Source organism: Candidatus Micropelagos thuwalensis (assembly GCF_000469155.1).
In the GTDB taxonomy this organism is placed as follows: Bacteria; Pseudomonadota; Alphaproteobacteria; order RS24; family RS24; genus Micropelagius; species Micropelagius thuwalensis.
In genome coordinates this window covers 171,022-401,707 of sequence record NZ_AWXE01000004.1, presented here as the reverse complement: position 1 = coordinate 401,707, position 230,686 = coordinate 171,022, and the positions used below count along the sequence as shown (strand labels likewise).

Genomic DNA, 230,686 nt, shown 5'->3' with positions numbered 1-230,686 from the left:
AAGATTTATTTCTAAGGGTAGTTGATGAGATGTCATCCATCTTGCCGGTAAGCAACACCCATGCAGGCGCATCAATGGTTTTGAGGTTTGCGGCTTGGTCGATAGCAATGCGATAATCGCCAAATTGCTGCGCTGCCGGGCTGAGACCGGCTTTGACCACATATCCCGGGCGTGGATAAATCGCCATCGGAATATCGTGCATTAAAACCTGCCAGTCTTTCCAGTGATGGAGAGAAGCCATATTATCCGCCCCCATCAGCCAAATAAATTTCACCTGCGGATAAATTTGCTTCAGTTTTCTGACGGTATCGACTGTATTTCGCGTGCCAAGACGGGTTTCTTCATCAGAGATGTAAACGCGGTTATTAAAAGAACCAACTAATTCCCGACAGGCATTTAGGCGGTTTTCCATCGAGTCTGGACTGCTGGTTTTAAGAGGGTTTTGAGGCGCGACCAGCCACCAAACCACGTCAAGGCCGAGTGCTGCTTGTAGTTTAGCACTTACCAGAGAATGTCCTTTATGCGGCGGGTCAAAACTTCCTCCGAACAGACCGACTGTCATGCCGGGTGTAAAAAGTTTGCGCCTGTTGAGCATTTCTATCGGGGGCGTGTTTGCCCGCTACCCCGTACCTGGTATTTGAATGTTGTTAGTTGTTCTAACCCGACAGGGCCTCGTGCGTGGAAGCGTCCCGTCGCAATGCCAATTTCTGCCCCCATGCCAAATTCACCACCATCGGCAAATTGCGTTGAGGCATTATGCATAACAATCGCGCTATCAACACCATTGAGATAGGCTTCTGCGGCAGATGCATCTTCTGCGATGATGGCTTCGGTGTGGCCCGAGCCATGAGAAGCAATATGGGAAATCGCATCTTCAACACCCTCAATAAGTTTAACGGAAATAATGCTATCGAGATATTCCGTGTCCCAATCTTGCGCTGTCGCCGGAACAACACGCTTATCCACATTTGCGACATCCTCATCACCGCGGACTTCGCATCCTTCATCCAGTAAGGCTTCGATAAGCGGCTTTAAATGCGTATCGGCGCATTGGCGGTCTATCAACAAGGTCTCCGTCGCCCCACAAATACCTGTACGGCGCAATTTGGCATTTAACGTGATGTCTTTCGCCATCTCAATATCAGCAGAGGCATGAATATAGGTGTGACAAATGCCATCCAGATGCGAGAAAACAGGGACACGCGCATCATTTTGCACACGCTCTACAAGGCTTTTACCGCCGCGTGGAACAATGACATCAATCGTGCCCTCTAGCCCTGCCAGCATCATGCCAACGGCTTGTCTGTCGGGGGTTGGGACAAGCTGGACGCATGTTTTAGGCAAGCCAACACCTTCAAGCGCTGCGTCAAAACAAGCTGCGACGGCCTTCGCTGAATTTTGAATTTCAGAACTGCCGCGCAGAATAACTGCATTGCCGGATTTTAGGCACAGTGCGGCGGCATCAGCAGTCACATTCGGGCGGCTTTCATAAATCACCCCAATCACGCCCAGAGGCACACGCACACGAGAAATATCCAGCCCGTTCGGGCGATCCCAGCGTGCCATCACATCTCCCACAGGGTCAGGCAGGGCGGCGACGTCTTCCAGAGCTTTGGCGATACCTTCAACGCGGCCTGCATCTAGTGCGATACGATCCAGACGTGCATTATTCAGACCTGCTTCTTTGGCAATATCCATATCCAGCCTGTTAGCAGTCAGCAGCTCTTCGGTTTGCGCGCGCAAATTTTGCGCGGCGGCAATAAGTGCATTATTTTTTTGCTCGGTCGTTGCTCTCCCTAGTTCGCGTGCGGCAATAGCTGCTTGTGTGCCCATAGCGTTCATTATTTCTTCAAGTGAAGTGTTAAGCGTCATCCTCTCCTCCTCGATTTTGTGTCATTACCAGATTATCTCTATGTACCATCTCAGTTCGACCGTCATATGATAGTTCATTAACTATTTCTGTGGTTTGCTTGCCCATAATTTTTAGGCCAGTCTCGGATGAATGCTCCACCAAACCGCGTGCAATTTCAACACCATCTGGCCCTAATATGGCAACACAATCACCTCTTTCAAAGTCCCCTGAGATACTTTTTATCCCAATCGGCAATAGACTTTTTCCGTCTTGCAAAGCGTTGACCGCGCCGAGATCTATATGAACATATCCGCCAAGTTGAAGGCTGGCGGCAATCCAATCCTTTCGAGCTGTGCGCGGGCTGGCTTTAGCACCGAATAGAGTGCTTTTGCCCTTTCCATCCAAAATGTTGCATATGGGGTGAGCTTCACGACCACTCGCAAGTATCATGGATGCGCCGGCATCGGTTGCTATACGAGCTGCCTCGAGCTTGGTTTTCATTCCACCGCTCCCAAAATGTCCGGCATTTTCTCCTGCCATAGCGAGTACATCCTGTGTAATATCAGGTATCTCCGCAATATGGGCCTTAGCATCGCCAATGCGGTCGGCATCGCTGTAAAGCCCGTCAATATCGGATAGTAAAACCAGACAATCCCCCGAGACCATGCTTGTTACGCGCGCCGCCAGCCGGTCATTATCGCCATAGCGAATTTCCTGCGTTGCGACGGTATCATTTTCATTAATCACCGGTACGGCGCCTAAATCCAGTAAAGCATTGAGTGTGCTTCTTGCATTCAGATAACGGCGTCTTTGCTCGGTATCCTCGAGAGTGAGGAGAATCTGCGCAATTGTCATGCCTTGGGGACTCAGCGCCTCTTGCCAAGCATGTGCCAGAGAAATTTGTCCTGCAGCTGCAGCGGCCTGACTTTGTTCCAAAGATAAAGGTGCATCTGAGAGACCAAGACATCCTTGTCCAAGCGCTATCGCACCTGATGAGACCAGAATAACATCTTGACCGCGCGCACGTGCGGCGGCGAGGTCCTCGCCCAGCGTTGCCATCCAAGCCGTGTTAAGCGACCCGTCTTTTCCCTGCATCAGCAATGACGAGCCAACTTTTACAATCAGTCTCTTGGCCTGCGTTAGCGTCGTGGCTGTTTTATGTTGTATCTCTGTATTCATCTTGTTTACGAGCGTTAAGGTTTCCAGCTTCCGCTTTGAAGGTCTATAGCTGCGTTTCTTTGTGAAACATGCTCCAGGATATCCGAGAGAACTTGTTTAACGCCATCGCCTGTTGCTCCCGAGATTAATTGTACGTCTTTGCCGCTGGCTTTTGAAAGTGCTGATTGTTTCTCTTTCAAGATTTCAGAGTCAATTAAATCACATTTGTTAAGCGCCAGAATTTCCTTTTTATCCGTCAAGCCATTCTCATAAGCGGCAATTTCCTCTCGAATTGTTTCCCAGTCACCGACCACATCATCTTGTGAGGCATCTACCAGATGCAAGAGTATCTCACATCTCTCAACATGACCGAGAAATCTATACCCCAGCCCAGCCCCCTCGCTTGCGCCTTCAATGAGACCGGGAATATCCGCAATTACAAATTCATTGCCTTTAACCGCAACAACACCGAGATTTGGATGCAGGGTCGTAAAAGGATAATCGGCAATTTTTGGTTTGGCGCGACTGACAGAGGCCAGAAAAGTAGATTTACCAGCATTAGGAAGACCAACCAGACCGGCATCCGCAATGAGTTTCATGCGCAACCATATCCAAGCTTCCCGTCCTGGTTGCCCCGGATTTGCATGACGGGGGGACTGATTAACCGGCCCTTTAAAGCGTGCATTACCAAAACCACCATTGCCACCTTTGGCCAGCACAATCTCGTCGCCAATCTCGGTTAAATCCCCGATAAGTGTTTTTCCGTCCTCTGCAAAAATTTGTGTTCCGACCGGTACTTTTAAAATTTTGTCAGGGCCATCTGCGCCAGTACGATTTTTACCCATACCATGTGTGCCGGTTCCGGCTTTGAAGTGCTGCTGGTATCTATAGTCAATTAAGGTGTTGAGGCCATCTACACATCTGACAATAACATCTCCCCCACAGCCCCCATCGCCACCATCAGGGCCACCAAATTCGACATACTTCTCACGCCGAAAGCTAATGCACCCCGCGCCGCCGTCACCGGATTGAATAAATACTTTGGCCTGATCAAGAAATTTCATAACAGTTCATTATACAGATTTGTCTATCAAATAAAAAAGGGAGACACAGCGATCTCCCTTTAAAATTCTTAGGTCGTTTAGCTGCGTCACTTTATTCCGCAGGACTCTCCGGTGCTGTATCAACAGACACATAAGTCCGGTCTCCGGTTGATTTGGAGAAGCTGACTTTACCTTCAGTCAGGGCAAAAATTGTGTGGTCTTTGCCTATACCAACATTTTCGCCGGGATGCCATTTGGTGCCGCGCTGACGAATGATGATATTGCCGGGAATAACATGTTCACCGCCGAATTTTTTAACGCCGAGGCGTCGTCCGGCACTATCGCGACCGTTACGGGATGAACCACCTGCTTTTTTATGAGCCATATCAATTACTCCTTATCAGCTTGTGCGTCGGATGCGGATTCAGAAGGGGCTTCGTCAGCAGCTTTCGCCTTTGCTTTAGCCTTGCTTGCTGATTTACTAATCGCCGCAATTTTTACCTTTGTAAGATGCTGTTTGTGACCGAGTTGACGGTGGTAATTCTGACGTCGTTTGAATTTAATCACATCGATTTTATCGCCACGAACCTGATCGAGGACTTCAAGCGTAACGCTGGCACCCTTTACAAGAGGATCTCCAATTGTTGGAGATTTACCGGCCTCACCAATCATCAAAACTTCATCCAGCTTGATTTTGTCGCCGGATTCACCGTCAAGGCGTTCCAGTTCCAAAACATCATCTTTAACTACCCGGTATTGTTTCCCACCGGACCGTATTACGGCATACATGATATACATCCTTAAATAGGCAAAACACTGCGCGATACTTAATCGCACAGTTAATGGCGCAATATACATTTCCAACTTGCCAAGTCAAGCGGGATTAAGGGTTTTCTGGCGTCATTATGATTGAGCCGAAACCTTGTAATCTATTTTATTTTCACTGCTTTTTTTGGGGCGAGGTGCTGTTGAATTTTTTAAACGGGTTTCAAGATGGGAGGCAAAAATCTCTGTTGCGCTCTGCCAGCTGAAGTTTTCCGCATATTTTCGAGCTGATTTCCTGGAAATATGTAATGCCGACTCACAAGCCTTTTTTAAATCATTGTCCATGACCGCAGATTTGGTGTTTCCTAACACATCAATCGGACCATCTACTGGATAAGCCGCAACCGGTAATCCGCATCCCATTGCTTCGAGCATAACGAGACCGAATGTATCGGTTTTGCTGGGAAAAACAAAAACATCTGCAGATCGGTAATAATCCGGCAGTTCTTCCATTGATTTCATGCCGAAAAAGGTAACATCTGGGTATTTTTTCTTAAGCGATTCCAAATCAGGGCCATCACCGACCACCCATTTTTCACCTTCCAAATCAAGCGAGAGAAATGCTTCTAAATTTTTTTCAACTGCAACCCTGCCAATCGAGAGATATACAGGGTTTTTCTTACTCGGAAATGTGGCTTTTCCCGGGCTAAAAAGGTCTAAATCTACGCCGCGTGGCCATAAAACAGGATTGCCGATCCGCCAATCCTTTAAAGCCGTGATTACAGCAGGGGTTGGCACCATGACTCTTTCTGATTTTTTATGAAACCAACGCAAGAATGCATAACTAACACTCAGCGGGATGCCTGTTCGGGCTTTAACATATTCCGGAAACCGTGTGTGATAGGCGGTTGTGAAAGGCATATTTATTTTAACTGCATAGCGACGGGCGGCGAGGCCAAGAGGCCCTTCTGTTGCGATATGAAGCGCATCAGGCTCATAGTCCCTGATTTTTTTCCGTATGGCAGAGTTTGCAAAAGGGGCAATACGTATTTCAGGATAACTGGGTAAAGGAACGGAGAAAAAAGGCTCCGGGGTGATCATCTCGACATCGTGTCCGGCGGCAATAAGGCACTCACGGGTTTTAAACAATGTGCGAACCACTCCATTTACCTGAGGGAACCAAGCGTCGGTAATGATAAGAATTTTCATAATTTAACTGGCCAGTGCCGTTTCCGGTAGGTCTTCATCGTCAGGCAGAATTTCTACGATGTGATCCCAATAGATAATTTCGAGACGACCATCATAATGCTCGACCAAGGCTGACAGGGACTCCACCCAATCTCCATCATTGGCATAAAGAATGCCATCAATGTCACGAATTTCAGCCTTATGAATATGCCCGCACACGACCCCGTCGCAGCCTTTACGTTTGGTTTGCGTGACCATCACTTTTTCATAAGTGCTAATAAATGAAATGGCGCCTTTAACTTTATGCTTAAGATATTGTGAAAGCGACCAATAAGGCATTTTTAACAACCGCCTTAATGAGTTGAGATAGTTATTAACGATCAGAAGAGTTGTATAGGCAATATCTCCTAAATGAGCGACCCAGCGCGCATGTTGCATAATGCCATCAAACTTGTCGCCATGAACGACCCAGAGACGCTTTCCATCGACAGTTTCGTGGATAGCTTCATCAAGAATTTCGATATCGCCAAATTTCATATCGACAAACTGACGCGCCGCCTCATCATGATTACCAGGCACATAAACAACACGCGCTCCTTTACGTGCTTTCCTAAGAATTTTTTGAATCACATCATTATGGGTCTGAGGCCAGAAAAATTTCTTTTTAAGACGCCAGCCGTCAATAATATCGCCGACAAGATAAATTGTGTCAGCTTCAGTGCGTTTGAGAAAATCAAGCAGACTTGCTGCTTTGCACCCTGCAGTACCGAGGTGAATATCAGAGATCCAAATTGTGCGATATTTAGCCGGTCCAATTTGGTCGTTATTTACAAAAGACAAACGCGAATCAACCATGCCTATCTCATAGTTGGATTCGATTACAAAATTGTGACAAGTCGAGGGTTAAATGTAAGCGTTTGTTAGCTTCTATTCGTCGATAATAATTTCCTCACCAGATAATAAGCAAAGGCCGCGCCTAAAAATTGAGAAATGACGAAAAAGGGCATGTCAACCAGCCTGATGCCTGAAAAGCTATCCGTAAAGCTTCGCCCCAATGTTACTGCCGGATTGGCAAAACTCGTTGATGAGGTGAACCAGTAACCTGCCGTGATATAAAGACTGACCAGACTGGGGACACTTTCGGGTTTATGCCTTAGACCTGTCAGTATCGTAGCGACAAGACCAAAAGTCGCGATACTCTCTGAGAGCCATATATTGCTTCCAAATCGAATTTTGACACCGGTCTGAATCAAGCTTTGGTCAAACATAGCATGGGCAAGTATCACCCCCGCGATGGCCCCTAAGCACTGAAAGATAATATATAGTGCACAACGAGCTGTGCTGAGTTCCCTTTTAAGCCAAAATACAAAACTGACTGCCGGATTAAAATGAGCACCTGAAATCGGCCCTAAACAGGTTATCAGCACATAAAGTATGCCTGCGGTGGCAAGCGTGTTGCCGAGTAAAGCCACTGCCGCATTACCTTCAGCAAGTGACTCGGCCATGATTCCTGAACCGATAACTGTGGCAACCAGAAAAAGGGTGCCGATAAATTCGCTGGCAAGTTTACGCACATCAAAAATCATTATTATGGCTTTCTTTAATTTGAAACCCGGCTTTAATTTGAAACCCGGCTTTAATTTGAAACCCGGCTTTAGCTTTTCAACCTGGTTGTTAATTCATCGTCAATTTTACGGATAATCATGTCGCAAACATCCTCGAAATATTCTCGAGTGGATGCCTTGTCTCCAGAAAATTTTGCAGGATCAGGGAAGGGCCAGTGATGGGTCGCCGGATGTCCTGGCCAAACAGGACAGGCTTCCCCAGCGGCATTGTCACAAACTGTGACAATATAATCCATTTCTACCATAGGAATCTTGCCACTTTGCAAACCGAAAACATCCCAGTTTTTGGAGTGATAACCATCTACTGAAATATCTCGGCCTTTTAACACGTCCAGAGCCATTGGATGAACAGCCCCAGTCGGGGTGCTTCCGGCGCTATGAGCTTGCCAGACATTCTTATATTGATGGTTAACATAGGCCTCAGCCAGAATGGATCTGCAACTATTTCCAGTACATAAAAAAAGAATATGCTTCATGGATACGCCATTCAAATTGCTCTGAGCGCCTATATACAGGCGCAAAACGGTTGATTCATTAAATGCAATGAGACCAAACTGTCAAAAGTCTTATGACCGAATTGTTACGAAACTGTTTCAGAGAATAGGTTTTTTGATTTTACGGCGAGCTATTGACGGTGGAGATAACTTCATCCGTGGTCATAATCCGCGCCCATAATCGCCCGAGCATGCTCAAGGTGCTGTCTTGCATTTCCTGACTATCCGTGCCTGTGGCATCGCTCACAACAATAACCTTATATTGTAGGTCACAAGCTTCCATGGCGGTCATACCGACACAATTATTTGTCGAAACACCAACGCAGACGAGCGTGTCCACACCGGTGGCACGCAGCACCGTGTCGATTTTGGTGGAACAAAAAGCACCCATGGTGGTTTTGTTAAGTACCGGCTCATTGGGTAACGGTGTTAAATCGGCTACGATTTCATGTTCCTGCTGGCCTTCGATATTATTTGTTGCGGTGACGATTGGCTTCAAATGCTGAGGTACATCATGCGCGTCGGGTGTTTCGGCGCCGTAAGTAACGTAAATGACCGGCCAGTCATTATCCCGAAAGGCGGCAAGAAGTTTTTGAATATTTGGCACAAGTAATTGTTCGATGCGGTCAAACCTGTAGCCGGCTTGCTCGGCTTTACCGCTTTCTGCAAGCAATTTGCCAAGCCCCATATTTCGGTTGCCTGTGGCGTTTTGCATGTCAACAACGATAAGCGCTGTTGAAGATGGGTTAATTTCTATGGGTTGTGTGAATGCATCAATAAAAGTTGGTTGGGTCATGCTTACAAATTAATGACAATAGTCCGGACTTTCAATATGATAATGGTAATTAATGGGGGATAGGATGAGTAATTTTGATAAAGCAGGTTATGGATCGTACAATATCGGCATAGGCGAGAAATGTGCGCTTTTGATTGTTGATTTTCAAAACGGGTTTACCGACTCGTCCAGCCAGATCGGTGGGTCGTCGCATGTAAATGCAGCGGTTGATAAAACCGTGAAACTTGTGAAATTTGCGAGAAGCGTAGATATGCCTATTGCCTCCTGCCGGACAAGTTGGAGTGGGCCTGAAGAAATGTCTTATTGGAAGGTTGCGCCGCTTTTCGAAGGTGGGTTTTTCCATGGGCATAAATTTACAGAAATTGATCCGCGCCTTTCGGATCCGGATAATCATTTTGAATTCATTAAATCCGCACCGTCCATATTCTTCTTGACCCCGCTACTTACATGGTTGACTAAGCATAATATTGACACAACGATCATAACCGGATGTACGACAAGCGGATGTATCCGCGCTTCTGTGATTGACAGTTTCTCATATGGCTACAGAACTATTGTTGCCGAAGATTGTTGTGGCGATCAGGATGCGGATGCGCATGCGGACAACATCAGAGATGTTGGCAGACGGTATGCCGACATCATGACATGTTCGGAAATCATTTCAGCTTTAAGTTAAGCCTGACTTAAGCCTTAAGCGGAAAAAAGAGCTTCAGCGATATTGTTCCGGCTTTCAAGAGTCAGAATACTATCCGAAAGCCGTGCCATATCGCCATCCGTCATATAGGGTGCGCACAGGCTGTTAAACTTAAATAAAAATTCATCGCCGGACATGAAGTTTTCTGGCTCGCCCTTTGGAATTTGGACAAAGCGTTCATAGCTGTCCTCACCAGCATGGATTTTAACCTTGGCGCTCATATTTTCAGGGCTAAAAGACTCGGCTTCTTCATCAATATAAACATTGATATTTTTGCAGAGTTCCAGTGTTTCATTATCGTCAAGACATTCTCGGTAATCATCCCAGACCAATCCCTGCTTTTTAAAAGCAACAGCGGCACTGAAAGGCATGGAGAATTGACCATCCACAATACTTTTGGGCTGTTGTTTTTGATCTAGCGGATTGCCGATAATGCCATAACCTCTTTTGGAAAGACCGACATCGATTTTAATACCGCTGTGTGCGTTGAGATTGTTTTCATCAAGAATATCTAGAATCCCGTCAATCGCGGCATGGCTGTAACGGCAAGACGGGTAGGGCTTTACACCCAGTGTCATTGTCTTCCAACTTTTGCCGAGACCTTCTGTTGCCCGATCATGATTGGCGACACTGCTGTAGCTGTTAAAAAAGCCCCATTTGCCTTCAAAGGCCTCTTCAGGTCCTTTGAAACCTTCATGGGCATAGAAAGCGGCCATCAACCCATTTTGGGAGGCCTGACCGACATGCAGTCTTTTTGTCCAGGCACCATCCGTTAAAAATTGCATGGAGCCAGCAGACTGACTAAGCGCGATACCAAAAGCATATCTAAACTGCTCCCCAGTGAGCTTGAGAATTTTACCGGCAGCAGCAGCGGCAGCAAAAATCCCGCATGTTGCCGACGGGTGAAAGCCACGCTCATAATGGTCAGCTGCACCAACTGCCTCGCCTAAGCGGATATGGGTTTCGTAACCAACGACACAAGCGGTCAAAAGCTCACGACCAGAAGCGCCCGTTAATTGCGCGGCGGCAATCGCTGCTGGAATAATTGGAGCGCTGGCATGAACCGAAGCTTCGGCATGTGTGTCATCGAAATCGAGCGAATGGGCCAGCGTGCCATTAATGAGGGCCGCTGCTGCGGGGGCATAATTTTGGGTGTCACCAAAAACGCTGCAATTGCCGTTTGTCAGGCCAAGCTTGTCGATACCCGCGAGTAAACTATCTGTCGACTCGCTGTCATGCCGGGCGCGGACAATAATGCCAATCGTATCCAGAAGAAGAAGCTTGGTGCGGTCAATGACCTCCTGAGGGATATCCTCATAGGTAATGTTTTCACAGAATTCCGATATAATACGGGTTGCTTCAGACATAATTATCTCTCACTCATAAATTGCGGTAAACGCGCATGATTGTGCTTTAATCGGTTTGCATCAATTCAGCAGGGCGATATTTGCCATGCTCTATTCGGGTGGTCTGGGTGGTAAATCAATATTGAAATGCCGTTTTAGAATGTCGCTGATGTTCTCGTAGCAACAGCCAAAACGAACCACCTCTAGAGTTTCGACATTTAAAAGAGTCGAGGACATGCCCTGATGGGTATATTTCACAGGGCCGTAATTCACGATAAAGTCTGCGGCGTCTTTAATCTCATCTTGAATATCTTCAACACGGAAGCGTGTGCCAGTTGTTGAAACATTGGCGGATGAACCAAAGAAAAGTTGACCGGCTTCGAAAGAAAGACGTGTAATTTCTGCATGAAATCGTCCGGCATTTGTAAGCATGGCAAGTGTATTGTCTACCGTGCTGCGCGTATAAAGCTCTTCTTCAATCGTACCAAACAACTCATGTTCAGGATTACAGGGCGCGATGATGCCCAATGGCAAATCATAGTCTTCAACAATAGCGGAAACGATTTCGCGCCCCCGGCTTGTGCATTCATGTAAGGAGCGATGGTGGTCCATATTTCCGATAAGTGCATTATATTTCGTATTTGCACGCTGCTTGGTATTGAAAATATGCATAACAGGGTCAAGCCCCTTGCCCAAGAAAGCATAGCCAACATCCATTGGTAGAATACAAGTGCCGCCGCCCATAATGACGTCAAAGGCCTGCTTTGCGTCTTTCTCAATAGCTAAAACGCCCATAATAAATTCCCTCTATGAAAATGTGTAAAACCCACATTGCCGCTTACACGACAATGTGGGTTTAATGTTATTCAGCGGCCATGCGGCTTTTTGAAAAATCTGGTGCTGCAGGTGGCTCCAGACCTGTTTCTTTGAGGCAGTTGGATCGAAGTTCTTCGAGTTCATCGCCAAAGTTAAACAGTTTAGCCTCGGACTTATTAGCTGCTTTTTCAGCTCTCAATTTTTCCGTAGCGGCTTCATCAACGGCACCATTTGAGATAACCACACCATAAATGTCATTTGCGGCTTCCAGACTGACAAGACCTGAGTTTACATCTTTCAGGACGCGCTCTGTTTCTCTTGTTAGCGGGTCGCCGACACCGCCGCCACCCCATGTGTTGAAGTAGAGAATGTCACCGCTTTTCACTTCAAAACGGTCACATTTTGACGGAAGCATTTCTGTTTCACCGGTAGCACGCACCAATTCTTTTGTACTACGCCAGCCAGGATTAGCGCCGTTAACGCCCCATGGGTAGGTTAACCAACGGTCATCATGAATTGAGATTTCTCCATCCTCAAGGAATCTGTAACCCATGCGAATGCCGTTTCCACCCCGGTTATATCCAGCACCGCCTGAGTCTGTAATTGACTCATAGGTTTCAATGCGAAGCGGGAAATAGGCCTCAAGAAACTCGTTAGGCACGTTTTTAAAGCCTGGCCATAGTGAATGGCCATCAGGCCCGTCACCAATTGGCCTTGCCGGAATACCACCAAAACCAATTTGGTAAAGCTGATACCATTCGCCATTTTTATCATAACCGGAATACATGAAGTGCGGACTGTCAGAGAACCCGGCACCACAAAGGAAGTCAGGATTTCCTTGACCAAGCAACCCACTGAGAACATCAAAGATACGTCCCAGTGCATGTGTCCGGCATGAAAGTGCTGCTGGACGTGTTGGTTTCAGCAAAGACCCCTCAGGGATGCGGACATCCATATAGTCGTAAAAACCGTCATTGAAGAGAATTTGTGGATCAAATGCGGAAATCATAAATGTACCGCAGAACATCTTGAACATTTCCTCATTCAGCAGGAAGTTAATCGAGCCGGGACTTTGAGGGTCGGTTCCGTCAAAGTCGAAAATGACTTTTTCGCCTTCACGCCACATTGAGCATTTGATTTTATATGGCCCGGATCCCAGCGCATCATCACAAATGTAATCTTCGAAGGTTTGAACCTCCTCTGGCACTGTTTCCATGATTAGTTTTTGCATGGCGCGGCAATTCCGTTCCAGCAATTCGTCAAGTGCAGAATAAAAAACATCATCACCAAAACGTTCGGCCATTTCAATGCAACGACGTTCTGCAATGTTACAGGCGGCAATAACGCCTTTGAAGTCACCTTCGTTCCAATGCGGCATACGCGAGTTACGCAGAACAATTTTAATAATATCGTCTTGTAATTCGCCTTTTCTGAAAATCTTGACGGGTGGCACAGCCACACCTTCTTCAAAAATCTCACGAGCTTCGTTCGGCAATGAACCTGGTGCACGACCGCCAATATCGGTCATGTGACCAAAATGCGCCGCCCAGCAGAGGTGGCGACCATCTTTATAAACCGGTTTAATGACAAGATAGTCATTCAAGTGACTCACCGCACCGCCACAGCTATAAGGGTCGTTGGTGAAGATCATATCGCCTTCTTCAATGACGCCTTCAAAAGCTTCCATGAAGCCGTGAATAAACGAACCGAATTGTCCAACAACCATTTTGCCATCGACATTGGCAATCATCGGAAAGGCGTCGCCCTGTTCACGAATGCCCGGTGACATGGCTGTGCGGAAAAGTGTTGCATCCATCTGTTCACGCGTATTACGAAGCGCGTTTTCGATAATATCCAGTGTGATGGGGTCAACATCTAACCGGTTGTAAGGGGTTTTGTTTGTCTCGAGAATTTTCTCATGCATGATATTAATCTCCCAATTTTCAGGATTTAGGTGACAGCAACAAATTGCGACGGCTGTCAACTTTGGCTTCATGGCCAGGGAACACAACTGTTGTTGAGTCCATTTCAGTGATCACGGCTGGGCCGTTAACAATGTGCCCGGGGTCAAGTTTGGCGCGGTCATAAACTTTCGCTTTATGCATTTCCCCATTATGGAAAATTTCATGATCCATAATAATCGCGTCATCAACCGATCCGGACGACGCTTCGCCCGAGTCGGATAATTCAACATCCGATGGCGGGCCGAGAACGATAGCGCGTAAATTGACGAATTCTTTTTCAGCATCCAGACGGAATGTGAAAAGTTGTTCGTGCATCTCGTCGAAATCTTGAGCGACGGCTTCAAATTTGCCGGCTTTTACATCGTCCAGAGACACGGGCACGGTAAGTACCAGACCCTGACCGGAATATCTGATATCTATCTCATAACGATATTCCAGAGTTTTCGGATCGAGGTTAACGGCATCATTATTACCGGAAATAGTCAGGCCGTCTCCAGCACTTTGCGCTAATTCACTAAGATCGTTAGCGATTTTACCGCCATCAGCATTTTTCATATTAACGATGATGGTTTTTGACGCTTCGTTTCTCAAACGTGTTGTCGCATCACCATATGCGCAAAGAATGCCTGGACCTGGCGGTACTATAACAGGCCATGATTGCGTCAACTCACCAAGTGCATTGGCATGCAGAGGTCCAGCACCACCAAACGCCATCAAGGAGAAGTCACGAGGGTCATACCCTTTTTCAATCGATACAAGACGAACGGCTCCAAACATGCGCTCATTGACGATTTTGACAATACCTTCAGCGGCTTCGTTAACAGTCAATCCCAACGCATCAGCAACTTTCTGAACAGCTTTTTCGGCTAAATCTTTACGAATATTCATGTCGCCGCCGAGCTTCTGGTTTTCAGGCAGATAGCCGAGGACGACATTGGCATCGGTAACCGTCGGGTTTTCACCGCCCTTATCATAAGCCGCAGGCCCGGGGACAGCGCCGGCAGATTCAGGGCCGACACGCAGAGCTTTGGTTAATTCTGGTACGTGGGCGATTGAACCGCCGCCGGCACCGATAGAGCGCACATCCAACGCACTGGCGCGGACAGTCACATCACCTACAGTTGTTTCACGGCGGACAAGGGCCTGACCGTTTTCAATCAGCGCCACATCTGTGGATGTGCCACCCATATCAAAGGTTATGACATTATTAATGCCAGCCTGTTCACCAACCCAGATCGCGCCTGAAACGCCACCAGCCGGACCACTCATAAGGAGGTTCACCGGAAAATTGGCCGCTGAAGGGGCGGTTGCAAGACCACCGTCGGATCTCAGGATCGACAAGCTCGCGCCATTCATTTTTTCACCAAATTCAGCTTCGAGATTAGATATATATTTTTCAACCTCAGGACGCACATAAGAATTGGCAACTGTGGTAATCGTTCTTTCATATTCTTGAAGTTCAGGAATAACTTCACTTGAGATTGATGCAGGAATATCCGGCATGACCTCGCTGGCAATCTCTCTGATGCGACGTTCGTGGGCATCATTTGAGAAGCTGTTGATGAGACAAATTGTCAGGGCTTCAATATTTTTTGTTTTTAAACCTTCCAGTGAGGTTCTGAGAGCATCCTCGTCGAGATTCTGAACAACCACACCATCAGCGCCCATACGCTCATCAGCTTCAATTGTATATTCCAATGGAGCAAGCGGAGGAGTCTTTTGATAATAGAGCCAGCCACCTAGACCGCCCGGCACATAAGAGCGCGCAATCTGCAGAACCTGTCCATATCCTTTTGTTGTTACAAGACCAACTTTTGCGCCTCTCCCGGTCAAAATAGCATTGGTTGCGACCGTTGTTCCGTGTGTGATGACCTCAATATCTGCCATATCTACATTGGCCAAGTCACAGGCTTTCTTAATACCGTTCAAAACGCCTTTGGAACTGTCCTCAGGTGTTGATGGTACTTTGGATGTAAAAAAACTTGATGATTTTGTATCGACCAACAATACGTCAGTGAAAGTTCCACCTACATCAACTCCTACTTTAAACATTTTTTATTCCCCCAAGTGTTAAAGGATATTTTCTACTAGTAATATTCTGAATGCTTGTTTAACAATAATAGCATCAATGATACAGACCAATAAATCAAGCTAGATTGTTATTTAAATGCAAAAAAAAACTTACAAAGCCAGATATTCGGAAATTTCCGATATACTTGTTAGCCAGATCACAAGTGGTCATTATGAGTTAGGACAACAACTTCCCTCCGAACAGGCCATGTCTGAAAGCTTTAATGTTAGTCGTTTTACTATTAGAGCCGCACTCAGAGAAATTGAAAAAATGGGTATGATTAGCCGACATAGGCGACGCGGAACTATTCTTTTATCCGACAAGCCTGTTGAACTTATCGTCCAAGAAATCAAGGGTTTTGAGGAGTTGTTTCAATATCCGCAGGACACGGTCTTGCATATGACCAAATCCAGTTCAATAGAAGCTGATATTTCACTCGCAAATTTTTTAAAAACCACGCCCGGGACAGAATGGACGCGATTGGAAGGCCTCAGGGTTACGCAGGATAAAACGCCATTTTGTATCACTGATATTTATGTTCCCAAAGAAATCAATCTCTCACTAAAAGATGTGAATAAACCTGATCGACCGGTATTTAAAATCATTGAAGAAAATTTTGGGCTACGGGCAAATGAAATAAATGCTGAAATTATGGCAGGCAGCCTTGGCAAAGAACGTGCGTCAAGATTGAATGTAGAAGCTGGGAGTTCTTCAATCATAATTGTCAGGCGTTACCGGGATGCGGGAGGGCGTCTATTCGAAGTATCGGTTAGTGAACATCCAGCCAGCAGATTTACCTATTCTTTTAATATGAGTTACAGGAGATAAGAATGTCCCAAGATAATCTGCGACCATTCACAGGGATTCGAAGTTTTCTATTCGTGCCTGGAAATCATCCTGACAAGTTGGCCAAGGTTTTTACTTATGGTGCTGACGCTGTCATTCTTGATCTTGAGGATGCCTGTGCGGATGCTGATAAAGTCGAAGCAAGACAAACTGTAATTGATGTTTTGAAAAAGCCGCATGATGGCAAAGGGTATGTTCGGGTCAATGCGATTGATACGCCCTATTGCTTCCGCGATTTAGATACAGTTATCGGCCCATGGCTGGATGGCATTGTGTTGCCAAAGCTTGAAAACCCTGAAGAACTTTTTGCAGTTGACTGGGCAATAACGGAATATGAAAAAGAACGCGAATTGCCACCGGGTCGTATTGATCTTATGCCCATTATCGAAACCGCCAAGGGCATGAAAAACCTTGAGTCTCTTTGCAAAAAACCCGGCAGAATGAAGCGCTTCTCTTTTGGTGCCGGTGACTTTACGCGTGATGTTGGTATTAAGTGGAGTGCGGATGAGGGTGAGCTTTCCTATGTGCGTGGTCACATGATTTTAATCGCACGTGATGCAGGTTTGGAACCACCAATTGACACTGTTCACATCGATCTCAAAGATGAAGATAGTTTTGAAGAGTCTGTCAAAACCGGAGTAAAATACGGCTTCCAGGGTAAATTATGTATTCATCCTAAGCAGGTGCCTTCTGTGAATCAGGGCTTTATGCCGGACACAGCGGAGATTGAACGTGCGGAAAAAATTATCTCTGCTTTTGAGGCTGCCGAGGCGGCAGGATCTGCTTCCATTCAGGTCGATGGTTATTTTATTGATTATCCGATTGTCGAAAAAGCGTATGCCATTAGGCGGCTCGCACAAACTTACGGCTAGAACGCCATCCTAATTGGCAGCTATTCGCCGAGCCAGTCTTTTAAAACATCTTGCGTATCTGCACCCAATGCACGACCTGCCCAGCTAATTTGACCAGGTGTCTCGGTGAGGCGGGGGCAGACATTTGGTAGTGTTATAGAGCCAAGGCGGGGATCGTTTATTTCGACGAGATTTTCACGCGCTTTATATTGTGGGTCGTTGAAAATTTCCTCGATAGAATAAACTGGGCCGCAGGGTACTTCGGCGCCTTCACAGGCTTTCAGAATTTCATCGCGGGTTAAGCCTGTTGTCCAGTTCGTTACAAAAGCATCCACCTCAGCGCGTTTCGCTTCGCGCATTGCGATTGTCCCATAAATGCCGTCACCGGTGACGTCATTTCTATCCATTAAGTTGGCGAGGCGATTAAAAATTTTGTCATTCGTACACGCAATCGCCACCCACAATCTGTCTTTGGACGGGTAATGACTATGCGGTACAGCATTGACTGTTCCCGCGCCCATCCGTTCGCGTACAAAATCTTTGTAGGCATAAGCTGGCGCTAACTCGTCAAGAATTCTGAAAACACTTTCGTAAAGGCCGACGTCGACAATTTGTCCGCTTCCTGTTTTTTCGCGAGATTGCAGGGCGACAAGAACGCCTAATGCTGCATAAACACCCGACATGTAATCTGACAAGGTTGCAGTACCAGGCGAGGCGGGTGGGGCGTCCGGTTCGCCGCACAGGTATGATATACCACTAAATGCATTAGCAATACGTCCAAAGCCAGGTCGATTTCGATAAGGACCAGTCTGCCCATATGCGGTTATTCGCGCAATAATCAGGCCAGGGTTTATTTCTTGCAGGACATCAGCGCCAAGCCCCCATTTTTCAAGGGTGCCGACTTGAAAATTTTCACACAAAACATCTGCTTCAGCGGCAAGTTTTTTAAGTGTATCCGCCCCTTCAGGAGAACGTAAATCTAACTCAATCGATCTTTTGTTTCTGCCTTCGCTCATCCAGACCAGCGTATCCCCGCATTCGGTAGGGGTTCCGAATTTTCTTACCGGATCGCCTGAGCCAGGGAGTTCAACTTTGACAACGTCTGCGCCAAATTCTGCCAGAAATGTCGCGCAATAAGGGCCAGCTATAAAAGTTGCCAAATCCAGGACTTTTAAGCCGTTGAGCGCGCCGGGGGCCGGGCGGATATTTTCATCTGTTTGAGCTTGCGTCATTATATTCTCCAATTGTCCAGACTATATGCTGGACTGTTTTCTATAACTGAACTATGTTAAAAATTCAAACGTAAAGGTGATGCTATGCTCATGACATCTGAAGAATACAGAGAATCTCTCCGCCGCTTATCTCCAAAAGTCTATTTAGGTGGTAAACTGGTGGAGTCAGTAGCCGATGAACCTGGCTTTGCACCGGGTGTGAATGCCACTGGAATCACCTATGATTTCGCTCTTGTCGATGATTATAAAGATATGATGACAGCAAAAGGCGTCAATGGCGAAACGACGAACCGTCTCCTAGCGATTAATCGCAGTCGGCAGGATTTGCTTGAAAAACTCGAAGCTGTTCGCCTGACCTGCCAATTTGCCGGTTGTGCCCAGCGTTATTTGACACATGATGCGTTTAACGCGCTTTATGAAGCAACATGGCGGATTAGCGAGCGTACGGGTGGCGAAAACCATGATCGTCTGCTGGCTTATATCCAACATGTCCAGGAAAATGATCTTTCTGTCGGTGTGGCGATGACAGACGGTAAAGGTGATAGGTCAAAACGCCCGTCCCAACAAGAAGTTCGTGACGCCTATGTTCACGTCACCGAGCGACGTAAAGACGGCATTGTGATTTCAGGCGTGAAAGCCATCATTACCGGCGCGCCTTATATGCATGAGTTTTTGGTCATGCCCTGCCGCCGGATGCAGGAAGACGATAAGGATTTTACTTTAGCATGCGCCGTTCCAGTCGATGCGGAAGGCATTACAATTGTAGCGCGTCCAGCTGGTCGCCCTGAAAATCCTGCAGCCAAAATGAGTGCCAAATTTGCTCAAGCAGTCGGTGTTGCGCATTTTGATAATGTATTCGTGCCTTACGATAAAGTGTTTATTGATGGCGAAACTGAAGAAGCGCATATTATGACAACGCATTACGCCACGCATCACCGCCATAGCTGTATTGGTGCACGGGCAGGTTTTGGTGATTTGCTGATTGGGGCAGGTGCCATGATGTCTGAAGCCAATGGGCTTGATGTCGAGAAAAAAGGCCATATGCGCGAAAAAATGGTCGATTTAATTAAAATTACAGAGGGTTTTTATGCCTGCGGTATCGCCGCCTCTACGATGGGTGTTCATGATGAAGCGGGTAATTTCCGCCCCGACCAAATTTATGCCAACATTGGCAAGCTTTTACTAGCAAACCAAATTTATGACATGCATCGTCTGGCGCATGATCTTTCCGGTGGTTTGGTTGTAGCCCTCCCTGGCCCAGATGAAGACCACAACCCCACAACAGCAGCAGTCCTGCAAGATGTATTACGCGGCAACCCTGATGTAACCTATGAGCATAGAGCAAATGTAGCGCGCTTTATTGAGGATTTAACAGCATCAGAAACTGGCGGTTGGTATTCGGTTATCAGTCTCCATGGCGGCGGGTCTCCAGAAGCTATGAAACTTGAAATTTTACGAAACTATGATGTTCAGGCAAGACGCGACCTTGTTCAGGCGTTATTTGATCGCAATGCACTTGAGCTTGGAAAGGGCATGAAGATTGACCGTCAGCCAGGACGCTGTTGTGCAAAAGGCTGTCATGGTGATGACTTGGTTTCTGATAATGCCGATAATAAGGCTGCAGAGTAGAGTGCTTTAAAAAAGCACTGAATAAGATAAGGATGAGTCTCCTTTGGAGAGTATTTTCTGGGTCCTCGCCACTTTCACGGCGGCTTTTGGACAAGCATTAAGATCCGTTATTCAGAAACGTTACCGGCAGGAACTAGGCCTCTATGGCAGTGCCTATGTGCGTTTCCTTTTCGGCTTTCCCGCATCGCTTCTTCTGTTGATATTAATCTTCCAGGATTATGATGTTCGAGCCCTTCACTTGCCTGTCGAATTTTATGTTTGGTTAGTTCCTGCGGCGATTGTTCAAATTCTTTTTACGATTATTCTCGGCAAAGCCTTTGAACAAAGAAATTTTGCCACCTCGATTGCTCTGTCCAAAACCGATGCTATTCAGGCCGCCCTCTTTGAACTCATTTTATTGTCGCTTGTACCAGATATTAAGGTCGTTATTGCTATTTCAATCAGTTTTCTGGGCGTCTACATTATATCTCTAAGCAGAAATAAAGAGAGCGCTGAATCTGATTGGCGACAAAAGGCAAATTCTGTTGCCCTTGGTCTGCTTGCCGGTCTTGCGCTAGGTGGGTGTTCGGTTTTCTTCCGTATCGCGATGGATTACTTACCCTTCTTAGATGTACTTCATCGGGCTGTGCTCACATCTTTTCTGGCTGTAGCAATACAGACGCTGATTATGGGAGCCGCTCTGTTGATTTGGCGTAAAGGTGAATTTTTTGCTTGTCTAGCCAGTTGGCGTGTCTCATTTTTTGCTGGAACTGTGGCAGCTATAACCACCTTTATGTGGTTTGTGGCTTTTAGCCTGATTGGTGTCGCGCCAGTGCGAATGCTGGGTCAGGTAGAGATTATTTTCAGCATGGCTTTTGGTTTCTGGTTTTTCAAAGAACAAATTGGAAAAACAGAAATACTAGGAATTGCCTTTATTATCACTTCTGTTTGGATTTTATTAAGCTAAATTTTTTACTAAATTTAAATAAATAAAATTTCATATTAGTATGTACTAATGTATTCGCTCGGCCAAATTAATTTAACAAAAAACAAGATTTGATCACTTGTTGGTATTTCGGTTTCTCAAACAGTGGTTAAAAGTGTTGTATTAAAACAACAATTTTTTTAAAGCTCTGAAATGAAAGTTATTTAGCATCTTATAAATTTAACCATTAAATATTTTATTATGTTAGAAAATCTTTTAATAATAACAACTTATAAGAATTTGACTGTATTCAATATCGAATTAGATATTTTATACAATAAACTTATGACTAATGGGCTGTACCATTTTAGTTTACATGCGTAAATTATCCGCTTAGGCTAAAATGATATAAAAATTGTATACTTTTTATCCTTAGGGGGATTCAAATGAAAAACTTCAAGACATTAATCTTGTCTGGTTGTGCTGCGGCTGTGGTAATGCCAGTTTTACCATTAAGTGCTCAAAGTATCGACGAAATCGTTGTTACTGCGCGGCGTCAAACAGAGAGCCTTCGTGATGTTCCTGCTTCAGTTAGCGTTTTAACAGCTGATGCTCTGGAAAAAACTGGTGCTCAAATCGCTGAAGATTTTGTTCAACTAACTCCTGGTGTTACCATTGTTACCGGTACTGCAGAAGTTGGGGACACTCAAATCAACATTCGTGGCATGAATGGTGCAAGGGATGCTGAAAGTTCTGTCGCATTAGTGGTTGATGGAATTTTGAAAACAAATACAGCTCAACTTAACCAAAACCACGGTACTATGAGCCAGGTTGAGATTCTTAAAGGACCTCAAGGCGCTATTTACGGACGCAATGCTGCTGCTGGTGCTGTTGTACTCTCCACTTTAAAGCCCAGTGATGAATATACTGGTAAGTTGAAAGTCGGTCTTGGAGAGCATGGCACTCAAACTGCTTCAGGTTACCTCTCAGGTCCTTTGGGAACTAACTCTGGTTTTGTGGTTTCATTTAACAGATCAGAAACTGATGGATTTTATACCAATAGGTTCCTAAACCAAGATGTCGTTGACAATGCCGAGCAATACGGAATTGATACCCGTTTGATGGTTGAGTTAGACTCAACTACTTGGGATTTAAAGGCACGATATGCAAAAGTTGATAGTGCTTCGATCAACTTCCGTGCAGCATTCCAGTTACCAGCGTTTGGTCCACTCTTTACTCAAGATGTAAATAGTATTGATTTTGAAGAAAATGGCGACGCTTATTACGGAAATATAATACCTACTAATGATCAGGAAACAGTTGAGATATCAGCTAAAGTTGATCATGAAATGGAAAATCATACCTTGACGGCTTGGATGCTTTACAATGAAGTTGAGCAGGATTTGATGGCCGATGGAACCTCAGCTGATTTTGCTCGGTATTCTTTAGCCGCAGTTTCTGGAACAGCTGCTGCTACTGAATCAGCCGCACAATGTGCAGCTACGACTGCTGCTAACGCTGCATTTGCACTAAATAGTCCTGGGTCACTTGCAATTGCTGCTCTCCCGTATGGACCTTACAGTCCAACAACATGTGATGGTTCACAATATCAGGTCAGAAATCAAAAAGATTTCAGTGTTGAGGCAAGACTGGCTAGTAACTCAGATGGCCCTCTGCAATGGCAAGCTGGAGTTTACTATCTTGATATAGATAGGGAAGTTGGTGTTAGCCTTGGCGCCGATCTCGGGCAGGGTGTGCTTTACAGCCTGTATAATGGCCCCACATCAGTTAACCCAACATCTCAGTTGTATCATGATGATTTTACCACTGAGGTTACGGCTATATTTGCATCCATTGATTACGAAGCATCAGAAAACCTAAATCTTGGATTTGCAATTAGATATGATGAAGAAGATCGAGAAGTAGATAATCTTGTGCCTCTAGTTGCTGACCCAATTACTGGGGGAGCTCTTAATCCAGGTCAGGATGTTGATGGTGATGGCGTTTTAACTGCAATACCTTCTGACAGTGAAACTTACGACGAACTGCAACCTAAAATTTCTATGAACTATGCAGTTAATGATGAAACAAATATCTATGCTAATGCAGGTATTGGTTTCAAGTCAGGTGGTTTCAATAACTCTGGTGCTGCACAGATTATATCGAATAATCTTGTAAACGGGCCTACTTTAGTTGATGCTGTTCCTGTGAATTCCGAGGTTACGATTGCTGATAATTATCGGAAAGAAACATCTACAGCATTTGAACTCGGTGTTAAAGGCACCACTGGAGACCTTACTTATGAGCTTGCTGGTTATTACACAGAAGTTGAAGATATGCAGTTCTTTGAGTTTTTCGTCGGTACATTTGGTCTATTGAGAGTTGTTAATAACATTGATGAAGTTGAAATTATGGGTGTAGAGGGTAGTTTAAAATATGACCTTAACGATGAGTTAGCTTTGTTTGGTTCAGTGAACTATCTCGATAGTGAAATTACCTCTAACTCAGCTCGTCCATCAACAGTTGGTAACAAGTCACCCTATACTTCCGAGTATACTATTAATATTGGCGCGGATTTTTCAAAAGAACTTAATAATGGTTCAGAGCTAACTGCCCGCTTTGATTATAGAATTACCGGACCTACAGTCTTCCATACTGTGCAGGGTGTTACAACATCGCAGTGGGCTAGCTTTGCTCCTAGTGATTTCTCAATCGCTGAACGTGATGAATACGGAGTAATGAACGCACGTATAGGTATCACAAACGGTAATCTTAAGGTCTCTGCTTATGCTAGAAACCTATTTGATGAGAAGTTTTTAGCTGAGGTAATTCCTGCTGCAGAATTTGCCGGTTCTTTCGTATCACCGGGCGCACGTCGTCTGGTCGGTGTTGAGGCCAGCCTGAGTTTCTAAGCCAGACTATCTACAAAATTAAACCCCCGTCGCGTTTTGCGGCGGGGGTTTTTTATTGAGAAACTGTTTGTTTATTTTGACATCTGATAAGTCATCCATCCGGCCATGCGTCCACCAATTTGCTGTCCGATAATTTCACCGGCAAAATGCGAAGTCTCTAGCAGAGCCTTTTCATCAATGCCTGTTTCAAAGCCCATTTGATGCGCCATGCTGACAAGATCTTCCGTAGCTAAGTTACCAGCTGCACCCGGTGCGAATGGACAACCACCAAGACCACCAATCGAGGCATCGAATTTTCTGATACCGCACTCAATGGCAGCGTATGCATTGGCAAGTCCCATTGCACGGGTATCATGAAAATGTGTTGCAAGAATTTCTTTATCGAATGAAGCAGTGAGGCGGTCAAATAAGCTTTTAACCTGTGCTGGGTTCGCAGCACCGATGGTGTCGGCAATGATAATTTCTTGAGCCCCAGCCTCCAGCAGGGTTTCTGTCATCTCCATCACACGGTCTTGAGATACTTGCCCCTCAAAAGGACACTCAAACGCCACCGAGACATAAGCTTGACCTTTTATACCGTCATCTTTTGCACGTCGCATAAGATCACAACTGAGCGCCAGTATGTCCTCATAGCCCATATTAATATTTTTTCGGTTCATGGTTTCAGTTGCAGACGGCACAACAGAAATAATTTTTGCACCGGAAACTCGGGCCATTTCGTAGCCTTTTAAATTAGGCACCAGCGCACTAAGAGCTGCTGGACTATCTTTAAGCTCGCTTACAATATCTCCCGCACCTGCCATGCGCGGCACAGCTTTTGGGCTTACAAAACTTGCAACCTCAACTCCAGGAACGCCTGCATCAAGAAGTTTTTCAATAAGCTTAACTCGTGTTTCAGGGGAAACATCAATAGTTTGATTTTGTAAACCATCACGTGGGCCGACATCGTTAACAAAAATAAAATTATCATCCATTTTGGGGTGCTCCGAATTTTGTTCAGTTGTTAATCTTTATTCAACCATTCTTTCAAGACTTCATCATTGTGCGCACCAAGTAAAGGTGGAGGTGAATAACTGTCTTCATTTGTTTCAGATAATTTTATTGGATTACCTGGAACTTGTGCACTTCCTTTTAATGGGTGTTTAAGGTCAACGACCATATTACGTGCTATAATTTGTGGGTCAGACATGGCTTGGGAAACATTATTTACCCTTGCACAGGGAATTCGGCTATCTTCAAGTTTTTCTAACCAGTATCCAGCTCTTTCATTTATCAAAACATTATTTATACGCTCTTCAATATATGCTTTTTCTTTTAATCTTGATGGAGCAAATTCAAATCTACTATCACGCAATTCTTCATCGTCCAGAAGGTCTAATAGTGGAGGCCAAAATTGGTCTCCGACACACGCAATTACAATCATGTCTGTTTTGGTTTTAAAGGTGTTGTAAGGCACATGCACAAAATGAGAATTGCCCAACGGTCCAGGAATATCACCTGACATGGAATGCATCGTTGCCATATAATTCATCATGCTAAGCTGGCAGTCTAACATTGAAATATCTACATGTTGGCCTCTGCCGGTAGTATGACGAGCATTAATAGCAGCAAGAATACCCATTACAGCGAACATGCCGCCTCCCAGGTCTCCAATAGGAATACCAGCACGAATTACATCCTCGGGATTATTACCTGTTATAGACATGCCACCGCCAAGTGCCTGGGCAATTTGATCAAACGCTGGACGTTTACATGCAGGGCCTGTCTCACCAAAACCGGTAACGGTACAGGTGATGATGCGTGGATTAACTTTCGACAGTGTTTCATAGTCAATTTTTAATTTCTTAGTGACACCTGCCGAAAAATTATTCATCACGACATCAGCAACTTTCACGAGCTCATAAAACTGGCTCAGACCTTCTTCACTTTTCAAATCCAGTGTGACACTGCGTTTATTTCTGTTTAGTGTAAAAAAATATGCACCCATGCCGTCAATCGAATTATTTGGGTCTTTTTCAAGCAGACGACGGGTGCCTTCGCCTGTTTTGGGGGGCTCAACTTTAACAGTGTCAGCTCCCAAGTCAGCAATAATCATTGCGCCATATGGCCCGGAGAGCATATGCGTTAAATCGAGCATTTTTATGCCTTCTAGTGGCTTTTTCATATATTTAAACCTAACTAAATTGTATACAATCTAATGGGTACTCTGACCGGCCGTCTTTGGCAAGAGAAAAAGAGGTAAATAACAGAAAAATCAGAAATCATTAAAATGTTCGGCATAACTATCAGCCGCAGCGAGAATATGCGCTTGCATGACGGATTGTGCCCATTTTCTATCGTTGGACCTTAGTGCCGTGACAATCATTTTATGGTCATGGCAGGATTGTTGTATACGCTCAAAATCAAACACCTTTGCCGTCCGGTGAACAAGAGGTGGCGGGGATAGCGCAAACATTAAATTTCGAAGGCGGTCATTGCGACATATTTCATAGAGCTTGTCATGAAAAGCACGGTTATTTTCCAAAAATAAAGGAAGAATGCTTTCGACATTTTCATTGTCAGCAATATGAGCGGAAATATTATTTTCTAGATCTGCAACGTTGTTTGTGAGAAAGGCGATATCCTCCTCCTGTACCTTATCGGAAGTGAGCTGGATAATATAGCCTTCTACAAGGGCGCGGGCTTCAAAAACTTCCCTGACCTCTTCCTTTGACCATTGACGAACCCACCCCCCCTGATTTTCTTTGAGCGTGATAAAACCTTCATAATTCAGTTTTTTCAATGCATCGCGGACGGGAGTACGGCTGACCTGACAAAGCTCAACCAGATCTTCCTCAACAATTTTTTCAGCCTCTTTTAGTTTACCGTTAAGAATGGCTTCACGAATGATTAAATATGCTTGATCTGCAGCTTTTGGCATAACGTCCCCTTTATTAGCGCAAAGCTCCCCTAAGGTGACATAAATTTTGGACATAAGCTTCAAAAAAAACCCCGTACCCAGAAGGATACGGGGTAAGATACGAAAATTAGATTTTTATCAGACTGCTTGCTTATTTATAAGATAAATAATGATACCAAGCGCAATCAAGCCAACCAGACCACCATCGCCAAGTTGCCCGATAATGCTCAGCATATTATTCACAATGTCACCGCCAACGAATGGAACGGAATTTCCAAAAATGACCTATAGGATTACACCAAGAGCGACAACCAAAAGGCCCAAATCAATAACTTCTTTCAAGAAAATTTTTACTTTAGATAACATTTGCCACAGTTGCTTATATTTTGATGAATGGTCTCAATTATCTTGATAGTACGACGGCGGCCTTTTCTGGCACCCTCGTCGGCTATGTTTCTGCCAAAGCAGACCAAGTTATTGCGTATTTTTTCGGGTCATCAAGTGGCTCGAGAGAAAAAACCCGTGCCATGGCTGATGCTTTGCTTAATGGCAACCACTCCCGATACGGTTAAATCCTTCATATTGTTGTAAAATTATCCCTCAGAATATGCTAGGAATTAATAAGAAACGAATCACTTAACGGTGAAACAAATACTGGCTTTATTGGTTTCTGAGCATTTCACGTTCACAAGCTAGGGGTGTGTTGTTGATTGAGCAGTTTATATGAGTAGGTCCGAGGCGTTTCTCAGTAGTGCCGTACAAGCGGCAAGTAAAATCCATTCAGTTCAGGATAACATTGTTGCGGTTAAAATCCATCCTGACTCTATCTCGGTTTTGCAACTTGACCCGGCTGTGGATGCTTCTTCTCCCGATGGCTGGTGCCTTGACCGGATTGTCACCTGGTCGCTTGGTCGAGATGTGGAGCACGCGCCACTTCAAGAAGATTTCGAGTATCTCGTCAATCAGACCAGACAAGTCCGCATTGAAGCGAATGTAACCGGTCTTGATGCAGGTATTTCGATTCCATTTTCCCAATTTGACACGCGGATACTTAATTTGCCTTTCATGTTGCCTGAAGAATTGGAAGATGAAGCACAAATTGAAGGTTTTTGGGGGGATAATGATCCCGAATTAAACGATCTTGAAGGTAGGATTGTGCGCTACCAAATATTAAGTGCTAATGAAAATGAAGACCGTACAACGGTGCTTTTTTCAAGCATTCCTGAAACCACAGTTAAGCGCTATACGGATTTGTTGATCGAAGCTGGGCTTATGCCTGTTTATATTGAGAATGAAGCTTTTTCGTTGGTTAATGGTATTTACACGAAATTATCATTTGATGATTTACAAAAACCCCAGCTCATCGTTCATTTATGTCCCGGTCATAATGCAGTTATTGGCTTTACAAAAAATAACATTGAAATTTTCCCGATTTCCGTCAGTGAATTCGATGATGCTTTGCTGTTAGAACTTGAGGAACTGGACGACATATCCGGCGAATTTTGGGATGAGGTTGGTATCAGGGTAGGTGAACACATCAATCAGGCGATTGCTTATCTCAATGAGGTGAAAAACTTTCCGACGATTAAATCCTTTTGGTTGGTTAGCGAGCATAAAAATATTGGTAATGTTGAAACGCTTCTGCGCGACAGGGTCGGTAATCTCCGGCTTAAGAAAATTGAGTTGCTTGACGATATTGAAGTACCTCCGGATCAAGCTAAATTCGTGGATTATTTTAATAACAGCAGCGTATTTACCTCGGCGCTAGGGCTTGCCACTCAAAGCATCAATATTGCGGGTTATGATGATAGCCTGCGTTATAAAAGATTACTGGATATTAATTTCCTGCCTAATAGCGGGAATATTCGAACTTTCCGACAATTTGCGGCTGTCAATAAATTACTCATGGCGGCGGTGTGTGTGGTTTTTCTTGTTTCTGCTCTCATGATGGGAATTACCAATATACCAGAGCTGGTCAATTCGTCATCCAAAGTTGCCGCTTATGAAGCGTTAGAGGGGGAGGCTCAGACAGAAGCAATCCGCTACAAAGGTCTTACCAAAAAACTTGAGAAGCTCAGGGATAATGAGAAAAAAGTCAGCGACTTCACTGAACCTAAGGGGTTTACAATTTTTATGTCCAGCCTTGCGACCATGTTACCGCAAGACGCTGAGTTGCAAAAATTAGACATTAAGAGCGATGGGTCTGTGACCTTGGAGGGATTGTCGCTGAGCAGTTCTGCTATCAGCACATTTGCTGCAGAATTGGTGAAAAGCGGCCTCGCGACACAAGCGCCGATAACACAGCAAAAAACCGGCGGTTATTATCGTTTCACCATTAACGCCATAATACGTCAGAAGGGTTAGCGGATGTCCTCGTCGCAACGCAAAGAATTTCGTGAAGAAACTGACGGCATGTCACATTTGTCTAGTGATGCTCAGTCATTGCTTGCTGATTTGGTGACCGACAAGGCAACACGGAAATATGTCACGCTCCCGATAGATGCTGAAGCAACCGGCGAGGCTCAAGAAGCTCAAAATGATCCTGATGCAGATGATCATCCCTCAGAGCAGACTGAACTTAATGCCATGGTATTCGATGCTTTTACTTCCGGTGAAATAGATGCACAGAATGACGAAAAAACATTCGAAGAGACTGGTGAAAGCGATAAAGCTGATGAAGGTGAAACATTAACGGATGAATTAGATATTCCGGATAGGGGCGGTGATCGGTTGATGCATCTTATGACAGATGTCGAAGCTGATTATGCGGATACGGCCTCTGCGCCAGGGGATTTATCGACATTGGTTAGCGATATGCAAGATGTATTGCCAGATTTTGCTACACCATCAGTAGAAGATGAGACTGATGAGGATGACTCTGCTGAGGATGGTGATAAATCTGTTTTGGTTTCACGTCTGGAGCAGGTGAAATCGCGTTTTGCTGCCGGTCTGAACAAAATTAAAGGCGGAAAGGCGAGCGGTATTTCGGATGCTGATGCGCCGGGTATTGTGAGGAAAATTTTTGAGGCTGAGACATCTTCGTCACCTATTCCGAAAACAGCGATACTTGCTTTTATCCTATTACTGGTAGCGGCGTTACCACCGATTTTGAATTTTACCTATATCCAGCCAACCATATCTGAAAATAACAGAAAAGCTGATGAAATTACAATTTTTGAGGGTCAGATTGCCAAAAATAACAAACGTTCCAGTGACTTGCTCTCCCAGATTAAATTACTCGAGAAAAGGTCTGAGAATATTGCCGGAACGCTGGTCGACCGTGAAAGATTTGATTTTTTACTGCAACGTTTCCTTGCTGCATTTGAGCGTTTCGGCGTTGAAATCATATCCATAACCAATGATGTTGATGCCGAAAATAAATTTATAGTTGGTAATAATCTGCCAGTTCTGGTCAATACAGTTACTGTCGAGTTAGAGAGTAGATTTGAGGTCTATCGTTCTATTCGGGAAATTTTTGTTAAAGAAGTGAAAAGTGTTGCCATCATTGAAGAGAATTTAACTGCCAAACCGGGATCAAATTTGTTAAAAGTCAGGTTGAAAATGGCAGTTGCATATAACGGAAAAGAGTAATGCGTCGGCTTTTGTATCCTATATCTGTTTTTATGTTGGTTGTGAGCGTTACGACGGGTGTGCAATATGCGCGCGCGCAAGAGGCTAAACAACCTGAATATGATGACCCGTTCGTGCGCGGTCTGAAACGGCTGGAAACATTTGAGGGTTTCCAACGCCGTGCAAACGGCCAGGTTCAGCCCACGAGTGTGACGGAAGATGGTGAAACAGGTATCCGGCAAACTGTTCTGCCGGGTTTCGGTCAGGCTTTTGATATTCCGCGCTATCGGCTGGACGGTATTTTAGTTTCAGAAGCTCCTGAACTGCCTGTCATTCATGTGAACACGGCGGGGTTACAAACCGCCAATGAAATTTTGTTCTTTGATCCCAACAGCAAACGATGGGTTTATCGCCCTGGCGATGATGAAACTCAGAAGGATATTCTCGCCAAGTTTCGTCTTCATAGGCTTGACCTTGCAGACATGAACGGTGTCTCGAAAGCTGAAAGTCTCGTCGGGCGTGACGAGTTGTATGTCTCACCGGTAGATAATGGCACCCTTATCCATAATATTTGTCCGGGGGATACGCTGTCCAAACTTTCGCGAACCTATAAAATTCCTGTCTCAGAACTGAAAAAAAGAAATAAAATTGCCCCTAATGGCTGGTTATATATCGGGCAGACCCTCTCCATTCGTGACCGCACCATTATGGAGGATATGAAAGTTAATGCAGTTTCCTTCGATGCAGCCAATAAGGGGCGTAATGAAAAACTTGGCAAGGCGCGCAAACCCTATGTACGGATTTTCCGTTTTGACAATCTTGAAGATGCCTTGCGCGAGACTCGAGAGTTTTACGCCGACTACCGACATTATCTCGACTCCGATATGGTCTTGCGTCAAGAAATCGATAAATCGGGTGGCGCATCGTATCACCTTGATATAGGACCCATGCAATCTCAAAACCATGCCGAGGCATATTGTGTTTTGCTTAAAAGTGATGGGTTGATGTGCGATGCCGTAAAAAGAGTGCCTGGCAAAGAACGCCAGAACACTTTTGATAGCACTGCGATTGTTCGCGTCTCGCCGATTGTTTTTTATGAAGGCGATGTGAATGAGAAAAATATTAAAATCGAAGAAACCAAGACGGTGACATATAATCTGTCTGAAGGGCAGGTGCTTGGAGCGTCCGAGGGAACAGTTGTGAAAATTACTCATAAGGAAATTATCGTAACGGATGCTCAAGATCATTTGCTGACCCTGCCGATTGATTATCTCCCTGAGGTAGATCAAGAAGAACTTGCGGCACGCGCACAGGCGCAACGTCAAGCACAAGCAGCAGCTGTTGCGGGAGCTGCTGGACAGATCGCTGCAGGTGTGGAAGTGCCGACGCTTGAAAACCCCGCGATTGTTGACCGACTTGTCGATAATGAGGCCAAACGCCGAAAGGGTAGCACCGAAGGTGTGCCGCGGTAAGTTGGGGGCATCATGATAGGCTATAGTAAAGAAGTTGCGGATCGTGTTTTGAGAATCTTACAGGCTGGCGGACAGCTTGATCAGGACGAATTGCGCGATGTAATGAACAAGCAAAACGGCAAGAGCCCAGAAGTTCTTTCAGGTCTCATTCATAACGGTTTTGATGAAGAGGTCATTCAGACCATTCTGTCACGCGCTTACGCATTAAGACGTAAATCTGTAACGCCAGAAACAATAGACAAGGAAATCCTCAAAAGCCTGCCGATTAAATTCATTAAAAAAGAGGGGATTCTCCCACTAGCAAAGGAAGGCCGGTTTTTGCGCGTGGGTGCTGTTGACCCAACAAAAGCGACTCTTGGCGGACAAATCAAAGCCCTGACGAATTTTAATGTTGAATTTTTTATCATCAAGCTAAGCGATTTCGAAGCATGTCTTGAAACAGAAGATATTAAAAACCTTCAAACCGAAACAGAATCTGCCAAAGATAAAAGGGGTGATAAGCCGGTTGTTGCTCCACGCCGCCGCACACCGCGCTGGAATGTGGAGGATGCCTCACTCGTTGCAGCTTTTTGCGATGATATGTTGCAAGCCTCCGTAGATTTGGATGTGAGTGATATTCATATTGAACCTTTTCGTGACACGGCGCGCATACGCTTTCGCATAAATGGCGTCCTTGAAATTATGGACTCCTATTCAAATTATCTGTTCCATAATTATTCCGCTGTTACCACGCGTCTCAAAATTCTAGCGGATTGCGATATTTCCGAGAAGCGTGTGCCGCAGGATGGTGCGATTACCTTTAAAACCAAAGACGGCGAAGATGTCGATACAAGGTTTAATGTTCTACCCAGCAAAAATGGTGAGCGAATTGTTATCCGTCTTCTGAAAGGAGATCCGGCTTTAAGTATTGATAAAATTGGTTTTACGGATGAGGATTTAACCAAACTTGTCGAAGCCATTTCAGCACCTCAAGGCATGGTGCTGGTCACAGGGCCAACAGGCTCTGGTAAAACGACAACACTCTATGCAGCGCTACAGCATATTAATCATCCTGGTAAAAACATTATGACGGCTGAGGATCCGGTCGAATATTATCTGGAAGGTCTTGGGCAAGTGCAGGCCAATGAAAAAATCGGTCTGACATTCGAGTCGATATTGCGGGCATTTTTGCGTCAGGATCCGGAAGTTATTCTGGTAGGTGAAATTAGGGATCAACAGACGGTTGAAATTGCTGTCAAAGCGGCCTTGACCGGTCACCTATTGCTTTCAACACTTCATACCAATGATGCCATTTCTGCCATTACGCGCCTAAGTAATATGGGTGTGCCAAGCTTTATGATTTCTGCAGCCTTGTCGCTTGTGGTCGCGCAAAGATTGGCACGTAAAAATTGTCAGTCTTGTCTTGTGCCTGATACGACGGTCACGGAAGAAGTTTTAGAAAATATCGGTTTTGATGCCGAGGAAATTGAAAATATCAATTTTCGTAAAGGCGGTGGATGTGGTGAATGTAATGGTACTGGATATAAAGGCCGTCAGGGTATTTATGAAGTGCTTCGTGTGACAGCCCCCGTTGAAGAGAAAATTCTTGCGAATGCCCAGGCACCTGAAATTCTTGAAGCTGCCAGATTAGACGGCTTTAAAACAATGCAAGAAATTGCAAAGGAATATATTCGCGACGGCATTCTCTCGGTTGAAGAATATACGCGTGTCTTGGTGGTTAATTAATGGCTGTTTTTGCATATGTAGGTGTCCAACGGGGCAAAAAGATTAAAGGTCAGATGGATGCGCCCACTGTCGGCAAAGCTCGCGCCGAATTACGCGCTCAACGTATCCGCATCAAAAAAATAAAAGAGAAAAAACCAAAGTCAAAATCCGGCCTGAATATGGATATTACTTGGGGGCCTTTTGGGGATATTCCCGCCAAGGAAATCATGCTGTTTTCCAAGAAACTCTCTACGATGATCCGCGCTGGTCTGCCGATATTGGACAGTCTCATCATGGTTGCTGACCAGACAAAAAACCCGAATATGAAAAGAACTATCGGGGAAATGATTGACGATCTCAATGACGGTAAATCTCTATCTCAGGTTTTTAAAAGGCAAAAAAGACATTTCGATAATGTCTATCTCAATATGATTGAGGCAGGTGAAATTTCCGGTCAGCTCGATAAGTTTGTCGATAAGCTCGTAGAGATTCTTGAAAAGCAGGCAAAAATTAAAGCCGGTATTAAATCTGCGATGTTTTATCCCGTTGTGCTCGTGACTGTGACGCTGGGTATAAGCTTTTTCATGCTGACAAATGTGGTCCCGACTTTCCAGCAAATGTATGACGGTATGGGGATGGATTTGCCTGGCCCGACCCAAATGATTGTTGATGCGAGTATCTGGGTGTCGAACACAGATAATATTATACGGGTGTTGTCGATTGCTTTCGGGGTGGTGTTTGCACATCGAATGCTGTCCAAATATGTTAAGCCCTATTTCACCTTGTGGTGCTTTATGCTTCTCAAATTGCCACTTTTTGGAGATATCATTATTAAATCTACCGTGGCGCGGGGGTCGCTCCTCATGGCAAATCTTTTTGCCGCCGGGGTTAGTGTCCTTGATACACTGGATGTTGCCAAATCTGTGACCAATAATATTTTGTTTATGAATGCTTTTGACAGGGTGCGTGAGCGAGTACTTAGCGGTGTTGAACTATCAATATTATTCGGTGAGGAGAAAGTTTTTCCGCTCGCCTTTTCCCAATTACTTGCTGTCGGCGAGCGCACGGGTAATATGGAAGAAATGCTAAGCTCTATCGCGCAATATTATGAAGAGGAATTTGATGCGATTGTGGAAGGGCTCTCCTCTATCATTGAACCGATTATGATTGTTTTTGTAGGCGCGATGATTGGTCTGATGGTGGTTGCACTTTATTTGCCGATTTTCTCTGCAGGGGACCTTGCTGGATAATAAAAGGTAATTTCAGCAGTTTTTTTTCCATATTAATTCAATGCAATTACGCCCATTTTTAAGCTGCCATATCACCTCATCGGTGAGGCTTTTAATAAAATGAACGCCCAACCCGCCCGGGCGAATATCATCTAACTCCCGTGACTTAATGCTGGAAATGTCGACCGGCGGCGCTGTGTCTTCAATACAAATACTCAACGTCTCATCAATCTCCAGGCTGATGAATATTTCTCCTTGCGTGTCCGGTGCAAACGCATGGCTTATGCAATTTTGTAAGGCCTCATCTGTTGCGAGTAGAATATCGTCAAGGCGGGAGGAAAAATCAGTATCAGCAATCATCTCTCGCAAGGTATGGCGGGTGGTGCGGAGGGACAAAACATCATTGGTAATGGTCATCGCTAATTGGGTCATTTCCCAATCCCCAGAATTGTCAAATCGTCAAAAATACGATCGGCTTTCTGCCTAATTTCCTGCATCACAAGATCAAGCTGTTTAGGTAAGCCAATGGATTGGTGCGCGGCAATCATGCCTGCAAGATTTTTCGTGCCGATTGCGGTGCCGTTAATTTCGGTTTCGGTCAATCCGTCTGAATAGGCAAAAAATCTGGCATTCGTAAGATCAATCTGGCTCTGTGCGATGTCTTCCGAAGCTGTTTCCATAATACCCATTGGGTGAAGGTGTGGTTTAATATAATCAACACCTTCTGGTCCGGCGACGAGTCCCGGCTCGTGCCCTGCATTACAGACAAGAAGTTGATTTGTATCTGGGTTATAGGTGCCTATAATTGCGGTGACAAACATGCCATTATCAGACGTTTCAATCAGTTCACGGTTGATGCTGGCAACCAATTCTGCAGGTGTTGGCGAACTTCTGGACAGACTTCTAAAAAGGCTGTGGGTTTTGGACATAACCAGGGCTGCATTCATGCCTTTACCCGAGACATCCCCCATGCAGAAATAAACATGGCCGTTGCGTTCTACAAAATCGAACAAATCGCCCGAAACGCCCTGCATAGGTACATTGAGACCGCAGGCATATCTATGGTTTTCTCGCGGAAACAAACCCGTCTGCACCACAGCTGCAAGTTTTAAATCTCGCTTTATTCTATTGGCTTCTACAATGCTGGCGGTCATCTCCGAATTTGCCAATGCTAGTGCCGAGGAGCGCGCCAGAAGCGTTACGAGGCGCGCATCTTCCTCAGTAAACAGGCCATCGCCGGAAGATTTATTGATAATTTGTAGCGCTCCGAATTGCTTGCCGTTCCCTGAGACAGGCGCGCAGATCATTGAGCGGGTAAAAAAGCCAGTCTCGTCATCGACGTCTGAATTAAAGTTTGGGTCTTTTGTGCAATCAGCAATAAATCTGGTGTCATCTCTAGCGACAACATCACCGATAATCCCTGCACCTACGGGTAAGGACAGGCCGATAATATCCACCGGCCCAAGACAATTTTCACATGTAAAATTTTCAGCTTTTTCATCCAGCATGAAAAAACTGGCGGCCTCGGCATCCAGGGATTCCCGTACATAAATCAAACCTTGTTGCATAGCCGTTGAAACACTTTTAGGTGTTCCCCCACCTTCGGCAAAGGCTTCCATCATGCGGTAAATAATTTCTAGTTGTGGTAATTCGGTCATTAAACAGACCTGTCTAGAACGTACCGGGCTTGAAAAGACCCTTATTTTCAGCGTTCTCGGTATCTGTAGCCGCATCGCTTTCGGTATTTTCTTGTATGGGGTCTTGAGAGAGTTCCGAGTTTTGTGCAGCGCCTATAGAGGCTGTATCTTCACCTCCCAAATCTGCCAGCTCTTGAGCGATTAAATCGTCATCATTTTGATAGATATTCTCAACAATTTTCTTGTCGTTAGCCCCAGTATCAGAGAAAACATCCACATCGACCAGATCCGCAGGCCCGGTTTGTTCATCAATAGTGAATAGCTTTTCGAGATGCGCTAATTCGATGACCCGCATCAACTCATCACTGGCCTTACTAATTGAAAAATCTATGTTTTTTTGCTTACAACTCTGCATGGCAATGACCAGAATTGAGATACCAGAACTATCGATATAATTGACTTGGCGTCCGTCAATTTCAAACCTGGAGACATCTTCAAGGTTTTCCGAAAGTTCATTTTTGACATCTGGGGTTATTTCGAGGTCAATATCACCGGAAAGGGTGAGAACAAGTTGATCGCTACTTTTAGTGAATTTAAATGGCATTTTTAAAACCTTTTCATGACGACGCAACATCACCAATACTTTGAAAAATAATATAATATTGAATATATGATATTTGCAAATTTTATAATAATATTGTTTAATTCGCCTGCCAGAGGTTTTGTCACGGCTTACATAAATGGTATATCGTGATAAGTAATTTAAGAGTTAAGGAGTACTCATATGGAAATTCTTAAAAAAGACGAAAAAGGCTTCAGTCTTATTGAATTGCTCGTAGTGATTGCCATTATCGGTGTTCTTGCTGCGGTCGGTTTGACAAACTATCAGGGCTTTATTGATAGTGCTAAGAAGGATACGACAGAGGCCAGTGCAGAAGATATTCACAGAACATTATCTGCTTACGCCTATAAAGAAAGCTACGAAGTCAGTGCATGTAATTCTGTCACGGATGATGCGACAATGCTAACATGCCTACAAGGTTTGTATGCATCAGGTGGGCCTTTCGAAAATAAAGACAACCCATACAATCAAAATAATACAGCCATTTCTGCAATTAATGTTGCAACACCTCACGGTGTTTTCCACGATCCCGATACGGCAGATAGTAATCAGGACTGCACGGCATCAGGTAACGCTGCAGGTGTAAATGGTCAGGTTGTTATTGCAAATGACGTATCAGCTTCAGGTAGCTCATATGATCTGTCCGTCTATTACTGCTCAGAAATGACAGTAAGTGGTTCTGGCACAGGCGCTCACTGGACGAAAACAAAGAATACAATTCAGTGGGACTAATCTCCTGAACCGAATAAGATTAAGGGCGGCACTGAGCCGCCCTTTTTTTTGATTTTTTGTGGTTCCCAGAAAATTTATTCCGGTAAATCATCAATCAAATTCTGCTTGTGCAGTTCCTCGATATATTTATCCATGGTTATCATGCCAAATTGCGCCCCCGTTTGCATGGAGGTGTTAATCTGTACAATCTTGTTTTCTCTGATTAGATTCCGGACAGCAGGTACGCAAACCATTACTTCAAAAGCTCCGATACGCCCCCCGCCTTTCCTTTTCAATAATTGTTGGGTCATGACGAGTTGCAGAGACTGCGAAAGTTGTGAACGCGCTTGAGCTTGTTCCTCGGCGGGAAAAACATCGATGATACGGTTTATTGTTTCCGGCGCGCCGGATGTATGCAGGGTGCCAAAGACCAAGTGGCCAGTCTCTGCGGCTGTCAAAGCCATAGAGACGGTTTCATAATCACGTAATTCGCCAAGAAGAATAATGTCCGGGTCTTGACGCAGAGCGCCTTTAAGGGCAGATGCGAAACTTTTGGTGTCCCGCCCGACTTCGCGTTGAGAAATAATGCTCTTAATCGGTGTATGTACAAATTCAACCGGATCTTCAATGGTGATTATATTCTCAGCGCGTTCGCGGTTGATTTTGTTAATCATCGCCGCCAATGAGGTTGATTTACCCGAGCCGGTTTGACCCGTTACCAGCACGAGGCCGGATTTTTCTGTCAGAATCTTATGAACAGCAGGCGGCAGGCCAAGCTGGTCGATATTCGGGACTTCGGTGACAATTGTTCTAAGCACCATAGCCCAGCCATGCATGGTTCGATAACCATTGGCACGGAACCTTTGTTCTCCAACCATGATGGCAAAATCGACATCATTTTTTTCGCAAAATTCCTTATACCCTTTCTCACCTAACTCATGCCGGAAAACCTGATCGAGCATATCCTGTTCAATAATATGTTCAGGATAAGTTATGATGTCGCCACTCGCTCGCACAGCAAGCGGCTCACCTGCGCGTAAATGAAAATCTGAAATGCGGCTTTCTTTTGTGAGTTGGTCGAGTAGACCATAGATTGGATTTTCCATTATTTAAGCAACACCTCTACTATAAACCTTGCGTGAACAAGATGACCGCAAGCTTGTTTCCTGATATTTATAGGCTCTCCTTGCATGCGGGGCAATGTTGAAGATGGTTGGAAATTGTTGGTTTTTTTTAGTATGTGCTTTTTGGGCAGGTGCGTGTTTTGGGAGTTTCATAAACGCTGCCGCCCTACGCATTGTCAGGGGCCAGGATTGGATGTCCGCGCCGTCACGATGTTTTGCATGTAATAAAAAACTAACCTGGCGTCAAAATATGCCACTTATTGGTTGGTTAAGCCATTTGGGTAAAGCTGGGTGCTGTGAGGCCGAAATCCCTATACGTTATTTCTGGGTAGAGCTTGTTGCCGGGCTAATATTAGCGGGTCATTTCGTTGTTTTTGGCGCACAACTTACGCTGGTCTTTCTGCCCTTTCTGGTTTTATGCGGCATTATTTTTCTGACCGATATGGAAGCGTTTCACATACCTGATATTGCATCACTTGGGGGAACAATCCTTGGCCTGATATTCGTCTTGGCGGAATTGCCGGGACTACCCGGTCTCAGGGATGCTTTCATCGGGGGTGTTTTAGGGTTTGCTATGATCTATGCGATAAACTTGTCTTATCGCTTTTGGCGTGGCGTTGATGGCATGGGGTTTGGCGATGTTAAGCTCATGATGATGTTTGGGGTCTGGCTCGGGCCAATGATGCTTTTGCCGATACTGTTTCTGGCCAGCACGGTGGGCGCGCTGGTGGGTGTCGGTTATATCCTTACCCAGAAAATATCCAGCAAAAGCGCTAAAATGCCTCCCCAAAGCGATATAACAACGCTTGCCTTGCCATTTGGATGCTTTCTCGTCCCCGCCGCCATATTTTTACATTTTTTTGATATGACGCCGCTTCTTGGTCTAACTTATTAAAGTGTGGGGTGGGTACAAATTTTTCATCATCTGTATCAGGGGGTAAATATTGAGATTTTTCTCCAAAAACCCCATCAGGCCAGATATAATTAAACATGTTTGATTCGTCGGATGTCGGGTCATGGAGCAGTTGGTAATGGATACATAATTTATGGATAACACAAGAACATCAGAAGAATTATCCGCCTCAATTAGGGGTTTGCTTGCGGCTGCAGAACAAGCGGCTGAAAAATCCCGGGAAGAATCTGGCGAGGGCGAGACTCAGGATAACCTCAATATGACTGAAGATGAGGTTGCAAAACATCTTGAAGGTCTTGATTTGCTTATCACTGAAGAGGCAACACTTGCTCTACGCGCCGAGTTTCTGCGTTTCAGCAGTGTATTTGACACAAATGCCACACGCGAAACAATTCACAATGCGGTGGTTGAGGTCACTAAGCCTTTATTGGAAACTTGGATTAACCGTCATATGGCGGATATAGCGAAATCTGTTGTCAAAGAAGCAATCGGTAAAATAGCTGATGTCCGTAAGCCTCTGTAGAGGGAGCTCTGATTATTTTTTTATCGCGTAACATGTTGTCGAAAAAGCGAGTGACGTCTGCGTTTTTACTCTCTGCGCTTATGTTTGGCTGTGGCCCGAACATTCAGAGGGATTTTACAGTTGAAGGGGCAAAAGACCTCTTCAAAGAACGGCTATATGCCGAACAGCTCAGTAATGATGAACGACAAAAGCAAAAAATTCAGGCTAAATTGCAAGAACAACGAACTATGCCGAACCGCCGTCAGACGCTACAAATCCGTGTGCCAGCTGATGAGTCCAATCTGCTTACCCCGTTTAATGCGTCTATGGTGGGGAGTGGTGATACGCTCATTGCCGGCACAAATCTGTCCGGCGGACGGACGCTGGCAGCTCGACAACGAAATGCCGAATTGAAACAACGTCAACTCAACCAGAAGAAAAACGATCTTAAAAGCTTCATGCGAAAAATGAGCCGTGAAATGGCATTGGAGGAAGAAGCTTATCGTTTCGAAATTGAAAAAATCATCCTAGCGTCACTGATTGATTTGGATAATGAGATTGCCAGCTTGAAAGAACAAACCGTTATCGGTTTTTCGGCTGAGAATGTGGCTGACCAGCTTGCCTTTTTTGGGCGCAATCAGTTGGCCCGATATGATGAATTTGTAGACCTGCAGGAAAGTTTTCTGTTTGTCGGGTCAAGTATATCAACCGGTATGTCCGTAGCGCGACGAGACGAGTTACAAAAGGTAATCGCCGGGCGTGAAATGAGCATTAATTTTTCAGGATTGTCGTTGCCTGTCGCGCTGGAGTCGCTTGCCAAGTCTGCCAAGATGTCGGTTTATCTTTCGCCAGCTTTAAAAGCCAGCCAACAGCCTGTTTTTCTGAATGTTCAGCGTGCTGAAACGGTCGATATTTTTGATATTCTAATTGATAATTACGATATCGCTATGGCCTATGATATCAACATGTCAGTCGCGCGCTTCTTTACCAAGGATGAATTTGAAGAGCATATGCGTGAAGCAATTGCTGCAGCAACGGCGCATAACAAAGTTGCTAAAATTCATCGTGACAAAGCAAAAGCTGTGAAGCAAAGAGCTGAATTATTTGCCTTCTATGAAAAATACTTCAAACGTGTTGGCGAAGATGCACGCCTTGAAAGTATTGAGTCCATACTTACCATGGATGACCAGTTAACAAGCGGAATGTCCTCGACGCTCTTACAGATTAAGGAAGTCGCCTTTAATAGTCAGGCGGATATAACCGCCAAAAGGGCCACTTATGAAGCAGATTTGCGACGGCTGGAAAATGAGGTGTTTATCCTTGAAAGTCAGATGGAAGTGATTAACGCTTCTCTGAAACGTGCAGAAGCGCAAATCGGTGATGAAACCGTGTCTGGAATAGCTTTTGATAACCCACAAAGCCAAGCGGCTGAACTGGCCTTATTAAATGATCCGCTTTTCTCGCAGGCAACTGTCGTTAAAGATGCGGCGCTTGGAACGAGTGAACCCGTCTTCACAGATAGATTTACCATTTATTATCAGGAGGCTGAGGATATTAAGACCTCACTCGACTCTTATTTTGAGCAGCTTTATCCAGAAGAAAACCCGGTGGTTATCCATGCCGAGGCCGTGCGCACGTCCGTAGATGATCCGGCAAGTTCAGATAGTGCCTCTGAGGTGGGTTCTCCCTTGCTTACCGAACTTACCAATGAACCCGCACTACTAACAGATGCTGACTTTAGACCGCCTAAGATAAGTACGGATAAAACGGCTGTCGTGTTTACCGGTCTGAAACCAGATTCGGATCTTGCCAAGCGTCTGATCGAAGATCTCGACATTCCTGCAAAACAGGTGTTGGTTGAAGTCTTCATGGTGAATGTAACAAATAATTGGCAACGTAAGTTGGAGAACAGTATTAATGCTATACCGAATTTTTCCGGCACAACAACAACGATGGATTTCGTTTCCAATCTATCTCGTCAAAGCCTGAATAATTCGATGGTTCTTAATCAACCAGAGGGTGACTTATCCGCGACAATTAATTTTATGGAAGAGAATAATATTGGCCGAACGGTCTCGTCACCAACAGTACTTGCTAAGGATAGCGTGCCAGCCACGATTAACAGATCTGTCACACGTTTTAGAGAAATTATCCGTCAAGAACCTACTGGTGAAACGAACAGTGTTACGGGTACGCCTATTTTCACGAGTGTCACTGAATATGAACCTGTCGAGGCCAGTCTTAATTTGACCGTGACGCCCACCATTAATGTTCTCAATGACCATGTAACACTCGAAATAAATTTTGAGGATAGCAGTTTCCTCGGCGAAGATGCCAATAGCCCGCAACTATCCAATAATATTTCCACCAGCATGGATGCTGCGCCTGGTGATGTGATTGTGTTGGCGGGGCTGTATAAAGAAACTAATAAAAGCGCGCGCGAGTCATTACCCGGCCTCAGCGGGATGCGCTGGCTCGGGCCGATATTCGGTGGTTCGGAAGATGATTTGTTCCAGTCCGACGAAATGGTGATTTTCCTTGCGCCAACTGTCATCACCCCCAGAACAGGTGTCACGCCGCCTAATGCCGTCCGTTGAGCATAATATTGATGAAGTTGGCTTCTCGGTTGTCGAGGTTGCAGTTGCACTCACTTTAATGGCGATTGCTGTTGTTGGCGCAATGTCGCTTCTCGGTGCGAGCACCACTGAATTTTATAAAAGCCAGTCCCGCAGTAAGGTCGAAATGGTTGCTAACGGTCTGTTGGATGAGTTGACGTTACGTCATGCGAATGGCGATACCATCACAAGCATGACCATTGATGACTGGTCAAGCTATCTGACAAGTAATGATATCAGCACAGTAAATGCCACGTTGGTTATTTCAGATAAAACCGGCCTATCGGATTACAGCATATCGGCAACGTCGCTGACTGAAAATTATCTGGTGGTGTCAGGTGGTACAGGCACGCCGGAAGTGGGTGATATTTTTTTGATTGAAGACAATGCCATTAACTGCCGTGTTGCCAGCTATGAAGTGACGGCTTTGGGCAAACAGGTCGGATTTGGAGATAGTTGTGATATATCCGGCTTGTCGCCTGTTGGTAAAAATCTGCTTTTTGTTGATTATAAGGCCAGGGTCAGCTTCACCGTAGGGGGGGCTGGGACAGTCATAAAATCCAGACAGTTTTTTTCAAGCTGGGAGACAGAATAAATAAAATTAGAAACGTCTTACCCGTTCTAAATTGAATGTGCCATCATCTGTCGCATCAAAAGACCATTCTGCCATGAAACGTTTTACAAGGCTGCCACGTAAAGCACAGCCGTAAATGGCAAATTTGCGTGGGGTTGATCCTGCAGATAAATCACGAATGAAAAATCGGCTAGCGATTTTGTCATAACTTAACCGCGAACCCGCCAAATAGCTTGAAGCCGTAGAAGAGTCATATCCTGGTACACCGTTCAGGCAATTTGTGCGATCAGCTGACAGGTTGGTGTCACTAATACCACTGGGCAGGGTAAACCCGGTCTCGTTAGCATCCAATTCATCCGTGAGCGACACCATTCGGCGCATACCAAGCTCCAATGCCTCTCCGGCTCTGACAGAGAGAGATTGATCCTGTAATGACAAAGAGCGCAATTTTGAAAATTGCGTAATTCGAGAATTTAGTGCTGTTAGGGTCATGGTTGCCACGGCAATAAAGGCAATGGCAATAAGAGTGATGTAGCCATTCTGCCCCTTAACATTAATCAATTTATATTTTTCAGACTTATTCATGGTCATCAAGGTGTTACCAGCAAGGCAATGAGGGACACTCTATAATCGCGGTTAAGGGTTGCATCGTCTTGGCTACCGCGCACATTTTTTGACAGACGTAATGACATATTAAGTACGTTCTTTTCTGGCCCACTATCAGCAAGTGTGAAAGTTATCTGAGAGAATACCGGCTCGCTGATATCGCCCCATTCGGCTGTGCTGTCTGTCGAACAATCCGTGTCACTGACTTTACGTTGCAATACGCCGCCGTCTGATGTGGCTTGTAATCTAAATTCTGTTAACGCACGGTCACCATCAATCGTTTCACCACAAAACTGAACGTGATTGGATTGTACAAGGTTTACTGCTGTCGTTCGGGTAATCGTCGGATTGAGAGAGTCTGCAGAAACATAACCGGCCTGTGCGGCTGATCGTGCAATAGCATCATGTGCCAGCACCGCTTGTTCATCGAGCAAGGTTTGAACCGTAATCCGTTCAACCCGCATATTCATATTATTTCCCATGGAAAATAAAGCAGTGCTGATAACGCCGATGATAACGATTACAGTGAGAAGTTCGACAAGACTAAAGCCTTTATCTCCAAGCTGCGGCCCCCTTGTTCCGGGCACACGGTCAGGGTGATGAAACATCATCCGAGGTCTCTTGAAAACTCTCGGCTTTTGAGGAGATAGATCTCAGTTGCGATTAAACCTGCATCATGTAATTCCCGAAGAGCTACGAGCTTTCGTTCAATCTCAACCAGTTCATCTTCCGTGAGATTTGCTTTCGGACTATCACTAGAGGACGGCTTATTTACCTCAAACCCGGTCGAAACCTCCTGAGTTTGTTCGGAAGGCAGGTCATCGGTGGCAGGCACAGATTTTGAAAACAATCTTCTTTTAGGAGGCGGTGTATCAGTTCCTGGTCGCGGAATACTTAATTCCTCCAACAGACTGTTATCATCGTCTTCGTCGGCTTGATTGTTTGACGACGTTGGCGGTGTCAACGTGTCATCAATAGTCAGAATAACTTCTTCGGGCTTGCTGGTGTTGTCCTGATTACCCATGAAGCCAGGCAGTCCGGGGGCATTGTCACCAGTATCCGGTGGCGTGTTGTTTAAAATTGCAGGTTGGCCTTTTCTAACTTGTTTTTTTCTTTTGCCTGAGAAAATAATGCGGAACATAAGAAATGCAACCAACGCAATAAAAAGGCAACCGACACCAATCCATAATGGTGGATTTTTATCGAATGCCCTGAAAAGTATTTCCAGTATTTTTTCTAAATCGAGTTGCATATCAGAGTCGCTGACTAGAGGTGTTTAATATATATGATTGCCGACTGATTCTAAATCGCGGATTGATAGATATCAACAGAAGCTCAGTTTCTGCTATCCAGAACAAAAAGCTGATTATCCGCGGCAACAAAAGAGTTTTCGAATATAAGTTGAGCCTTTTTTTCAATTTCGTCAAGTTGGACATCTGATCTGGAGGGGTCATGATGATAAATTGCTAGGTTTTTGACCTGTGCGGCCTGCGCCAGTCGCAATGCTTCTTGCCAAGTTGAATGTCCAAAACCTTTTTTATCCATAAATTCATTGTCGTCATAAGTGCAATCATACAGCATCAAATCTGCGGCCTGACTAAAATCGACCAGTTTTGTGTTTAATGTTCCTGGCTCATGCTCCGTGTCTGTCGCATAAACAACATCCATATCGCCAGTGCTGACACGATAGGCGTGAGCGCCGCCGGGATGAGGTATTGGGCATGTTGTTAACTTAATCTCACCCAAATCAATTTGTGAAGTTGAGGCATGGCTGTGAAAATGCACCTCTGCCTGAAAAACATCTGACTGTATTGGAAAAAACGGTGTCGCCATGAGTTTATCAAGAATTGGCTCAAATCCGTCCGGTGCATCTTCGATTATTGTATGAAAATGCACGGCACATCCCGCCTGAAATAAAGGCGCAAAGAAAGGGATACCAATCAGGTGATCAAGGTGAAAATGACTGAGACATATGTGATAGTCCTGTCCTTTACTTTCTTCAAGGCTGTTACCTAAAGCGTGTAGACCCGAGCCGGCATCAATGATAACAAATTGCCCACTTTCTCGTGAGAGGCCGATTTCTACACAACTTGTATTACCGCCATATTTAACATGAGCTGCGCCACTTACAGGCAGTGACCCACGTGTTCCCCAGAATTTGACGATTGGTTGTTGAACTGTCACCACTTCTTACTCCGTTACTTATTTGTGGCTACGTAAACGCCGTTCCAGTTTTCCCCAGGTGGGTAATGTCTAAAATTATCAATACGTGTACTATAAATTCTGTAAGTTTTCTTTAATTCTGGAAAAACTGCCTCCAGACGATTCAATAGATCAATCGCCAAACGCCAGTTTTGACCTTTATAGGCCTCAAGCATGCGTTCATGCATGGCTTTACCGGAGAGGAAATCTGCGTCTATGGCCTTATCGTTATCTCCCATCAACACATAAATACGCTCGGGTTCTGCTTTGCCTTTCAATGTAATCAAATCAATTTCAAGCATGGCCATGTCGCTGGCAGCTTCAGCCGTTTGGGCACCTAGCAAAATATCAACGCCGTAAAATTTTGTTTGGCCTTCAAGTCTGGCGGCTACATTCACGGCATCACCCAATGCGGAATAATTAAATCTTTGATCGGATCCGATATTACCGACAAGGGTTTCACCTGTATTGAGGCCAATGCCCATAGCTAATTGACTGCTCCAAACCCCTTTAAGTTCAGGGTCATTTTTAAGAGAATGATTAAGTTCTTTAATCGCCTTTTGCATATCCAGCGCCGCAAGGCAGGAAAGGCGTTCATGGTTTTCCAGATCTGTCGGTGCATTCCAGAATGCCATAATGCAGTCGCCAATATATTTGTCGATAGTGCCCTGACGGTTATAAATCAAACCTGACATGGTTGTCAGAAACCGATTGATAAGATGGGTAAGAAGTTGGGGTGTCTGGGATAGTCCCTCCGAAATGCTAGTAAAATCTCTGATATCCGTAAACATCACGGTTAGCGGTTTTACTACCCCCCCTAGCTGGAGTTCTTTTGGGTTTTTGGCAATTACCTCCACCAGCTCAGGTGCTAGATATTGACCAAAAGCATTCCGTACGCCGCGCCGTTCTTCTTCATTGCGGATGTATCGTAGCGCCCCTGCAGTCAGCAATGTTGCGCCAGTTATGAAAATCGGATTGGCGGGGTCAACAAGCATCATTTTTTCTGTGTAGGACCACCAGGAAAATCCTACACCGCTTAAGGAAGTCAAAAACCATAATAGGGTGGGAAAAATCAAACCGGTGAGTTCGACCAGAGCAATGATGAGGAGACCCATGGTGAAGGCGAGAGCAATCTCCCCAAATTTAAGTAATAGCGGGCGGGTGAGGAATTGACCATCAACAATTTGCTGTATGGCCTGCAAATGTATTTCCACACCGGGGGTTACAGGGTCTATCGGGGTTGCACGATTATCTAGTAGACCGGCTGCACTACTGCCAATGATGCCAATCTTACCGGACATGAAGAGGGGATCAAAATCACGTGTCGCCACCTTCCATGCAGGTATGCGTTGGATGTTTTTGCGTTCGGTGTAATAAAGGCGCATCGATCCGTCAGCTTCTACTGGCACGATAAATTGCCCGACCTTAATGCGAGATAAACCTGCGCCGGAAGAGAATCCTGCCTCGCTGCGCACACCCGTTGTTTTTACAATTAAGGATTGGGCGCCTTGCGCAACCCTTAAGAGTTCAATCGCCATTGCCGGGTAAAGTTGCTGCTCATGTCTCAGAACCGTAAAGGTTGTCCTGATTAGGCCGTCACTGTCTATTTTAGCATTAATAAGCCCTACACCCGAGGCTGCTTCATGAAGCATATCGAGATTGCTAATAGCGGCTGAGCTTTGTGGGACATAAAGCAATGGGTCGACAAGTTCCAGATTGGTTTTTTGAATTGCAAAGCCTGTCTTTGATATGGGGATGGAGCGCCCATCATCGGTAAAGGCCATGGATAAAACTGTGTTACTGTTCCGAAGAGCTTTTGCAAGTGTTCCGTCAGGGTCGACAATGTTTTTCATAATGTCTTTTTCAAGTACATCCCAGTTTAGGCTTGCTTGCGAAGCATCTTCCATCATTTGCAGGGATTTCCAGTTCGCTAAGACTTCGGAAGGGCTGTTGCGATCAGGTTCGGCAAACATCACATCAATACCGATTGCTGCCGCGCCAGATGCCGAAGCAGTAGTGATGATGTCCGAAAAAATTTGGCGGGGCCATGGAAATTGACCGAAAAGTTCAAGGCTCTTTTCGTCAATATCTATTATGAAGACAGGATTGTTCTCGACCTGTCGCGGATGCAACCGATTATACTGATCAAAAACTGCATTTTGCAAAGCTTCCAAGGGACGGGGAAGTCCCCAGACCATTCCGGTCACCGCAATAAGGACGATGAGGGGTAAAACCCAGCCAACTATTTTGGTGAACTTGAGAAAACTAAGCAACCTGACAAACATTTAACTTATACCTGTAAAAACAACTAGTCAGCAGACTAATATGCCAGCCCATGAGCAAATTTGAAAATACTTTATGCCCAAGGATGTCTTTTTGTTTTGTTCTTGTCGTCGGTTGAGGTTGTTTCTTTTGGTTTTCGCGGCATAGAAGGCACATGTAGCCCTTTTGCGAGATCTTTAGATTGCACGCGGTCAATTTTAAACGCTCTGGAGTGTGATTTGTCAAAAAGCGGCACATGTGCCTGTTTGAAAAAGGGAATTAGAATGACTCCGGCAACAAATCCGCCGATATGAGCGACATATGCCACGCCGCTATCAACCTGTCCTAAATTGAGAAATTGTAAACCAATCCACCCACCCAGCACCAAAAATGCAGGCACATTAACGGTACGGAAAAATACGAAAAACCCAACAAGACAGATAATATTGGCGCGCGGATGTAAAATCAGATATGCGCCTAGCATTCCGGCAATGGCTCCGCTTGCACCAATCATGGGTATCATTGAATTTGGGTCGACCAGACTTTGTGCAAATGCTGCTGCAATTCCACAGCAGACATAGAGGGAGATATAGCGGAATTTGGAGCCGACGCAGTCTTCTATGTTGTCACCGAAAATCCAAAGATAAAGTATATTGCCAAGTAAATGCATAATCCCGCCATGCAGAAACATCGACGTCAGGACAGTTGCCCAAGATGGTACAAGTTGATACTCGAAAGGGAGATAGTTTTGTCCAAACAATACCGCCGGCGTGACGCCCAAACCTTGAATGAGCACCTCATTATAGCTGCCTTGTGACAGTTGAACCAAAAAAACAAAACAACATAAAGCAATAATCACCCAGTTCACCCAGGGGGTTTTTGACGTGGGATTATCGTCTCTTAGCGGGAAAAAAAACATGTTATCAATCCTGGCAATTTTGATGATTGCCTATTGTGGTTAACATAATCACATGTCATTTGTTAGGCATATAGTTTGAAATCTTGTTGAATGTTAAGCTTGAGTGACATGATACAATCCGGAGATAGTGATGAGCGAAGAAGTAATTACCCAAGTCGAAAACGGCATTTTGATTGTTACCATTAATCGCCCCCAAGCCAGGAATGCAATCAATCGTGCCACATCTGAAAAAATTGGTGCTGCTATGGAAGAACTGGATGAAAACCCAGACATTCGTGTGGGTATTTTGACTGGAGCGGGCGGCACATTTTGTTCAGGCATGGACTTAAAAGCTTTTGTCAGCGGGGAGTCGCCTGCAGTGAAAGGCAAAGGTTTTGCTGGTTTGGTCGAGTCTCCTCCGGAAAAACCACTTATCGCTGCAGTCGAAGGTTATGCGCTTGCTGGTGGATTTGAGATAGCTCTTTCATGTGATTTGATTATTGCCTCAAAAAGTTCCCAATTTGGCGTGCCTGAAGTGAAGCGTGGCCTCGTGGCTGCCGGTGGCGGTCTGCTTCGCTTGCCGACACAGACTTTTCACCGTCTAGCTATGGAACTTGCTTTAACAGGCGATTTTATTGACAGCGCGCGCGCTTATCAAACCGGGCTGGTTAATCATGTTGTTGAGGATGGTAAGGCGCTGGAAGCGGCGATTGAAATGGCCGAAAAAATTTGTGAAAACGGTCCGCTAGCCGTTGCCGCGAGTAAGAAAATTGTAAATAGTGCGCGTGACTGGTCTAACGATGAAATGTTCCAGAAAGAAAAAGTTCTTTCGACACCCATTCTAACAAGCGAAGATGCGATAGAAGGCGCGACGGCATTTGCCGAAAAACGTGCGCCGCAATGGAAGGGTAAATAACGTCCTATTCTGAGGTGTTTTTTTGACCGACGGCTGTAATGATTAACTGGTCAGGCTTTAAGAGCCGGCGAGCAACACGCTTGGCATCTTCAAGTGTGACTGCTTTAATATAATTATTACGCTTCTCAAAATGCGATGGGGGTAAATCGAAAAATTGTGCAGTTAACATTTTCGACGCAATTTTTCTGCCACTGTCAAAGCCAAGCGCATAACTACCTATGATATAGTTTTTTGCATTTTCCAGTTCAATTTCGGTCGGGCCATCCTCACGCATGTGTTGCAATTCGGTGCGTAATATAGAGAGTGCTTCATCAACATTTTTATGGCCTGTTGCCATCCGCCCCATCCAAACCGGAAGTGAGCCTACTTCATCCATGTAGCTGTAGACGCTGTAAACAAGGCCCCGCTTTTCTCTAATTTCGGTCATGAGGCGGGCTGAAAACCCACCACCGCCGAGAATATGATTCACCACAATAGCGGTATAATAATCTGGATCGTCAAAGGGGATACCGATATGGCCAAATATTATTTCAGTTTGAGGTCCGGGAAACTCGACTGATACAAGGTTTTCGTCAGAGAAAGTGAACGGCTTGATAGGTTGAAGGCTGTTTTTTAACGGCAGTTCGGCAAATATCTCATCAACTTGAGATAGCAAATCGGCTTCTTCAATATCACCGACAACAGATATTATTAGATTGTCTTGGGCGAAAAGTTGCTGATGCGCTTTACGCAACATACTCGAATTTATTTTTTGGGTAGCTTCCGGCGTACCCCGCATGGGGGTGGCATAAGCATGTCCCTCTAATGCGTTTTGCCACCATGTTTCTGAGGCGATTGTACCGCTGTTGGAGGCACTACTGCGATGCCCGGCCATAAGTGCCTGGCGCATTCTTTCAAGTGGCGCGATATCAAAACGTGGATTGTTCACCGCAAGCCCTAGCAGAGAGAAAGCTTCATCTTTATGTTTTGTTAAAGTCCTTAAAGAGCCGCTGAAATTATCTTTTTCGGCAGAAAATGAAAGCTTAATGCCATAATCTTCTTTTCGGGTCTGAAAGGTTTTAGCATCAAGGTCGCCAGCCCCTTCATCCAACATGGTTGATAAAAAGCGGATGAGACCAGGATCAAAATTTGCCGCCCCGCCACGCCACAAAAATCTCATTTGGATAATGGGCAGGTTTGTATCTTTTACAAACCACAGCTTTATTCCTTTAGGGCTGGTGAGTTGTCGAAACTCAAGTGCTTGTGCAGATGACGAGAGGAGTCCAGCAGAAAAAACTATTAGAAGACAGAAGCCGGCAATAATTTTTACGACATGACGTATCAAGATTTCACCTCCCCAGCTTTTTCATAGCCTTTTTCTGTTTCATTCGAGGAGTCTAAAGGCGGGGTTAGGATACCGGTGATACTTTGGCTTGCATCTAGGTATAAAGTTGCTGCTTTCTGAATATCGGCGACAGAAACAGCCTCAATATTTTGTGTCCAACGATCCACGTCCTCAACCTTCAGGCCGATAGTGAGCAAAGAACCATAAATGCGAGCTTGCGCGAATTGACTGTCGCGCGCGTAAAGTGTGTCAGCAAGGATTTTGGTTTTGGCGCGTTCGAGTTCCTGCTGTGTTATATGTTCTGCTTTAAGTTTTGCGATTTCAGAGTCCAGAAGCGCAATATTATCATCTATATGGGTTATGTCCCTGGGCGATATATAAACCACGGCCTCACCTTGACCTCGGCGCATTGTGTCTGCCCACCCCCCGACACCTACAGAAATTTTTTCATCAACAACAAGCGACTGATAGAGTCGCCCTGTTGTGCCTGATGACAAAATCTCCATCAATAATTCAAGGGCGGCAAAAGATTTAGCATTATCCCGACTCCATTCAGGTAGCCGGTATATACGTTGCATAACCGGTTGGCGGGTTCTAACGTCTTGCATGTAAATGGCCTCAGGCGCGGATAAGCTATCGCCTTTTATCAGCTGATTTTTCGGCTTATTCGCAGGAGGGATTACGCCATAATATTTTGCCGCAAGTCTTTTAACTTCAGGCATATCGGTATCGCCTGCAACGACCAGTATCGCATTATCCGGCGCATAAAACCGTTTATAAAAATTCTTTGCGTCTTCCAGGTTTAGCTTTTCAATTTCGTGGCGCCAGCCAATAATTGGGCGCGCATAGGGATGCGGCTTATGCAAAACGTGACGTAATTTTTCACCCAATAGAGCTGGAGGGCTTGAGTCGGTGCGGGATGCACGTTCTTCCAGCACCACATCGCGCTCGGATAGTGCCTGTGACTCGACAAATACCAGGTTTGACATACGGTCAGCTTCCAGCTTCATGACTTCGGTCAACTTGTCTGCGGATATACGCTGGAAATAGGCCGTATAATCATAAGCTGTAAAGGCGTTTTCACTGCCGCCCATCATGGCGATTTTCTCAGAAAACTCTCCAGGCGCGAGGGTCTTTGTACCTTTGAACATCAAATGTTCGAAATAATGCGCGATACCAGATTTCCCCTCAGGGTCGTCCATGGCACCAGCTTTATACCAAATCATATGTGTAATGACAGGTGCTCTGGTATCAGTAATAACAACAATCTCTAACCCATTGGGCAGGCGGTCTGTTTTAATGTTTTGAAGCTCATCAGCCGATTGCGAGCAGGCTGAAAGAACAACACTTGCAATCACAAAGAGGATATAAAAGGGGCGCCCAGAAGACTGGAAAAACATCGCGAAACCCGACCTATTCTCCGGTCGTGTTCAAAATAAGCTTTTCCGTGACAGCTTTGTCCTTGCTGATAACGTTATTACCGTCATTTTGGATTTTTGCGCGCACGTTGTTTTGGCTTGGGTTAGAGCCAACGCGGTCAAGAATCTCCCTTTCGCCATCTGAGGCAATTTCATTAATATCGACTTCACGACCAGTCAGAATTTGTTCGGCCTCAACACGCGTGCTGGCGCGGGCAATTTTACTTCCAGCTTCATTTGGTGGTTTCAAAGAATAGTCTGGCGGAATAATCAGCGGTTGTTTTTTCAGAATGGCAAATTCATCCGGTGGGTTTTTTTTGTAGGCGAAAGCGTCTGAGAGACCGCTACCACAGGCTGAGACTGTCAGTGTCAAACACAAAAGGCCGAGGATGTTTATACCGCGGTTCATTTTAAAATCTGTCATGCTCACTTTCCTTGTTACCTTGTTAAGAAATTCCATATCAGGGAATGGCACATTAAACACCATTATAATATTAAATTATTCCGGAGACTAAACTCCATTAGGAGTTTTGCCAGACAGGAAAAAACTGTCCCATAGAATCGTTATAACACCTAAACTAATCCAAACATCGGCAAGATTAAAGACATACCAGTAATAGTTTTCATAATGAAAACTTATGAAGTCAATAACCCCGCCATATATAACGCGATCAATAATATTGCCTATCGCGCCACCAATAATAAGACAATAACCGAGTCTTTCCAATTTTCCTGTCGATCGCACCATTTGGACAAGCAAAAACAGGGTTATTAGCAGTCCGAGTACAGAGAGGGTGACACGCCCAAACATGCCCGAACTATCAAAAAGTCCATAGCTGATGCCGGTATTCCATATCAATACAAAATCGAGAATTGGCAAAATGGGGACTCTGTCCGTTTCTGTAATCTGGGTCAAAACTGTTTGCTTGGTGAACTGGTCGAGGAAAACGAGAACGAAACAAATAATGAGCCCCTTCTTTGCAGGCCCTTGCTTCAAGAGTGACTTGAATGAAGTTAAGAATTCCATGAAGATATTCGCTTTGATTGTCATATTTGGCTGTCATAAGCTGACACAGCCTGAGCATCGCGGGGGCTTAAATCTGGATAGGCTTCAACGCTGCCGACATCAGGCAGAATTTTCCAGCTGCGACGACATTTTTGTCCGATAGCCAGAGCAGGAATGACACCGACTTCTTTCACATCATCAAGAGTGAAGGCCTCTGCGGGTGGCACCTCATTGCGGATATCAATCTGCGACGTGATGCAAATATCTGCCATGTTTAAATCTTGGGTTTTATCAAACCAGTCAGTATTGGCGATAAAAACAACAGGCGCGGCTTCCAGACTGGAACCAATGCGTTTTTCTTGTCGTTCAATTTCCAGTGCGCCGGTGACGACGCGGCGAATTTTGCGGATGATGTCCCACTTTGCCCCCAATTCATCATTTTTATAATGTGCTGGTATGTCGGGGAATTGTTGCTCGTGAATGGAGTCACGGGTCTCACCATGGCGGCTTTGCCAAACTTCTTCTGTGGTAAAGCACAAAATCGGCGCTAGCCAGCTTGTCAGGCAGTCAAAAGTTATATCCATAACGGTGTAGCACCCCCGTCGTGCTGGGCTGTTATCGGGGTCGCAATATAACGCATCCTTCCGAATGTCGAAATAAAACGCAGACAGTTCTACCGTCATAAAGTTAAACAATGTTTGGTATACACGTCTGAAGTCAAAATCTTCATAGCCAGCACGAACCATTTCGCTGACCTCACCCAGGCGGTGCAACATATAACGTTCAAGTTCCGGCAGATCTTGCAGATCACATTTCTCTGCATCATTGAACCCCGAAAGATTACCGAGTAGAAAGCGGAAGCAGTTCCGCATTTTGCGATATGCATCTGTATTGGCTTTGATGATTTCCGGCCCGATGCGTTGGTCCTCACTATAGTCACAACTTGTGGTCCAGAGCCGGATAATCTCGGCTCCTGATTGGTCAATGACTTTAAGCGGGTCGACCGCATTACCCATGGATTTAGACATTTTGCGGCCTTTTTCATCCATGGTGAAGCCATGGGTCACCACATTTTTATAAGGTGCGACACCGCGCGTCGCGCAGGATTCGAGCAAGGAGGAATGAAACCAGCCGCGATGCTGGTCAGAGCCTTCCAAATAAACATCGGCAGGCCAGTGCAAGTCGTTGCGTTCTTCCAGCACAAAGGCGTGTGTCGTGCCGCTGTCAAACCAGACATCGAGAATGTCTGTGACTTGCTCATAATCCTCTGCTTGATATGTGTCACCAAGAAAAACCTGTGGGTCGGTGTTGAACCACGCATCTGCGCCTTGAGCTTTCACCGCCTCGACAATGCGCTGGTTAACGGCTTCGTCACGCAAAATCTCACCGGATTGCTGGTGTATAAAGACTGTCAGTGGTACACCCCATGCGCGTTGACGCGACAGCACCCAATCGGGGCGGTTTTCAATCATAGCGTAAATTCTATTACGCCCAGCTTTGGGAAACCAGTTGACCTCGTCAATGGCTTTAAGAGCTTTATCACGCAGATTATCGTGCTCCATAGACACGAACCATTGTGGCGTGTTTCTAAAAATTAACGGGGCTTTAGACCGCCAGCTATGAGGATATTGGTGACGCAATTTGCCTTTGGCGAAAAGCGCGTTGGCTTCAATCAGTGCCGTGATAACAGCGCCATTGGCATCGCCGTTTTTACCATTTTCGTCCAGAACTTTCTTGCCGGCAAAAATCGGTACATGGTCGAAATAGACACCCGCTTCGTCAACTGTGAAGGGAACCTCTATCTGGTGCTTCAAACCAAGTTCAAAGTCATCCTGACCATGCCCGGGGGCAATATGTACAAGCCCTGTGCCTGTTTCTGCAGTCACAAAATCTCCGGCCAGTATCGGCACGTCAAAATCATAACCTTGTCCTGCAAACGGATGGGCGCAAATCAGGCCTTCAGGTTCAACATCTCTTAGGCGTTGGAAATCAGTTATATCGGCGGCATTCATGGCGCGTTCGGCAAGGTCATCACTAAGAATGAGTTTGTCATCCCCGACCTGATACAATCCGTAGCTGAGTGCCTTTGAAAAGGCCATCGCTCGATTGCCGGGAATGGTCCAGGGTGTTGTCGTCCAGATAACAGCCGAAACCCCGTCTGTTAATGCGGGGTCGTCAGCCTGCTTAACAGGAAACTTAACGAAAATTGTCGGGGAGACATGCTCTTCATATTCAACCTCGGCTTCGGCGAGGGCGGTTTTTTCAACCACTGACCACATGACCGGTTTTGAACCACGATAAAGGGCTCCATTCATCACGAATTTCTGGAATTCCTGAACAATGACGGCTTCAGCATCAAAGGCCATGGTCGTATAGGGTTTGTCCCAATCACCGATAATACCCAAACGTTGAAATTGTTTGGATTGAGTAGCGACCCATTTTTCCGCAAAGCTACGGCATTCGGCGCGGAATTCCGCGGCGGGGACTTCGTCTTTGTTCAGACCTTTAGAGCGATATTGCTCTTCAATTTTCCATTCAATCGGTAGCCCGTGACAATCCCAACCCGGCACATATACAGCGTTTTTTCCAGTCATCTGCCGCGCGCGAACAATAATGTCTTTGAGTATTTTATTGAGCGCATGCCCGATATGAATATCACCATTAGCGTAGGGTGGCCCGTCATGCAGAACGAATTTCTCTTTATCTTTGGCGGCATCTCGCAACCGATCATAGAGCCCGATTTTTTCCCAATAGGCTAAAATTTCCGGCTCACGTTTCGGTAGACCGGCTTTCATCGGAAAGTCGGTTTGGGGAAGGTTCAATGTTTCCCGATAATCTCTTAAATCTTCTTCCATGCGCGGTTTTACCAATGCGGTTAGAGGCTTGCAAGCACTTCGCGGGCTGATTGAACATCCCGTGCGATTTGTGCCTTAAGTTCGTCAAGGTTGTCAAATTGTTGTTCGGGCCGGATAAAATCAGCCAAACCTACGCTCAATGTGTCGCCATAAATGTCGCCGTCAAAATCAAAGATAAAAACTTCGAGACGTGGCGCTTCGGTTTCAAAACTTGGGCGTATGCCAAGATTGGCGACCCCAGTGAATTTTTGTCCGGCAAATGTGCCATCCAGCATCTCGACTGTAACGGCATAAACGCCGAACAGAGGAAGGTGATAATCCTCAAGTGACAGATTTGCAGTCGGAAAATCAATGGTACGGCCTCTCTGGTCGCCTTGTTGAACTTCAGCTTCCAACCGCCAATAGTCGCCGAGAAGGTTTGTGGCTTGTGAGATTTCTCCACGGGTGAGGCATTCCCTTATCGCTGTAGAAGAGTAGGGTCTTTCCCCGGCATTGTCAGGCGACACAGCCGCGATGAACAAAACATCAAAACCATATTTCTCGCCAGCGGTTTTTAACATATCTGGGGTGCCCGCACGATTTTTGCCAAAATGAAAATCATGCCCGATACAAATGGCGCGTGCGTCAAAGCTTTCAATGATGATTTTCTGTATGAAATCTTCTGCCGACATTTCCGCCATGTTCTTATTAAATGTTAAGGCTACTGTATTGGTTGCGCCATATTGTTGGAGCAGACGTGCGCGTGTTCCAAGTCGTGTGAGCCTCAAAGAAGGTGCATGCGGGGCAAAATATTGTCGGGGATGCGGGTCAAATACCAGAACCGTGACTTCTGCCCCTGTCTTACCATCAATTTCTCCGGCTTTTTCAAGGGCGCGCGCAAGCACAGCTTGATGGCCTTTATGTACTCCATCAAAATTGCCGATTACCAATACGCCGCCTTTGGCAGTTTCAGGTAGTTGTGAAAGGTCGCGAAACAATCCCATAAGTCACCATGATAGATGTTTCATAAAATAATGCGCGTATGAGTCATAGTCACGCAGAATAGCCGCTATATCTTCTGGCGTTTTCGTTTCCTGCGTAAGTGTTTCGCTCAATCCGCCCGTAATGAAAAGCACATCCAAATTCGCTGCATTAGCACCGGGTATATCGGTTTTAAAGCCGTCGCCAATGGCTAAAATACGCGGTGTTTCCATATTGGTCAGTTTTTGAAGTCTGTTAAAACCCGTATCATAAATCGGCAGATGGGGCTTGCCGAGCCAGATGACGTCTCCGCCGTTATTTTCGTATATTTCTGCCAGAGCACCGGCACAGTAAATCACTTGCTCACCAATCTGAACAATGCGGTCTGGATTGGCGCATATTAATTGCAGGTTGTGTTTATGCCAAAGGGCGATTTCATCGGCATAATCTTCCAGCGTTTCTTCCATGTCATTGCTCATCCCAGTGAGCAAAATAAAATCTGCCTCTTCAGCTGGGGCAAATTCGATATCAATACCGTTCAGTACATCAACGTCTTTCGTTGCGCCGACAAAATAACAAACCTGTCCCTCAGCACCGCGTTGTGAAAGTATCTCGCGCGCCGCATCGCCGGAAGATAAAATGCCGTCATAAGCTTCACGAGGGCAGTCCATGCGGTCGAGGCGTCTTTGTACGGCCTCTGCAGGTCTTGGCGCATTGGTAAGCAGCAGAACAGGGCCAACATTGTCTCGCCAACCCTGCAAGGCTTCTGCAACACCGGGAAATAGATGATAGCCGTTATGAATGACACCCCAAACATCACAAAGCAAGGCATCATAATCGGATGCAACAGCCTGTAAGCTCTCGATTTTTTTTGGAAGTGATTTTTCCGTCGACATGGCAGGAAACTGCCCCAATCAAGTCGTCAGTTCAAGATGAAAATTGCAGATTTTTTAAAAGCTGATAACTTACGGATAATTTTAATTACGAGATTTATCAGAGGGGCAAAGAAGTGGAATTATTTGATCTAACCGGCAAAACAGCCATTATTACTGGATCCTCCAGAGGTATTGGCGAAGCTATCGCTGTCCGAATGGCTGAACATGGTGCGAATGTTATTATCTCCAGCCGTAAAGAGGACGCATGTGATGCTGTCACAGAGGCGATTAATGCTAAATATCCGGGACGCGCCAAAACCATAGCCGCCCATATTGGTGATAAAGACGCATTACAGAATCTGGTCGATGAAACTGAAAAAGCTTTCGGTCAAGTGGATATTCTTGTGTGTAATGCTGCCGTGAATCCTTATTTTGGCCCATCTGCCGATTGTCCTGATGATGCCTTTGACCGTGTGATGGAATGTAATGTCAAATCAAATCACTGGCTGATGAACATGGTCATTCCCGGCATGAAGGCCCGCAAGGACGGTGCCATTATTGTCATTTCCTCAATCGCTGGGCAAATGGGTCAACCAACGCTTGGTGTTTATGGTCTTTCAAAAGCTGCAGATTCTGCACTGGCGCGTAATATGGCCGTTGAGCATGGCGGAGATAATGTTCGTACCAATGCCATCGCGCCGGGTCTCATTAAAACTTATTTTGCTAAAGCGCTTTGGGATAACCCTGAAATTCTGGAAGTGGCGACTTCCACGACGCCAATGAAACGTATCGGCTCGCCGGATGAAATCGCCGGTGCGGCAGTCTTTCTGGCCTCACCCGCTGGATCATTTGTTAATGGGCAGACCCTAACGATTGATGGCGGACAGGTCGTTAACGGATTTTAGTAATAAAAAAGGGCCGCATAAAGCGGCCCTTTTAAAAGTCTTTATACAGACAGCTTACATCATGCCGCCCATACCGCCCATGCCACCCATATCAGGCATTGCAGGGGCTGCGCCTTTTGGCTCAGGCTTGTCAGCAACCATGGCTTCTGTCGTGATTAACAGACCAGCAACGGATGCCGCATCTCTCAGAGCAGTAGACACCACTTTGGTTGGGTCGATAATACCGGCAGCGACCAGATCTATATAGACTTCGTTCTGAGCATCAAAGCCGAGCTTACCTTTGGACTCGAGCACTTTACCGACAACGATAGAGCCTTCAACACCAGCATTCTCAGAAATCTGACGGATAGGGGACTCCAGAGCACGGCGAACAATATTAATGCCTGCCTGAATGTCAGAATTATCATCTTCAAGTTTTTCGATTTGCAAAGCTGCAAGAAGCAGAGCTGTACCACCACCTGGGACAATACCGCTTTCAACTGCTGCGCGTGTCGCGTTCAATGCGTCATCAACACGGTCTTTACGTTCTTTCACTTCAACTTCAGTTGAACCGCCGACTTTAATCACAGCGACACCGCCAGCCAATTTAGCCAGACGTTCTTGAAGTTTTTCGCGGTCATAGTCGGAGCTTGTAGCTTCGATTTGCGACCGAATTTGAGCAACACGACTCTCAATGTCTTTTTTCTTACCACTACCGTCGACGATTGTTGTTTCATCTTTCGTGATAGAGACACGCTTGGATGTGCCGAGCATATCCAGTGTAACATTTTCGAGTTTAATGCCGAGGTCTTCGGAAATAACCTGACCGCCCGTCAGAATGGCGATGTCTTCAAGCATGGCTTTGCGACGGTCACCAAAACCTGGGGCTTTCACGGCCGCAATTTTCAGACCACCACGGAGCTTGTTAACCACAAGTGTTGCAAGAGCTTCGCCTTCAATGTCTTCCGCAATAATCAAAAGTGGACGCGAGGATTGCACGACGCTTTCAAGAATGGGGAGCATTGGCTGAAGGTTTGTCAGTTTTGACTCATGCAACAGGATAAGTGGGTCATCCAGTTCAGTTGTCATTTTGTCAGCATTTGTGATGAAGTAAGGAGACAGATAACCGCGGTCAAACTGCATGCCTTCAACAACATCTAGTTCACTGTCGAGGCCTTTGGCTTCTTCGACTGTGATAACGCCTTCATTACCAACTTTCTGCATAGCTTCGGCAATCATGTTACCGATAGAAACCTCGCCATTGGCGGAAATAGTACCAACCTGAGCAATTTCTTCATTACTTTTTACTTTCTTGGAACGCTTTTCCAAATCGCCAAGAGCGACGGTGACAGCTTTGTCGATACCGCGCTTGAGATCCATTGGGTTCATTCCGGCGGCAACTGATTTCGCGCCTTCTCGCACAATTGCCTGAGTGAGGACGGTTGCGGTTGTTGTTCCGTCACCGGCTTCATCATTGGTGCGTGAAGCAACTTCACGAACCATCTGTGCGCCCATATTTTCGAACTTATCTTCAAGTTCAATTTCTTTTGCGACGGATACACCGTCTTTCGTTGTGCGTGGCGCGCCAAATGATTTATCAAGAACAACATTACGTCCTTTTGGGCCAAGTGTGACCTTGACGGCATCAGCGAGAATATCTACGCCTGCAATCATTTTTTCGCGGGCTTCAGAACCAAATTTGACTTCTTTTGCCATTGTGAGTTTCTCCGTTTGTATACTGTAATTTTTAAAACAGGGTTTTTAGACTGTTCAGTCGATAATGCCGAGGATGTCGGACTCTTTCATAATCAGAAGTTCTTCACCATCAATAGTGACTTCATTTCCTGACCATTTCCCAAAAAGAACTTTATCTTTTGGTTTCACATCAAGCGGTGTAATTTTACCGTCTTCGGTTCTGAGACCAGTTCCGACAGCGACGATAACGCCTTGTGATGGTTTTTCTTGTGCGGAATCGGGAATGATAATCCCGCCCGCAGTTTTGGAATCCTCGTCCATACGACGAACCAATACGCGATCATGCATTGGGCGAAATGCCATTTTTCTTCCTCCTAATCTTGGAATAAGCTTATATTTCTCTTGTCTTGACCCGCCCCCTAAAAGCCGGGTCGCTGAAACATTTCAGAGATAAGAGCCTGCCTCGGGAGTTTCAAGAGGTAAAAGCAAAAAAACTGCAATTAATTTCTATATTTCAATTTTTGAAATCAATTGATTTTACTGATAATAACCCCGTTGTGGCTTACCGGCGAATGCGGCACTGGGTAGGTTAGTGGTTTTCAGTCATTGAGGGGCCAAACCTATCTGCCGATTCAATGGTGCGCCCTGAAACACCATCATGCCGGAATCTTCGAATAAAACCGAAGATTCCGGTTTTGCTTATGGGTTATGCTCCGGAGCTTAAACCAACCGACCCAATAAGCGCTCCAGCATTTCACAGCGCTGGAAATACAGAAAATCCGGCTTAGACACTTCCCCAATCGCAAAAAGCTGATTGCCTATCATATCATCCATAAATGCCGCCTGTTGATTAACAGGCAAAATAAAAGTGTAAGAAGACCCCTGATCCGTTGCACCAGTGGATATATCAACCAGTTTTGCGCCGTAATTTGACTGTAACTGCTCAATTTCCGGCGGCCTCATATTAGCGGCCCCCATATTGGGTGTAGACCTAAGGCAGACTTTGATTTGCTTTTTGGCAATCTGATAGGCCTCCAGGCGCGTCAATATGAATTTTGCCGCCGCGCGTGCTTTATCTGACCAGTTGGCTTTTAAAGATGCCGCGAGTTGCGCCTCGCTTTTTAAAATAATTCCGTCATTAGGGATGCGAAGATTATTTGCTGCGAGTGTTGCGCCTGTTGAGGTGATGTCGACAATCGCTTCCGCCGCGCCGGAGCTGGGCGCCCCTTCGGTTGCGCCGAAACTTTGCACAAGTTCGCAATCATCTGCGCCATGCCGCGCAAAGAAATCGGTAGTGAGATGGGTATATTTGGTCGCCACGCGGAGGCGTCGCCCGTGTCTCGCTCTGAATTCGGCGGCGACATCAGCGAGGTCGTTCATGGTTGTGACATCAACCCATCCATCCGGTATTGCCACAACGACATCTGCTTGTCCGAAGCCAAGTGGACTGACCAGATGAATGGCGCTGTCGAAATCTGCGATTTCTTCGCGTAGTAAATCTTCTCCTGTTATGCCCATATGCGCTGACCCTTCGGCAAGCCGTGCGGCGGTGTCTCCAGCTGACACATATTCGACCTTCACACTTCCATTGCCAGCCATTTCCCCTTGGTAGCCACGAGCGCCGTCGCGTAAAAGGGGTAAGCCGGCTTTAGAAAAAATCTCGGCAGATTTTTCTTCTAGGCGTCCTTTAGATGGCACGGCCAGGATAAAGGATTTGGGGTCTTGTGACTCATCTTTCCTGTCAGTTGGCATCACATTGCCTCCTGAAGTCGTTCAAGCGCGATTGCGCCACCAATCGCAGGCACAGGTTGCGATGCGCCCAGGCTAAATAACAAATCGTCATATCGACCACCTGAAGCGATAACACGCTTTTCCTGCAATGCAGGTACATGAATCTCAAAAAACAAACCCGTATAATAAGCCATTTTCTGACCTAGATTAGGCGCGTAAACGAGCTGGTCCTCGTGGCAGCCCACTGCTATGGCTTGTTGAATAAGAGGGCGGGCAAAATCAGGCAGATCTGCTTTCCCCTCTGATTGTTTCTCTAAATCGACGCGCATCCGGTTTAATTCCTTTAAATCGTTGGCGTTGTTCTGGCTTTCTTGTTGTTTACGTTCCAGCCGTGCCATGATTTCAGCACCTGAACGCCCGATAATATTATCCGTTTCCTCAAAATTCATACGCAACGGGTTAGGTGGGGGCGCTTCATTTTGTGCGCGTGTCGTGAGGGTTTGTTGGATGTCATCAAGACTATCACTTTGCAAAAGGCGGCGTTTTAACTGGCTTTTAAAAGCTTCAGAGAAATCATATTCATTAACATTATCCGCAAGATGTGATGAGTCGTTAAAGACAATCTCAAATCTGCTGACCCCGGCGGCAATAATGATTTTTAATATTTGTTCAAAAACCTCAGCTTCATTCGCGTCCTTTTGATGCGTGTCCGACATGGTTTCCCCGATAATCTCGATACCAAGCTGAGTAAACTCTTCAGGCTTGCCACTGCCGCGTGGTTGATAGCGGAACGCTGTTCCCTGATAGCAATAGCGGTTTGCACCACCAATGCCGCGCCTTAAATGCTCTAGTGCTGTTGGGATAGTTAAATCAGGGCGCAGGCATAATGGCTCGCCGGCTGGGTCGGTAAATGTAAAGAGGCGACGCTGCATCTCAGGGCCCATTCTGTCAATAAATGGCGAGGAGGGCTGGAGTATGGAGAGTGTTACGGGTTCGTAACCGCTTTCAATAAACTGTGCCAACATGCCATCGGCTTCTTGAGTGCCTGTTCGAAGCTGACGAGAGGGGGGTCGCAATGGTTGTGCGGTTTCAAGCGATTGTAGGCCACCAAATACGGCCTCTGCGACATCTAACCTTTTTTGGGCGCAGGCCAGCGAGAGTTTGTAATAAGCGCGTGCTGGGAAGCCCAGTCGACGATAATTTGATACGGCAGAAGCGCCGACATTAAGTAGGCGCGCGACAGCTTGTGTCCCGCCAAGGGCATCAATTACATCAGTAGCAGTGGTTAAACGACTCATGGGGTAGTTATTTCAAATATTCAAAAATAAATCAATAAAAAATGAATATTATATCTAAATACACAAAATATGAAGTTCAAATATGAGAATATATATAAAATTATATGAAATATTTTCATAAATTCATATAAAATGAATAAAGAGGTTAGGAGAGGATTTCTTTAATTTTCTTAGCTAGGTCGGGGCGGGATACCTGCGTTTGTGCATGTTCCGAGGCGCGCCATTCCTCATTATCTTTAATGTTTTGGGCATTTTGTTGCCCCAGTTGAAGGTCTTTCAGGGTCACAACACCTCCGGCGAGTTCATCTTCGCCCTCAATGACCACAAGACGGGCATTGCGATTATCGGCGTAACGCATTTGTGCTTTCATGCCACTGTCGCCCATATACATTTCAGCGCGTATGCCTTCATTTCTAAGGGTTTTAACCAGTTCTGATGTCTCTACCAAACGGGTTTTATCCATGACCAGCAAGACCACCAAATCCTGCGTGGCCTTGGTTTCGGCTTTGCCTAGCAGGGTAAGTGCTGCAGCGAGGCGACTCACGCCAATCGATATGCCTGTTGCAGGGATTTCAATACCTTTAAAGCGTTTAACAAGATCATCATAGCGTCCACCACCGCCGACAGAGCCAAATCGAGCGATTTCACCGTTTTCATCCTCGGTTTCAATATTCAACTCAATCTCGAAAACTGGACCGGTGTAATAGCCAAGACCGCGCACGACGGACGGGTTGAAGCAGATACTGTCCCCACTATCCTGCATCAAGGCATCCATGAGGGTGAGTTCCTCCAGACCGGCAACACCAATTTCGGAGTCGCCGATAATTTCTGCGAGGGCTTTTAATGTTTCCGAACGGGTGTCGCGCCCTGCCTGAACAAAATCCGTTAACTTGGCAATAGATATTTTATCCAGTCCTGCCCCTTTTGTGTAATCCCCACTTTCATCCTTGCGCCCGTCGCCGAGCAAATCAGCGACACCGCCAATGCCCAGCCTGTCGAGCTTGTCCAGAGCGCGCAGAATAGTGAGGCGGCGCATATCATAATCATCGGCCTGCGCATCAAGACCGAGCTGAGCGAGAATAGCATCCAGAATTTTGCGGTTATTAATATTTACCGAAAACTGATCGCCTGACATGCCGAGTGTTTGCATGCAGTCGGCGGCCATCAGGCACATTTCGGCGTCGGCCTGACTGCCCCCAGCTCCAACTGTATCAGCATCTATTTGAAGAAATTGTCTGAACCTCCCAGGCCCAGGCTTTTCATTTCGGAAAACCGATCCCCATTGATAACGGCGAAAAGGTTTGGGCAGGCGGTCATAATGCTCGGCGACAAAGCGCGCCAGTGGAGCGGTCAGGTCATAGCGCATGCTTAACCATTGCCCGTCATCATCTTCAAAGGAGAACACACCTTCATTGGGGCGGTCATCATCAGGAAGAAATTTGCCCAGGGCATCGGCATATTCAAAGGCCGATGTGTCCAAAGCATCAAAGCCGTAGCTTTCATATACATCGGAAATTTTTGCGAGCATAAGTTTCTGGAAAGCCAGCTCCGGCCCCTGCATATCGCGCAAGCCGCGTGGGATACGGGCTTTGGGTTTGAATATTTTCTGTTTTTTAGCCATGGCTTTAACTCCAACTCGTTTCCTATAGGATTGTTCAGTCACGAGCAATTCATCTCAATCAGAATTCATAAGCTTAAAAATCACCCCTTTAAAAGTCAAAAGGCGACAAGCCACGAATATTGTCATCAACCCGCAGACTTCGCATTAAAGGCGGTGTGGCGCGCTGGTGGCAATCAAGCCTTTCGCAAAGTCGGCAATTTACCCCTATGGGCATGTCACTTTTGGTTTCTTCAAGATTATACTGATGCGAATAAACTAACTTACTGGCATGAGAAATCTCACAGCCCAACCCGATAGCAAATTGATTATCTTGTTTGTCAAAGGCGGAGCGATTGCGGCTTACTGTGCGGCTAACAGAAAAATAACGCGTGCTATCTTCCATACAGATGATTTGGGTCATGACCTTGCCGGGTTGTCTGAAACTGTCATGAATATTCCAACGCGGGCACGTGCCTCCAAATCGAGAAAAGTGAAATCCACCCGCGGCAAAACGCTTAGAAACATTTCCGGCATTATCAATACGAATGAGAAAAAACGGCACACCTTTCGCACCTGGGCGTTGCAAGGTGGTTAGGCGATGACATACTTGTTCAAAGCTCGTTCCAAAGCGACGGCTGAGAAGCGTGATGTCGTAACCATTATCTTCTGCGGTTTGGATAAAAACCCCATAAGGCATCAAAATCGCTGCGGCGGCATAATTTATCAAAGCCAGACGTGCGAGTCGTTGTGCTTCTAAGTTTTCCAATTTGGAACCGTTGATAATTTCCTCAACAGCTTTGCTGTGTTCAAAATAGGCCAGCTGATAGGCAATCTGGAATGCTCGGCTGGATTGGTTAAGCAATTCCGAGAGAAACAAAGTCTGACGGTGGCGGTCATAACGTCTTAAATCATCCCCCATCAAGTCAACCGGTCCAATGCGTGTTGATACGCCATGCGTTTCTTGAAGATAGTGTCTGAGAGCAAGAAAGGGGTCGTCATCTACAAGACCTGCCTTCTTGTAAAGTTCTTCAGCATAATCATCAAGCTCAGGAAAGTGGTTTGAGCGTTGATTGATAAAGTCTCTGACTTCTTCAAAAGACATCAGCGCGCTGGTGGTTTCACCATGTGTATTATCAGCCAAACGTTCGGCAAGCATAGATGAGGTGGTGCTGGCATCGCGATAGGTTTGGAATAGACGGGCAATCGCATCCACAGCATTCGGGCTGGCGGCAGAAATATCTCGAATTTCCTGATCTGCGACTGGCGTATCATGAAACATCGGGTCGGCAAAAATCTCACGTAATTGAGTGTAGGCGCGTGCCTCCTCGTCACCTGCAAGACCACGGGGATCTATGTCGAAAACATCAACCATTTTAATAAGAATTTGCGCCGAAACAGGGCGTTGGTCGCGCTCAATCAAATTAAGATAACTCGTTGAGATTCCGAGTGAATCTGCCATGACAGCCTGGGTGAGTCCAAGCTCTCGTCGTAGCCTGCGAATACGCATGCCGGCAAACAGCTTTCTGTCCTGATTTGTGCCCTCTAGCTGACTCATAATTTTACAATATTTACATAATTTACAAAAATCAACAAAAACTTTGTAAATAAATTTACCTTATTATTATCAATAACTTAACATATTACTTGAGTGTTCATGTAAATGATGTAAATAGAACCCAAAACTTATATGTAGAGAAGCCAATCGGGGGCTTTCATTCTCTACACATCGGCAACCCAGCGTGATGTCACTCGTCGTTTCAGTTGCCATTTAATTCAGGTCTACCGGAAAAGCATCCCCGATCGGCAGACGCAGACAAAATGAGAGGCAAATCATGTCAAACTATCTTGAGCAGGTTCAATCTTTAACATCCTCCAAAACTTCAAACGGTGTCGCCTGGGGCGGTATTAACCCCGAATATGCAGCACGCATGCGTCTGCAGAACAGGTTTCTGACCGGTCTGGACATTGCCCGCTACACAGCTTCCATCATGCGCGCCGATATGCAGAATTATGATGGCGATACGTCCCAATACACACAGTCTCTCGGGTGTTGGCACGGTTTTACTGCCCAGCAAATGCTGATGGCGATTAAGCGTCACAAACATACGACTAATAGAAGTTATGTTTATCTTTCTGGTTGGATGGTCGCCGCATTACGGTCGGATTTTGGTCCTCTTCCTGATCAGTCCATGCATGAAAAAACGGCTGTCTCTGGTTTGATTGAAGAAATTTATACCTTCTTGAAGCAAGCAGATGCCAGAGAGCTAAGACACTTATTTGTTGAGCTGGATGAAACCAGAGCCGCTGGCGGTGACGTTGATGCCGTACTTGATAAAATTGATAACTTCCAGACTCACATCGTGCCGATAATTGCTGACATTGATGCCGGTTTCGGTAATGAAGAAGCAACTTATCTGCTGGCTAAGAAAATGATTGAAGCGGGTGCGTGCTGTATCCAGATTGAGAATCAGGTTTCCGATGCTAAGCAATGTGGTCACCAGGACGGTAAAGTAACGGTTCCACATGAGGATTTCCTCGCCAAAATTAATGCCGTTCGCTATGCCTTTATAGAGTTGGGTGTTGATGATGGTGTTATCGTCGCGCGGACGGATTCTCTTGGGGCCGGTCTGACCCAAAAAATTCCGGTCTCTCAGGAGCCGGGTGATTTGGCAAGCCAGTATAACGCATTTTTGAAAACCGAACCGGTAACAGACGCAACATCGCTCGGTGAGGGTGATATGGTCTTCAAACAAAATGATGAGCTTGTGAAGCCATATCGTTTGCCTAACGGCCTTTATGCTTTCCGCGACGGGTCTGGTGAGGATAGGGTTGTGCTTGACTGTGTCACCAGCCTCCAAAACGGCGCGGATTTGCTTTGGATTGAAACCGAAAAGCCTAATCTCGATCAGATCGCAGGCATGGTGAACCGTATTCGTCAGGTTATTCCCAACGCTAAGTTGGTTTATAACAATTCTCCAAGCTTTAACTGGACGCTTGCCTTCCGCGAACAGGTCTATGCTGAGTGGTCAGCCGCAGGTAAAGATGTCTCGGCCTATCCTGATCCGGTAGAGGTGCCACGCGGTTTGATGAGTGTCGAATTTGACTCTTCTGAATTGGCGACTGAAGCTGATAAGCTCATTCAGTCCTTCCAAGCGGATGCGGCGCGTGAGGCCGGTATTTTCCACCATCTTATTACCCTGCCGACTTATCACGAAACGGCGCTGGGAACGGATATGTTGTCTGAAGGTTATTTCGGAGATTTAGGCATGCTCGCTTATGTTCGTGATATTCAGCGTCAAGAAATCCGCCGTGGTCAAGCTTCTGTGAAGCACCAAGACCTTGCGGGTTCAAATATCGGGGATGACCATAAAGAATATTTCTCGGGTGATAATGCACTTCTGGCATCTGGTGAAGATAACACCATGAACCAGTTCTAATATGACTGAAACTTCTATAGCCATGCCCGAAGAGACAATCTGTACAGCCGATTTGTCAGATGCTTATTCCGATGAGTTAGCTTATCTTGGGCTGGCGTTTAGAGATTTTGGGAAGCGCTCAGCTTTTAGTGGACCAATTGTGACACTCGATACATTTGAGGATAATGGCGCGCTGAGAGAGTTACTAGAAACTAAGGGTGATGGGCAGGTGATTGTCGTTGACGGTCACGGCTCCACCCGATGCGCGTTACTTGGTGGCAATCTGGGCGAACTTGCAGAGGCAAACGGCTGGTACGGCATAGTGATAAACGGCTTTGTGAGAGATACGCTTGAACTGGCTGAAGCCAATGTCGGAATTAAGGCTTTGGGTACACATCCTAAAAAGAGCCTCAAGCGCGGGGTGGGCGCTATCAATGTGCCGCTTCGTATTGATGGTATTAATATTTATCCAGGTGCATGGCTTTATGCCGATGCTGACGGCGTTATTATTGCACCTCAAAAGCTAAAATAAAAAATCAAACTTAAATTAGAAGCCTTGAAGCAAACCAGAACATGCCGATGCCACACATGGCGATACCCGCAAAGTCGGTAATCGCACCATGCAGCTTTTCTGAAAAGCGTGTATGCATATATCTGAAGAAGCCGAACCAAACAATAGCGACAATCAAAAGCTGACCGATTTCGACGCCAATATTGAAACCGATAAGCGCCGATAGCAGTCGGTTATTCGGTAGACCTGCCTCGACCAAAACGCCAGCAAAACCAAATCCATGAACGAAACCAAAAATCACAACCACAATTGGCAATGTCTGTCTCACAATGTTTAGGCTTTGAGAATAAAACCCATAGGCAACCGCAAAGAGCATCAAACCGGCCCAACCATTAATTGGCATAGGGGCTTCAAGCGTGATGGAATAGAGGCCCATGAAAAACAACATGAGCGCAAACACACCACCTGCCAACCACATAAGATTGCGCCGTGCCATGACAGCTTCGGCGGCAACAACCAAAATAGTAAAACCAATCAGCCCCTCTACAATGGCAGACTGAGTTGAGACAATCTTCATTGCGCTCAGCCCCAGTGTCAGACTGTGACCGATGGTAAAACCAGTCACGACCAGAACGATGTCACGCAAGCGGTTGGTCAGAAGTAAAAGACCGAGAAGAAAAACCAGATGGTCAACGCCGCTTAAAATATGGGTGATACCTATATGGATATAACGGAAAAAAGTTTTAATAAGCCCAATATCTTCAGCAATCATATTGCCATTAGCTTCGAGGCTCAAAACATCCTGTCTCCGGTCGTAATTAAATAAGTAACCGCGATATTGTCCGGTTTCATTTTTAAATTGCGCAAAATGAATATGTGTTTCGGCATAATCCATGAAGCTCTCAATGCTGATGGTAACTTTATTGTCATCCTCAATGTCTTCATCAGGGCACATGAAATAATTTTCCATGCTGATAAAGCCAGGCTGCGCTTTACGCGGTGAAAAGCCCGAGGCGATACAGGGGTCTTCCGATTTTAAAAGTGTTATCGTGTTATCCAAATGTTGACTTAATGTTCGTTCAAGCGATGGGGAGTTAGGATTAACGGGTGGCAATAATGTTACTTGGCGTGCGGCTACTGTGAAAATAACGGCAATCCCTTTTTCGGTGCTTCGCCATTTTGAGAAGGACTGACTTTTTTCATGTGCGTTGGCACCGCCGATGCCGACGCCACTTTGAATAATTTCATGACCAGCTAATAAAGCTGGAGCCAGTACAACCATGATTGCACCGGCAAAAAGTTTTTGAGCACATGCCCTTACGAAACTTTTGAGCATGAGCTATCCAGTCTAAAAATCAGCCGGTTGAAGTTGAGAAGCAGTTTGATCAATATCGGCGCGCTCTCGCAGCCAATCAAGATAATCGCGGAGCGCTTTTTCTTCGACTTTCCTGAGATAGTCGTTTTCGACCTGATCTCGGATGTCGTCAAATTCCGGCACAACGCCTTTACGCTGTTGTACCAGATATAAAAAATGCCAACCACTGCCAACACGAATGGCGTTGGTTATTGCGCCTTCATCAAGAGAGATAGCAGTTTGCGTCAAAGCTGGCCCCAGATAGGCTTGTAATTTGCTTGGTGGCAAAAGGCTATTTGGTATTTCTGGAAAAATCTCATCACCCAACTGTGTGGCGACGGTATCAAAATTTTCACCCTGTTGGAGTGCCGTACGAATTTGTTGCAGCCGCTGTTCTGCATCGTCGCGGGCACCTCTCACATAAATCCGTTTCACCCAGATTTGTTTGCTTGGGGTAAAATAATCAAGATTATTCAAGAAATGCGAGTTGAGAATATCGTCTGTTATCTCGGTATCACCATTTTCAGATATGATAAATTGTATCATGGCGCTCGTTAGCGATTTACGGACGGAGCTATCAATCCCGATAAGATTAATTTCATCAGCACGCTGAATGAGCAATTCTTCCTCAATTAATAAATCCAGTATCCGTATTCTGTCAGCATCTGTAATCGGCCCACGCTTATCCTGTTCAAGCATGGATAAGGCTCTGAGATAACCTGTTTCAGGGATGGGCACTTCATTTACAAAAGCGACGGCGGTGCCCTCATAGTCAGGTTTGGGTGTATCAAAAACGGTGCTGACCGCCACGATGAGACCGGCAAGTGCCACCAGCCCAAGCAAAAAGGGCATATAGGGCAGGTTTTCGGTAGAGGGATTTTCCATATCTGTCATTATTCAATATTCACATAAATAGGCGAAGACCATGCGCGTTCTTCGCTTGGGTCATCGCACTGATCTTCTGGGTCTTGACGGTAATCACCGTAACAGAGGTTAACTTTCACACATTGCCCAGTTTCATCATATTCACAACGTAATGGATCAGCATTAATGACTTGAGTTGGGCTTTGAATAGCGCGCGCATAATAGGTTGTATCGCGTCCGTCTTTAACAAAATCCTCATCGGTAAAGCTGAATTGGCAACCCTCACTTGACGTATCACATTGATGCACAAGCCATGGGTCTTCAATCAAGTTACCGACTTTTTCGTCAGGTGATATTTGTGGCTTAATGCGGACGATCTCGATGCGGGTGATTGGCAGTCTTTCATCAGACGGGTTGTAACATTCACCGCCACATAATTTCTGCACACGTTCCGCGCCAAGGTTTTCCACGACATGGGTGGGACATCCGGGCAGTTGGTCAAAGTCACCAACCGCTTTGACGTTAAAAGTCGGATTTGCATCCATATTGGTGCTGCCCCCCATATTGATTGTTTCTTTATCAGTTTTTAAATCAAACCAGAGTAAAATTCGCGGACCGGATGTGGCGTAGACTTGTCGGTTTTCCATAGCATTAAAAACAGTTTTGCGGTCGCGGCTTGGTGTATGAACTGCCGCCAAACCGCCTGTCGTCCAGTAACTCCCCTGACGTTCAACTTCCAGCATGTTGAAGCTTAGATCATCGCGTCTATCGTCAAGTGTCACCAATTCGGCTTCGGCATATTCCTCATTCGTCTGGCGCATCATATCAATTAAATAATCCGACTCGATACGCGCCATTTCGGTGGTTCGCAGTCTTTGGGCAGGTTTATAACCAGTACCGGGGCGGGCGCGGTGATTATCACTGGCCGAGATAAAACCCCAATTAAACCGCGTGGGGTTCTTTGGGTTGTCAAAATTGGAAATCGCTAATCCATATTGAATGCTTGTGCCGGGGCGATGGTTGAAGGAGGGTCTGAAACAGTCAATGCACTGACCCGCATCCAGCCAATCACTTGGTTCGCTGGCGCCAATAGCTAAATGTCCGGCAGTAATCATATTGGCTGAAGCAAAACGGGCATATTCGGCGCGATTTTCACAGACATTTTGTGTCTCACCCGAAGCGAGGCATCTCTCCAGTAAAATTTCTCCGGCACGATGACATAGTGGTGTAAAATTTTCTGTGGGTTCTGGACAGGCAAGCATACCGTCTGGGCCAGGAATTGCGTTTTTATAATCCCTATATTCTTCGGAATTACCATGACCAGACATAATTTCGATGAGCTTAAATTTTTCGGGATACATGGCGGCTTTGAGTTGTTTGTCCCAAGTTGTGCGGAACGGCGTGTAAAAGCCCCAGCTTGAGCCATGCGGAATAATTAAAGGGTTTAAATTTTGTTGTCCGAGACGCTCTACCAAATCGGCGGGCGTTTCAGCAATTTCAAAGCAATCATCCGGCAGTTCATTTGAAGGTAATGACGGATCGCATGATGGCGCTTCGCCAATCTCTGAGAGATATTTTCTAATGTCGTAATAGACCTGACGATTCTCAAAATCCAGAAATACGGTTGAGCGGGGCATCATATTTGAGGACTGATTACGAAGCACCTCCGTTGCCAGACCACCTGAAGCAATAGGACGCATGGCTAATTCTTTATCTTCAAGCCCCTTAAAAATTACATTTTTATGACCATAATGTGTTTCGGGTGTCGGGCCGACTTGAGACCACTCAAAGCCGAGGTAACTGATCATGTCCGGGTTTGATGGATCGCCCGCGCGGGCATTACAATCACGCAAAGACTGCTTGGTTTGTGACCATCTCTTTTTTGTTGTGGCTTCAGCGTGGTCGGTAATCGCCCAGAAGTCTATACCAGAGCAATAGCGCGCATAATCGCAGGCGTCAGCGATTGGATAAACACCTTCGCCGCCATAAAGCGGCATAGACCATAAAAATGCATCTGTTGAGAAAGTGCTGTGAACATGCAAATCACCGAATAAGATTTGCGCTTCGTCATTTTCATCCATTTGCCCAATGGTAGCTTGTTGCGCGTCTACACGTTGGGAAAGAATTTCTGGCGCGAGACCGCCAGCTTGAATGACCCCCGCATCACGGGTTTTGCCATAAAGGTCAAAGTAGACACCTACAACATAAAGGCCAGCAAACAAAATAACCCCGAGAATAACACCGGAGATAATTTTGGTTATATGCGGCGTGTTGGTATTATCTGTTTTTTGTGACATGTCTTTCCCCCCTTAAATTTATCAACATGCTAATCACCTCTGTGGGGCGACGCAAGTGAGATGATTTTGTTAAAATCAATAAAGAATCAGTCTGGTTTTTCAAAAATGTATAAAAAAATACGCAAATTACCTGAGGGAACAATTAATCGCATTGCTGCGGGTGAGGTCGTGGAGCGGCCGTTTAGTGTTGTCAAAGAACTCGTCGAAAATGCAATAGATGCGGATGCGACCCGTATTGACATAACTTTGGGTTCTGGTGGCAAGTCTTTAATTATTGTTAATGACAATGGTCACGGCATGACGCCGGAAGACATGTCTCTCGCGATTGAACGTCATGCGACATCTAAATTGCCTGAAGGGGATGGCGGTGATCGCTTATTTCGGGTGTCTTCATTGGGATTTCGCGGAGAGGCATTACCGTCTATCGGTGCTGTCTCGAAAATGACGATCACGTCCCGGCCTGTTCAAAATCAGGTCTCTATCGAAGAAAACAATACAAATTCCGCAATGCAACTTGATGTAATTGCGGGAAAGGTTGATAATTTAAAGCCGACATCAGGTTCACAAGGCACGCGCATAGAAGTCAGGGATTTATTTTTCGTTACCCCGGCGCGGTTGAAGTTTCTGAAAAGTGACCGCGCCGAAACCACAGCTGTTGGCGATGTTCTACGCCGACTGGCTATGGCATATCCAATAGTGGGTTTTAGTTTAACCTCAGAGGGACGAAGAAGTTTTGCTGTGACGGCGGAACCTGATGGTTCAGACACCTCTCGTCTTAACCGCCTTGCGGCTGTCATGGGACAGGAATTTGGTAGTAATGCTGTATCTGTTTTTGCTGAACGGGAAACAGAAAAAGGACATATGCGGCTCACTGGTTTTGCTGGGTTGCCGACCTTTAATCGTGCGACTGCGCAAATGCAGTATTTGTTTGTTAATGGGCGTCCCGTAAAAGACCGCCTACTTAATGGGGCAGTGCGTGGTGCCTATCAAGATTTTCTGGCACGCAACCGCCATCCGGCGGTGGCGCTTTTTATCGAGCTTGACCCGTCAGAGGTCGATGTGAATGTGCATCCGGCGAAAACCGAAGTACGCTTTCGTGATCCTGGTTTGATACGCAGTATGATTGTCGGCGCGCTCAGAGCGGCACTTGCAGAGGCAGGTCATCGTGCTTCAACAACGGTTGCGGACACTGCTTTAAGATCTTTTTCTGTGCCGTCTTATGGGCGGGGTGGGGGCGAAAAACCTTCAGCGCCTCCCTTGTTAGACAAGTCTCAACTGCATGCAGTCGATAGATTACAGGGCGGTTTTACAGAACTTAGCGGTTATGAAGCGCCCCCTCATGCCAGTGAAACGCATACCGATGAAACCCAAACATTCGATATTGAAACGCCAACCGAGAATTTAGACTCCTATCCTTTGGGGCTTGCGCGCGCGCAACTTCACGAAACCTATGTTCTCGCCCAAACTGCTGACGGGCTGGTAATCGTTGACCAGCATGCCGCCCATGAGAGATTGGTTTATGAGCGAATGAAAGAGGATATGGCAGTCAAAGGTGTCGAGCGGCAAATCTTGCTCCTCCCCGAAGTGGTTGAGCTTGATAGTGCCGAGACTGACCGTCTTATGGCGCGACGTGCTGAATTGGCTGAGATTGGGTTTGTTCTAGAAAGTTTTGGTGATGGGGCGGTTCTGGTTCGGGAAATTCCGACGCTTTTTAGAAATGCGGATGTGAAACAACTTGTGCAGGATTTGGCAGACGAAATTGCAGAGCTTGGAGCGGCACTCGCAATTAAGGAGAAGCTTGAAGAAATATGCAGCACGCTTGCCTGTCACGGTTCGGTGCGGGCTGGGCGACGGCTCAACGGCGAAGAAATGAACGCCTTGTTGCGAGAAATGGAAGATACCCCACATGCCGGGCAATGTAATCACGGTCGCCCGACCTATGTGGAGTTAAAACTAGCTGATATCGAAAAACTGTTTGGGCGCCGCTAATCTTTAAGTCGCAAGCCTCCCAGCTAGGCTTGTGATTGGTCTATGTATTTTTTCATTTCAATACGGGCAATGGCGCGATTGTGAACTTCATCAGGGCCATCAACCAGACGCATGGTGCGCGCATGTGTATACATTTGCGCGAGATCAAAATCCTGACTGACACCACCGCCGCCATGGGACTGGATTGCATTATCAATGATTTTAAGCGCTACCTTGGGGCCGGCAACTTTAATCATGGCAATTTCTGCTTGCGCCACTTTATTGCCGACCGTATCCATCATATGGGCGGCTTTGAGGCACAAGAGACGCGTCATTTCCAAGTCAGTTCTGGCTTCAGCAATGCGCTCTTCCCAGAGCGAATGTTCAAAGATTTTTTTGCCGAAAACTTGGCGTGAGGCAAGACGACCACACATTGTTTCCAAAGCGCGCTCTGCAAGACCGATGGTCCTCATGCAGTGGTGAATACGACCAGGGCCAAGGCGTCCTTGGGCGATTTCAAATCCTCTGCCTTCGCCAAGCAACATATTTTCAGCCGGGACACGCACATTATCCAACTTGACTTCCATGTGACCATGCGGCGCATCATCATAGCCGAAAACCGTCAATGGTCTTAAAACTTCAACGCCTGGTGTATCCACAGGGACGAGTATCATGGATTGCTGTTGGTGACGGGGCGCGTCAAAATCGGTCTTACCCATCAGAATGGTGATTTTACATCTCGGGTCACCAAGGCCTGACGACCACCATTTACGCCCATTGATGACATACTCATCACCATCGCGGGTGATAGAAGTTTTGATATTTGTGGCGTCTGACGATGCGACATCTGGTTCAGTCATCAAAAAGGCGGAACGGATTTCACCGGCAAGAAGAGGCGTTAGCCATTTTTCCTGTTGTTCTGGCGTTCCGTACCGGATAAGCACTTCCATATTACCCGTATCAGGTGCGCTACAATTAAATACTTCCGAGGCGAAGCCTACCCGACCCATTAATTCAGCGAGGGGAGCATATTCCAAATTAGTCAGACCAGCACCCAGATCACTTTCGGGAAGAAACAAATTCCAAAGCCCCGCTTCTTTTGCTTTGGCTTTCAATTCTTCAAGGACTGGCACAACCTGCCAGCGGTTATCACCGAAATCCTTCATCTGTTGATTGTAAATTGGCTCAGCAGGATAAATGTGCTTATCCATAAAGTTTGCGACATCTTCTATTAGTGATTTGGTTTTATCAGAATAATCAAAATTCATTGAGCTTCTCCCTCGTTTGGCCTCATCTTCAGATGAATGAGGGTTTTGTGCAAGTTATGATTGACGCTTAACAGCAAAAAAATCTCGCAAAATTGTCGCACATGCAAACTCTTCTATTCCGCCATAAACCTCGGGACGATGATGACAGGATGGATGGGAAAACAACCTTACACCATGATCTGCGCCACCTGCCTTTTCATCTGCAGCCCCATAATAAAGCCGTTTGATGCGTGCGAGCGAAATTGCCCCGGCGCACATTGGGCAAGGTTCTAGTGTTACATAGAGGTTGCAACCTACAAGTCTTTCATTTTGTAATACGGAAGTTGCCTCACGGATGACAAGAATCTCAGCATGAGCAGTAGGGTCGGCATATTCTATAATTCTATTACCATTTGCAGCAATTACATACCCCTTTGGATTCGTGATAACTGCCCCTACAGGCACTTCTCCCCGTGCGGCGGCGGCTTTAGCTTCCACAAGTGCGCGTTGCATAGGTGTGGTATGGGCCTCGGTGTTGGGCGGAGTTTGGGATATTTTTGAATCGTTCATTTGGTGGTCAACATTCTCAGGACTTTCTGAAAATATAATGCTACATGGTGCATTATGAATGACAAGACAAATCAGGCAATTAAAGGGGATCGCATAGCCAAAGTTTTGGCGCGCTCGGGTCTGTCCTCCAGACGTGAGGCTGAGACAATTATTCAGGCAGGGCGCGTAACGGTAAATGGCAAATCCATTAATTCGCCTGCTTTAAATGTCCTGCCTTCTGACCGTATCACTGTTGATGGGAAAGAAATTGCCCAGCCCGATCCACCGCGCCTATGGCGGTATTATAAACCGCGTGGCCTTGTCACGACTGAACGCGACCCGCAAGGCAGGGTAACGATTTTCTCAAAACTGCCTGATAATCTTCCGCGTGTGTTATCTGTCGGGCGGCTTGATATTAATACCGAAGGTCTTTTGTTATTGACTAATGATGGAGGACTTAAGCGTCATCTAGAATTGCCTGAAACCGGATGGTTGCGGCGTTACCGCGTGCGTGCTTTCGGGAGAGCCGATCAGCGAAAATTGCTGGAGTTAAAAAAAGGCGTCACACTTGAAGATGTTCATTATCGCGGAGTTGATGTTGATGTTGAACGCCAGCAGGGGGGGAATGTATGGCTGACAATTTCTCTGAGAGAAGGCAAAAATCGTGAAGTTAAAAAACTTCTCAGCTATGTTGGTTTAGAGGTTAATCGTCTCATTCGACTTTCATTCGGGCCTTTCCAACTCGGCAATTTGGAAACTGGTGCAGTAGAGGAAATCCCCCGCCGTGTTCTGCGTCAGCAACTTGGTTCAACTTGGTCTGATATTTCGGAGGGGCGGGTGCCGCAAGCCAAGCCAAAAACCAGGAGCAAACAAACGGCAGACCGTCCAGAAAAGAAACTGGCACGGGGAAAAGGTAAAACAGTTTCTAATTCCAGCGTCTCTTTCAAGACAAAATCATCGCAAGATAGTCCTCCGAAAAATCTGCCTGAAAAAAATGTGACTCCTTGGAAGATGTCCGATAATAAAGCGACGTCAAAAAAGAAAACGCTAAAACTTAAAAAAAAATGACCTGATATGCGTATTATTGCCGGAACATGGAAAGGGCGCGCCCTTCAAACGCCTAAAAATAACCTGACACGCCCGACATCCGACCGTATTAGAGAGGCGTTATTTTCTGCCCTTGAAAGCCGTATCCAGTTTGATGAAGCCCATGTGCTTGACATTTTCGCTGGTACCGGCGCTTTAGGACTTGAGGCTTTGTCGCGTGGGGCGGCGAGCTGTTATTTTGTAGAAAAAATCAATGCGGCCTGTGCTGTTATTGAAAGTAACATTCATGCACTGAATGCCACCGATAAAACGCATCTTCTGAAATGCGACGCGGTGAGACTAGGAAAGCATGAAAAGCAGGCGCCTTTATTCAATCTTGTCTTTCTCGATCCCCCCTATGGTAAGGGGCTTGCGGAAAAAACATTGCAATGTTTGCAAGAGGGCGGCTGGCTGGCACAGGATGCATTGCTGGTGGTGGAAGAAGATAAGCGCGCAGGCTTTATACCCCCCTCAGGTTTTGATGAAATCTATAGGCGCGCATATGGCGATACTGAAATTACCTTGCTTTCAAATATTTCCTAGAGAATTAAATTGCACCGGCTTTTTGCGCGAAAGCCCAGCCGACATCTGCGAGGGGTGGAATGTTTTTTTCCATTTCACCTGCATGAGCCGAACTTGCTGTGCCGTCTCTAACGCGTCCGACAATGCCCTGCAAAATCGCCGCCAGTCGGAACATATTAAAAGCCAGATAGAAATCGATATTTTCAATACCGTCCCGCCCGACCGCTTCGCAATACATACGGATATATTGCTCGGCAGTTGGAATCCCTAATTCACCTAAATCTTTACCAGCCAGCGATGCCGTGACCATGGTTTTAATCGACGGCATGTGCCATTGCATCAAATGATAAGTGAAATCGCCAAGTGGATGCCCCAGCGTCGACAATTCCCAATCCAGCACAGCGCTAACCTCTGGTTTCGTCGGATGCAAGACCATATTATCAAGCCTAAAATCACCATGAACAATTGAGGTCGCGTCATCCTGCGGAATTTGCCCCGGCAACCACGCCATGAGCTTATCCATATTGTCGACTTTCTGAGTTTCAGAGGCAATATATTGTTTCGTCCAGCGTCCGATTTGGCGTTCGAAATAATTACCTGGCTTGCCGTAATCGCCTAGGCCGATAGCTTCATAGTCAAGCGAGTGAAGCTGGGCGATCGTTTTGACTTGTGCTTCGAAAATCGGCCATCTGTCTTTTTTAGCATAATCGCTCAGGGTCACATCCCATAATATACGGCCTTCGACCATATCCATAATATAAAACATTGTGCCAATGACGCCTTCATCCTCGCAGAGGCAATAGCTTTTTGGTACGGGGAAGCCGACTGAAGCCAAGGCAGTAATAACTCGATATTCGCGATCGACGGCATGGGCAGAGGGTAAAAGTTTACCCGGTGGTTTGCGTCTCAGAACATATTTTTTGTTTGGGGTGATGAGCTGATAGGTCGGGTTGGATTGTCCGCCTTTAAATTGCTTCACTTCAAGAGGGCCTTCAAAGCCGTCAACATGTGCGTGCATGTAGTCTTCAAGATTTTTGACATCAAATTTAAGTGCGTCAGCGACTTCTTTGGTGCCGCCGAATTTTTCCTGTCTATCACTCATTTTTGACCTTTTAACCCCCTCTTTTAGGTTTCTATTTATCGCTCTCTGTTAGAGCGTGACCTTAACTTTTACCAAGGGCGCGCCAGCCAATATCGCGACGATAAAACCCTTCCTGCCAGTCAATTTTTTCGAGCGCAGTATATGCTTTGTCTCTTGCGGCACGCAAATCCTGACCTTTAGAGGTGACATTAAGCACACGTCCACCAACTGCAAGCGTTTTTCCATTCTCGGTTTTTGTGCCTGCATGAAAGATTTGTGTGTCTGTGTCCGCAACGGCTGCGTGAAGGTTATTAATCTGTGAGCCTTTAGGATAGCTACCCGGATAACCCTGAGCTGCCATTACAACGGTCATCGCGTCTTCGTCGTACCATTCAAGGTCAAGGGAGCTAATATCTCCCTGTGCCGTGGCAAGCAGGGCGGGGACAAGATCGCTTTTAAGCCGCAACATCAACACCTGACATTCTGGATCGCCAAAACGTGCATTATATTCCAACAATTTTGGCCCGTCCTCGGTCAACATCAAACCTGCATAAAGCACGCCACGATAGGGTGTCCCCTTATCTGCCATCGCTGTCAAAGTTGGCTGGATAATACGCGTCATGGTCTCTTCCAGTAAAGTGGGCGTAACGATTTTTGCTGGCGAATAGGCGCCCATCCCGCCTGTATTGAGACCGGTATCCCCTTCGCCAACACGTTTATGATCTTGTGCGGTCGCCAGTGGGAGTGCATGAGTGCCGTCAGTGAGGACAAAAAAACTGGCCTCCTCTCCGGTCATAAATTCTTCAATCACAAGTTCAGCGCCGGCTTCCCCGAATGCGCCATCAAATATATCATCGACGGCGGCACGCGCCTGAGCGTCGGTCTCAGCAATGATAACGCCTTTGCCTGCCGCCAGCCCATCCGCTTTGACAACGATAGGGGCGGAGTGGGTATCAAGATAAGCATGGGCATCTGCGGCTGATTTGAAACGACCATAGGCGGCAGTTGGAATGTCATAGGCGGCGCAAATGTCTTTTGTAAAGCCTTTAGACCCTTCTAGCTGGGCTGCTGCTGCTACAGGCCCGAAGGTAGCAATATTTTCTGCTATAAGGGTATCCGCAAGCCCTGAAACAAGAGGGCCTTCAGGTCCAATGACAACGAGGTCTATAGCTTTTTCTTTGGCAAAATGTAGTACGGCATCGGGTGATTCAATATCAAGAGTGACACAATCTGCCACGGACTCAATCCCCCCATTACCTGGTGCGCAATAGAGTTTATCAAGCAAGGGGCTTTGTGCGATTTTCCAGCACAGTGCATGCTCACGTCCCCCGCTACCAAGAACAAGAATTTTGAGGCTTTTTTCTTTCATGTGTTCAACCTGTTTGGGATAGTATCGTTTAGGATTTAAAGGTAAAATCACACTATCAAATTTTGCGGGACATGTCTGAATGTTCGGGTGTGCCGCCGCACATATCAGTGGATAGCAGTAATAAATCTAATGAGTCAATTTCAGGACACAGATAATCGGAATGCAAATGTGCAGGAATTTTCCGTCAGTGACATTTCTGGACTGGTGAAACGTCAAATTGAAGACGGGTTTGCACATATTCGTGTTCGCGCTGAGCTAGGACGTGTCTCCCGTCCTGCCTCTGGGCATCTCTATTTGGATTTAAAAGACGAAAAAGCCGTTTTATCCGGAGTCATCTGGAAAGGGACAGCCCAAAAACTACCCTTGCAACCCGAACAGGGGCTGGAGGTGATTTGCACTGGTAAACTGACAACATTTGCTGGTCAGTCAAAATACCAGATGATTATTGAATATATGGAACCTGCAGGGGTTGGCGCATTAATGGCCTTGTTGGAAGAGCGCAAAAAGAAACTTACAACAGAAGGCTTGTTTGAACCGTCCCGTAAAAAAACGCTCCCCTTTTTGCCTCAGACAATAGGTGTTGTCACTAGTCCGTCCGGGGCGGTTATCAGAGATATTATTCATCGTCTGGAAGACAGATTCCCACGTCATGTGCTGGTCTGGCCTGTAAGGGTCCAGGGAGAGAATTGTGCCGAGGAGGTTTCCCGCGCTATAGCCGGTTTTAATGCGATTAAACCCGGTGGGACAACACCGCGCCCCGATATACTTATTGTTGCGCGCGGGGGTGGGAGTTTTGAAGACCTATGGGAGTTTAACGAAGAAATCGTGGTGCGGACGGTCGCACAGTCGGATATTCCGATCATTTCCGCCATTGGTCATGAAACGGATACGACACTCATTGATTTTGCTGCTGATATCCGAGCGCCGACGCCAACTGCTGCAGCTGAAATGGCCGTGCCGGTAAGGGCAGATTTGACCGCAGGTCTCATGGATTTGACCCGTCGGATGATGCGGAGCAGTCATGCTGTTCTGACGATACGTCGAGACCGTTTGACTGGGCTGTCGCGCGGCATGCCTCGCCTTGAAGATATTCTCGCTATTCCACGTCAGTTGTTTGACTCTATTTCGAGCCGACTTGGGCGCGCCCTCACTGCGAATCTTACGAGTCAACAAGCCCAGTTTGAACGGATAGCCGGTGATCTATCTTTCAAACCTATGCTAGGGCATATTCGTCAATCACGCCAAAGCATTAGTGGTCTCCATCATCGGGCGGCCCTCGCTGGAGATAGACAGATAAAAGACGCGGCTCAAAAACTGGCAGCGGTGAGCAAACAATTAGATTTGCTGAGTTATGAGTCCGTGCTTGAGCGCGGATTTGCTCTTGTTCTTGACGCGCAAGGAGTTCCGTTGCGTCAGGCTTCCAAAGTCAAGCTAGGCAGTTTGCTGGATATTCATCTAGCTAAAGGTGAAAAACTTAGCGCACGGGTAGAGACAACATCAACTACAGAAGAGTCTGTTAAAAAAAGACCTAAACATGCGTCTAAGTCCAAAAATGAGAAGACTAAAAACGAGACAAAAAACTCACAACAAGGTAAATTATTCGAATGAGTGATTTGGTAAATCTAGGCGCAGAAGCGAAAGTAAAATATCTTGATGGCGACTTTATAATCGAAATCCCCGGTACGCATGTTTTTTGTGCGGTAACCGGCAAGCCGATTTTGATGGAGATGTTGCGCTATTGGAATGTAGATTTGCAAGAACCTTATATTGATGCTGCTGCCTCGCTTCAGGCCGAGCAGCAAAGACAACTTCCCGACACATGATACCAACTCCTCTGCTCAGCAGCATCCTTTTTAGCGGTCTTTTATCCCTCGCTCCTCTGGAGCAGGTGGATTTCCCCGAAACACTTGTTGAAAAAGTTGCTGGTCATTTTAAGCCTGGGGGTATGGTGGCGTTACAACTAAAACCAGGGGTTTCGGTACATGTGGATGGTCGTCCGGTTCCGGCAGATAAAGGGCTTGCTGTTTTTGGTTACGGGCGGGATGCGGGAACAGAGACAACGCTAAAATTCAGTATAGATGGGCAGGACTATGCCATCATCCGTCCGCTGGAAAAAAGAGATTATAATATTCAGTATGTCGAAGGTGTGGCGCAGAAATATGTTTCACCGCCCGAAACTGTGCTGAAACGCATCCGACTGGAGGGACAGCAAAAAAAACAAGCGCGCCGTGACAGCGCGCCAACAGCCCTTTTTGGGAGCAAGTTTTATTGGCCCCTCAAGGGCCGGATTACAGGTGTCTATGGCAGTCAGCGATATTTTAACAGTGAACCTCGGCGTCCGCATTATGGGATCGATATTGCTGCGCCAGCCGGTTCGCCGGTTATGGCTATGACTTCGGGAACCGTCACACTGGCTGAACCGGATATGTATTATGAAGGTGGGCTGGTATTTATTGACCACGGCATGGGGTTACTCTCCGCTTATCTTCATTTATCGCAAATTAATGTAAAAAGCGGCGATAAGGTAGACGCTCAGCAAATTATTGGGCGTGTTGGGTCAGCGGGGCGATCAACAGGGCCGCATTTAGATTGGCGGGTTTATTGGCGCGACAAGCGGCTGGATCCAGCCTTACTTGTGAGCAAGGAAGATTAATTATTTCCAGCGATTGTGAAGCCACAGCCAATGGGCGGGCTGCTGTCTAATTGCCTCTTCCAATATGTCATTCATTTTTTGTGCAGTGTTAAGAATGTCCTGATGGGCGTCCTCTGTGGTTTCGGGGAGAAAAGGGGGATGAAAAACCACGTCAAAATGACTGTTTGCTCGCCTTTGAACACTTACAAAAACCATGGGTATATTAAACTTTCTGGCAATTTTAGGGATTGCTGTTGCCGTCATCGCCCGGCGGTTAAAAAACTTGAGTTCAGCCCCGTCATTCATTTTCTGGTCGTTTAACACGCAAACGGTATTTCCTGCTTTCAATGTTTTTATGATATTTTTCGCGCCATCAGCGCCTTTTTGAACGAGTTTCGTGACAGTTGATTTATTGCGTATTTTGGTTATCCATTTTTCAAAAAATGGATTATTCGCTTTCCGGTAAACCCCCATAACGTCCTTATCGAATATTTGAGTTGCTGCGGCCATGACCTCCCAGTTTCCCATATGCCCTGAAAAAAATATCAGCCCCCTACCTTCATCAAATGTCTTTTGTGTGAGATCCCATCCTGAAATATTTATTCTCGTATCAGCTTCGGCACGTAATCTATCAAGATTGCTGAATTCTCCGAAAAACATGCCAAGGTTGTGCCACATCTCAATGTTTAAAGATTTAATTTCCGCCTCATCGGCTTCTGGAAAAGCTGCTGTCAAATTTCTCACCGCAATCTTATTCTGTGGGAAGCGCGGGCCAATTTTTGTAAACAGATTACCAAAAAATTGGCTACTTCTTTCCAATCCCATACGTCGAGACAGCGTGATGAAAGCCATTCCGGAAATAAATTCAATTACATGTCTGGAAGTTTTCAGCATAACGGCGGTGCCCATCGCTTCTATAATTAATTATTTCCGGGTGCAGCGTATAATTTTGATTTTCTGGCTTCAGATAATTTACGGATTAGAAACTGCTCTAATTTTTTGTCGTCAGAAAACATGGCTACAACATCCAATGTTTTGCATATTTCGGCAAGTTTAAAGCGTTTACTGGATTTATCAAAACCTTCCAACCTCACAGCATCTTTACGGGTCGTGATGAGTTGCGCGTTATATTGTTCGGCAAGTGCCAGCAAATTTGCGGCGTCCTGCTCGGAATAATAATGATGATCATCAAAATCTTGGCTGAATTGAACATCATATCCTAGCTGTTCAAGTTGACTGTAAAATTTTGTAGGCCGTCCAATGCCGCAAAATGCGACAACTTTTTCGGCATGCGCATTGGTCGCGACAAGTTCTGTTTCAAACACAGGAATATTGACCTCACTTGCTTTAGAAATAACCGCGTCCACATCTGCCCGATGCCGTCCGAGAAATGGGCCGTTTATGATGATGGCGTCAATTCTGGCGAGTGCGTCATCTATGTTTTCCCGTAACGGACCCGCAGGGAATACCGCACCATTTCCAAAACCGGCCTGGCGGTCTATGACGGCAAGGGTAAGTGATTTGTGAAGGTTTGGGCTTTGCATCCCGTCATCCATAATCAATACGGTGGGATTGACTTGCTTATCTTTTAAAGCAAGTTTTGCAGCGTCACGTCTTTTGGGTGCGATGTAAACCGGATATTGATGCGCCATCATGTAGGGTTCATCGCCGGTCAATTTGGTGTGATGCAGCTTTGGGTCAACTTTAAGCGCCTGTCTGTTATTGCCACCATAGCCTTTTGATAGAATAGATGGCTGTTCGCCCATTGACGCAAGGTGTTCTGCAAGCTTGAGTGTGACGGGCGTCTTCCCGCTCCCACCCACGGTAAAGTTACCGACGCAAATAACAGGTTTCCCGATATGTTCGGAATGGGAAAATTTCAATCTCAGTTTAACGATTTGACTATACAGAAACCCCACTGGTTGGAGTGTGATTTTAGCCGGGTGATTTTTTTCCGAGGGAAGCTGCCAAAATTTAGGATTGCGCATATTTCATCCTATCTTGGTGTTGGTTTCTCTAAAAACGGTGAGATAGCGGACAGTGTTTCATCTGTTGCGCCGGCATTTTTATCAATCAATTGAAGGGCATTGGTTCTGAGTTTTTTTCTAAAGTCGGGGTCAGATAAAAGCAGATCAACCATATCGGTCATATCATCTTGTGTGATGATTTCCCGCCCGGCATCCACTTCCCTTATGAGTGAAAACATTTCAGAAAAATTTTGATTCGATGGCCCGTAAAAAATAGCTGTATCCAGCCTTGCAGCTTCCAGAGGATTTTGCCCGCCTCTGGGGGTGATAGTCCCACCAATAAAAGCGATATCACTCAGCCTGTAAAAAAGTCCCATTTCGCCAATTGTGTCCGCCAGATAGATATCGGTTTCTTTGTTGATGGCTTGAGTTTGACTTCGCTGCACAATGGTTAAATCCATCTCATTGAGTTGTTTGACAAGACTATCCCCTCTTTGTGGGTGGCGTGGCGCGATAATACTCAGCAATCCCGGATGCTTAAGTTTGAGGTTTTTATGCGTTTCAGCGATCATGAGTTCTTCGCCTTCATGGGTGCTGGCAGCAAGCCAGATAGGGCGGCTACCTATAGCTTGTCTGAGTTTTTGAAGCTCAGCGGCGTTATGAGGTAGAGGGGGGGTGTCATATTTAAGATTGCCTGCCGATATGATGCGTCGTGCCCCCAGCATTTCATAACGTACACAAGAATAGTTGTCCTGCGCGAGGATAAGGTCGAATTGATTGAGCAAATGGCGGACACTATTGGGAAACCGCTTCCAGTTCTTAAATGAATTTTGCGACATCCGTGCATTAATCAGGAATAATGGAACATTATTTTGCTCAGCCTGATACATCAAATTTGGCCAAATTTCAGACTCTACAAATAGGCCAATATCGGGACGCCAATGCTTCACAAATCGCTTGGCAAACCCGGGATGATCCATTGGGACATATTGGTGAATAATTCTTTCATGGGGATTGTCATTTGCAATTTTGGCTGAAGTGACCGTCCCGCTTGTTAATAAGGTTTGTACTGCTGGAAAATTCTCCAGTAGTTTACGAATTAACGGGAGAACGGCCACCATTTCACCGACACTGGCAACATGCACCCATACCAGCAAACCTTTTGGGCGCGCCATACCCGCAAATCCTCGCCGTTCAAACTTTCGGAAGCCATCTTCCCGCCCCATTCTTTTTCGCAATCGAAACAAAATGCTAGTCAGCGGACCAATGAGCCAAGTCACGACTCGATAAATATATAACACCAAAGGCATAATTAGCCTTTTAACAGATTTTCAGCTTTTTCATTAAGTTCATTGAGGTTTTTTTCCAATTGGAGTCTACAAGCCTCAAGCGTCGATTTATCCGCATCCCTCGGCACCCATAGAGGTTCACCATAAGCGATAACCATTTTACCAAAAGGCTTGGGGATAATGAGTTTATCCCAGGCTTTTTCGATTATAATCTCATTCTTTGTGCGAATGGCTGTGGCCAATATTGGTTTTTGACTCAACTGCGCCATAGCAATAATGCCACGACCACACTCGAAGATTGGACCAGGTGGAATGTCGGCAGTTAACCAGACGGATTTATTGTTTTCCAGATAGCGTAAAATTGTTCTCAAGGCAGCGGCACCTTTTTTATCCTTAACTGGTCTTTTGGATGCTGTGCCGGTTCCAGAACCCGTAATAGGGGTGACACCGGTTAATTTTGCATAAATAACACCTATTTTACCGTCTGCATGATTAGAACTGAGACTGGCATATGATTTTGATTTAAGTAAGGTCTTAGGCGCTAGGAGCAGGCTTCGATGCCAAATGGTGATGATAAAGGTATCGTTGATGTTTTGTAGGGTGTTGGCATGTTGTTGACCGATGATGGTCTTACGGCATGATAAATATATAAAACCTACCCATATTTTGAGCAGGGTTGCTAGTAAATAAAGCACTGGGGTGCTTCGCAAAATCGTTTTTATCGTTTGTTTCATTTTTTACCTTGAGTTTACACAAACTTGCTCAATCGGGATTTTTTCGATTTGGACTCTCCCGTTTTACTAATCCTCAAATTGTGCCTTATAAAGCTCGGCGTACAGACCTTTTTCCTTAAATAACTCTTCATGCGTACCGGACTGGACTACCTTACCCTGATTAATCACATATATTTTATTGGCATTCATAATGGTTGATAATCGATGGGCTACGACGAGAGACGTTCTGTCCTGCATCAAATATGTGAGTGCCTTTTGAACTTCCTGCTCAGCCTTATTGTCCAATGCCGAGGTGGCTTCATCCAGCAATAGAATTGGCGCATCCTTCAGTATAGCGCGAGCAATTGCGATACGTTGACGCTGACCGCCGGACAACTGCATACCGCCTTCACCGCATCTTGTGTTGTACCTTTCGGGTAAAGCAGAAATAAAATCATGTGCTGCAGCACTTTTGGCGGCCTCTTCTATGTCCTTTTGTGAGACATTATTTTTACCATAAGAAATATTGGCGGCGATTGTGTCATCAAATAAGAACGGTTCTTGTGTGACGAGTGCTGTTGATGCCCTTAGGCTTTCAATGGTGACATTTTGAATGTCCTGACTGTCTATCTCTACAGACCCGGAGACCGGATCATAAAAACGTAAAACCAGATTTAACAAAGTTGACTTACCTGCCCCTGACGGGCCAACAAAAGCAATCGTCTCTCCGGGGGCGATGTTAATGGAAATATCGTCAAGCGCAGACATTGAACGATTACCATAAGCAAAGGAGACATTTTTAAACTCAATGCTGCCTTTAGAAACGCTGAGTTCAGAGGCATTTGGCTTATTTTTTATTTCTACAGGTTTATCGATAATATCGAACACCCTCAGGCCAGCAGCTACGCCTTCTTGCAAAACCACGGGTAAATTGGCTACGGATCTAAGCGGTTGGTAAGCAAGGAGAAGTGCCGAGATGAAGCCCATAAATTCACCTGCAGTCAAATTTCCCTCAAAGCTCTGGCTCCCCCCCCAGAAGATGATGCCAGCAACAGCAATACCCGCTAAGGCCTCAACAATAGGGCTGGATGCGGATTTGGCACGCACCGAACGCATGGTGAATTCCAGTACGCGGTTAATCACTCTGTCGGCATTTTTGCTTTCCAGATTTTCACCCGAATAAGCCTTAACAACCCTAATCCCTTTGATGGTTTCTGAAATGAGTCTTGAGAGAAGACCGGTTTCTGTCAGGCCTTGATGAGAAGCTTTACGGGTAACCTTGCCGAGCCGCCGCATAGACAAAATACCCGCCGGCATAACAATGATGACATAAATACTTGCAAGCTTCCAATTTAGGTTAAACATCATACCGGTGAGGACAATCAAAGTAAAAAAGTGCCTGAACAAATTAATCAAGGTCTGGTTTAGAGTATTCGCCATGATTTTTGCATCATTCAAAAATATGGCGATATAATTCCCGGTATGCGAGTCGCCAAGTGTTTCCAAATCAGCCTTGATAATGTTTTCATATATTTCATGTTGAAGCCGTGCAGTGATTTTTTGCCCGACAAAAATTAGGATGATATTCGAAATATATGTTGCGCCGCCTCTTATAATTGACATGAAGACCACGCCTAGCGGGATTATCAAGAGCATGGTTCTGTCACCATTAACAAAGACCGAGTCTACAGCCTGCTGAATAAACCAGGGAAGCGCACCTGATGCGCCTGCGATGATCAAATTTGCAAAAATGCCCAACAGTATCAGCCCTAGAAACGGCTTGATGTAAACGGAAAACGTTCGCTTGCTGACTGCGAGCGTTTTTGACCGATACGGTGTTTGATTTGTGTCTTCAGACATTTAAATTCACTAGGTGATTCTTATGCTTAATCATACACACAGCGTATCATAGTTTGTGCTTAATATGCTCAATGCGTGTTGCAAATTCTGACATTAATATGTCAGACCCTGCCATCAACCCGCTATGACGGGTGGCTTTATTATTATAGGTCAGTTTTTTAAAGTCTAATCCGCAAACCACACCGCCTGCCTCATGGACAAGAAGATCACCGGCGGCAATATCCCAATCATTTTTGGCATTCATGATGAGGGTCGCATCAAACTGTCCCCCTGCCACCAGCGCAAGACGATAAGCAACGGAATTTCTGTTCTCAACAGTTAATTGTGGCCATAAATGCGCCCAGCCTTCATAGGCAAACATTTTTTCATAACCGCAAATACGGCTGTTTTCGAGAGTCTGACGTGCGGTAATTCGGACTGGTTTATCATTGCATTTTGCGCCCATGCCCAACATGGCAGAGTAAAACTCTTGTTTTGCGGGATTATGGACAACCGCGCCAATGGGCCGGCGATTTTCGACCAGAGCCACCGAAATAGTGAATTCCGGTTTACCTTGAATAAAGGCTTTTGTGCCATCAATCGGATCGACAACCCAAACACGCGCACATGAAAGTCTGTGCCGCGCATCGGGGGTTTCTTCGGATAACCAGCCATAATCCGGTCTGGGGGTTTGCAGTTGTTGATGCAACAGGTCATTTACAGCAATGTCCGCTTCACTCACAGGCTGGTTTTTTTCTTTTTCCCAGTGCTGAGGCGATTGTCCGAAATAGCGCATGCACAAATCACCAGCCTGCCGGACAGCAGAACATAACAAGTCAAAGTCTTCTTTCAGAGAAGACGTAACGGGATTAGAGGCCTGCAAGTGTCATCTCTTCCACAAGTAAAGTGGGCGCGTTAATGCTATATCTGAAACTTAAATCATCGGCAGGTGTGATGTGCTTGAACATATCTTTCAAATTACCGGCGATGGTGATTTCACTGACGGGATAAGCCAGTTCGCCATTTTCAATCCAGTAACCTGCCGCGCCCCGGCTATAATCGCCAGTAACGCCATTGACGCCCATGCCAATCAGTTCGGTTACATAAAGCCCCTCACCAATTTGCTGCATGAGCTCTTTTAAAGAAACGCTTCCGGCTTCTATATAAAGATTAGATGCGGAAGGTGAGGGCGGGCTACCAATCCCCCTGGCTGCGCGCCCATTACTTGGCATATCAAGTTGTTTTCCAGTCGCGCTATCAAGCAGCCAGCAGTTTAGTTGACCTTCCGATACGGGGGTGAGCTTCTCACATTCAAGCCCCTCAGCATCAAAGGCCATGGAACGAAGGCCCCTTATTCGTTTGGGGTCATCAGCAACTGTAATGCTTTTGGAAAACACATTATCGTTTATGCAATCTTTCAAAAAACTTGTACCCCGCGCAATAGCTGTGCCTGAAATAGCGGCAGCAAAATGCCCGAGCAGACTGGCTGAAACACGCTTATCATAAATAACGGGAGCTTTACGGCTTTTAAGTTTGCGCGGATTGAGGCGGGCAAGGGCGCGACTGGCGGCTTCTGAACCAATCTGTTGGGGTGTTTCCAAATCCTCTCTGTGCCGAACTGTATGTCCGGCGTAATCTCTTTCCATATTCTCGCCACTGCCTGCAAGAACGGCACAGCTAAGCGACCATGAGGTCGCGCTATAATTTTCTGCAAAACCATCAGAGGTGACCAGGCCGGTTGTGCTTCTTGCCCAGCCGGCGCCTGCCCCCTCGGAATTGGTAATACCTTCCATGGCGCGTGCCGTTTCCTCTGTTTCGATTGCCATCTGGGTAAGTTTTGCCATTTCAGGTTCGCTGGCGTCCACCAGATCAAGTTGCGGGATTACCTTAGCCAGCCGGCTCGTATCTGCCAGACCACAAAACGGGTCAGATGGAGCCATACGTGCCATGGCTACGGCTCGCTCTGCGAGGCTGTCCAGCTGGTCGGTATTCATGCCGGAAGAAGATACAAATGCTTGTTGTGTTCCGATTAAGGCACGAAGACCAACATCGGCAGATTCTGCGTGTTCAATATCTTCCATATTTCCAAGCCGTGAAGAAGCGCCTATAGAGAGGCTTTCGCTGACCAGCGCATCAGCCTGATCTGCGCCATAAGCCAGCATTTTTTCAACCGCCTGTTGGGCAAAATCCATTGGATTAGAAACGGGATCGGACATTATTATTTATCTCCATATTTTTCTACAGGCAAAATCTCATCCCTGACGGATGAGTCTCATCCATATATTAATCATATAGATCCTTTATGGCATTCGTCAGCTTTTAAGAGACTTTTAACCTCAATCCACTTCCGACTAAAGTGAGAATGCGAATGCTATCATGATGATAAAACCTAGATTTCTGTTCGATTTAAAAACAATAAGACATTTGTCGCTGTCGCTTATATCCGTGTTTATAATCTGCCACGCCAAATGCAGGGCCACCCCACCCATAATAAGGTAGAACCATAAGCCCGCAAAGGCCATCACCCCTGCTGTGAGGAAACATAGCACGCTTAAGCTGTAAATAATCCAAAGTGCGGTATGGGTCTTATCGCCGAGTCGGATGGCAGAGGATTTCAGGCCGATCAGTGCGTCATCTTCGCGATCTTGATGGGCGTAGATAGTGTCATATCCCACTGTCCAGAATATGGCGGCAACATAAACCATCCCCGCAGCACTTGAAATGTTTCCCGTCAATGCCGCATAGCCCATCAATACACCCCAGTTAAACGCTATGCCCAGAAACAGTTGTGGCCACCAGGTAAAGCGTTTCATGAATGGGTAAATAGCAATGGGGATAAGCGATAAAACGCCAAGGGCGATGGTTTCCAGATTAAACTGTAACAGAACACTTAGCCCGATAAGACATTGAACAATTAAAAATACCCATGCCTGTTTGACCGAGATTTGACCAGCTGGGAGAGGACGATTACGACTTCGCTCTACCTTGCCGTCATAGTCGCGATCAACAATGTCATTATAGGTGCATCCTGCGCCGCGCATCACGATAGCGCCGAGCGCAAAAAGCATACTTATATAAATTGTTTGCGACAGAGGAATGAGGCCGGTTTCAAGTTGAGCCAGCCAGACACCCCATAGGCATGGCCAGAAAAGTAACCAGCTCCCAATGGGGCGGTCCAGCCGGGCAAGTCTGGCATATGGAATACATGCAGTCGGGAGAAATTGGTTCACCCAGTTATCAATAGAGGCATCTGCAGGCGGTTGGTCACGCATATTTTTGGTCTTTGAGTTTCATAAAGTGGATTAAAAAATAACTGGTGTTTTGTTAGCACGGACAGCACTATAAATATGCCAACCAAACTAAGCAGAGCACACTATACCTGCTCGCAACATAAATGGGTAGAGAGACCAATGGTGTCACAAGATAACCAGATGACAGGCAAAATCAGGCTTTATATATCTGAAGATCTGAGTGAAGGACGGAATTGCTCGCTCATCAAAGGCCAACATCATTATTTGCGGAATGTCATGCGCTGTCAGTCAGGTGAACCAATTTTAGTTTTTAACGGACGCGATGGAGAGTGGTTGGCTGAGATTTCTCAAATTGATAAAAAAGTAGCCGAGATTCAGGTACGGTCTCAAACCCGTCCGCAAAGTTTTACCTCGGATATCCATGTGCTGTTTGCCCCTGTTAAAAAAGCTCGCCTTAATTATATGGTTCAAAAGGCCACAGAAATGGGTGCGTCATCCTTAGTGCCTGTTATGACGCAATATACGCAAAAGACGCGATTAAATTATGAACGTCTTAAGGCAAATATGGTCGAGGCCGCTGAGCAATGTAATTTATTGAATGTCCCTGAATTATGTGAAGCCATAAATTTCGAACAGGCGCTTGAGAAACTAGATGATGCCACGCCCGCACGTTCTCTAATCTTTTGCGATGAGAGCGCGGGGCCGGTGCTGACAAAAGACTCACGAGACGCGCTTGAAGCCATAAAGAATAAGCCCGTGGCGGTTCTTATCGGGCCTGAAGGTGGGTTTTCGCCTGCTGAAAGAAAAAAACTGTATGCCCGCCCTGACACGCTTACAATCAGTCTTGGCCCGCGAATATTACGCGCCGATACCGCACTGGTTGCAGCTCTTTCGCTTTGTCAGATGACTATCGGGGACTGGGTATAGAGGCAGTATTGGGGCGCGTCATACATTTCCCGTCTTGCGCGATTCATAAAACATGCTTACATCGGCTTTAGAGACGAGATGAATGACAGAATATCTTGAAAACAAGGCATCCCTTATTGAATGGATTGCCGCCGGTGAAAAACCCAAAGAGCAGTGGCGTATCGGAACTGAACACGAAAAGTTTGGTTATAGCCCTGATGACTTCACGCCTTTGCCTTATGAAGGGCCAAATGGCATTAAAGCTATGCTTGAAGGGCTTATAGATAAGGGCTGGCAGGGCAAGTATGAGGGTGAAACGCTGATTGCGCTTACACGTCCAAAAGATCAAGGCGGTGGCTCTGTGACCCTCGAACCGGGGGGGCAATTAGAGCTTTCCGGTGCGCCCTTGGTGAATATCCATCAAACATGCGCCGAGGTTGGCACACATCTTAAAGAGGTTTTGCAACTTGCCGATAGCTTGGGGCAAGCCTATATGGGCATCGGATATGCGCCGGACTGGTCGGTTGCAGATATGCCCAAAATGCCGAAAGGTCGTTATGATATTATGACGGACTATATGCCGACTCGGGGATTGAGGGGGTTGGAGATGATGTATCTGACGGCAACCGTGCAGGTGAATCTCGATTTTTCTTCCGAAGCTGATATGGTCCAGAAAATGCAAATTGCGCTGGCACTGCAACCCATTGCTACTGCGTTATTTGCTAATTCACCTTTCATCAATGGGCAGAGCACGGGGCATGTGTCAGAACGCTCGCTTGTTTGGCTGGATACCGATGCACAACGGACAGGTAATCTGCCTTTTGTTTTTGATAATTTTGGTTATGAACGTTATGTAGATTATGCGCTAGATGTGCCGATGTATTTCGTCATTCGAGACGGGCATTTTATTGATGCTACAGGCCTGAGTTTTAAGGATTTTCTGGATGGAAATCTGTCAGTTCTCCCCGGCGAAAAACCGACCGGCGAAGATTGGGAAAACCATCTGACGACGCTGTTTCCCGAAGCGAGATTGAAAAGGTTTATTGAAATGCGCGGCGCTGATAGCGGCCCACAAGATACTTTTTGTGCGTTACCTGCTTTCTGGGTCGGTTTGCTCTATGATGAGGCTACACAGAAAAAAGCACTTGATATGATCTCTGACTGGTCGTCGGAAGAACGTCATGCGATGCGTATCAATGCTGCACGACAAGGATTGAAAGCAGAATTTAGAGACGGCAGCCTGTTGGATGTTGCGCGCCGAGCAATCGACTTGTCGCGTGAGGGGCTTATTGCACGTGGTGCGGTGGATTATAAAGGTGCGGATGAAACCCAATATTTAAAGCCTCTGGAAGCTGTCATTGAACAAGGGTGTAGTCCTGCCGAGACATTAGCAACACAACTTTCAACAGAATGGCAAGGCGATATTACCGCTGTCTATAAAGCATTAACTTATTGATTTATAATCAGGCTGGACATTCTAGCCCGTGCCGCCAACAGTTAGACCTTCCAGTCTGAGTGTGGGTTGCCCAACCCCGACAGGAACCCCTTGGCCTTCTTTGCCGCAGGTGCCGATACCGTCATCAAGCCTCATATCATTACCTATCATGTTAATGCGTTGCATGCTTTCAGGGCCTGTGCCGATAAGTGTCGCGCCTTTAATTGGTGCGCCTAACTTCCCGTCTTCAATTTGATAGGCTTCTGTGCAGGAGAAAACAAATTTGCCTGAGGTGATGTCGACCTGTCCGCCACCAAAACTGACCGCATAAATACCTTTTTTAACATCTGCCAGAATTTCATCTGGGTCTTTATCACCACCAAGCATATAAGTGTTCGTCATGCGCGGCATGGGCTGACAGGCAAAGCTTTCGCGGCGACCATTTCCGGTTGGTTGCATGCCCATAAGGCGCGCATTCATGCGATCTTGCATGTAACCGGTCAGAATACCGTCTTCAATAAGAACAGTTTTCTCTGTTGGCGTCCCCTCATCATCAACTGACAATGAGCCTCTTCGGTCAGGTAGGGTACCATCGTCAATCACGGTGACGCCTGGGGAAGCGACGCGCTGACCGATCCTGTCGGAAAAAGCAGACGTTTTTTTCCGGTTAAAGTCCCCCTCAAGACCATGACCGACGGCCTCATGTAATAAAATGCCCGGCCAACCAGGGCCCAGCACGACATCCATTTCACCTGCAGGGGCTGGAACTGAGTCAAGATTAACCAAGGCCGAACGCAAGGCCTCATCAACCTGACCTTGCCAGTTTTCAGGGGTCAGCCACTTAGCGTATCCAGCACGCCCTCCTCGTCCGCAATGTCCGCTTTCCTGTCTGTCGCCCTCACCAGCAACGACTGAGACATCAAGCCTCACAAGGGGGCGCACATCAAAAACAGGTTGTCCGTCAGGTCGAATGATTGCGACAGCCTGCCACTCGCCAGAAAGACCAATGGAGACCTGTCTAACACGGTTATCTTTTGCGCGGGCATAGGCATTGATATCTTCTAAAATTTTGACTTTGTCTGCAAAGCCTTCCCCTTCAAGCGGGTTTGTGTCCGTGTAAAGACTTGTATCGGTTTTTGCGAGCGCGTCCGATACAGTGCCGCTATGACCGGAAATCACAGGTGTCAAAGCAGACGCAGCGCGTTTTATGGCTGTTTCGCTCAAATCCGTGCTATGGGCATATCCTGCGGTTTCGTCTTTTACCGCGCGCAATCCAAAGCCGCGGGACGTATCAAAATTTGCAGCACGTAACCTATTGTTATCAAAAGAAAAACTCTCTGAGAGCGTATGCTCCATAAAAAGCTCTCCGTCATCCGAACCAGTTAAGGCTTCTTCGGTGAGACGTTGCGCGTGATCCTTGTCGAGGCCAGACGTGTCAAAAAATAGATTTTCAGGTTTCATATCTCACCATTTCTGATTAGGGGATTTCCAAGTTCAGGCGTATTGTTTGTAAGATAATATGTGGCGTATGATGTTGATGTCAAAAATTAGTCTGACATGATTTGCTTTAAGTACCAGTTTTTTGTTTCATTGTGTTGCAGATAGCTTTTTAAGTTAAGCGTTTCTGTTTTGGGCATTTGGTCGCACGGTCACTTAATTCAGTGATTTTGTGCCATTGGCCATTATAATATATGTGTAATCAACCAACCGAATTTAAGGGTAATTTCATGCGCCTGAATAAAATATTAAATCCTTCTGCGTTGCTGCTTGCCATTGGTATGATGAGCCTGATGGGAGCGCCATCAGTCCATGCCGCGCAGCCTGAGCCATGGCAACTTGGTTTCCAGCCCGCCGCCACTGATATGATGGCGCGGATTTCAAGTTTTAACGATTTTCTCCTTATTCTCATGACTGCCATTACGGTGTTCGTGCTGGGTCTGATGGTTTACGTTATGTTACGTTTTAATGCTAAAGCCAACCCCGTGCCTTCCAAAACAAGTCACAACACATTGATTGAGGTTGTCTGGACAGTTATCCCGATTTTGATTCTGCTGGTCATCGCTGTGCCGTCTTTCCGTCTTTTGTATGATCAGGCAACACCTGAGGCCGATATGACCATCAAAGCCACAGGGTATCAGTGGTACTGGGGCTATGAATATCCCGACCATGGCGATTTTGCTTTTGACGCTTTGATGTTAGAAGACGACGAATTACAGCCGGGTCAACCGCGTCTTTTGACAACAGACAACGCGGTTGTTGTGCCGGTCGATACAACCGTCCGTGTTCTCGTGACGGCTGCAGATGTCATCCATAACTGGGCAATGCCAGCCTTTGGTGTCAAAATGGATGCTTATCCAGGCCGCCTTAACGAAACATGGTTTAGGGCCAACAAAACAGGCACATATTATGGCCAGTGCTCTGAGCTTTGTGGCATTCGCCATTCTTTTATGCCGATCATGGTTAAAGTTGTCGAAAAAGAAGAATTTACTGCTTGGGTTGAGCAGGCAAAAGTCGAATTTGCTTCCTATGACGAAGCTAACACCAATCTGGCAGAAGTTTCAGCCACACATTTATCGAAATAACGAGTAAGAGGATATAAATCATGGCAACAGATCAAGCTGCGGCTCATCATGAAGATCATCCAGTAGGATGGAAGCGTTACGTCTACTCAACGAACCACAAAGACATCGGTACGATGTATCTGATTTTTGCGATTATTGCAGGGATTATTGGTGGTGCCATGTCTGTGGTCATGCGGATGGAACTGCAAGCACCTGGCGACGGCATTTTGGGCGGTGATTACCATCTTTATAATGTTTTGGTGACCGGACATGGTCTGATTATGGTGTTTTTCATGGTTATGCCGGCCATGATTGGCGGTTTCGGGAATTGGTTTGTGCCGTTAATGATCGGTGCGCCCGATATGGCCTTCCCGCGCATGAATAATATCTCATTCTGGCTTTTGCCTTTTGCCTTTGCTTTGCTTGGCATTTCGATTTTCGTGGAGGGCCCACCCGGTAATGATGGTGTCGGTGGCGGGTGGACAATTTATCCGCCGCTCTCAACGTCAGGACAACCAGGTCCTGCAATGGATTTTGCCATTCTCTCTCTGCACGTTGCTGGGGCATCTTCAATTCTGGGTGCAATTAACTTCATTACAACGATTTTCAACATGCGTGCACCGGGCATGACATTACATAAAATGCCGCTTTTTGTGTGGTCCGTTCTTGTCACAGCTTTTCTGTTGTTGCTGTCTCTGCCTGTGCTTGCTGGCGCGATTACCATGCTGTTGACGGATAGAAATTTCGGCACGACATTCTTCGATCCTGCCGGTGGGGGTGACCCAATTCTGTATCAGCACTTGTTCTGGTTCTTTGGTCACCCTGAAGTTTACATTCTCATTCTCCCTGGCTTTGGCATTATCAGCCATGTTGTGTCGACATTTTCCAAGAAACCGGTTTTCGGTTATCTCGGCATGGCTTATGCCATGGTTGCCATTGGTGGCGTCGGCTTTGTCGTATGGGCGCACCACATGTATACGGTTGGTCTGAGCTTGGACACACAAGCCTATTTTGTTGCCGCGACGATGATTATTGCTGTGCCGACGGGGATTAAAATCTTCTCTTGGATTGCCACAATGTGGGGCGGGTCAATAGAGTTTAAAACGCCGATGCTATGGGCGCTGGGTTTTATCTTCTTGTTTACCGTTGGTGGTGTGACAGGGGTTATGCTTGCTAATGCAGGTGTTGACCGCTCTTATCACGATACATATTTCGTGGTCGCGCATTTCCATTATGTTCTGTCTCTGGGCGCTGTGTTTGCGATTTTCTCAGCATGGTATTACTGGTTTGGTAAAATGTTTGGCTACAACTATTCCGAATTTATCGGCAAGTTGCATTTCTGGGTGACATTCATTGGGGTTAACCTCATTTTCTTCCCGCAGCATTTCCTCGGTCTTGCAGGTATGCCTCGGCGCTATGCGGATTACCCGGATGCCTATGCTGACTGGAATTTTATTTCCTCACTCGGCAGTTACATCTCTGCATTTGGTGTGCTGATTTTCATTGTCGGTGTGATTCATGCCTTCGCAAGAGGTCAAAAAACTGCCAATAACCCGTGGGGCGAAGGCGCAACGACTCTTGAGTGGACGCTGTCATCACCACCACCTTTCCACCAGTTCAATGAACTGCCGAAAATCAAATAGGCTTGGAGAAAACCCCTATGGCAAATAATAGCGCCGACTTGCCAGTCATCGACACATCCGTCCCGAGGGCGGGTGGTGTCCCTGATTTGACGACAGAAATGGCAAGCGCTGCGGATTATTTTGAATTGCTTAAACCCCGTGTCATGTCGTTGGTTGTGTTCACCACACTTATCGGCATGATTATGGCACCAAGTGGTGCAGGGGGCGGGGTGCATCCTGTCATTGCTTTTACAGCTTTATTACTGATTGCACTTGGTGCAGGGGCTTCAGGCGCACTGAATATGTGGTATGACGCAGATATTGATGCGAATATGGAACGCACCCGGACGCGTCCCATTCCATCCGGTCGGATTACAAAAGAATCAGCACTGGGTTTTGGGCTGACACTGTCAGCCGGCTCGATTATGTGCCTCGGCGTTTTCATCAACTGGTTGTCAGCGGGACTTTTGGCCTTCACGATTTTCTTTTATGCCGTGATATACACGATATGGCTGAAGCGCTTCACAGCTCAGAATATTGTTATTGGGGGAGCCGCCGGCGCTTTTCCACCAGTGGTTGGCTGGGCGGCAGTGACAGGGTCTGTAGAAACGCTTCCAGTTTTAATGTTTGCGATTATTTTTTTCTGGACACCGCCGCATTTTTGGGCGCTCGCCCTTTTGAAAAACAAAGACTACACAGAAAATAACATTCCCATGATGCCAGCGGTTGCCGGGTCAAAAAATACGCGTATCCAAATCTTTGCTTATGCGCTCATCATGGCCATATTTGCTGCTTTACCAGCTTTGTTGGGTTATGCGGGTCTTTTCTATGCTTTGTTTTCAACGGCTTTAAGCACCTTGTTTGTTGCGATGAGCTTTTGGCTTTTGATTGCGCCTGATGAACGGCAAGCAGCGGCGGCGAAGGCACTGTTTGCTTATTCCATTTTTTACTTATTCCTGCTGTTTGCTGGGTTTCCCGCTGATAAGCTGATTGGTATTTAAAAAGGCGTTTATGATGAGAGAAGAATTCGAAGGAACACCTGAATGGAATGATGAGTTGCTCACTCGTCGGCGCAAAAGAGCTGCTGTTATGGGCTGGGTTCTTGCCGGTTTCGTCGTGCTATTTTTCCTCGTCACAGTTGTCAAGCTCGGCTCAAATATCGTGCAACGACCGTTATAAGGACATTATCGAAGGTTACTCATGTCAAAACAGTCTATCCGTAAAACATCGTCTCATTTAAACAGAACCGTCGGGTTCTGCCTTGCCGGTGTAGTTTTTATGGGTGGCATGGCTTATGCCGCTGTCCCGCTTTACGATCTGTTTTGTCGTGTGACGGGATATGCCGGAACCACCAACCGTGCTGAAACTGCATCTGACACAATTATTGAAAGACAAGTGACGGTTCGCTTTGATGCCTCACGCAACCGACAAATGCCTTGGGAGTTTACAGCCCCTGAGAACGCTGTCAGTCTGAAGGTCGGCGAGACGGGTCTGGCTTTCTATAAAGCGCATAATCCGACTGATGAAGAATTAACCGGTACGGCGACTTTTAATGTCACGCCTCAAAAAGCAGGATATTATTTTTCTAAAATTGATTGTTTCTGCTTCGTAGAACAGACATTAGCACCTGGCGAGACAGTAGATATGCCAGTGACATTCTTTATCGATCCGGAAATTGCCGAGGACGACGAGATGAATGATATTAAAACCATCACCTTGTCTTATACTTTCTTTTTAAAACCTAAACCGGCGTCTGAAAAGGTATCCAATCAGGCGGCGTTAAACACAAAACAGATACCACAGGGTTAGTAAGCATTCACAAAAATGCCTACACGATGAATACAGGGGAAAAATATGGCAGATGCACACGCTAAAAAACACGATTATCATCTTGTCAATCCGAGTCCATGGCCGTTTGTTGGCTCGTTAAGTGCTTTTATATTGGCTGTAGGGGCTGTCTTATACTTTCATGATAGTGGCCCATGGGTGATGCTCATTGGCCTTATGGGTGTGCTCTACACTATGGTTTCATGGTGGCGCGATGTAATTATTGAAGCCAATAGTGGTGATCACACACCAGTTGTTCAACTTCACCACCGCTATGGCATGATTTTGTTTATTGCCTCAGAGGTTATGTTTTTTGTTGCCTGGTTCTGGGCTTATTTTGATGCGAGCCTTTATCCGGGCGAAGCCATTCAGTTTTCCAGAACAGAACTGACAGGTGGACATTGGCCACCAGACGGTATTGAAACATTCGACCCTTGGCATTTGCCGTTGATTAATACACTGATATTGCTGACTTCCGGTACAACAGTTACATGGGCGCACCATGCACTGCTTGAGGATAATCGTGAAGAGCTTAAATGGGGTCTCATCCTCACTGTTGGGCTTGGCGCTTTATTCACGGTTTTCCAAGTCTATGAATACCAGCACGCAGCTTTCGGCTTTTCCGGTCATATTTATGGTGCGACTTTCTTTATGGCAACCGGGTTTCATGGTTTCCATGTGATTGTAGGTACTATCTTTCTTCTGGTTTGTCTTTTGCGGGCCATTAATGGCGGGTTTACGCCTAAGCAGCATTTTGGGTTTGAGGCTGCAGCCTGGTATTGGCATTTTGTTGATGTTGTCTGGCTATTCCTGTTTGTGGTGATTTACATCATTGGTGCGGGAACGCCGGCAGCCCATTAAGGAAAAATATGGGCATTTTCTCATCAAGATGCCCTGCATGTGGGCAAACACCTTTGTTTGAAGGTTTTTTGTCTCTGCCCAAAACTTGCGCGGCCTGTCACTTTGACTATAGCCAGATAGATACAGGTGACGGCCCTGCTGTCTTTGTGATCATGCTGGCAGGGTTATTGGTAACGGGTGTAGCGCTTTATGTCGAATTACGTTGGCAACCGGCATACATTATTCATTTTGCGATCTTCCTTCCGCTTGGCTTCGCAGTGCCGATGTTGATGCTTCGCCCGGCTAAGGCGTGGCTTATTTATTCCCAATATCGGCATAATGCGCATGAAGGCAGACTTCACAAGGGTAATGAAAAAAAGCACAATGAGGGTGAGTAATGCCCTCTTTTTTTGCGGATTAAGTGATGACGCAGTTAAGGCTATATTTGATACCGACGCTGGTCTGTCTGCCAGTCTTTGCATTTCTTGTAAGTCTTGGCAATTGGCAGATGGAACGTCTGACATGGAAAAAAAACCTTATTGAGGTGATTGAAGCGCGTCTTGCCACTCCAGTTCAGAGCATTCCAACGTCACGCGAATGGCAAGGCCTTTCATCCGATGACTATGTGTATCAACGTGTTTTTGTTAAGGGTGCTTTTGATCATCAGGCCGAGCAGTTCTGGTTTGCGCATCACGAAAAATTCGGTCCTGGCTATCAGGTCATTACACCTTTTGTGATAGGGGATGACCGGATTGTCATGGTCAATCGCGGCTATGTTCCAGCATCCCAGAAAGCCCCTGCTTCCCGGCAAGCCGGTCAGATTTCAGGTGAGGTTCGTTTGGAAGGGTTGATGGTCTGGCCTGGTGAGCGCAATATTTTTGATCCCCCTAATGAACCGGGTAAGAAACTTTGGTTTGTGAAAGATGTCGCTGCCATGGCTCAAAATGCTGGCTATGAGGAGAATAGCTGGTCGATTGCCCCCTTTTTTGTTGATAGCCTAGAAACCCCGGAAAATATTTTTCCTGTACAATCTCCTATTGGCGGACAAACGCGGGTCAATTTACCGAATCGTCATTTAGAATATGTTGTTACATGGTACGGTCTTGCCTTGGCGCTTGTAATTGTTTATGTGCAGTGGCTCATAAAGCAAACCAATCGTGCGAAACCTGAAAACGAGACAGAGTAGTGAAATATATCAGCACACGCGGCACCGCACCGGTTCTTGATTTTGAAGATACGCTTCTGGCGGGTCTGGCTGCGGATGGTGGTCTTTATGTGCCAGAAAGCTGGCCACGTCTATCCCGTGAGACACTCACGAGTTTCAAATATAAACCCTATGCTGAGGTTGCCTATGAGGTCTTAAACCCCTTCATTGGCGGCACACCCAATAATGACCGTTTCAGAGAAATTTTGGAGGCCGCTTATCAGGCATTTGAAGTTCCTGAAGTTGCGCCCGTTATCCCTTTGGGTGGTCAGCATTATTTGCTGGAACTTTTCCATGGGCCGACATTGGCCTTTAAAGATGTTGCTATGCAACTTCTTGCTCGTTTGATGGATGAAGCTCTGGCACGCCGTGGGCGACGCGCAACAATTATCGGTGCGACTTCAGGTGATACGGGCGGCGCTGCGATTGAGGCGTTTCGCGGACGAGAAAATATAGATATTTTCATTTTCTTTCCCGAAGGGCGCGTGTCGGATGTTCAAAGAAAACAAATGACAACCCCAACGGATGAGAATGTTCACGCTCTAGCAATTGATGGTACGTTTGATGATTGTCAGGCGCTTGTCAAAGATATGTTTAACGATGCGGATTTCCGTCATGAAACCGGTCTTGCTGGTGTGAATTCAATTAATTGGGCGCGCGTCATGGCGCAAACCGTTTATTATTTCACTGCGTCAGCCCAACTGGGAGTGCCTGACAAAGAAATTGCCTTTTCTGTTCCGACAGGTAATTTCGGTGATATTTTTGCTGGATATGTTGCTAAGCAGATGGGCCTTCCAATCGCGCAACTCATGATTGCGACAAATATAAATGACATCCTTGCGCGCGTTTTGAAGACAGGCATTTATGAAATCGGGGATGTTGTTGCTTCTTCGAGTCCGAGCATGGATATTCAGGTGTCGAGTAATTTTGAACGCTTGTTGTTTGAGGCCACGGGTCGGAATGCTGATGAGGTTTGCCGCCTCATGGGTGAATTGGCAGAGAAACGTAAATTCTCCCTCTCTCCAAATGTACTCGAAGTTATGCGTGGGAGCTTTGCTGCTGAGCGTGTTGATGAAGGTGAGACTGCCAAAATCATCAAGGATATGTTTGAGGCGGACGGAATGTTGCTTGACCCGCACACCGCGGTCGGTTACGGCGCTGCATTGCGAAGTGATGTACCAACTTCCACACCCATTGTTACCTTGGCGACTGCGCATCCCGCAAAATTTCCGGCTTCAGTCGAAAAAGCCTGCCATCGTTCTGCTGAGGAAATTATCGCTACCCCAGAACGGGTGCAAGTCATGATGAAGCAAGACGAAGCATACGAAACTTATCCAAATGAACTTGCTAGAGTTCAAGATTTTGTTCGCCAAAAAAACAGCTTTTGATGCGGTTGGAAGACTAACGGCTTTTAACTTTGCCGGTATTCCATGATAAGCTAATACAATGAAAAGACTATCGGATAGTGTGGCTGTATTTTTTATCCGGATGTTACGACATGCTCTTCCGGTATTTTTGTGTTTCCTTGCATTGCTACCGGCACAGGCTTTGTTTCCGTCTAAAGCCTTGGCGGTTGACGTTGTGCTTGTCTCCAGCAATATGCGTTACATTGATTTCACCCAACATATTAAGCGGGTTCGACAGGATATATATGATTTTGCAATTCAGAATACGGGTGATGAGACCATGTATCTGACGCTAGAACTTTCCCACCCCGATATTTTTCATATTGCGACATATCCGAAGTTGGACATACCGTTTAATTTAAGACTCATCGGCTCCGACGATACTGAGATTGCTCCTGAGGATGCCATGTCCAATGAAATAGACTGGGAAGTCCCCCCCGGTGCTACGCGAAGATATATTCTTCATGGTGATATTCCCGGCAAAACGAAATTTTGGTTATGGAATCCAGACTACAAATCCGAGATTGAAAAGAATCGGTTCTACTTTCACCAATTTGTTCTGGTGGCGTTGATTTTTGTCGCCATGCTAGCTTTGGTCGTCGCTCATTTACGAAATAGAAGGCGGCTGATTATTCCCTCTCTTTTTGCTCTCTCATTTGTTGTTATCATGTTGGTGCGTTGGCAGATTTTTATGAATTATTTGGATATGAATGATTTGCGTCTCGCCATGGTTCTCATGTCAGTAGCGTTGATTATTGCGCATTTTTCTTTGATGGATATGTCGGCGGTTTCGAAACGATATTGGCGGCGTGTCATATTAAATGTGGACACGATATTGCTGGTTGTTATTTTGGGTTGGGTTACACAATTTTTTTATCCGGATTTTTTGGGTGCAATGACTGTTGATTGGCTGGAGATGTTTCTGGTCATTCCATCCATATTGTTATGTCTGGCAGTGGTAATATCATTAAAATTACCTGAAAATTGATGGCCTGCTCCCGGTTTAAGCTTGCCCTTGATCAGCGCTGAGCTTGCCAAGGTCAATCCCTATGCGTGCCATGGCTGCAGGATATTTTTTCTCGGGATCAATCGAAAAAATCAAATCTAAATCTGCTTCGCATGCCAGCCATGCGTTTTCATGAAGTTCTGCATCCAGTTGTCCTGCATCCCATCCAGCATAGCCGAGAAATAAGAGCGATCTATCTGGGGCGCCATGCTTGCCGAGGACTTCCATAATCTCCAATGTTGCTGTAAGCGCAATGCGGTGATTATTCCCGAGGCTGGTGGTGGATGCTGTATAATCGCTTGTATGCAGAACAAATCCGCGTCCAGTTTCAACCGGCCCGCCCAGATAGGCTTTCATTCTGTCGCCATTATCACTGATTGGGAGGTCAAGACTTTCAAGTATATCGTTCAGGGTTACATCTTCTGCGGGTTGATTAACAACAAACCCCATAGCCCCTTCAGGACCATGTTCAAAAATATAGACAACGCTACGATCAAATCTCGGATCGCCAATACCGGGCATGGCCAGAAGCATTTGCCCACTTAAATTTTCATTCATTAAAGACATAACGGTTTATATAACCTAACATCATTCTCACAGTGAAACATCTAAACAGACCGGATGCAAACAAATCAATGTTAGATAAGAAATCCTTTCTGGTTTTGGCGCTTCTTATAATGCTTTTAGGCATAGGATTCGCTTTTACTTCAAATGCGTCAGAAAAGGAAAGCCTTAGCTTATCCACAAAATCTCTTTCTTTTTATGAAGATTGGAAAGTGCCAACGTCCCTCTATGGCGAGCCGTTGCATGTTGCCAAGGCCAAATTCGTGACCGGCGTTTATGAGGGACGACCCGTTATTGCGTTACGTCTAATGATGTCGGCGGGGTGGCACAGCTATTGGTATTTCCCGGGGGCAGCAGGTATCGCGCCTAGATTTGAATGGGGCTCATCTCCTTACATACCTGCAGGGGAACCGCTTTTTTTGCCCCCGAAACGCTTTAATGAGCCAGGTGGCCCCACCTATGGCTATGATGGTGAAACGGTTATTTTCATTCCCTTTACATTTAACGACACGTTTGAGAATGGAGGAAAGACAGCATTTCCGCTCAGCCTGAAGCTTACCTTAGGTCTATGCAAAGATATTTGTATTCCGGCAAGCTTCAAATTTTCAGAACGTATTACCCTCAAAGACATCAGAAAGTCTCCTGCACAAATATGGTTGAACAAAGCCCTATCTGCCTTGCCACAGCCAGCTAATGATAAATTATTCGTTAAAGAAGTCAGTTTTTCAGGAAATAGCCTCCAAGTGGCTATTGCCGGAGAAAATCTGACGAAACCAGATGTTTTTATTGCGGGACGTGACGGAGATTTTTTTGATGTCCCTGAAATTATTTCTACATCGCCCAAGCTTTGGATTTTTAAGGTATCTGCAGTGCCGGCAGACGGAAATTTTTCAGAGCGAGTGCTGGAATTTGTCGTGGAGGATATTTCAGGTGCAGTTTTTCAAACATATCAGGTTCAGTCTAAAAAACCTGTAAATGAATAATTCCAACCACTTGGTAATCTATGAGCAATAATATATGATTGAGTTTCACAATGAGAGGATTGAAATATGACCATTCAAGTCGGAGAAAAACTCCCTTCGGTAACCTTCATGCACATGTCTGATGCTGGCCCCGCACCGATTTCTACAGAAGAGCTTTTTGGCGGCAAAACCGTCGCTTTGTTTGCCGTGCCCGGGGCGTTTACCCCGACATGTTCGAACCAGCATATGCCCGGTTATGTGCAGCATGCTGCAAGCATCCGTGAAAAAGGTGTTGATACGATTGTCTGTGTTTCCGTTAATGATGCTTTCGTTATGGACGCTTGGGGAAAAGATCAGGGTGCGGGTGGAAACATCATGATGGTCGGTGACGGTAATGGTGAATTTACCAAAGCTATTGGCCTTGAAATGGACGGCTCTGGTTTTGGTCTTGGCACGCGGTCTTTACGCTACTCTATGATTGTGCGCGATGGTGTCGTGGATTCGCTCAATATTGAGTCCAATCCCGGTGAAGCTGTAGACTCAGGTGCTGAAAACCTTATGAGCCAACTCTAACTCATTAAGCCATTTACTGATAAGCGGCCATTCCACGCCGTGCTAATTCATCAGCGCGTTCGTTTTCTGGGTGGCCGCTATGACCCTTTACCCATGCCCATTCGACTTGGTGTGCTGCATTTTCAGCATCAAGCTCACGCCATAAATCTTCATTCTTTACTGGCTTCTTAGCGGCAGTCTTCCAGCCATTTCGCTTCCAGTTTGCCATCCATGATGTGATACCGTCTTTCACATAGGTGGAGTCCGTCACGATCTTTACTGCGCCATTTTTAGGCAGGGCGCGTAAAGCTTCAATTGCGGCTTTAAGCTCCATACGGTTATTGGTGGTCTCTGCTTCGCCGCCGCATAATTCGGTTTCTTGCCCGTCAATAATCAGAAGCACACCCCAACCACCGGGGCCGGGATTGCCGGAGCAAGCCCCATCCGTGTATGCCATCATCATAGCTCTACTCCATATTCTGCTGCAGATTTTGTTTTCTTGTGAAACCTTAATCTGTGTAAGTAGTCCAGAGGGTTTTTGGGTTTGACGAGAGCACCTTCTTGCGGTGCGAACCAATCATGCAAGCGGGTAAGGAGAAATCTCATGGCAGCACCTGCGGCTAAAATTGGCAATGCTTCAATTTCCTCTGGTGTGAGTTTCCGCACAGAATTATAGCCATCCATCAAGGCGCGTGCTTTCGTAATATTAAAACTTGTGTCAGTCTCAAAGCACCAGGCATTAAGCACAATGGCAAGGTCATAAGCCATCATATCCGAGCAAGCAAAATAAAAATCAATAATGCCCGATAGTTTGTCACCAATGAAAAACACATTATCGGCAAATAAATCGGCATGAATTATGCCGCGTGGCAGGGCGGCATCAGCATTTGGCCAATGTTCTTTTAGCCGAACCAGCTCACCGTCAATCAATTCGGTCAGTCCAGCATGGAGAGTGTCTGCATTATGGCGCGATGTTTCGTAGAGTTCAGGCCATGCATCAATTGAGAGATTATTTGCGCGGGTCATACCAAACTGCTGTGCGGCGAGATGCATCTCAGCCATGCTGGCACCGAGCGCATGACAATGCACGGCCTCAGGTCGCCGTAGGCTTAAACCCTCAAGAAAGCTGATAATAGCTGCCGGACGTCCGGCAATATTGGAGAGCGTTGATCCGTCTTTACGTTTCACTGGAACTGGACAGGGAAGGCCGGACTCAGCAAGATGCATCATGAGGTTAATGAAAAAGGGTAAGTCCGTGGGATTTACCCGTTTTTCATAAAGCGTGAGGATAAATTTTTCGGGCCGACCCTCTCGCTCAGTGGTGAGAAGAAAATTGGAGTTTTCAACCCCCTCTGCAATACCCTTGAGTGATAAGACGTTGCCAATATCATAATCAGACAATAAGTCCGCTAGCTGTTCATCAGTGAGATCGGTATATACAGCCATAAGGAAAAGTCTCCGTCACCTTTATCGTATTTGTTTTGGAAGTTTAAACTCTACCGACTCAGTAGTATGGACAACTTCTTCAATCGCAAGTGAGAAGTGGGTGGATAATTCTTCGATGACTTCTTCCATCAAACTTTCAGGTGCCGATGCGCCTGCGGTTAACCCCAGCGTGGAAATGCCCTCAAGCTTTTTAAGCGGAATATCCTCATGCCCTGTAATTAGATATGCTTCGGGACAGCCCGACGTCAGACTGACCTCAACAAGACGCATTGAATTGGACGAATTCTGTGCGCCGATAACCAGCACCATATCTGATTGCGGGGCAATATCCTTTACCGCTGCCTGACGGTTAGTTGTTGCATAACAAATATCCTGTTTGTGGGGGGCTATTATATTGGGGAAACGACGTTTCAGGACTGAAATCATTGCGGATGTGTCATCTACAGATAAGGTCGTTTGGCTAATATAGGCGACTTTCGACACGTCGGAAACTTCTACCGACTCAGCATCCTCGATGTTTTCAATCAGCTTAATCTTTCCCTCTGGCAACTGTCCCATAGTGCCGATAACTTCTGGGTGACCAGCATGACCAATCATTAAAATTTCATAGCCGTTTGAAAAATGTTGCTGTGCTTCAATATGAACTTTGGAAACGAGTGGGCAGGTTGCATCCAGCCAGTTCAGTTCCAGCCGGTTAGCTTCATGAGTGACGGCTTTAGGGACGCCATGGGCAGAAAAAATCACAGGTGTTTTTTCATCAAGGTTGTCCGGTAAATCGCTCAGTTCCTCAATAAACACCGCGCCTTTATTGGCGAGGTCATTAACAACGCGCTTGTTATGAACAATCTCATGGCGCACATAAACCGGCGGCCCGTAAATTTCGAGTGCACGCTTAACAATCAGCACAGCACGATCGACCCCCGCGCAAAACCCTCGCGGCGTGGCAAGCAGGAGTTTTAATCCGGGTTTGGTAATATCTGACATTAACTGATCCGTATGCTGATAATCATGAGACTTGCTCAATGTAGTTGGCTTGGTTAGTTTAGACTCGTACCTCTTGTGAAACATTTGGTGAGCAAATCACTGGATATTTAATTCCACAATACTTATAAACCGAAACTAACTTACAGGCGACATTATAAAAGGAAACATGATGTTTATGTCTAAAATAACAAAAACTTTTCTGCTGGTGACTTTAATGGGAACCCTACTGTCCGCCTGTGCAGGAGAGGAGCCGCTTCCTTATGTTGCCTGCCCTAAGCCGTTTATTCTTGCAGATGGGGAGCGTCTCGTTAGAAGTGCTGAACAAAATTGGACGGCAGAGTTAAATTGGGTTGATCTGGCTTGTGAGGTAAAAGATGCTTCTCGTATAGAAATGGCATTATTTTTAAGCGGTCGCTTCTATGCAAATTCTGCGGGTACATATAATGCGACGCTACCCATTTTTATTGCTTATATAACAGCAGATGATGAGGTCATGTCGCGCATGACTCAAAATATTTCTGTGACGTTAAAGGCCGATAAATCAGGTGATTTTATCGGGTTCAAGAAAATGATAAACGGACTTGATATTCAACTGGACTCGGTTTCACCAGACATGCAAGTTATTGTCGGCTTTGAATTATCTGCCGGAGAACTGGCGTCAAATATTTCAGAAAAGAAGCGGCGTCTCGGATATTAAACGGATTTTTAACCGAATAAATATGTCTCTTGATTGACTCTTGGTCGACTCGATTCCATATTGTATTTACCTTTTATATTGTTGCGGAAGAGACTGATTAAATTCAGCGCCGAAGGAGCAACCGCCCTCGGAAACTCTCAGGCAAAAGGACCGCTTCAATTAAGGACTCTGGAAAGCAGGTTGGTTCTAATTCTTAGTTTTGAATTTGGCTAATCTCACCGACGGGGTAAATGGCATTTAATTGATCGATTATTCAATTATGCATGAGCCATAATTCTCTCAGGTTCCCAAGACAGAGGAGGGCGCAGCACGTTCCATATGAGTGGTTCGGTATTGGTGTGTTTACTCTTGAGTTTAGGGAGCAGGTTAACCTGTCGGTTTTATGACCAACTCTACAATAGATTTAGACGGTAACAATAAAGGCACGGATGCTTCAGCATCTCCGGGTTCGCAGAGTCTTGCCAGAACCCCGCTCTTTGATATGCATGTTCAACTGGGCGCTAAAATGGTTCCTTTTGCCGGATATGACATGCCGGTTCAATATGGTCTGGGTGTTATGGGCGAACACCTCCATACGCGGGAGAAAGCCGGGTTGTTTGATGTCTCCCATATGGGGCAAGCCCAGTTATTTCCCGAAGACCCCGATAGCGATGTGGCCCCTGTTTTTGAAGAACTCGTCCCCGGTGGTATTATTTCGTTAAAAGAAGGCGGTATTCGTTACACACAACTTACAAATCAAGATGGCGGCATTCTTGATGATTTGATGGTGACCCGTTTCGGGAACACGCTCTGGTTGGTTGTCAATGCCGCGTGTAAGAATGATGACTTTGCCCATATCGCTCAATTACTTGCCGGTAAGGCCAGACTGTCTGTTGAAAATCGAGCGCTCTTGGCATTGCAGGGCCCATTGGCAGAAGCCGTTTTGAAAGAGCATTTACCCGCCGTAGCGGATTTGGCTTTCATGCAGGCCTGTCATGCAGATTATGAAGGTGAAAAGATTATCATTTCTCGTTGCGGATATACTGGCGAAGACGGTTTTGAGATTTCTCTTCCAAATGAAATGGCTTCACATTTTGCTGCGCTTCTCCTCGCAAATGATGCGGTTGCACCGATTGGTTTGGGCGCACGGGATAGTTTAAGGCTTGAAGCAGGCCTTTGCCTTTACGGTCACGATATTGATACCGGCACGACACCTGTTGAAGCTGATTTAATGTGGTCTGTGCCACGTCGCCGTCGTGAGTCACTCAATTTTCCCGGCGCGCATAAAATATCTCAGCAATTATCGCAAAAACCTGATCGCTTTCGTGTCGGGATTAAACCTGATGGGCGAGCACCTGCGCGGGAAGGCTCGGAGATTCATGACATGAATAATAACCCAATCGGGCGCATCACGAGTGGCGGGTTTGCCCCTAGTTTGCAAGCCCCGATAGCGATGGGATATGTGAGTGCCGAACATGCGGCGCCCGGCACACAAGTACAGCTAATTATTCGCGGCAAACCGATGCTGGCTCACATCACCAGCATGCCCTTTGTGGAACATAAATATTTGAGGACAAAACCATGAGCAAGAAATTTACCAAAGACCATGAATGGATTGATATTGAGGGGGATGTCGCGCGCATCGGCATTACGAATTATGCCCAAGAACAGCTTGGTGATGTTGTCTTCGTCGAATTGCCTGAAGCAGGACGCCAATTTCAACAGGGCAATGACGCTGCTGTTGTCGAGAGCGTAAAGGCTGCGAGTGAAGTCTATGCGCCGGTATCGGGTGAAATTGTTGAGCCGAATACCAAATTAGAAGATGACCCAGCATTGGTGAATCAGGATCCGACGGAAAGTGGATGGTTCTTCACTATGAAAGTGTCCAACCCCGACGAGTTGAACGATTTGATGGATGAGGCAGCTTATGCCGACTATGTAAAGGAGCTTGGTTAATGCGTTATTTACCTCTAACCCCGACGGATCGTGGCGAGATGTTATCGCGTATTGGCGTGGATGCCATTGATGACCTTTTTATAGATGTGCCTGAAACTGCGCGTCTCGACGGCCCAATTAATCTGCCACCGCATCAAAGCGAGATGCAGGTTGAGCGCGACCTCTTTGCTATGGCGGCGCAAAATAAAACAGCCTCTACCGTGCCATTTTTTTGTGGCGCAGGCGCTTATAAACACCATGTGCCTGCCAGTGTGGATCATATCATCCAACGGTCAGAGTTTTTGACGTCTTATACGCCTTATCAGCCTGAAATCACTCAAGGTACTTTGCAGTATCTGTTTGAGTTTCAAACACAGGTTTGTGAATTGACCGGTATGCCGGTTGCAAATGCATCAATGTATGATGGGTCAACGGCCACGGGTGAGGCTGTGTTGATGGCGCACCGGATTACACGCAAAAAACGTGCAGTGATTTCTGCGCGTTTGCATCCACATTATCGTGGGGTGATAGATAATCTCTCCGATATGGGTGGGTTTGATGTTGCCTCACCTGAAGACTCCGTTAGCGGCGTAGAAGATCTGATTGCTCTTATTGATGATGATACATCTAGCGTCGTGGTGCAGTATCCTGACTTCTTCGGCAACATTATGGATTATTCGACACTTGCACGCGACGTCCAGTCACGCGGCTGTTTGTTGATTGTTGTTGTGCCCGAAATTATTTCACTCGGTTTATTGAAGCGTCCGGGTGATATGAGTGCTGATATTGTGACTGGTGAAGGGCAAAGCCTTGGTAATGGTCTTAATTTTGGTGGGCCTTATGTAGGATTGTTTGCCGCCAAAGAAAAATATCTTCGTCAGATGCCAGGTCGTTTATGTGGTGAAACAGTTGATGCAGATGGCAAACGCGGTTTCGTTTTGACGCTCTCAACGCGTGAGCAACATATCCGGCGTGATAAAGCAACGTCTAATATTTGCACCAATTCAGGTCTGTGTTCGTTGGCTTTTACTGCACATATGACACTGCTTGGCGGTCAGGGTCTTCGGCAACTTGCCCAATTGAACCATGCCCGCGCCGTACAACTGGCTGAAAAGCTAGAAACTATTGATGGTGTAGAGGTGTTGACGCCGGCTTTCTTCAATGAGTTTGCAATTCGCCTGCCTGCCCCAGCCGGACAGGTTGTTGAGGCATTGGCAGAAAAGTCGGTTCTGGGCGGCGTGCCGGTATCGCGCCTTATGCCGGACACTGGTATGAACGATGTGCTTCTTGTCGCAGCAACCGAGGCGAATACCGAAGAAGATTTAGCAATTTATGAGGCAGCACTGCGCGATGTGCTGAATGGGTATCGGCATGAATGAGATAACGCCTATTAAACAGGACAGAAAACAAACCTTTACCGGGCATCAAGCTTTAATCCTCGAAGAAAAGCTTATTTTTGAAATTGGGAGTGCCGACAAGTCGGGCGTTGACCTTGAGCCCGTACCAGAGGTGAGCAACAGACTTGGTGATTGCATGGCTCCTGCTCAGCCGGATCTGCCCGGTCTGTCAGAGCCTGAGGCATTACGCCACTTTGTACGGCTCAGCCAGAAAAACTATTCGATTGATGCGGGTCTGTATCCACTGGGGTCTTGCACCATGAAGCACAATCCACGCCTTAATGAAAAAATGGCACGTCTGCCCGGCTTTTCAGATATTCATCCGCTTCAGCCTGTCTCGACAGTGCAAGGTGCGTTAGCATTAATGGATGAGTTGGCGCATTGGTTGAAAACATTGACGAATATGCCTGCGGTTGCGCTTTCGCCAAAAGCAGGTGCTCATGGTGAATTATGCGGCATGATGGCAATACGTGCGGCGATTGAAGCACGTGGTGAATTGGAAACACGCCGCCGCGTTCTGGTGCCGGAGTCCGCGCATGGTACAAATCCGGCTACGGCGGCTTTGCTGGGCTTTAAGGTTGATGAAATCCCGGCCAATCATGATGGTCGTGTTGACCTGGTCGCTTTTAAGGACAAGTTGGGTGATGATGTTGCCGCGATTATGCTGACCAATCCGAATACATGCGGATTGTTTGAGCGCGACATCATAGAGATTGCCGATGCTCTGCACGAGGCTGGCGGTTATTTTTATTGTGATGGAGCGAATTTTAACGCCATTGTCGGGCGCGTCAGACCAGGAGATCTTGGCATTGATGCGATGCATATTAATTTGCATAAAACATTCTCAACCCCGCATGGCGGCGGTGGTCCGGGGTCAGGGCCGACGGTTCTTTCCGATCGGCTAGCGGCCTTTGCGCCTCTGCCCTATGTAGTGGCAGGTGAGCATGGCTTTGACTTGATTGAGCTTGAGGCACAAAGCGCCGACCAACCATTTGGGCGGATGGTCGCGTTTCACGGGCAGATGGGCATGTTTGTCCGTGCTTTGTCCTATATGAAAAGCCATGGCTCTGATGGTCTGCGCCAGGTAGCCGAAGATGCGGTGTTAAATGCAAATTATATTCTGGCATCTTTGCAGGATGTCATGACGGCTCCATTTGCCGGGCCATGTATGCATGAGGCGCTGTTTGATGACGGCTTCCTGAAGGGCACAGGCTTGGAGACGCTTGATTTCGCCAAGGCCATGATTGATGAAGGCTATCACCCGATGACGATGTATTTCCCATTGGTGGTGCATGGCGCGATGCTGATTGAGCCGACGGAAACTGAAAGTCGCGACACGCTGGATTTGTTTATCGCAACTTTGCAGGATTTGGTACGCTGTGCCAAAGCGGGAGAAATGGAACGCTTTACGAATGCGCCTGAGCTTGCGCCACGTCGTCGTTTGGATGAAACCCGTGCGGCGCGTCAGCCGATTTTACGCTGGCAGGCGGCAGAGGCAACAGCTCAAGCGGCTGAATAATAGAGGATGCGCCCATAGATATCGCGGCAGAAACAGCGCGAGGCTGGCCTGAGAAAAAAGTCGTCGGGATTGATGAAGCCGGGCGCGGCCCATGGGCGGGGCCGGTGGTGGCTGCAGCGGTTTATTTGCCCCCTGATTATGAGGCGCAGGGGCTTATTGGCCTGAATGACAGCAAAAAACTCTCTGAGAAAAAGCGCGAAGCGCTGTTTGAGCCTATTTGCGCCCTACCGCACGGTATCGGTATTGCAGAGGTTGGGGAAATTGACACGCTGAATATTTTACAGGCGAGTATGTTGGCGATGCAACGTGCTGTTTCAGCCTTGCCGTTTACGCCGGATTTTGCGCTGGTGGATGGCAACCGCCTGCCCGCATGGGATGTGCCGTCTGACTTTCTCATTGGCGGGGATGCGCGTTCGGTCTCGATTGCGGCGGCTTCGATTGTGGCGAAAGTCACCCGTGACCGTATGATGGTGGCGCTGGATGCTGAATTTCCCGGTTATGGGTGGGCAGGAAATAAGGGATATGGTGTCAAAACGCATCAGGAGGGTCTGGCGCGGCTGGGCGTGACGCCGCATCATCGGCGCAGTTTTGCCCCAATACGCAAGATATTGAGTCCCGACGCCGCCTGAGGGACTCCATATGGCGGCTGTGGATAAATCATAATTTTCTAACCCATTGGAATCAATCACCTATTGACGGCGACTCGTGGATGACACATGGTGCGGTCATGACCAAAAAACAAGCCCAAACCTTGCCCATAGACACCATTATTGAAGGTGATTGCTTTGAAGCGCTGTCGCGTCTGCCGAGCGCGAGTGTTGACCTCGTTTTCGCTGACCCGCCCTATAATCTCCAGCTTAAGGGCGATTTGACCCGACCTGACACAAGCCATGTGGATGCGGTGACGGATGACTGGGATAAGTTTGACAGCTTTGCCGCTTATGATGCTTTCACCCGTGCGTGGCTGGCTGAGGCGCGCCGTGTGTTGAAGCCGACGGGGACGCTGTGGGTTATTGGCTCTTATCACAATATTTTTCGTGTCGGCACGGCCTTGCAGGATATCGGTTTTTGGGTGCTGAATGACATTATCTGGCGCAAATCCAATCCGATGCCGAATTTTAAAGGCACGCGCTTTACCAACGCGCATGAGACGCTTATCTGGGCGGCGCGCGATAAAGACGCGACGGGCTACACCTTTAATTACCGCGCCATGAAAACCCTGAATGATGATTTGCAGATGCGCTCCGACTGGGTGCTGCCGATATGCAATGGCGGTGAACGTCTGAAGAGTGAAGCGGGTGACAAATTGCATCCGACGCAAAAACCCGAAGCTCTGTTGCACCGCGTTTTGCTGGCCTCCAGTAATCCCGGTGATGTGGTGCTGGATCCGTTTTTCGGCACCGGCACAACTGGCGCGATGGCGAAGCGTCTGGGGCGGCATTTTGTAGGCATTGAGGCCGAAGCGGAATACGCCGCCGCTGCCCGCAAGCGCATTGCCGCCGAAACCGTGCTGGATGATACGTCCTTGCAGGTGACACAAAGCGCGAAACAGCAAAAGCGTGTGCCGTTTGGCGCGCTGGTTGAAAACGGCATGCTCAAGCCCGGCGCACAGCTTTTTGGCCCAGCCCGAAAAGTAAAAGCGCGTATCCGCGCCGATGGCAGTTTGAAACTCGGCACTGCAAAAGACGCGCCGACGGGGTCTATCCATAAAATCGGCGCGACGGCACAAGGTCTGGAAGCGTGTAACGGCTGGACCTATTGGCACTATAAGGACGGCGACAAGCTCCTGCCGATTGATACCCTGCGTAACTCCCTGCGCGAGAAATTACACGACGGGTGAGGGGGTTATGACACGCCTTGTCTTCTAAGGAGTAAAATAATTGTTGGAATAAAACCACCAACAGCAATGCTACTCGCAGTCTGCTAAGCTAATCCCATAAATTTTTCTAAAATCTCATTATCTGAGCCAACATATACGGTGTATTTTATCATAAGATAAATTAGACAAACTTCTGCAAAGAAGCAGACTATTATGCCTATCATCCAAAGTCCAACCATCGTCCTGCGTAACCAAGTCTCGGTCCACATTGTAGTCTTATGGCGATTATTATCTTCCAGCTCTTTGAAAGAGCCTTCCTTATCACTGTTTGATGTTGTTGGTACCTCTTCTTTTTGAATTTTCGGAGGCTCTTCACTATTTGTCAAATTCACAAAATTTACTGCTGATAGTTGGTTAAATTTAGATATATGAGTGAGAATTTGGCCTCACCCCAAAACATGCGTGACGACTTTCCGCATCACGCTGGGCAGGGCCGTGTCGGGGAAGTCTTTAGGATGCACCCAAATATGCGCGGCAGGTGGCTTAAAGCGCGGCGGTGCCGTCAGGCGTTCGACCTTCAGGGTCAGGCGGAAATGTGTGAACACATGCACCACCGCACCGGGGAGGCTCTGTGTTTCGATATCCGGTAAGGCATGTGTGAGCGTGCTGTCATTGTCAGCGTCCCATCCGGCAGAGGGCAACATCATCATCCCGCCCAGCAAACCCTTTTCGGGGCGGCGATACATCAGCACTTCCCCCTTTTTATTTTCAAGCCACCAGACCGTGCCACGGCGTTCGGGCTTTGGCTTTTTGGGGGCGCGGCGCGGTAGGGTTTCTTCAATGCCTTGGAGTTTGGCGGCGCAGTCCTCTTGCCATGGGCAGAGCAAACAATTCGGGCGCTTGGGAGTGCATATCGTTGCGCCAAGATCCATCATGGCCTGCGCGATGTCTCCCGGGCGATTGTTCGGCGCATCTGCTTCCACAAATTGCGTGGCATAGGTTTTGACTTCTGCTTTTAATTTGGGAAGCGGCGTGGTGAGTGCCAAAAGCCGCGCCAGCACACGCTCAATATTGCCATCCACAGGTGCAGCCTGTTGGTTGAAGGCAATCGCCGCGATTGCCGCCGCCGTATAAGGGCCAATGCCTGGCAGGGTGAGGAGCGCGCTTTCCGACTGCGGGAAGACCCCGTCATGTGCGGTGACCAGTGTGCGCGCACATTTTAAAAGATTGCGGGCGCGGCTGTAATAACCAAGTCCCGCCCACGCAGTCATCACCGCATCATCGGGTGCGGCGGCCAGATCGTGAATTGTCGGGAAGAGTTGCAGAAACTTCTCATAATAGGGCTTTACAGTTACAACTGTTGTCTGTTGGAGCATAATCTCGGACAGCCAAACGCGGTAAGGGTCTGGTGTTTCCCCCGGCAAGGCGCGCCACGGCAAAACACGCCGGTGGCGGTCATACCAGCCCAAGAGTTTTTGGGCGGCGTGCATTTCAGCCAGATTATTTTTGCGCTCGGACATGGGTTTCTTGTAACATGAAGACAGATTATGACCGATAAATTTGACAGCAACCCGCTCCGTAGTTCCGGCACGCCGCATGTGTCTAAAGTGCTGGGGCGCATTACGGGACGCACCATGAACCGGCGCGGCTTTAGCGATAGCCGTATGCTGGAAAACTGGTCGGCGATTGTCGGCCCTCAACTTGCCGCGATGAGCCAGCCCGTGCGTTTATCGCGTCGTAAAAGTGGGCGCGATGGTGAGGAAACAGCCGGCGGCGTGCTGACCGTGAAAGCCGAAGGCGCAATTGCACTGGAAATCCAGCATCTTGCGCCGCAGATTATTGATCGTCTTAACATCTATTATGGATATGCCGCGATTGCTCGGCTCAATATTGTTCAAGGGCCTGTGACAGTAACACCCTCGCCGCTGAGCCCGCCACCAATTAAAGATGAAGAAATTTCAGCCCTCGCGGATGATTTCGACGAGATTGATACACCCCGTTTGAAGCGCGCATTGGCCTCTCTCGCTCTGCTGATGCGTCGGGATAAGGGATAAAATTGTCCACAGCTTGCGTTAACGCTTGCTCTTAATCGCGGTTTACAGATTCGGCTTGTGCCCACCATAAGGCTATAATTATAAACAAATGTGATTCGGAAGCTTCCGGCATACGACATATTGGAAGTTCATAATCTAGGTTCATAAACGAAAGCAAAAAATGAAGCAGTTAAACCTTATTCTTACCTCAATCGCCATGCTGGTCGGTCTGTTCGTGCTGGTTTCAATTCTGACTGATATGGATGCAGAGCAAACGGCACCCGCTGAAGCCATGAATGATGAAGCTGCTGATGATGTGCAAATGTCATCCGCCGATACGCAGGTCATTAAAGTAAAATCAGGTGGGGCTCTTGAAACGCCTAATCCGTTGGGTGAGATTTCAATCGGGGATGCGAACGCCCCGATTAAGATATATGAATATGCGTCCCTGACTTGCGGTCATTGCGCGGCGTTTCATACGGAAGTCCTGCCAGACTTGAAAAAGCAATATGTCGATACAGGGCTTGTGCAATTTAACTTCCGACCATTCCCGTTGGATCCTTATGCCATGACAGGCGCGATGCTGGTGCAATGTGCTATCCCGCAAGCGCGATTGGCCTTTCTCGAAACACTTTTCAAGCGGCAGTTGCAATGGGTGAGAAGTGATGACCCCCTCAACAGCTTACGGGCTTATGCTAAGCAAGCTGGGATGAGTGGTGAAAATTTTGTGATGTGTCTTCAAAGCGAAGCTAATCTGACAGCCGTGCGGAGCATGTATAATGCCGCCAAGGACGAGCTGGGCGTACAGTCCACCCCGACATTTTTTGTTAATGGTGAGAAAGTTGCTGGCAATATCGGTTTTGAGGCATTCAAAAAATTACTCGACAAAAAACTGAAAAAAATGGGCATTGAAGCCCCTGAAGAAAAAGAAAGTTCCGGTCTATGAAATTTGATCGCCTGCGGCTATCCGGATTTAAATCCTTTCTTGATCCGGTCGATTTGCAAATCCTTCCAGGTCTGACAGGGGTTGTCGGGCCGAATGGGTGCGGCAAGTCTAATCTGCTTGAAGCCTTACGCTGGGTAATGGGGGAAACTTCATATAAATCTATGCGGGGTGCGGGTATGGAGGATGTGATCTTTTCTGGCACGACGGGGCGTCCGTCTCGCAATAATGCAGAAGTCTCCTTATTGCTCGACAATAAGGACAAAACAGCCCCGCCTGAATTTAATGATGAAGAAAATGTCGAAGTCACCCGCCGTATTGAACGCGATGCCGGTTCGGCCTATCGCATTAATGGGCGCGATGTCAGGGCCAAAGATGTTCAACTTCTTTTTGCCGATGCGTCGACTGGTGCGCGTTCTCCTGCATTGGTCAGACAGGGGCAGATTGGTGAACTGATTAATGCTAAGCCAGAAGCGCGCCGTAAAATCCTTGAAGAAGCGGCAGGCATATCTGGTCTGCATACACGTCGCCATGATGCTGAATTGCGGCTAAGGGGTGCGGAAAGCAATCTCGAAAAAGTCGATGATACTTTGGAAAATCTGCACAATAATCTGCGTGCTTTGAAGCGGCAGGTCAGGCAAGCAACACGATATAAAAACCTGTCGGGACAGATTAAAGAAGTCGAGGCTCTGGCACTTCATTTGCGGTGGCAACAGGCGTTGGATGCTGCAACAGAGGCTGAAAATGCCCTTGCCGCTGCAGAGGAGTCGGTTGCGTCCCTAACGCGTGACTCTGCGGGTGCCAGTACCGAACAACTTGCGTCGCAAGAAGCCTTGCCGCCTTTACGTGAAAAGGAAGCCGAGTGCGCCGCTATTTATCGCCGCCTGACGATTGAACAGGACGGGCTGGAAAACGAAGCACAACGTGCAGCAGAGACCGTGAGCCGCCTTTCTGCGCAAATTGAAACCATTCAGGAAGATGCGCGCCGCGAACAAGATGTTCTGAAGGACGCTGAAAATCAGCTTAAGCAAATAACGGAAGAAAAAGAAATCCTGCGGGAGAAAAATGCCGGCGCGTCGGGTAAAGCTGTGCGCGCCGCTGAAAAAGCTGCTCAGGAAAAATGTGATGCGTCACAAAAACGCCTCGCCGAAGCAGAAAATGATCTCAATGCGATAATTCGAAAACTCGCTGCGCATCAGGCCAGAAAGACCGATATAACGGCGGCGCTAGAAAACAATCGAAAGAAGCATACCCGCATTGAAGAAGAACGCACGCGACTGGAACAAGAACGTGATACCTTGCTTGAGGAAGGTCTCTCGGAAACACGGCGTCAGGAATTAAAAACAACCATCAGCGCGTTGTCTGAGGATTATAAAAAAGCTGCCGAGTCCGTGCAGAGTGCACATGACCAGTTGGCAGCCTGCAACAAGCAAGCGGAGACATGTGCTGAGCCGTCGCGCCAGGCGCATGCGGTTCTAGAGCGTTTGCTGGGTGAGCAATCAGCTTTGCAAGCCATTTTGAGCGCGTCAGAGGATGCAGACACGCCGGGCTTGATTGAAACCCTTAAAGTTGAAACAGGGTATGAGGCAGCGCTGGGTGCGGCTTTTGGTGATGATTTGAACGCCCCTTCTGACGCTGAAGCTGCCGCGCACTGGTTGGCCTTGCCGCCTTTCTCTGAGCCTCCATCTTTGCCCGATGGTGCGACATCATTGTCGGGATTTGTACACGGATCGAATGTTTTGGGTCGGAGCTTATCTCTTGTCGGGCTTGTCGATCGCTCAAAGGGTGCGGCATTACAAAAACATCTCTCAGCCGGTCAAAGACTGGTCAGTCTTGAAGGTGATTTGTGGCGCTGGGACGGGTTTTGCGCTACGGCAGATGCGAAAACACCTGCTGCACAGAGACTTGCGCAAATGAATCGTCTTGATGCCCTTACGTCTGAAATCGCAATGGCAGAAACCAACGCTCATGCGACAGATGAAGCGGCGCAGACTGCTAAATCTAAGGTTCGCGATGCCACTGAAGTTGATAATAATTGCCGCGCGCAACTCAAGCAAATTCAAATGAAATTGACCGAGGCGCGTGAAGAGCTGTCTGAAGTGGAAACGGGTGCTGAAAAACAAATTTCTCGTCTTGCTGCGATTGAAGAAGCATGTCAGCGCATGACATCTGATATTGATGAGCTTGCGGATATGATTAAAGCAAGTGAAGCAGACCTTCAGGCTTTGGTCGATGGTGGGGATGCTCTCACATCCGAGCAGTCCACCCATCAAGAGTTGGTTGGGGAGGCGCGGAGCATCTATGAACAGGACCGTGCCGAGCGTGAAAATCTCGTGCGAGAGAGAAATGAACGCGAGAACAGGTTAAAGCGTTTACTACAAGACATTGATAGCTGGCAAAGCAGGTTAGAAAACTCACGCCAGCAAATTGAAAGCTTGAAGGCGCGTCAAACCCAGACAGAGCAAGAAAAACAAGAGGCAGAGAGTATTCCGCAAATACTTGCCGAACGGAGTTCCGCATTGGTCGAACAGATTAATCTTGCCGAAACCAATCGTAAACAGGCGGCTGATACGCTTGCAGAAGCAGAGAAACGCCTTGCGGAAGCTGATAAGCACCATCGTGCCGCACAATCTGCGCTTTCGGAAGTCCGTGAAACCCGTGCTGCGTTGGAGGCGAAAACAACAGCGGCAAAAGAACGGCTGGAAGAAATCGGACAACATATAAAAGACACGCTTCATTGTGCGCCGGAAGATGCACTCGCTATTGCCAATTTTGATCCAGAGAAAAAGTTTCCCGAAATTGAAGAGATTGAAGCAAAACTCGAACGCTATCGCCGCGAAAGAGAAAGTCTTGGGGGTGTTAATCTGCGGGCAGAGGAAGAGGCTGAAGAAGTCGAAGCACAAATTAACGAGATTCAGACGGAGCGTGATGATTTATCTCAGGCAATTAACAAATTGCGCTACGGAATTGGTCAATTAAACCGCGAAGGACGGGAACGCCTGCTGGCAGCATTTGAAACAGTTAATGGTCACTTCGCCAAATTGTTCACGCAACTCTTTGGTGGTGGAACTGCTGAACTGAAATTAACGGAGTCTGATGACCCGTTGGAAGCTGGTTTAGAAATTATCGCCCATCCGCCGGGTAAAAAACCTCAGGTCATGTCATTATTGTCTGGTGGTGAACAGGCATTAACAGCGATGTCGCTTATTTTTGCCGTGTTTTTGACCAATCCATCCCCCATTTGTGTTCTTGATGAGGTTGACGCGCCGCTGGATGATGCGAATGTTGAGCGCTTTTGCAATATGTTGACGAATATTGCCGAGACATCCGACACACGATTTTTGATTATTACACACCATGCCTTGACCATGGCGCGGGTGAACCGTCTGTTTGGTGTTACGATGCAGGAGCGTGGTGTAAGTCAGCTAATTTCAGTTGATTTGGCGACGGCAGAGCAATTTGCTGAAACCGGTCGAGATTTGTCATCGGATCAAAATAAAGATGAAATGAAATCAATGGGTTAGTGACTTGCTGGTGGGTTGACAGGCGTTTCTGCTGGGGATACTGTGCGCGCAAGTTTGGGTGTTTCTTACCCGCTTTGAGGGAGCATTTTGAGCCGTCACGACAAAGCCGATAAATCAGTAAAATCTAACGTCCCCCATGACACGCAGAGGGAGATGCATAAGATCTCTGAAACTGATTTGGAAACCGGTTTTGACTCTGAGGTTCTCTCAAGTCTCCAAGAGCGCGTAAGTCAGGCACGAAAACCGCAAATCTCGGAAACGGAAACACGTGGTCGAGGTTCAGCTATCGGAATGGCATACCGGCTTTCCATGGAATTGGTTGTTGGTATTCTGGTTGGTGGATTTATTGGTTGGTGGTTGGATAAATGGTTATCAACCAAACCGATTTTTTTGCTGGTCATGCTACTATTGGGTATGATAGCAGGTGTTGTGAATATGTTGCGGACAGCCCGTGACATGAGACAGGTTTTAGGAGTTGATGACACTCCTGTTTCTGATGTTAAAACGCAAGTAACAACAGAAACAAAAAAACATACTGGAGAGTTTTCTGACGGCTCTTAAAATCAGTTCAGAGAGATTGTTTTCGGACATATCTCCAGACAGGTAATACCACTGGTTGATAAGTCCTCAAGATATGGAGTGTAAATTGGCTTCTAAATCTCACGGTGAGGTACATGGGCAAGATGCCGGCGGATTCAATGTGGATCCCATGCACCAGTTCGAGGTTCATGCGCTATATGAACTGCCACCAGTGGCGGGGATTGACGTGTCCTTTACCAACTCATCTCTCTGGATGATGATTGCTATTAGTGCAGCATCTCTTTTGTTTATATTTTCTGCCCGTAACCCATCGCTTGTTCCGGGCAGATTGCAGTCTTTTGGTGAACTGACTTACGAATTTGTTGCCAATATGATCAGAGATAATGCGGGTAAGGAAGGCATGAAATATTTTCCTTTTGTCTTCACGCTTTTTGTATTTGTGCTGTTTTGTAACATGCTTGGCATGATCCCTTATTCCTTCACAGTCACGAGCCATTTGATTGTTACATTTGCACTGGCCTCTGCTGTGTTTTTACTTGTTACAGGTGTCGGCTTTATCCGTCATGGCATAGGTTTCCTTAAGCTGTTTGTGCCATCGGGCATACCTGTGGCGCTCTTGCCTCTTTTGGTGGTGATTGAGCTTATCTCATATCTAACCCGCCCAGTCAGCCTGTCGGTGCGTCTGTTTGCCAATATGATGGCAGGACACACAATGTTAAAAGTTTTTGGCGGTTTTGCGGTCGCGTTCCTGTCTGCCGGGGGGGTGATGTCTGCCGGTGCGATTGCGCCTGTTGCCATGATGGTCGCCTTTACAGGACTGGAATTTCTTATTGCCTTTTTGCAGGCTTATGTCTTTACGATTTTGACCTGCATTTACTTAAATGATGCCATTCATTTAGATCACTAACTTTAACCAACCGCCCAGCTGGGCACATAAATGGAGAGAAACTATGGAAGCAGAAGCAGCAAAATATATCGGCGCAGGCATTGCATGTATTGCCCTTGCAGGTGCAGGTATTTCAATCGGTACGATTTTTGGTAACTATCTTGCCGGCGCCCTTCGTAATCCTTCAGCAGCACAAAGCCAGTTCCCGAATCTTCTTCTCGGCTTTGCTCTGGCAGAAGCGACAGGCCTTTTTGGTCTTATCGTTGCCCTTATTCTGCTGTTTGTTGTTTAAGCTAACTAACAGAGAGACGTAAATGCCTCAGCTCGATCCGGCATCCTTTGCGCCGCAACTTGTCTGGTTGTTCATCAGCTTCGTCGCCCTGTATTTCTTGCTGGGTCGTTTTGCCTTGCCTAAAATCGGTGGCGTTATCAAAGCACGACAGGACAGGTTAGATGATGACTTAAGTCAAGCAGAAACCTATCGGAAAGAAGCTGAACAGGCTATAGCTGATTATGAAACGGCGCTCGCAGAAGCGAGAGTCAAGGCTGGCGAGATTATCCAGGAAGTCCGGGACGCAACCGCGGCAGAACTGGCCAAGCAGGAAGCAGAGCTTGAGGGGAAACTCTCAGCTCAAGCCGCCGAGGCTGAGGCGCGGATTCAGGCGTCGCGTGAAGCGGCACTGACAGGTATTCAAGAGACGGCTGAAGCCGTTGTTGCTGAGATTGTCCAAATGACCATAGGTCAGGACGTTAACGAGGATGCCGTTAAAAAAGCCGTTTCAGAAGAAATGAACAACCGGAGATAATACATGAGTTTTGACGCTTCCTTTTTTGTTGCTCTTTCTTTTGCTCTAGTCATTCTTGGGTTTTTAAAACTTGGATTGCCGGGGCGAGTCGCATCCATGCTTGATGACCGCGCTGATAAAATCCGAGAGGAACTTGAGCAGGCTCAAAGTCTTCGGGATGAGGCGCAAGCCTTGCTGAAAAGCTACCGTCAGCGTGCCAAAAAGGCTGAGGAAGAGTCCCGCGCCATGATTGAACAGGCAAAGTTGGACTCTGAAAAAATGGCAGAAGATGCCAAAACTGCATTACAAGCCAGACTGGAAAGAAAAACTCGTCAGGCTGAAGATAAAATCGGGCAAGCAGAGGCACAACTTTCTCAAGAAATTCGAGCGGTCGCCGCAGAGCTCGCTATCTCAGCGGCTGGTAAGCTTATCAGTGAAAATTTGACCACTGAGACCGCTGATAAAATTCTCGATAGTTCAATTAAAAACGTCAGCAGTCATCTTAACTGATCTGTTTTGCCTGTTTTTTGTTTCGATCTGCATGTCTGGTTGGCTGCGATATATCGGCCATTCCCCAGAGGCAAGTTCATCAAGACTCGGGCTGGATTGATTGAGCCTGTCTCTGTAAATCCAGAGATTTGCCATAACCTTTTGAACATATAGCCGCGTTTCTGGCGCACTCATGCTTTCCATAAATAAAAGTGGGTCATCAGGTCGGCCTATTTCTCGTGACCACCTTTTCACTTTCCCTGATCCGGCGTTATAAGAGGCAAGCACCTTAATCAGATTATTTTCCATGCTCTTCTCGCCAAGTAGTTTGAATAGTAGAGATTGACCAATGTCGAGATTCACAGAAATATCATAGAGTCGATCCCGTCCGGATTTATATCGGTATTTTCTGTCTCCGGTCATAAAAGCTGCAGTAGAGGGCATAATTTGCATCAGTCCGCGCGCGCCAACCCGAGATTTGGCCCGCGCTTTAAAGCGGCTTTCTTGACGGATAAGGGCGAATACAAGCGCTTTATCAACTATGTAATCTGCAGATGGCATATAGTCATGGATTGGATAATAGCCTTCCGGAAGCACATGAGGCGTACGTTCATTGCCATATTCAAGTATTTCTGTCATGGCGAGTTCAACGGCTGAAAGCTTGAGGTTTATTGCAAGCTCAAGCAAAGCCTTTTGTTGCGGCCGGGTTAGTCGGTTTCTTATATTGAGTAATTCAAGCTCAGTAAGTTCTTGCTGGTCAGCTTCGAGAAGTTTGAGCGCGCGTTGGACGGCATCAAGGTTTTCTATGGTTTCAGACTCTTGCAGACTGGTTTGTGTCCAAGAGAAAGCAACTGGCCCGTTCAAGCGACGATAGGCCAGAAGGCCATAGAAATCATTACGGCCATATTTGACAGCTTCTTCAAGCATTAGGGTGGCTTCAGGGTTTTTGTTTAAGGCTAGGTAGCTGCGGGCAGCCCAGACCGAGGCAGCGGCTCGATGACGGTCTTTGGCATTTTCATTTTCAGACAGATAAGTGAAGTGCGTTACAGCAACATCGAATTTATTGAGACGCCATGCCGCCAGACCTGCATGCCAGTCAGACAGGGTGACAACATGACGGCTTCGTGTTGCGAGTTGTGCGATTTCCAACGCTTTTGACGGTTTACCTTCAATAAAATATGAGCGGGAAATTTTAGAGCGTAACAAATCTGTCTCTGCGGCGGAGAGTTGCCGATCCACAGATCTTTTAGAGATATATCGTAAAGCTTGTGTCGGGCGTTCGCGATAAGTCAGACGGTTTACCTCACGCCGGATGCGTTGCGTACTTCGTTTGTAAAAAGTCCTCACTGTTGGCATGGATGAGGCGTAAGTTTGGTTATAAATTCGTGCGGGGGGCGGTTTTGGCATCCGCGCCCCTTTTGGGCGGCGTTTCTTGGCGAGATGATAAACCTGCCATGCCCCTGGGTGGTCAGCATATTTTTTTAGCCAGTCACGCAATTCCGACCATTTGGAGCGATAAGCCGTCGGGTGCATGTATCTCAAGCGATAAACATGCCCGAGCAAAGTTGTGTCATCAAGTTCTCTGATGAGTCTGTCAGCAGATGCCCATTGCGCTCTTTCCTGTAATTCGAAAATTCTTTTATAGAGTTCGTGGTCTGGCTGTTTGGGCGGTGGTTGATAAGCGGGTCGCGGCTCAGGCGGGCCGAGAGTCCGGGCTTCAGCAGGTGCGCCGATGCCCAAAAGCAATAAACATAGAAAAATAACGGAGAGGAAGAGACGCATCAGTCTGTACCGCCAATATGGTTAGCTGAATTATTTGCTGCGTGTGCAGGGGGGGAATGTGAAAGCTTTTTTTGAAGACTGCATAAATCTTGCCAAGTCTCAGCTTTGCGTGCTGGGTTTCTTAGCAGATAGGCCGGATGTAAAATCGGCAAAGCAGGAATATCGCGGCCTTTAATGTTGAGATCTTGCCATGTGCCGCGCAATTTTGTGATGCCAAGTGAGCTATCGAGCATTTCTTTTGCAGAAACACCGCCAACGAGAACGAGAATATCCGGTTGTACCAATTCGATATGACGTAACAGAAATGGTCGGCATAAAGCTGTCTCGTCAGGTGTCGGGGTTCTGTTTCCGGTCGGACGCCACGGCACGAGGTTGGTTATATAGATGTCGTTACGGTCAAGTCCGATTGCTGCGAACATTTTATCCAGTAATTTACCACTGCGCCCGATAAAGGGTTTGCCCTCGCGGTCTTCATCACGCCCAGGAGCTTCACCCACCAACATGATTTTGGCTGCAGGATTACCATCCGCAAATACAGTATTTTTAGCTGCCCGTTTCAGCGCGCACCCTTCGAAAGCTTCCATGGCTTGCTTTAACGCCTCGAGAGTGTCGGCTCGTAAAGCGGCACTTTCTGCCGCCGAAATATCTCCGGCTTCTGTCGTATTTTTGCGAAGGACGGCAGGTGCGACAGGGCGTGGCTCTGGTAGTTCATATAATGGCTTGTCATCGTTTTGACCTTGAGGTTCAAAAACCGGAGCAGAGTCTGATGGTGGTGTTATTGGAGAATTGGATTGGAGGTTGGGCTCAACTGTTTCTGTTGATGGTTGATGATCAAACCGGTTCACCGGCTCGGCCTCAAGAAACACGTTTACCCCGGCATCTATCTGGAATTCTAACGCACGAACCAGTGCCATATAATCAGCATGACTGATATGTGTCTGTTGTGTTTCTGTCACGGTGAGTTTATCCAAATCGCTACCTAAACAGTTTTATAATATAGATTTGTTCGTCAGTCGTTTAAAACATATATTTTAGAGGATTATTTCATTTTCATACACGACATCACGCTTTAGACAATAGGTCGCACATGACAAGAAGTATAGTCAATGTGATTTGCAATCCGCCTGATTCGTCATAAAATAGTATGTAATAATTACTTTAGCTAATACATATTCCGGTGCTGAGAAGCTTTGGGAGCATGTGTAAAGGAGAGGCCGTTGTCAGACTTACCGGTAAATGAGGTTAACACCCTTCAGGGCTGGGCGCTTGCGCCGGAAGAACGTGAAGGTATGGAGTATGATGTTGTTATTGTTGGTGCAGGCCCAGCAGGTCTATCGGCGGCTATACGTTTGAAGCAACTTGCCGAAGAAGCGGGTAACGATATTTCGGTTTGTGTGCTTGAAAAAGGCTCAGAAGTCGGTGCGCATATTCTGTCCGGTGCTGTCATTGACCCGCGTGGCATGAATAAATTATTCAGTGATTGGAAAGAGCGCAGGGCGCCTCTTGAAACACCCGTGACAAGCGATCGCTTTTTATGGCTCGGTCACGCCGGTGCATTGCCTCTGCCGAATATGATGCTACCACCCCTGATGAAAAATCACGGCAATTATATTGCCAGTCTCGGTAACGTCACACGCTGGCTCGGCGAACAGGCAGAAGCACTTGGCGTTGAGATATACCCTGGCTTTGCTGCTGCTCAATTACTGTTTGATGATAATGGCGCAGTTCGCGGTGTCGCCACTGGCGATATGGGTGTTTCCAAAGAAGGCGGCAAGAAAGATGGCTGGATGCCGGGTATGGAACTTCACGCCAAATATACACTTCTGGCAGAGGGTGTCCGAGGGTCTTTGTCAAAGGCTACGATTTCCCATTTTGAATTAGATAAAGATGCCGACCATCAAAAATATGGCATTGGCATAAAAGAATTATGGCAGGTAGCGCCTGAGAAGTTTAAATCTGGCTATGTCCAACATACGCTGGGTTGGCCGCTTGATAATAAAACCGGGGGCGGTTCGTTTCTTTATCACTTTGGCGATAATTATGTCTCTATCGGTTTTGTGACACATCTGAACTATCAGAACCCTTATTTGTCGCCTTACGATGAATTCCAACGCTTCAAAATGCATCCAGCCATTCGTGAGACACTAGAAGGCGGTAAGCGTGTTTCATATGGCGCACGCGCAATTACAGAAGGCGGCTATCAGTCCGTTCCAAAACTTGTATTTCCGGGTGGTGCCTTATTGGGCTGTGCGGCGGGATTTGTGAATGTGCCACGTATTAAAGGCAGTCACAACGCAATGGAAAGTGGGATGATGGCGGCAGACGCTGCTTTTGAGGCCATTACTGCCGGGCGTTCACAGGATGAATTGACCGCGTATCAAGATGCTTATGATGCTTCGGATATTAAAAAAGAGCTGAAACTTGTCAGAAATGTGAAGCCACTTCTGTCTAAATTCGGGACATTCCTTGGTACGATTTTGGGTGGTTTTGAAATGTGGATGCAGACACTCAGAATCGGTCTGCCCTACACGCTGAGCCACGGCAAACCAGACCATGCCGCACTTAAAAAGGCATCCGCTAGTAAGCCGATTGATTATCCTAAGCCGGATAACATTGTCGCTTTTGATAAATTGTCCTCAGTGTTTCTATCAGCGACCAATCATGAGGAAGACCAACCCGCACATTTGACGCTCAAAGATGCGCGTGTTCCTGTTGAGGTCAACCTTCCTGATTTTGCCGAACCAGCACAACGTTATTGCCCTGCCGGCGTATATGAAATTGTCGGAGAGGAAGCTGGTGAAGCACCGCGCCTGCAGATTAATGCTCAGAATTGTGTGCATTGTAAAACATGTGATATTAAATGTCCGTCTCAGAACATTAATTGGGTCGTGCCAGAGGGTGGCGGGGGGCCAAACTATCCGAATATGTAATACGCTTCCCTTTGGAGCGTTAAAGCGGAGAGCCTAAAAAAATCATGTCAGGTCAAAAATTATCTCTTTTGACAAAACTGCGCTTTTTGATGCCTGTCATTCTGGGTGTCGTCATCTTTGCAATGCTTGTTGTAATGCCGTTTTTGCGCGCGCGGTCTGTAAAGATTTTACAAGATATCGGCCCGTCTTTGACAGGGCATATTCTGGCAGGGAGTTTTGCGTATGAGCAAAAGGATTTGTCTTCGGCCATTAAATATTATGAGGTGGCGCAGAGCGTAAATCCTGACGACCCTGCCTTACTAGAAAAGCTATTTAGTCTTTATATGTCTGCCGGAGAAATGACCAAAGCTTCAGGTATCGCGCCCCGCTTGATCGACCTAAAGCAAGATGTTCAACAAGCAAGATTGATTCTGGCGGTAGAGAAGTTTAAAGATAGAAATTATGTTGAAGCGGAAGCCATTATCCGGCAGACGCGGGATGACCCGTTTTCGGTTTTCGTGAAAAATATGTTTTTGATGTGGTCTGCCTATGGACAAGGAGATGATGACCGCGCCCGGGCTCATGCTGAAGCCCTACTTGACCTCAAAACATTAGATACGCTCGCTAGCTGGAACATTGCCCGACTTTATGAAGCCTTAGGCGATAACATGGCCGCAAATGATTTATTTATCGCTGTCATACAGAAAAATGCGATGAAGGGGAGTAGTTTCTTCTCTGATTATATGAGCTTTCTCGTCAGTCAAGGTAGGGGCGATGAAGCCATGATGCTTCTTGAAAACCATCTCCCGCAAAAAGACAAAACACCCTATACGCTTGATGCTTATCGGGTCGTAGAAACACCCAGTAAACGCGCAAAGATGTCTCCAGCTGAGGGGTTATCTATGGGGCTGATGGAGTTAGGCGTGATTTTTAGCGGTGAGTTGCCGGCTGAAATTACTCTCCCTTATCTTCATCAGGCACTCTGGCTGGATCGCACATCTGACAAAGCTCGTGTTGTGATTGGTGAGTTATTAACGGGAATGGGGGATGAAAGCCGGGCGTTAGATATTTATGGTGACGTAAAGGCGCAATCAATATCTTTGACTTTTGCGCGACTGTCCGAAGCTAGAATTTTGGAAAACCTAGGTCGTAAAGCTGAAGCACAGTCCTTGCTTGAGACCTTTGTTGAAAAAGAAAACTATTCATTTACCTTGCAAACTCTGGCGGATTTTTATCGTCGCGATGAACAAATGGCCAAGGCCGAATTAATATATAACAAGCTGATTGATCAACTTGAGGAAGACAATGACTCAAATTGGGAGCTTTATTTCTATCGTGGCATAACGCTGGAGCAACAAGATAGATGGGATGAAGCTGAAGCAGATTTGTTGAAAGCAAGACGGCTTTCAGGTAACCAGCCTTTTGTTCTTAATTATCTTGGTTACAGCTGGATAGATAATGGCATAAATCTCTATCAAGGCTTGGAGATGATTAAGAAAGCGGTGGCGCAAGAACCACGTAACGGTTTCTTCGTTGATAGTCTGGGTTGGGCGTTTTATCGGATGAAAGATTTTGGGGCGGCGGTACAGTTTTTAGAGAAAGCAACCGAGTTGGAACCTGATGACCCTGAAATTATAGATCATTTGGGCGATGCTTTGTGGCAATCAGGTCGCCAGATTGAGGCACGTTATCAATGGCGTCGTGCTTTATCTCTTGAGGATGATGCGACAAAGCAAAAAGAAATCGAAGAAAAAATCGATTATGGCGTCATTGAAGACGCCGCCGGACCCGGCCCTGCAATCTGATATTTGAATGACCGATAGCTTCTTATTTTCGAATACGGCAAACGCAAAAATTAATCTCAATCTTTCTGTTTTGGGGAAAATGGCCGACGGGTATCACGCGCTTGATAGTCTGGTCACATTTGCTGTGCTAGGTGATGAGTTGTCCGTTTCGTCCTCAGATGAATTAACGCTTAGCTATGAGGGCGCATTTGCGTCAGACCTGAAGGACTCATTTGTGCATGAGTCTGATGATTTTGTTTTGAAAGCTGCCACGGCACTCCAGCAGGAGAGTGGTACATCCATGGGTGCCGCGTTGCAATTGACCAAGTCGGTTCCGCTTGGTGCTGGATTGGGCGGTGGATCGGCAGACGCTGCGGCATGTTTACGCTTGCTGAATAGCTTCTGGAAACTCGATTGGTCAATGGAAGCTTTAATGACTTTGGGTGCAAATATCGGATCAGACATTCCCGCATGCTTGATGAACGCGCCTTGTAGGATGTCCGGACGCGGTGAGCACGTCACAAAAATCGCCTCGCTACCGATTTTGTTTTGTGTGCTTGTAAATCCGGGTGTACATCTATCTACTGCAGAGATTTTCCGCAAGTTGAACACATCGAAGATAGACGCAGATAAAAGGAACACGCCAAACGAAAAGCTGCCTGACTTAACCACATATGAAGCGCTTTATAACTATCTGCAAAATACTGGTAATGATCTTTTGTCACCTGCAATGGAAATTGCCCCGTCTATTGGGTTGGTTCTCGATGCGATAAGTAACACTGGCGCGGATATATCTGCAATGACGGGCAGTGGAAGTACATGTTTCGGTCTGTTCAAAGACGAGGTCTCTGCGCGTCATGCTAAAGAGCAGCTTAAGAAATTATTTCCTGACTACTGGGTTGAAGCTACAGCTCTTAAAACTGATTAGTAAGCGCGTGAAATGCAGAAATTTATAACATCCAGCATTTGCTGACGGGTCTCGGTTTCCCGGAATGTGACTAGAGCATCTATGGCAATGCTGCCATAATGGGCTGCTCTATCGCGGGTGTCCTCAAGCGTTTTATATTTAGTAAAAAGATCGCAAGCTTTTTCGAAATCGTCTTCTTTCTGGTCGCGGGCTTCAATGGTGCGTTTCCAAAATTCTCTTTCTGTATCATTGCCTCTGCGGTAGGCCAGAATAATTGGCAGGGTGATTTTACCCTCTCTGAAATCATCACCAGCATTTTTGCCGATATCGGAAGTTTGCCCATAATCCAGAACATCGTCTACAAGTTGAAAGGCAATACCAAGATTTCTTCCATATGATGCGAGCGCCGCTGTTTCGGAATGACCCTGATTACCGATTAATGCGCCGACTTCCGTTGAGGCCGAGAATAGAGCCGCCGTTTTGGAGTCCACAACGCGCATATACGCATCTTCCGTTGTATCAAGATTATTCATAATACTCAGTTGCAGTACTTCGCCCTCTGCGATGATGGCGGCGGCATCTGAGAGTACTTTCAATGCTGGTAAAGAGCCGGTGGAAACCATTAAGCGAAAAGCCTGACCTAGCAGATAATCACCGACCAGAACACTTGCGGCATTTCCCCACCCCATACGAGCCGTTTGGCGCCCACGGCGCATATCACTTTCATCAACCACATCATCATGTAAAAGCGTGGCTGTGTGCATGAGCTCAACTGCAGCGGCGAGAATTATGTGGTTTTTGCCGGAATATTCTGTCAGCCGTGCTGAGGCAAGAGTCAGCAAAGGTCTTAGCCTTTTGCCGCCGGATCTGAAAATGTGATTGCCGATATCGGGGACGGTTGCGACATCGGAAACAATTTTGTTTCTGATGGTCTGGTCAACCGATTGCATCTCTTTTTGAAAAGCAGATAGCATATCGCTTAAGACGTCTTGATGTTTAAAATTTTCAAAAAAAACAACACTGTCCATAAACTTATCGCTTTTCAATCATGATATATTAATGTTGGCGGATTAAATCAGCCTAGGGATGAAGTTTCAAGTGCCTCATCCCGTCTCCTTGGGGTTATAAAGCGGGGCAACAATATGTCGACTAATTTATTGCAAGCCACTTGTGACCAATTTTTGGGTGGGCAAGTAAAGGCCTATCAACCAGAAAAAGGCTTTCGCAGCGGCTCTGATGCTGTTTTGCTTGCTGCGGCAGTGAAAGCGCAAAATGGTGAAAAATGCCTCGAATTTGGATGCGGCGTTGGCGTTGCATCTTTGTGCCTTGCCAAAAGATTGGCCGGAGAGGGCATTACCCCTGCCATCACAGGCATTGATATCCAGTCAAAACTCATCGATATGGCCCAGAAAAACGCCGATATGAATGGTATGACTCCAAAACCGGAATTTTTTCTTCAAGATATTACGGCTAAGTTTTCTGATTGGATCCATATCCAGCCATCGGGTTTTCATCATGTCTTTGCTAACCCGCCCTATTTTGAGAAAGATAAAAGTTTTGCGCCGCCAGATAAGAGCAAGGCATTGGCGCATGTTAGCGACCAAACTGACTTGGATATATGGATCAAACGTGCAGCCACCTGCCTTACCGGCGGTGGACAGTTGACGTTAATTTACAGATCTGATGCACTGAACAGGCTGTTATCTGCTTTATCACCTAATTTTGGAGGTATTGATATTTTACCAATTTCTGCCGCGTCGGATGAGCCGGCTAGCCGTGTGATTATCCGTGCCACCCGAGACTCAAAAGGTAAATTGAGTTTATTACCCCCTCTCGTGACGCACAAAAATAACCACTATACTGAAGAGGTAGAACATATTTTGCGTGAAGGCGGGAGTCTGCAGAAAAGGTTTGATTTCCAATAGATTTTAATCCATTAGGATTGCAATTCATGTCCTGAGTGGATAGTTTCGCTTCAATTCAAGGAACGCTTTGAGCCCATGGCAAATGACGTAAAACATTCTTTTCAAGATCTTATCCTGAACTTACAACGTTACTGGGCGGATCAAGGATGCGTGATTTTACAGCCCTATGATATGGAAATGGGTGCGGGGACATTCCATCCTGCCACAGTGCTCCGCGCTTTGGGACCCGAGCCGTGGAATGTGGCTTATGTACAGCCCTCCCGCCGCCCGACAGACGGTCGTTATGGTGAAAACCCTAATCGCTTTCAGCATTACTACCAGTTTCAGGTTATTCTAAAGCCGTCCCCCGATAATATTCAGCAACTTTATCTTGATAGTCTTGACGTGCTGGGCATTGACTCAAAGGCCCATGATATTCGCTTTGTCGAAGATGACTGGGAAAGCCCGACACTGGGCGCATGGGGGCTGGGCTGGGAGGTCTGGTGCGATGGCATGGAAGTCTCTCAATTTACCTATTTCCAGCAAGTTGGCGGTATTGATGTTGATATTGTCTCGGGAGAATTGACTTATGGTCTTGAAAGGCTCGCCATGTATGTGCAGGGCGTTGATAATGGCTATGAACTTGATTTTAACGGCAAGGGTGTGACCTATGGAGATGTATTTCATCGTAATGAAGTAGAGTTTTCGCATTATAATTTCGAAGCCGCTAATACGGATATTCTTTTACGACATTTTGAGGATGCGGAGGCTGAGTGCCGCCAACTTGCCGCAAGAGGTCTCGCTCTGCCTGCTTATGATCAATGTATGAAAGCCAGTCACAATTTCAATCTTCTGGACGCACGCGGAGTCATTTCGGTAACTGAACGTCAGGCCTTTATAGGGCGGGTTCGTGCGCTGGCAAAAATCTGTGCTGAAACTTGGTTGCATAAAGACGAGTCAAATAATGACTGATTTGATTCTCGAATTTTACTCCGAAGAAATTCCTTCTGGTATGCAAGCTCCGGCGGCGGCTGATTTACAAAAAAAGGTTGCTGATTTTCTTAAATCCAACGGCATAGAAGACGTGGCCCTTGAAACCTTCTGCGCCCCACAAAGATTGGCTTTACTAGGGCGCAATTTGCCTGTCGAACTCGCTGAGCAGAGAGAAGAAAAAAAAGGCCCACGTGTTGATGCGCCTGAAAAGGCGATTGAAGGTTTTCTCAAAGCCAATGGGTTAACAAGCACGGACGGCTTAAGCGTCCGGGAAGACCCGAAAGGGTCGTTTTACATCATTGAAGAAGTGATACCTGGTCGAAATTTCAGCGCTGCGCTGGATGATTTTGTTCCAGAACTTTTGCGCGGTTTCAACTGGCCAAAATCAATGCGTTGGGGGGATGGCACTCTGCGTTGGGTACGTCCCTTAAGGGCTCTTTTATGCATGTTTAATGGCAAAGTTCTTTCCTGCGCGGTTGATGGCATTGAAGCTGGTAGCACGACGTTCGGACATAGGTTCATGGCGCCGGATGCATTGAAGATTGATAAAGCTGATGATTATTTGTCAAAGCTTGAACAAGCCTATGTGATTGCCGATAAGGCAAAACGTGAGGCAGTGATTCTGGAAAAAGCAGAAGATCTGGCAACTGCCGAAGATCTGGTTCTGGTAGATGATGCTGGCCTGTTGGCTGAAGTTGCCGGACTTGTAGAATGGCCGGTGCCCCTTATGGGACGGATTGATGATGCGTTTATGGACGTGCCTGAGGAAGTGCTGGTCTCTGTCATGCGAACACATCAGAAATATCTTGCTTTGCGCGATAAGAGCGGTCAACTTGCGCCCCGCTTTATCACCATTGCCAATATAGAAACTGCTGATAATGGCGCGAAGATTATTGCGGGTAATGAGCGCGTTTTGCGTGCGCGGCTTTCGGATGCCCGCTTCTTCTGGGATGAAGATAGGAAAACAGATTTATCCGCTCGTAAGCCTGACTTAGATAAGGTGACCTTTCATGCCAAACTCGGCACGGTCAGTGATAAAACAGACCGCATTGAAAAACTCGTGGCTTATTTAGCCGATATTGAATCCGGTTTCAGTTTTGAGGACCTGTCTCAAAATGCGTCATCAGAGGTGACAAATCAGGCAGCGGCTCTTTGTAAAGCAGACCTCGTGACGGGCATGGTTTACGAGTTTCCCGAATTACAAGGCATAATGGGCGGTTATTACGCTGCTCTTCAATTGGGTGATGACAAAGTTGGAAATGCTATCCGTGATCATTATAAACCTCTCGGTCCTAATGATGCGATACCTGCGACGTCTGAAGGGCGGCTGGTTGCCATGGCAGATAAGATGGATACGTTGGCAGGGTTCTGGTTAATTGATGAGCTGCCGACAGGTTCGAAAGACCCGTATGCTCTGAGGCGCGCGTCTTTAGGTATTATCCGGATGCTCATTGAAGGGGGACGGCGGCTTAATCTTGACGGATTTATTAATGCCGCCATGCAGAATTATCCGGCGTCATTGGAAAATAGTTCAGCAGCAGAAAAACTACGGCTGTTCTACATTGAACGTTTGAAAATTTATCTTCGCGATAAAAAAGACATTCGCCCCGATATTGTCGACTCAGTGCTTGCAGTTTCAGTGCAGGCTTATCGGGACGATATATATGTATTGTCGCTTATGGCGGAGGCGCTAAAAAAATTCCTGGCCTCCGAAAATGGCACGAATTTGCTGGCGGCCTATCGACGTGTGCGCGGTATTCTTAAAAAATCACCTGCTGATATCGCACGGATTGACGAGTCACTTTTCGTGAGTGATGCAGAAAAAGTTTTCTTCGCGGCGTTGAACAGCCTGCAGATGGCTGAGATCGTTTCCGTCGATGATTATACAAACAATCTTGAAAGCCTTGCGGCTCTTCGTGAACCTGTTGATATCTTTTTCGATCATGTACTTGTGCAGGATGAAAATGAAAAAATTCGCCAGAATCGCCTGGCTTTGATAAACAAACTCATTATTGCTATGGATAGCGCTGCTGATTTTAGTTTAATCGAGTAGATGCTTTTTTAAGGGTCTTAGGTGCTGTGATGTCGGATACCAAATGGGTTTATAGTTTTGGGGATGGCTCTGCCGAAGGATCTGCAAATATGAAAAATTTGCTGGGTGGCAAGGGCGCCAATCTGGCAGAAATGTGTCGCCTCGGTTTGCCTGTACCTCCTGGCCTGACGATTACCACTGAAGTATGCTCCGCTTTTTACGATAATGACCGCAACTATCCTGACGGGTTGGATAGCCAGTTGAATGATGCGCTTGAGGCAATCAGTAAGGCGGTTGGCAGTGATTTTGGTAATCCTGAAAACCCTCTGCTTGTTTCCGTTCGTTCTGGTGCGCGCGCTTCCATGCCGGGTATGATGGACACGGTTCTTAATCTTGGTATGAATGATGAAACGGTTACTGGACTTGCGAAGCGTGCCGGGGATGAGAGGTTTGCTTGGGACAGCTATCGCCGTTTTATTCAGATGTATTCCGACGTGGTGTTAGGTGTAAGTCATGATAATTTCGAGGAAATCCTCGATGACTATAAAATGCAACAAGGCCATTATGTTGACACCGATTTAACTGCTGAGGACTGGCAACATATTGTTACTGTTTACAAGCAACGCGTAAATGAAGTTTATGGCGACGACTTCCCTCAAGATGTGATGGAACAGCTTTGGGGGGCTGTTGGGGCTGTTTTTGGATCATGGCGAAATGCACGGGCCGAAACCTATCGGCGCTTGAATAATATCCCTGAAAGTTGGGGTACGGCTGTCAATGTGCAAGCTATGGTATTCGGTAATCTTGGGCCAACTTCGGCAACGGGCGTTGCCTTTACGCGTAATCCATCAACAGGGGAAAATGCTCTTTACGGTGAATTTTTGGTTAACGCCCAAGGCGAAGATGTTGTCGCGGGTATCCGCACTCCGCAAAACCTTACCAAAATTGCGCGCGAAGAGGCTCTCAGTGATATGCCTTCCATGGAAGAGGTCATGCCGGAGGTTTTTGGCCAGCTGGTTGATGTGAACCTCAAGCTCGAAAATCACTACCGCGATATGCAGGATATTGAATTTACCGTTCAGGACGGCAAATTATGGATGCTACAAACACGTGCCGGGAAACGTACCACTGCGGCGGCGTTGAAAATTGCTGTTGATATGGTTGCGGAAGGTCTCATTACTAAAGATGAGGCAGTGTTGCGCATTGACCCGATGTCATTGGATCAGTTACTGCATCCGATGCTTGATCCCGATGCTCAATTCGACATTATCGCAACTGGCCTGCCGGCTTCTCCGGGGGCGGCAAGTGGTGCGGTCGTCTTTAGTGCAGATGAAGCAGAAAAAGCTAAAGCCGATGGGCGAAAGGTCATTCTGGTGCGGATGGAAACCAGCCCGGAAGATATTCATGGCATGCATGCTGCTGAGGGAATTTTGACATCCAGAGGTGGGATGACAAGTCATGCCGCCGTAGTTGCGCGTGGTATGGGACGACCCTGTGTATCCGGTGCAGGCAGTGTGCGGATTGATTACGATAAACAAGATTTCCAAGTCGCCGGGGTTACGGTGAAAGCTGGGGAAACCATCACGCTGGATGGTAGTACGGGCCGAGTCATGGCGGGGGAAGTACCAACTCGTCAGCCGGAACTTTCAGGTGATTTTGCGAAACTAATTGCTTGGGCAGATGAGATACGTCGTATGCGGGTTCGTACAAATGCTGAGACACCCGCTGATGCGGCGACAGCTGTTAAGTTTGGGGCAGAAGGTATAGGACTATGCCGGACTGAGCATATGTTCTTTGATGCCAATAGAATTATGGCGGTGCGGGAAATGATACTTGCCGAAAATCCCGATGACCGAGCTAATCCGCTTGAGCGTATCTTGCCGATGCAGCGCGATGATTTTACTGAATTGTTTACCATTATGTCCGGCATGCCGGTGACAATCAGATTGCTCGATCCACCGTTACACGAATTTTTGCCCCAACATGAGGAAGATGTGCTGCAGGTAGCTGAGGCGATTGGCATGACGCAGGACAAACTCAAACGTCGTATTCGGGAACTGGAAGAAGTAAATCCGATGCTGGGTCATCGGGGTTGTCGCATGGGACTGACCTATCCTGAAATTTATGAGATGCAGGCACGTGCTATTTTTGAAGCCGCGATTAATGTGGCTAAAACAACCGGTTCGACGGTGGTGCCGGAAGTGATGATTCCTCTTGTAGCTGATCACAGCGAATTAAAAGAGTTGGCGGATCGCATTGAGAAAATCGCACAAGATGTTATGCAGGAAAAAAGCGCAGAACTGGATTATCTTATCGGCACCATGATAGAATTGCCGCGTGCGGCATTACGGGCTGGAGATATTGCTAAAACGGCTAAATTCTTCTCATTTGGAACAAATGATTTAACTCAAACTACTTTCGGCATCAGTCGGGATGATGCAGCATCATTTATGGAGCCATACTTGTCGAGAGGGCTTTTTGAATACGATCCTTTTGTCAGCCTTGATCAAGACGGTGTGGGAGAATTGGTTCAACTGGCTGCAGAACGCGGGCGTTCAGCGCGTAAAGACCTAAAATTGGGTATTTGTGGAGAGCATGGCGGCGATCCAGCTTCTATCGCTTTTTGTGAAAAAACCGGCCTTGATTATGTTTCTTGCTCGCCCTACCGGGTTCCCATAGCTCGACTTGCGGCTGCACAGTCTTATTTGAAGATACGTAAGTAAGCCTAAAACTCTAAAAAATGTCTAAAAACGCATAAAAAGGCGTAAAAAACATCAAAAAAACGAAAAATTTAGTCGTTTTAGTGATTTTTTGTTTTTTCCAGGATTATTTGGCGAAATAATATCCCTCACGCGATTGTCACATTTTACTCACACTATTTTGTATCGAATCAAAACTGCGAAATTGTATAATCAACATCTAATTTTCGATAAACAACGTAATTAATAACTCGGTCTTAATTGCTGATTAGGTGGAATGGAATGCGGGCACTTATTCAATGGCTAGAACTTGATAAATCTCTTTATCGTTCCAGGTGGCGTCTTTTTGGACACGTTTGTCTTGCTATGATTATTGCGAATATTGGGTTGGTTGGATATCGCATCTATCTGGCTGTATCACCTGATATGGATATGACTGCTGGGTCGGATTATGAAATTGCGCGTGTGGCGACTGTTCCGCTTTATTTACCTGAAAATATTGATGGTAAAATTCGCATGGCACGGGTTGAAAGTCTCTATAACACAGCTTCAGAAAACCCTGACCATGAGACACTTGAAGAGGCGCAACATTGTCTTGCTCAGGCAATTTATTTTGAAGCCAGAGGTGAACCTGTTGAAGGCTGGGAAGCTGTGGGGCAGGTCGTCATTAATCGCGTGAGGGATAAAAGATATCCCGGCCGGATTTGTGATGTTGTTTTTCAGGGTGAGTATCGCCGCCATCGTTGCCAATTTTCCTTTGCATGTGACGGTGTCTCCGACCGCCCTTATGATAAAGATTCATGGCAAGCCGTTTATAAACTCTCTGGAAAGTTACTAACCCGTGGTGTTGCCTCGCAAACAGTCTCGCCAATAGTTGGCACGGCAACACATTATCATGCCGATTATGTCGTACCCCATTGGTCGTCATCCCTGACACCCATCCGCAAAATCGGGCGGCATATTTTTTATCGTGAGGAACCGGGTGGCACTGCACCTACACCGCGCAAGCGACCGGGTTTATCGTCTTAATTAATTTTCAGATTTTAACTAAAAATTTCTATATCCAGCCCAAAATCCATGGTTGGGGAGGAATGTGTAATCTTTCCAACAGAAATATAATCGACACCTGTCCGGGCGATTTCAGCAACGGTCTCAAGGCTGACACGACCTGAGGCTTCTGTTGTCGCTTTACCATTCACCATAGCGACGGCTTTATTCAGTAAGTCCGGTGACATATTATCGAGCAATACAACATCTGTCCCTTCTTGCAAGGCTTCGTCAAGTTGTTCCAGTGTGTCGATTTCAATTTCTATTGTCACCATGTGTCCTGCATTTTCTTTAGCTGCTTTTAGTGCGGCGGTCACACTTCCGGCAACGACAATGTGATTGTCTTTGATAAGGATAGCATCATCCAGCCCGAAGCGATGATTAAACCCCCCGCCTGTTCGTACAGCATATTTTTCCAATGCCCTCAGGCCGGGTGTGGTTTTGCGGGTACAGGTAATTCGCGCATTTGTGCCGGAAATCGCAGCCACAAAAGCTGCGGTATGACTGGCTATACCAGAGAGGTGACTGACAAAATTCAGTGCAACACGTTCGCCTGCCAGTAGGCCTCTTGCCTGAGCTTCTATGGTTAACACAGTATCTCCAGGGGAGACATGAGCGCCATCCGAAACGGCATTGGTGAAATTGGCGGTCGGGTCGTTTTGCAAAAAAGCTTCAATCGCCAAGTCAAGCCCAGCCAAAACACCTGCTTCGCGGCTGACGATAGAAGCTTTGGCAGGTGCGTTTTCGGGAATAACGCTAAGAGAGGTAATATCTCCGGCGCGCCCTAAATCTTCCGCAAGCGCAAGCGACACAGCAGAATGGCATAGGCTTTTGGGAATGGGTGCGGTGTTTGGCATGATTGTCTCTTTAGTTTGAAGCTTAAGCCATCAGCTGACCAGTGCCTGTTTCCTTTTGGTGCTGTTCGGCATCATGATCAATAGTACATGCCTGAGATGCAATCGCTCGGGCGTCATCTAGTGTCAGGGTACTTCTTTCCGTGATAGCATGTTTGTTTGGATAATCAGATCTAAAATGACTGCCACGGCTTTCCTCGCGCTCATAGGCGGCGGCAGTTATCATAAGTGCTGTCACAACCATATTGGACAAATCCGGCGTATCAGAGGCAATGCGCTCCAACCGAAAGAGTTGCACAAAGGCTTCTTCAAGGCCTTCGCGTGTGCGCACCACGCCAACATGACGTGCCATACAATCGCGTAGTTTTTGCATAGCAGGCATTACTTGTTGGATGGTTGTGGTCGGTGCCAGCATGGGGGGTTGTGGTGATGAAGCCGCACGAATCGGTACAGTGAAATCAATATGCTCGGCAATACGAGCGCCAAAAACCAGTGCTTCGAGAAGCGAATTACTCGCGAGCCTATTTGCGCCATGCGCGCCAGTAGAGGCGCATTCTCCACATGCCCAAAGCCCGGGCAGGCTGGTGCGCCCGTTTTGATCAACCTTAATACCACCCATATGATAATGCGCAGCAGGGGCTACAGGAATAGGTGACACGCGCGGGTCAACGCCGCCTTTTTTGCAATAATCGGCGACGGTTGGGAATTTTTCATCGAGTGTTTCGGCAATTTGACCGCGTAAATCCAGTCCGACGGACCCCGATTTTTGAATTTCATCAAATACGGCACGTGCCACAATATCTCTGGGTGCCATTTCTGCATCATCGTGATATGCGGACATAAAGGCCTCGCCTCTTGCGTTGATAAGTCTCGCGCCGACGCCGCGCAAGGCTTCTGTAGCAAGTGGGGCAGGGTCTCCCATGCCGTGAATGGCGGTGGGATGGAATTGCACAAATTCGGGGTCTGCAATACTCGCTCCCGCGCGCGCCGCCATTGCAAGGGCGGCACCATTTGCAAATTGAGGGTTAGTTGTGGTGGCGTAAAGATAGCCGCTACCGCCACAGGCTAAAATAACGGCGCGGGCTTTAATAAGCGTCGTGCCGAACGGATGCTTTCCGGTATCAGCAAAAACACCAACCACGCGCCCGTCTTCAATCGCAAGTTCATAAGCGCTAAAGCCGTTAAGCATATTAATGGAGGGTGAACTTTCTGCCAATCGCCCGAGGCATTTCATAATCTCTCGTCCGGCGCGGTCCCCACTGACACCGGCAATGCGGTTGCGTTGATGGGCGGCTTCGCGTCCTAAGGCCAAGCCACCATTTAGATCTTTGTTAAATGGAACACCGAAATCTACCAAATCTTGTAACCTGTCGGCGGCATTATGTGCGAGTAGGGCGGCAATTGTTTCGTCCACGAGACCATCCCCGGCTCTTATCGTGTCCTCGGTATGCAAGTCAGGGCTGTCATCTGCGCCAATCGCTGCGGCGATGCCGCCTTGAGCCCAGAAACTTGATGACCCTTTGTGGGTTCCCGCAGATGCAATAAGCGTGACTGGTCGGTGGCTGAGTTTCAGGGCCGTATATAAGCCTGCAAGCCCAGCGCCAACGACCAGCACATCACCCGCATCAATGATATTTGCAGGGGTCATCACGATTAATTGTTAATGTCAATCATGCGCTGAACAGCAAGTCGTGCATCGGCGGCGACATCAGCATCAACCAACACCTCTTGGCGGTCAAAGACCAGCGCCTCGAGAACTTTGGGCAATGTAATTTGCTTCATATGGGGGCAAAGGTTGCAGGGTCTGACAAAATTTACATTTGGGTTCTCAACAGCAACATTGTCGCTCATGGAACATTCCGTCACCATCAAAACACGCTCGGGTTGATTGTCTTGCACCCATTTAATCATGCCAGAGGTTGAACCTGAAAAGTCACTTTCATCGACCACTTCAGGCGGGCATTCAGGGTGTGCGATAATGACCAGTCCCGGATCATCCGCGCGATATTGTCTGATTTCATCGGCACTGAATTGCTCATGTACTTCGCAACGGCCTTTCCAGGCAATAACCTCTATATCGGTTTCGCGTGCGATATTTTGCGCCAGAAACTCGTCAGGAATACACAAAACCTTGTTGCTGTTAAATTCTTTCGCCATGGCCTCGACGATAGCGACAGCATTAGATGAGGTGCAGCAGATATCACTCTCGGCTTTCACATCAGCTGAGGTGTTCACATAGGTGACAACTGGCACACCGGGATAAGCCTGACGAAGGGCTTTGACATCTGCACCGGTAATACTCTCTGCAAGGGAGCATCCAGCACCCATATCTGGGATAAGCACTTTTTTATCGGGATTCAGCAATTTGGACGTTTCAGCCATAAAATGCACGCCGCATTGAACAATCATGTCACCCTTTGCCTGTGCTGCCTCACGCGCCAATTGGAGGCTATCGCCAACAACATCTGCGACGCAGTGAAAAATCTCTGGCGTCTGGTAATTATGCGCGAGGATGACAGCATTTTTCTCGCGTTTTAATTCGTTGATGGCTTTGACATAGGGCGCGAAGAAAGGCCATTCAATTTCAGGCACAACTGAACTGATCCGGTCATAAAGAGGTGACATCTCCTTTTCCAGTGCCGGCGTGAAGGAAATATCCATATCGGATAAAATTGCCTGTGCCTGTTGTCCCGGTAAAACAGGAGATGATGGGGGCATTGTATTTGAGGTCACATCTGACATAACTCACCTGAAACTCTATTATGCTCAAATTGAGTATAATTAACACCATAATATATGGCTATAAAAAGGGTTTTGGCAAGTATTTTAAGGGTTTTTTGCTCTTTAGAAGTTTCTGGATTTGCCGAGCGGTATTCTGAGTCCCGGTAAGTTCGTGCTCTGGCTTTCATCGTGCTTGAATTTAAAAAGTTCTGCAGGTCTACCGCGCGCTTTTGACATTTTACCGGTTGGTTCAACCAGTTCATTTTTGGCTAATTGACGTCGGAAATTTTGCTTATGTAATACGGCGCCCAATATGGCTTCCGTCGTTTTTTGAACATGTGTCAGAGTAAAGGCGGAAGGCATGAGTTCAAAAACAACTGGTCGGTATTTCAATTTAGCGCGAAGACGACTCATTGCTGTCGCAAGTATCCGGCGATGATCCAACTGCATGGCAATACCGTTTTGCGCTGATATTTTTTCTTTTTGTCTTCCATCCGCATAGGCTTCCCAAACCAGTCCGGCCTCATACATTAATTCATATCTATCGAGGACAAACTCATCATTCCATGCTTTGTTAGGAACCCCAAAAGCCTGCTGTAGGCGAAGGCGACGTAATTCGTCAGAGCCAGCCCAAGCTTCCAGATAAGGAATGATTTGCTGATTTAAGATATTTGGTCGCCCCTCTCGCCAGTCCTCCCATGGAAAATGTTTATACCATTCACTCCATTGATCGGGTTGTGGGCATTGTTTACTCAAAGCAAGATAGCCGACCGAAACAATGTGTTCGTTTTCTTTCTTATTATCTGCGCCCTCAGATCGTCGCCCTCTATCACCAAATGTATAAAGCTGTTCGACATAGCCAATATCTAGCGCTGTTTGTTCAATGACCCATTGCCTGAGTCCAATTTCCATTGTGCGGTGACGGTCAGGATAAAATGGGCCAAATGGTAGGCCAGGTGTTTTATATTCAGAAACATCCGGCACGGTCAGGCATACGGGTTGGTCACCGCGCACACTGACAATGGCGGCGCTCAAATCAATCAAAACTGAGGCAGTGTGGTTTTTATCCATGACATCCGCATTTTACAGGACTGCGGGAAATGTTTCAGCTAGATTTTATTTTTAAGATTTTTTGACAATAATAGAGCCTGCGGAATAGCCGGCGCCAAAACTACAAATCACACCCATGTCTTGGGATTGTAAATTGTCGTGATGCTTATGAAAGCAAATCATCGATCCAGCTGAACTGGTATTTGCAAAATCCTGCAGCACATTGGGTTGTTCTTCCGGTGCGGGGTCACGTCCGAAAATCTTTTTACCAATATAGTCATTCATATTTTTATTGGCTTGATGCAACCAAAGACGACGAATGTCCGCAAGGTTTAGTCCAGTTTCCGTTATGTGCGTTTCTATTAAATTGACTACCAGTGGGAGAACTTCTTTAAAGACTCGCCGTCCGTCCTGAACGAATAATTTATCTGTTGCGCCAATACCTTCCGGAGCAGTGCGATTCAGGAAACCGAAATTATTTCTTATATTATTTGAAAATTGGGTAAATAATTTTGTGCCGATAATCTCGAAAGATTCATCAGATTGGCAGGTGTCCTGAGCTTCGATAATCACGGCTGTTGCAACATCCCCAAAAATGAAATGGCTGTCTCTGTCTCGGAAATTCAAATGACCTGAGCATATTTCAGGATTAACCATTAAGACACGCTTGGCGCTACAGGCTTTAATCATATCAGACGCGACATTAATCCCAAAAGTCGCAGATGAGCAGGCGACATTCATATCGAATGCAAAACCGTTAATACCGAGAAATTTTTGAATTTCAATTGCCATAGCCGGATAGGCGCGTTGCATGTTCGAACAGGCAACAATCACAGCGTCAATATCGTCGGCAGTCAGGCGTGCATCGTCAAGGGCTTTTTCAGCTGCTTTGACGCCAATCTCGGCTAAAATAGAAATTTCATCATTCGTTCTTTCAGAAAGAACCGGTGCTAGAATATCCGGGTCAATAAGGCCCGATTTATTCACGACATAACGTCTCTCAATCCCCGATGCTTTGAAGATGAAATCACTGCTAGAATGTTCACGTGCCGCAATCTTACCGGACTCAATATCGGCGGCATGTGCGACGTTAAAATTATCGACATATTGGTTAAACGCAATAACCAGTTCGTCATTACTAACCTGTTCTTCAGGAACAAAAATTCCTGTACCACTCATTACTGTTTGCACAATAAACCCTCCGCAATGAACATATCATAAAGAGCGCCGTAAAAATTGACCAGCAAATCTAATCGGTTTTATAAATTTTCAGCGAGATTCTTACATTTTTCATATTGGGGGCAATCGACAAGGTGGTCATTCACCATACCGACGGCTTGCATGAATGCGTAGACAATCACTGGGCCACAAAATTTAAACCCTGCTTGTTTTAGTGCCTTTGAAAGGTTTCGGCTGACATCATTCTGCGTCGGGATTTCCTGTGTTGTCTGAAAGGTGTTGATGACTGGTTTTCCATCGACAAATCGCCAACAGAAATCATTAAATTCCTGTCCGGCATTGCGGAGGTTTAAAAAAGCTTGGGCGTTTCCAATTGTGGCCTCAATTTTACCGCGATGGCGAATAATGCCCGCATCATTGAGGCATCGTTGGATATCTTTCTCTGTGTAATGGGCGATGATTTCCGGCTCGAAACCATCAAAAGCCGCGCGAAAGTTATCGCGTTTGCGCAAAATTGTTATCCATGAGAGTCCGGCTTGAAAGCCATCTAATATAAGTTTTTCGAACAGAGCGCGTGAGTCAAATTCCGGCACACCCCATTCCGTATCGTGATAGGCGAGATGTTGAATATCTCTTCCAGGCCAAGTGCAGGCCATTAATCTTGCCTTTCCATAAGCTGTAATTTGACGTTATTGACGGTAAGGTTTTCTTCCAGACAGTCATCCCGCAACAGCGCAAGCCCTTCATCATCTTGCCATGCACTTATTTCACCAACCTGACGTTCGCCAACCATTATTTTATCCTGACAGGAAAAAATGTCTTGTGCCGCGCATCTATAAAGCGACTTGCGGATTTTCCCTCTGCGATAGGTGCGGGAGGTGACTTCCTGACCGACATAACAGCCTTTTTGGAAATCAATAGCTGTCAGTTCATGCAGACCATATTCAAGCGGGAAAGCCTGATCTTGCGGAATTTCATCGGAGCCTTGAGGAACTTTATGTGCAATGCGATGTTTTTTATACATTCCTTCGGTTGCAGTTTCTGAAACATCATCAAAATTCAAAGAAGCGAATATATCCAAATCGGGGACACGCAAACCCAATCCTTTATGTCTCGGATCAAAGGGGAGGTCTTTAGCTAAAGATTCTGGGATATCCCCCCATAAACAAGTGACTGAGAGGTCCTTGAGAGAAATATCGACATCCGCCCGCAACTTATAAAGTTTGAACTTTTTTTCTAACTCTATACTGCGTGATTTTTCTACCTCAATTATATATCCGTCTTCCATCCGCCAGATGATGAGGTCAAATACCACTTTTCCTTGAGGTGTCAGAAGGAGTGAAAAAACGGGCTGACCCGGGGTTAATCCGGTCATGTCATTGGATAGAATACTCTGGAGGAATGTTTCTGACTCCGGCCCACAAACTTGTAGGGCACTACGGTCTGTTATCTCCAGTCGGTATAATGTCATGCCCTAACTCCCTTTTGGCATCTTATATGTATTGCTTGTCGTGAATTGCGAGTCGAAAAAAAGCACTGGTCAGCGAACAAGGCTGGATAAATTTCCACGCTAATTGTAGCATATAATATGATGAAACAGCTTTACCAGTTCGACTCTCCAAATTGAAAAAAGAAAGAAATAACGCGTATGAGCAAAAATTATGACAGCTTAATTAAAGGTGGCACTTTAGCGACGCATGAAGGCGCAGAGCCTGTTGATATTGCTATCAAAGATGGTCAATTCGCGGCCTTGGATCGTTTTTCTGACTCTGAGGTGGGTGAACTTGCGGATGAGGTGATTGATGCAACCGGTTTGACCATTCTTCCCGGTGTGATCGACACACAGGTTCATTTCCGTGAACCAGGACTGGGCGCAAAAGAGGATTTAGAGTCCGGTTCCAGGGCTGCTGTTATGGGCGGGGTTACAGCGGTTTTTGAAATGCCAAACACGAAGCCACCGACAACAACAGCAGAAGCCGTTGCTGGAAAAGTTGCTATTGGTCAAGATCGGATGCATTGCGATTTTGCTTTTTATGTTGGCGGCACCCCTGATAATGCCGAGACGCTGCCGGACTTAGAAAAACTTCCCGGTGTGTGCGGTGTTAAAGTCTTTATGGGATCGTCTACAGGTAATTTGCTTGTTGCCGATGATGATGGGGTCGGGCGTATCCTGAAGGCCATTAAAAGACGCGCAGCCTTTCATAGCGAAGATGAGTTCCGCTTGCGCGAACGGCGTGCAGAGGCTCAACTCGGCAAGGTTGAAACGCACCCTGTCTGGCGCGATGTAGAAACTGCTGTTTCCTCCACCCGACGGTTGATTAATCTGGCGCGAAATGCTGGAAAACAAATTCATGTGCTGCATATCACGACAGAAGAAGAAATGATGATCCTTGCAGCCAATAGGGATATTGCTTCGGTAGAAGTCACACCTCAGCATCTAACTCTAGCAGCACCGGACTGTTATCAAAGATTGGGCACATTTGCCCAGATGAATCCCCCCATCCGTGAGAAACGCCACCGTGCAGCGCTCTGGAAAGCATTGGAGCAAGGTATTGTTGATGTTGTCGGGTCAGACCATGCGCCCCACACACTTGAAGAGAAACAATCTGCCTATCCCCATTCGCCTTCCGGTATGCCGGGGGTGCAGACACTTTTGCCACTCATGCTTAACCATATGGCGGAGGGCAAGCTGAGTCTGCAAAGGCTGGTGGAACTAACCAGCTATAATGCGCATAAGCTGTTCGGTTTTGCCTCGAAAGGTGAGGTGAAGCTGGGCAATGATGCTGATTTGACATTTGTAGATTTGAACAAAAAACAAATTATAGATGAGGGCTGGCTCGAAAGTAAATGTGGCTGGTCACCCTTCACGGGTGACGAAATTAAAGGATGGCCCGTTGGCACAATGGTGCGTGGCAAGCGCGTCATGTGGGAGGCTGAACTCGTGACGCCATCAACCGGGCGTCCCATAGTGTTCAACCTTTAAGGATAAGCCATGCGCTGGCTGTTTCTTCTGACCTGTCTGATTTCTTTGTCGTCTATTGAGGCTGCCGCGCAGTCGGAGAAATTACTGACGCTGACCATTGAGTCAGAAACCAAGCAGAAAATTGCCGATTTTAAAGTTGAGCTTGCTGACACATCCGAAAAAATGTCTCGCGGTTTGATGTACCGTACATCTTTGCCGGTGGATCAGGGCATGTTATTTGTCATGGGGGCGCCACGTATTGCAACTTTTTGGATGCACAATACATTTGTTCCATTAGATATGATTTTCATTCGCCTGAATGGGGAAATTGAGAGCATTGTAACGCGAGAAGATACTCTGTCGCAGGAACGCACGCGCTCACAAAAGCCTGTTGCTTATGTATTAGAAATTAATGCCGGTCAGTCTGCAGTACTTGGAATTAAGCCCGGTCATTTTATCCGTCTTGAATCCAACGGAGGTAGTCGCTGATGTGTGGTCGCTATGCGCTGGAGACTCCGCCAGAGGGGTTAAAACGGCTTCTGCCATTTGCAAATTCCCCGAATTTTCCGGCTTCCTACAATATCGCGCCTAGTCATCCAGTGCCGATTATTCGCGACTCAGCGGTGATAAGCGGGGCGGGGCAATATGAATGTGCGCGCCTTCAATGGGGGCTGGTCCCGGGTTGGATGAAGGCCGAAAAAATTACCGAAATGTCCAGCCGTCCGCAAATCAATGCCCGAAGTGAAACCGTTACCGAGAAACCTTTTTTTAAATCAGCTTTCAAGTCACGGCGATGCCTGTTTCCTGCCGATGCGTTTTATGAATGGAAAAGAAGTAGTAAAGCTAAAAACCAGCCTTATTGTATTCGGCGGCAGGATGAGTCGCCTTTCATGATGGCGGGCATCTGGGAGTTTTGGCAGGGCGCAGATGGCAGCGAAATCGAAACATGTGCCATTTTGACTGTTGCCGCCAATGAAACATTAACCCCAATACATCATAGAATGCCGGTGATTTTGGAGGCTACACATTGGGCTGAATGGTTGGATACACCTGATGTCAAATCCGAGAGCTTACTGCCATTGCTTGTACCTGCGCCTGAGAAAGATTTTAAATTCTATCCGGTGTCAGATGCCGTCAATAAGGTTGCCAATAATGCCCCGGATTTATTAGCCGCCGTGCCGGAGATAGAAAACAAAGACCAGCAAAACGCGCAATTTGATTTATTTTGATGCGGCAGCTCTTTTCAGCCTGTCATTTATTGCTGCGCCCAACCCCTCTTCAGGTATTGGCATCACAGCAATCCGGTCAGCTCTGCTATCCAGCTCATGTAAAAAGCTGAAAAGATTTGCCGCCGCTTCTGTTAGATTACGCGCGGGGCTGAGGTTAAGGCAGTGGCTTTCATGAAAAGGTATGTCATTTCCAAAAGCGAGTAACGCCTCGCCCGGTTCGACGGTTTGGGCGTTAAGGCGCAGACCAGCCTGAGGGGCATAATGCCGTGCGAGCCGTCCCGGTGTAAGTTGTGCCGTCTGGGTGTCATTTTCAGGCAAATAGGTCAGTTGAAAGCCCAGCGTTTCTTCAAGCTCGTTGGTGTTAAGACTGCCACGCCTAAGCAGAACAGGTTCGTCTTCCAGACAACCGATAATTGTTGACTCCAGTCCTTTGGTACAAGCGCCACCGTCCAGCGTGGGCAGGTCGGGAAAATCTTTGGTCACATGAACAGCCTGTGTTGGGCTGAGATGGCCGGATTTATTGGCGCTGGGTGCTGCAATAGGGCATTGAGTTGCTATTAGTAATGCTTGAGCAATTGGATGCGCTGGGACTCTTAGCGCTAAGCTCGATAATCCTGCAGAGGCCAGCAAGCTGACTTGGCTTCCACTGTTGCTATTCGGTTTGCGGGGAACAACAAGTGTCAATGCGCCGGGCCAATGCGCGGTGGCAAGTGATTTAGCAAGAGGAGAGAAAACGCCAAGTGTCTCAGCTTGGGCAAGATTACGGACATGAATAATAAGAGGGTTAAATTGTGGTCGGCCCTTAATCTCAAAAACCTTGGCGACAGCCTCGTCATTACGTGCATCTACACCCAGGCCGTAAACCGTTTCTGTCGGAAATGCGACTGCCTCCCCCGTGCCAATGACATTGGCAAGCCTTTCGATATTTTCTGCATTTGCCGGAAACACGCTCATGCCGATTAACGGGCCTTATCAGATTGTGATGCCGAGTCGCGGATATCACGCGCAAGGGGTTTTGCGTTTCGATTATGCAAAGACAGAAATTTAGTTGCCAGATTTGATGGCAAAATTTTCACAATGGTAGCCAGAATTTTATAAAACAGACCATTTACAACTATTGGGCCTTTATTTTCCATTACGGACTCATAGCTCTTGAGGCACACATCCGGCCCGTTCAGCCACATAAATTTTGGGAGGCGGTTCATTTGTTCACGATTACCCGCAATATCGTGGAATTCGCTTAAAACAAAACCAGGGCAAAGCGCCTGAACATGAATACCTTGATCATGATATTCGGCTGACAATGCCTGTGAAAATTTAATCAGATAGCTTTTTACCGGACCATAAAGCGTACCGCCGGGCGTACCGGGCAAAAGACCTGCTACGGATGCGATGTTCACAATCCGCCCATAACCGCGTTCTGCCATGCCGATACTGAGTAGGTGACAGAGTTCTGTCGGTGTGGTGAGCATGGTCTGAAGCATATCTGCATGCGATTGCCATTTTGCCATGTCAAAATTGCCAGGAACTGTATAACCGGCATTATTGACCAGAAAATCAATGCTCAGACCCTCTTTGGTAATTTTTTCCATGAGTTGTTTTGGGGCGCGTGGTTCGCTCAGGTCTTCTGGAAAAATATGAACATCCACATTATAAGCCGCTTCTAGCCTGTCTGCCAGAGATTGCAATCTGTCCTTGCGGCGGGCCGTAATGACCAAATCAAAACCTTGTTCAGCAAGCAGAGTAGCATAGTCATGTCCGATACCTGCCGAAGCACCCGTAATAAGCGCTGTGCGCCTGTTCAACCCTTTTTTTGGTTTTCTAACTTTTGTTTTACCTGTTTGGCGCACTTTTTTTGTAACCGGTTTTTTCGCGGGTGTTTTAGTTTGTGATTTAGCTGTTTTTTTCTCTGCCATTCGGCGCCCTTTTGTTTACTCAGATGATATATGCTATATAAGTTTGCTGATTTGGGCAATCGACCCTTCACCTCCAAGGATGATGAAATGGAAGAACAAAAAACGGTTGTAGAGAACGCTCACGGCCTGACCTATTTATTTGATGATAAACCAGAACCCGCTGAAATTCGTGAGGTAGCAGAGGGCGTTCACTGGTTGCGTCTACCTCTGTTTGAGACACTGGATCATATAAATGTTTGGCTGTTGGAAGATGGTGACTCTTGGGTCATTGTTGATACGGGACTGAATAATGACCGTACCAAAGAAATTTGGGAAAATGTTTTCGACAAGACATTTCAGGGCAAGCCCGTCAGTAAAATTCTTGTGACGCATATGCACCCCGACCATATTGGTCTGGCAGGTTGGATGGTTGATAAATTCGGTGTCATGCTCTCTATGACGCGACTGGAATATCTGACCTGTCGTGTGCTTACCGCTGATACAGACAAGGAAGCCCCGAAAGAAGCTCTGAATTTTCTCTATCAAGTTGGTGTTCCTGACGAGATTATTGAAGGCTATAAAAAGCGTTTTGGTATGTTTGGCGCTGCGATTTATGACCTGCCTCAAAACTTCTATCGTGTAAGTGATGATGAAGAGATATTGATTAATGGGCGCATTTGGAAAGTCGTTGTAGGAAATGGGCACTCTCCGGAGCATGCGTGTTTTTTCTGCCCGTCTTTGAAAGTCGTAATTTCCGGCGATCAGATTTTACCGCGTATATCCTCTCATGTTGGTGTCTTTCCGAATGAACCGGATGCCAATAATCTTGAAGATTGGATTGAGAGTTGCAAAAAACTTAAATCTGTTTTCCCTGAAGATTTGCTGGTTTTACCGTCGCATAATGAACCTTTTTATGGTGTCCATAATCGCTTGCAGTCGCTAATAGACGGGCATGAAAAAAGGTTGGCAAAGCTTTTAGCGGCTTGTGAAACCCCGCGAAGCCCTGCTGATCCGGCACTTTTTTCGATTCTGTTTAAGCGTCCTATAGACAAAGGCTTGTTTATTATGGCCATAAGTGAGAGCATGGCGCACTTAAACTGTCTGTATCGTCGTGGCCTTTTAAACAGATCACTGGATGAAGATGGCAGGCTTAAATTTGTAGCAAGTTGAGTCAGGATAAATAAATGTCCGATCAAAAGGAAATGCAGAAAGAAATCTCCCAGATGAGTTTTGAGCAAGCACTCGAAGCTCTTGAAGAAATCGTGGATAGCCTGGAAAGCGGGAATGTGGCTCTTGAAGAGTCTATACAAATTTATCAGCGTGGAAATCTTTTGCGCTTACATTGCGAGACCAAACTTAAAGATGCACAGAGTAAAATTGAAAAAATTACCGGCACAGGTGATGGCGAAGACCCCGGAACAGAGCCGCTAGATATAGGCTGATAATGAACACCCCGAATTTAGAGACTGCCTTGAAACATGCTTCCGGGTTAATTGATCAAAAGCTTGGGGAATTCCTAGTGGTGCCTGATGCGCCCGAAGGACGCGTGATTGAGGCGATGAAATACACATTGATGGGTGGTGGCAAACGACTTCGCGCTTTTTTATGTATCCAGACAGCCAAATTATTTAATGTTGAGGAAGCCCACTATGCCAGAGTGGCAACGGCAATAGAATGCGCGCACTCCTATTCACTGGTGCATGACGATTTACCAGCTATGGATGATGATGATATGCGCCGTGGTCGCCCGAGCCTCCATAAAGCTTTTGATGAGGCAACGGCTATTCTTGCAGGGGATGCCTTGTTGACCTTTGCTTTTGAAATCATGGCAGATAAGCAAACCCATCCGCGCAAAGCTGTCCGGCTAGACTTGATTTCTGGCTTCTCCAAAGCTCTCGGTGCGCGCGGCATGGTCGGAGGTCAGATGTTTGATTTGATGAGCCCCGGGTTGGCACTGGATGCTGGGGCACTAACGAGGCTTCAAAAAATGAAAACAGGCGCACTTATTGAGTATTCCGTAGATGCAGGATGTATTATGGGGCAAGTGCCTGACAGCATCCGAAGTGCCTTAACTGCTTATGCTCATGACATCGGTTTAGCTTTCCAAATTGCTGATGATTTGCTAGATGTCGAAGCTTGTCAGGATGACATCGGCAAAACGCCCGGTAAGGACGAAGCGTCTGGTAAAGTAACTTTTGTCTCTTTGCTTGGCCTTAACCGGGCGAAAGATCAGGCGCGTATTCTGGTCGAACAAGCCATAGGGCATCTTGAAAATTTTGGAAGCGAAGCTGATGCATTACGGGAAGCTGCGCATTATGTGATTATCAGAGGGCATTAGACCCTCATTAATATTGGTTAACGAAAGACGTGAGTAAGAAACCCGAAACACCATTGCTAGATAAAATCCGACTTCCCGAAGAAGTTAGAAATTTATCCGAAGATCAGCTTAGTCAACTGGCTGACGAACTTCGTGCGGAAACCATTTCGGCTGTTTCTGAAACGGGGGGGCATCTTGGTGCCGGGCTTGGTGTTGTCGAGTTGACGGTGGCGCTGCATTATGTTTTTAACACCCCCGATGATCGATTAATTTGGGATGTCGGGCATCAAGCCTATCCTCATAAAATTCTGACCGGTAGGCGAGATCGTATTCGCACATTGCGACAAGGTGGCGGCCTTTCAGGTTTTACGAAGCGCGCTGAAAGTCCTTATGACCCATTTGGAGCAGCGCATAGTTCCACGTCCATATCTGCTGGGCTGGGTATGGCGGTGGCGCGGGACCTTAAAGAAACCGATAATAATGTTGTCGCGGTTATTGGAGACGGTGCGATGAGTGCCGGTATGGCTTATGAAGCCATGAATAATGCCGGGGCTATGGACGGGCGTCTGATCGTTATTCTTAATGATAATGATATGTCGATTGCGCCACCAGTAGGGGCGATGAGCGCTTATTTGGCGCGGCTGTTATCGGGAAGTGGATATAGAAAGCTAAGAAAATCTCTTAAGGGTATTGCTTCTAAAATGCCACGATCAATCAAGGAAGCCAGCCGGAAAATGGAAGAATATACACGTGGCTTTTGGACGGGTGGAACTCTGTTTGAGGAAATCGGGTTTTATTATGTCGGGCCGATTGATGGGCATAATCTTGATCATCTTTTGCCGGTTCTTGAAAATGTCAGGGACAGTTCAGAAGGGCCGATACTGGTACATGTCGTTACCCAAAAAGGCCATGGCTACGCACCTGCGGAAGCTGCCACCGACAAATATCACGGTGTTTCAAAATTTGATATTGTGACCGGCCTACAATCAAAGCCAAGCACAAATATTCCAAGCTATACGTCTGTCTTTGCGGAAAGTCTGATTAAAGAAGCTGAAACAGACGATAATATTGTGGCCGTAACCGCTGCGATGCCGGACGGTACAGGATTAGATAAATTTGCCCACATCTATCCGGACAGGTGTTTTGATGTTGGCATTGCCGAACAGCATGCCGTTACATTTGCTGCAGGTATGGCGACGGAAGGGCTTAAGCCTTTTGTGGCGATTTATTCAACCTTTCTCCAGCGGGGTTATGACCAGATTGTTCATGATGTCGCTATTCAGAAATTACCCGTTCGGTTTGCAATAGACCGTGCAGGACTTGTGGGTGCTGATGGCCCGACACATGCAGGGTCATTTGATATGGCTTATCTCGGCGCTTTACCAGATTTCGTTTTGATGGCCGCCGCCGATGAAGCTGAGTTGGTCAATATGGTACATACTTCTGTTCATATAAATGATCGTCCGTCGGCGTTCCGATATCCGCGCGGGTCGGCAACAGGCATAGCAATGCCTGAAAAACCGCAACTGCTCGAAATTGGCAAAGGCCGTATTGTTCGTGAAGGTCAGCAGATTGCAATATTAAGTTATGGCACACGCTTGGGTGAAGCGTGTCTTGCTGCTGACCGGCTCGATAAAGAAGGTCATAGCACTACAGTCGCGGATGCTCGCTTTATGAAACCACTCGATAAAGAGTTGATTTTACAACTCGCGCGCGAGCATGAGATTCTTATCACGGTTGAAGAAGGTGGCCTTGGTGGTTTTGGCGCACATGTTTTGCATTTCTTGGCAGAAGAGGGTGTGCTTGATGCCGGCCTTAAGGTTCGTACCTTGACTTTACCGGACATCTTTATCGATCAGGACTCGCCAGAGCGGATGTATGACATAGCCGGTCTTAATGGCGATAATATTTATGATGCAGTCAAAGAGGTTATTGGCCGCAGCGAAAAAACAATTATCGATCTCAATCCAAAACGCGCCTAATGTCTGATGCCCGGGCGACAGGTCACAAAACTTTTTCATCCTCTATGCGTCTTGACGCGCTTCTTGTTGAGCAGGGTTACTTCAATAGCCGGTCACAAGCTCAAGCAGCAATCAAAGAAGGATATGTCCAGATTGAAGGGCGCGTTGTCGACAAGGTTGCTGGCAAAGTAAAACCAGACGCCACGATAACTGTAACAGGGCACAGCCATGATTTTGTCTCGCGCGGTGGGTTGAAGCTCGCACACGGACTTGAGGTTTTTGACTTCCCTGTATCAGGCCGAATGGTCGTGGATCTTGGGGCATCGACAGGTGGCTTTACCGATGTTGTATTAAAACAGGGGGCGGCGCATTGTCTGGCTGTTGATGTGGGGCATGGGCAATTACATGTTGATTTAGCGAATGATGCGCGGGTCACCTCGCTTGAAAAAGTGAATGCCAGACATTTCACACAAGAATATTTGCCACCAGGATTTCAGGTTACTGCTATTGTTTGCGATGTCAGTTTTATTTCTTTGGAACTGGCTTTGCCGACAGTATTGGACATGGCGAAAGCTGACAGCTGGTTGATAGCGCTTATCAAGCCCCAATTCGAAGCTGGGCGCGCTGCGCTTGGTAAGGGTGGGGTTGTCCGCGATGAGATCGTGCATCAACAAGTTTGCGATAAAATTGAAACCTGGTTGGCGACGCAACCCGGCTGGTCGGTCAAAGGCATTACGCACAGTCCCATTGAGGGGCCAAAAGGGAATAAAGAATTTTTAATTGGTGCTGTGAAATCTTGAAAAGGTTTTAACCTTTTTCAAGATTGGCATCCCATTCACCTAAAGCTGCCAATTTATTCATTGCGGCGCGATGCGTAAAAGCGGCTTGCGCGGCTATAATATTTTCAGGTTTCCCGCCCCATGTTTTAAGGGGTGCGGCCTGAAGTGCGCGTCCATAGGAAAAACTGATTTTCCATCTATGCGGTCCCATTTTGTTCATCGCATCGAGATGAGCTGTTGCCAACTCATCCGACTGACCGCCGGAGAGAAAAACAATCCCTGGCACAGCTTGAGGAACACATTTGTTAAAACAATCCAATGTCATCTCAGCAACTTGCTGAACACTTGCTTGTGTTGGGCATTCCGTGCCGGACACAATCATATTGGGTTTAAGGATGGAGCCTTCAAGATGCACGTTCTGTTCATCAAGCTGAGCATAGAGAGCTGTGAGAACAGATGATGTGACCTCATAACATGTCTCGACTGTGTGTGGGGCGTCCATAATCACTTCCGGCTCGACAATAGGGACAATCCCGTTTTCCTGACACAGCGCGGCATATCTGGCGAGTGCGTGTGTGTTAGCTGTTATGCAGGCACGGCTTGGTATGCCGTCACCGATATTGATGACCGCGCGCCATTTGGCGAAACGGGCGCCGAGTTTGAAATATTCTTCAAGGCGTTCGCGTAGCCCGTCCAAACCTTCTGTAACTTTCTCGTTCGGGTGACCTGCCATATCTTTGGCACCGGCATCGACTTTGATGCCAGGAATTGATCCTGCACGTTCAATCAAGCTGACAAGTGTTGTGCCGTCTGCTGCTTTTTGGCGAATGGTTTCATCATAAAGAATAACGCCGGAAATGGCTGATTGCATCGCTTCATCCGAACGGAACAGCATTTCGCGATAATCACGACGGTTATCTTCAGTCGATTCAAGGGCAATCGTATCAAAACGTTTTTTGATTGTGCCGGTGCTTTCATCCGCAGCGAGAATTCCCTTCCCGTCTGCAACCATTTTCTGAGCTATCTCTTCAAGTGACTTTTTATTCATCTCTAACCTAAACGTTTATCAAGCCTATTATGCTGTAAAGTATCAATTGCCGGAAGTGTTTTTCCTTCCAGCCATTCAAGAAATGCGCCACCGGCTGTGGAAATATATGTAAACCCGTCGGCGGCATCTGAATGGTTAAGTGCTGCAACTGTATCGCCACCACCCGCGACAGATACAAGCTTGCCAGCAATTGTCTGTTGCGCGGCAAATTGCGCTGCGATTTTTGTACCTTCATCAAAAGGTGTTAACTCAAAAGCACCTAGCGGCCCGTTCCAGACCAATGTTTTTGATCGTTCTATCGCCACTTTTATTTTATTGACTGCCAGAGGCCCGGCATCAAGTATCATCATGTCTTCGGGTACTTCTGTTGCTTGACAACTCACGGGTGAATCCGTGTCAGCGAAGTTTTCAGCCAAGACAACATCCTCGGGTAATAAGATTTCGCAGTTACTATCTTGTGCGGCTTGCAGAATATCCCGAACCTTGTCGAACATGCTTTCTTCGCATAATGACCGTCCAATGGCGATACCTTTGGCCGCCATAAAAGTGTTGGCCATGCCACCGCCAATGACGAGCGTGTCGACTTTGCTGATAAGGTTAAATAATAGATCAAGTTTGGTGGAGATTTTTGCCCCCCCGACAACGGCCATGACCGGACGCGTTGGGTGAGCTAGAACTATCTCCAAAGCCTCAAGTTCTTTTTGAAGAGATCGTCCGGCGAAGGACGGTAAAAAGCGTGCCAAACCCTCTGTTGAGGCATGAGCGCGGTGAGCCGCAGAGAAAGCATCATTAACAAAAGCATCAGCAGGTGCGGACAGAGATTTTATAAAAGCTTCGTCATTAGCTTCTTCACCAGGATGGAAGCGGGTGTTTTCAAGAACTGTCAACTCACCGGCTGCCAGATTATCCATACCTGTCATGGCAGGATGGCCGATACAATCCGCGCAGAAACTGACTTCTTTATTCAAAATTGACGATAGCGTTTGCGCGATGGGCTTTAGTGACATGGCAGCATTTTTCTCGCCATTGGGTCTGCCAAAATGAGAAAGTATGCCGACCCGAGCGCCGGCATCGGATAATTCTTGTATTGTCGGGAGTAAGCGGTCAAGCCGCGTGGCGTCTCTTATCGTACCTTGTGGTGTAACAGGGACATTCAAATCTGCGCGTAAAAAAACCTTTTTACCCTGAATATCCGATTGAGACAGAAGGTCATCCAAAGGTCGGGCAGTGGTCATCCTGTTATCCAAGTTTTCCTATAGCTGCGGCAGTATCAAGCATACGCATTGAAAAGCCCCATTCATTGTCATACCAGGCCAGTACCCGCATGAGATCTTCCCCCACGAGCTGGGTTTGCGTTACGTCAAAAACGCAAGAATGTGGGTTGTGATTAAAGTCACATGACACGAGGGGTAATTCACAGATTCCCATAATGCCTTTAAGATTGGTTTTGCTGGCCTGTATCATTATTTTGTTTACGGCTTCAATGGTGGTTTTTTTGTTTGCTTTAAAAACAAAATCGATCAAGGAGACATTTGGTGTTGGCACCCGTATCGCAGTGCCCCCAAGACGCCCCTCCATATTTGGTATAACCATCCCCAGAGATTTTGCTGCTCCTGTAGAAGTTGGTATCATGGATTGTCCTGCAGCACGAGCGCGGCGTGGGTCGCTATGACGGTTATCAACCAGTCGTTGGTCGCCCGTATACGCATGAACGGTTGTCATAAAACCATTTTCAATGCCGATTTTTTTATCCAGCACAGCCACGAGTGGCGCCAAAGCATTTGTTGTGCAGGAGGCATTAGAAATAACCTGATGTTTTTTACGAAGTTTGGTGTGGTTTACGCCATAGACAACCGTCAAGTCTGCGGTTTTGGTGGGGGCACTAATCAGGACGCGCTTACAGCCGGCTTCAATATGCGCCATGCTTTGCTCTTTAGTGTTGAATGCCCCCGTACATTCCAAGACGACATCAATGTCGAGTTCTTTCCAGGGTAAGTCTTTCGGGTCGCGCGCATTGACAAGTTTAACAGCACCATTACCAAAATTAATACTGTTACGCGTGGTCGTGATTTTGCCCTGATAACGCCCGTGAATTGAGTCATACTCAAATAGATGGGCAACTCTTTCTGGCGTACCTGTCGCGTTTAAGGCGACTAGTTTTATGTCTTTTCTTTTGCTTTCAAGTAAAGCTCGGAGTGTCAGGCGACCAATACGCCCAAATCCGGTAATTGCAACCCTCGTAACCATCTAACCCCTCAGGATAATTTTATGTGTCCAGCCTGTCTTTAGCATTTTTTACAATTGTATCAACAGTGATTCCGAAATGTTCGAATAGCCTTTCCGCCGGAGCGCTGGCGCCAAAGCTTTCCATGCCGATAAAGCCGTCACCAGGTCTGAGATAGGCATCCCAGCCTTGTCGGATTGCAGCTTCAATCGCGATGCGTACAGGTGTGTTACCCAATACGTCGTCGCGGTAACTTGATTTTTGTTTGTCGAAAAGTTCAAAACACGGCATTGAAATTACTCGGGTTCCGATATTTTCGGCTTCCAGCTGTTGTTTGGCCTCTACAGCAAGATGAACTTCTGAGCCTGTTGCCAAAAGTGTAACCAAAGCATCGCCATCTGCGGAGGCCAGTTCGTAAGCTCCTTTGGCAGATAGGTTTTTCTCCGAATATTCAAGCCTTACTGCGGGTAGTCCTTGACGGGTTAGGGCCATGGCTGATGGTGTGCGTGACTGTTCCAAGGCAATCTGCCAGCATTCTAACGTTTCAGTCGCATCTGCCGGACGAAGGGTCAGCAGATTAGGAATGGCCCGCAAGGCTGCGAGATGCTCGACAGGTTGGTGCGTGGGGCCGTCTTCACCAAGACCGATGGAGTCATGTGTCAAAACATGGATAACACGCTGTTCCATGAGTGCGGCAAGTCTCAAGGCAGGGCGGGAATAATCAGAAAACACAAGGAATGTGCCGGAATAAGGAATAAACCCGCCATGGAGTGCCATGCCATTCATAGCAGCAGCCATGCCGAACTCTCTAATGCCATAATGAATAAAGCTGCCACCATAATTATCAGCACTGACAGCTTCCTGTTCGGGGGTGCGCGTGTTGTTAGATCCGGTCAAATCTGCGGAACCGCCAATCATTTCTGGTACGGTAGGGACGATAGCCTTCAACGCATCCTCAGAGGACTTTCGTGTCGCGAGCTTGCTGGGGTTCTCAGCAAGGCTTTGCTTATATTCCTGAACCGCTTTCTCCAAACGCGTAGGCAGGTCGCCAGAAACGACACGTGTGAAGCGATTACTCACTTCACTGTCCTGTGCGTCGAGGCGTTCCTGCCATGCCTTTCGCTCAGACACATGTTTCAAACCTGCCATGCGCCAGCTATCAAGAATGTCTGAGGGGATATCAAAAGGTTCGGATGTCCAGCCAAGTGCTTCGCGTGTGAGGCTGATTTCTTCATCACCAAGAGGTGCGCCGTGAACGCCGGACGTGCCCTGTTTATTGGGCGCGCCGTAACCGATAGTGGTTTTACAGGCTATCAGGGTTGGTTTGTCAAGTGTTTGTGCGGCGGAAATAGCAGCTTCAATGGCGTCCGGGTCATGGCCATCAATGCGCTCTGCAAACCAACCGGCAGCCTCAAAACGCCCAAGAGCATCGCCGGACTCAGCAAGGTTAAGCGGCCCGTCAATCGAGATGTCATTATCATCATAAAGCACAATTAGCTTTGACAATTTTAAATGTCCGGCAAGGCTGATGGCCTCATGGCTGATACCTTCCATGAGGTCGCCATCGGAAGCCAGGACATAAGTATAATGGTTAACCAGATCATCTCCGAAACGGCTGTTCAGCATACGCTCAGCAAGCGCCATACCGACAGATGTTGCAAGACCCTGACCGAGTGGGCCAGTTGTGGTTTCGATACCTGCGGCGTGACCATATTCTGGGTGACCAGCCGTGCGCGATCCAAGCTGGCGAAAGTTTTTAATTTCATCCAGCGTCATATCCTCAAAACCCATCAGATAGTGAAGCGAATAAAGCAACATGGAGCCATGTCCGGCTGAAAGGACGAATCTGTCTCTATCAGGCCAATCAGGTTGACGTGGGTCGATTTTGAGGAATTTGGTGAATAGCACGGTGGCTATATCTGCTGCTCCCATAGGTAACCCTGGGTGACCTGAATTCGCGGCTTGTACCGCATCCATGGAGAGGACTCTTATGGCATTTGCCATCATGTTATGTCTGATTTTTGGATTGTCGCTCATGGGCTGGGAATCTAAATTCTGTTTCTAAGCAAAATTATAGCATCTCGTATTGTTGAATGCGAACCTTAAAGGCGCGCTGGTTGAAAATGTCATTATTACACCATCAAGAATTAAATGACATATGTGACAAATCAATCTAATTCACAAATGCACTCGTCACGACGTCGCTACAATGGCGACCGACCGACAAGGAGTCAATGTAAAGATTTAACTTGCGTGTCAGCATTACTGAAGAGCTCAAATAACTGACTGATTTTGTGATAAATATTTAAATTTTACTCAATTTGCAAAAAGCTAGATGGTTGACCGAATTCCCCTCAACACCCTATGCTTGTACAATGGAGAATCAAAGATAATGCAGGATATCCAAACAGCGCTGAAACATTTTAATGAGGCCTTGCAGGTTTTAGAAGAGCGCCTGCCTGATCGCATAGCTGAAGCGGTAAAAGTGAAATCTGATTTGGATGCGCTGAACATAGAGGCTGCTCATATGCGGAGTGAAATTTCATCTCTAAAAAAACAGATTTCTGCTGGAGCTGCCGCGCAAAGCAAAGCCGAACAGCAAATAGATGCTGCTATGAAGCAACTGGATCAACTGATGAATGGTGTGAGTGAACATGGCTGAACTGACAATTTCTATAAATAGCAGGCCTTTTGCCATTGCATGTGCAGATGGGGAAGAGCAACGCGTAAGCCGTTTAGCAGAGGATCTTGCAGCCAGGCTGGGTGAGGTTAAAAAAAATGTCAGTGGTGCTGGGGACTCGCATTTGCTGGTTTTGGTTGGGCTGACCTTGTGTGATGAACTTAATCAACTGAATGACCAGATAGAAGGTGTTCGTCAGGATGTTGAGGCTGCTGGCAAAACCCGCATGGAGCTTGAAAAACAGGTAAAAGAATTCGAAAAGCTCATGGCGACATCTTTGGTAAGCGCGACAGAAAAAATTCAGGCACTTTCAGAACATCTCGAAAAATAATCACTCTTATCCCCCGAAAGTATCGGAAATTGCTGCCTTGAATGGGGGTGGGCTTCGTTCTATGTTCACCTCAGGAGTTGTCCTGAATAGCGGGTCGATAACGCTCGGGACCTTACGATCCTTAAGGGAACTGTCCCTGCGCTAGACCGTGGTCTTTTGCACATGGTGCCCACCTACTTATGTAGGTCTCCGGGGATCAGGCTCGTTGTCAGAGACAACTCCGACTAAGGGTTGTCCAGGATTTTTCACAAGAACCCAACATTTAGAAAGTTGAAACGTGTTCAGCACGTGTCCCCATAGCTTAATGACATCTATCAATCAGGCCTCATTATTGGCAAAAGATATACAGAAACAAAAACAAGACATCCGCCAGCTCGCTATCCAAAAGCGGCAGGAAGCCAAAAAATTTGACACGGATGACCTCAAGCTGGAACTGCTGAATGTGTTTCGCGGGTTTATTTATGAAACAGTATCCGTCGTGCTAAAAACTGACCGCCGTCGGCTTATTGGTGCGGCTTATTCAGCGGATAAGTCGGAAATTGACCCGTTGCCAATCGTGACCTTTCTACATAATGAGGGGTGGCAGACAGCCCTCCCGCGTATCGAAAAAGATGTATCTTTATCCTTTAGGGCCTGGCAACCAGGCGATGATTTGGTGATCGGCAAATTTGATATGCAAGAACCCGCGCCGGAGTCTTCGATTGTGACGCCGGATTTGGTGATTGCGCCTCTGCTGGCATTTGACAATTACGGCAACCGTCTGGGTCGTGGTGGGGGGTATTATGACCGTGCGCTGAAAACACTCAGGGCTCAGGGAAAGGTTCTGGTTGTAGGAATTGCGTTTGAAACGCAATTATTTGATCTAATTCCTCATGAAGAGCATGATGAGAAACTTGATTTCGTTTTAACACCTTCGGGTGTTCACCATTTTGAGGCGGTGAAATGAAAATTTTATTCTTGGGCGATATTGTGGGTCGGGCTGCCCGTGAAGCCGTAATTGATGAATTACCAACCTTACGACGCGATAAGGACATCGACTTTGTTGTCGTTAATGGTGAAAATGCCGCCGGTGGTTTCGGTATTACCGAAACCATTGCCAACAGCCTTTTTGATGCCGGCGTTGATGTTATCACATTGGGTAACCATGTTTGGGATCAGCGGGAAACATTAACTCACATCGACAGAGAGCCTCGACTTTTGCGTCCTGCGAATTATCCCGCTAACACACCGGGGAAAGGGGCTGGGTTGTTCACAACCGAAAAGGGTGAACAGGTGCTCATCATCACGGTGCAGGGGCAACTTTATATGGAAACCTTGGAAGACCCGTTTGCTGCGGTTGAGAGAGAGCTAGCCGCTTGCCCATTAGGTGAAGCTACTGATGCCGTGATTGTTGAAATTCATGGTGAAGCAAGTTCTGAAAAAATGGCAATGGGGCATTTCTGCGATGGGAGAGCCAGCCTTGTTGTGGGGACGCATACGCATGTGCCAACCGCAGATGTACAGATTTTTGAAAATGGTACGGCTTATCAGACTGATGCCGGTATGTGTGGTGATTATGACAGCGTGATCGGCATGGAGAAAGAAGAGCCAATGCGCCGTCTCATGACTAAAATGCGGGGCGGGCCTTTTAAGCCGGCTATGGGCGAGGTGACGCTTTGCGGTCTGATGGTGGAAACAAGGTCGGACGGGTTGGCTGCTACAGCCCGGCCATTCCGTTATGGTGGTCGGCTAGATCAGGCTGTCTAGGGCATAGCTTCTTTTTATCCTTTGGCAGGTCGTGAACAACAGGTAGAATAAACGAATCATAGGTATGATTCCTTTGATCACCCGTCGGGCATGGTATGTTCGGCAGATTAAATTGTAAAAAACCGGAACACATTCATGGCAGGTCATTCCAAATTTAAAAATATTCAGCACCGTAAAGGGGCTCAAGATAAAAAACGAGCCAAGGTTTTCTCGCGGCTATCCAAAGAAATTACCATTGCTGCTAAAATGGGCATGCCTGACCCGGACTCTAATCCTCGGCTACGAACCGCTATTACTGCCGCACGGGCGCAAAACATGCCTAAAGATAATATTGAGCGCGCGATTAAAAAGAGTGCCGATGCAGGTGGCGAAAATTATGAGGAAGTTCGCTATGAGGGTTTTGGCCCCGGTGGGATTGGTGTCATTGTTGAAACATTGACCGATAACCGAAACCGCACCGCGGGCGATGTGCGAACTGTTTTTACCAAATCTGGAGGGAATCTTGGGGAAACAGGCTCGGTGTCTTTTATGTTTGACCGTCGCGGGGCCGTTGAATATCCGGGGGACATTGCCGATGCTGATGCTGTTTTCGAGGCCGCTATTGAGGCCGGGGCAGAAGATGTTGAAAGCAGTGACGACACACATGAAATTTTATGTGCGATGGAAGAGTTGCATAATGTGGCAGCCGCGTTGGAGGGAGCGCTGGGCCCTCCGCCATCAGCTCAAATAGTTTGGAAGCCTCAAAATGAAATTTCCGTGGATGAGGAAACGGCAGAAAAAGTCCTACGAATGATGGAAGCGTTGGACGATTTGGATGATGTACAAAATGTCTATGCCAATTTTGATATTGCTGACGAGATTCTGGAAAAACTCTCTGCCTGACGCGGTGGGGTTTAGCACGATACGCCTGAGGGAAATTTGATGACCCAATCGCGCCGATTGATAGGACTGGATCCGGGGCTCAGAAATCTGGGCTGGGGAGTCATTGATGTCGTGCGCGGTAAATTGATTCATGTCGCAAATGGCACGATTAGCTCAAACGCCAAGGACGATCTCGCCGACAGATTGGTGCAACTCATGCGCGGGTTGGAGGATGTTGTCGAGACACATCACCCGCATCAGGCCGCTGTTGAAAATAGTTTCGTCAATAAGGATGGGGTGGCGACCTTGAAGCTAGGGCAGGCGCGTGCCGTGTGTCTGCTCGTTCCAGCGCAGAATGGAATGAAGGTTTTTGAATATGCGCCTAATTTTATTAAGCGCAGCATCACGGGGGCGGGCCATGCCGATAAGCACCAAATAAATGCAATGGTGAAAACACTTCTGCCTCAAGCCAAGCCAGAAAGCGAACATGCTGCCGATGCCCTTGCCATTGCCATCACACATGCACATGCGGGCGATCTTGATGAGAGGATCACTGATAATTTGGTAACGCAAGCTACACCTCTGAAGGTGAAATCATGATTGGGCGTCTCAAAGGTCTGGTAGATGGTGTTGGCGATGGTTGGGTTTTGATTGATGTTAATGGCGTCTGCTATTTGGTTGAAGGGTCGGGGCGGATGCTCTCCAGCCTGCCCGGTCAGGGTGAAATGGTGACGCTGGCAATTGAAACTTATGTGCGTGAAGACCAGTTCCGACTTTTTGGTTTTTTGTCTGAAGAAGAAAGAAGCTGGTTCAAACTCCTGCTCGGCGTGCAAGGGGTCGGAGCGAAAGTCGCGCTCGCTATTCAAAGTGTTTTGTCAGTTGGCGAGTTATCGCAAGCCGTCATGACGCAAGACAAGACCATGGTGTCGCGTGCGCCGGGTGTCGGGCCGAAAGTTGCCCAGCGGATTGTGCAGGAGCTAAAAGATAAAATACCTGAAGCCTCTTTTGTTGTGGCGGGACAGGGTGCGCCTGTTGGCGGGGCAGGTCATGATGCTGGTGTTGCAGATAATCCGGATGTGAATTCGACTGTGAGTGATGCATTGTCGGCGCTTACAAATTTAGGCTATGCGAGAAGTCAGGCACATGTCGCGGTCATGACAGTCATGGGTCAGATGAACCAATCAGATGACGAGGCCGCTACGATAAGTACCGAAGCCTTGATTAAACGTGCCCTGAAGGAGCTTGCTGAAAATGGTTGAGAGAGATGATGAAAGACAAATCTCTGCCCCCGAGCAACGTGACGATCAGGACTCAGCGATGCGCCCGCAACGACTTGCAGAATTTGTCGGTCAACATAAGGGGCGTGACAATCTTTCAGTGTTTATTCAGGCCGCTAAGTCACGGGGTGACGCGATGGACCATGTACTTTTTGCGGGGCCGCCGGGGCTTGGTAAAACAACTTTGGCGCAAATCGTTTCTCGCGAGCTAGGGGTCGGCTTTCGGGCAACATCTGGGCCAGTGATTACGAAAGCAGGTGATCTAGCTGCCTTACTGACAAACCTTGAAAGCAATGATGTTCTGTTTATTGATGAAATTCACCGCTTAAGCCCAGCTGTGGAGGAAGTCCTTTATCCGGCGATGGAAGATTTCGAGCTGGATTTAATGATTGGGGAAGGCCCAGCGGCACGATCGGTAAAAATTGACCTGCCCCCTTTTACGCTTGTTGGGGCGACTACCCGTGCTGGTTTGCTAACGACCCCTTTAAGAGACAGATTTGGCATTCAAATTTATCTTGGCTTTTATGAATTGGAAGAGCTTGAGCATATTGTCCGGCGCAATGCAGGTCTGATGGGGTTGGCGATTAATGATGAGGGCGCACGTGAAGTGGCGCGACGCTCACGCGGTACGCCGCGGGTTGCTGGTAGGCTTTTACGGCGCGTGCGTGATTTTGCAACAGTTGCGAATGCTGGGGAAATTACGGCGAAAATTGCCGATGAAGCCCTTGTGAAACTTGAGGTGGATAGCCGTGGCCTAGACGCATTGGATCATCGCTATCTTCTAACTGTGGCTGAGAAGTTTCTTGGAGGGCCAGTTGGAATTGATACGATAGCTGCCGCACTTGGTGAACCCCGCGACGCGTTGGAAGATATTGTTGAACCCTTCCTTATACAGCTTGGTTTTTTAAATCGGACACCACGCGGTCGGATGTTGATGCCCGTGGCTTTTACGCATTTGGGACTTACGCCGCCAGAAACAAAATCTGTCTTAAATGATCCTCCGTCGGAAGATTTATTTAATTCTGGGCGGGATGATAACTGATATGGGCGACCCGCTTCAACAGAGTATCCAAAACGGCATTCATAATCTGACGGTGCGGGTCTATTACGAAGATACAGATTTCTCGGGCGTTGTATATCATGCCAACTATTTGCGGTTTGCGGAGCGTGGGCGGTCAGAATTTCTACATGCATGCGGTATTCATCATTCTGATCTTTTTAGTCGCCCCGATCCTCTGGCTTTTACAGTCGTGAACATGAACATTGATTTTCTCGCGCCCGCTAAAATTGATGACAGGTTGGCGGTTATCTCAGCATATATTTTCATTAAAGGGGCGCGCTTGCATATCAAGCAGGCCATTATGCTGGGTTCTCAAATTCTATGGCGCGCTGATGTTCATGTTGCTTGTATCACGGCTGCAGGTCGTCCGGTGAGAATGCCCAAGGATGTTACAAGTCTCCTTGAACCGCATTTGACGCAAGAAGAGCATTTTCTGAATTTTATTAATAAGCCCTAGTTTGGTCACATTTATCCTGCAAAACAATAAGATATAATGCAGGAGATTAAAACGGATGAATGAATTGCTTGATGTTGTGAGCGATCCAACTCTGGTGGAGCAGGCTTCGGTGCTTTCTAATCCAGATTTAATGCACTCAGATTTCGGCCTTTATTCTTTGTTTTTGCGTGCTGACTGGGTCGTGAAAATTGTCATGATTGGCCTTGTGATGGCATCAATACAAAGTTGGGCAATCATCATTGAAAAAACAATGACAATGCGTCGGCTGTTTCGCAAAGCGGATGAATTTGAAAAACTTTTCTGGTCAGGCGAAAACATATCCAATCTCTACAAGCGCATCAATGAGCGTGCCGACCACCCTATGGCGCGGGTTTTTCTGGCTGGTATGAGAGAGTGGGTCAGAACCTCCTCAGATGGTAATGAGAAAAAAATAACCCCGGAATTGATTAACCGTGTGGATCGAACGCTAAACGGTGCGGTTGCGCAAGAGGTTGGGGCGATTTCAAACCGCTTACTATTTCTTGCAACAGTCGGTGCCATTGCCCCATTTGTAGGCTTGTTCGGCACAGTTTGGGGAATCATGAACAGTTTTCAAGCGATTGCGCTGACCCAAGATACCAATCTGGCCGTGGTTGCGCCGGGGATTGCGGAAGCACTATTCGCAACAGGCCTTGGTCTGCTCGCGGCCATTCCGGCTGTCATTGCCTATAACAAATTCACTTCGGATATTAACCGTTATGTTGCGCGTCTGGATTATTTTGCAGATGAATTTTCCATTTTTCTTGATCGCCAATCCGGTTAATCCCCAGAAGGATATATCATGGCAATTAACATGAACTCACATCAAAATAGTACTTCGCGAACCCGCGCCACGCGTCATTCGCGGCGGCATCAGGCACCTATGAGCGAAATTAATGTCACGCCAATGGTAGATGTGATGCTTGTTTTGCTGATTGTATTTATGGTCGCTGCCCCGCTTTTGACAGTTGGTGTGCCGGTTAATCTGCCCAAAACAGGGGCGAAGCCACTTACTGGCGATAACGAACCATTAGCCATAACTGTTAAGGCGGATGGTAAGGTCTTTCTTCAAGACACCGCCATTGAAACATCTAATCTTGTGTCTAAATTGCGCGCCATTTCAGATACCGGCTATGAAGAACGGATTTACGTGCGTGGTGATAAAGACGTTGCTTATGGCGATGTGGCGGATGTTGTGGCGCGCATTAATGCGGCTGGCTTTTCAAAAGTTGCCCTGGTCACAGATTTGAAATCCGGGCAGGGCAATAAATAAATGTTGCGGCAAAACCGAGCTGATTATCTTCGGTCATCCTCTCTTAATAGAGAGATTACTCTCTCGACTGTTTTGCATATCCTTGTCGGTTTATCCGCTTTCATTGTTTTGCCGACCCCCGAAAAAATCAGTCTTCCAGATTATGCCTTGCCGATTGATGTCATAACGATTGAGGAATTCACAAGGATGACGAGCCAGGACTCTCAGCCAGAGAAAAAAACTGACCAAGCTGAAGAAATCGAAAAACCTCCGGTATATATCCGACAAGAAGCAGCACCGCCTGCACAAGTTGATAATACAGACGCGATGCCTTTGCCTGAGCCAAAACCGAAAGCGGCTGAGACACCTCCCGAACAATTGCCTGCGCCGGTTAATCTGGTCGGAGATGCTGTGCCGCTTGCGCGCCCCCGACCTGCGAAACCTGAACGTAAGCCGCTATTGGATACTGCTGCTGTGCAAGCGCTTTTGGATAAGACACCCGATCTTCCAGAGCCGACACCACCCAAGCCCCTGGCAAATCTCCCGCCGGGTGAAAGAATGAGTTTGAGCGAAATAGATGCCTTCAGAGCGCAAATCCGCGCTTGCTGGTCTGTGCCTGCAGGCGCTAAGAATGCTGAAAATTTACTGGTACGCGTGCGGGTTCAACTTGATCCCACAGGGCGTCCTATTGCTAAAAAAATTATAAATCGTGCCCAACTGACTGACAGTTTTTTCCTGAGTGCTGCAGAAAGTGTTTTACGTGCGATTGAAAGATGCCAGCCTTATAAAATGCCACCGGAAAAATATGAAAGCTGGCGCGAAATGGAACTTAATTTTGACCCGAGTAAGATGTTAAATGGCTAAAGAGCAAATAAGAGGAGCAAAGAAATGATTAAAATCATAATGCGTAAAATGGTTGTGGTTCTAGCGGTGTTGGCGGCCCAAATTTCTGTCAGCTTTGCTCAGGATTTGCTACGCATTGATATTACGCAAGGCAATGTAGACCCACTCCCGATTGCAATTAACCCATTTCAGGGGCAGGACGACCAACCCAGCATGATTGGGGCGGATATAGCCAATGTCGTTAAATCAGATCTCAACCGTTCAGGATTATTTCAATCAATCAACCCTGCTGGTTTCATCGAGAAGGATTTGCGGGTCAATGCACGTCCCCGCTTTGGTGATTGGCGTATCATCAATTCGCAAGCTTTGGTTATTGGGAAAGTGTCCAATCTTGAAGATGGCAGAATAAGTATTGAGTTCCGCTTGTGGGATGTCGTTGCCGAACAACAAATGATGGGACTTCAACTCATCTCTACACCGTCTAACTGGCGCTGGGTCGGGCATTTGGTGGCCGATGCCATTTATGAGCGCTTAACGGGTGAGACAGGTTATTTTGATAGCCGCATCGTTTATGTAGATGAAACCGGCCCTAAGAATAGACGTGTGAAACGCCTCGCAATCATGGATCAGGATGGTCACAATCCACGACTTATCACAACAGGTCAGTCATTGGCGCTAACCCCGCGTTTTAGTCCGACGGCGCAGGAGATTACCTATCTTTCCTATGCCAAAGGTCAGCCAAGAGTGTTTCTTCTTAATATCGAGACCGGGCAACAAGAAATTGTCGGAGATTTTCCCGGTATGACTTTCGCGCCCCGCTTTTCACCAGATGGACAAAAAATAATCATGAGTTTGGAGCGTAACGGTAATTCAAATATCTACACGCTTGATTTGCGGACACGCATCACCCGCAGATTAACCAATACGCTGGCGATTGATACTGCGCCTTGTTATGCACCTGATGGCGAACGCATTGTTTTTGAAAGTGACCGTGCGGGGCGTCAGCAATTATATGTCATGGATGCAGATGGTAAAAATGTGCAGCGTATCAGCTACGGCGAAGGCCGCTATGCCACACCGGTATGGTCGCCGCGCGGTGACCTGATTGCTTTTACCAAGCAATTGAAAGGACGGTTTTTAATCGGGGTGATGAAGCCCGACGGGTCAGGTGAAAGAATTTTGACTGAGGGCTACCATAATGAGGGGCCTGCATGGTCGCCTAATGGGCGTGTCCTCACATTCTTTCGCGAGCAAAAAGGCGAGAAAGCTGGGCCAGGTCTATGGACGGTGGATGTCACCGGTTACAATGAACGCGCTTTGAAAACCCCAGGTTTTGCATCTGATCCGGCATGGTCACCGCTCATAAGATAAAGAAATAGCAACATTGATTAAAAAATGGATTTTATGCGTTGAAAATGCTTGCTTTTTTGATTAAGAGTAATTCTGTATGTGGGCAGGATTGTTCACAAACGTTTTTTTCTCTTTTTTAGGCTGGTTTAGGAGCAGGTTATGAGAAAGTTATTTAGATCTTCTAATATTGTCGTTGCCTTAGGGGCAAGCATTCTTCTCGCAGCTTGTTCTGCAAGTGGGACTGTCAGTGGAAGCTACGGCGGTTCAAGTGATGAAAGTGCAGTTAAAGAACTTGTCAGAAATGTTGGTGATAGGGTTTTCTTTGCGACTGACTCTGCGGCGCTTTCTGCAGAAGCCCGTTCTACAATCATGCGTCAAGCAGATTGGCTAAAAACAAACAGCAAATCTCTTACTATTGAGGGGCATGCAGATGAACGTGGCACCAGAGAATATAATATTGCCCTCGGTGCGCGTCGTGCTAATGCCGTTAAGGATTACATGATTAGTCTCGGTGTTGACGGGTCTCGTCTTCAGACTGTCTCATGGGGTAAAGAACGCCCTGTGTCCCTGTGTGCAGAAGATGCTTGCTGGTCCAAAAACCGTCGCTCGGTTTCTGTTATCCAGTAAATAGCGATTATTCTATTTTTATTAAAGGGCACTCTCGAGTGCCCTTTTTTATGCCTTATATTAGCCTTTTTTCTGTATATATATTGGCTGCAATGGAGGTTGATTATGCGTGATAAACTTATGACCCAAAAAAGAGTGTCTGACCTTGTTTATAGGTTGTTCCAGTTTTCTCTCATGGTGCTGGTTTGTGGTGCATCCATCTCTAGTTTAAAAGCTCAATCGACAACTCCCTCAAGCGGTTTAGAAGACACGGTTCAATTTTTGGATTCGTCCGACAGTGATAATCAATCTAGCGCCAATCAAACTTTAGAACAACGCATCGCTGCCATTGATGAAGCCTTACAGCTTTTGAATAGACGTCTGGAAATGATGCCAATGGGCCCTGGCCTTACCGGTGGTGGAAGTAGCTTGGAAGGTGGTACAGGTCAGGAGCTTTTGGGACGGTTAGAAAGCATAGAAAACCGGCTTTCTGCACTTGCGTCCCTACCGGGCGGCACATTTCAGGGTGATAGCATGTCCTCCGAAGAAAGCGCTGCAGGTGGTGCGGCGATTGCGGATTTGCGCGTAAGACTGACCCAGATTGAAGAAGTTATGCGCGCCCTTAACGGCAAGTTAGATGATGTCTCCTTTCGCCTCACGAAATTCAGCGAGCGTTTTGAACAGGTTTCGGCGGACTCCGAGTTTCGATTCCAGCAGTTAGAACTTGCTGCAGCCGGCGCTGGGTCAAAAGCTCAGCAAAATACATCATCTGAACCGCAAGTTCTTGGGACAATGCCCGTAAGTCCACCAGAGTCTGTCGAATTGCTTGCCAAAGCTGAAACCGTCACCTTAATTGGCGAAACAGCGCTTGACACGCCGCTGATTACCTCGAAGGCGAATAGGGCGGCAGGGACGGCAGGAAATCAGGCGAGTGGTCAGGGTGGAAGTGATGCCTCATCTGGCACGCCAAAAGAAATTTACGACTTGGCTTTGAAAAAGTTGCAAATGGGTGCTTATCAGGAAGCGCAGGCTGAGTTGCAGAATTTTCTCGATCTTTATCCGCGTGATCGTCTTGCCGGGAACGCTCAGTACTGGTTAGGGGAAACCTTTTATGTGCAGAGAGATTATAAAAATGCCACTGCCGCGTTTCTCGCCGGATACACGAATTATGGTGACAGTATTAAAGCTCCGGATAGCCTTTTGAAATTAGGTATGACGCTCGTCGTAATGGGTGAAAAAAAGACAGGCTGTGATGCCTTTGCCGAACTTTCAGCTCGTTTCCCGGATGCGCCGCAGGCAATCGTCCGTCGCGCTGAAATTGAAAGCCAACGGGCAGAATGTTCAAGCTAAGGTTGCGGTTATGGCGCCTATGAGCCCCCGCAAGTCTATAACCCCTCTAACCGGTGCGGCATTTGTCAAAAAACTTGCCGCGTTGACGAAACTTTCCAAGAATAAGCCCGCCCATTTTGCCCTAGCTGTTTCAGGCGGTGCAGATTCCTTATCTTTGCTCGTATTGGCGGCTGAAGCTAAAAAGAAAAACAAGCACTGGAATTTCTCCATTCTGACCGTAAATCATGGTCTACGTCGTGCTGCGGTGCAGGAAACCCGCTATGTCACCAAGCTGGCGAAAGCATCCGATCTGGTATGTAAAATTTTGACTCACAAGGGTGCAATTCCTAAAAATGATATTCAGTCAGCTGCGCGGAATATTCGCTATGGATTGATGTTTGACTGGTGTCATAAAAATAAAGTGGATTATCTGGTAACAGCGCATCATCTTGAAGATCAGGCCGAGACATTTTTATTGCGTCTGGCCCGTGGCTCCGGGCTTGATGGCCTATCTGGGATGCAGCGTGTCAGAAATAGTAATGGGGTGGCTTTACTCCGCCCATTTCTGGATATTCCGCGTGAGCGTCTCCACCAAACTATTGCAAAGGCTGGGCTGGAAGCGATTTCAGACCCCAGCAATTCTAACCAGCGATTTGCACGGGTCCGCATCAGGAATAAAATGGATTTATTTGCCCAAGAAGGTATGACGGCTACCCGTCTTGCGGAAACGGCAGGGCGATTATTGCAGGCGCGGCAAGCGCTTGAACAGGTTACTGAAAATTTTATGCAGGCGGCGGTGCGATTGGATGAATATGGTATCGCGCATCTTACCTATGCGTCTTTGCACGACCAGCCGGAGGATATTTTACGCCGCACCATCAATAGATTGCTCACCCCCTATGGTGGCTATCCGCCTCGAGCGGAGTCGGTTCAACGTATTTTGAACGATGTTTTCCTAAAATCACGCCCGCCAAAAGATGGGGGCAAAACAGTTAACGGTTTTGTTATACGTTTCAGGCTTAATGGCTTGCTGATATTTCGAGAATTTAGTGGCTTGCCAGAACCCGTTATCATTAAACCCGGAGAATTTTTTGTCTGGGATAACGGTACTTCTGTTCGTGTCGCCAAAAAAACCATGCTCAAAGGCACTCTAAGCATCAAGCCTTTGGGCGCAGCAGGTTTAAAAGCTATTCGTCACTTAGGGAATGATGTGCCGAAAAACTTGCCTGTCGCTGCTATACATGCCTTGCCGTCAGTTTGGCTAACATATCGCAAGAAAAGCCATATTTTGGCGGCAAAAGGGGTTTTGACGCATCAGGATATTCAATTTGACGACAAAATTTGGTTCTAAATGCCGCATGTGAAAATAAAATATCTCAAGTACTGGCATTTTGATGCTGATATTCCTATCTTATATGTATCCGTAACCGTAAATATAAAAAGGTGAGCCTTTGAATAATACGAGAAATTTGATTGTCTGGGTCGTTGTGGGGCTGCTGCTGGTATCCCTGTTTAACTTTTTTCAGGAAAGTCCAACAAGTTCAAATGCGCGTGAAATTAATTTCTCTCAATTTGTTGCCGAGGTTGAAGCCGGCAATGTTGAAGAGGTTGTGATTTCTGGTGACTCTATTACCGGTAAGCTCGCCGATGGACGACGGTTCAGTTCTTATGCGCCCCCTAATGATCCGACTCTCATTAATAGGCTTACTGAACGCGGCGTGAGCATTACCGCTAAGCCTGATACAAGTAACGCGCCTACTATTTGGGGTATTTTGTTGTCGTGGTTCCCAATGCTTCTTTTGATTGGTGTCTGGGTGTTTTTTATGCGCCAAATGCAGTCCGGTGGTGGAAAGGCGATGGGCTTTGGCAAATCAAAAGCTAAACTTCTCAATGAGGCGCATGGTCGTGTTACTTTTGAAGATGTTGCCGGTATTGACGAGGCCAAAGATGATCTTCAGGAAATCGTTGAATTTTTGAAAGACCCGGGAAAGTTCCAAAAGCTTGGTGGACGCATCCCGAAAGGCGCATTGTTGGTAGGCCCCCCAGGGACAGGTAAAACGCTACTGGCCCGGGCTATTGCTGGTGAAGCGAATGTTCCATTTTTCTCTATTTCAGGTTCTGATTTTGTTGAAATGTTTGTCGGCGTCGGTGCAAGCCGAGTTAGGGATATGTTTGAACAAGCTAAATCAAATGCGCCATGTATTATCTTCATAGATGAGATTGACGCAGTTGGACGTCATAGAGGTGCTGGTCTTGGCGGCGGAAATGATGAGCGTGAGCAAACCCTAAACCAGCTGTTGGTTGAAATGGATGGTTTTGAGGCAAATGAAGGTATTATCCTGATTGCTGCCACGAACCGTCCGGATGTGCTTGACCCTGCTTTATTGCGTCCAGGTCGTTTTGACCGTCAGGTGGTTGTGCCGAACCCGGATATTATTGGTCGCGAACGCATTTTGCAGGTTCATATGAAAAAAGTACCATTGGCGGCTGATGTTGATGCCCGTACGATTGCCCGTGGAACACCGGGTTTCTCTGGCGCAGATCTCGCTAATTTGGTCAATGAGGCAGCCTTACTTGCAGCCCGACGCAATAAGCGCACTGTTGCCATGGCTGAATTTGAAGATGCCAAGGACAAAGTTATGATGGGTGCTGAACGGCGCTCAATGGTGATGTCGGATGAAGAAAGAAAACTGACGGCCTATCACGAGGGCGGCCATGCGCTGGTCGCACTTAACCTTGAAGCGTCTGATCCTATTCACAAGGCGACTATTATTCCAAGAGGACGGGCACTTGGTATGGTCATGCGTTTACCCGAGCGCGACCAACTCTCCGTCACCCGCGCTAAGTTGAAAGCCGATTTGGCTGTCGCTATGGGCGGGCGTATAGCTGAAGAGGTCATTTTCGGACATGAGAAAGTTACTTCTGGCGCTTCATCCGATATTCAAATGGCAACCAATATGGCGAAAGCGATGGTGACGCAATTTGGCATGAGTGATGAATTGGGCCCTCTGGCATATGGTGACAATGAGCAGGAGGTTTTCCTGGGTCATTCCGTCACGCGGACACAGAACACTTCCGACGAAACCCAGAGCAAGATTGACTCTGAGACTCGTAAATTTGTCGATGAAGGCTACAAGAAGGCTGAGAGCATAATTCGTGAAAATATTGATGATTTGCATATTATTGCGAATGGTCTCCTTGAATATGAGACATTGAGTGGTGACGAAATTGAAGCTTTGCTGAAGGGTGACCCGCCTCATAGACCCGAGCCAACAGATACCGACTCCGGCCCCGGTGCGCTTTCGGCAGTCCCCTCAGTGGGTAAGTCCAAAAATGTCGGTGATGCTAAGCCGCAAAGCACCTGATTTGCGATGACTCATATTCCCTGTCTATTTGGGATTTTAAACATCACAACGGACAGTTTTTCGGATGGCGGCGCTTATCTCGACTCTGAAAAAGCATTAAAGCAAGCACTTACCTTGCATGCTGGTGGGGCGGAAATAATAGATATTGGCCCGGCCTCCAGCCATCCAGATAGCACCCCTGTTTCAGCGCGAACTGAAATTGATCGTCTTACCACTATTGTTCCGGCTCTAAAGGCGCTTAATATTCCCATCAGCATTGACAGCTATCAAACGCAAACCCAGAGATGGGCTTTGCAACAAAATGTTGATTGGATGAATGATATTCATGGGTTTGCTGACCCAGCCCTTTATTCAGACCTTGCGGCGTCTGATTGTCGACTTGTTGTCATGCATGCTATTCAATCTGCCGGCGCTGCCACGCGGACTGCGCCGCCTGCAGGAGATATTTTTGACCATATTTGCCGTTTTTTCGACACGCGACTGACGGAACTGATGAAAGCTGGAATTGATCAAACCCGAATAGTGATTGACCCTGGTATGGGATTTTTTTTGGGTGACACGCCTGAGCCATCGCTCACAATGCTGGCGCGTATTGATGAACTGAAAAAAATATTTGGCTTACCCATACTTGTTTCGGTTTCCCGCAAAAGCTTCTTGCGGGCGCTTAGTGGGCGTTCAGTAGAAGACAGCGCGCCGGTGACGCTGGCTGCTGAGTTATGGGCGGCGGCGAAAGGTGTGGACTACATCCGCACACATGATCCCTCTCAACTCAGCGATGCGCTAAAAATTAAGGGGCATCTGTCAGGTTTTGTAAAAAAATGAAATTTAGCGTGACTTGATATTAGCGCAACAGTTTGGCACTAATAAGCAGTTGATTCGTTTACTTAATTATGGTCAGGCAATGGTTCGCAAATATTTTGGTACTGATGGTATTCGTGGCACTGTGAATAAAGGTAATATGACCGGTGAAATGGCACTCAGGCTGGGTATGGCGACTGGTCGCGTTTTCCGGCGTGGTAGCTATCGGCACAGGGTTGTGATTGGTAAAGACACGCGCCTCTCAGGTTATATGATTGAGCCTGCCCTGGTTGCTGGTTTTACCTCAATGGGTATGGATGTGTTTTTGTTTGGCCCTATCCCGACACCAGCTGTGGCCTTTCTGACGCGCAGTATGCGTGCTGATGTTGGGGTCATGATTTCTGCCTCGCATAATAAATTTGAAGATAACGGTATTAAGCTATTCGGGCCGGACGGATATAAGCTGTCCGATGAACTTGAAGCTGAAATTGAAGGCTTTATGGATGACGGCGTTGGAGAGCATGTTGCGTCTGCTGATGGGCTGGGGCGTGCTAAGAGAATCGACGACGCTCAGGCGCGTTATATCGAATTTGCAAAGCGGACATTCCCACGGCAGGGTAATCTTGGTGGCGTGAAAATTGTTGTCGATTGTGCGCATGGGGCGGCTTATAAGGTTGCGCCGACAGCGCTTTGGGAACTTGGTGCAGATATTATCTCGATTGGCGTCGACCCAGATGGAGTGAATATCAATAAAGGTTGCGGCTCTACTGATACAGCCCTTTTGCGGGAAACCGTTTTACAGGAAAAAGCCGATATTGGCATTTCGCTCGACGGGGATGCGGACCGTGTGATTATTTGCGACGAAAACGGCAAAATAGTTGACGGTGATCAGATTATGGGACTGATTGCGACGGATTGGAAACATCATGAGCGTCTTACCGCGCCCGGGCTTGTGGCGACTGTTATGTCCAATCTTGGGTTGGAACGCTATCTGCAAAGCCAGGATTTGGATCTCATACGCACGAATGTTGGTGATCGTTATGTTGTGGAGCGCATGCGGGCACTTGGTTTCAATCTTGGCGGTGAACAATCCGGCCACATGATTATGAGTGATTATTCTACAACAGGTGATGGCCTGATCGCTGCCCTACAAGTTCTGGCGGTAATGCAGCAAACCGGTCAGCCAATGAGCAAGATTGGTAATATGTTTGAGCCTCTGCCACAATTACTGGAAAATGTGCGCTTTAACTCGGGTGCGCCGCTTGATCATGACCGAGTTCAGGCGGCAATTCGTGATGCCGAGGCGAAGCTGGGTAATCATGGGCGCTTGCTGGTACGCCCATCCGGAACTGAGCCGGTTATCCGCGTAATGGGCGAGGGGGATGACGAAGCGCTTGTCCGCCAGCTTGTTGGTGAGATTGTCACCACGATTGAGGAAGTTGCCGCGTGAGCGCTGGCGATACGTCCCCGACAGCACTCTACCCGAACGGAAGAATTTTGATTGTCGCCGGTTCAGACTCTGGTGGCGGCGCGGGCTTGCAAGCAGATATTAAAACAGTGACAACTTTGGGCGGATTTGCCATGACGGCTGTGACGGCGCTGACTGTTCAGAACACACACGGCGTTAAAGATATTATGGATGTTCCTCCCCATTTCGTGGCGGCGCAGATGATGGCGGTTTTGTCTGACCTTGGTGCAGATGCGGTAAAAACAGGCATGCTGGCGCGCACTGAAGTGATAGAGGCGGTTGCCCCTTTGCTGGATGATTTCCTCAACCCTGCCGTGATTGACCCGGTCATGGTGGCAAGCTCTGGGGATCGTCTGTTAACCGAGCAGGCGGTGAGTGCCATGCAAAGTCTTATGTTGCCACAAGCTGCTCTGGTTACACCCAATATGCCTGAGGCGGAGATTCTGACCAATCGTGGTGTCGAGACGCTGGATGATATGAAACATGCTGCTGATCGTTTAATGACTGATGGTGCACAAGCCGCGCTGATTAAAGGCGGTCACGGCAATGAGGCAGTGGTGACGGATTTACTCGCCGAGCAATCGGGTTTTACGGTATTTGAAAACCCACGCTTCGATAGCAAGAACACGCATGGCACGGGCTGTACGCTTGCCTCCTCTATTGCGACAGGCTTGGGTCAGGGTCTGGCACTTGTAGCTGCAGTTGAGCGCGGACTGGGCTATGTTCGCAGAGCGATTGAGACAGCCAACTCTTCTTTGGGAACAGGGCATAACAAGCCTTTGAACCATGCACATCCTGTGCTGGAAAAGTCACAAGACCCTTAAAATTAAAGCGTAAATTTTAATACCTCATATAACGTCTTGCATCTGGTAGAACACTTGTCATAGTTTCAATCAGTAATTTGTTGCGTAAGTAAGAGTCGCGTCTATGTCTGTATCTGACCGTGTGTCTGTACGAAGTGAGCTGTCTGCTTCTTCACAAATCCCTATTGATGACACAAGTGACTTCGGGTCGCGTAAACCGTCTGCAGTCACGGCGGGGCTGATATCACTCACACAAAATCTTGGGCTGAGTTGGTTCGGTAAGCGGCTGACCTATTTATTTCGCCGTATCGGTTTGTTGATGATGGGCGAGTGTGCGGATGTCACCTTGTTTGGTGCGCGTCTGCGAATTTACCCGCATAATAATGTTTCTGAGAAGCGGGTGTTATTTGCCACCCAGCTTTTTGACCCTGCCGAACGTGAGGCGCTTAAGGCGCTTGCTGCGCCGGGGGCAGTGTTTCTCGATATTGGGGCGAATGTCGGCTTGTATAGTATTTCTGTGGGGGAAGCCTTTGTGGCGCATGCGGATACGCGCATTTTGGCTGTTGAACCGCATCCTTATATTTATCGGCGGCTGGCGTTTAATGCCGCGTTAAACCCGACCTATAATATTACGGCGGTTGAAGCAGGGATTGCCGATCATGAAGGGACTCTGTCCCTGACCTTACATGGTGATAATCTGGGCGAAACAAGAATGGTGCAGGCAGATATAACAGGCTCTTTAGATAATCCCGCAGACGCGATTGCAGCAGATAAAGTCGTGGAAGTGCCTGTTATCTCCCTCATGCAGTTGGTTGACGCACAAGGGCTGAAGCGGATTGACGGCATGAAAGTGGATGTTGAAGGCTTTGAAGAAAAAGTCATGTTACCGTTTTTCGACATCGCGCCAGACGCGCTTTTGCCGCGTGTGATTATCATCGAAAACAACGTCCGCCACTGGGATGTCGATATTGTTGCCGTTGCAGCAACGCGCGGCTATGCCAGCCACCGCATCAGCAAAAATAATTTGATGCTATCGCGCGACCCCTCTTGAAATTATAATTCATGATAAAAGAGAACATCCTAACCCCTTCCATTTAATGTTAAATTTTGTTAATGTTAATTACCGCCCTTCGGACGTTAGGTCGGTGGGGTTTTAATCCCCTAAAAGTAGTTGCAATTTAAATTGCGTATAAGGTTTGATGTGATTTTCCGTGAGTTTAGGCGGGGCATTGAGCCTTTTTTATTGTTTGCAGTTAATGTCTGTTTATCTCTTTTGCGTACGCTCAAATACTTTGGGACAGTGGCGCGATGGTCGCACCCCTGTTCTCCAGACCACCTCTCGCATTTATTTTGAGCGCGGAGGGTCGGGGTGATGGCGATATGGTTATGCCGAAAAGTTGAACTGAATACGCTGTTGTCGTTTTTGTTCGATTTTTGACACCCCGGCCCCTTTCCTTAAAATTCTCTTTTCTGTGTTGGCGGGAGGCTCCAGATTTCACCGATTTATCCACATAGAAACAGCATTTTAAATTTCTCACTTGTTCTAAGGATCAAAACCTCCTATATCTCCGCGTGGGACACCCTTCCCCACCGAAGGGCAACTATCTGAAAGGGTAGAGACATGACTATCTTGATCAAACCGGAGACGTCTCCGGCAAATCCCGATTTTTCATCGGGTCCCTGCGCTAAGCGTCCGGGTTACGACCTTACCCATCTTAATAACGCTGTTCTCGGAAGATCGCATCGCTCCAAGCCGGGCAAATCTCGTCTGTTGGAAGCCATCACCCGCACCCGTGATGTTTTAAATGTACCGGAAGGCTGGCATATCGGTATCGTGCCCGCCTCGGATACGGGCGCATATGAAATGGCAATGTGGTCACTTCTTGGCGAACGCGGATTGGATATTTTGGGTTGGGAAAGTTTCGGTAAGGGCTGGATTACCGATGCTGTCAAGCAGTTGAAGCTTGACGATATTCGCGTGATGGAAGCCGCTTATGGTGATTTGCCTGATCTCTCAGAGGTGGATTTTAGCCGCGATGTTGCCTTCACATGGAACGGCACGACAAGCGGTGTTAAAGTGCCAAATGGTGATTGGATTGCCGATGACCGCACCGGTCTAACTCTGTGTGACGCAACTTCTGCTGCTTTTGCCATGGATTTGCCATGGGAAAAACTCGATGTCACCACCTTTAGCTGGCAAAAAGTCATGGGAAGTGAAGCGGCTCACGGTATGCTTATTCTCTCGCCGCGCGCTGTGGAGCGGCTCGAAAGCTATACACCGCCATGGCCTCTGCCAAAAATCTTCCGTCTCACAAAAGGCGGTAAGCTGATTGAGGGTATTTTTAAAGGTGAGACGATTAACACGCCGTCCATGCTGGCGGTTGAGGATTATGTCGATGCGTTAAAATGGGCTGAAGATATTGGTGGCCTGCCGACTTTGTTGCAACGCTCAGCGGATAATCTTGCTGTTCTGTCCGACTGGGTCGCCCTGACGGATTGGGTTGATTTCCTCTGTGCTGAGGAAGCTTATCGCTCCAACACATCTATCTGCCTGAAAATTGTGGATTCTGACGTCATTGCGATGGATGAGGACGCACAGGCCGCTTTCGCAAAGGGTATTGCGGCGTTACTCGATGCCGAAGGCGCAGCCTATGACATTGGTGCCTATCGTGACGCTCCCCCGGGATTGCGTATTTGGGGTGGTGCAACTGTTGAAACTGCTGACCTTGAAATTCTCACACAATGGCTCGACTGGGCCTTTGCTACCGCTAAAGAGGAGCTGTAATTATGCCTAAAGTTCTTATTGCAGATAAAATGAGCCCACGTGCCGAAGAAATATTTAAAGAACGTGGCCTTGAGGTTGATGTTAATGTCGGGCTGGAGCGCGACGAACTGATTAAAATTATTGGCGATTATGATGGGCTTGCTGTGCGGTCGGCTACGAAGGTTACGCCACCGGTGCTGGAAGCCGCAACAAATCTGAAAGTTATTGGTCGTGCGGGTATTGGTGTTGATAATATTGACCTCCCAACCGCCACAAATAATGGCGTGGTCGTTATGAATACGCCCTTCGGTAATTCCATAACAACAGCTGAGCATGCGATTGCCATGATGTTTGCGCTTGCGCGACAAATCCCAGAAGCGGATGCCTCCACACAGGCAAGCAAATGGGAGAAGTCTAAATTTATGGGTGTCGAGCTGACCGGCAAATTACTGGGCGTTATCGGTTGCGGAAATATTGGGACGATTGTGGCATCACGCGGCATTGGCCTGAAAATGAAAGTTATCGCTTTTGACCCGTTCCTAACAGCCGAAAAGGCGATTGATATTGGCGTTGAAAAAGTCGAGCTGGATGAGTTGCTGGCGCGGGCAGATTTCATCACAATGCACACACCGCTTACGGATAAAACTCGTAACATTATTAATGCTGATGCGTTGGCGAAATGTAAAAAAGGCGTGCGGATTATTAATTGTGCGCGGGGTGGGCTGATTGTTGAAAGTGATCTCAAAGCTGCGCTGGAAAGCGGGCAGGTTGCCGGCGCGGCGTTGGATGTATTTGAGGAAGAACCCGCTAAGGAGAATCCGCTTTTCGGTATGGATAATGTTGTCTGCACGCCGCATTTGGGCGCAGCAACCGAAGAAGCTCAGGTCAATGTCGCTATTCAGGTCGCCGAACAGCTTTCAGATTATCTGATGTCTGGTGCAGTTACGAATGCCATTAACATGCCGAGCATTTCTGCTGAGGAAGCACCCAAGCTCAAACCGTTTGTGACGCTTGCTGAGCAGTTGGGTCTGCTGGCAGGTCAGGTGACTGCGAGTAGCATCAAGGAAGTGACGATAGAATATGCCGGTGAGGTAAGCGAATTGAATTGTGCGCCCCTGAGTTCCGCGATGATTTCAGGTTTATTGAGGCCTCTTATGTCGGAAGTCAATATGGTGAGTGCGCCTGCTATTGCCAAAGAGCGGGGCATGGATGTTGCGGAAACCAAGCGAGGCTCAACAGGAGCGTTTGATAGCTATATCCGTCTTGTTGTGAAAACCGAAAATTCTGAGCGTTCTTTCGCTGGAACTGTGTTCTCAGACGGTAAGCCGCGCCTCATTCAGCTAACGGGCATTAATATGGAAGCCGAACTGGCGCCACGCATGCTGTTCATCACCAATAATGACCAACCGGGTATTATTGGTAGCATTGGTTCTTTACTTGGGGCGCATGGTATCAACATTGCCTCGTTCAATCTTGGACGTGAAAAGCCAGGCGGCAATGCGATTGCTTTGATTGCTGTCGATAATGAAATCGGCACGGATATACTTGACGAAGTGATGGCTCTGGAGCAGGTTACACTAGCAAAAGCACTGGTCTTTTGAAGGGGCTTTAGTGGGTTTAACAAGAGGTGAAGCATGGCCAATGTAGTCGTTGTCGGGTCGCAGTGGGGCGACGAGGGCAAAGGTAAAATCGTTGATTGGCTGTCGGAGCGTGCTGATATTGTTGCGCGCTTTCAGGGTGGTCATAATGCGGGTCATACACTGGTCATTGATGGAATGGTCTATAAGCTTTCGCTCCTGCCTTCAGGTATTGTTCGCGAAGGAAAAATTTCCGTTATCGGCAATGGAGTTGTGATTGATCCCTGGGCATTGCTTGCCGAGATTGAAACCCTGCACAATCAGGGTGTTGCGATATCGCCTGATAATCTCAAAATTGCTGAAAATGCAGTGCTTATTTTGCCCGTTCATCAAGATTTGGATGCGGCGCGAGAAAGTGCCGCTTCTGAGGGCAGCAAAATCGGGACGACCAAGCGGGGTATCGGGCCTGCCTATGAAGATAAAGTCGGGCGGCGTGCCTTGCGGGTGCGCGATTTGACCGACCTTGACGCTTTGCCTGCCAAGATTGAGCATTTGCTCCAGCACCATAATGCGTTACGACGTGGTTTTGGTCAGCCAGATGCCGATGCAGATGCGTTATTGCAAAAGCTGCGCGATGTGGCGGATAAAATTACACCCTATGCAGAACCAGTCTGGCGCTTATTGCATGAAGCGCGCCGTCAAGGTAAGCGCATCCTTTTTGAAGGCGCGCAGGGCACACTTCTTGATATTGACCACGGGACTTATCCGTTTGTTACTTCTTCCAATACGGTTGCAGGGCAGGCGGCAATTGGTTCGGGCATTGGCCCATCGGCGCTGTCGCATGTGCTTGGGATTACTAAGGCTTACACGACCCGTGTGGGTGAAGGGCCGTTCCCAACCGAGCAAGATAATGAAATTGGCCAGAAACTGGGTGAGCGCGGGCATGAGTTCGGCACAGTAACCGGGCGCAAGCGGCGTTGTGGCTGGTTTGATGCGGTGTTGGTGAAACAGGCTGTGCAGACCGGCGGAATTGACGGCATTGCCTTGACCAAGCTGGATGTGCTGGATGGCTTTGACGAGATTAAAATTTGCACTGGCTACATGCTGGATGGAGAGCCAATAAACTGGTTACCGGCTGATGCGGCGGCACAGGCACGGATTGAACCAGTCTTTGAAACCCTGCAGGGCTGGCATGAAACCAGCTTTGGTGCGCGTAGCTGGGCGGATTTGCCTGCAAATGCCGTACGTTATGTCCGTTATATTGAAGAGCTTATCGGCGCGCCGGTGACTTTGCTATCCACCAGCCCAGAACGCGAAGACACCATTTTGGTCAAGGATCCGTTTGAGGATTGAGCCGTAGTTCATCGTAAAACGGTGTTAGGCCTCTTGAGTGCGCGGTTTTTCAAACAGCGAAAACATGCCGATGGTTGCGATGTTCAGCCCAAGTCCGACAATCCCCGCATGCCAGCCGCCAAGGTCAACATCTATGCCCCATCTCAGCATATAGGTAGCGACACACCCGACCAGAACTCCAGCAATCAGGGGGCGGGCGGATAGATTTTGCGTATGAACACCAAGCACGATTACGGGGAATATCTGGCACATAATCTCAAGCTTGATGACCATCAATATCCAGATGGATTGCGGCAATATGGTCGCCAGCACCGCCATCATTAACATCAAACCCCATGACAGGCCCTTGCCAATTTTTGTGAGCGTGGCTTGCGAGGTTTCGGGGGCAAGCGGGCGGAACACATCTTGCGTGAATATTGAACCGAGCGAAAGCAGGGCAGAGTCAATGGTTGACATAATGGCCGCTATCGCCGCCGCCATAAACAAAGCGAGCAGGATTTTTAATATCGGGAATTTATCCATCAGCAAAAATAACAGACGCGGAATAATTTGGTCAGCTTCGGCATCTGCCATGCCGGGGACAAGCTGGTATCCCGCCATTGCCGTTAGGATGATTGGCACGGTTGTGAGCAGGGGAGCGAAAAACATAAACCGGAAGCTGGTGCTTAAAGCCACCCAGCTTTTAGCGGCGTAAATACGTTGAATGGCATGCGGATACATGGCGACGCCTGTGCCGAAAAGTAACATTACGGATATGCCGCGGGTCCATTGCCTTTCGGTAAAGCCCTGTGCGTTTTCAGGGTGAGAGGAAACAGCGGTCAGTAATTCACCCGTTCCCCCTAACGTCGCAATGGTTGCCACCAGCACACCAAGACACCCGATGAGCAGAAGAGCGCCTTGAATAACATCCGTCATGACGACACTGCGCATACCGCCAAGGCTTTCATAAAACGCCATTACAATCGCAAGCCCCAGAACCGCATAGAGCATGGGAAGTTCCCCGTCTGTGAGGCGTTCGGCAAGCAAACCCACAGCTTTGAAATTGGTCAGGATATAACTTGCCAAAGTGGCGACAAGCAAAATATTCACCAATCGCACGAGCCACGCGCTGTTATAGCGATGACGCAGAAAGTCAGCCGGCGTCACATAGTTGTGCTTGTGCGCGCGATCCTGCAGAGGGCGGGCAAACAGCAGATAAGATGCAATCGCCATGGCCATGCCGAGTGCTGCGAAAAATATCACCGGCCCTTCACGATAGGCATTGCCTGCAAAGCCGAAGAGGGTGTTGCCACTATATTGCGTGGCGTAAAGTGTGAAAAATAATGGCAGGGCGGTTAATCCACCCCCAGCAAGATAAAAGTCCCGCAAGGTTCTCTCCTGCGACATACGCCGACCTATAATCCCGATGACGGGGAGCATGAGCAGATATAAGCCAATGATGATGAGAAGCGTGCTTTGCATGATGTGTCCTTGTGGGATTCTTTTGTTTTTTGATTACTGGAGCATGCCAAAACCACGAAAGCGATGCAAGAGGGGGTGTTCAGAAAAAGAAAAATGGTAGAGTTCTGGATAACAGAACATACGATGATAAACCTTTAGTTTCATATATTGCGGCTGAGTAGTAACCTCACCCAATTACTTCGCCTTCGATGACGTCGCTATTTTGGGATGCGTTATTGGCGACCATGGCGTCGCGGAGTTTTTCAAAGGCGCGGGTTTCAATCTGGCGGATGCGCTCACGGCTCACATCATGTTTCTGGCTCAGTTCTTCCAGCGTGGCGGCGGGTTCGCTCAGGCGGCGCGCTGTTAGAATATCAATCTCGCGGTCATTCAGCACCGACATCGCCTGTTGCATCATCTCGCGGCGCACATCCATTTCATCACTGACGACAAGCGCGGTTTCGGGGTCATCACGGTCATCTTCCAGCCAGTCCTGCCACTCGCCGCTCTCATCCTCGCCCTGTGCAATCGGCGCGTTGAGCGAGCGATCACTGCCGGACATGCGCCCGTCCATCTGCTGGACATCCTCTGGCGATACATTCAGACGATCCGAGATTTCCTTGACCTGCTCAGGGGTGAGTTGCCCCCCATCAATCGCATCAATTTGGCCTTTGACCTTTCGCAAATTGAAAAACAGTTTCTTTTGTGCCGCCGTTGTGCCGATTTTCACCAGCGACCAGCTCCGCAGAATATATTCCTGTATGGAGGCGCGTATCCACCACATCGCATAGGTCGCCAGCCGGAAACCACGTTCGGCATCGAACTTTTTGACCGCCTGCATCAGGCCGATATTGCCTTCTTGAATAACCTCACCAAGAGGCAGGCCATAGCCGCGATAGCCCATAGCGATTTTGGCAACAAGGCGCAAATGACTGGTAACAAGCTGGTGCGCGGCGTCGGTGTCTTGATGGTCGGCAAAGCGCTTCGCCAGCATATATTCCTGCTGGGCTTCCAGCATCGGATATTTTCGGATTTCGCGTAAATAACGCGACAGACTACCATCCGGCGACAGGCTGGCTGTCAGCGCGGTGGAACGCGCCGGTTTCTCCGGCTTTTTGACTGCTTCAGCAGGTTTTTTAACAATATCCGTCATATCTCCATATATGGAGAATAAACCGCCCTAAAACAAGGGGTTAGTCGTCGGGGTGTGTTTCACCCTCATTCAGCACGTCCAGCACGGCTTGCATATCGGCGGGTAGGGCGGCGGTGAAGGTCATGGGTTCTTGCGTTTCGGGATGCTCAAAACCCAGTAATTCCGCATGTAACGCTTGTCGTCCGAGTGCGGCAATGGTCGCGGCGGTTTTTTCGGGTAGCGTATTGAGGCGACTGCGCTGGCTGCTGCCATACATCTCGTCACCAATCACTGGATGCCCGATATGCGCCATATGCACCCTTATCTGATGCGTGCGCCCGGTCTCAAGTATGCAGGTAAGGTTTGAAATGGGAACATGCGTCCAGTTATGGAGCGCGGTGTAGTCCGTTGCGGCAAAGCGCGCGGTTTCGTGATGCGAAACAGCCATTTTCTTGCGGTTGGTTGGATGGCGCGCCAAGGCCGCCTCAACACGTCCGACTGGAGGCATAACTTGCCCCCAGACCAATGCCTGATAGCGCCGTTGTAACCGCCCATCGCGCCCATGGGCGGCAAACTGTTCTGCCAGTGCGTTATGGGCATTGTCAGTTTTGGCGGCAATCATCACGCCGCTTGTATCTTTATCGAGGCGATGCACAATGCCGGGGCGCTTCTCCCCGCCAATACCGGAAAGGCTGTCCCCGCAATGCGCGAGAAGGGCATTTACCAGCGTCCCGTCCGGACTGCCCGGCGCGGGATGCACGACCAGCCCCGCTGCTTTGTTAATCACGATGACGCTGTCATCCTCAAACAGGATATCCAGTGCGATGTCTTCGGGCTTGACCGAACTGTCTTTTAACGGCGGTAAGGTGAGGGTGATTTCGTCTTCGGGTTTGACCCGCCATGAAGGGTCTTTTATGGTGTGTTCCTGTTGCTGGCGTATCACGATAACCTGACCTTCACGGATTAGCCCTTGCAGGCGGGCGCGAGAAAACTCAAGCTGAGAAGCCAGTAAAGCATCTAGACGTTTGCCGTCATCATCATTTGTGGTGATGTAGGTAAAACAGGTATCGGACATGACTCAGAATAAACCAGAAAACGCCGCCAATGAAAATGCAGAAACAACAATAGATATGCCTGAACGGACAGGTTGTGTCCGGGCGTTGCTCATCACGGTTATTGTGCTGGGTATCCTTTTGGTTGGCGGTCTTGCCGTGGTTGTCGGTACGATTATCAAACGCGTCACGGATGACTCACCATCCCCAAGACCTGAAACCATAAATGGAAAAATATCCATAAGCGAACCGGGCTTTGAAAATATTATCAATGTCCCCGAGGGGGCGGCACTCATGGCGACTGAAATCAATGACAGAAAAATTATCCTACATCTGCGCGATGCTGAAGGCGATTTTCTATTGTTGGTGAATATGAAGACCGGTCAAGAAATCGGACGTGTTCGACTGAAGACGCAAAAAAATTAAAAAGGTATCTTGCCGGGTTCACGCGAATATTTGAGATAACCCACATTAACCCCTAAACGCCCGCCAACACCTGCTCGGATGGGCGCTAAAATAACCTCACCACGTTCCTGAAAATTAACCGCCAGACCTGCAATGAAAAATGCCGAGCCATCCACACCTGGATAGCGACGGAACAAATCTTCAGGGTTTTGCAGATTATAAATCAGCGTAAATGTTTTAGCAGCATTACCGCCATAATCGGGGCCAATCGTCGGGCCACGCCAATAAACAGGTTCGGTGTGCCCGTCTGACATAACCAGTTCACCGCGCCCATACCGGGCGCCTAAAACAAAAGCACCCCCAGCTTCTTCGCCACGAATATAAGCGGAAGGCCCGCCATGCTTGTTAAAAATAACATCCATGACCTCAGCTACTGACTCTGATGACATGCCAAACCATCGGCTGGCAATTTTAACTACTTCGCTTTCGGTAAGGGTTTCAACTTGATTTACCTGTTGAGCGCTGGATTTATTGATAACGCTCAGTAACAAAATAACAAGCAAGCCAAAAATACTGGCTAGATGAAAAAAGTTTATCCGTCCTCTTTGTGAACGCTTTTCACGCATATTGATTATTAGCATTTTTTTCCCAATCTTTGGTTCGATTAGGATACCAATATACCACTTTAGAAAACGATTCGGATAACCCGTGCGTGCATAGACGACATGAGGTGTAGTCAAATTGTGAATAAATTTATTCTTTTTTACATCGGAATTGAGCTTGGCATATAACGCTATTGTCAATTTTAATGACGACTTCTCTTCCCCCGCTTTGGCGGGAATAGACGCAGCTATTGCCTTCCTCTTCCCTTAACAACTCTTTGAGTCTGCAAATTTCATATTCTGGTTTTTCTTCGTCTTTCGAAGATTTGTAAGTTTTCCCTGCTGCAGAAACTTGCGTTACCGCCAAACTCAGTGCCACAAAGCACAGTGCCACATAATAAATCGCCCCCACCCATCTAACTAAACGCATTTTATTCTTCCTCTGAAATTTCATCCGATCCAGCAAGATAACCTTTGCCTTGGATAGCGCGTGCGCCGAGCTTTTCAAAAATGACAGGGTTCTCCGCGACAACTTTATTGAGTGTTTCATTGACGATAAGCTCGGCTTCTTCAAGTGAATCGGCTTCCATTTCGGCAACACCGTCAATAATCCATTGAACTTTTACAAGCATAATTTACTCCTTAAGCATTAGCTTATTTTAGACTGCTTTGGTTACTCAGGAGAAGTAAGATTTTTAAAAATTTCGGTGGCTTCGTCCTGCAACTCGACCAGTTTTTCGGGGTCAACCTCGTCAATGACGTCTTCACGCCCTCTAATACCGCCAGGCATTTTGAAGGCGGCGGCGACAGAATACCAACTATAAGCGGTTTCATAATCTGGCTCGACAAGGACATCTAAGTGAAATCTGGCAAATTGTGTCAGAGCGTTTAAATCACCTGACTCGATACGTTCAGTTAAAATGTCTGAGACCTGATCGCGGGTTTTGTCTTGTCGCTTTTCAGGCACAAGATCTAATAGCATATCTGCGAGCCCTTGAGCTTTCTTAACACCACCAAGATGAGCTAGCCATGTCCATTTCAGGGCTTCGGGGTAATTTTGCGGAATTCCAAGCCCCTGCTTCAATAAAAGGGCAAGATTATACTGGGCGTCATATTGGGATTGTTCAGCTAGCATTTCAAAATGCTCAACTGCAATGGTGTATTTTTTATCTCTGACGGCTTCGACGGCGACGCGGTAGGCCTTGTCAGGGTCAATAACTTTATGTGGAAGCACGCTTTTATGACTGTCGCTCAATACAGGAAAATTAACTGTACATGCTAGTAAAAGTCCTAAAAAAAGGGCGCGCATCACCTGCCGGCCATCATAACGAGCTGTAAATAAAACACCCGAACTTTAAATTTTGAATTCGGTTTTTGCTCGTAAACGACAATACGGGGGCGATCAGAGTCAGGTTTTTGGAACTCTAGATACATATTATCAGGAAGATGGACGCCATTATCCTCAAGTGTCCTTTGCGGGTCTTCAGAAAATAAATCATGAAAGTCCACATCAATCCATACTCGTGCAAGAACTTTTCCAAGAATATCAGGTAAATAGCGGCGAACCATTGCTCTGTCGCGGAGAAAAACGTCCTTTTCGACAAGTGCAAAGGCATCACCCTTCTTACGCTTCTTACGACGTAAGGACGGTAACTTCTTCTCAATGGGGACTAAAGCACGAGAACTGTTTGACATAGTTACACCTAAAGACGAAATCTCAGCTTTTTTTAAAGCAAAAATGAATAAAGAAATCAACAAAGATTAAATTCTCCAGAAAAATCACTTTGGCACGAAATTTGAACTTTTTAGCTGAATTAATAGGACAGAAACATGGTTGCTATATACAAATCAGGAATGAACGCAGCGCTCCAAGATATTGCGGTAATCTCGAATAATATTGCTAATGCGGGAACCGTCTCCTTTAAGCGCAGTGATACTATTTTTGAAGATATTTACGCTACAGAGAAAAATCGGACATCAAATTTGCAGCTCGGCAATGGTGTCCAAAGGCTTGAACCAAGACGCGCTCATCAGCAAGGCTCATTTATTATGACTAATGCAGCTCTTGATTTGGCGATTAATGGTGAAGGGTTTTTTGCTATTAAAAACCCAAATAACCCGGATGAAATTAAATACACACGTAACGGTTCTATAAATTTAACTAATGAAGGCGAGTTGGTTACGATGGATGGCTTTAAATATCTTGATGAAGAGAACAATGAAGTTAAGATTCCATTTACTGTTGTTGATAGTGAAGAAAATATAAGGCGCCTTTCAGCTATTAATGTCGCTGCTAATGGATCAATCCAAGTGGATTATGGTCAGGGTGTCTCCGTAAAAGTTGCTACAGTTGGTCTTTCAACTTTCAAAGATGAGACAAAGCTGCGTAATGACGGCAATACTAATTATATTGTGACGCCTGAGTCAGGCCAACCGGTTGTGTCTGCGCCGCAAGACAGTGCAACAGGAACCGGTTCTATCCAGTCAGGAGCTCTTGAAGCCGCAAATGTAGATACAACAAATGAGATTGCTCGGCTTTTACGCGCCCAGCAGGCATTTTCAGGATCATCACGAATTATGCAAGCTGATGTTGATATGATCCGACGTCTAATTGACTAATAATTTTTGAAAAATAGGTTTAACACAGCGGAATACGCCAGCTTAAATCTCTAATCTGATGAATTTCTTTTTCTTGAATTGACAGGTCACCGTCAATTGTCACAGTCAATGCGTTATCGAGTAAAATCATCAAGTCGACAGGTCGCGGCTGGTGATAGGATAAAGCTTCGCACAGCCTGTCAAACGAGGTTTGTTGGAGATTGAAAGCTAAATTCATAACAGGCCGACGGATTTCTATTTCAAGCTTGCCGGACGGGGTTGCAAAATCTGCGATTGGATAAATGCTCACTGAGCAATTACCACGCGCAATATTAACCAATGTGCAACTCAAATTTAATTCTGCCTCAGCCTTATAACCGAGCAAACGCTTTTCGGCTGTTTGAACAGTCATGTGGATCGTTCTAATCTGTTGAAGGTCTGCGCTCATCCAGGCCCCTCAAAATTTATTCAAAGCCTGGGGATTGCGCTTCCGCAATATGGGTGCGGAGTTTTTTGATTGCCTCGGACTTGATTTGAGATACACGCCCAATTGTTACTTCCAGAACTTCGGCGATTTCATATACATTGAGTTCTTCAACATAATAAAGTTGTATCACCAGTGCCATTTTTTCTGGGAGTTTTTTCAGTGCTTCAATAAGAAGTTTTTTAAGGTCTTTATTTTGTAACTCTTCCTCGGGGTCGTTGGTGTTCGATGCAAAAATTATAGAAAAATCATCATAAACCTGATCCATGGACTCATGATGATTAGCGGCGAAATTCTTACGCCATTCCTGCAATTCAGAAAGTGAGATTGCCATTTCATCTGCAATCTCTGCTTGCTCTGGTTGGCGCCCGTGAAGCTTGATGAGTTTTTGTTCAGCGTGATTAAATCTTTGTTGCATTTTAATAGTGGTGCGACAAAGATTTGAATTTTTTCTGAGGTGGTCAACCATCGCACCACGAATGCGCAGACTGGCATAATTGGAAAAATTAACCCCTTCTTGCGGGGTGTATTTTTGGGCTGCGGTAACCAATCCGTAATAGCCAATTTGAACCAGGTCGTCTATTTCGATGACTTTGCTGACCCGTGCATGGAGATGCCAGGCAATAGACTGCACCAGCCGTAAATTATCAGTTATCAGCTCTTCAACTTCGGGCTTAGTTTGATATTTAACTGACATAGAAATCCATTTATTTACTTCAAACCTAGGAAACGTAATCCGGGCGTTTCGTTTTTGGGTGTCTGGGAGATAGTAAGCGCCAACTTCTTAAACGATTGTGTCTCTGCCGTTTTTCCATTGTCGGACATAATTGGACGACGTTTAACAATCGAGTCCCTCAATGCGCTGGATAAGGGCAAATACCCGGCGAACCTCAGGTCAATATCCAAAAACCGATCTGTAATATTTTTAAAGCGGTCAAAGGTATCTTTCGCATGGTTGGCGTTATTGGCCATGTTTACGACGACTGAGAAATGATATGTGTTTTTTTCCAGTGAACAAGCTTTGATAAGCGTATAGGCATCAGTGAAACTTGTCGGTTCCCCGACTAGGACGACCAGCACTCTGTCAGCGGCAGCGATAATATCAATTGCGCTGTCAGTCGCGCCGGCAGGCACATCAACAATCAACACATCTAGATTATCACACAACGCATCAGTGGAACGGATGATTTGATTACGGATATTTTCGTCAATCTTCAACAAATCTGTCAGACCAGACCCACCGGCGACCAGCTTTAATCCTGCGGGGCCATTGCACGGCAATTCAGACATGGTGGCGCGATTATTTAATAAATCGCTGATTGTTTTTTGTGGATTCACGCCCAGCAGGATATGGGCGTTTGCTAGACCAAAATCCGTGTCGAGTAAGCAAACACGCTGACCCTCTCGAGAAAGGGTCATGCCGAGGTTAATGGCGATACTGGTTTTGCCAACACCTCCTTTGCCACTTGTTACTGCTACAGAATATGCCATGAAAACTCTTCACTTACTATTTAGTTACTCTGTTTACTCTTCAGAACAATAATCTTCCAAGTATTGCGCCAATGCGGGCATACTTGCAAATATTATTGAGTCGACCAAGCCGCGTGTGCCTGTGAAGACGCCAATCTTCATGCCCATTTCAGCTAAAACAGAAAACTCCTCCGGACCCGTTTCACATTCATCAAGACGTGTGAGTGCAATAACGGGATTGAAAGATTGATAAAGCGCGCATTGTTGTCTGATAAGACGCGCACTTGCGCCACCGGGTAGGGCAATTAAAACTGTCATGTTTTCAGAGCCGAGTTTCTTTTCTAACGTGTCAAGCACCGCAGGAGTCTCATGAGGATTAATGCAGATATCTGTGATTGTCGGGGCGGTGCTGTCGATATACTCCTCGGGAGCGCTTTCCGGTGTTGTTTTATTAATTTGCATATTGAGAAGACGCCCGTGATATTTCAGGCCGTCACAAGGGGTGACGCCGGGTTGATCAATTTCAATCAGGCGTACAGTTGCATCCATGCTCATTTCACGGCGTTTTACAGCCAATTTAGCGGTGAGGGATGATTTTCCGCTTCCGGCGGGGCCGACGACAAAAATATGTTTTTGTTCCATGAGGCTTACAGGATCGGTGACAATCAGTCTTTCCGATAGAGCGCGAAGGAATGATTTGCAACCAAGTTTCTCGTCGCGTGCGTTCAATGTATCGCGAAGGGATGAGACAAGTTCTGATGAAAATCCAGCTTGTTGCATGGCAATATACGAATTTCTGCCGATGCCAAGCTCAGCCTCCTCTCGGCGTGTCAGTATCATGCCATCCAGCATATGTGTGATTTTGTTCAATCTGGTTTCAAGCTTCTCCAGCTCGCCAATGCGGGGAGAGTAATCGCCATTACCATTTTTCTCGCTACTTCTCTGCTGTGCGGCTTTTGATGTGATGTTTTTTGTCACCGCATCACCAGACATGGCTACAATATTTGGCTCTAGAACCATATCGTTCTGAGTTCCATTAACGGGAGCCAGATTACTGTCGGCACGTGTCATGGCATCTTGAAAAGCCTTTTTACGCTTCAGTGCCGGACGACCAATTTCAGGTTTAATGTCATTCGTGGCTTTAATGTGAATTTTCCCACCGGTTTTTTCTGTAGACAGAATGTAAGAATTCTCACCCAACTTTTGGACAATCTCTTCCATTGCTGTCGCCGAATCGTCGGCACTAACGGTTAAAGTCGGCATGATTTAACTCCTCTATTCAGTTTCTTGGTTGGCGTTGCCAATTGAGGCAACCACTTCAATTTTGCGGCTATCCGGTAATTCTTTGAAGGACAGCACATGAACATCTTCAACATTTTGCCGAACCAGTTTTGAGAAGGCACGACGGATGAAAGGTGAAACAACAATGACGGGCTGACGTCCCTCGGAAGACAGCTTCTCATTTACTGTATTAATTTCGCCAAGGATTTGCTGGGCGAGGCCTGTATCAATAATCAAATCGCTTTCATTTTGCTGGCGATAAGTTGTAATCAACATTTGTTCTAGTTCTGCATCAAGCGTAATCACTGGTAAAGTCGAATTTAACGGCGCGACTTGTTGAATAAGCAGGCCGCTTAATGCTGGGCGTAAAATTTCTGCAGAGTCTGTGATACTGAGATTTTTGTCAGACAAATTGGCAAGCTCCTCAAGTATCCGCTTGAGATCACTTATCGGCACATTTTCTGTCAGTAATTCGCGTAAGATTCCAGTTAGGTGGTGCAATGGCACCAGTTTTGGAACTGCGGATTGCACGAGATTAGGTGACGAATTTGCAAGATTATCGAGAAGCATTTGAACATCGTCTTGTCCGATTAGGTCTCCGGCAAATTTATTCAGCAATTTATTTAAATGAGTGGCCAAGACGGACTCTGGGGCGACAACAACATAGCTGTCACTCTCAGCTTTGGTTTTGTCGGTAGCTTTAATCCATATGGCATCCATTCCAAAAGTTGGGTCTTTCGCGTCAATGCCTTCCAACTTAATTTTTGAGTTCTCTCCTGGAATAGCCAGAAGACGATCAGGATAGACCTTATCGTCGCCAACAATCGTATGCCCTATGCGAATACGATATTGATTGGCGTCGAGTGTCAGATCATCGCGAATACGCACGGGCGGCACAACAAATCCAAGTGTGCGAGATACCTGTTTCCTGATGCTTGTGATGCGGTTTATCAATGGTCCGCCAGCCTCATCATCTACCATTTCGACAAGCCCATAACCCAGTTGGACGGAAACGGCTGAATTATCCGTAACATCATCTAGTTCAATTTGGTCAGGTTTCTTTTCTGCAAGAGCTTCTGCTTCTGCCTCGGCTTCAGCAATGGACTCTTGTGTCGGTTCATTTTGTTCCCGGCGGAATATGAAAAACCCTGCGGCACCAGCCAGTAAAGCAGCACCGAGAAATAAGAAATTCGGCATGCCCGGCACAAAGCCGATAAGCATCAGAACCCCGGCAACAGGTATCCATGCGCGCGAAATGCTGATTTGATTGCCTATATGTTTTGCCATGTCCTGGGTCGTTGAGACACGGGTCACAATAATCGCGGTAGAAATTGCCAACAGCAGGGAAGGTATCTGTGCAACCAGCCCGTCGCCGATGGATAAGAGAATGTAATTGCTGGCGGCTTCTTCAATGCCAAGATTATGTTGGGCCATACCAATAGTCAAGCCACCGATAATATTAATCGCCAAAATAAGAATGCCTGCGACTGCGTCTCCCTTTACAAATTTAGAAGCACCATCCATGGCCCCGTAAAAGTCAGCTTCACTGGCAATTTCTTCGCGGCGGAGTTTGGCTTCTTCATTTGACAGCACACCAGCATTTAAATCCGCATCAATCGCCATTTGTTTGCCGGGCATTGCATCTAGTGTAAATCTGGCGGAAACTTCTGAAACACGGCCTGCACCGCGCGTGATGACAACAAGATTGATAATTACCAAGATGATAAAGACGAAAATACCGACAGCATAATTGCCAGAAATAACAAATTGACCAAATGCTTCAATGACACGCCCGGCAGCATCTGTACCTGTATGGCCTTCGTTCAAAACAACGCGTGTTGACGCAACATTAAGACCAAGGCGCAAAATAGTGGCAATAAGCAAGAGGGAGGGGAAACTCGAAAAATCAAGAGGTCTATAAGTATTGATAGCAACCATCAAAATCAGTAATGAAACCAGAATATTGCCGACAAAGAAAATATCGAGCATAAAAACAGGAACAGGCAGAACCATCATAGTAATAAGCGCCAAAATACCGATTGGCATGACAAGGCTGGTCAGCATCATCTTTGAATTCTGGTTTCTCAAAAAATTGAGCGTCATTTCCATGACATTTCCCTTTCTAATCCCATTTTTAGTCAAAAACCCGACAGTCTCACAAGAACTGCCCATTTGGTCTTTAACTTGCATAAACTGCGGAAAAGATGGTTTTTTGGACTAAAATTCAACTTTTCCGCGCCTATGCACAAGGGATTAAGGCAAAATGCATGCCAATTCGTGTATACACATAAAATTTCAGAAGAGGTTGCTCCTTAAGCCCTGAGAAGACCTAAAATCAGGTGAATTTATAATTTGTATGGGCATCGGATAGCCTTGGCATGAAAGATGCATCTGCTTCAGCAGTCATTTTTGTCACGGAGTACGTATTATGACACGACGTTTTACAAAGTTTTTTACGGCAATCGCCGTTTCCTGCCTAGTTGCAGCCTGCGGATATGAGCTTCAGGTGGTTGATACCAGCTCAAATGCTATTAGCCCAGATGATAACCCGGCTTTTCAGCAGGAGCTTAAATCTTATTCTATGGTTTCCGGCGGTAACGTCCAAACCATTCCGACGCTGACAGCGGTTGGATATGCGGTTGTTTCAACACAGCCCGGTAAATCCGATGCCCAGCGCCGTCTTATGGCTATTCGCGCCGCCCGAATGGCAGCCATCCGCGAGTTGGCCGAACAAATCCACGGTTTGCAAGTTGACAGTAACACCACCGTTGTGGATCTAATGGTACAGAACGACACATTTAGAGGTGTTGTGACCGGCATTATTCGCGGTGCCCGAACAGTTCGTATTAACCCGACAGGGTCGGATACTTATGAGATTGTTCTTGAAATAGATAGAGATGTGATTGCCCGCTTAATCCAGGCTGCAGACAGATATACCTGAGTATATCAGAAACTTTAATAAATTAGGAAGGGCGAGAGGTAATGCGTAACATATTGAAAGTATGTGTCTTTATTTTTGTCTTGTCTCTTTCCTCCTTTTTTGGGCCGGCGCAAGCTGGTGTGAATATTGTTGAGGTAACCGGTCGTGCCGCTTTGTCTGATCAATACACGTCTGATGAATTACGGCGCATGGCTTTGGAAGATGCGCTCTATCTTGCCGCCCTTCAAGGGGAAGCCCGGGTAGATGGTTATAGCTTTATAGACGAGATGACTAACTTAACCGAACAGGTTTTGGTTCGCCCCGGAGACAGTATTCTGGATTATAGTTTACTGGAAGAAAAACAGACCGAGCATCATTTTGAGGTCAAAATTCGTGCCGTGACAGGCCATATTGATGACTCCTGCAGTTCTTCCATGAAAAGCCGTCTACATGTTTATAGCCCGCAAATTAATATGGCGCGCAACGCGCCTTCATGGGCAGCCGGAATAGCAAAAAAAATGGTCAGTATTCTTTTCGATGCAATCGACAAGTCAGAAAATCTTGAGCCGGTCAATCAAATGTATATGACTTATGATCCTGTTAAGGCGCAACGTGTCGGCAGTGCGATGGATTATAACACTATTATGACGTCAAGCGCGGTTGCCTCCGGTGATTTTGCCCTTGCGCCAAGGATTGAGATTCGCCAGCGCAAAAATAATATGGGTTATGTAGCTAAAAGCAAACAACTCGATATTATTGTGCATGTTGATGTTTACGACCATCTTGGTGTGATGGTGGCAATGGAGACCTTTCCGGTGACGCATCGAATGGGGTTCGAGTTTTATCTTGATACGGTGAACACGCTGACAGCACCGTCCAGAGATAATCTGTTGGCTCAGTTTTCTGAGGATTTCAAACATTTTGTAATGAATTTCGGTCAGGAGTTTTCCTGTCGTCCAGTTACAGGAAAACTTACCCTTGATCAGGATAATCGGTTGCGTGTCGATTTTGGTGTTGCCAAGGGTGTCTTAAAAAACCACCTTGCTGTGGTTGCCGGAAATGATGCCTCATGGACGGTGTTTCGGGTTGTTGAAGCGCAGATGAACAGCGTATTTTTAGAAACACTTGATAAACGTAAGAATAATGCGGATTTTGATGGAAAAACGGTTCGCTTTATGGAGTTAGGTCAATGAAGATGATTGTAAGCAGGCCATCTAAAAGATTTTTAAAAACACTTCTAAGCTTGAGTTTAGGCGTTTTTTTAGTGTTAACGCCAGCTCAATCAGCTGCCGAGGCTTTAATTGTACTTGAATATAACGGTGTTCAAAGCATTGGTAGTTCGGGAAATGACCGCGATAATGCCTTTGTTCAGGATTATAATCATTCTGTCGAACATTTGGTTCGGCCTGATGAGACTTTGTCTAAAATTATGAACAAATATTACCGAAATAGCGGACTAAGCAGAGAGTTTTTGTCTCTTGCGATTGTTAAAGCCAACCCAAAAGCTTTTGTTAGGCAAAACCCAAACTATCTGTTTGCGGGAAGGAAACTGCGTTTGCCTTCTGTAAATGAGATTCAATCGATGATTTTGGGGCAAAAAACCTCATCCACTAGCATTTCGTCTGGAAAGGTAAATGATGAAATTTTCTTTTTCGGCAATTAATCTGGTTTTCGGACTTACGCTTTTCTTTGTCCCATCTGAGGGGCAGGGGGCGCTTAATAATGCTCAAGATGATGAGATTATCCGTGATGTGATTGGGGTTGAAATCAAAGAAGCTGTAAATGAATATCTGAAAACACATCAGATTCAGGGCTCACCAATGGTGCGCGATGATAAGTTCTTTTTTACCTGTGCTGATAACCTTGAAACAATAGCAACAAATGAAAGTTTTAAAACAATTAGGGTTTCTTGCGCGTATCCGGTTGAGAGATCCGCTTATATCCGTACCCGTGTCACGGGCTCTACGACGACTCTCAATTTAAATAATGAGAATGAAGATGCCCAAGCTGCGCGTATTGTTCTCGCTCACAGCGTATCGGCGGGTGAATTACTGACTGAAGAAAATCTTAAATCTGTCGTATTACCGCATTATAGTGGTTTTGGTGGATATTTTGATCTGTCACATGTTCTTGGTAGAAAGACCAAAACACCTTTACGGGAGGGAACAGTGCTATTATCTCGCCATCTCGTGCCAAATTGGACGATTCAGGCAGAACAACAGGTTGATATTGAAAATACGGTATCCGGGATAAATGTGACAACAGTAGGAATTGCCCTGGAAAACGGGCACGTTGGAGATATTATTAAGGTCAAAAACCTCAATAGCGACACAGTTATTGAAGGATTTGTGATTAATAGAAAAAAAATCAAAATAAATGCTAAAATGAACTTCATGTAAGTCGTTAGTGTTAGTGTAGGAGATTAACAATGGTTGATTCAGTTAAAAACTTGGTCAGTCGCATCGATCCACAAAATAAATCCGTGGTTCAGAAAGCGTCAACAGAAACAGAAGCGAAAACTTCTGCTTCGGGACGTGTAACCTCCCCTGGTCAAGAGGCTTCTGTTAAGGTTTCAGATCTTTCGAACCTATCTAAAGAGCCTCCAGTTGACTTTGAGGCTGTCGAACGGATTAAAACTGCTATATCTAAGGGTGAATACCCTATCGATATAGATCGTGTTTCCGATGCATTATTAGATGCTTACGTGGAGTTAAAAAGTTAGGTATACCTAGCTTATGAACCCGCGTATTCATTTTGACGATTTTTTATCAGCTTTCGAGCGTAGCCTCGAAGGTATACTTATCTCTGTTTCAAATTCATCTCCCTCATCTTCTGAAACCTCCCAGATAGACCATTCTGAAATTGAAAATTCTATTAAGGAACTTGGAAAAGTTTTGGATGAACACCTTCCTCTACAAATAGCTGCTATTAGCGGCGGTGAAGTAAATTTAACGGAAGATCAAATCACCCGGCTCAAAGATAATTTAATACGACTTGAAAAAATTGAGATTATGGCTCAATCTCGACTGGCTTGGGTGAATTCTTTGGGCAAGGAAATGGCCGAGTGGGTTGATAAACTCGATGTTCAGCGTCAAGATTAGACTTTTAGGGATTTGGTTAAAGTAATTTGTCAGATTTTATCATATCACCGACCGGCATAGCCTTTCTGCTTCAGATTGCAGCACTATTTTTCTTTGTTTTTGCCATTTTGGCTCTCTGGCAGCAATCAAGAACTATGCGGAGGAATATTGATGATGTGTATCGTATTAATGATCAAGCCAATGAGAAGCTTCAGGCCATGATTGCTCTTTTGTCTGATTTGAAACAAGAATTTGTCACAAAAAATCAAGAGATTAACGATTTACATAGAATCCCGACAGATCTTGCCGATTTATCTCGTCGGATGAAAAATGTTGAAAGCGAATTTACCCGCATGGCGGATACGTTTCAGCAGCAGGAGCAAATCAGTAAGGCAATCGCGATGGCGCAACGCGGTTCTAAACGTGCAGAGATTGTTGAAGGTACCGGACTTTCAGCCGAGCAAGCGGATACGATTGTCAGGTTTCACGGGCCGAATACGGAATAATTTCTGTTTTACATTTCAAATTCTTGTTTGCCGCAACTCAGCGTGTAAAACAAATCATTGGTCATGGCTTGTACTTTAGCTGTTTCCAGATTAATCAGAATTTTTAATTCTTGATCGCCAGCTTCCAGCATATCATCCGAGAGAGAAATTGGGTTAATTTCCCTCGTGCCGTTTTTATCGGAAACAACAACACGTTTATCTATCGACCGGACGTAAAGTTCGATGGTTTTAATACCCAATCGGTTTTCCATGCAGGTGAAGCTGAGATGTTTGAATCTTGAAAGCCCATCACAGGAAGCGACAAGAAAACTTGCCAGCACCAGAAAGGCGATGTGAGGTCTAGTCGCTCTCTTCATCTCCAGACGCGGCTGCATCTGAATCAGAGGTGTCATCTTCTTCTTCAGTTGGTTCTGCATCATCCTCTCCCTCAACAACTTCAGCTTCTGTATCATCAGTGTCTTCTTCAAGTGTTTTAGAGGTGTCATCAGCTGTTTCTTCCTCAGTTTCAGCTTCTTCTGTCTCAGCTTCATCTTCTGTCTCAGCTTCTTCTGTTTCTGCTTCAACAGGGTTAACTGGCTTTTCTAACATTTCTGCCTGTCCTGCTTCCAGCAAACGCTCGGCATCTATAAGTTTCACATCAATTTGAATGCCTGCGGGGAAGCGAACACCATTAACTTCACAATCTTCTATGATTCTTAGGCGTTTCCAATTTATGTCACCCTCGAAATCATCACTTTCATTGTCATCTTCAAAGTTGTCATCATTGTCAAAAATCTCATTCTCAAGTTTATCCATTTCTTCTTTTTCGAGTAATTCCTGACTTTCAGTTAGTTCTGAAATAAACCTTCTGAGCAAAACAATGCGTGCAGCCAGAGCCGCGAGACGTGTTTCTTCCTTTTTCTCATTGTCTAAAAAGTCTTTTATGTTCGAGCGAATGTCTTTTAAGGACTTGCCTTCAAGTTTATCGACGATTTTATTGCGTATTTCGACAATTTCAGGTGAAAGCAAAGTCATTTTCGACTTGTTATCTGATAACTCTACATCAAAGTTTTCCATTTTTAACTCCTAAAAGGCACTTGGCATAGGAATTGCAATTTTCAGACCAACGGAACTTGTAACTGCATGATTTCATGCCCTAGTGAGAAACGTAACGGAAATGGACGATATTAAAGAATATCTCAATATTTATGCCTCAGCCCTGTCTCTGCGCGGACGTCGCAATGAGATGATTGCGTCGAATATTGCTAATGCCGCAACGCCAAATTTTAAAGCTCGGGACATTAATTTTGACACTGAAATCCGTAAACATTTGCGAGACGGTCCTCTTGAGACCACTCATGGTGATCATATCCCATTTGCAGCCCCATATTCAACAGGACAAGCTCTGTATCGTTCACCTATTAACCCTTCACTTGATGGTAATACCGTTGAGCTTGCGGTTGAACAGCTTCAATTCTCAGAAAACGCGACACGTTATCAAACCACGCTTAATTTTCTTGATGGGCGCATTAAAGGACTGATGTCCGCGATTAGAGGTGAATGATGAGTGATTTGAAGAACATTTTTGATATTTCTGGTCGCGCCATGTCCGCTCAGCTTGTTCGTCTTAATACAATTGCTAGTAATCTGGCCAATGCCGGTTCCATGGAAGGTTCGAGAGAGGCAGCTTACAAAGCTATTCGCCCAGTTTTTGAAACTGAATATTCTGAGAACTTCAAACGTAATGGGGTCGCAACCACTGGTGTAACCGAAATTGTTCAGCTTGAGCGTGAGCCGGAGGCGGTTTACATGCCGTCACATCCAAAATCAGATGAAAATGGATTTGTTTATGTTGCCGCCGTTTCTCAAGAAGAGGAAATGGTCGACATGATGGAAGCCAATAGACAGTACCAGAATAATGTTGAAGTCATCACAACCATCAAGGCCTTGATGATGCAAACGGTTAATTTAGGAAAGTAAGCAGGTAAATCATGAGTACAATTGACAGCAATCAATCCCTCAATGCCATCCTTGATAAATTAGGGGTGAACAAGCAAGAGGAAGCGACAACCAAGCGCCGCGATCAACTCGGGCAGGCTGATTTCCTGAAACTGATGACAACTCAGCTTCAAAATCAGGATCCTTTTGCGCCGATGGATAATGCCGATTTTATTGCTCAAATGGCTCAGTTCTCAACCGTTACAGGTATCACTGATATGGGTGAAACGCTGAAAGGCATGTCTGATCAATTACAAGAATTCAGAATTGCAACCGCTTCTAATCTTCTTGGTCATTCAGTTCTTGTTCCTGGTAACTTGGCGCGTCCAGATGAAAATGGTGAAATCCATGGTGTGGTTGATCTGCCGTCAAGCGCTTCAACGTCAAATATCAGATTTACCAATGAGCAGGGTGAAATTCTGCATCAGGTTGATATGGGTGCGCAGCCGCGGGGTCTGGTTGGTTTCAGCTGGTTGGATATTCCAAGTGAGATTCTGGAGTCAGGCGACGCTATTCGTGTTGAAGCCTATGCAGACACCGGAAACGGGCTTGAGGCTGTTTCGCCTTCAGTCTTCGCAGATGTATTAGCAGCTACAACCGGCAACGGTCGTGATGGTGTCCAATTGGATGTCCGTGATTACGGAACCATCAGCGCTGCTGAAGTTATTAAGTTTCGTAAGTAAGTATTAGATAAGTAACGGAGTATAGAAGATGTCGTTTTATACAGCTCTGACAGGTTTGAACGGTTCACAGGCTGATATTTCAGCTACTTCCAACAACATTGCCAACGTCGGTACGACGGGCTTTAAACGAAGCCGGGCGGAATTTGGTGATATCTTCGCGACATCACCATTGCAGAACGCTTCTTCATCGATTGGTTCGGGTACAATTCTTAAAGGGATTAAGCAGCAGTTTACTCAGGGTAACATCGCTTCATCTCTGAACGCGCTTGACCTTGCGATTTCCGGACAAGGTTTCTTCTCATTGAAGCCGTCTCTTACATCAGCCCAGACTGTTTACACGCGTAACGGTTCACTGAATGTTAACAATGACAGATACGTTGTTGACTCAGCGGGTCAGTTCTTGCTGGTTTATCCAGTTAACCAGGATGGTTCTGTTACTGCGAAAGATTTGACAAGTGCTGTGCCGTTGCAACTACCTGTGACTTCAGGTGATCCGCAAGCGACGGCTAATATTTCTCTTGGGGTGAACTTGCCTGCCGATGCCGATGTTGTCACTGAGAAGGCGCAGTTTGCTGATGGGTATAATTTTAACCCGGATAACCCGGATACTTTCACAAACTCAACATCAATCACAATCTTTGATGATTTGGGTAATCCGACAATTGCTACGATTTATTTCATCAAAACACAGGCGACATCTGCGGATGATCCAACCAACAAATACGATACGCGTTTGGTGATTGGCGATACAATTATCAATCCGGATCTCGTGCCGGCGGTTGATGATGCGTCAAATCAAATTTTTATTGATAGATTTGGTGCGCAAACCACATCAGTCCCTGACGATAACTACTTTTTGGAAGGTAAAGGTTCTGCGCTTTACAAGCTTGATGATTTACAACAGCAAGTGGATAGTCAGCCAGCCAAAATTCAGAGTGAAACAACAGCTTTTGACTTTGGTGATGAGGGTGACAAGCTCGTTGAAATCGTTACCGACCCAATGCAGTTTAAAGCCACGCGTGAAGCAGGCTCTGCCAACGATGTTTATTGGGGTAAAGACTTCCTATTATTAAATGTTGATGATGGTGACCAGCCGGTCAGTATCGATATTCGTCCAGGTACATATAATGCTGCTGATCTCGCTAAAGAGGTGGAGCGGGCAATTAACACTGCCTATGGTGATGACAAAAAAATTCAAATTGTTCAAAATGTTGATAACGAAATTAATATCAACCTTAGCCGATTGAATTCTGACGGCACAACATCAAGTTTGAAAGAACTTGCAGGAAGTGCAATAACCGTCGATTTGCTATCCGCATCATATGTTACTGATATTGAGAATATTGATCTTTCAGGCGCCTCGCCAGACTTTACTAAAGAGCAGTTCTTAGCCCACACGCAGGCTCGATTGAATAGTGCTCTGAATGAATTTATCGTGGCCTCAAATGATACAATTAATACCACTAATCAGAGCGCTTTTAACTTTGGTAATACCGGCCAATTATTTGGTCGATCAGAGGGTGCGCAAATCACAGATATTCTTGAGCAAACCCAAATATTTAATCTTACGCACAACACTTTAGATAGTTATGTAAGCCCAGCTAGTCGCGGGGCCGCAACTGCTAATGCAAAGTTTTTAGTTTATTCTTTCTATGGTGAACGTCCTTCGTTAAACGTTTATGACGACAAAAAAGTTGTAAATGCAGATGGAGATGGAAATACTATTAAATATGATGCTACTCAAAATACTTTAACTGTTAACTTAGCAAATACTTCTGGTTTAACTGCTGGTGAAACAATCCAGATAGCGGGTAAATTCACTGAGGCTAATGCATCTTTCTTAAATGGCCGAACATTCCAAATTTCAAATGTTACTGCCAATACCTCAATAACTATTAATACGACTGGATTAGGTCTCCCAGACACTGGTTTTAATATAACCAGTACCACTGCACATGTGTTAAGTGATCAGTCTAATACCGTTGAAGCATTTTTTGAGGGAGCTGATAACGTATACGAGGGTGCATTGGATAACTTCTCCAGTAAAAAAATAATCATCCGTGAAACTGCTGCTGCTAAACATAAATATACAAACACTGAAGTTACTACTGTTACTGGTAATGCTGCAAATGGTATCATAAAAGTTGGTACAGAGATTCTAGCATTAACAGATGCAGGTGGAAATGCCATAGACTCACTTCAGCAGTTAGGGTTCGAATTAGCAAATAATTCTACTGCTATGACTATTACTTCTGATTGGGTTGATGAGAAGAATCCACCACTAACAGTAGCTTATGATGAAATTAACCAAAGACTTCAGTTCCAAGTAGATCGTACAACTTTGGGTACAGGTACTGAGCCAAACTTTAATTCCTTTGAAGTTTACGGTGCTGAAAATGCTGATGTATCAAATAACTTGGGTATTCCTGCTGAGGAAGACGCATCTACTGTTCTAATCAGAGGTGGTGAAGTCTTAACTGCTGAAACCTTAGTCGCGGATGGTGAAGAGATACAGCTTAACGATAAACGTTACGGTGTTCAGGTAGAATATAATAGTGACACTAAGACATTTACATTTTCGAGTGGAAGTACTGGAGAGAATATTGCGGCAGATGGTGCCTTAGGAGTATCTGAGGAACAGAAGGCATCAAATATTCAAATTGGCCGTTATGCGATATCTGATACTGACGGAACTGTGGTTAATGGTACTTTTGATTTGACACAAAGAACAATTGGTGCTGGCGACAACCAACTAATGGGTGTCGGATCCACTAAAACTGATATCATTTTCAATAATGGTAGAGGTCTTGCATCACTACCTGCTATTGCGACAAGTACAACTGCGCAAGAAAACCTCTCAGAGGTTTTCACCCTGTCCAGTCAAATTGGAGAAAATATTTTTAACGTCTCTGTGAACGGTATCAGCGGAATTATTACCGTACCGGGGGGATCTTATGTTGGATCAACTCTTGCCACAGCTCTTGAAGAAAGGATTAACCAAATTCAAGATCCAGTTACTGGAGAAACGGTTGGTGGTGTGACAGTCTCTTATAATACTGACACTAATAACTTTACATTTACAACCGGTACACGGGGTAATACTTCTACTATTAAAGTGAATGGAAGCACAAAGTTAGGTCTTGATGACGTACCTTTGGGTGTTGGTTCTATTCCACAAATATTTAACCTTGTGCAAGCTACTAACAAAGATGGAGTTGCATTATTTGTTAATGCAGAAGGCGAGGTTGTTGAGTCACCACCAGCTAATTTAGTGGAAGGTTATTTCCCACTTTATATTGATGAGGGTGAATTAACATTCGATAAAACAGGTACACTCGTAAGTCCAAAAAATACAGTTCATTACGAGAAGCAGGAAGAGGGTGTATCTATCTCACTTGATATAGATTTCTCGGCTTCAACACAGTTTGCTCAGCCTTTCTCGGTTGTTGCTGTTGATCAGGATGGTTTTACATCTGGTCGTCTAGATGGATTGGAGATTGATGCCTCAGGAACAATCCGCGCTAACTATACCAATGGTTTAAATAATCCGCTAGGTAAGATAGTTGTTGCAAACTTTAATAACCAAAACGGTTTGAAACAGATTGGTAATGCCACCTATGTTGAAACAGCGGTATCTGGCTCACCTCAGGTCGGTGAGGCGGGTGCTGAGGGCTTTGGTAATATTCTATCTGGTTCGCTTGAGCGTTCCAATGTGGATATTACTGAGGAGTTGGTTAATTTGATTACTGCTCAGAGAAACTTCCAAGCTTCAGCAAAAGCTATTGAAACTACAACTACCCTTACACAATCTATTATTAATATTAGAATGTAACTGAGAGATAGCAAATGGATCGGCTGCTTCATTTATCTTTAAATGCTATTAAGCATTCCAAGGAAGATAGTTCCATAAGGTCAAATAATCTTGCGAATGTTAATGTCCCTGGATTTCGCAAGGATATTGAACCACCTATGATTGAGAGTAGTTTCCTTAAAACTCTTGAGTCATTGGAGACAAGAGCATTTAGTTTAAGAGAAGGTAAGAATAGATTTGATGATAATCAAGGTCGATTAGATTTTACCGAAAACGAAAAAGATGTTGCCATTAACGGAAGTGGCTACTTTCTGATGATGCCTGAAAATAATGAACCAGCATTGTCTAGACGGGGTGATTTTAGGGTAGATCAAGACGGATTCTTAGTTGATGGGGCAGGCAATAAAATATTAAATCAAGGCTTGCAACCTATCGTTCTCCCTCCCTACAGACAGTTAGTTATAGGTAATGATGGAAGAATTACTATTGAACCACTTGACGGTGAGCCTGGACAAAGAGACGAGATTGGTTTCATAGGAACAATTCAGGCTGAAGTAAAAGATTTGAAAAAGTCTGGAGATGGCAATATCAGATTTATTGACAATAGGGATATTCAGCCGGATCAATTAGCTGAAATTGCGCAAGGGTATCTTGAAACTAGCAATGTGAACCCTACCGAAGAACTTGTTGAAATGCTTCACCGGCAGCGTCATTACGAGTTAAATGTAAGATTAATGTCTATAGCTAGAGAGCTTGATGAAAGTGGCGCTTCCATAATGCGCCTTCCGAGATAAATAATCTAAAATTTCTAACAAAAAACGCCTGTAAAATGGTTTGGCACAGGGTTTGCAATTATTCTTCAGACTGATTTTGAAGGAGATTTCCAATGACTGCCAATGCTATGCACGTTGCTAAAAGTGGTTTAAACGCCCAGCAAATCCGAATGCAAGTGATTGCCAACAACCTCTCTAATGTAAATACAACAGGTTTTAAAAAAGATCGTGCTAATTTTGAGTCATTGCTCTATCAAGTTCGACGTTACGCTGGTGACCTTACTTCTGAAAATACAAGGTTAAATTCATCGTTCGCAATAGGAACTGGAGTAAAGATTACCAATACAGAAAAAATGCATTCGCAGGGCAGTCTCATGATGACAGATAATGCTCTTGATCTGGCTATAGAAGGTACAGGTTTCTTCCAAGTCCTTTTGCCAGATGACAGAATTGCATATACGCGTAACGGTGCATTCTCAAGAAACTCGGAAGGAACATTGGTGACTTCAAGCGGATATATTGTTCAGCCTGAAGTTCAGATTCCCGATGAAGCGACTTCAATAAGTGTATCATCAAACGGAACTGTATCTGTGACTGTTCCTGGTCAGGTTGGTGCGCAGGAAGTTGGGCAGCTCACTCTTGCAGATTTCTCAAATTTAACTGGTCTACAGCCAATAGGTGAAAATTTTTTAGTTGAAACAGAAGCCAGTGGTGCGCCAATTCTCTCAAACCCGCTAGAGCAAGGATTTGGCAAGCTTGTCCAAGGCGCACTTGAAAGTTCAAATGTAAATGTTGTGCAAGAATTGGTAGATATGATCGAAACTCAGAGAGCTTACGAAGTTAGCTCGAAAGCGATCACATCAGTTGATGATATGCTCCGCTTCATCTCAAATAACCTCTAAATTGAGGATTTAAGATGACTCACAAAAAAAGTTTATATTTTAAATATCTTGTGATTTTAACTTCGTTAATTTCAACTGGGTTTGTAAGCGGATGTTCAACATATAAAGAAAATAGAATTTCCGAAAATTTCATGCCACGTTATGATGAAGTGGTTGCAAATAATGCGCCTACAATTAGCAGTGGGAGTATTTTTAAAACCTCAGCTAATACAGGATTGTTTACAACAGACCAACGAGCTAGGTCTATTGGAGATATTGTAACAGTTGCATTAAGTGAAACCTTCTCCGCTTCTAAGTCCCAGAGCACTAGCTCTGATAAAGAAGATGAGCTTTCTTTTTCATTCCCTTTCACTTTTGGTTTATCAGAAATTACCAAAGACACTGAATATAAACTAGAAACCGGGGAGTCTTTTTCCGGTAGTGGATCTGCCGCTCAATCAAATTCATTGAGAGGTCAGCTTTCCGCCACAGTCGTCCGCGTATTCAATAACGGTAACATGGAAATAATGGGTCAGAAAAAACTTACTCTGAATAATGGGAATGAACATGTAAGATTGCGTGGAATAATTCGTCCAGAAGATATTTCGGCAAATAACATAATTCAATCTTCAAAAATTGTGGATGCAGAGATTACTTATACTGGTGCCGGTCAGACACACGACTCTGCGCGTATGGGCTGGTTAACTAGAGGTTTACGGGTATTTTCACCATTTTAATTAGGAATAATAAGATGCAGAATTTTCTGTCTATTCGTTTATTGGCGCTAAAATTTATTATGGGATTGGTAATAATATTGCCAGCCCATGCCGATCGTTTGAAGGATATTACTGAGGTTGCAGGCGTGCGTGGAAACCAACTTGTTGGTTACGGGCTCGTTGTGGGTCTTAATGGATCAGGTGATGGTAATACACTGCTAACTTTACAAACAATACAATCAATGGTCTCCCAGTTTGGTCAGTCAGTACCTACATCTGGAATCAAAGGAAAAAATGTTGCTTCTGTAATGGTGACTGCAGATCTAAGGCCATTTTCAAAACCCGGGCAGGGATTAGATGTCACAGTCTCTACATTGGGCGAGGCTAAGTCTTTGCGCGGCGGGACCCTACTCATGACGCCAATGTTGGGTGCTGATGGTCAGGTTTATGCTATTGCGCAGGGCAATCTTCTGGTGGGGGGTCTCGGTGTTGAGGGTAATGACGGGTCCCAACTTATTGTGAATGTTCCTACAGTGGGTCGCATACCTGGCGGGGCGACGGTTGAACGACTTGTAGAAAGTCCCTTACTAGCTAATCAAGATATAGTTTTAAATTTGCATCAAGGCGATTTCAGCACCGCAATGAATGTTGCAGATGCAATCAATGAATTTGTTAACGAATTGGTGGCAGTTCCTCTTGACCACACATCTGTTAAAGTTCGTGCTCCAGTTGATCCAGCACAGAGAGTTTCCTTTTTAAGTATGCTGGAAAACATTGAAGTTGATCCCGCTCGTCCAGCAGCAAAAGTAATTGTAAACGCCCGCACAGGAACAGTAGTAATTAACGGGGATGTCAGAGTAACACCTGCTGCAGTTTCTCATGGTTCTCTTACTGTAAAGGTTGATGAGTCACAGAATGTTACTGCTGTCCAGAATGTTGTGCTCAATGAAAATCAGGCTGCAGCAGTGGCAGGTGAGCCAGTTATTGAGGAAGATACTGAATTAACCGTTGAGCAAGAAAATAATCCTGCCTTTGTGTTTAATCCAGGTGTCGATCTTTCGAGTATTGTTGAGTCTATAAATGCAGTAGGGGCTAGCCCTGCGGACTTGGTTGCGATTCTTGAAGCTTTAAGGCAAGCAGGCGCTCTTCGGGCAGAGTTAATTGTGATTTAGGGGCTAATATGGATATTAAGCCAACAGCAATTGACTTGCAAACCAGCATGATGCTGGGGCAAAGCAATAACAAATCAAAAGAGGATTTGAAGCAAGTTGCTGAGCAATTTGAGGCTATCTTTGTTGATATGTATTTGAAAGAAGCTAGGAAAACAGAATTAGCAGATACACTTTTTTCAAATCAGGCTTCTGACACTTTTCAGTCAATGTTGGATCAAGAATATTCCAAGCTTATGTCGCAAAAAACTGGCTTGGGTATAGCCGAGGCGCTTTATAAGCAATTTAAGGATCATGTAGGAGGCGAGGAATAGTCCATGGCCAGCCTATTTGATATTGGTAAAAGTGGTGTTCAAGCCTATCGTCAGGCTCTGACGGTGACTGGTCAGAATATCGCAAATATTAATACTGAAGGCTATCACAGACGTGAGGCCAGTATAGAAGAAATATCTGCCAGTCAAGGCGGACTCACCGCTGTTGCTAGTCAAGTGGGGTTAGGTGCTCGAGTTTCTGAAATCCGTCGATCATTTAATGAATTTATGACTAACCGTGTCTACTCCACAAAAGCAGACTTTGAGAAATCAAATGTATTTTATGAAAATGTACGTGATTTAGAAAATTTTCTTTTACCCAGTGACTCTGATCTTGGGAATTTTATGGGAAACTTCTTCGGCGCATTAATGGAAGTTGCAACCGCCCCAGGAGATATTCCTGGCAGATTAGTTGCAATTGAAGAAGGGCTTAGTCTTGCTGGAGCTTTTAGACAAACTGCAAGCACAGTTGAAGGTTTAAAATTTGATGCCAAAGCACAAGCTGAAGAAACCGCAGAGACAGTAAATCTTCTTGTAAATGAACTTGTAAAAGTAAACCAAAGATTATTGTCATCTGGACAAAGCGGGCAAGTTCCAAATTCTGTTCTAGACAATAGAGATAAGCTGATATCAGAAATATCAGAACGTGTAGAATTGACTGTGACCTATGATCAAAGAGGCGTTGCATCAATAATTTTAGGTGGAACTATTGCCGGACCTAAGCTTGTTGAAGGGGCGACATCTAGAAAGTTGGGTATCATAGAAAATCAAGGTGCTATCCAGCCTGCACTTATTTCTGCGGGTTCAATTACACCTACAAGTCAAATTACAAAAGGATCTCTTGCAGGTTTTACTTTGTCATATGAATTTATTGGGGAAATAGAGAAACAGATTAACACATTGGCTTATTTATTTTCTCGGGAAGTAAATAATGTTCATGAAAATGGCATTACTCTTGATGGTAAAGCCGGTGGCAAAATGTTTACACTTTCAGATTTAGAATTTGGATTTGGTCGAACAAACAGAGGCAGTCTTTCTGCAGAATTAAATATAGATAATGTTGATTTAATCCCGCCTAATTCTGTTGAATTCGTTTTTAACGAAGAAAAGCAAACTTGGGTTACAAATTCAGAAATTAACTTCAATGGCCTCTCAACATCATCTAACAGGATTTCTGCAGATGGTTTTGACTTTAAAATTTTTGGATCGCCAGAGAATGGTGACACTATAACCCTTGATAATGTTAGTGGTGCGGCAAAAAATATGAGTTTTTTGTTAAAAAAACCTCAAGAGTTAGCCGCAGCATCTCCCACAATTGTTACGCAGAACAGTCTCAATAATAGCGATGCTGTTATGGAAATTAATAAAACTGAACCAGCAGTTTTTGCTCAGCCCCCTAGTGTGGACACCATTTTTGAGAATGGTAATATTCCTATTAGTGCCACAGAATTCTTGAGAGATGGTGTAGTTGCATCTATTCCCGCAGGTGCTCAAAATTTCTCTATTAATTCTTACATACAACAACCAAATGTTAATATTGTCTTAACCCTAGATGACTTAGTTGATGCTAATAATTTACAAATTGTTTTAGCGGATGGTGCTAATGCCGGCACACATAATTTTGCCCTTGGTTATGGTGGGCTGTTTTCAAATGCAAGTGCAACAGACAATTGGACAGATGAAGCTGAGTTTCAAAAAGCTTTAGCTGCAGGGGTTGTTACCAGCGACACCGGATTTAGTTTGGGTGATTTAGGATTATTTCCAAGTAGTACTAGCTCAAGCTTAAACATTGCTTCATCAAGTGCATCATTTACTTCTGCCAGCATTACCACTTCCTCTAAAACAATCAGTGGGTCTGTGACGAATAGGCAGGACGCCTCAGATATTCAAATATTTACACGTGAAGGTAGGCATATAGCCGGATCGCCTATGTCTGAAACTGAAATTGTTAATTTTTTGAGCGAAGAAAACGGTTTCAGCGCAAATGCTAAATATTACGGTTCTTACCTCAATCAGGAGACAAACGCCTATCGTGGTATGGATTTGAACATTTCTAATGTTGATGGTTTGGAAACTATTCGACTTGGGCCATTTGGAGCAAGTTCTGACGCTATTGCTGGATATGGAGCCTTACCTGATAGCCCTACCAGCAGCTACTCAATTTCTGCAAGCATTTCTAATGGTGCGACACCCTCATTATCCATTCCAGCGGGCGCGTCAGCTGGTTTCGTTTCAAACAAAATTAATGAAACATTCAATGACTTTGGATTAGTTGCAAAATCTAAGACTGTTGTACGTCTAAATAATTTTAATTCAACAGGTACTGTTTCATTTAACCTAGAGTCTGAAAATCAAGAGCCACTATCAGTCTCTGCAAGTGTGTCACCTACAAATGTTTCAAATCTGGTAGATGCAATTAATAATATCAGTAATTTAACGGGAGTAATAGCCCAGGCGAATAATAATAATGATGCAATAACTCTGATTAGTGAGGACGGTAACGACATTATGGTGTCTTCTCTGTCAGATACGAGTCCAATGTTTGATGGGCAGGTCATATCCTCTTTCCCATCACATGATGCAGGGAAAGCCATTTCATCTTTATTAAGCTTTAATTCTAGTAATGCTAATGGCACAGTTGATGCTGGTCGATTTACAGGTGAGGTCCTGATAGATTCATCTGAAGATTTTTCTCTTACAGTCAATGGAGTAACATCAAACTCTACAAGTTCACCAATGAATGGCGGATTAGTTGAAGTTGAGAGTTCAAATTATGGCGATGTTAAGACTTTTACTTTTCTAGCTAATGATGAGGTCGATAGTAATTTTGGCGGAACAGATAAACGCGCATTTGCTGCTTCCGCAACGTATTCATTAACACTTCCATCAGAGGCAAACAGTCAACAATATTCTGCAAGTGTAAATTCTTCACAATTAGCCACTCTAAATTCAAAAACAGTGGCTGAAGCCCTAATTAAAGACATACGCTCACAAGGCACCTCTATTTCTTTGTCAAATAATACTGCAGTTGCTGTTTCATCAAGACCCGAAACTGGTGACAAAGTGGTTATTGAATTTGACGGAGATCAATACACTCTAGTTATGAATGAAGGTGAGATTGATGTTATTGGTGGAGAGACTGGTAGGGTTTTAGCATTTTATGATAGTAATAATCACCTCAACATTATTGGTGGTGGTTCACTCCAAGCATCAGCCATTACTTTAGTCTCCGATAGCACTGTTACAGGGAATTCGACGGCAGCTGGTCGTTTTGGTATTTCAAATCTTGCGGTCGCTACTACAAAATTTACAGGCCAACCAATTAACGCTGCAACAAATAATGGAAGTTTTAATGTTGACTTTAACGGAGTAACAATAGCAGTTAATTTGGCAGCAGATGGGTCTATTTCACACACACCAAGCACCACAGGGTTTTCTGCTTCCTTTAATATTACATCTGGCACTACTGGACGATTAACTTTAGAACACACTCTTGCAACTGGTCCTATAAATTTTCCAACAAATAATTCACTTAAGAGTTTTGGTTTTCCAGTATCAGAATATGGTCTGAAACTCCTAGCTGATAAAATTCAAGTCACCTCAAGTCTTGGCAATATGGTTGAAATGACAGCAAATGCGACAAGCATTGCCGAAAAATCAATGACTATGAGTAATCTTCCTAATGAAGACTTAATAGTGATCATCAATGGAGCGGGTGCTAGGAGTATCTCAGCTTCATATGATTTAGCACCTCCATTAGATGATTTTGAACCCCTTAGTGTTGAAGTGACAAGCGAAGATGGGCAGAGCATTGAAATACTTGATACATCCACAGGGCACTCAATTGCTTCCCGCGTTCTAAACAGACAAGGGCAGGCAATTGCAGCAGGTTATGAAATTAATTTTTCGGGTGAACCAGAGTTTGGAGATTTATTTTTCTTGGAAAGTAATGCCGAAGGCATTGGTGATGCAAGGAATATTGATGCAATTATTAGATTGCAGGAGAAGAATCTTATCAATTCAAACTCTGGAAGTTTCAAAGATATATTCTCTGAGATTGTCACCAGTGTGGGCTCCTCTGTTCGGTCATCTGAAATTACTAAAAATGCTGCTGAAGGTATGCGCGATGCTGCAATAGAGGGCGAGCTATCTTATTCTGGGGTAAACCTAGATGAAGAAGCCGCATCCCTTATGGAATTTCAACAGGCTTATCAGGCCTCAGCAAGAATATTATCTACTGCGCGTGAAATGTTTAACTCATTATTGGATGTTATTTAATTTAGTTTTCAAGGTTTAGTCATGAAGGTAAGTACAAAATATTTCAATCAAAACCAAATCGACACCTTTGGTAAAATGAACAAAGAAATTCAAAAAGTTCAAGAAAGAATTGCCAGTGGGCGAAACATTGTTCGTGCATCTGACGATCCCGTTACGGCAGTAAAATTATCTGCTGCCAAAGAGCAAAAAAATATTCTTGATCGTTTTGAGAAAAATGCGGATGCAGCCTACAGAAGATTAAACATGGCAGAGAATGCACTCACTCAATCAATAAATACCATTACAAGAATAGGAGAATTAGCAGTTCAGGCTGCTAATGGTTCCTACGGCCCTGGTGAGCGGGAAGCAATTGCCATGGAAGCCGAACAACTAATTATACATATGGTTGAAATTGCAAATACTCAAGATGCTCAGGGGCAAAGTATCTTTTCTGGTTATAAAACAGATAAAAAAGCCTTTGAACTCACTAAAGATGGTCAAATTAATTATAATGGCGATAGGGGGCAAACCTATCTTCAGGTTTCAGAAAATATGCAAGTCCTAAACGGCCTAGACGGTGAGAGTGTATTTGGCAGAGTTCAAACCGATGGCGGTCCGAAAAGTATCTTCACAATGCTTGAAGGCATGAAGCGGGCTATACTTAATGGGAGTATTTTGAATACTGAGGGTAATGCCACAGGTGTTGCTGAATTAGAATTTAGTCTGCCGAGAGACCCGCTGGAAATTACTTTTTCATTAACCGGTTCAGCTGGCACGACAAGAATTACAACTAGTATGGCTGAAGGTAAGCACACAGATTTGGTAAATGCAATTAATGCTGATACCAACAAGACCGGTATTACGGCTGTATATGATGCTACAAAAGATAGAGTTAGACTTACTGATGCGGGAAATAAGAACATAAGGTTTGACGACATGGAAATTGAGAATATTGAAACCTCAAGTGATCATATGTCAGCTTTTATTGACTTTTATAGTATTGATGGAGAGGGGCAACAAGTTGGGGTAGCTAGAAGGCTAACTGACGATGATTTGCTCTTATCAAATATCACTAGCGATATAAACAGTGCCATAAATCACATTAGCAATCAGCAGGCCTTGATTGGATCTCAATTAAATAAAGCTGACCAACAGATCAGTGTCTTAGGCGAAAGAAAAATTTCCGTTTCAGAGGAAGTCTCTGAATTAGGAGATGCTGACTTAGCGGCACTTGTGACTAGGTTGCAAACTCTATTGCTAAATAGAGATGCCTCACAACAAGCCTTTGCAAAAATTGGCCAGCAAAGCCTCTTTGATTATTTAAGATAAAGTTAGAAATTTATATTACAAAATTAACGTTAGCCATAAAAAAACCCCGACTTTTAAGTCGGGGTTTTATCAGTTTGGAGGGAAAACTGATTTAGTTTCTAAGCAGGCTCAAGATGTTTTGAGCTGTAGAATTAGCTTGCGCGAGCATCGCCTGAGCAGCTTGCTGAAGAATTTGTGATTTAGTTAAATTTGAGGTTTCTTGGGCAATATCTGAATCGTAAATGCGGCTTTTGGCGGCCTTACTATTCATAACAACATTCGAAAGGTTGTTAATTGTATATTCCATCCGATTGATTGTTGCGCCAAGATCTCCTCTTTCAGCGTCGATACGTTTTAAGGAGGCATCAATTACACCCAAAAAGTCTTGAGCATTTCTGATTGTTAAAATATCACCATCAGAGAGCTTATTAATGCTTGCGGCACCTGGAGAGTCAATAAATAGTCCGGCATTTCCAACGCCAGCACTACTAATAGGTGTGGCTGTGTGAACTGAAAATATTTGTGAAGATGTAAATTTAATGACACCTGCAACCTGACAGCTATCATTTGAAGCTGTTTTAGCAGTTGCTGTAAACACGTTTGAAGCGGCTGTTAATGCATTTCCTCCGCCATCTTTAACTGTATCAAAGAGGTTCCCAGTAGCACCATCATTCGCAGTAATATTCGCACCCGATAAAGATCGAATTAATAGGTTTGCAGGGTCTGATCCATCATTAGAGGCAAAAACATCTAAACCAGCAGCCGCCATCGCAGTATTAATTGAAGCAATAGTATCTTCTAAACTCGTATTTCCGCTTAAGTCTACAGTTACACCCATAATTTCAGCATCATCTGTTCCGGTATATGCTAATGGATCACTCAGGGTGATGACCATTCTAGTTTCTTGTGAACTTTTGTCACCAACAACTGCCGGAGCGCCTACAACATTAAGATCTTTGTCCAGTGCCTGCACACTTAATGAAGGGTGAGCGACACCATCACCAACTGTTACTATATCAAATTCATTAATACCTATTGTATATCCATCAGGTGAGAATAGGTCTATTGACTCTAAATCGTTAGAGATTGTGGCGTGTATACCAGTCTTGCCAGTCTTTGCATTGATAGAGTTTCTTAGCTCAGTTAAGTTTGAAATAGTAGTAGTTGAACCAAAATCAACAATTGCAGTCACATCCTCAGCAACAGAATTCATGCCAAGCAGCTTGAAGGTCATTGTACCACTCATTGCAGCAGTAATTTTATTCAATGATAACCTAACGCGTGTCTCAGCATTGGCCTTAACACCAGTTTCATCGAATGTAGCTGTAACGGTTTCTGCTATGCTTTTTGCAGATTGACCAGCTTTGATATCAATTGTTGTTGAGCCGACATGTCCATAAATAGTTATGTTTTCAGCATCTGCAATTCTGCTTGAATTAGAACCAAAAGCAGTTGTGGAAGTTACTGGCTCAGCAGCAGAAAAACCTGTCTGTGATGTGAAAATTTCATATTGCCCTAGTGCTGTTGGCCTTACATCCTCAATTGTCAGGGTATGAGAGTGCTCATCTTGGTGACCAATTTGGAAATTAGTATCTTGAAATGTGCCATTTAGAAGTAGAGTGTCATTAAAATATGTTGTTTCAGCAATTCTTTGTAGTTCTTTTTGGAGTTCAACAATTTCGGCATTCAAACTTTGTCTGTCTGCGCCAGAGTAAGAACCACTTGCGCCTTGAACTGACAATTCACGCATACGTTGGAGTATATCTGTAACCTCATTTAACGCGCCTTCAGCTGTTTGGGACATTGAAATTGCATCAGCGGCATTTCTTATGGCATTTTCAAGGCCACGTATTTGAGAGGTCATCCGGTTCACAATGGCAGCGCCTGCTGCATCATCGCCTGCGTTATTGATACGCTTGCCCGAAGCAATCCGTTCCATAGCTTTTTCCATGCCACGCATGTTCTGATCAAGATGATACAGAGTATTCACGGCTGGCATATGAGTATTGATTTTGCTCATTTCTTTTTCCCAAACAAATTAAACAATTACCTACCAACTTTATGCAATTGCCGTGCCAAGTTAAAAAGTATCTAAGCTGTTGAATTTCTTGATAAAAAACATTCATTTTTTTGACTAAACTTTTGCTGTCTCCGTCGTTTCTATATTTAGCAGAATTAACTGCTGATTTATTTAGGAGTCTAAAATGGTTGTAGTTAATACCAATATTGCGGCGCTTCGCTCTGGAGAAGCAATGCGTCAGGCGGAGAGCGCAATGGGAGATGCAATGGAGCGTCTTTCTACTGGTCTTCGCATTAATTCAGCGGCTGATGATGCTGCTGGTTCAGCTATTGCATCAAAAATGGAAGCTCAAACAAGAAGTTTAGGTGTTGCTATTCGTAATGCAAACGATGCAATTTCACTTACACAAACTGCTGAGGGTGCCCTTGGTGAAGTTGAAGACATTCTTCAGCGTATGCGTGAGTTGGCAGTTCAGGGCGGTAACAGCACATTGAACGCTTCAGATCGTGCACAAATTCAAATTGAACTCGATCAGCTTGCTGCTGAAATTGACGAAATTGCTGATAAAACCAATTTCAACAATGTTAAGCTACTAGATGGAACTAATACTTCAGTTTCTTTCCAAACAGGTATCAACGCTGACTCAAATGTATCAGTTGCATTAGAGAAAGCTTCTGCTGCAGCTCTTGGTCTTGCTGGAAGCATCGGTGGTGTTAATCGTTTGACTTCTGAGCGTCTTACAGACTCAGACATGCAAGCTGTTGTAACTACAGACGTCAAAATCAATGGACAAAACTGGTCCGCTGCGAATGGTGGTGACTATTCTGGTGGTGGTGCTGCTGCTGCTCTTACAATTTTGATCAACAACAATACAGCTGTCCATGGTGCTAAAGCTTCAGCTTTTAACAGCGTAACTTCAGCTCCTGTTGGTGATTTTAATATGACAACTTCTTTTACTATTAACTCTGCCACAATTGACGTTGTTAATAGTTACCAAGAGTTAGTTGATGAAATTAACCAAGAAGCCACTGGTGTTACCGCTGTTCTTAATGGTGATAACTCAATCACACTATTCAACGATGATGGTGCTGACATAGCTATAGGTAATACTCAGGGTGCTACTGATGTTGGTTTCACAGCAAATAAAACATATTTAGGTATGATTGCTCTTGAGAATGTTGATGGTTCAGCAGTTTCAATTGAAATTGGTAACGTTGAAAACGGTTATGTTGGCGACACAGGTATTGGAACTGATTTAAGTCTGTTGGGATTCAACACAGTCAGAAATGGCGTCGTGACAGGTGCTTCAGTAACTAACGCAGACTTGCTCGACACAGATGGTGTTAAAATCAATGGCGTTGCCATTGGTGGTACAAGTGCAGGTAGTGCAGCTGTTAAAGCCGCTAAAATTAATGAGACTACTTCTCTTCATGGTGTTGTAGCAACTGCTAAAACAGAGTTGAGACTGACAGTTGACTTCTCAACTAACGGCGCAACTAACGATGCAGTATTAATTAATGGTGTTGCTGTAGATCTACAAAATGCTAATGACACCGCTGGAGCTGTTAGTGCAATTAATGATACAGCTAATCTCGGCGGTGACATTGTTGCTAGCAGTGACTCATCAGGTAAGCTCGTACTAACATCTAATAGTGGTGCGACTATCTCAGTTACTGAAGATGCAAATCATCAGGCATTCTTCACTGCTGGTGAGGATCTACATGGTTCAACCTATACAGAGGCGTCTCATGTCTATACTGCGCTAGGTTCCGTGATACTAACTCACCAATCTGGTGGCAATATCAAACTTGAGGATGCCACATCAACACCTGGTGATGGTCTTGCTAAGCTTGGTCTGCAAGGGGCAAGCGTTGCAGAAGAAGTCACAGGAACTGGCGTAAATGTAGCCACTTCTGCTTCTGCTGGTGCAGCTCTGACAGCTGTTGATGCTGCTATCAATAAAGTTGGTGATTTCCGAGCTTCATTCGGTGCTTATGAAAACCGTTTTGAGAAAGCTATCAATAACCTCACTACATATAAGGTTAATCTTGAGGCTGCTAAAGGCAGAATTGAGGATGCTGACTTTGCTTCTGAAACAGCAGCATTGACTAAGTCACAAATTCTTAATCAAGCTGCAACTTCTATGCTTGCTCAAGCTAATGCTTCTAAGCAAAATCTGCTGGCACTGCTTCAGTAGTTCTAACTTAGGACTTTAAATTTGGAGGGGCTGTTAATTGACAGCCCCTCTTTTTTTATATATTTGAAAATAGTTTTTAGATATATAATTAGACTATGTATTTACCAGCTTTTTTATTTGATATCTTCTGTTCACGAGTAGCTAGAGAATTTATTACTGGTTCTCTATCTTCACCTGATACCTATGCGAAAAAATATTCTGAAGAAGTAGGTGATGAATATTCACCAGTCTCAGAGGCCTTATATGTAGGTGCGGCTACTGAAATAGTTCAATTTCTCTCCGAAATAGAGGCAGGGGAAGATGCAGTCTACTATCTCGATTGCTTCGCATATAATCGTCTATATTTTAGTAATATGAATGTCGAAAGAAAAATGAAGCCTATGTTTGGTTCAATCTTGGACCCAGATAAAGAGGAAGAATATAAGGCTGATATCACTGTAAAGAATTTTAAGGCATTTGTTTTTAATCTTCGCTCAGATCCTGGAAAGAAAGCACCAACTGGATGGGAAATAACTGAGGAAGAACATTTAGAAAAGTTTAAAGAATTGTTTGAAAAAACAGTTTCAGTATTGGATGGTTTATAATTCTTAGCCTAATAAATAAATACTAACTTTTAACCTAATTTTCTTTTGCTGCGCGCATTGTGTCAGTAAAATTCTTAATATAGTCGCCAGTATCTTTTAAGTTTCTAACAACTCGCTCCATTGACGAGAATTGAGTTACGTATCTCTCTCTTAATTCAATCATTTTTGTATCTAGGTCAGCTAAGTCCTGATTTAGTTCGGTTATATTGTCATTTTTGCTATTTATTTGAGTAGTGACTGTTCCAGAGGAAGATAATATTGTGTCTGCATAACTTGACAGAGTATCTAATAGGCTCCGCCCAAGAAAAATAGAATTCGTAGTTGAGCTTAAGCTAGTGGTAACTGTCAAACCCGCAGTGTTTCCAGATAATGTATAATATTTCCCTGATGCAGCGGTCATTGAACTGGACGAAATTGTTGCTGTCCCACTAGACAATGCAAAACTGTAGACACCGGCAACATAATCATCACCTGCAACTTGAGCTGTTACACTTGATGAGTCAGTTTTTACCTGGCTCGCAAAAATTGCAGCTAAATCAGTTGGATTTGACCTGTATGCGTTTAGAAACTTTTCTTCATCAAAGGTAATTGAGCCGTCTAGTTGAGTGGAAATACCATAATTTGTTAAGTAGATACTCTCAGTTGAATACCCTTCGATTGGCCTCGTAGTCATAGACCTTATTCTTGATTGAATGCTTCTCGCGACACTATCACCAGCAAGTGCCCCAGCTGCTTCGCCGTTTAATCCACGATTGGTTAATTCTGCAAGTTTAGTGTTGAGTGTGTTAAGAGAAGTAACGAAACTATTCATGTTAGCTAGTGCTTTTGTCTCATCATAACTAGCATTGACCGTGACAGCAGACGAAACCGTGCCTTTTAGTTTTAATTGAACACCATCAATGAGATCAGTGATGGTATTTGACGATCTTGTGACTGAAACACCGTCGACTGTTAGATTTGCATCCTGACCGATTATGGTTTCTTTACTTGATGAATAGGTAGAAAATCCAAATGTTGAGAGGCCTGTATTCGAGGAGTCCTCAGTTGCAGTAATTTTCATTTCATTACCGGACCCTGAATTTGATTTAACAACTAATGAATAAGCAGACTCAGCTGTCTGAATGATTGAAGCTGTAACACCCATTGACGAGTCGTTAATCGTGTCTCTTAGGCCAGTAAGTGTGTTGTTTGTACTGTCAATTGTAAGGGTAACATTTGTTATTGATGAGTCTTCCGTAAATATTTTGTTGTCTCTGTCCCAACTACCAAATTCAAACAATAAGGTTCCTTGTCCAATGGACGCATTTTCGGCAGTAAAGTTATTAGCGAATACGAGTGTGTGATTTTGAGCAAGTTGGGAAACTGCAATACTGTGACTAAAATCAGAAATTTTAGTTTTATCTGTAATGGTGGTTTCAATGTTAGAAGAACCACTTGCAACTGAAAGCCCGATTTCACCATCAAGGCTGGTCATGGAGGTTTTGAATGTCTCAAACTGTTGTTTTAATGTTCCAAAACCAGAAATTTTGACATTATTTTCCTCGACTTTTTTGTTGATTGCTTGCTCTTTTGGCGCACGACTAGCCTCAACCAACGCATCAACAATTTGCGTAGTGTTAAGACCACTGCCGGCATTCAAAGCACTTAAATAATCAACAGCCATTAAAATTCCCTATTATTTTAACGACTGAAATGTGCAATATTTATGCCTAGGTCATTGTTTATTTTGTTTTTTTAAATGCATTGACCTTAAGGGAGGGGTTTATTGTTTGGTTTGGCTTTAATAGTACCACTTGTAACTTTGGTTATTCTCGGTGTTGGGGTTGGAATAACTATGGCTGTGGTTTCCAATGCATTTGTGAAGGGTGTTATATTTTTAACAAGTACTTATAAATCTAACCACCTGCTTACTTTTACTCTTCAAGAGCATCAATTCAGCTTAATGCCGCTTGTTGTGATTATTTTTGCAGCTCTCTCAATTATTTATGTAAGAAAAATTTTCGGCCTAGATAGATTTTATGGCCCCGCTGATAGTATTTATGCTGCCCACCGCTCTGACAATGAATTAGATGTCCGCAAAGGGCTTGGCTCAACTCTCAGCGCATTCATATCTGCTTCAGGTGGCGCATCTGTTGGTCAATATGGTCCGCTTGTTCATTTTGGCGCTACTATGGGAAGTTATTTAAAGCAAATATCTAAAAGTAATATTCCGACTGATATTTTTCTTGGCTGTGGTGTTGCTGGTGCTATTTCAGCAGGCTTTAACGCCCCTATAGCGGGTATTTTATTTGCACATAGCGCCATTATTCGACATTTTTCTCTTAAAGCTGTTGCCCCAATAGCCGTTTCAAGTCTTGTTGCCGCATCTTTTAGTCAATATTTTTTTGGCAACAATGTTGCTTTTGAAATTTCTAGTCTGCCACCAAATCTAATATCTGTTATCCCGTTGGCGTTAGTGATGGGGCCAATTTTCGGTTTGATATCTATTGTCTTCATGAATTCAATTCGCTTTACAAGTATGTGGGGTGCAAACAGCAAGCTCGGACACATTAAATTAACACTAATTGGTGCCTCACTATGCGGAATGATTGGTATTTTCGTCCCAGAAGTTCTTGGATTAGGAACCGAAACGGTAAAAGCTTTATTGAATAATGAAATAGAAACTGAATACCTTATTGTTCTTTTGATATTTAAAATAATTGCCACAGCTT

The 230,686-nt window shown here is 46.2% G+C and carries 216 protein-coding genes and 1 riboswitch (2 of these 217 running past the window's edge); of the genes, 119 read left to right on the top strand and 97 right to left on the bottom strand.

Features of this window, described 5'->3' with window-relative positions:
- The 11 genes from RS24_RS06540 to RS24_RS06490 form a co-directional block, all read right to left on the bottom strand.
- Window positions 1–595, bottom strand: partial view of a nicotinate-nucleotide adenylyltransferase gene (locus tag RS24_RS06540; protein WP_021777409.1) — the 5' portion only. 5 nt of this gene lie to the left of the window's left edge; 595 of the gene's 600 nt are visible here — the first part of the coding sequence; the start codon lies at window positions 593–595; its stop codon lies beyond the left edge, outside the window.
- Window positions 596–597: 2 nt separating this feature from the next.
- The gene (locus tag RS24_RS06535) at window positions 598–1,872 is read right to left on the bottom strand and encodes a glutamate-5-semialdehyde dehydrogenase (RefSeq protein ID WP_021777408.1); all 1,275 of its coding nucleotides are present in this window, start codon (window positions 1,870–1,872) and stop codon (window positions 598–600) included.
- Window positions 1,862–3,031 (bottom strand): glutamate 5-kinase, encoded by a 1,170-nt coding sequence (gene proB / locus RS24_RS06530; protein ID WP_021777407.1) that lies wholly within the window; start codon window positions 3,029–3,031, stop codon window positions 1,862–1,864. Before proB ends, RS24_RS06535 begins: the two co-directional genes overlap by 11 nt.
- Window positions 3,032–3,045: 14 nt before the next feature.
- A complete protein-coding gene (gene obgE / locus RS24_RS06525; protein WP_021777406.1) occupies window positions 3,046–4,074 on the bottom strand; it encodes a GTPase ObgE in 1,029 nt (342 codons plus the stop codon).
- Between the two features lie 91 nt (window positions 4,075–4,165).
- On the bottom strand, window positions 4,166–4,438 hold the full coding sequence (rpmA, locus tag RS24_RS06520) for a 50S ribosomal protein L27 (protein ID WP_021777405.1): 273 nt from the start codon (window positions 4,436–4,438) through the stop codon (window positions 4,166–4,168).
- A 5-nt stretch (window positions 4,439–4,443) separates the two neighbouring features.
- Window positions 4,444–4,842: a 50S ribosomal protein L21 gene (rplU, locus tag RS24_RS06515; RefSeq protein WP_021777404.1), complete on the bottom strand. Its 399-nt coding sequence runs from the start codon at window positions 4,840–4,842 to the stop codon at window positions 4,444–4,446.
- A gap of 114 nt (window positions 4,843–4,956) precedes the next feature.
- Window positions 4,957–6,027 (bottom strand): glycosyltransferase family 4 protein, encoded by a 1,071-nt coding sequence (locus RS24_RS06510; protein WP_021777403.1) that lies wholly within the window; start codon window positions 6,025–6,027, stop codon window positions 4,957–4,959.
- A 3-nt stretch (window positions 6,028–6,030) separates the two neighbouring features.
- A complete protein-coding gene (locus tag RS24_RS06505) occupies window positions 6,031–6,861 on the bottom strand; it encodes a UDP-2,3-diacylglucosamine diphosphatase (protein ID WP_021777402.1) in 831 nt (276 codons plus the stop codon).
- A 65-nt stretch (window positions 6,862–6,926) separates the two neighbouring features.
- The gene (locus RS24_RS06500) at window positions 6,927–7,592 is read right to left on the bottom strand and encodes an aquaporin (protein WP_021777401.1); all 666 of its coding nucleotides are present in this window, start codon (window positions 7,590–7,592) and stop codon (window positions 6,927–6,929) included.
- A 68-nt stretch (window positions 7,593–7,660) separates the two neighbouring features.
- Window positions 7,661–8,107, bottom strand: a complete 447-nt coding sequence (locus tag RS24_RS06495) for an arsenate reductase ArsC (protein WP_021777400.1) — start codon at window positions 8,105–8,107, stop codon at window positions 7,661–7,663.
- Between the two features lie 139 nt (window positions 8,108–8,246).
- Window positions 8,247–8,921, bottom strand: coding sequence for a cysteine hydrolase family protein (locus RS24_RS06490; protein WP_021777399.1), 675 nt, complete (start codon window positions 8,919–8,921; stop codon window positions 8,247–8,249).
- 64 nt (window positions 8,922–8,985) lie between these two features.
- On the opposite strand from RS24_RS06490, the gene RS24_RS06485 reads away from it, so the two are divergent.
- A complete protein-coding gene (locus tag RS24_RS06485; RefSeq protein ID WP_021777398.1) occupies window positions 8,986–9,597 on the top strand; it encodes a cysteine hydrolase family protein in 612 nt (203 codons plus the stop codon).
- 14 nt (window positions 9,598–9,611) lie between these two features.
- Here the strand turns inward: RS24_RS06485 and RS24_RS06480 are convergent, their stop codons facing one another.
- From RS24_RS06480 to RS24_RS06465, 4 genes are all read right to left on the bottom strand, one after another.
- Window positions 9,612–10,982: an MmgE/PrpD family protein gene (locus RS24_RS06480; protein ID WP_021777397.1), complete on the bottom strand. Its 1,371-nt coding sequence runs from the start codon at window positions 10,980–10,982 to the stop codon at window positions 9,612–9,614.
- 90 nt (window positions 10,983–11,072) lie between these two features.
- Window positions 11,073–11,756, bottom strand: coding sequence for a Sua5/YciO/YrdC/YwlC family protein (locus RS24_RS06475; protein WP_021777396.1), 684 nt, complete (start codon window positions 11,754–11,756; stop codon window positions 11,073–11,075).
- Between the two features lie 67 nt (window positions 11,757–11,823).
- A complete protein-coding gene (locus RS24_RS06470; RefSeq protein WP_021777395.1) occupies window positions 11,824–13,701 on the bottom strand; it encodes a hydantoinase B/oxoprolinase family protein in 1,878 nt (625 codons plus the stop codon).
- A gap of 19 nt (window positions 13,702–13,720) precedes the next feature.
- Window positions 13,721–15,793, bottom strand: coding sequence for a hydantoinase/oxoprolinase family protein (locus RS24_RS06465; RefSeq protein WP_021777394.1), 2,073 nt, complete (start codon window positions 15,791–15,793; stop codon window positions 13,721–13,723).
- A gap of 115 nt (window positions 15,794–15,908) precedes the next feature.
- Between RS24_RS06465 and RS24_RS06460 the strand changes: the two genes are divergently transcribed.
- Together RS24_RS06460 and RS24_RS06455 are read left to right on the top strand one after the other, a co-directional pair.
- Window positions 15,909–16,640 carry a GntR family transcriptional regulator gene (locus RS24_RS06460; RefSeq protein WP_021777393.1) on the top strand — a complete coding sequence of 244 codons (732 nt, stop codon included), beginning with the start codon at window positions 15,909–15,911 and terminating at the stop codon, window positions 16,638–16,640.
- 2 nt (window positions 16,641–16,642) lie between these two features.
- Window positions 16,643–17,530, top strand: coding sequence for an HpcH/HpaI aldolase/citrate lyase family protein (locus RS24_RS06455; protein WP_021777392.1), 888 nt, complete (start codon window positions 16,643–16,645; stop codon window positions 17,528–17,530).
- Between the two features lie 20 nt (window positions 17,531–17,550).
- Here the strand turns inward: RS24_RS06455 and RS24_RS06450 are convergent, their stop codons facing one another.
- On the bottom strand, window positions 17,551–18,741 hold the full coding sequence (locus RS24_RS06450) for a CaiB/BaiF CoA transferase family protein (protein ID WP_021777391.1): 1,191 nt from the start codon (window positions 18,739–18,741) through the stop codon (window positions 17,551–17,553).
- 84 nt (window positions 18,742–18,825) lie between these two features.
- Between RS24_RS06450 and RS24_RS06445 the strand changes: the two genes are divergently transcribed.
- The 3 genes from RS24_RS06445 (at window position 18,826) to RS24_RS06435 (ending at window position 24,186) form a co-directional block, all read left to right on the top strand.
- Entirely contained in the window at window positions 18,826–20,370 is a 1,545-nt protein-coding gene (locus RS24_RS06445) for a 4-hydroxyphenylacetate 3-hydroxylase family protein (protein ID WP_021777390.1), read from the top strand.
- A gap of 43 nt (window positions 20,371–20,413) precedes the next feature.
- Complete coding sequence (locus tag RS24_RS06440; protein ID WP_021777389.1) at window positions 20,414–21,316, top strand: EamA family transporter; 903 nt, start codon at window positions 20,414–20,416, stop codon at window positions 21,314–21,316.
- 404 nt (window positions 21,317–21,720) lie between these two features.
- Window positions 21,721–24,186, top strand: a complete 2,466-nt coding sequence (locus tag RS24_RS06435) for a TonB-dependent receptor (RefSeq protein WP_021777388.1) — start codon at window positions 21,721–21,723, stop codon at window positions 24,184–24,186.
- 71 nt (window positions 24,187–24,257) lie between these two features.
- On the opposite strand, the gene RS24_RS06430 is transcribed toward RS24_RS06435, so the two are convergent.
- The 3 genes from RS24_RS06430 to RS24_RS06420 form a co-directional block, all read right to left on the bottom strand.
- On the bottom strand, window positions 24,258–25,160 hold the full coding sequence (locus RS24_RS06430) for a hydroxymethylglutaryl-CoA lyase (RefSeq protein ID WP_021777387.1): 903 nt from the start codon (window positions 25,158–25,160) through the stop codon (window positions 24,258–24,260).
- Between the two features lie 29 nt (window positions 25,161–25,189).
- Complete coding sequence (locus tag RS24_RS06425; protein ID WP_021777386.1) at window positions 25,190–26,350, bottom strand: CaiB/BaiF CoA transferase family protein; 1,161 nt, start codon at window positions 26,348–26,350, stop codon at window positions 25,190–25,192.
- A gap of 90 nt (window positions 26,351–26,440) precedes the next feature.
- Window positions 26,441–27,106 (bottom strand): GntR family transcriptional regulator, encoded by a 666-nt coding sequence (locus tag RS24_RS06420; protein WP_192814060.1) that lies wholly within the window; start codon window positions 27,104–27,106, stop codon window positions 26,441–26,443.
- A gap of 368 nt (window positions 27,107–27,474) precedes the next feature.
- On the opposite strand from RS24_RS06420, the gene RS24_RS06415 reads away from it, so the two are divergent.
- The 6 genes from RS24_RS06415 (at window position 27,475) to RS24_RS06390 (ending at window position 35,081) form a co-directional block, all read left to right on the top strand.
- On the top strand, window positions 27,475–27,657 hold the full coding sequence (locus tag RS24_RS06415) for a hypothetical protein (protein ID WP_021777384.1): 183 nt from the start codon (window positions 27,475–27,477) through the stop codon (window positions 27,655–27,657).
- A gap of 151 nt (window positions 27,658–27,808) precedes the next feature.
- On the top strand, window positions 27,809–29,449 hold the full coding sequence (locus tag RS24_RS06410) for a PilN domain-containing protein (RefSeq protein WP_021777383.1): 1,641 nt from the start codon (window positions 27,809–27,811) through the stop codon (window positions 29,447–29,449).
- A gap of 3 nt (window positions 29,450–29,452) precedes the next feature.
- Window positions 29,453–30,676, top strand: coding sequence for a hypothetical protein (locus tag RS24_RS06405; RefSeq protein ID WP_021777382.1), 1,224 nt, complete (start codon window positions 29,453–29,455; stop codon window positions 30,674–30,676).
- Window positions 30,676–32,127: a LysM peptidoglycan-binding domain-containing protein gene (locus tag RS24_RS06400; RefSeq protein ID WP_021777381.1), complete on the top strand. Its 1,452-nt coding sequence runs from the start codon at window positions 30,676–30,678 to the stop codon at window positions 32,125–32,127. The genes RS24_RS06405 and RS24_RS06400 overlap by 1 nt, the downstream gene beginning before the upstream one ends.
- Window positions 32,128–32,139: 12 nt before the next feature.
- Window positions 32,140–33,852 (top strand): GspE/PulE family protein, encoded by a 1,713-nt coding sequence (locus RS24_RS06395; RefSeq protein ID WP_021777380.1) that lies wholly within the window; start codon window positions 32,140–32,142, stop codon window positions 33,850–33,852.
- Window positions 33,852–35,081, top strand: coding sequence for a type II secretion system F family protein (locus RS24_RS06390; RefSeq protein ID WP_021777379.1), 1,230 nt, complete (start codon window positions 33,852–33,854; stop codon window positions 35,079–35,081). The genes RS24_RS06395 and RS24_RS06390 overlap by 1 nt, the downstream gene beginning before the upstream one ends.
- A gap of 12 nt (window positions 35,082–35,093) precedes the next feature.
- Here RS24_RS06390 and RS24_RS06385 read toward each other — a convergent pair whose 3' ends face one another.
- Genes RS24_RS06385 through RS24_RS09780 form a run of 3 tightly spaced genes read right to left on the bottom strand, consistent with a single transcriptional unit; the run spans window position 35,094 to window position 37,301 of the window.
- On the bottom strand, window positions 35,094–35,492 hold the full coding sequence (locus RS24_RS06385) for an ATP-binding protein (protein WP_021777378.1): 399 nt from the start codon (window positions 35,490–35,492) through the stop codon (window positions 35,094–35,096).
- Window positions 35,489–36,718, bottom strand: coding sequence for a GAF domain-containing SpoIIE family protein phosphatase (locus tag RS24_RS06380; RefSeq protein WP_021777377.1), 1,230 nt, complete (start codon window positions 36,716–36,718; stop codon window positions 35,489–35,491). The genes RS24_RS06385 and RS24_RS06380 overlap by 4 nt, the downstream gene beginning before the upstream one ends.
- Window positions 36,719–36,731: 13 nt before the next feature.
- A complete protein-coding gene (locus tag RS24_RS09780; protein WP_157833793.1) occupies window positions 36,732–37,301 on the bottom strand; it encodes an STAS domain-containing protein in 570 nt (189 codons plus the stop codon).
- A 180-nt stretch (window positions 37,302–37,481) separates the two neighbouring features.
- On the opposite strand from RS24_RS09780, the gene RS24_RS10105 reads away from it, so the two are divergent.
- Entirely contained in the window at window positions 37,482–38,051 is a 570-nt protein-coding gene (locus tag RS24_RS10105) for a type II secretion system protein (protein WP_021777375.1), read from the top strand.
- Window positions 38,052–38,125: 74 nt separating this feature from the next.
- On the opposite strand, the gene RS24_RS06365 is transcribed toward RS24_RS10105, so the two are convergent.
- Window positions 38,126–39,136, bottom strand: coding sequence for a type IV pilus twitching motility protein PilT (locus RS24_RS06365; RefSeq protein ID WP_021777374.1), 1,011 nt, complete (start codon window positions 39,134–39,136; stop codon window positions 38,126–38,128).
- 94 nt (window positions 39,137–39,230) lie between these two features.
- Here RS24_RS06365 and RS24_RS06360 point away from each other — a divergent pair, with 94 nt between their 5' ends.
- The 4 genes from RS24_RS06360 to RS24_RS06345 all read left to right on the top strand — a co-directional run bounded on the left by RS24_RS06360 (window position 39,231) and on the right by RS24_RS06345 (window position 43,779).
- Entirely contained in the window at window positions 39,231–40,049 is an 819-nt protein-coding gene (locus tag RS24_RS06360) for a prepilin peptidase (RefSeq protein ID WP_038300783.1), read from the top strand.
- A gap of 151 nt (window positions 40,050–40,200) precedes the next feature.
- Complete coding sequence (locus tag RS24_RS06355; RefSeq protein WP_021777372.1) at window positions 40,201–40,590, top strand: DUF2497 domain-containing protein; 390 nt, start codon at window positions 40,201–40,203, stop codon at window positions 40,588–40,590.
- A 50-nt stretch (window positions 40,591–40,640) separates the two neighbouring features.
- Window positions 40,641–43,166: a type II secretion system protein GspD gene (locus tag RS24_RS06350; protein WP_204365702.1), complete on the top strand. Its 2,526-nt coding sequence runs from the start codon at window positions 40,641–40,643 to the stop codon at window positions 43,164–43,166.
- A complete protein-coding gene (locus RS24_RS06345; RefSeq protein ID WP_021777370.1) occupies window positions 43,153–43,779 on the top strand; it encodes a PilV family protein in 627 nt (208 codons plus the stop codon). The genes RS24_RS06350 and RS24_RS06345 overlap by 14 nt, the downstream gene beginning before the upstream one ends.
- 6 nt (window positions 43,780–43,785) lie before the next feature.
- Here RS24_RS06345 and RS24_RS06340 read toward each other — a convergent pair whose 3' ends face one another.
- The 6 genes from RS24_RS06340 to RS24_RS06315 all read right to left on the bottom strand — a co-directional run bounded on the left by RS24_RS06340 (window position 43,786) and on the right by RS24_RS06315 (window position 49,747).
- Window positions 43,786–44,349: a hypothetical protein gene (locus RS24_RS06340; protein WP_021777369.1), complete on the bottom strand. Its 564-nt coding sequence runs from the start codon at window positions 44,347–44,349 to the stop codon at window positions 43,786–43,788.
- Window positions 44,349–44,975 (bottom strand): type II secretion system protein, encoded by a 627-nt coding sequence (locus RS24_RS06335; protein WP_021777368.1) that lies wholly within the window; start codon window positions 44,973–44,975, stop codon window positions 44,349–44,351. Before RS24_RS06335 ends, RS24_RS06340 begins: the two co-directional genes overlap by 1 nt.
- Entirely contained in the window at window positions 44,972–45,616 is a 645-nt protein-coding gene (locus tag RS24_RS06330) for a hypothetical protein (protein ID WP_021777367.1), read from the bottom strand. The genes RS24_RS06335 and RS24_RS06330 overlap by 4 nt, the downstream gene beginning before the upstream one ends.
- 83 nt (window positions 45,617–45,699) lie before the next feature.
- Entirely contained in the window at window positions 45,700–46,551 is an 852-nt protein-coding gene (locus RS24_RS06325) for an MBL fold metallo-hydrolase (RefSeq protein WP_021777366.1), read from the bottom strand.
- An 11-nt stretch (window positions 46,552–46,562) separates the two neighbouring features.
- A complete protein-coding gene (locus RS24_RS06320; protein ID WP_021777365.1) occupies window positions 46,563–48,851 on the bottom strand; it encodes a CHASE2 domain-containing protein in 2,289 nt (762 codons plus the stop codon).
- A gap of 71 nt (window positions 48,852–48,922) precedes the next feature.
- Complete coding sequence (locus tag RS24_RS06315; protein ID WP_021777364.1) at window positions 48,923–49,747, bottom strand: rhomboid family intramembrane serine protease; 825 nt, start codon at window positions 49,745–49,747, stop codon at window positions 48,923–48,925.
- Between the two features lie 130 nt (window positions 49,748–49,877).
- Here RS24_RS06315 and RS24_RS06310 point away from each other — a divergent pair, with 130 nt between their 5' ends.
- Window positions 49,878–50,642, top strand: a complete 765-nt coding sequence (locus RS24_RS06310) for a crotonase/enoyl-CoA hydratase family protein (protein WP_021777363.1) — start codon at window positions 49,878–49,880, stop codon at window positions 50,640–50,642.
- Between the two features lie 4 nt (window positions 50,643–50,646).
- On the opposite strand, the gene RS24_RS06305 is transcribed toward RS24_RS06310, so the two are convergent.
- The 7 genes from RS24_RS06305 to RS24_RS06275 form a co-directional block, all read right to left on the bottom strand.
- The gene (locus tag RS24_RS06305; protein ID WP_021777362.1) at window positions 50,647–51,966 is read right to left on the bottom strand and encodes a M16 family metallopeptidase; all 1,320 of its coding nucleotides are present in this window, start codon (window positions 51,964–51,966) and stop codon (window positions 50,647–50,649) included.
- Window positions 51,963–53,366 carry a M16 family metallopeptidase gene (locus RS24_RS06300; protein WP_021777361.1) on the bottom strand — a complete coding sequence of 468 codons (1,404 nt, stop codon included), beginning with the start codon at window positions 53,364–53,366 and terminating at the stop codon, window positions 51,963–51,965. Before RS24_RS06300 ends, RS24_RS06305 begins: the two co-directional genes overlap by 4 nt.
- A 13-nt stretch (window positions 53,367–53,379) precedes the next feature.
- Window positions 53,380–53,808 carry a DUF3035 domain-containing protein gene (locus RS24_RS06295; protein WP_021777360.1) on the bottom strand — a complete coding sequence of 143 codons (429 nt, stop codon included), beginning with the start codon at window positions 53,806–53,808 and terminating at the stop codon, window positions 53,380–53,382.
- A gap of 87 nt (window positions 53,809–53,895) precedes the next feature.
- Entirely contained in the window at window positions 53,896–54,411 is a 516-nt protein-coding gene (gene lspA / locus RS24_RS06290; protein ID WP_204365700.1) for a signal peptidase II, read from the bottom strand.
- A gap of 20 nt (window positions 54,412–54,431) precedes the next feature.
- A complete protein-coding gene (gene ileS, locus RS24_RS06285) occupies window positions 54,432–57,245 on the bottom strand; it encodes an isoleucine--tRNA ligase (protein ID WP_021777358.1) in 2,814 nt (937 codons plus the stop codon).
- Between the two features lie 20 nt (window positions 57,246–57,265).
- The gene (locus RS24_RS06280; RefSeq protein ID WP_021777357.1) at window positions 57,266–58,228 is read right to left on the bottom strand and encodes a bifunctional riboflavin kinase/FAD synthetase; all 963 of its coding nucleotides are present in this window, start codon (window positions 58,226–58,228) and stop codon (window positions 57,266–57,268) included.
- 3 nt (window positions 58,229–58,231) lie between these two features.
- A complete protein-coding gene (locus RS24_RS06275; protein WP_021777356.1) occupies window positions 58,232–59,101 on the bottom strand; it encodes a TIGR01459 family HAD-type hydrolase in 870 nt (289 codons plus the stop codon).
- 113 nt (window positions 59,102–59,214) lie between these two features.
- Between RS24_RS06275 and RS24_RS06270 the strand changes: the two genes are divergently transcribed.
- Complete coding sequence (locus RS24_RS06270; RefSeq protein ID WP_021777355.1) at window positions 59,215–59,985, top strand: SDR family NAD(P)-dependent oxidoreductase; 771 nt, start codon at window positions 59,215–59,217, stop codon at window positions 59,983–59,985.
- Between the two features lie 54 nt (window positions 59,986–60,039).
- On the opposite strand, the gene groL is transcribed toward RS24_RS06270, so the two are convergent.
- The 6 genes from groL to RS24_RS06240 form a co-directional block, all read right to left on the bottom strand.
- The gene (gene groL, locus RS24_RS06265; protein WP_021777354.1) at window positions 60,040–61,680 is read right to left on the bottom strand and encodes a chaperonin GroEL; all 1,641 of its coding nucleotides are present in this window, start codon (window positions 61,678–61,680) and stop codon (window positions 60,040–60,042) included.
- A gap of 54 nt (window positions 61,681–61,734) precedes the next feature.
- Window positions 61,735–62,022, bottom strand: coding sequence for a co-chaperone GroES (locus RS24_RS06260; protein WP_021777353.1), 288 nt, complete (start codon window positions 62,020–62,022; stop codon window positions 61,735–61,737).
- A gap of 357 nt (window positions 62,023–62,379) precedes the next feature.
- Window positions 62,380–63,411 carry an ATP phosphoribosyltransferase gene (hisG, locus tag RS24_RS06255; protein ID WP_021777352.1) on the bottom strand — a complete coding sequence of 344 codons (1,032 nt, stop codon included), beginning with the start codon at window positions 63,409–63,411 and terminating at the stop codon, window positions 62,380–62,382.
- Complete coding sequence (locus RS24_RS06250; protein ID WP_021777351.1) at window positions 63,411–64,688, bottom strand: ATP phosphoribosyltransferase regulatory subunit; 1,278 nt, start codon at window positions 64,686–64,688, stop codon at window positions 63,411–63,413. The genes hisG and RS24_RS06250 overlap by 1 nt, the downstream gene beginning before the upstream one ends.
- 145 nt (window positions 64,689–64,833) lie before the next feature.
- Window positions 64,834–66,309, bottom strand: a complete 1,476-nt coding sequence (gene hisS, locus RS24_RS06245; RefSeq protein WP_021777350.1) for a histidine--tRNA ligase — start codon at window positions 66,307–66,309, stop codon at window positions 64,834–64,836.
- 88 nt (window positions 66,310–66,397) lie between these two features.
- Window positions 66,398–67,843: a helix-turn-helix domain-containing protein gene (locus tag RS24_RS06240; RefSeq protein ID WP_021777349.1), complete on the bottom strand. Its 1,446-nt coding sequence runs from the start codon at window positions 67,841–67,843 to the stop codon at window positions 66,398–66,400.
- Window positions 67,844–68,120: 277 nt separating this feature from the next.
- Here RS24_RS06240 and RS24_RS06235 point away from each other — a divergent pair, with 277 nt between their 5' ends.
- The gene (locus RS24_RS06235) at window positions 68,121–69,725 is read left to right on the top strand and encodes an isocitrate lyase (RefSeq protein WP_021777348.1); all 1,605 of its coding nucleotides are present in this window, start codon (window positions 68,121–68,123) and stop codon (window positions 69,723–69,725) included.
- Between the two features lies 1 nt (window position 69,726).
- The gene (rraA, locus tag RS24_RS06230; RefSeq protein WP_021777347.1) at window positions 69,727–70,236 is read left to right on the top strand and encodes a ribonuclease E activity regulator RraA; all 510 of its coding nucleotides are present in this window, start codon (window positions 69,727–69,729) and stop codon (window positions 70,234–70,236) included.
- Between the two features lie 10 nt (window positions 70,237–70,246).
- On the opposite strand, the gene RS24_RS06225 is transcribed toward rraA, so the two are convergent.
- The 3 genes from RS24_RS06225 to RS24_RS06215 are packed head-to-tail and all read right to left on the bottom strand — an operon-like array spanning window position 70,247 to window position 74,730.
- Complete coding sequence (locus RS24_RS06225) at window positions 70,247–71,551, bottom strand: HupE/UreJ family protein (protein WP_021777346.1); 1,305 nt, start codon at window positions 71,549–71,551, stop codon at window positions 70,247–70,249.
- 12 nt (window positions 71,552–71,563) lie between these two features.
- On the bottom strand, window positions 71,564–72,463 hold the full coding sequence (locus tag RS24_RS06220) for a peptidylprolyl isomerase (RefSeq protein WP_021777345.1): 900 nt from the start codon (window positions 72,461–72,463) through the stop codon (window positions 71,564–71,566).
- Window positions 72,463–74,730: a DUF3604 domain-containing protein gene (locus tag RS24_RS06215; RefSeq protein WP_021777344.1), complete on the bottom strand. Its 2,268-nt coding sequence runs from the start codon at window positions 74,728–74,730 to the stop codon at window positions 72,463–72,465. The genes RS24_RS06220 and RS24_RS06215 overlap by 1 nt, the downstream gene beginning before the upstream one ends.
- A gap of 105 nt (window positions 74,731–74,835) precedes the next feature.
- Here RS24_RS06215 and mutL point away from each other — a divergent pair, with 105 nt between their 5' ends.
- Entirely contained in the window at window positions 74,836–76,719 is a 1,884-nt protein-coding gene (mutL, locus tag RS24_RS06210) for a DNA mismatch repair endonuclease MutL (RefSeq protein ID WP_021777343.1), read from the top strand.
- A gap of 23 nt (window positions 76,720–76,742) precedes the next feature.
- Here mutL and RS24_RS06205 read toward each other — a convergent pair whose 3' ends face one another.
- Window positions 76,743–77,966 (bottom strand): acyl-CoA dehydrogenase family protein, encoded by a 1,224-nt coding sequence (locus tag RS24_RS06205; protein ID WP_021777342.1) that lies wholly within the window; start codon window positions 77,964–77,966, stop codon window positions 76,743–76,745.
- A gap of 54 nt (window positions 77,967–78,020) precedes the next feature.
- On the bottom strand, window positions 78,021–78,515 hold the full coding sequence (locus RS24_RS06200) for a nucleoside deaminase (RefSeq protein ID WP_021777341.1): 495 nt from the start codon (window positions 78,513–78,515) through the stop codon (window positions 78,021–78,023).
- A 54-nt stretch (window positions 78,516–78,569) separates the two neighbouring features.
- Between RS24_RS06200 and RS24_RS06195 the strand changes: the two genes are divergently transcribed.
- Both RS24_RS06195 and rsmD read left to right on the top strand, forming a co-directional pair.
- Window positions 78,570–79,562 carry a pseudouridine synthase gene (locus tag RS24_RS06195; RefSeq protein WP_021777340.1) on the top strand — a complete coding sequence of 331 codons (993 nt, stop codon included), beginning with the start codon at window positions 78,570–78,572 and terminating at the stop codon, window positions 79,560–79,562.
- Window positions 79,563–79,568: 6 nt separating this feature from the next.
- Window positions 79,569–80,123 (top strand): 16S rRNA (guanine(966)-N(2))-methyltransferase RsmD, encoded by a 555-nt coding sequence (rsmD, locus tag RS24_RS06190; RefSeq protein WP_021777339.1) that lies wholly within the window; start codon window positions 79,569–79,571, stop codon window positions 80,121–80,123.
- A gap of 4 nt (window positions 80,124–80,127) precedes the next feature.
- On the opposite strand, the gene RS24_RS06185 is transcribed toward rsmD, so the two are convergent.
- Together RS24_RS06185 and purD are read right to left on the bottom strand one after the other, a co-directional pair.
- The gene (locus RS24_RS06185; protein WP_021777338.1) at window positions 80,128–81,204 is read right to left on the bottom strand and encodes a phosphotransferase family protein; all 1,077 of its coding nucleotides are present in this window, start codon (window positions 81,202–81,204) and stop codon (window positions 80,128–80,130) included.
- Between the two features lie 61 nt (window positions 81,205–81,265).
- On the bottom strand, window positions 81,266–82,552 hold the full coding sequence (gene purD / locus RS24_RS06180; RefSeq protein ID WP_021777337.1) for a phosphoribosylamine--glycine ligase: 1,287 nt from the start codon (window positions 82,550–82,552) through the stop codon (window positions 81,266–81,268).
- Window positions 82,553–82,681: 129 nt separating this feature from the next.
- Here purD and xseA point away from each other — a divergent pair, with 129 nt between their 5' ends.
- Genes xseA through RS24_RS06165 form a run of 3 tightly spaced genes read left to right on the top strand, consistent with a single transcriptional unit; the run spans window position 82,682 to window position 85,205 of the window.
- On the top strand, window positions 82,682–84,160 hold the full coding sequence (gene xseA, locus RS24_RS06175; protein WP_021777336.1) for an exodeoxyribonuclease VII large subunit: 1,479 nt from the start codon (window positions 82,682–82,684) through the stop codon (window positions 84,158–84,160).
- Window positions 84,157–84,375, top strand: coding sequence for a DUF2093 domain-containing protein (locus RS24_RS06170; protein ID WP_021777335.1), 219 nt, complete (start codon window positions 84,157–84,159; stop codon window positions 84,373–84,375). The genes xseA and RS24_RS06170 overlap by 4 nt, the downstream gene beginning before the upstream one ends.
- Window positions 84,372–85,205: a M23 family metallopeptidase gene (locus RS24_RS06165; RefSeq protein WP_021777334.1), complete on the top strand. Its 834-nt coding sequence runs from the start codon at window positions 84,372–84,374 to the stop codon at window positions 85,203–85,205. Before RS24_RS06170 ends, RS24_RS06165 begins: the two co-directional genes overlap by 4 nt.
- Here the strand turns inward: RS24_RS06165 and RS24_RS06160 are convergent, their stop codons facing one another.
- The 8 genes from RS24_RS06160 to ubiA all read right to left on the bottom strand — a co-directional run bounded on the left by RS24_RS06160 (window position 85,206) and on the right by ubiA (window position 94,264).
- Window positions 85,206–86,078: a lysophospholipid acyltransferase family protein gene (locus tag RS24_RS06160; protein WP_204365699.1), complete on the bottom strand. Its 873-nt coding sequence runs from the start codon at window positions 86,076–86,078 to the stop codon at window positions 85,206–85,208. It lies immediately after the preceding gene.
- Window positions 86,079–86,104: 26 nt separating this feature from the next.
- Complete coding sequence (gene lpxK, locus RS24_RS06155; RefSeq protein WP_021777332.1) at window positions 86,105–87,172, bottom strand: tetraacyldisaccharide 4'-kinase; 1,068 nt, start codon at window positions 87,170–87,172, stop codon at window positions 86,105–86,107.
- An 8-nt stretch (window positions 87,173–87,180) separates the two neighbouring features.
- The gene (locus RS24_RS06150; RefSeq protein WP_157833791.1) at window positions 87,181–88,377 is read right to left on the bottom strand and encodes a 3-deoxy-D-manno-octulosonic acid transferase; all 1,197 of its coding nucleotides are present in this window, start codon (window positions 88,375–88,377) and stop codon (window positions 87,181–87,183) included.
- Window positions 88,378–88,463: 86 nt separating this feature from the next.
- On the bottom strand, window positions 88,464–89,174 hold the full coding sequence (locus tag RS24_RS06145) for a lysophospholipid acyltransferase family protein (protein WP_021777330.1): 711 nt from the start codon (window positions 89,172–89,174) through the stop codon (window positions 88,464–88,466).
- A 66-nt stretch (window positions 89,175–89,240) separates the two neighbouring features.
- Window positions 89,241–91,013, bottom strand: a complete 1,773-nt coding sequence (locus RS24_RS06140) for an ABC transporter ATP-binding protein (protein ID WP_021777329.1) — start codon at window positions 91,011–91,013, stop codon at window positions 89,241–89,243.
- Between the two features lie 46 nt (window positions 91,014–91,059).
- Window positions 91,060–91,875, bottom strand: a complete 816-nt coding sequence (locus RS24_RS06135; protein ID WP_021777328.1) for a 3'(2'),5'-bisphosphate nucleotidase CysQ — start codon at window positions 91,873–91,875, stop codon at window positions 91,060–91,062.
- Complete coding sequence (locus tag RS24_RS06130; protein WP_021777327.1) at window positions 91,862–93,208, bottom strand: TldD/PmbA family protein; 1,347 nt, start codon at window positions 93,206–93,208, stop codon at window positions 91,862–91,864. Before RS24_RS06130 ends, RS24_RS06135 begins: the two co-directional genes overlap by 14 nt.
- Window positions 93,209–93,343: 135 nt before the next feature.
- Entirely contained in the window at window positions 93,344–94,264 is a 921-nt protein-coding gene (gene ubiA / locus RS24_RS06125; protein WP_021777326.1) for a 4-hydroxybenzoate octaprenyltransferase, read from the bottom strand.
- Window positions 94,265–94,402: 138 nt separating this feature from the next.
- Between ubiA and RS24_RS06120 the strand changes: the two genes are divergently transcribed.
- Both RS24_RS06120 and RS24_RS06115 read left to right on the top strand, forming a co-directional pair.
- The gene (locus RS24_RS06120; RefSeq protein ID WP_021777325.1) at window positions 94,403–95,170 is read left to right on the top strand and encodes a 16S rRNA (uracil(1498)-N(3))-methyltransferase; all 768 of its coding nucleotides are present in this window, start codon (window positions 94,403–94,405) and stop codon (window positions 95,168–95,170) included.
- Window positions 95,171–95,252: 82 nt separating this feature from the next.
- Window positions 95,253–96,605, top strand: coding sequence for a glutamate--cysteine ligase (locus RS24_RS06115; protein WP_021777324.1), 1,353 nt, complete (start codon window positions 95,253–95,255; stop codon window positions 96,603–96,605).
- Between the two features lie 21 nt (window positions 96,606–96,626).
- Here the strand turns inward: RS24_RS06115 and tldD are convergent, their stop codons facing one another.
- Window positions 96,627–98,045: a metalloprotease TldD gene (tldD, locus tag RS24_RS06110; RefSeq protein ID WP_021777323.1), complete on the bottom strand. Its 1,419-nt coding sequence runs from the start codon at window positions 98,043–98,045 to the stop codon at window positions 96,627–96,629.
- 266 nt (window positions 98,046–98,311) lie between these two features.
- Between tldD and coxB the strand changes: the two genes are divergently transcribed.
- From coxB to RS24_RS06065, 10 genes are read left to right on the top strand one after another with little or no spacing between them, the layout of a single operon-like run.
- Window positions 98,312–99,166, top strand: a complete 855-nt coding sequence (gene coxB, locus RS24_RS06105) for a cytochrome c oxidase subunit II (protein ID WP_021777322.1) — start codon at window positions 98,312–98,314, stop codon at window positions 99,164–99,166.
- A gap of 20 nt (window positions 99,167–99,186) precedes the next feature.
- Window positions 99,187–100,788, top strand: coding sequence for a cytochrome c oxidase subunit I (gene ctaD / locus RS24_RS06100; protein WP_021777321.1), 1,602 nt, complete (start codon window positions 99,187–99,189; stop codon window positions 100,786–100,788).
- Between the two features lie 17 nt (window positions 100,789–100,805).
- A complete protein-coding gene (locus tag RS24_RS06095; RefSeq protein ID WP_021777320.1) occupies window positions 100,806–101,768 on the top strand; it encodes a heme o synthase in 963 nt (320 codons plus the stop codon).
- A gap of 13 nt (window positions 101,769–101,781) precedes the next feature.
- Complete coding sequence (locus RS24_RS10015; RefSeq protein WP_192814059.1) at window positions 101,782–101,946, top strand: hypothetical protein; 165 nt, start codon at window positions 101,782–101,784, stop codon at window positions 101,944–101,946.
- Between the two features lie 21 nt (window positions 101,947–101,967).
- Window positions 101,968–102,576 carry a cytochrome c oxidase assembly protein gene (locus tag RS24_RS06090; RefSeq protein WP_021777318.1) on the top strand — a complete coding sequence of 203 codons (609 nt, stop codon included), beginning with the start codon at window positions 101,968–101,970 and terminating at the stop codon, window positions 102,574–102,576.
- A gap of 45 nt (window positions 102,577–102,621) precedes the next feature.
- On the top strand, window positions 102,622–103,455 hold the full coding sequence (locus RS24_RS06085) for a cytochrome c oxidase subunit 3 (RefSeq protein ID WP_021777317.1): 834 nt from the start codon (window positions 102,622–102,624) through the stop codon (window positions 103,453–103,455).
- A gap of 8 nt (window positions 103,456–103,463) precedes the next feature.
- Entirely contained in the window at window positions 103,464–103,832 is a 369-nt protein-coding gene (locus tag RS24_RS06080; RefSeq protein WP_021777316.1) for a DUF983 domain-containing protein, read from the top strand.
- Between the two features lie 26 nt (window positions 103,833–103,858).
- Window positions 103,859–104,620 (top strand): SURF1 family protein, encoded by a 762-nt coding sequence (locus RS24_RS06075; protein ID WP_021777315.1) that lies wholly within the window; start codon window positions 103,859–103,861, stop codon window positions 104,618–104,620.
- Window positions 104,620–106,026, top strand: a complete 1,407-nt coding sequence (gene thrC, locus RS24_RS06070) for a threonine synthase (protein ID WP_021777314.1) — start codon at window positions 104,620–104,622, stop codon at window positions 106,024–106,026. The genes RS24_RS06075 and thrC overlap by 1 nt, the downstream gene beginning before the upstream one ends.
- Before the next feature lie 58 nt (window positions 106,027–106,084).
- Window positions 106,085–107,032: a peptidase S41 gene (locus RS24_RS06065; protein WP_021777313.1), complete on the top strand. Its 948-nt coding sequence runs from the start codon at window positions 106,085–106,087 to the stop codon at window positions 107,030–107,032.
- A 15-nt stretch (window positions 107,033–107,047) separates the two neighbouring features.
- On the opposite strand, the gene RS24_RS06060 is transcribed toward RS24_RS06065, so the two are convergent.
- Window positions 107,048–107,617 carry a YqgE/AlgH family protein gene (locus RS24_RS06060; protein ID WP_021777312.1) on the bottom strand — a complete coding sequence of 190 codons (570 nt, stop codon included), beginning with the start codon at window positions 107,615–107,617 and terminating at the stop codon, window positions 107,048–107,050.
- Window positions 107,618–107,685: 68 nt separating this feature from the next.
- On the opposite strand from RS24_RS06060, the gene RS24_RS06055 reads away from it, so the two are divergent.
- Both RS24_RS06055 and RS24_RS06050 read left to right on the top strand, forming a co-directional pair.
- Window positions 107,686–108,597, top strand: coding sequence for a protein-disulfide reductase DsbD domain-containing protein (locus tag RS24_RS06055; protein ID WP_021777311.1), 912 nt, complete (start codon window positions 107,686–107,688; stop codon window positions 108,595–108,597).
- Window positions 108,598–108,663: 66 nt separating this feature from the next.
- Complete coding sequence (locus RS24_RS06050; RefSeq protein ID WP_021777310.1) at window positions 108,664–109,149, top strand: peroxiredoxin; 486 nt, start codon at window positions 108,664–108,666, stop codon at window positions 109,147–109,149.
- A 13-nt stretch (window positions 109,150–109,162) separates the two neighbouring features.
- On the opposite strand, the gene rnhA is transcribed toward RS24_RS06050, so the two are convergent.
- Genes rnhA through ispH form a run of 3 tightly spaced genes read right to left on the bottom strand, consistent with a single transcriptional unit; the run spans window position 109,163 to window position 111,549 of the window.
- Window positions 109,163–109,591: a ribonuclease HI gene (gene rnhA, locus RS24_RS06045; RefSeq protein ID WP_038300779.1), complete on the bottom strand. Its 429-nt coding sequence runs from the start codon at window positions 109,589–109,591 to the stop codon at window positions 109,163–109,165.
- Entirely contained in the window at window positions 109,588–110,574 is a 987-nt protein-coding gene (gene thrB, locus RS24_RS06040) for a homoserine kinase (RefSeq protein ID WP_021777308.1), read from the bottom strand. Before thrB ends, rnhA begins: the two co-directional genes overlap by 4 nt.
- A 21-nt stretch (window positions 110,575–110,595) precedes the next feature.
- Window positions 110,596–111,549: a 4-hydroxy-3-methylbut-2-enyl diphosphate reductase gene (gene ispH / locus RS24_RS06035; RefSeq protein WP_038300890.1), complete on the bottom strand. Its 954-nt coding sequence runs from the start codon at window positions 111,547–111,549 to the stop codon at window positions 110,596–110,598.
- Window positions 111,550–111,733: 184 nt separating this feature from the next.
- On the opposite strand from ispH, the gene RS24_RS06030 reads away from it, so the two are divergent.
- From RS24_RS06030 to RS24_RS06000, 7 genes are all read left to right on the top strand, one after another.
- Complete coding sequence (locus RS24_RS06030; RefSeq protein ID WP_131443747.1) at window positions 111,734–112,255, top strand: hypothetical protein; 522 nt, start codon at window positions 111,734–111,736, stop codon at window positions 112,253–112,255.
- Between the two features lie 74 nt (window positions 112,256–112,329).
- A riboswitch (glycine riboswitch) is annotated at window positions 112,330–112,418 on the top strand.
- A gap of 219 nt (window positions 112,419–112,637) precedes the next feature.
- Entirely contained in the window at window positions 112,638–113,819 is a 1,182-nt protein-coding gene (gene gcvT, locus RS24_RS06025) for a glycine cleavage system aminomethyltransferase GcvT (protein WP_021777305.1), read from the top strand.
- Window positions 113,816–114,190 (top strand): glycine cleavage system protein GcvH, encoded by a 375-nt coding sequence (gene gcvH / locus RS24_RS06020; RefSeq protein WP_021777304.1) that lies wholly within the window; start codon window positions 113,816–113,818, stop codon window positions 114,188–114,190. Before gcvT ends, gcvH begins: the two co-directional genes overlap by 4 nt.
- Window positions 114,190–115,548: an aminomethyl-transferring glycine dehydrogenase subunit GcvPA gene (gcvPA, locus tag RS24_RS06015; protein ID WP_021777303.1), complete on the top strand. Its 1,359-nt coding sequence runs from the start codon at window positions 114,190–114,192 to the stop codon at window positions 115,546–115,548. Before gcvH ends, gcvPA begins: the two co-directional genes overlap by 1 nt.
- Window positions 115,541–117,085 (top strand): aminomethyl-transferring glycine dehydrogenase subunit GcvPB, encoded by a 1,545-nt coding sequence (gcvPB, locus tag RS24_RS06010; protein WP_038300889.1) that lies wholly within the window; start codon window positions 115,541–115,543, stop codon window positions 117,083–117,085. The genes gcvPA and gcvPB overlap by 8 nt, the downstream gene beginning before the upstream one ends.
- A 68-nt stretch (window positions 117,086–117,153) precedes the next feature.
- Entirely contained in the window at window positions 117,154–117,714 is a 561-nt protein-coding gene (locus RS24_RS06005; RefSeq protein ID WP_038300778.1) for a ribonuclease HII, read from the top strand.
- 98 nt (window positions 117,715–117,812) lie between these two features.
- Entirely contained in the window at window positions 117,813–118,925 is a 1,113-nt protein-coding gene (locus RS24_RS06000; protein ID WP_038300888.1) for a site-specific DNA-methyltransferase, read from the top strand.
- 83 nt (window positions 118,926–119,008) lie between these two features.
- On the opposite strand, the gene RS24_RS05995 is transcribed toward RS24_RS06000, so the two are convergent.
- A complete protein-coding gene (locus RS24_RS05995; protein ID WP_021777299.1) occupies window positions 119,009–119,296 on the bottom strand; it encodes a hypothetical protein in 288 nt (95 codons plus the stop codon).
- 54 nt (window positions 119,297–119,350) lie between these two features.
- Window positions 119,351–120,424, bottom strand: coding sequence for an A/G-specific adenine glycosylase (mutY, locus tag RS24_RS05990; RefSeq protein WP_021777298.1), 1,074 nt, complete (start codon window positions 120,422–120,424; stop codon window positions 119,351–119,353).
- 27 nt (window positions 120,425–120,451) lie between these two features.
- On the opposite strand from mutY, the gene RS24_RS05985 reads away from it, so the two are divergent.
- The 8 genes from RS24_RS05985 to RS24_RS05950 all read left to right on the top strand — a co-directional run bounded on the left by RS24_RS05985 (window position 120,452) and on the right by RS24_RS05950 (window position 128,125).
- The gene (locus RS24_RS05985) at window positions 120,452–120,958 is read left to right on the top strand and encodes a DUF721 domain-containing protein (RefSeq protein WP_021777297.1); all 507 of its coding nucleotides are present in this window, start codon (window positions 120,452–120,454) and stop codon (window positions 120,956–120,958) included.
- Between the two features lie 160 nt (window positions 120,959–121,118).
- Window positions 121,119–121,883 (top strand): DsbA family protein, encoded by a 765-nt coding sequence (locus tag RS24_RS05980; protein WP_021777296.1) that lies wholly within the window; start codon window positions 121,119–121,121, stop codon window positions 121,881–121,883.
- Complete coding sequence (locus tag RS24_RS05975; protein ID WP_021777295.1) at window positions 121,880–125,404, top strand: AAA family ATPase; 3,525 nt, start codon at window positions 121,880–121,882, stop codon at window positions 125,402–125,404. The genes RS24_RS05980 and RS24_RS05975 overlap by 4 nt, the downstream gene beginning before the upstream one ends.
- A gap of 153 nt (window positions 125,405–125,557) precedes the next feature.
- Complete coding sequence (locus tag RS24_RS05970; protein ID WP_051295603.1) at window positions 125,558–125,965, top strand: AtpZ/AtpI family protein; 408 nt, start codon at window positions 125,558–125,560, stop codon at window positions 125,963–125,965.
- A gap of 148 nt (window positions 125,966–126,113) precedes the next feature.
- Window positions 126,114–126,851 carry a F0F1 ATP synthase subunit A gene (locus RS24_RS05965; protein WP_038300882.1) on the top strand — a complete coding sequence of 246 codons (738 nt, stop codon included), beginning with the start codon at window positions 126,114–126,116 and terminating at the stop codon, window positions 126,849–126,851.
- A 43-nt stretch (window positions 126,852–126,894) separates the two neighbouring features.
- Window positions 126,895–127,122, top strand: coding sequence for a F0F1 ATP synthase subunit C (locus RS24_RS05960; protein WP_008519639.1), 228 nt, complete (start codon window positions 126,895–126,897; stop codon window positions 127,120–127,122).
- A 22-nt stretch (window positions 127,123–127,144) separates the two neighbouring features.
- On the top strand, window positions 127,145–127,636 hold the full coding sequence (locus RS24_RS05955; RefSeq protein WP_021777292.1) for a F0F1 ATP synthase subunit B family protein: 492 nt from the start codon (window positions 127,145–127,147) through the stop codon (window positions 127,634–127,636).
- A gap of 3 nt (window positions 127,637–127,639) precedes the next feature.
- Window positions 127,640–128,125: a F0F1 ATP synthase subunit B family protein gene (locus RS24_RS05950; protein WP_021777291.1), complete on the top strand. Its 486-nt coding sequence runs from the start codon at window positions 127,640–127,642 to the stop codon at window positions 128,123–128,125.
- Here RS24_RS05950 and RS24_RS05945 read toward each other — a convergent pair.
- Window positions 128,093–129,886 carry a lytic transglycosylase domain-containing protein gene (locus tag RS24_RS05945; RefSeq protein ID WP_021777290.1) on the bottom strand — a complete coding sequence of 598 codons (1,794 nt, stop codon included), beginning with the start codon at window positions 129,884–129,886 and terminating at the stop codon, window positions 128,093–128,095. The two genes, RS24_RS05950 and RS24_RS05945, sit on opposite strands and share 33 nt — an antisense overlap.
- The gene (locus RS24_RS05940; RefSeq protein ID WP_081696270.1) at window positions 129,886–130,800 is read right to left on the bottom strand and encodes a uracil-DNA glycosylase; all 915 of its coding nucleotides are present in this window, start codon (window positions 130,798–130,800) and stop codon (window positions 129,886–129,888) included. The genes RS24_RS05945 and RS24_RS05940 overlap by 1 nt, the downstream gene beginning before the upstream one ends.
- Before the next feature lie 375 nt (window positions 130,801–131,175).
- Here RS24_RS05940 and RS24_RS05935 point away from each other — a divergent pair, with 375 nt between their 5' ends.
- From RS24_RS05935 to RS24_RS05925, 3 genes are read left to right on the top strand one after another with little or no spacing between them, the layout of a single operon-like run.
- Window positions 131,176–132,816: an electron transfer flavoprotein-ubiquinone oxidoreductase gene (locus RS24_RS05935; RefSeq protein WP_038300879.1), complete on the top strand. Its 1,641-nt coding sequence runs from the start codon at window positions 131,176–131,178 to the stop codon at window positions 132,814–132,816.
- Between the two features lie 44 nt (window positions 132,817–132,860).
- Complete coding sequence (locus tag RS24_RS09775; protein ID WP_021777287.1) at window positions 132,861–134,600, top strand: tetratricopeptide repeat protein; 1,740 nt, start codon at window positions 132,861–132,863, stop codon at window positions 134,598–134,600.
- 7 nt (window positions 134,601–134,607) lie between these two features.
- Window positions 134,608–135,507, top strand: coding sequence for a 4-(cytidine 5'-diphospho)-2-C-methyl-D-erythritol kinase (locus RS24_RS05925; protein ID WP_021777286.1), 900 nt, complete (start codon window positions 134,608–134,610; stop codon window positions 135,505–135,507).
- Here RS24_RS05925 and RS24_RS05920 read toward each other — a convergent pair.
- Window positions 135,504–136,460 carry a polyprenyl synthetase family protein gene (locus tag RS24_RS05920; RefSeq protein WP_239642416.1) on the bottom strand — a complete coding sequence of 319 codons (957 nt, stop codon included), beginning with the start codon at window positions 136,458–136,460 and terminating at the stop codon, window positions 135,504–135,506. The genes RS24_RS05925 and RS24_RS05920 overlap by 4 nt on opposite strands.
- Window positions 136,461–136,628: 168 nt before the next feature.
- Here RS24_RS05920 and RS24_RS05915 point away from each other — a divergent pair, with 168 nt between their 5' ends.
- From RS24_RS05915 to RS24_RS09770, 5 genes are all read left to right on the top strand, one after another.
- Window positions 136,629–137,411 (top strand): tRNA1(Val) (adenine(37)-N6)-methyltransferase, encoded by a 783-nt coding sequence (locus RS24_RS05915; RefSeq protein WP_021777284.1) that lies wholly within the window; start codon window positions 136,629–136,631, stop codon window positions 137,409–137,411.
- Window positions 137,412–137,486: 75 nt separating this feature from the next.
- Window positions 137,487–138,362, top strand: a complete 876-nt coding sequence (locus RS24_RS05910) for a glycine--tRNA ligase subunit alpha (protein WP_021777283.1) — start codon at window positions 137,487–137,489, stop codon at window positions 138,360–138,362.
- Window positions 138,355–140,436, top strand: a complete 2,082-nt coding sequence (gene glyS / locus RS24_RS05905) for a glycine--tRNA ligase subunit beta (protein ID WP_021777282.1) — start codon at window positions 138,355–138,357, stop codon at window positions 140,434–140,436. The genes RS24_RS05910 and glyS overlap by 8 nt, the downstream gene beginning before the upstream one ends.
- 29 nt (window positions 140,437–140,465) lie before the next feature.
- Window positions 140,466–143,138 carry a pyruvate, phosphate dikinase gene (gene ppdK, locus RS24_RS05900; RefSeq protein WP_021777281.1) on the top strand — a complete coding sequence of 891 codons (2,673 nt, stop codon included), beginning with the start codon at window positions 140,466–140,468 and terminating at the stop codon, window positions 143,136–143,138.
- Window positions 143,139–143,396: 258 nt separating this feature from the next.
- The gene (locus RS24_RS09770) at window positions 143,397–144,143 is read left to right on the top strand and encodes a cell wall hydrolase (RefSeq protein WP_021777280.1); all 747 of its coding nucleotides are present in this window, start codon (window positions 143,397–143,399) and stop codon (window positions 144,141–144,143) included.
- A gap of 14 nt (window positions 144,144–144,157) precedes the next feature.
- On the opposite strand, the gene nadC is transcribed toward RS24_RS09770, so the two are convergent.
- The 7 genes from nadC to ygfZ form a co-directional block, all read right to left on the bottom strand.
- Window positions 144,158–145,018 (bottom strand): carboxylating nicotinate-nucleotide diphosphorylase, encoded by an 861-nt coding sequence (nadC, locus tag RS24_RS05890; RefSeq protein ID WP_021777279.1) that lies wholly within the window; start codon window positions 145,016–145,018, stop codon window positions 144,158–144,160.
- A gap of 22 nt (window positions 145,019–145,040) precedes the next feature.
- Window positions 145,041–146,663, bottom strand: coding sequence for an L-aspartate oxidase (locus tag RS24_RS05885; protein WP_021777278.1), 1,623 nt, complete (start codon window positions 146,661–146,663; stop codon window positions 145,041–145,043).
- Window positions 146,664–146,668: 5 nt separating this feature from the next.
- On the bottom strand, window positions 146,669–147,733 hold the full coding sequence (gene nadA / locus RS24_RS05880) for a quinolinate synthase NadA (protein WP_239642415.1): 1,065 nt from the start codon (window positions 147,731–147,733) through the stop codon (window positions 146,669–146,671).
- 126 nt (window positions 147,734–147,859) lie between these two features.
- Entirely contained in the window at window positions 147,860–148,807 is a 948-nt protein-coding gene (locus RS24_RS05875) for an NUDIX hydrolase (protein ID WP_021777276.1), read from the bottom strand.
- 51 nt (window positions 148,808–148,858) lie between these two features.
- The gene (locus tag RS24_RS05870) at window positions 148,859–149,980 is read right to left on the bottom strand and encodes a beta-ketoacyl-ACP synthase III (protein ID WP_192814070.1); all 1,122 of its coding nucleotides are present in this window, start codon (window positions 149,978–149,980) and stop codon (window positions 148,859–148,861) included.
- A 65-nt stretch (window positions 149,981–150,045) separates the two neighbouring features.
- Window positions 150,046–150,621: a DNA-3-methyladenine glycosylase I gene (locus tag RS24_RS05865; RefSeq protein WP_021777274.1), complete on the bottom strand. Its 576-nt coding sequence runs from the start codon at window positions 150,619–150,621 to the stop codon at window positions 150,046–150,048.
- Window positions 150,621–151,436 carry a CAF17-like 4Fe-4S cluster assembly/insertion protein YgfZ gene (ygfZ, locus tag RS24_RS05860; protein ID WP_021777273.1) on the bottom strand — a complete coding sequence of 272 codons (816 nt, stop codon included), beginning with the start codon at window positions 151,434–151,436 and terminating at the stop codon, window positions 150,621–150,623. Before ygfZ ends, RS24_RS05865 begins: the two co-directional genes overlap by 1 nt.
- A 177-nt stretch (window positions 151,437–151,613) precedes the next feature.
- Between ygfZ and RS24_RS05855 the strand changes: the two genes are divergently transcribed.
- Genes RS24_RS05855 through RS24_RS05845 form a run of 3 tightly spaced genes read left to right on the top strand, consistent with a single transcriptional unit; the run spans window position 151,614 to window position 154,156 of the window.
- Entirely contained in the window at window positions 151,614–152,948 is a 1,335-nt protein-coding gene (locus RS24_RS05855; RefSeq protein WP_021777272.1) for a dihydroorotase, read from the top strand.
- A 9-nt stretch (window positions 152,949–152,957) separates the two neighbouring features.
- Window positions 152,958–153,416, top strand: a complete 459-nt coding sequence (locus tag RS24_RS05850) for a DUF192 domain-containing protein (protein ID WP_021777271.1) — start codon at window positions 152,958–152,960, stop codon at window positions 153,414–153,416.
- The gene (locus RS24_RS05845; protein ID WP_021777270.1) at window positions 153,416–154,156 is read left to right on the top strand and encodes an SOS response-associated peptidase; all 741 of its coding nucleotides are present in this window, start codon (window positions 153,416–153,418) and stop codon (window positions 154,154–154,156) included. The genes RS24_RS05850 and RS24_RS05845 overlap by 1 nt, the downstream gene beginning before the upstream one ends.
- Here the strand turns inward: RS24_RS05845 and RS24_RS05840 are convergent.
- Together RS24_RS05840 and RS24_RS05835 are read right to left on the bottom strand one after the other, a co-directional pair.
- Window positions 154,148–155,110, bottom strand: a complete 963-nt coding sequence (locus RS24_RS05840) for an L-threonylcarbamoyladenylate synthase (RefSeq protein ID WP_021777269.1) — start codon at window positions 155,108–155,110, stop codon at window positions 154,148–154,150. The genes RS24_RS05845 and RS24_RS05840 overlap by 9 nt on opposite strands.
- A gap of 5 nt (window positions 155,111–155,115) precedes the next feature.
- On the bottom strand, window positions 155,116–156,072 hold the full coding sequence (locus tag RS24_RS05835; protein ID WP_021777268.1) for an SDR family NAD(P)-dependent oxidoreductase: 957 nt from the start codon (window positions 156,070–156,072) through the stop codon (window positions 155,116–155,118).
- 87 nt (window positions 156,073–156,159) lie between these two features.
- Between RS24_RS05835 and RS24_RS05830 the strand changes: the two genes are divergently transcribed.
- Genes RS24_RS05830 through RS24_RS05810 form a run of 5 tightly spaced genes read left to right on the top strand, consistent with a single transcriptional unit; the run spans window position 156,160 to window position 161,129 of the window.
- Window positions 156,160–157,221 (top strand): MBL fold metallo-hydrolase, encoded by a 1,062-nt coding sequence (locus RS24_RS05830; RefSeq protein ID WP_021777267.1) that lies wholly within the window; start codon window positions 156,160–156,162, stop codon window positions 157,219–157,221.
- 14 nt (window positions 157,222–157,235) lie between these two features.
- The gene (locus RS24_RS05825) at window positions 157,236–157,493 is read left to right on the top strand and encodes an exodeoxyribonuclease VII small subunit (RefSeq protein WP_021777266.1); all 258 of its coding nucleotides are present in this window, start codon (window positions 157,236–157,238) and stop codon (window positions 157,491–157,493) included.
- A 2-nt stretch (window positions 157,494–157,495) separates the two neighbouring features.
- Window positions 157,496–158,389 (top strand): polyprenyl synthetase family protein, encoded by an 894-nt coding sequence (locus RS24_RS05820; protein ID WP_021777265.1) that lies wholly within the window; start codon window positions 157,496–157,498, stop codon window positions 158,387–158,389.
- A 29-nt stretch (window positions 158,390–158,418) separates the two neighbouring features.
- Window positions 158,419–160,350 carry a 1-deoxy-D-xylulose-5-phosphate synthase gene (dxs, locus tag RS24_RS05815; RefSeq protein ID WP_021777264.1) on the top strand — a complete coding sequence of 644 codons (1,932 nt, stop codon included), beginning with the start codon at window positions 158,419–158,421 and terminating at the stop codon, window positions 160,348–160,350.
- Window positions 160,350–161,129, top strand: a complete 780-nt coding sequence (locus tag RS24_RS05810; RefSeq protein WP_021777263.1) for a TlyA family RNA methyltransferase — start codon at window positions 160,350–160,352, stop codon at window positions 161,127–161,129. Before dxs ends, RS24_RS05810 begins: the two co-directional genes overlap by 1 nt.
- A 7-nt stretch (window positions 161,130–161,136) precedes the next feature.
- Here the strand turns inward: RS24_RS05810 and RS24_RS05805 are convergent, their stop codons facing one another.
- The 4 genes from RS24_RS05805 to tkt are packed head-to-tail and all read right to left on the bottom strand — an operon-like array spanning window position 161,137 to window position 166,417.
- Window positions 161,137–162,156: a class I fructose-bisphosphate aldolase gene (locus RS24_RS05805; protein WP_021777262.1), complete on the bottom strand. Its 1,020-nt coding sequence runs from the start codon at window positions 162,154–162,156 to the stop codon at window positions 161,137–161,139.
- Between the two features lie 2 nt (window positions 162,157–162,158).
- Window positions 162,159–163,391 (bottom strand): phosphoglycerate kinase, encoded by a 1,233-nt coding sequence (locus RS24_RS05800; RefSeq protein WP_021777261.1) that lies wholly within the window; start codon window positions 163,389–163,391, stop codon window positions 162,159–162,161.
- Window positions 163,392–163,395: 4 nt separating this feature from the next.
- Window positions 163,396–164,403: a type I glyceraldehyde-3-phosphate dehydrogenase gene (gene gap / locus RS24_RS05795; RefSeq protein ID WP_021777260.1), complete on the bottom strand. Its 1,008-nt coding sequence runs from the start codon at window positions 164,401–164,403 to the stop codon at window positions 163,396–163,398.
- A 19-nt stretch (window positions 164,404–164,422) separates the two neighbouring features.
- Complete coding sequence (gene tkt / locus RS24_RS05790; RefSeq protein ID WP_038300776.1) at window positions 164,423–166,417, bottom strand: transketolase; 1,995 nt, start codon at window positions 166,415–166,417, stop codon at window positions 164,423–164,425.
- A 355-nt stretch (window positions 166,418–166,772) separates the two neighbouring features.
- On the opposite strand from tkt, the gene RS24_RS05785 reads away from it, so the two are divergent.
- The 24 genes from RS24_RS05785 to RS24_RS05670 all read left to right on the top strand — a co-directional run bounded on the left by RS24_RS05785 (window position 166,773) and on the right by RS24_RS05670 (window position 190,318).
- Window positions 166,773–167,042, top strand: a complete 270-nt coding sequence (locus RS24_RS05785; protein WP_021777258.1) for a hypothetical protein — start codon at window positions 166,773–166,775, stop codon at window positions 167,040–167,042.
- Window positions 167,035–167,391 carry a cell division protein ZapA gene (locus RS24_RS05780; protein ID WP_021777257.1) on the top strand — a complete coding sequence of 119 codons (357 nt, stop codon included), beginning with the start codon at window positions 167,035–167,037 and terminating at the stop codon, window positions 167,389–167,391. Before RS24_RS05785 ends, RS24_RS05780 begins: the two co-directional genes overlap by 8 nt.
- Window positions 167,392–167,722: 331 nt before the next feature.
- Window positions 167,723–168,337 carry a 5-formyltetrahydrofolate cyclo-ligase gene (locus RS24_RS05775; protein ID WP_157833789.1) on the top strand — a complete coding sequence of 205 codons (615 nt, stop codon included), beginning with the start codon at window positions 167,723–167,725 and terminating at the stop codon, window positions 168,335–168,337.
- A complete protein-coding gene (locus tag RS24_RS05770; RefSeq protein ID WP_021777255.1) occupies window positions 168,334–169,137 on the top strand; it encodes a TIGR00282 family metallophosphoesterase in 804 nt (267 codons plus the stop codon). Before RS24_RS05775 ends, RS24_RS05770 begins: the two co-directional genes overlap by 4 nt.
- A gap of 135 nt (window positions 169,138–169,272) precedes the next feature.
- Entirely contained in the window at window positions 169,273–170,019 is a 747-nt protein-coding gene (locus tag RS24_RS05765; RefSeq protein WP_021777254.1) for a YebC/PmpR family DNA-binding transcriptional regulator, read from the top strand.
- Window positions 170,020–170,055: 36 nt separating this feature from the next.
- A complete protein-coding gene (ruvC, locus tag RS24_RS05760) occupies window positions 170,056–170,598 on the top strand; it encodes a crossover junction endodeoxyribonuclease RuvC (protein ID WP_108912112.1) in 543 nt (180 codons plus the stop codon).
- Window positions 170,595–171,257: a Holliday junction branch migration protein RuvA gene (gene ruvA, locus RS24_RS05755; protein ID WP_021777252.1), complete on the top strand. Its 663-nt coding sequence runs from the start codon at window positions 170,595–170,597 to the stop codon at window positions 171,255–171,257. The genes ruvC and ruvA overlap by 4 nt, the downstream gene beginning before the upstream one ends.
- Entirely contained in the window at window positions 171,250–172,317 is a 1,068-nt protein-coding gene (ruvB, locus tag RS24_RS05750) for a Holliday junction branch migration DNA helicase RuvB (protein ID WP_021777251.1), read from the top strand. Before ruvA ends, ruvB begins: the two co-directional genes overlap by 8 nt.
- Window positions 172,307–172,792, top strand: coding sequence for a YbgC/FadM family acyl-CoA thioesterase (locus tag RS24_RS05745; protein WP_239642408.1), 486 nt, complete (start codon window positions 172,307–172,309; stop codon window positions 172,790–172,792). The genes ruvB and RS24_RS05745 overlap by 11 nt, the downstream gene beginning before the upstream one ends.
- A 55-nt stretch (window positions 172,793–172,847) precedes the next feature.
- Window positions 172,848–173,594 carry a protein TolQ gene (gene tolQ, locus RS24_RS05740; RefSeq protein ID WP_021777249.1) on the top strand — a complete coding sequence of 249 codons (747 nt, stop codon included), beginning with the start codon at window positions 172,848–172,850 and terminating at the stop codon, window positions 173,592–173,594.
- Between the two features lie 30 nt (window positions 173,595–173,624).
- Entirely contained in the window at window positions 173,625–174,083 is a 459-nt protein-coding gene (gene tolR / locus RS24_RS05735; RefSeq protein ID WP_239642407.1) for a protein TolR, read from the top strand.
- The gene (locus RS24_RS05730) at window positions 174,084–174,926 is read left to right on the top strand and encodes a HupE / UreJ protein (RefSeq protein WP_021777247.1); all 843 of its coding nucleotides are present in this window, start codon (window positions 174,084–174,086) and stop codon (window positions 174,924–174,926) included.
- A gap of 24 nt (window positions 174,927–174,950) precedes the next feature.
- Window positions 174,951–176,276, top strand: a complete 1,326-nt coding sequence (gene tolB / locus RS24_RS05725; protein ID WP_021777246.1) for a Tol-Pal system beta propeller repeat protein TolB — start codon at window positions 174,951–174,953, stop codon at window positions 176,274–176,276.
- Between the two features lie 138 nt (window positions 176,277–176,414).
- The gene (gene pal, locus RS24_RS05720; protein WP_021777245.1) at window positions 176,415–176,882 is read left to right on the top strand and encodes a peptidoglycan-associated lipoprotein Pal; all 468 of its coding nucleotides are present in this window, start codon (window positions 176,415–176,417) and stop codon (window positions 176,880–176,882) included.
- 105 nt (window positions 176,883–176,987) lie between these two features.
- On the top strand, window positions 176,988–178,211 hold the full coding sequence (gene ybgF / locus RS24_RS09765) for a tol-pal system protein YbgF (protein WP_021777244.1): 1,224 nt from the start codon (window positions 176,988–176,990) through the stop codon (window positions 178,209–178,211).
- Window positions 178,120–179,541 carry a tRNA lysidine(34) synthetase TilS gene (gene tilS, locus RS24_RS09760; RefSeq protein WP_204365698.1) on the top strand — a complete coding sequence of 474 codons (1,422 nt, stop codon included), beginning with the start codon at window positions 178,120–178,122 and terminating at the stop codon, window positions 179,539–179,541. The genes ybgF and tilS overlap by 92 nt, the downstream gene beginning before the upstream one ends.
- 100 nt (window positions 179,542–179,641) lie before the next feature.
- Window positions 179,642–181,555, top strand: a complete 1,914-nt coding sequence (gene ftsH / locus RS24_RS05705) for an ATP-dependent zinc metalloprotease FtsH (RefSeq protein WP_021777242.1) — start codon at window positions 179,642–179,644, stop codon at window positions 181,553–181,555.
- A 6-nt stretch (window positions 181,556–181,561) separates the two neighbouring features.
- The gene (folP, locus tag RS24_RS05700) at window positions 181,562–182,377 is read left to right on the top strand and encodes a dihydropteroate synthase (protein WP_021777241.1); all 816 of its coding nucleotides are present in this window, start codon (window positions 181,562–181,564) and stop codon (window positions 182,375–182,377) included.
- Between the two features lie 79 nt (window positions 182,378–182,456).
- Window positions 182,457–183,803: a phosphoglucosamine mutase gene (gene glmM / locus RS24_RS05695; RefSeq protein WP_038300866.1), complete on the top strand. Its 1,347-nt coding sequence runs from the start codon at window positions 182,457–182,459 to the stop codon at window positions 183,801–183,803.
- Window positions 183,800–184,645, top strand: a complete 846-nt coding sequence (thiD, locus tag RS24_RS05690; RefSeq protein WP_021777239.1) for a bifunctional hydroxymethylpyrimidine kinase/phosphomethylpyrimidine kinase — start codon at window positions 183,800–183,802, stop codon at window positions 184,643–184,645. Before glmM ends, thiD begins: the two co-directional genes overlap by 4 nt.
- 103 nt (window positions 184,646–184,748) lie before the next feature.
- Entirely contained in the window at window positions 184,749–185,675 is a 927-nt protein-coding gene (locus tag RS24_RS05685) for an FkbM family methyltransferase (protein ID WP_021777238.1), read from the top strand.
- 570 nt (window positions 185,676–186,245) lie between these two features.
- Entirely contained in the window at window positions 186,246–187,409 is a 1,164-nt protein-coding gene (locus tag RS24_RS05680) for a phosphoserine transaminase (RefSeq protein ID WP_021777237.1), read from the top strand.
- A 2-nt stretch (window positions 187,410–187,411) separates the two neighbouring features.
- On the top strand, window positions 187,412–188,989 hold the full coding sequence (serA, locus tag RS24_RS05675) for a phosphoglycerate dehydrogenase (protein WP_021777236.1): 1,578 nt from the start codon (window positions 187,412–187,414) through the stop codon (window positions 188,987–188,989).
- Between the two features lie 33 nt (window positions 188,990–189,022).
- Window positions 189,023–190,318, top strand: coding sequence for an adenylosuccinate synthase (locus RS24_RS05670; protein WP_021777235.1), 1,296 nt, complete (start codon window positions 189,023–189,025; stop codon window positions 190,316–190,318).
- A 24-nt stretch (window positions 190,319–190,342) separates the two neighbouring features.
- On the opposite strand, the gene RS24_RS05665 is transcribed toward RS24_RS05670, so the two are convergent.
- From RS24_RS05665 to RS24_RS05655, 3 genes are all read right to left on the bottom strand, one after another.
- Entirely contained in the window at window positions 190,343–191,779 is a 1,437-nt protein-coding gene (locus RS24_RS05665) for a sodium:solute symporter family protein (RefSeq protein WP_021777234.1), read from the bottom strand.
- Between the two features lie 166 nt (window positions 191,780–191,945).
- Window positions 191,946–192,911 carry an RNA polymerase sigma factor RpoH gene (gene rpoH / locus RS24_RS05660; protein WP_021777233.1) on the bottom strand — a complete coding sequence of 322 codons (966 nt, stop codon included), beginning with the start codon at window positions 192,909–192,911 and terminating at the stop codon, window positions 191,946–191,948.
- A 40-nt stretch (window positions 192,912–192,951) separates the two neighbouring features.
- A complete protein-coding gene (locus tag RS24_RS05655; protein WP_021777232.1) occupies window positions 192,952–193,965 on the bottom strand; it encodes an RluA family pseudouridine synthase in 1,014 nt (337 codons plus the stop codon).
- Between RS24_RS05655 and RS24_RS05650 the strand changes: the two genes are divergently transcribed.
- The gene (locus RS24_RS05650; RefSeq protein WP_038300775.1) at window positions 193,964–194,368 is read left to right on the top strand and encodes a hypothetical protein; all 405 of its coding nucleotides are present in this window, start codon (window positions 193,964–193,966) and stop codon (window positions 194,366–194,368) included. The genes RS24_RS05655 and RS24_RS05650 overlap by 2 nt on opposite strands.
- On the opposite strand, the gene RS24_RS05645 is transcribed toward RS24_RS05650, so the two are convergent.
- The 5 genes from RS24_RS05645 to RS24_RS05625 form a co-directional block, all read right to left on the bottom strand.
- A complete protein-coding gene (locus RS24_RS05645; RefSeq protein WP_038300773.1) occupies window positions 194,365–194,988 on the bottom strand; it encodes an EipA family protein in 624 nt (207 codons plus the stop codon). The genes RS24_RS05650 and RS24_RS05645 overlap by 4 nt on opposite strands.
- A gap of 112 nt (window positions 194,989–195,100) precedes the next feature.
- On the bottom strand, window positions 195,101–195,379 hold the full coding sequence (locus tag RS24_RS05640) for a hypothetical protein (protein WP_021777229.1): 279 nt from the start codon (window positions 195,377–195,379) through the stop codon (window positions 195,101–195,103).
- Window position 195,380: 1 nt separating this feature from the next.
- The gene (locus tag RS24_RS05635; RefSeq protein ID WP_021777228.1) at window positions 195,381–195,581 is read right to left on the bottom strand and encodes a hypothetical protein; all 201 of its coding nucleotides are present in this window, start codon (window positions 195,579–195,581) and stop codon (window positions 195,381–195,383) included.
- Window positions 195,582–195,622: 41 nt separating this feature from the next.
- A complete protein-coding gene (locus RS24_RS05630) occupies window positions 195,623–196,258 on the bottom strand; it encodes a tetratricopeptide repeat protein (protein ID WP_021777227.1) in 636 nt (211 codons plus the stop codon).
- Window positions 196,258–196,644: a hypothetical protein gene (locus RS24_RS05625; RefSeq protein ID WP_038300862.1), complete on the bottom strand. Its 387-nt coding sequence runs from the start codon at window positions 196,642–196,644 to the stop codon at window positions 196,258–196,260. Before RS24_RS05625 ends, RS24_RS05630 begins: the two co-directional genes overlap by 1 nt.
- A 135-nt stretch (window positions 196,645–196,779) precedes the next feature.
- Here RS24_RS05625 and RS24_RS05620 point away from each other — a divergent pair, with 135 nt between their 5' ends.
- Complete coding sequence (locus tag RS24_RS05620; RefSeq protein WP_021777225.1) at window positions 196,780–197,568, top strand: flagellar hook-basal body protein; 789 nt, start codon at window positions 196,780–196,782, stop codon at window positions 197,566–197,568.
- A 19-nt stretch (window positions 197,569–197,587) separates the two neighbouring features.
- On the opposite strand, the gene RS24_RS05615 is transcribed toward RS24_RS05620, so the two are convergent.
- Genes RS24_RS05615 through flhA form a run of 5 tightly spaced genes read right to left on the bottom strand, consistent with a single transcriptional unit; the run spans window position 197,588 to window position 202,891 of the window.
- Window positions 197,588–197,995: a hypothetical protein gene (locus tag RS24_RS05615; protein ID WP_021777224.1), complete on the bottom strand. Its 408-nt coding sequence runs from the start codon at window positions 197,993–197,995 to the stop codon at window positions 197,588–197,590.
- Window positions 197,996–198,011: 16 nt separating this feature from the next.
- A complete protein-coding gene (locus tag RS24_RS05610) occupies window positions 198,012–198,728 on the bottom strand; it encodes a sigma-70 family RNA polymerase sigma factor (protein WP_021777223.1) in 717 nt (238 codons plus the stop codon).
- Between the two features lie 14 nt (window positions 198,729–198,742).
- On the bottom strand, window positions 198,743–199,522 hold the full coding sequence (locus tag RS24_RS05605; RefSeq protein ID WP_021777222.1) for a MinD/ParA family protein: 780 nt from the start codon (window positions 199,520–199,522) through the stop codon (window positions 198,743–198,745).
- A 33-nt stretch (window positions 199,523–199,555) separates the two neighbouring features.
- Window positions 199,556–200,764, bottom strand: coding sequence for a protoheme IX farnesyltransferase (locus RS24_RS05600; RefSeq protein ID WP_021777221.1), 1,209 nt, complete (start codon window positions 200,762–200,764; stop codon window positions 199,556–199,558).
- A gap of 12 nt (window positions 200,765–200,776) precedes the next feature.
- Window positions 200,777–202,891: a flagellar biosynthesis protein FlhA gene (gene flhA / locus RS24_RS05595; protein WP_038300860.1), complete on the bottom strand. Its 2,115-nt coding sequence runs from the start codon at window positions 202,889–202,891 to the stop codon at window positions 200,777–200,779.
- A 319-nt stretch (window positions 202,892–203,210) separates the two neighbouring features.
- Here flhA and RS24_RS05590 point away from each other — a divergent pair, with 319 nt between their 5' ends.
- Genes RS24_RS05590 through RS24_RS05560 form a run of 7 tightly spaced genes read left to right on the top strand, consistent with a single transcriptional unit; the run spans window position 203,211 to window position 207,288 of the window.
- Window positions 203,211–203,723, top strand: coding sequence for an LPP20 family lipoprotein (locus tag RS24_RS05590; protein ID WP_021777219.1), 513 nt, complete (start codon window positions 203,211–203,213; stop codon window positions 203,721–203,723).
- A 41-nt stretch (window positions 203,724–203,764) separates the two neighbouring features.
- Complete coding sequence (locus RS24_RS05585) at window positions 203,765–204,895, top strand: hypothetical protein (RefSeq protein ID WP_021777218.1); 1,131 nt, start codon at window positions 203,765–203,767, stop codon at window positions 204,893–204,895.
- Window positions 204,892–205,365, top strand: a complete 474-nt coding sequence (locus RS24_RS05580) for a type IV pilus assembly protein FimV (RefSeq protein WP_021777217.1) — start codon at window positions 204,892–204,894, stop codon at window positions 205,363–205,365. Before RS24_RS05585 ends, RS24_RS05580 begins: the two co-directional genes overlap by 4 nt.
- Window positions 205,337–206,101: a flagellar basal body P-ring formation chaperone FlgA gene (gene flgA / locus RS24_RS05575; protein ID WP_021777216.1), complete on the top strand. Its 765-nt coding sequence runs from the start codon at window positions 205,337–205,339 to the stop codon at window positions 206,099–206,101. Before RS24_RS05580 ends, flgA begins: the two co-directional genes overlap by 29 nt.
- Before the next feature lie 29 nt (window positions 206,102–206,130).
- Entirely contained in the window at window positions 206,131–206,424 is a 294-nt protein-coding gene (gene flgM, locus RS24_RS05570) for a flagellar biosynthesis anti-sigma factor FlgM (protein WP_021777215.1), read from the top strand.
- A 13-nt stretch (window positions 206,425–206,437) separates the two neighbouring features.
- A complete protein-coding gene (locus tag RS24_RS05565) occupies window positions 206,438–206,803 on the top strand; it encodes a hypothetical protein (RefSeq protein WP_021777214.1) in 366 nt (121 codons plus the stop codon).
- Window positions 206,804–206,829: 26 nt separating this feature from the next.
- Window positions 206,830–207,288: a DUF2802 domain-containing protein gene (locus RS24_RS05560; protein WP_021777213.1), complete on the top strand. Its 459-nt coding sequence runs from the start codon at window positions 206,830–206,832 to the stop codon at window positions 207,286–207,288.
- A gap of 8 nt (window positions 207,289–207,296) precedes the next feature.
- Here RS24_RS05560 and RS24_RS05555 read toward each other — a convergent pair whose 3' ends face one another.
- Together RS24_RS05555 and RS24_RS09755 are read right to left on the bottom strand one after the other, a co-directional pair.
- Complete coding sequence (locus RS24_RS05555) at window positions 207,297–207,680, bottom strand: hypothetical protein (protein WP_157833787.1); 384 nt, start codon at window positions 207,678–207,680, stop codon at window positions 207,297–207,299.
- The gene (locus tag RS24_RS09755) at window positions 207,628–208,344 is read right to left on the bottom strand and encodes a hypothetical protein (RefSeq protein WP_021777211.1); all 717 of its coding nucleotides are present in this window, start codon (window positions 208,342–208,344) and stop codon (window positions 207,628–207,630) included. Before RS24_RS09755 ends, RS24_RS05555 begins: the two co-directional genes overlap by 53 nt.
- A gap of 100 nt (window positions 208,345–208,444) precedes the next feature.
- On the opposite strand from RS24_RS09755, the gene flgB reads away from it, so the two are divergent.
- The 11 genes from flgB (at window position 208,445) to flgL (ending at window position 223,195) form a co-directional block, all read left to right on the top strand.
- Complete coding sequence (gene flgB / locus RS24_RS05545) at window positions 208,445–208,831, top strand: flagellar basal body rod protein FlgB (protein WP_021777210.1); 387 nt, start codon at window positions 208,445–208,447, stop codon at window positions 208,829–208,831.
- Window positions 208,831–209,247, top strand: coding sequence for a flagellar basal body rod protein FlgC (gene flgC, locus RS24_RS05540; RefSeq protein WP_021777209.1), 417 nt, complete (start codon window positions 208,831–208,833; stop codon window positions 209,245–209,247). Before flgB ends, flgC begins: the two co-directional genes overlap by 1 nt.
- An 11-nt stretch (window positions 209,248–209,258) precedes the next feature.
- Complete coding sequence (locus RS24_RS05535) at window positions 209,259–209,948, top strand: flagellar hook assembly protein FlgD (RefSeq protein ID WP_021777208.1); 690 nt, start codon at window positions 209,259–209,261, stop codon at window positions 209,946–209,948.
- 28 nt (window positions 209,949–209,976) lie between these two features.
- A complete protein-coding gene (locus RS24_RS05530) occupies window positions 209,977–213,780 on the top strand; it encodes a flagellar hook-basal body complex protein (RefSeq protein ID WP_021777207.1) in 3,804 nt (1,267 codons plus the stop codon).
- 14 nt (window positions 213,781–213,794) lie between these two features.
- Complete coding sequence (locus RS24_RS05525) at window positions 213,795–214,553, top strand: flagellar basal body rod protein FlgF (RefSeq protein WP_021777206.1); 759 nt, start codon at window positions 213,795–213,797, stop codon at window positions 214,551–214,553.
- A 92-nt stretch (window positions 214,554–214,645) separates the two neighbouring features.
- Window positions 214,646–215,434 (top strand): flagellar basal-body rod protein FlgG, encoded by a 789-nt coding sequence (flgG, locus tag RS24_RS05520; RefSeq protein WP_021777205.1) that lies wholly within the window; start codon window positions 214,646–214,648, stop codon window positions 215,432–215,434.
- A 14-nt stretch (window positions 215,435–215,448) separates the two neighbouring features.
- Window positions 215,449–216,150 (top strand): flagellar basal body L-ring protein FlgH, encoded by a 702-nt coding sequence (locus RS24_RS05515; protein ID WP_021777204.1) that lies wholly within the window; start codon window positions 215,449–215,451, stop codon window positions 216,148–216,150.
- 59 nt (window positions 216,151–216,209) lie between these two features.
- Window positions 216,210–217,301 (top strand): flagellar basal body P-ring protein FlgI, encoded by a 1,092-nt coding sequence (locus RS24_RS05510; protein ID WP_038300855.1) that lies wholly within the window; start codon window positions 216,210–216,212, stop codon window positions 217,299–217,301.
- Window positions 217,302–217,309: 8 nt separating this feature from the next.
- Complete coding sequence (locus RS24_RS05505; protein ID WP_021777202.1) at window positions 217,310–217,612, top strand: rod-binding protein; 303 nt, start codon at window positions 217,310–217,312, stop codon at window positions 217,610–217,612.
- A 3-nt stretch (window positions 217,613–217,615) separates the two neighbouring features.
- Entirely contained in the window at window positions 217,616–221,887 is a 4,272-nt protein-coding gene (gene flgK, locus RS24_RS05500; protein WP_021777201.1) for a flagellar hook-associated protein FlgK, read from the top strand.
- 21 nt (window positions 221,888–221,908) lie between these two features.
- Window positions 221,909–223,195: a flagellar hook-associated protein FlgL gene (flgL, locus tag RS24_RS05495; protein WP_021777200.1), complete on the top strand. Its 1,287-nt coding sequence runs from the start codon at window positions 221,909–221,911 to the stop codon at window positions 223,193–223,195.
- Window positions 223,196–223,286: 91 nt separating this feature from the next.
- On the opposite strand, the gene RS24_RS05490 is transcribed toward flgL, so the two are convergent.
- Entirely contained in the window at window positions 223,287–225,194 is a 1,908-nt protein-coding gene (locus tag RS24_RS05490) for a flagellin N-terminal helical domain-containing protein (RefSeq protein WP_021777199.1), read from the bottom strand.
- A gap of 184 nt (window positions 225,195–225,378) precedes the next feature.
- Here RS24_RS05490 and RS24_RS05485 point away from each other — a divergent pair, with 184 nt between their 5' ends.
- Together RS24_RS05485 and RS24_RS05480 are read left to right on the top strand one after the other, a co-directional pair.
- Window positions 225,379–227,391, top strand: coding sequence for a flagellin N-terminal helical domain-containing protein (locus RS24_RS05485; protein ID WP_021777198.1), 2,013 nt, complete (start codon window positions 225,379–225,381; stop codon window positions 227,389–227,391).
- A gap of 95 nt (window positions 227,392–227,486) precedes the next feature.
- Window positions 227,487–227,975, top strand: a complete 489-nt coding sequence (locus tag RS24_RS05480; protein WP_021777197.1) for a hypothetical protein — start codon at window positions 227,487–227,489, stop codon at window positions 227,973–227,975.
- Between the two features lie 34 nt (window positions 227,976–228,009).
- Here the strand turns inward: RS24_RS05480 and fliD are convergent, their stop codons facing one another.
- A complete protein-coding gene (gene fliD, locus RS24_RS05475) occupies window positions 228,010–229,638 on the bottom strand; it encodes a flagellar filament capping protein FliD (RefSeq protein WP_021777196.1) in 1,629 nt (542 codons plus the stop codon).
- 102 nt (window positions 229,639–229,740) lie between these two features.
- Here fliD and RS24_RS05470 point away from each other — a divergent pair, with 102 nt between their 5' ends.
- Window positions 229,741–230,686 carry the 5' portion of a chloride channel protein gene (locus tag RS24_RS05470; RefSeq protein ID WP_021777195.1) on the top strand. Its footprint extends 752 nt past the window's final position, so 946 of the gene's 1,698 nt are visible here — the first part of the coding sequence; its start codon is at window positions 229,741–229,743; the stop codon falls past the right edge of the window.

Excerpts from the sequence above, each read along its gene's own strand:
- rnhA (WP_038300779.1), bottom strand. The coding sequence starts at position 109,591 with ATGATGATGGCATACACGGATGGGGCTTGCTCCGGCAATCCCGGCCCC.
- RS24_RS06495 (WP_021777400.1), bottom strand. The coding sequence starts at position 8,107 with ATGAAGCATATTCTTTTTTTATGTACTGGAAATAGTTGCAGATCCATT.
- RS24_RS06500 (WP_021777401.1), bottom strand. The coding sequence starts at position 7,592 with ATGATTTTTGATGTGCGTAAACTTGCCAGCGAATTTATCGGCACCCTT.
- flgG (WP_021777205.1), top strand. The coding sequence starts at position 214,646 with ATGACTGCCAATGCTATGCACGTTGCTAAAAGTGGTTTAAACGCCCAG.
- gcvPB (WP_038300889.1), top strand. The coding sequence starts at position 115,541 with ATGAATGAGATAACGCCTATTAAACAGGACAGAAAACAAACCTTTACC.
- RS24_RS05940 (WP_081696270.1), bottom strand. The coding sequence starts at position 130,800 with ATGGCACTGGTTCGTGCGTTAGAATTCCAGATAGATGCCGGGGTAAAC.
- ybgF (WP_021777244.1), top strand. The coding sequence starts at position 176,988 with ATGCGTGATAAACTTATGACCCAAAAAAGAGTGTCTGACCTTGTTTAT.
- RS24_RS05620 (WP_021777225.1), top strand. The coding sequence starts at position 196,780 with ATGGTTGCTATATACAAATCAGGAATGAACGCAGCGCTCCAAGATATT.
- RS24_RS05885 (WP_021777278.1), bottom strand. The coding sequence starts at position 146,663 with ATGACCCCTGCAAATATCATTGATGCGGGTGATGTGCTGGTCGTTGGC.
- RS24_RS10015 (WP_192814059.1), top strand. The coding sequence starts at position 101,782 with ATGAGAGAAGAATTCGAAGGAACACCTGAATGGAATGATGAGTTGCTC.
- RS24_RS05820 (WP_021777265.1), top strand. The coding sequence starts at position 157,496 with ATGAACACCCCGAATTTAGAGACTGCCTTGAAACATGCTTCCGGGTTA.
- RS24_RS05615 (WP_021777224.1), bottom strand. The coding sequence starts at position 197,995 with ATGAGCGCAGACCTTCAACAGATTAGAACGATCCACATGACTGTTCAA.
- RS24_RS05975 (WP_021777295.1), top strand. The coding sequence starts at position 121,880 with ATGAAATTTGATCGCCTGCGGCTATCCGGATTTAAATCCTTTCTTGAT.
- ygfZ (WP_021777273.1), bottom strand. The coding sequence starts at position 151,436 with ATGACATTATACCGACTGGAGATAACAGACCGTAGTGCCCTACAAGTT.
- RS24_RS06365 (WP_021777374.1), bottom strand. The coding sequence starts at position 39,136 with ATGGAAAATCCAATCTATGGTCTACTCGACCAACTCACAAAAGAAAGC.
- gcvH (WP_021777304.1), top strand. The coding sequence starts at position 113,816 with ATGAGCAAGAAATTTACCAAAGACCATGAATGGATTGATATTGAGGGG.
- RS24_RS06145 (WP_021777330.1), bottom strand. The coding sequence starts at position 89,174 with ATGAAACAAACGATAAAAACGATTTTGCGAAGCACCCCAGTGCTTTAT.
- RS24_RS05555 (WP_157833787.1), bottom strand. The coding sequence starts at position 207,680 with ATGACACCTCTGATTCAGATGCAGCCGCGTCTGGAGATGAAGAGAGCG.
- flgL (WP_021777200.1), top strand. The coding sequence starts at position 221,909 with ATGAAGGTAAGTACAAAATATTTCAATCAAAACCAAATCGACACCTTT.
- RS24_RS05640 (WP_021777229.1), bottom strand. The coding sequence starts at position 195,379 with ATGCGTTTAGTTAGATGGGTGGGGGCGATTTATTATGTGGCACTGTGC.
- RS24_RS05765 (WP_021777254.1), top strand. The coding sequence starts at position 169,273 with ATGGCAGGTCATTCCAAATTTAAAAATATTCAGCACCGTAAAGGGGCT.
- RS24_RS05800 (WP_021777261.1), bottom strand. The coding sequence starts at position 163,391 with ATGACCACTGCCCGACCTTTGGATGACCTTCTGTCTCAATCGGATATT.
- ppdK (WP_021777281.1), top strand. The coding sequence starts at position 140,466 with ATGTCGGATACCAAATGGGTTTATAGTTTTGGGGATGGCTCTGCCGAA.
- RS24_RS05780 (WP_021777257.1), top strand. The coding sequence starts at position 167,035 with ATGGCTGAACTGACAATTTCTATAAATAGCAGGCCTTTTGCCATTGCA.
- RS24_RS06310 (WP_021777363.1), top strand. The coding sequence starts at position 49,878 with ATGAGCGAAGAAGTAATTACCCAAGTCGAAAACGGCATTTTGATTGTT.
- rpoH (WP_021777233.1), bottom strand. The coding sequence starts at position 192,911 with ATGACGGATATTGTTAAAAAACCTGCTGAAGCAGTCAAAAAGCCGGAG.
- RS24_RS06065 (WP_021777313.1), top strand. The coding sequence starts at position 106,085 with ATGAAAAGACTATCGGATAGTGTGGCTGTATTTTTTATCCGGATGTTA.
- RS24_RS06380 (WP_021777377.1), bottom strand. The coding sequence starts at position 36,718 with ATGACCGAATTACCACAACTAGAAATTATTTACCGCATGATGGAAGCC.
- RS24_RS05600 (WP_021777221.1), bottom strand. The coding sequence starts at position 200,764 with ATGCCGACTTTAACCGTTAGTGCCGACGATTCGGCGACAGCAATGGAA.
- RS24_RS05835 (WP_021777268.1), bottom strand. The coding sequence starts at position 156,072 with ATGGCAGAGAAAAAAACAGCTAAATCACAAACTAAAACACCCGCGAAA.
- RS24_RS06405 (WP_021777382.1), top strand. The coding sequence starts at position 29,453 with ATGTCCTCGTCGCAACGCAAAGAATTTCGTGAAGAAACTGACGGCATG.
- flgA (WP_021777216.1), top strand. The coding sequence starts at position 205,337 with ATGATGAAATTTTCTTTTTCGGCAATTAATCTGGTTTTCGGACTTACG.
- RS24_RS06490 (WP_021777399.1), bottom strand. The coding sequence starts at position 8,921 with ATGACCCAACCAACTTTTATTGATGCATTCACACAACCCATAGAAATT.
- tolB (WP_021777246.1), top strand. The coding sequence starts at position 174,951 with ATGATTAAAATCATAATGCGTAAAATGGTTGTGGTTCTAGCGGTGTTG.
- groL (WP_021777354.1), bottom strand. The coding sequence starts at position 61,680 with ATGGCAAAAGAAGTCAAATTTGGTTCTGAAGCCCGCGAAAAAATGATT.
- RS24_RS06355 (WP_021777372.1), top strand. The coding sequence starts at position 40,201 with ATGGATAACACAAGAACATCAGAAGAATTATCCGCCTCAATTAGGGGT.
- RS24_RS05950 (WP_021777291.1), top strand. The coding sequence starts at position 127,640 with ATGAGTTTTGACGCTTCCTTTTTTGTTGCTCTTTCTTTTGCTCTAGTC.
- RS24_RS05920 (WP_239642416.1), bottom strand. The coding sequence starts at position 136,460 with ATGCTATCTGCTTTTCAAAAAGAGATGCAATCGGTTGACCAGACCATC.
- RS24_RS06470 (WP_021777395.1), bottom strand. The coding sequence starts at position 13,701 with ATGCATGAGAAAATTCTCGAGACAAACAAAACCCCTTACAACCGGTTA.
- RS24_RS05580 (WP_021777217.1), top strand. The coding sequence starts at position 204,892 with ATGAAGATGATTGTAAGCAGGCCATCTAAAAGATTTTTAAAAACACTT.
- RS24_RS06320 (WP_021777365.1), bottom strand. The coding sequence starts at position 48,851 with ATGTTTGTCAGGTTGCTTAGTTTTCTCAAGTTCACCAAAATAGTTGGC.
- RS24_RS06240 (WP_021777349.1), bottom strand. The coding sequence starts at position 67,843 with ATGAGTCAGCTAGAGGGCACAAATCAGGACAGAAAGCTGTTTGCCGGC.
- pal (WP_021777245.1), top strand. The coding sequence starts at position 176,415 with ATGAGAAAGTTATTTAGATCTTCTAATATTGTCGTTGCCTTAGGGGCA.
- RS24_RS06200 (WP_021777341.1), bottom strand. The coding sequence starts at position 78,515 with ATGAACGATTCAAAAATATCCCAAACTCCGCCCAACACCGAGGCCCAT.
- RS24_RS05825 (WP_021777266.1), top strand. The coding sequence starts at position 157,236 with ATGTCCGATCAAAAGGAAATGCAGAAAGAAATCTCCCAGATGAGTTTT.
- RS24_RS06450 (WP_021777391.1), bottom strand. The coding sequence starts at position 18,741 with ATGACGCAAGCTCAAACAGATGAAAATATCCGCCCGGCCCCCGGCGCG.
- RS24_RS06390 (WP_021777379.1), top strand. The coding sequence starts at position 33,852 with ATGGCTGTTTTTGCATATGTAGGTGTCCAACGGGGCAAAAAGATTAAA.
- RS24_RS05785 (WP_021777258.1), top strand. The coding sequence starts at position 166,773 with ATGCAGGATATCCAAACAGCGCTGAAACATTTTAATGAGGCCTTGCAG.
- RS24_RS05865 (WP_021777274.1), bottom strand. The coding sequence starts at position 150,621 with ATGGCCTGCACTTGGCCTGGAAGAGATATTCAACATCTCGCCTATCAC.
- RS24_RS06085 (WP_021777317.1), top strand. The coding sequence starts at position 102,622 with ATGGCAGATGCACACGCTAAAAAACACGATTATCATCTTGTCAATCCG.
- folP (WP_021777241.1), top strand. The coding sequence starts at position 181,562 with ATGACTCATATTCCCTGTCTATTTGGGATTTTAAACATCACAACGGAC.
- RS24_RS09775 (WP_021777287.1), top strand. The coding sequence starts at position 132,861 with ATGTCAGGTCAAAAATTATCTCTTTTGACAAAACTGCGCTTTTTGATG.
- RS24_RS05535 (WP_021777208.1), top strand. The coding sequence starts at position 209,259 with ATGAGTACAATTGACAGCAATCAATCCCTCAATGCCATCCTTGATAAA.
- RS24_RS06300 (WP_021777361.1), bottom strand. The coding sequence starts at position 53,366 with ATGTTTTTCCAGTCTTCTGGGCGCCCCTTTTATATCCTCTTTGTGATT.
- RS24_RS06140 (WP_021777329.1), bottom strand. The coding sequence starts at position 91,013 with ATGTCTGAAGACACAAATCAAACACCGTATCGGTCAAAAACGCTCGCA.
- RS24_RS06430 (WP_021777387.1), bottom strand. The coding sequence starts at position 25,160 with ATGGATGATAATTTTATTTTTGTTAACGATGTCGGCCCACGTGATGGT.
- RS24_RS05525 (WP_021777206.1), top strand. The coding sequence starts at position 213,795 with ATGGATCGGCTGCTTCATTTATCTTTAAATGCTATTAAGCATTCCAAG.
- tkt (WP_038300776.1), bottom strand. The coding sequence starts at position 166,417 with ATGAGCGACAATCCAAAAATCAGACATAACATGATGGCAAATGCCATA.
- RS24_RS05665 (WP_021777234.1), bottom strand. The coding sequence starts at position 191,779 with ATGCAAAGCACGCTTCTCATCATCATTGGCTTATATCTGCTCATGCTC.
- RS24_RS05485 (WP_021777198.1), top strand. The coding sequence starts at position 225,379 with ATGGTTGTAGTTAATACCAATATTGCGGCGCTTCGCTCTGGAGAAGCA.
- RS24_RS06340 (WP_021777369.1), bottom strand. The coding sequence starts at position 44,349 with ATGACCATGAATAAGTCTGAAAAATATAAATTGATTAATGTTAAGGGG.
- RS24_RS06115 (WP_021777324.1), top strand. The coding sequence starts at position 95,253 with ATGACAGAATATCTTGAAAACAAGGCATCCCTTATTGAATGGATTGCC.
- RS24_RS06395 (WP_021777380.1), top strand. The coding sequence starts at position 32,140 with ATGATAGGCTATAGTAAAGAAGTTGCGGATCGTGTTTTGAGAATCTTA.
- RS24_RS05840 (WP_021777269.1), bottom strand. The coding sequence starts at position 155,110 with ATGAGCGTGTTTCCGGCAAATGCAGAAAATATCGAAAGGCTTGCCAAT.
- RS24_RS09780 (WP_157833793.1), bottom strand. The coding sequence starts at position 37,301 with ATGCCATTTAAATTCACTAAAAGTAGCGATCAACTTGTTCTCACCCTT.
- RS24_RS05680 (WP_021777237.1), top strand. The coding sequence starts at position 186,246 with ATGACTATCTTGATCAAACCGGAGACGTCTCCGGCAAATCCCGATTTT.
- RS24_RS06410 (WP_021777383.1), top strand. The coding sequence starts at position 27,809 with ATGAGTAGGTCCGAGGCGTTTCTCAGTAGTGCCGTACAAGCGGCAAGT.
- RS24_RS06485 (WP_021777398.1), top strand. The coding sequence starts at position 8,986 with ATGAGTAATTTTGATAAAGCAGGTTATGGATCGTACAATATCGGCATA.
- RS24_RS06165 (WP_021777334.1), top strand. The coding sequence starts at position 84,372 with ATGATACCAACTCCTCTGCTCAGCAGCATCCTTTTTAGCGGTCTTTTA.
- RS24_RS06185 (WP_021777338.1), bottom strand. The coding sequence starts at position 81,204 with ATGAGTGATAGACAGGAAAAATTCGGCGGCACCAAAGAAGTCGCTGAC.
- flgB (WP_021777210.1), top strand. The coding sequence starts at position 208,445 with ATGGACGATATTAAAGAATATCTCAATATTTATGCCTCAGCCCTGTCT.
- RS24_RS05910 (WP_021777283.1), top strand. The coding sequence starts at position 137,487 with ATGGCAAATGACGTAAAACATTCTTTTCAAGATCTTATCCTGAACTTA.
- RS24_RS05670 (WP_021777235.1), top strand. The coding sequence starts at position 189,023 with ATGGCCAATGTAGTCGTTGTCGGGTCGCAGTGGGGCGACGAGGGCAAA.
- RS24_RS05650 (WP_038300775.1), top strand. The coding sequence starts at position 193,964 with ATGACTCAGAATAAACCAGAAAACGCCGCCAATGAAAATGCAGAAACA.
- RS24_RS05610 (WP_021777223.1), bottom strand. The coding sequence starts at position 198,728 with ATGTCAGTTAAATATCAAACTAAGCCCGAAGTTGAAGAGCTGATAACT.
- flgC (WP_021777209.1), top strand. The coding sequence starts at position 208,831 with ATGAGTGATTTGAAGAACATTTTTGATATTTCTGGTCGCGCCATGTCC.
- gap (WP_021777260.1), bottom strand. The coding sequence starts at position 164,403 with ATGGTTACGAGGGTTGCAATTACCGGATTTGGGCGTATTGGTCGCCTG.
- RS24_RS05985 (WP_021777297.1), top strand. The coding sequence starts at position 120,452 with ATGACCGATAAATTTGACAGCAACCCGCTCCGTAGTTCCGGCACGCCG.
- flgM (WP_021777215.1), top strand. The coding sequence starts at position 206,131 with ATGGTTGATTCAGTTAAAAACTTGGTCAGTCGCATCGATCCACAAAAT.
- RS24_RS06415 (WP_021777384.1), top strand. The coding sequence starts at position 27,475 with ATGAATGGTCTCAATTATCTTGATAGTACGACGGCGGCCTTTTCTGGC.
- RS24_RS06080 (WP_021777316.1), top strand. The coding sequence starts at position 103,464 with ATGGGCATTTTCTCATCAAGATGCCCTGCATGTGGGCAAACACCTTTG.
- RS24_RS05590 (WP_021777219.1), top strand. The coding sequence starts at position 203,211 with ATGACACGACGTTTTACAAAGTTTTTTACGGCAATCGCCGTTTCCTGC.
- RS24_RS05855 (WP_021777272.1), top strand. The coding sequence starts at position 151,614 with ATGAGCAAAAATTATGACAGCTTAATTAAAGGTGGCACTTTAGCGACG.
- ruvA (WP_021777252.1), top strand. The coding sequence starts at position 170,595 with ATGATTGGGCGTCTCAAAGGTCTGGTAGATGGTGTTGGCGATGGTTGG.
- RS24_RS06425 (WP_021777386.1), bottom strand. The coding sequence starts at position 26,350 with ATGAAAAAGCCACTAGAAGGCATAAAAATGCTCGATTTAACGCATATG.
- RS24_RS06195 (WP_021777340.1), top strand. The coding sequence starts at position 78,570 with ATGAATGACAAGACAAATCAGGCAATTAAAGGGGATCGCATAGCCAAA.
- RS24_RS05965 (WP_038300882.1), top strand. The coding sequence starts at position 126,114 with ATGCACCAGTTCGAGGTTCATGCGCTATATGAACTGCCACCAGTGGCG.
- RS24_RS06220 (WP_021777345.1), bottom strand. The coding sequence starts at position 72,463 with ATGACAGATATGGAAAATCCCTCTACCGAAAACCTGCCCTATATGCCC.
- RS24_RS05730 (WP_021777247.1), top strand. The coding sequence starts at position 174,084 with ATGTTGCGGCAAAACCGAGCTGATTATCTTCGGTCATCCTCTCTTAAT.
- RS24_RS06225 (WP_021777346.1), bottom strand. The coding sequence starts at position 71,551 with ATGCTCAAAAGTTTCGTAAGGGCATGTGCTCAAAAACTTTTTGCCGGT.
- RS24_RS06315 (WP_021777364.1), bottom strand. The coding sequence starts at position 49,747 with ATGTTTTTTTTCCCGCTAAGAGACGATAATCCCACGTCAAAAACCCCC.
- tldD (WP_021777323.1), bottom strand. The coding sequence starts at position 98,045 with ATGAAACCTGAAAATCTATTTTTTGACACGTCTGGCCTCGACAAGGAT.
- tolQ (WP_021777249.1), top strand. The coding sequence starts at position 172,848 with ATGAATGAATTGCTTGATGTTGTGAGCGATCCAACTCTGGTGGAGCAG.
- lpxK (WP_021777332.1), bottom strand. The coding sequence starts at position 87,172 with ATGCGCAATCCTAAATTTTGGCAGCTTCCCTCGGAAAAAAATCACCCG.
- flhA (WP_038300860.1), bottom strand. The coding sequence starts at position 202,891 with ATGGAAATGACGCTCAATTTTTTGAGAAACCAGAATTCAAAGATGATG.
- RS24_RS05810 (WP_021777263.1), top strand. The coding sequence starts at position 160,350 with ATGTCTGATGCCCGGGCGACAGGTCACAAAACTTTTTCATCCTCTATG.
- RS24_RS06055 (WP_021777311.1), top strand. The coding sequence starts at position 107,686 with ATGTTAGATAAGAAATCCTTTCTGGTTTTGGCGCTTCTTATAATGCTT.
- RS24_RS05490 (WP_021777199.1), bottom strand. The coding sequence starts at position 225,194 with ATGAGCAAAATCAATACTCATATGCCAGCCGTGAATACTCTGTATCAT.
- RS24_RS06535 (WP_021777408.1), bottom strand. The coding sequence starts at position 1,872 with ATGACGCTTAACACTTCACTTGAAGAAATAATGAACGCTATGGGCACA.
- glyS (WP_021777282.1), top strand. The coding sequence starts at position 138,355 with ATGACTGATTTGATTCTCGAATTTTACTCCGAAGAAATTCCTTCTGGT.
- gcvPA (WP_021777303.1), top strand. The coding sequence starts at position 114,190 with ATGCGTTATTTACCTCTAACCCCGACGGATCGTGGCGAGATGTTATCG.
- RS24_RS06275 (WP_021777356.1), bottom strand. The coding sequence starts at position 59,101 with ATGTCGACGGAAAAATCACTTCCAAAAAAAATCGAGAGCTTACAGGCT.
- RS24_RS06060 (WP_021777312.1), bottom strand. The coding sequence starts at position 107,617 with ATGTCTTTAATGAATGAAAATTTAAGTGGGCAAATGCTTCTGGCCATG.
- RS24_RS05635 (WP_021777228.1), bottom strand. The coding sequence starts at position 195,581 with ATGCTTGTAAAAGTTCAATGGATTATTGACGGTGTTGCCGAAATGGAA.
- RS24_RS06465 (WP_021777394.1), bottom strand. The coding sequence starts at position 15,793 with ATGTTTAAAGTAGGAGTTGATGTAGGTGGAACTTTCACTGACGTATTG.
- RS24_RS05915 (WP_021777284.1), top strand. The coding sequence starts at position 136,629 with ATGTCGACTAATTTATTGCAAGCCACTTGTGACCAATTTTTGGGTGGG.
- purD (WP_021777337.1), bottom strand. The coding sequence starts at position 82,552 with ATGAAAGAAAAAAGCCTCAAAATTCTTGTTCTTGGTAGCGGGGGACGT.
- RS24_RS06445 (WP_021777390.1), top strand. The coding sequence starts at position 18,826 with ATGCTCATGACATCTGAAGAATACAGAGAATCTCTCCGCCGCTTATCT.
- hisG (WP_021777352.1), bottom strand. The coding sequence starts at position 63,411 with ATGCCAACTGACAGGAAAGATGAGTCACAAGACCCCAAATCCTTTATC.
- RS24_RS05510 (WP_038300855.1), top strand. The coding sequence starts at position 216,210 with ATGGGATTGGTAATAATATTGCCAGCCCATGCCGATCGTTTGAAGGAT.
- thrB (WP_021777308.1), bottom strand. The coding sequence starts at position 110,574 with ATGGCTGTATATACCGATCTCACTGATGAACAGCTAGCGGACTTATTG.
- hisS (WP_021777350.1), bottom strand. The coding sequence starts at position 66,309 with ATGGCTAAAAAACAGAAAATATTCAAACCCAAAGCCCGTATCCCACGC.
- ruvB (WP_021777251.1), top strand. The coding sequence starts at position 171,250 with ATGGTTGAGAGAGATGATGAAAGACAAATCTCTGCCCCCGAGCAACGT.
- coxB (WP_021777322.1), top strand. The coding sequence starts at position 98,312 with ATGCGCCTGAATAAAATATTAAATCCTTCTGCGTTGCTGCTTGCCATT.
- RS24_RS06420 (WP_192814060.1), bottom strand. The coding sequence starts at position 27,106 with ATGCCAAAAGCTGCAGATCAAGCATATTTAATCATTCGTGAAGCCATT.
- rpmA (WP_021777405.1), bottom strand. The coding sequence starts at position 4,438 with ATGGCTCATAAAAAAGCAGGTGGTTCATCCCGTAACGGTCGCGATAGT.
- RS24_RS05585 (WP_021777218.1), top strand. The coding sequence starts at position 203,765 with ATGCGTAACATATTGAAAGTATGTGTCTTTATTTTTGTCTTGTCTCTT.
- nadC (WP_021777279.1), bottom strand. The coding sequence starts at position 145,018 with ATGCCAAACACCGCACCCATTCCCAAAAGCCTATGCCATTCTGCTGTG.
- RS24_RS05850 (WP_021777271.1), top strand. The coding sequence starts at position 152,958 with ATGCGCTGGCTGTTTCTTCTGACCTGTCTGATTTCTTTGTCGTCTATT.
- RS24_RS06160 (WP_204365699.1), bottom strand. The coding sequence starts at position 86,078 with ATGCTGAAAACTTCCAGACATGTAATTGAATTTATTTCCGGAATGGCT.
- ctaD (WP_021777321.1), top strand. The coding sequence starts at position 99,187 with ATGGCAACAGATCAAGCTGCGGCTCATCATGAAGATCATCCAGTAGGA.
- RS24_RS05685 (WP_021777238.1), top strand. The coding sequence starts at position 184,749 with ATGTCTGTATCTGACCGTGTGTCTGTACGAAGTGAGCTGTCTGCTTCT.
- RS24_RS05945 (WP_021777290.1), bottom strand. The coding sequence starts at position 129,886 with ATGCGTCTCTTCCTCTCCGTTATTTTTCTATGTTTATTGCTTTTGGGC.
- RS24_RS05925 (WP_021777286.1), top strand. The coding sequence starts at position 134,608 with ATGACCGATAGCTTCTTATTTTCGAATACGGCAAACGCAAAAATTAAT.
- RS24_RS06295 (WP_021777360.1), bottom strand. The coding sequence starts at position 53,808 with ATGACAGATTTTAAAATGAACCGCGGTATAAACATCCTCGGCCTTTTG.
- RS24_RS05980 (WP_021777296.1), top strand. The coding sequence starts at position 121,119 with ATGAAGCAGTTAAACCTTATTCTTACCTCAATCGCCATGCTGGTCGGT.
- RS24_RS06345 (WP_021777370.1), top strand. The coding sequence starts at position 43,153 with ATGCCGTCCGTTGAGCATAATATTGATGAAGTTGGCTTCTCGGTTGTC.
- RS24_RS06460 (WP_021777393.1), top strand. The coding sequence starts at position 15,909 with ATGCAAAAAAAAACTTACAAAGCCAGATATTCGGAAATTTCCGATATA.
- rplU (WP_021777404.1), bottom strand. The coding sequence starts at position 4,842 with ATGTATGCCGTAATACGGTCCGGTGGGAAACAATACCGGGTAGTTAAA.
- RS24_RS06250 (WP_021777351.1), bottom strand. The coding sequence starts at position 64,688 with ATGAGTCGTTTAACCACTGCTACTGATGTAATTGATGCCCTTGGCGGG.
- RS24_RS05845 (WP_021777270.1), top strand. The coding sequence starts at position 153,416 with ATGTGTGGTCGCTATGCGCTGGAGACTCCGCCAGAGGGGTTAAAACGG.
- ubiA (WP_021777326.1), bottom strand. The coding sequence starts at position 94,264 with ATGCGTGACCAACCGCCTGCAGATGCCTCTATTGATAACTGGGTGAAC.
- RS24_RS05625 (WP_038300862.1), bottom strand. The coding sequence starts at position 196,644 with ATGTCAAACAGTTCTCGTGCTTTAGTCCCCATTGAGAAGAAGTTACCG.
- RS24_RS06030 (WP_131443747.1), top strand. The coding sequence starts at position 111,734 with ATGTCTAAAATAACAAAAACTTTTCTGCTGGTGACTTTAATGGGAACC.
- RS24_RS06050 (WP_021777310.1), top strand. The coding sequence starts at position 108,664 with ATGACCATTCAAGTCGGAGAAAAACTCCCTTCGGTAACCTTCATGCAC.
- RS24_RS06385 (WP_021777378.1), bottom strand. The coding sequence starts at position 35,492 with ATGACCCAATTAGCGATGACCATTACCAATGATGTTTTGTCCCTCCGC.
- mutY (WP_021777298.1), bottom strand. The coding sequence starts at position 120,424 with ATGTCCGAGCGCAAAAATAATCTGGCTGAAATGCACGCCGCCCAAAAA.
- RS24_RS06095 (WP_021777320.1), top strand. The coding sequence starts at position 100,806 with ATGGCAAATAATAGCGCCGACTTGCCAGTCATCGACACATCCGTCCCG.
- RS24_RS06215 (WP_021777344.1), bottom strand. The coding sequence starts at position 74,730 with ATGTCACAAAAAACAGATAATACCAACACGCCGCATATAACCAAAATT.
- RS24_RS06170 (WP_021777335.1), top strand. The coding sequence starts at position 84,157 with ATGAGTGATTTGGTAAATCTAGGCGCAGAAGCGAAAGTAAAATATCTT.
- RS24_RS06330 (WP_021777367.1), bottom strand. The coding sequence starts at position 45,616 with ATGCAACTCGATTTAGAAAAAATACTGGAAATACTTTTCAGGGCATTC.
- RS24_RS05830 (WP_021777267.1), top strand. The coding sequence starts at position 156,160 with ATGGAAGAACAAAAAACGGTTGTAGAGAACGCTCACGGCCTGACCTAT.
- serA (WP_021777236.1), top strand. The coding sequence starts at position 187,412 with ATGCCTAAAGTTCTTATTGCAGATAAAATGAGCCCACGTGCCGAAGAA.
- RS24_RS05480 (WP_021777197.1), top strand. The coding sequence starts at position 227,487 with ATGTATTTACCAGCTTTTTTATTTGATATCTTCTGTTCACGAGTAGCT.
- RS24_RS09755 (WP_021777211.1), bottom strand. The coding sequence starts at position 208,344 with ATGGAAAACTTTGATGTAGAGTTATCAGATAACAAGTCGAAAATGACT.
- RS24_RS06130 (WP_021777327.1), bottom strand. The coding sequence starts at position 93,208 with ATGTCCGATCCCGTTTCTAATCCAATGGATTTTGCCCAACAGGCGGTT.
- tolR (WP_239642407.1), top strand. The coding sequence starts at position 173,625 with ATGAACTCACATCAAAATAGTACTTCGCGAACCCGCGCCACGCGTCAT.
- RS24_RS05805 (WP_021777262.1), bottom strand. The coding sequence starts at position 162,156 with ATGAATAAAAAGTCACTTGAAGAGATAGCTCAGAAAATGGTTGCAGAC.
- RS24_RS06480 (WP_021777397.1), bottom strand. The coding sequence starts at position 10,982 with ATGTCTGAAGCAACCCGTATTATATCGGAATTCTGTGAAAACATTACC.
- RS24_RS06360 (WP_038300783.1), top strand. The coding sequence starts at position 39,231 with ATGTTGAAGATGGTTGGAAATTGTTGGTTTTTTTTAGTATGTGCTTTT.
- RS24_RS05770 (WP_021777255.1), top strand. The coding sequence starts at position 168,334 with ATGAAAATTTTATTCTTGGGCGATATTGTGGGTCGGGCTGCCCGTGAA.
- RS24_RS06000 (WP_038300888.1), top strand. The coding sequence starts at position 117,813 with ATGACCAAAAAACAAGCCCAAACCTTGCCCATAGACACCATTATTGAA.
- lspA (WP_204365700.1), bottom strand. The coding sequence starts at position 54,411 with ATGGAATTCTTAACTTCATTCAAGTCACTCTTGAAGCAAGGGCCTGCA.
- RS24_RS06455 (WP_021777392.1), top strand. The coding sequence starts at position 16,643 with ATGTCCCAAGATAATCTGCGACCATTCACAGGGATTCGAAGTTTTCTA.
- xseA (WP_021777336.1), top strand. The coding sequence starts at position 82,682 with ATGAGTCAATTTCAGGACACAGATAATCGGAATGCAAATGTGCAGGAA.
- RS24_RS05530 (WP_021777207.1), top strand. The coding sequence starts at position 209,977 with ATGTCGTTTTATACAGCTCTGACAGGTTTGAACGGTTCACAGGCTGAT.
- RS24_RS06075 (WP_021777315.1), top strand. The coding sequence starts at position 103,859 with ATGACGCAGTTAAGGCTATATTTGATACCGACGCTGGTCTGTCTGCCA.
- RS24_RS05955 (WP_021777292.1), top strand. The coding sequence starts at position 127,145 with ATGCCTCAGCTCGATCCGGCATCCTTTGCGCCGCAACTTGTCTGGTTG.
- RS24_RS05745 (WP_239642408.1), top strand. The coding sequence starts at position 172,307 with ATGATAACTGATATGGGCGACCCGCTTCAACAGAGTATCCAAAACGGC.
- RS24_RS09770 (WP_021777280.1), top strand. The coding sequence starts at position 143,397 with ATGCGGGCACTTATTCAATGGCTAGAACTTGATAAATCTCTTTATCGT.
- obgE (WP_021777406.1), bottom strand. The coding sequence starts at position 4,074 with ATGAAATTTCTTGATCAGGCCAAAGTATTTATTCAATCCGGTGACGGC.
- RS24_RS05565 (WP_021777214.1), top strand. The coding sequence starts at position 206,438 with ATGAACCCGCGTATTCATTTTGACGATTTTTTATCAGCTTTCGAGCGT.
- rsmD (WP_021777339.1), top strand. The coding sequence starts at position 79,569 with ATGCGTATTATTGCCGGAACATGGAAAGGGCGCGCCCTTCAAACGCCT.
- RS24_RS06435 (WP_021777388.1), top strand. The coding sequence starts at position 21,721 with ATGAAAAACTTCAAGACATTAATCTTGTCTGGTTGTGCTGCGGCTGTG.
- RS24_RS05505 (WP_021777202.1), top strand. The coding sequence starts at position 217,310 with ATGGATATTAAGCCAACAGCAATTGACTTGCAAACCAGCATGATGCTG.
- mutL (WP_021777343.1), top strand. The coding sequence starts at position 74,836 with ATGTATAAAAAAATACGCAAATTACCTGAGGGAACAATTAATCGCATT.
- RS24_RS05645 (WP_038300773.1), bottom strand. The coding sequence starts at position 194,988 with ATGCTAATAATCAATATGCGTGAAAAGCGTTCACAAAGAGGACGGATA.
- RS24_RS05960 (WP_008519639.1), top strand. The coding sequence starts at position 126,895 with ATGGAAGCAGAAGCAGCAAAATATATCGGCGCAGGCATTGCATGTATT.
- RS24_RS06475 (WP_021777396.1), bottom strand. The coding sequence starts at position 11,756 with ATGGGCGTTTTAGCTATTGAGAAAGACGCAAAGCAGGCCTTTGACGTC.
- fliD (WP_021777196.1), bottom strand. The coding sequence starts at position 229,638 with ATGGCTGTTGATTATTTAAGTGCTTTGAATGCCGGCAGTGGTCTTAAC.
- RS24_RS05970 (WP_051295603.1), top strand. The coding sequence starts at position 125,558 with ATGCATAAGATCTCTGAAACTGATTTGGAAACCGGTTTTGACTCTGAG.
- nadA (WP_239642415.1), bottom strand. The coding sequence starts at position 147,733 with ATGCCCCCATCATCTCCTGTTTTACCGGGACAACAGGCACAGGCAATT.
- flgK (WP_021777201.1), top strand. The coding sequence starts at position 217,616 with ATGGCCAGCCTATTTGATATTGGTAAAAGTGGTGTTCAAGCCTATCGT.
- RS24_RS05655 (WP_021777232.1), bottom strand. The coding sequence starts at position 193,965 with ATGTCCGATACCTGTTTTACCTACATCACCACAAATGATGATGACGGC.
- RS24_RS06150 (WP_157833791.1), bottom strand. The coding sequence starts at position 88,377 with ATGGGGCGGGAAGATGGCTTCCGAAAGTTTGAACGGCGAGGATTTGCG.
- RS24_RS06120 (WP_021777325.1), top strand. The coding sequence starts at position 94,403 with ATGGTGTCACAAGATAACCAGATGACAGGCAAAATCAGGCTTTATATA.
- RS24_RS05935 (WP_038300879.1), top strand. The coding sequence starts at position 131,176 with ATGGAGTATGATGTTGTTATTGTTGGTGCAGGCCCAGCAGGTCTATCG.
- RS24_RS06235 (WP_021777348.1), top strand. The coding sequence starts at position 68,121 with ATGTCAAACTATCTTGAGCAGGTTCAATCTTTAACATCCTCCAAAACT.
- RS24_RS06205 (WP_021777342.1), bottom strand. The coding sequence starts at position 77,966 with ATGAATTTTGATTATTCTGATAAAACCAAATCACTAATAGAAGATGTC.
- RS24_RS06505 (WP_021777402.1), bottom strand. The coding sequence starts at position 6,861 with ATGGTTGATTCGCGTTTGTCTTTTGTAAATAACGACCAAATTGGACCG.
- rraA (WP_021777347.1), top strand. The coding sequence starts at position 69,727 with ATGACTGAAACTTCTATAGCCATGCCCGAAGAGACAATCTGTACAGCC.
- RS24_RS06260 (WP_021777353.1), bottom strand. The coding sequence starts at position 62,022 with ATGGCATTTCGCCCAATGCATGATCGCGTATTGGTTCGTCGTATGGAC.
- proB (WP_021777407.1), bottom strand. The coding sequence starts at position 3,031 with ATGAATACAGAGATACAACATAAAACAGCCACGACGCTAACGCAGGCC.
- RS24_RS06335 (WP_021777368.1), bottom strand. The coding sequence starts at position 44,975 with ATGATGTTTCATCACCCTGACCGTGTGCCCGGAACAAGGGGGCCGCAG.
- RS24_RS05605 (WP_021777222.1), bottom strand. The coding sequence starts at position 199,522 with ATGGCATATTCTGTAGCAGTAACAAGTGGCAAAGGAGGTGTTGGCAAA.
- RS24_RS06510 (WP_021777403.1), bottom strand. The coding sequence starts at position 6,027 with ATGAAAATTCTTATCATTACCGACGCTTGGTTCCCTCAGGTAAATGGA.
- ileS (WP_021777358.1), bottom strand. The coding sequence starts at position 57,245 with ATGGAAGAAGATTTAAGAGATTATCGGGAAACATTGAACCTTCCCCAA.
- glmM (WP_038300866.1), top strand. The coding sequence starts at position 182,457 with ATGGTTCGCAAATATTTTGGTACTGATGGTATTCGTGGCACTGTGAAT.
- RS24_RS06280 (WP_021777357.1), bottom strand. The coding sequence starts at position 58,228 with ATGGGATTGTTTCGCGACCTTTCACAACTACCTGAAACTGCCAAAGGC.
- RS24_RS05630 (WP_021777227.1), bottom strand. The coding sequence starts at position 196,258 with ATGCGCGCCCTTTTTTTAGGACTTTTACTAGCATGTACAGTTAATTTT.
- RS24_RS06090 (WP_021777318.1), top strand. The coding sequence starts at position 101,968 with ATGTCAAAACAGTCTATCCGTAAAACATCGTCTCATTTAAACAGAACC.
- RS24_RS06400 (WP_021777381.1), top strand. The coding sequence starts at position 30,676 with ATGCGTCGGCTTTTGTATCCTATATCTGTTTTTATGTTGGTTGTGAGC.
- RS24_RS05515 (WP_021777204.1), top strand. The coding sequence starts at position 215,449 with ATGACTCACAAAAAAAGTTTATATTTTAAATATCTTGTGATTTTAACT.
- gcvT (WP_021777305.1), top strand. The coding sequence starts at position 112,638 with ATGACCAACTCTACAATAGATTTAGACGGTAACAATAAAGGCACGGAT.
- RS24_RS05875 (WP_021777276.1), bottom strand. The coding sequence starts at position 148,807 with ATGGATAAAAACCACACTGCCTCAGTTTTGATTGATTTGAGCGCCGCC.
- RS24_RS10105 (WP_021777375.1), top strand. The coding sequence starts at position 37,482 with ATGGAAATTCTTAAAAAAGACGAAAAAGGCTTCAGTCTTATTGAATTG.